This is a genomic window from Streptomyces sp. NPDC049040 (assembly GCF_043197715.1).
Classification (GTDB): domain Bacteria; phylum Actinomycetota; class Actinomycetes; order Streptomycetales; family Streptomycetaceae; genus Actinacidiphila.
The window spans coordinates 1-230686 of record NZ_JBICTO010000001.1 but is presented as its reverse complement, the minus strand read 5'-3'; the positions used below and the strand labels follow the sequence as shown (position 1 = coordinate 230686).

General features: G+C 70.9%; 192 protein-coding genes, 10 tRNA genes and 7 pseudogenes (1 of these 209 cut by a window edge). 112 read left to right on the top strand and 97 right to left on the bottom strand.

From position 1 onward, the window contains the following. Positions 1 to 1740, top strand: the 3' portion of a protein-coding gene (gene htpG, locus ACGFMP_RS01045; protein WP_393669486.1) for a molecular chaperone HtpG. It extends 222 nt beyond the left edge of the window; the window shows 1740 of its 1962 coding nt (coding positions 223–1962); its start codon lies beyond the left edge, outside the window; its stop codon occupies positions 1738 to 1740. 175 nt (positions 1741 to 1915) lie between these two features. Next, positions 1916 to 2455: an EF-hand domain-containing protein gene (locus ACGFMP_RS01040; RefSeq protein WP_393669485.1), complete on the top strand. Its 540-nt coding sequence runs from the start codon at positions 1916 to 1918 to the stop codon at positions 2453 to 2455. Positions 2456 to 2483: 28 nt separating this feature from the next. Here ACGFMP_RS01040 and ACGFMP_RS01035 read toward each other — a convergent pair whose 3' ends face one another. Further along, positions 2484 to 3656, bottom strand: a complete 1173-nt coding sequence (locus ACGFMP_RS01035) for a hypothetical protein (RefSeq protein ID WP_393669484.1) — start codon at positions 3654 to 3656, stop codon at positions 2484 to 2486. Between the two features lie 170 nt (positions 3657 to 3826). Next, positions 3827 to 4336, bottom strand: coding sequence for an Appr-1-p processing protein (locus ACGFMP_RS01030; protein WP_393669483.1), 510 nt, complete (start codon positions 4334 to 4336; stop codon positions 3827 to 3829). A 122-nt stretch (positions 4337 to 4458) separates the two neighbouring features. On the opposite strand from ACGFMP_RS01030, the gene ACGFMP_RS01025 reads away from it, so the two are divergent. After that, positions 4459 to 5634, top strand: coding sequence for a damage-control phosphatase ARMT1 family protein (locus ACGFMP_RS01025; protein ID WP_393669482.1), 1176 nt, complete (start codon positions 4459 to 4461; stop codon positions 5632 to 5634). Between the two features lie 124 nt (positions 5635 to 5758). Here ACGFMP_RS01025 and ACGFMP_RS01020 read toward each other — a convergent pair whose 3' ends face one another. The 10 genes from ACGFMP_RS01020 to ACGFMP_RS00975 form a co-directional block, all read right to left on the bottom strand. Further along, a complete protein-coding gene (locus ACGFMP_RS01020) occupies positions 5759 to 8290 on the bottom strand; it encodes an FtsX-like permease family protein (RefSeq protein ID WP_393669481.1) in 2532 nt (843 codons plus the stop codon). 216 nt (positions 8291 to 8506) lie between these two features. Then, positions 8507 to 11350 carry an AAA family ATPase gene (locus tag ACGFMP_RS01015; RefSeq protein ID WP_393669480.1) on the bottom strand — a complete coding sequence of 948 codons (2844 nt, stop codon included), beginning with the start codon at positions 11348 to 11350 and terminating at the stop codon, positions 8507 to 8509. Between the two features lie 269 nt (positions 11351 to 11619). Beyond that, entirely contained in the window at positions 11620 to 13545 is a 1926-nt protein-coding gene (locus tag ACGFMP_RS01010; protein WP_393669479.1) for a M1 family aminopeptidase, read from the bottom strand. Between the two features lie 217 nt (positions 13546 to 13762). Continuing rightward, positions 13763 to 14230: a hypothetical protein gene (locus ACGFMP_RS01005; protein WP_393669478.1), complete on the bottom strand. Its 468-nt coding sequence runs from the start codon at positions 14228 to 14230 to the stop codon at positions 13763 to 13765. After that, entirely contained in the window at positions 14214 to 14702 is a 489-nt protein-coding gene (locus tag ACGFMP_RS01000) for an RNA polymerase sigma factor (protein ID WP_393669477.1), read from the bottom strand. The genes ACGFMP_RS01005 and ACGFMP_RS01000 overlap by 17 nt, the downstream gene beginning before the upstream one ends. A 258-nt stretch (positions 14703 to 14960) precedes the next feature. Continuing rightward, entirely contained in the window at positions 14961 to 15581 is a 621-nt protein-coding gene (locus tag ACGFMP_RS00995) for a class F sortase (RefSeq protein WP_393669476.1), read from the bottom strand. After that, entirely contained in the window at positions 15578 to 15943 is a 366-nt protein-coding gene (locus ACGFMP_RS00990; RefSeq protein WP_393669475.1) for a sortase-dependent protein, read from the bottom strand. Before ACGFMP_RS00990 ends, ACGFMP_RS00995 begins: the two co-directional genes overlap by 4 nt. Positions 15944 to 16160: 217 nt before the next feature. Beyond that, entirely contained in the window at positions 16161 to 16856 is a 696-nt protein-coding gene (locus ACGFMP_RS00985; protein ID WP_393669474.1) for a DUF899 domain-containing protein, read from the bottom strand. Between the two features lie 95 nt (positions 16857 to 16951). Beyond that, the gene (locus ACGFMP_RS00980) at positions 16952 to 17725 is read right to left on the bottom strand and encodes a hypothetical protein (protein ID WP_393669473.1); all 774 of its coding nucleotides are present in this window, start codon (positions 17723 to 17725) and stop codon (positions 16952 to 16954) included. Between the two features lie 79 nt (positions 17726 to 17804). Further along, positions 17805 to 18701 (bottom strand): hypothetical protein, encoded by an 897-nt coding sequence (locus ACGFMP_RS00975; protein WP_393669472.1) that lies wholly within the window; start codon positions 18699 to 18701, stop codon positions 17805 to 17807. Between the two features lie 215 nt (positions 18702 to 18916). On the opposite strand from ACGFMP_RS00975, the gene ACGFMP_RS00970 reads away from it, so the two are divergent. Together ACGFMP_RS00970 and ACGFMP_RS00965 are read left to right on the top strand one after the other, a co-directional pair. After that, a complete protein-coding gene (locus ACGFMP_RS00970) occupies positions 18917 to 19351 on the top strand; it encodes a hypothetical protein (protein WP_393669471.1) in 435 nt (144 codons plus the stop codon). Between the two features lie 55 nt (positions 19352 to 19406). Beyond that, positions 19407 to 19961, top strand: coding sequence for a flavoprotein (locus tag ACGFMP_RS00965; RefSeq protein ID WP_393669470.1), 555 nt, complete (start codon positions 19407 to 19409; stop codon positions 19959 to 19961). A gap of 46 nt (positions 19962 to 20007) precedes the next feature. On the opposite strand, the gene ACGFMP_RS00960 is transcribed toward ACGFMP_RS00965, so the two are convergent. The 8 genes and pseudogenes from ACGFMP_RS00960 to ACGFMP_RS00925 form a co-directional block, all read right to left on the bottom strand. Next, entirely contained in the window at positions 20008 to 20532 is a 525-nt protein-coding gene (locus tag ACGFMP_RS00960; protein ID WP_393669469.1) for an AAA family ATPase, read from the bottom strand. Between the two features lie 160 nt (positions 20533 to 20692). Then, entirely contained in the window at positions 20693 to 21859 is a 1167-nt protein-coding gene (locus ACGFMP_RS00955) for a DNA gyrase subunit B (protein WP_393669468.1), read from the bottom strand. Between the two features lie 322 nt (positions 21860 to 22181). Next, entirely contained in the window at positions 22182 to 22580 is a 399-nt protein-coding gene (locus ACGFMP_RS00950) for a PIN domain-containing protein (RefSeq protein ID WP_393669467.1), read from the bottom strand. After that, entirely contained in the window at positions 22577 to 22864 is a 288-nt protein-coding gene (locus ACGFMP_RS00945; RefSeq protein WP_393669466.1) for a hypothetical protein, read from the bottom strand. The genes ACGFMP_RS00950 and ACGFMP_RS00945 overlap by 4 nt, the downstream gene beginning before the upstream one ends. A gap of 234 nt (positions 22865 to 23098) precedes the next feature. Continuing rightward, positions 23099 to 23629 (bottom strand): pyridoxamine 5'-phosphate oxidase family protein, encoded by a 531-nt coding sequence (locus ACGFMP_RS00940; protein WP_393669465.1) that lies wholly within the window; start codon positions 23627 to 23629, stop codon positions 23099 to 23101. A 249-nt stretch (positions 23630 to 23878) separates the two neighbouring features. Continuing rightward, on the bottom strand, positions 23879 to 25978 hold the full coding sequence (locus ACGFMP_RS00935; protein ID WP_393669464.1) for a hypothetical protein: 2100 nt from the start codon (positions 25976 to 25978) through the stop codon (positions 23879 to 23881). A 697-nt stretch (positions 25979 to 26675) separates the two neighbouring features. Beyond that, complete coding sequence (locus ACGFMP_RS00930) at positions 26676 to 27443, bottom strand: hypothetical protein (protein ID WP_393669463.1); 768 nt, start codon at positions 27441 to 27443, stop codon at positions 26676 to 26678. A gap of 214 nt (positions 27444 to 27657) precedes the next feature. Beyond that, a pseudogene (locus tag ACGFMP_RS00925) lies at positions 27658 to 27933 on the bottom strand (transposase); the annotation flags it as partial. Positions 27934 to 28036: 103 nt separating this feature from the next. Here ACGFMP_RS00925 and ACGFMP_RS00920 point away from each other — a divergent pair. Continuing rightward, positions 28037 to 28324, top strand: a complete 288-nt coding sequence (locus tag ACGFMP_RS00920; RefSeq protein WP_393669462.1) for a hypothetical protein — start codon at positions 28037 to 28039, stop codon at positions 28322 to 28324. Positions 28325 to 28597: 273 nt separating this feature from the next. On the opposite strand, the gene ACGFMP_RS00915 is transcribed toward ACGFMP_RS00920, so the two are convergent. Continuing rightward, positions 28598 to 28906, bottom strand: a complete 309-nt coding sequence (locus tag ACGFMP_RS00915; RefSeq protein ID WP_393669461.1) for a nucleotidyltransferase domain-containing protein — start codon at positions 28904 to 28906, stop codon at positions 28598 to 28600. A gap of 331 nt (positions 28907 to 29237) precedes the next feature. Next, a complete protein-coding gene (locus ACGFMP_RS00910) occupies positions 29238 to 30281 on the bottom strand; it encodes a saccharopine dehydrogenase family protein (RefSeq protein WP_393669460.1) in 1044 nt (347 codons plus the stop codon). A gap of 125 nt (positions 30282 to 30406) precedes the next feature. Here ACGFMP_RS00910 and ACGFMP_RS00905 point away from each other — a divergent pair, with 125 nt between their 5' ends. After that, entirely contained in the window at positions 30407 to 31342 is a 936-nt protein-coding gene (locus tag ACGFMP_RS00905) for a helix-turn-helix domain-containing protein (RefSeq protein ID WP_393669459.1), read from the top strand. Positions 31343 to 31439: 97 nt separating this feature from the next. Here ACGFMP_RS00905 and ACGFMP_RS00900 read toward each other — a convergent pair. Continuing rightward, positions 31440 to 31824: pseudogene (locus ACGFMP_RS00900) on the bottom strand (DNA/RNA helicase domain-containing protein); the annotation flags it as partial. Positions 31825 to 32072: 248 nt separating this feature from the next. Between ACGFMP_RS00900 and ACGFMP_RS00895 the strand changes: the two are divergent. The 4 genes from ACGFMP_RS00895 (at position 32073) to ACGFMP_RS00880 (ending at position 34883) form a co-directional block, all read left to right on the top strand. Further along, complete coding sequence (locus ACGFMP_RS00895; protein WP_393669458.1) at positions 32073 to 33086, top strand: acetamidase/formamidase family protein; 1014 nt, start codon at positions 32073 to 32075, stop codon at positions 33084 to 33086. A gap of 344 nt (positions 33087 to 33430) precedes the next feature. Further along, positions 33431 to 33545: transfer RNA gene (locus ACGFMP_RS00890), tRNA-Arg, on the top strand. 181 nt (positions 33546 to 33726) lie between these two features. Then, positions 33727 to 34368 (top strand): gamma carbonic anhydrase family protein, encoded by a 642-nt coding sequence (locus ACGFMP_RS00885; RefSeq protein ID WP_393669457.1) that lies wholly within the window; start codon positions 33727 to 33729, stop codon positions 34366 to 34368. Between the two features lie 326 nt (positions 34369 to 34694). Continuing rightward, positions 34695 to 34883 (top strand): DUF6000 family protein, encoded by a 189-nt coding sequence (locus ACGFMP_RS00880; RefSeq protein WP_393669456.1) that lies wholly within the window; start codon positions 34695 to 34697, stop codon positions 34881 to 34883. Positions 34884 to 35020: 137 nt separating this feature from the next. On the opposite strand, the gene ACGFMP_RS00875 is transcribed toward ACGFMP_RS00880, so the two are convergent. Both ACGFMP_RS00875 and ACGFMP_RS00870 read right to left on the bottom strand, forming a co-directional pair. Continuing rightward, positions 35021 to 35236, bottom strand: coding sequence for a hypothetical protein (locus ACGFMP_RS00875; RefSeq protein WP_393669455.1), 216 nt, complete (start codon positions 35234 to 35236; stop codon positions 35021 to 35023). A 207-nt stretch (positions 35237 to 35443) separates the two neighbouring features. Next, positions 35444 to 35818: a MerR family transcriptional regulator gene (locus tag ACGFMP_RS00870; RefSeq protein ID WP_393669454.1), complete on the bottom strand. Its 375-nt coding sequence runs from the start codon at positions 35816 to 35818 to the stop codon at positions 35444 to 35446. Between the two features lie 64 nt (positions 35819 to 35882). Here ACGFMP_RS00870 and ACGFMP_RS00865 point away from each other — a divergent pair, with 64 nt between their 5' ends. Beyond that, entirely contained in the window at positions 35883 to 36230 is a 348-nt protein-coding gene (locus ACGFMP_RS00865) for a putative quinol monooxygenase (RefSeq protein WP_393669453.1), read from the top strand. 1069 nt (positions 36231 to 37299) lie between these two features. Here ACGFMP_RS00865 and ACGFMP_RS00860 read toward each other — a convergent pair. Together ACGFMP_RS00860 and ACGFMP_RS00855 are read right to left on the bottom strand one after the other, a co-directional pair. After that, entirely contained in the window at positions 37300 to 37866 is a 567-nt protein-coding gene (locus ACGFMP_RS00860) for a hypothetical protein (protein WP_393669452.1), read from the bottom strand. Positions 37867 to 38152: 286 nt separating this feature from the next. Then, positions 38153 to 38809, bottom strand: a complete 657-nt coding sequence (locus ACGFMP_RS00855; RefSeq protein WP_393669451.1) for a 1,4-alpha-glucan branching protein — start codon at positions 38807 to 38809, stop codon at positions 38153 to 38155. A gap of 267 nt (positions 38810 to 39076) precedes the next feature. Between ACGFMP_RS00855 and ACGFMP_RS00850 the strand changes: the two genes are divergently transcribed. The 3 genes from ACGFMP_RS00850 to ACGFMP_RS00840 all read left to right on the top strand — a co-directional run bounded on the left by ACGFMP_RS00850 (position 39077) and on the right by ACGFMP_RS00840 (position 41270). Then, positions 39077 to 39583 carry a DUF2716 domain-containing protein gene (locus ACGFMP_RS00850; protein ID WP_393669450.1) on the top strand — a complete coding sequence of 169 codons (507 nt, stop codon included), beginning with the start codon at positions 39077 to 39079 and terminating at the stop codon, positions 39581 to 39583. A 129-nt stretch (positions 39584 to 39712) separates the two neighbouring features. Beyond that, positions 39713 to 40198, top strand: coding sequence for a hypothetical protein (locus tag ACGFMP_RS00845; RefSeq protein WP_393669449.1), 486 nt, complete (start codon positions 39713 to 39715; stop codon positions 40196 to 40198). A gap of 559 nt (positions 40199 to 40757) precedes the next feature. Next, positions 40758 to 41270, top strand: coding sequence for a protein phosphatase (locus ACGFMP_RS00840; RefSeq protein ID WP_393669448.1), 513 nt, complete (start codon positions 40758 to 40760; stop codon positions 41268 to 41270). A gap of 237 nt (positions 41271 to 41507) precedes the next feature. Here the strand turns inward: ACGFMP_RS00840 and ACGFMP_RS00835 are convergent, their stop codons facing one another. Both ACGFMP_RS00835 and ACGFMP_RS00830 read right to left on the bottom strand, forming a co-directional pair. After that, a complete protein-coding gene (locus ACGFMP_RS00835; protein ID WP_393669447.1) occupies positions 41508 to 43280 on the bottom strand; it encodes a hypothetical protein in 1773 nt (590 codons plus the stop codon). Positions 43281 to 43393: 113 nt separating this feature from the next. Next, positions 43394 to 43876 carry a hypothetical protein gene (locus tag ACGFMP_RS00830; RefSeq protein WP_393669446.1) on the bottom strand — a complete coding sequence of 161 codons (483 nt, stop codon included), beginning with the start codon at positions 43874 to 43876 and terminating at the stop codon, positions 43394 to 43396. A 193-nt stretch (positions 43877 to 44069) separates the two neighbouring features. Between ACGFMP_RS00830 and ACGFMP_RS00825 the strand changes: the two genes are divergently transcribed. Continuing rightward, complete coding sequence (locus tag ACGFMP_RS00825; RefSeq protein ID WP_393669445.1) at positions 44070 to 47345, top strand: type ISP restriction/modification enzyme; 3276 nt, start codon at positions 44070 to 44072, stop codon at positions 47343 to 47345. 13 nt (positions 47346 to 47358) lie between these two features. Here the strand turns inward: ACGFMP_RS00825 and ACGFMP_RS00820 are convergent, their stop codons facing one another. Both ACGFMP_RS00820 and ACGFMP_RS00815 read right to left on the bottom strand, forming a co-directional pair. After that, on the bottom strand, positions 47359 to 47586 hold the full coding sequence (locus ACGFMP_RS00820; RefSeq protein ID WP_393669444.1) for a hypothetical protein: 228 nt from the start codon (positions 47584 to 47586) through the stop codon (positions 47359 to 47361). A 491-nt stretch (positions 47587 to 48077) separates the two neighbouring features. Continuing rightward, positions 48078 to 48935: a hypothetical protein gene (locus tag ACGFMP_RS00815; RefSeq protein WP_393669443.1), complete on the bottom strand. Its 858-nt coding sequence runs from the start codon at positions 48933 to 48935 to the stop codon at positions 48078 to 48080. A gap of 588 nt (positions 48936 to 49523) precedes the next feature. Here ACGFMP_RS00815 and ACGFMP_RS00810 point away from each other — a divergent pair. After that, positions 49524 to 52532: a CHAT domain-containing protein gene (locus tag ACGFMP_RS00810; protein ID WP_393669442.1), complete on the top strand. Its 3009-nt coding sequence runs from the start codon at positions 49524 to 49526 to the stop codon at positions 52530 to 52532. A gap of 622 nt (positions 52533 to 53154) precedes the next feature. On the opposite strand, the gene ACGFMP_RS00805 is transcribed toward ACGFMP_RS00810, so the two are convergent. Next, positions 53155 to 53676 (bottom strand): hypothetical protein, encoded by a 522-nt coding sequence (locus ACGFMP_RS00805; RefSeq protein WP_393669441.1) that lies wholly within the window; start codon positions 53674 to 53676, stop codon positions 53155 to 53157. Positions 53677 to 54111: 435 nt separating this feature from the next. Further along, on the bottom strand, positions 54112 to 54252 hold the full coding sequence (locus tag ACGFMP_RS00800) for a hypothetical protein (RefSeq protein WP_393669440.1): 141 nt from the start codon (positions 54250 to 54252) through the stop codon (positions 54112 to 54114). A 188-nt stretch (positions 54253 to 54440) separates the two neighbouring features. On the opposite strand from ACGFMP_RS00800, the gene ACGFMP_RS00795 reads away from it, so the two are divergent. The 16 genes from ACGFMP_RS00795 to ACGFMP_RS00720 all read left to right on the top strand — a co-directional run bounded on the left by ACGFMP_RS00795 (position 54441) and on the right by ACGFMP_RS00720 (position 76171). Then, entirely contained in the window at positions 54441 to 55721 is a 1281-nt protein-coding gene (locus tag ACGFMP_RS00795; RefSeq protein ID WP_393669439.1) for an N-6 DNA methylase, read from the top strand. Further along, a complete protein-coding gene (locus tag ACGFMP_RS00790) occupies positions 55712 to 57061 on the top strand; it encodes a hypothetical protein (RefSeq protein WP_393669438.1) in 1350 nt (449 codons plus the stop codon). The genes ACGFMP_RS00795 and ACGFMP_RS00790 overlap by 10 nt, the downstream gene beginning before the upstream one ends. 116 nt (positions 57062 to 57177) lie before the next feature. Then, the gene (locus tag ACGFMP_RS00785) at positions 57178 to 57807 is read left to right on the top strand and encodes a hypothetical protein (protein ID WP_393669437.1); all 630 of its coding nucleotides are present in this window, start codon (positions 57178 to 57180) and stop codon (positions 57805 to 57807) included. Continuing rightward, positions 57804 to 58181, top strand: coding sequence for a hypothetical protein (locus tag ACGFMP_RS00780; protein ID WP_393669436.1), 378 nt, complete (start codon positions 57804 to 57806; stop codon positions 58179 to 58181). The genes ACGFMP_RS00785 and ACGFMP_RS00780 overlap by 4 nt, the downstream gene beginning before the upstream one ends. Positions 58182 to 58192: 11 nt before the next feature. Then, positions 58193 to 60181: a class I SAM-dependent DNA methyltransferase gene (locus tag ACGFMP_RS00775; protein ID WP_393669435.1), complete on the top strand. Its 1989-nt coding sequence runs from the start codon at positions 58193 to 58195 to the stop codon at positions 60179 to 60181. Beyond that, positions 60171 to 61631, top strand: coding sequence for a restriction endonuclease subunit S (locus ACGFMP_RS00770; protein ID WP_393669434.1), 1461 nt, complete (start codon positions 60171 to 60173; stop codon positions 61629 to 61631). The genes ACGFMP_RS00775 and ACGFMP_RS00770 overlap by 11 nt, the downstream gene beginning before the upstream one ends. Next, positions 61628 to 62086: a hypothetical protein gene (locus ACGFMP_RS00765; RefSeq protein WP_393669433.1), complete on the top strand. Its 459-nt coding sequence runs from the start codon at positions 61628 to 61630 to the stop codon at positions 62084 to 62086. The genes ACGFMP_RS00770 and ACGFMP_RS00765 overlap by 4 nt, the downstream gene beginning before the upstream one ends. Continuing rightward, the gene (locus ACGFMP_RS00760; protein ID WP_393669432.1) at positions 62083 to 63219 is read left to right on the top strand and encodes a serine/threonine-protein kinase; all 1137 of its coding nucleotides are present in this window, start codon (positions 62083 to 62085) and stop codon (positions 63217 to 63219) included. Before ACGFMP_RS00765 ends, ACGFMP_RS00760 begins: the two co-directional genes overlap by 4 nt. Continuing rightward, on the top strand, positions 63216 to 64442 hold the full coding sequence (locus ACGFMP_RS00755) for a hypothetical protein (protein ID WP_393669431.1): 1227 nt from the start codon (positions 63216 to 63218) through the stop codon (positions 64440 to 64442). The genes ACGFMP_RS00760 and ACGFMP_RS00755 overlap by 4 nt, the downstream gene beginning before the upstream one ends. Continuing rightward, positions 64439 to 66166 carry a hypothetical protein gene (locus ACGFMP_RS00750; protein ID WP_393669430.1) on the top strand — a complete coding sequence of 576 codons (1728 nt, stop codon included), beginning with the start codon at positions 64439 to 64441 and terminating at the stop codon, positions 66164 to 66166. The genes ACGFMP_RS00755 and ACGFMP_RS00750 overlap by 4 nt, the downstream gene beginning before the upstream one ends. Continuing rightward, positions 66163 to 70242 (top strand): hypothetical protein, encoded by a 4080-nt coding sequence (locus tag ACGFMP_RS00745; protein ID WP_393669429.1) that lies wholly within the window; start codon positions 66163 to 66165, stop codon positions 70240 to 70242. The genes ACGFMP_RS00750 and ACGFMP_RS00745 overlap by 4 nt, the downstream gene beginning before the upstream one ends. Further along, complete coding sequence (locus tag ACGFMP_RS00740) at positions 70239 to 71147, top strand: hypothetical protein (RefSeq protein ID WP_393669428.1); 909 nt, start codon at positions 70239 to 70241, stop codon at positions 71145 to 71147. Before ACGFMP_RS00745 ends, ACGFMP_RS00740 begins: the two co-directional genes overlap by 4 nt. Next, positions 71144 to 72283: a hypothetical protein gene (locus ACGFMP_RS00735; RefSeq protein ID WP_093716996.1), complete on the top strand. Its 1140-nt coding sequence runs from the start codon at positions 71144 to 71146 to the stop codon at positions 72281 to 72283. Before ACGFMP_RS00740 ends, ACGFMP_RS00735 begins: the two co-directional genes overlap by 4 nt. Positions 72284 to 72285: 2 nt before the next feature. After that, entirely contained in the window at positions 72286 to 73980 is a 1695-nt protein-coding gene (locus ACGFMP_RS00730; protein ID WP_393669427.1) for a helicase HerA-like domain-containing protein, read from the top strand. Continuing rightward, on the top strand, positions 73977 to 74588 hold the full coding sequence (locus ACGFMP_RS00725) for a hypothetical protein (RefSeq protein WP_393669426.1): 612 nt from the start codon (positions 73977 to 73979) through the stop codon (positions 74586 to 74588). Before ACGFMP_RS00730 ends, ACGFMP_RS00725 begins: the two co-directional genes overlap by 4 nt. A gap of 2 nt (positions 74589 to 74590) precedes the next feature. Further along, the gene (locus ACGFMP_RS00720; protein ID WP_393669425.1) at positions 74591 to 76171 is read left to right on the top strand and encodes a protein kinase; all 1581 of its coding nucleotides are present in this window, start codon (positions 74591 to 74593) and stop codon (positions 76169 to 76171) included. Here the strand turns inward: ACGFMP_RS00720 and ACGFMP_RS00715 are convergent. From ACGFMP_RS00715 to ACGFMP_RS00685, 7 genes and pseudogenes are all read right to left on the bottom strand, one after another. Then, positions 76129 to 76926: pseudogene (locus ACGFMP_RS00715) on the bottom strand (DUF5131 family protein). The gene ACGFMP_RS00720 and the pseudogene ACGFMP_RS00715 overlap by 43 nt on opposite strands. A gap of 7 nt (positions 76927 to 76933) precedes the next feature. Then, a complete protein-coding gene (locus ACGFMP_RS00710; protein WP_393669424.1) occupies positions 76934 to 77974 on the bottom strand; it encodes a serine hydrolase domain-containing protein in 1041 nt (346 codons plus the stop codon). A gap of 83 nt (positions 77975 to 78057) precedes the next feature. Beyond that, positions 78058 to 79152, bottom strand: coding sequence for a glycosyltransferase family 4 protein (locus tag ACGFMP_RS00705; RefSeq protein ID WP_393669423.1), 1095 nt, complete (start codon positions 79150 to 79152; stop codon positions 78058 to 78060). Then, positions 79149 to 79685, bottom strand: coding sequence for a deoxycytidine triphosphate deaminase (locus tag ACGFMP_RS00700; RefSeq protein WP_393669422.1), 537 nt, complete (start codon positions 79683 to 79685; stop codon positions 79149 to 79151). The genes ACGFMP_RS00705 and ACGFMP_RS00700 overlap by 4 nt, the downstream gene beginning before the upstream one ends. Beyond that, on the bottom strand, positions 79682 to 80221 hold the full coding sequence (gene dcd / locus ACGFMP_RS00695) for a dCTP deaminase (RefSeq protein ID WP_393670279.1): 540 nt from the start codon (positions 80219 to 80221) through the stop codon (positions 79682 to 79684). Before dcd ends, ACGFMP_RS00700 begins: the two co-directional genes overlap by 4 nt. Continuing rightward, entirely contained in the window at positions 80202 to 81428 is a 1227-nt protein-coding gene (locus ACGFMP_RS00690) for a bifunctional metallophosphatase/5'-nucleotidase (protein WP_393669421.1), read from the bottom strand. Before ACGFMP_RS00690 ends, dcd begins: the two co-directional genes overlap by 20 nt. Then, a complete protein-coding gene (locus ACGFMP_RS00685; protein WP_393669420.1) occupies positions 81425 to 82765 on the bottom strand; it encodes a UDP-N-acetylglucosamine 1-carboxyvinyltransferase in 1341 nt (446 codons plus the stop codon). The genes ACGFMP_RS00690 and ACGFMP_RS00685 overlap by 4 nt, the downstream gene beginning before the upstream one ends. A 172-nt stretch (positions 82766 to 82937) precedes the next feature. On the opposite strand from ACGFMP_RS00685, the gene ACGFMP_RS00680 reads away from it, so the two are divergent. Genes ACGFMP_RS00680 through ACGFMP_RS00665 form a run of 4 tightly spaced genes read left to right on the top strand, consistent with a single transcriptional unit; the run spans position 82938 to position 85635 of the window. Continuing rightward, complete coding sequence (locus tag ACGFMP_RS00680; RefSeq protein WP_393669419.1) at positions 82938 to 84203, top strand: helix-turn-helix domain-containing protein; 1266 nt, start codon at positions 82938 to 82940, stop codon at positions 84201 to 84203. Continuing rightward, entirely contained in the window at positions 84200 to 84745 is a 546-nt protein-coding gene (locus tag ACGFMP_RS00675; RefSeq protein WP_393669418.1) for a flavoprotein, read from the top strand. Before ACGFMP_RS00680 ends, ACGFMP_RS00675 begins: the two co-directional genes overlap by 4 nt. Positions 84746 to 84796: 51 nt before the next feature. After that, a complete protein-coding gene (locus tag ACGFMP_RS00670; RefSeq protein WP_393669417.1) occupies positions 84797 to 85363 on the top strand; it encodes an ATP-binding protein in 567 nt (188 codons plus the stop codon). Continuing rightward, the gene (locus ACGFMP_RS00665) at positions 85360 to 85635 is read left to right on the top strand and encodes a helix-turn-helix domain-containing protein (protein ID WP_393669416.1); all 276 of its coding nucleotides are present in this window, start codon (positions 85360 to 85362) and stop codon (positions 85633 to 85635) included. Before ACGFMP_RS00670 ends, ACGFMP_RS00665 begins: the two co-directional genes overlap by 4 nt. A 17-nt stretch (positions 85636 to 85652) precedes the next feature. On the opposite strand, the gene ACGFMP_RS00660 is transcribed toward ACGFMP_RS00665, so the two are convergent. The 5 genes from ACGFMP_RS00660 to ACGFMP_RS00640 form a co-directional block, all read right to left on the bottom strand. Continuing rightward, entirely contained in the window at positions 85653 to 87353 is a 1701-nt protein-coding gene (locus ACGFMP_RS00660; protein WP_393669415.1) for a relaxase/mobilization nuclease domain-containing protein, read from the bottom strand. Continuing rightward, positions 87350 to 88018, bottom strand: coding sequence for a MobC family plasmid mobilization relaxosome protein (locus ACGFMP_RS00655; protein WP_393669414.1), 669 nt, complete (start codon positions 88016 to 88018; stop codon positions 87350 to 87352). The genes ACGFMP_RS00660 and ACGFMP_RS00655 overlap by 4 nt, the downstream gene beginning before the upstream one ends. A 384-nt stretch (positions 88019 to 88402) precedes the next feature. After that, a complete protein-coding gene (locus ACGFMP_RS00650; protein ID WP_393669413.1) occupies positions 88403 to 89167 on the bottom strand; it encodes a DUF2637 domain-containing protein in 765 nt (254 codons plus the stop codon). Between the two features lie 107 nt (positions 89168 to 89274). Further along, positions 89275 to 89964 carry an ATP-binding protein gene (locus tag ACGFMP_RS00645; RefSeq protein WP_393669412.1) on the bottom strand — a complete coding sequence of 230 codons (690 nt, stop codon included), beginning with the start codon at positions 89962 to 89964 and terminating at the stop codon, positions 89275 to 89277. Next, on the bottom strand, positions 89961 to 90884 hold the full coding sequence (locus ACGFMP_RS00640) for a hypothetical protein (protein WP_393669411.1): 924 nt from the start codon (positions 90882 to 90884) through the stop codon (positions 89961 to 89963). Before ACGFMP_RS00640 ends, ACGFMP_RS00645 begins: the two co-directional genes overlap by 4 nt. 363 nt (positions 90885 to 91247) lie before the next feature. Here ACGFMP_RS00640 and ACGFMP_RS00635 point away from each other — a divergent pair, with 363 nt between their 5' ends. The 4 genes from ACGFMP_RS00635 (at position 91248) to ACGFMP_RS00620 (ending at position 95573) form a co-directional block, all read left to right on the top strand. After that, on the top strand, positions 91248 to 91766 hold the full coding sequence (locus ACGFMP_RS00635) for a helix-turn-helix domain-containing protein (RefSeq protein WP_393669410.1): 519 nt from the start codon (positions 91248 to 91250) through the stop codon (positions 91764 to 91766). A gap of 164 nt (positions 91767 to 91930) precedes the next feature. Continuing rightward, positions 91931 to 92278: a helix-turn-helix domain-containing protein gene (locus ACGFMP_RS00630; protein WP_393669409.1), complete on the top strand. Its 348-nt coding sequence runs from the start codon at positions 91931 to 91933 to the stop codon at positions 92276 to 92278. A gap of 23 nt (positions 92279 to 92301) precedes the next feature. Further along, complete coding sequence (locus tag ACGFMP_RS00625; protein ID WP_393669408.1) at positions 92302 to 93816, top strand: tyrosine-type recombinase/integrase; 1515 nt, start codon at positions 92302 to 92304, stop codon at positions 93814 to 93816. An 857-nt stretch (positions 93817 to 94673) separates the two neighbouring features. Continuing rightward, entirely contained in the window at positions 94674 to 95573 is a 900-nt protein-coding gene (locus ACGFMP_RS00620) for a hypothetical protein (RefSeq protein WP_393669407.1), read from the top strand. 104 nt (positions 95574 to 95677) lie between these two features. Here ACGFMP_RS00620 and ACGFMP_RS00615 read toward each other — a convergent pair whose 3' ends face one another. Next, the gene (locus tag ACGFMP_RS00615; RefSeq protein ID WP_393669406.1) at positions 95678 to 95914 is read right to left on the bottom strand and encodes a hypothetical protein; all 237 of its coding nucleotides are present in this window, start codon (positions 95912 to 95914) and stop codon (positions 95678 to 95680) included. A 110-nt stretch (positions 95915 to 96024) separates the two neighbouring features. Between ACGFMP_RS00615 and ACGFMP_RS00610 the strand changes: the two genes are divergently transcribed. From ACGFMP_RS00610 to ACGFMP_RS00600, 3 genes are all read left to right on the top strand, one after another. Beyond that, on the top strand, positions 96025 to 97155 hold the full coding sequence (locus tag ACGFMP_RS00610) for a hypothetical protein (protein ID WP_393669405.1): 1131 nt from the start codon (positions 96025 to 96027) through the stop codon (positions 97153 to 97155). Between the two features lie 361 nt (positions 97156 to 97516). Next, positions 97517 to 97918: a hypothetical protein gene (locus ACGFMP_RS00605; protein WP_393669404.1), complete on the top strand. Its 402-nt coding sequence runs from the start codon at positions 97517 to 97519 to the stop codon at positions 97916 to 97918. A 30-nt stretch (positions 97919 to 97948) separates the two neighbouring features. Beyond that, positions 97949 to 98410: a hypothetical protein gene (locus tag ACGFMP_RS00600; RefSeq protein ID WP_393669403.1), complete on the top strand. Its 462-nt coding sequence runs from the start codon at positions 97949 to 97951 to the stop codon at positions 98408 to 98410. A gap of 587 nt (positions 98411 to 98997) precedes the next feature. On the opposite strand, the gene ACGFMP_RS00595 is transcribed toward ACGFMP_RS00600, so the two are convergent. Together ACGFMP_RS00595 and ACGFMP_RS00590 are read right to left on the bottom strand one after the other, a co-directional pair. After that, positions 98998 to 99071: transfer RNA gene (locus ACGFMP_RS00595), tRNA-Pro, on the bottom strand. A 50-nt stretch (positions 99072 to 99121) separates the two neighbouring features. Next, entirely contained in the window at positions 99122 to 100051 is a 930-nt protein-coding gene (locus ACGFMP_RS00590; RefSeq protein WP_393669402.1) for a metallophosphoesterase, read from the bottom strand. Between the two features lie 109 nt (positions 100052 to 100160). On the opposite strand from ACGFMP_RS00590, the gene ACGFMP_RS00585 reads away from it, so the two are divergent. Continuing rightward, a complete protein-coding gene (locus tag ACGFMP_RS00585; protein ID WP_393669401.1) occupies positions 100161 to 100619 on the top strand; it encodes a GatB/YqeY domain-containing protein in 459 nt (152 codons plus the stop codon). Between the two features lie 545 nt (positions 100620 to 101164). Here the strand turns inward: ACGFMP_RS00585 and ACGFMP_RS00580 are convergent. Further along, positions 101165 to 103501, bottom strand: coding sequence for a transglycosylase domain-containing protein (locus ACGFMP_RS00580; protein ID WP_393669400.1), 2337 nt, complete (start codon positions 103499 to 103501; stop codon positions 101165 to 101167). Between the two features lie 384 nt (positions 103502 to 103885). Here ACGFMP_RS00580 and ACGFMP_RS00575 point away from each other — a divergent pair. Further along, positions 103886 to 104219, top strand: a pseudogene (locus ACGFMP_RS00575) (WhiB family transcriptional regulator). Here the strand turns inward: ACGFMP_RS00575 and ACGFMP_RS00570 are convergent. Then, positions 104201 to 105598, bottom strand: a complete 1398-nt coding sequence (locus tag ACGFMP_RS00570; protein ID WP_393669399.1) for an ArsA family ATPase — start codon at positions 105596 to 105598, stop codon at positions 104201 to 104203. The pseudogene ACGFMP_RS00575 and the gene ACGFMP_RS00570 overlap by 19 nt on opposite strands. A 13-nt stretch (positions 105599 to 105611) precedes the next feature. After that, entirely contained in the window at positions 105612 to 106733 is a 1122-nt protein-coding gene (locus ACGFMP_RS00565; RefSeq protein WP_393670278.1) for an ArsA-related P-loop ATPase, read from the bottom strand. Positions 106734 to 106836: 103 nt separating this feature from the next. Here ACGFMP_RS00565 and ACGFMP_RS00560 point away from each other — a divergent pair, with 103 nt between their 5' ends. The 5 genes from ACGFMP_RS00560 to ACGFMP_RS00540 all read left to right on the top strand — a co-directional run bounded on the left by ACGFMP_RS00560 (position 106837) and on the right by ACGFMP_RS00540 (position 110890). Continuing rightward, the gene (locus ACGFMP_RS00560; RefSeq protein ID WP_393669398.1) at positions 106837 to 106995 is read left to right on the top strand and encodes a hypothetical protein; all 159 of its coding nucleotides are present in this window, start codon (positions 106837 to 106839) and stop codon (positions 106993 to 106995) included. After that, a complete protein-coding gene (locus ACGFMP_RS00555; RefSeq protein WP_393669397.1) occupies positions 106992 to 107459 on the top strand; it encodes a RidA family protein in 468 nt (155 codons plus the stop codon). Before ACGFMP_RS00560 ends, ACGFMP_RS00555 begins: the two co-directional genes overlap by 4 nt. Before the next feature lie 334 nt (positions 107460 to 107793). Next, positions 107794 to 108843: an NUDIX hydrolase gene (locus tag ACGFMP_RS00550; protein ID WP_393670277.1), complete on the top strand. Its 1050-nt coding sequence runs from the start codon at positions 107794 to 107796 to the stop codon at positions 108841 to 108843. Beyond that, positions 108840 to 109673 carry an MBL fold metallo-hydrolase gene (locus ACGFMP_RS00545; RefSeq protein ID WP_393669396.1) on the top strand — a complete coding sequence of 278 codons (834 nt, stop codon included), beginning with the start codon at positions 108840 to 108842 and terminating at the stop codon, positions 109671 to 109673. Before ACGFMP_RS00550 ends, ACGFMP_RS00545 begins: the two co-directional genes overlap by 4 nt. Next, positions 109670 to 110890 carry a cytochrome P450 gene (locus ACGFMP_RS00540; RefSeq protein ID WP_393669395.1) on the top strand — a complete coding sequence of 407 codons (1221 nt, stop codon included), beginning with the start codon at positions 109670 to 109672 and terminating at the stop codon, positions 110888 to 110890. Before ACGFMP_RS00545 ends, ACGFMP_RS00540 begins: the two co-directional genes overlap by 4 nt. Before the next feature lie 13 nt (positions 110891 to 110903). On the opposite strand, the gene ACGFMP_RS00535 is transcribed toward ACGFMP_RS00540, so the two are convergent. Continuing rightward, positions 110904 to 111698, bottom strand: coding sequence for a diacylglycerol kinase family protein (locus ACGFMP_RS00535; RefSeq protein ID WP_393670276.1), 795 nt, complete (start codon positions 111696 to 111698; stop codon positions 110904 to 110906). Between the two features lie 194 nt (positions 111699 to 111892). Here ACGFMP_RS00535 and ACGFMP_RS00530 point away from each other — a divergent pair, with 194 nt between their 5' ends. Then, positions 111893 to 113176, top strand: coding sequence for an adenylosuccinate synthase (locus tag ACGFMP_RS00530; RefSeq protein WP_393669394.1), 1284 nt, complete (start codon positions 111893 to 111895; stop codon positions 113174 to 113176). An 84-nt stretch (positions 113177 to 113260) separates the two neighbouring features. Here the strand turns inward: ACGFMP_RS00530 and ACGFMP_RS00525 are convergent, their stop codons facing one another. Further along, on the bottom strand, positions 113261 to 115153 hold the full coding sequence (locus ACGFMP_RS00525; RefSeq protein WP_393669393.1) for a serine/threonine-protein kinase: 1893 nt from the start codon (positions 115151 to 115153) through the stop codon (positions 113261 to 113263). A 275-nt stretch (positions 115154 to 115428) separates the two neighbouring features. On the opposite strand from ACGFMP_RS00525, the gene ACGFMP_RS00520 reads away from it, so the two are divergent. Both ACGFMP_RS00520 and ACGFMP_RS00515 read left to right on the top strand, forming a co-directional pair. Then, positions 115429 to 116121, top strand: a complete 693-nt coding sequence (locus tag ACGFMP_RS00520) for a GntR family transcriptional regulator (RefSeq protein ID WP_393669392.1) — start codon at positions 115429 to 115431, stop codon at positions 116119 to 116121. Between the two features lie 53 nt (positions 116122 to 116174). Then, positions 116175 to 116828, top strand: coding sequence for a hypothetical protein (locus ACGFMP_RS00515; RefSeq protein WP_393669391.1), 654 nt, complete (start codon positions 116175 to 116177; stop codon positions 116826 to 116828). 29 nt (positions 116829 to 116857) lie between these two features. Here the strand turns inward: ACGFMP_RS00515 and ACGFMP_RS00510 are convergent, their stop codons facing one another. Next, a complete protein-coding gene (locus ACGFMP_RS00510; RefSeq protein ID WP_393669390.1) occupies positions 116858 to 117610 on the bottom strand; it encodes an SLATT domain-containing protein in 753 nt (250 codons plus the stop codon). A 196-nt stretch (positions 117611 to 117806) separates the two neighbouring features. On the opposite strand from ACGFMP_RS00510, the gene purD reads away from it, so the two are divergent. From purD to ACGFMP_RS00490, 4 genes are all read left to right on the top strand, one after another. Next, positions 117807 to 119072 carry a phosphoribosylamine--glycine ligase gene (purD, locus tag ACGFMP_RS00505; protein WP_393669389.1) on the top strand — a complete coding sequence of 422 codons (1266 nt, stop codon included), beginning with the start codon at positions 117807 to 117809 and terminating at the stop codon, positions 119070 to 119072. Positions 119073 to 119738: 666 nt separating this feature from the next. Further along, a complete protein-coding gene (locus ACGFMP_RS00500) occupies positions 119739 to 121484 on the top strand; it encodes a hypothetical protein (RefSeq protein ID WP_393669388.1) in 1746 nt (581 codons plus the stop codon). A gap of 261 nt (positions 121485 to 121745) precedes the next feature. After that, entirely contained in the window at positions 121746 to 123233 is a 1488-nt protein-coding gene (locus tag ACGFMP_RS00495) for a N,N-dimethylformamidase beta subunit family domain-containing protein (protein WP_393669387.1), read from the top strand. A 261-nt stretch (positions 123234 to 123494) separates the two neighbouring features. Then, the gene (locus tag ACGFMP_RS00490; RefSeq protein ID WP_393669386.1) at positions 123495 to 124397 is read left to right on the top strand and encodes a phosphoribosylaminoimidazolesuccinocarboxamide synthase; all 903 of its coding nucleotides are present in this window, start codon (positions 123495 to 123497) and stop codon (positions 124395 to 124397) included. A gap of 97 nt (positions 124398 to 124494) precedes the next feature. Here ACGFMP_RS00490 and ACGFMP_RS00485 read toward each other — a convergent pair. The 4 genes from ACGFMP_RS00485 to ACGFMP_RS00470 form a co-directional block, all read right to left on the bottom strand. Then, positions 124495 to 124567, bottom strand: a tRNA-Gly gene (locus ACGFMP_RS00485). 139 nt (positions 124568 to 124706) lie between these two features. After that, positions 124707 to 124779, bottom strand: a tRNA-Gly gene (locus ACGFMP_RS00480). Between the two features lie 84 nt (positions 124780 to 124863). Then, positions 124864 to 124935 (bottom strand) — tRNA-Gly (locus tag ACGFMP_RS00475). 163 nt (positions 124936 to 125098) lie between these two features. Continuing rightward, positions 125099 to 125416 carry an Lsr2 family protein gene (locus tag ACGFMP_RS00470; RefSeq protein ID WP_033177966.1) on the bottom strand — a complete coding sequence of 106 codons (318 nt, stop codon included), beginning with the start codon at positions 125414 to 125416 and terminating at the stop codon, positions 125099 to 125101. 431 nt (positions 125417 to 125847) lie between these two features. Between ACGFMP_RS00470 and purS the strand changes: the two genes are divergently transcribed. The 3 genes from purS to purL are packed head-to-tail and all read left to right on the top strand — an operon-like array spanning position 125848 to position 129016. Beyond that, positions 125848 to 126093 (top strand): phosphoribosylformylglycinamidine synthase subunit PurS, encoded by a 246-nt coding sequence (gene purS / locus ACGFMP_RS00465; protein ID WP_393669385.1) that lies wholly within the window; start codon positions 125848 to 125850, stop codon positions 126091 to 126093. Then, entirely contained in the window at positions 126090 to 126770 is a 681-nt protein-coding gene (gene purQ / locus ACGFMP_RS00460; protein ID WP_393669384.1) for a phosphoribosylformylglycinamidine synthase subunit PurQ, read from the top strand. Before purS ends, purQ begins: the two co-directional genes overlap by 4 nt. Then, the gene (gene purL / locus ACGFMP_RS00455; protein WP_393669383.1) at positions 126767 to 129016 is read left to right on the top strand and encodes a phosphoribosylformylglycinamidine synthase subunit PurL; all 2250 of its coding nucleotides are present in this window, start codon (positions 126767 to 126769) and stop codon (positions 129014 to 129016) included. Before purQ ends, purL begins: the two co-directional genes overlap by 4 nt. A gap of 63 nt (positions 129017 to 129079) precedes the next feature. On the opposite strand, the gene ACGFMP_RS00450 is transcribed toward purL, so the two are convergent. Further along, on the bottom strand, positions 129080 to 129886 hold the full coding sequence (locus tag ACGFMP_RS00450; protein ID WP_393669382.1) for a phosphotransferase enzyme family protein: 807 nt from the start codon (positions 129884 to 129886) through the stop codon (positions 129080 to 129082). 71 nt (positions 129887 to 129957) lie between these two features. On the opposite strand from ACGFMP_RS00450, the gene ACGFMP_RS00445 reads away from it, so the two are divergent. Together ACGFMP_RS00445 and ACGFMP_RS00440 are read left to right on the top strand one after the other, a co-directional pair. Further along, a complete protein-coding gene (locus tag ACGFMP_RS00445; RefSeq protein WP_393669381.1) occupies positions 129958 to 130821 on the top strand; it encodes a DUF3626 domain-containing protein in 864 nt (287 codons plus the stop codon). 205 nt (positions 130822 to 131026) lie between these two features. Then, positions 131027 to 131458, top strand: coding sequence for a GNAT family N-acetyltransferase (locus ACGFMP_RS00440; protein WP_393669380.1), 432 nt, complete (start codon positions 131027 to 131029; stop codon positions 131456 to 131458). A 21-nt stretch (positions 131459 to 131479) separates the two neighbouring features. On the opposite strand, the gene ACGFMP_RS00435 is transcribed toward ACGFMP_RS00440, so the two are convergent. Continuing rightward, on the bottom strand, positions 131480 to 132412 hold the full coding sequence (locus ACGFMP_RS00435) for an NAD-dependent epimerase/dehydratase family protein (protein WP_393669379.1): 933 nt from the start codon (positions 132410 to 132412) through the stop codon (positions 131480 to 131482). 186 nt (positions 132413 to 132598) lie between these two features. On the opposite strand from ACGFMP_RS00435, the gene ACGFMP_RS00430 reads away from it, so the two are divergent. The 4 genes from ACGFMP_RS00430 (at position 132599) to ACGFMP_RS00415 (ending at position 136431) form a co-directional block, all read left to right on the top strand. Next, the gene (locus tag ACGFMP_RS00430) at positions 132599 to 133288 is read left to right on the top strand and encodes a DUF6939 family protein (protein WP_393669378.1); all 690 of its coding nucleotides are present in this window, start codon (positions 132599 to 132601) and stop codon (positions 133286 to 133288) included. 534 nt (positions 133289 to 133822) lie between these two features. Further along, positions 133823 to 135103 (top strand): MFS transporter, encoded by a 1281-nt coding sequence (locus ACGFMP_RS00425; protein ID WP_393669377.1) that lies wholly within the window; start codon positions 133823 to 133825, stop codon positions 135101 to 135103. A gap of 78 nt (positions 135104 to 135181) precedes the next feature. Next, entirely contained in the window at positions 135182 to 135385 is a 204-nt protein-coding gene (locus tag ACGFMP_RS00420) for a DUF4177 domain-containing protein (RefSeq protein WP_259437194.1), read from the top strand. Between the two features lie 239 nt (positions 135386 to 135624). Further along, positions 135625 to 136431 carry a sterol carrier family protein gene (locus ACGFMP_RS00415; RefSeq protein ID WP_393669376.1) on the top strand — a complete coding sequence of 269 codons (807 nt, stop codon included), beginning with the start codon at positions 135625 to 135627 and terminating at the stop codon, positions 136429 to 136431. A 55-nt stretch (positions 136432 to 136486) separates the two neighbouring features. Here the strand turns inward: ACGFMP_RS00415 and ACGFMP_RS00410 are convergent, their stop codons facing one another. Next, on the bottom strand, positions 136487 to 137050 hold the full coding sequence (locus tag ACGFMP_RS00410) for a TetR/AcrR family transcriptional regulator (RefSeq protein WP_393669375.1): 564 nt from the start codon (positions 137048 to 137050) through the stop codon (positions 136487 to 136489). 151 nt (positions 137051 to 137201) lie between these two features. Here ACGFMP_RS00410 and ACGFMP_RS00405 point away from each other — a divergent pair, with 151 nt between their 5' ends. Continuing rightward, entirely contained in the window at positions 137202 to 138671 is a 1470-nt protein-coding gene (locus ACGFMP_RS00405; protein ID WP_393670274.1) for an MFS transporter, read from the top strand. A gap of 271 nt (positions 138672 to 138942) precedes the next feature. Continuing rightward, positions 138943 to 139185: a helix-turn-helix transcriptional regulator gene (locus ACGFMP_RS00400; RefSeq protein WP_393669374.1), complete on the top strand. Its 243-nt coding sequence runs from the start codon at positions 138943 to 138945 to the stop codon at positions 139183 to 139185. Between the two features lie 63 nt (positions 139186 to 139248). Here ACGFMP_RS00400 and ACGFMP_RS00395 read toward each other — a convergent pair. Further along, a pseudogene (locus ACGFMP_RS00395) lies at positions 139249 to 139826 on the bottom strand (ABC transporter permease); the annotation flags it as partial. A gap of 605 nt (positions 139827 to 140431) precedes the next feature. On the opposite strand from ACGFMP_RS00395, the gene purF reads away from it, so the two are divergent. Together purF and purM are read left to right on the top strand one after the other, a co-directional pair. Beyond that, on the top strand, positions 140432 to 141949 hold the full coding sequence (gene purF, locus ACGFMP_RS00390) for an amidophosphoribosyltransferase (RefSeq protein ID WP_393669373.1): 1518 nt from the start codon (positions 140432 to 140434) through the stop codon (positions 141947 to 141949). A 54-nt stretch (positions 141950 to 142003) separates the two neighbouring features. Then, the gene (gene purM / locus ACGFMP_RS00385) at positions 142004 to 143080 is read left to right on the top strand and encodes a phosphoribosylformylglycinamidine cyclo-ligase (protein WP_393669372.1); all 1077 of its coding nucleotides are present in this window, start codon (positions 142004 to 142006) and stop codon (positions 143078 to 143080) included. A gap of 180 nt (positions 143081 to 143260) precedes the next feature. On the opposite strand, the gene ACGFMP_RS00380 is transcribed toward purM, so the two are convergent. Together ACGFMP_RS00380 and ACGFMP_RS00375 are read right to left on the bottom strand one after the other, a co-directional pair. Continuing rightward, positions 143261 to 143530 (bottom strand): DUF3073 domain-containing protein, encoded by a 270-nt coding sequence (locus tag ACGFMP_RS00380; protein WP_393669371.1) that lies wholly within the window; start codon positions 143528 to 143530, stop codon positions 143261 to 143263. Positions 143531 to 143787: 257 nt separating this feature from the next. After that, entirely contained in the window at positions 143788 to 144906 is a 1119-nt protein-coding gene (locus tag ACGFMP_RS00375; protein ID WP_393669370.1) for a Leu/Phe/Val dehydrogenase, read from the bottom strand. 198 nt (positions 144907 to 145104) lie between these two features. On the opposite strand from ACGFMP_RS00375, the gene ACGFMP_RS00370 reads away from it, so the two are divergent. Both ACGFMP_RS00370 and bldC read left to right on the top strand, forming a co-directional pair. Further along, the gene (locus ACGFMP_RS00370) at positions 145105 to 145953 is read left to right on the top strand and encodes a hypothetical protein (protein ID WP_393669369.1); all 849 of its coding nucleotides are present in this window, start codon (positions 145105 to 145107) and stop codon (positions 145951 to 145953) included. A 429-nt stretch (positions 145954 to 146382) separates the two neighbouring features. Next, positions 146383 to 146589, top strand: coding sequence for a developmental transcriptional regulator BldC (gene bldC, locus ACGFMP_RS00365; protein WP_003949541.1), 207 nt, complete (start codon positions 146383 to 146385; stop codon positions 146587 to 146589). A gap of 897 nt (positions 146590 to 147486) precedes the next feature. On the opposite strand, the gene ACGFMP_RS00360 is transcribed toward bldC, so the two are convergent. Together ACGFMP_RS00360 and hrpA are read right to left on the bottom strand one after the other, a co-directional pair. After that, positions 147487 to 147561: transfer RNA gene (locus ACGFMP_RS00360), tRNA-Asp, on the bottom strand. An 81-nt stretch (positions 147562 to 147642) separates the two neighbouring features. Next, positions 147643 to 151584, bottom strand: a complete 3942-nt coding sequence (hrpA, locus tag ACGFMP_RS00355; protein WP_393669368.1) for an ATP-dependent RNA helicase HrpA — start codon at positions 151582 to 151584, stop codon at positions 147643 to 147645. 149 nt (positions 151585 to 151733) lie between these two features. Here hrpA and ACGFMP_RS00350 point away from each other — a divergent pair, with 149 nt between their 5' ends. Continuing rightward, positions 151734 to 152747 (top strand): ABC transporter permease, encoded by a 1014-nt coding sequence (locus tag ACGFMP_RS00350; protein ID WP_393669367.1) that lies wholly within the window; start codon positions 151734 to 151736, stop codon positions 152745 to 152747. Positions 152748 to 152817: 70 nt separating this feature from the next. On the opposite strand, the gene ACGFMP_RS00345 is transcribed toward ACGFMP_RS00350, so the two are convergent. The 12 genes from ACGFMP_RS00345 to ACGFMP_RS00290 form a co-directional block, all read right to left on the bottom strand. Then, a tRNA-Phe gene (locus ACGFMP_RS00345) sits at positions 152818 to 152891 on the bottom strand. 4 nt (positions 152892 to 152895) lie between these two features. Then, positions 152896 to 152970, bottom strand: a tRNA-Asp gene (locus ACGFMP_RS00340). Between the two features lie 296 nt (positions 152971 to 153266). Beyond that, positions 153267 to 153986, bottom strand: a complete 720-nt coding sequence (locus tag ACGFMP_RS00335; RefSeq protein ID WP_393669366.1) for an FMN-dependent NADH-azoreductase — start codon at positions 153984 to 153986, stop codon at positions 153267 to 153269. Positions 153987 to 154077: 91 nt separating this feature from the next. Next, positions 154078 to 154947, bottom strand: coding sequence for an LLM class flavin-dependent oxidoreductase (locus tag ACGFMP_RS00330; protein WP_393669365.1), 870 nt, complete (start codon positions 154945 to 154947; stop codon positions 154078 to 154080). Between the two features lie 120 nt (positions 154948 to 155067). Beyond that, a complete protein-coding gene (locus ACGFMP_RS00325; protein ID WP_393669364.1) occupies positions 155068 to 155238 on the bottom strand; it encodes a hypothetical protein in 171 nt (56 codons plus the stop codon). A gap of 80 nt (positions 155239 to 155318) precedes the next feature. Next, on the bottom strand, positions 155319 to 156530 hold the full coding sequence (locus tag ACGFMP_RS00320; RefSeq protein ID WP_393669363.1) for a M20 family metallopeptidase: 1212 nt from the start codon (positions 156528 to 156530) through the stop codon (positions 155319 to 155321). An 80-nt stretch (positions 156531 to 156610) separates the two neighbouring features. Continuing rightward, the gene (locus ACGFMP_RS00315; protein WP_393669362.1) at positions 156611 to 158620 is read right to left on the bottom strand and encodes a beta-galactosidase; all 2010 of its coding nucleotides are present in this window, start codon (positions 158618 to 158620) and stop codon (positions 156611 to 156613) included. Continuing rightward, positions 158617 to 158916, bottom strand: coding sequence for a hypothetical protein (locus ACGFMP_RS00310; protein ID WP_393669361.1), 300 nt, complete (start codon positions 158914 to 158916; stop codon positions 158617 to 158619). The genes ACGFMP_RS00315 and ACGFMP_RS00310 overlap by 4 nt, the downstream gene beginning before the upstream one ends. Before the next feature lie 105 nt (positions 158917 to 159021). After that, positions 159022 to 160032, bottom strand: coding sequence for a LacI family DNA-binding transcriptional regulator (locus ACGFMP_RS00305; protein WP_393669360.1), 1011 nt, complete (start codon positions 160030 to 160032; stop codon positions 159022 to 159024). Between the two features lie 158 nt (positions 160033 to 160190). Next, a complete protein-coding gene (locus ACGFMP_RS00300) occupies positions 160191 to 161141 on the bottom strand; it encodes a carbohydrate ABC transporter permease (protein ID WP_393669359.1) in 951 nt (316 codons plus the stop codon). After that, on the bottom strand, positions 161138 to 162166 hold the full coding sequence (locus ACGFMP_RS00295; RefSeq protein WP_393669358.1) for an ABC transporter permease: 1029 nt from the start codon (positions 162164 to 162166) through the stop codon (positions 161138 to 161140). The genes ACGFMP_RS00300 and ACGFMP_RS00295 overlap by 4 nt, the downstream gene beginning before the upstream one ends. Positions 162167 to 162198: 32 nt before the next feature. Continuing rightward, positions 162199 to 163896: an ABC transporter substrate-binding protein gene (locus ACGFMP_RS00290; RefSeq protein ID WP_393669357.1), complete on the bottom strand. Its 1698-nt coding sequence runs from the start codon at positions 163894 to 163896 to the stop codon at positions 162199 to 162201. Positions 163897 to 164326: 430 nt separating this feature from the next. On the opposite strand from ACGFMP_RS00290, the gene ACGFMP_RS00285 reads away from it, so the two are divergent. Further along, positions 164327 to 167323 (top strand): glycoside hydrolase family 3 C-terminal domain-containing protein, encoded by a 2997-nt coding sequence (locus tag ACGFMP_RS00285; protein WP_393669356.1) that lies wholly within the window; start codon positions 164327 to 164329, stop codon positions 167321 to 167323. A gap of 142 nt (positions 167324 to 167465) precedes the next feature. On the opposite strand, the gene ACGFMP_RS00280 is transcribed toward ACGFMP_RS00285, so the two are convergent. From ACGFMP_RS00280 to ACGFMP_RS00270, 3 genes are all read right to left on the bottom strand, one after another. Next, a complete protein-coding gene (locus tag ACGFMP_RS00280) occupies positions 167466 to 169811 on the bottom strand; it encodes a glycoside hydrolase N-terminal domain-containing protein (protein ID WP_393669355.1) in 2346 nt (781 codons plus the stop codon). Between the two features lie 135 nt (positions 169812 to 169946). After that, positions 169947 to 170468, bottom strand: coding sequence for a hypothetical protein (locus ACGFMP_RS00275; RefSeq protein WP_393669354.1), 522 nt, complete (start codon positions 170466 to 170468; stop codon positions 169947 to 169949). After that, positions 170458 to 171147, bottom strand: coding sequence for a hypothetical protein (locus ACGFMP_RS00270; RefSeq protein WP_393669353.1), 690 nt, complete (start codon positions 171145 to 171147; stop codon positions 170458 to 170460). The genes ACGFMP_RS00275 and ACGFMP_RS00270 overlap by 11 nt, the downstream gene beginning before the upstream one ends. Before the next feature lie 131 nt (positions 171148 to 171278). On the opposite strand from ACGFMP_RS00270, the gene ACGFMP_RS00265 reads away from it, so the two are divergent. After that, complete coding sequence (locus tag ACGFMP_RS00265; protein ID WP_393669352.1) at positions 171279 to 171731, top strand: MarR family winged helix-turn-helix transcriptional regulator; 453 nt, start codon at positions 171279 to 171281, stop codon at positions 171729 to 171731. A 116-nt stretch (positions 171732 to 171847) separates the two neighbouring features. Here the strand turns inward: ACGFMP_RS00265 and ACGFMP_RS00260 are convergent, their stop codons facing one another. Then, positions 171848 to 173134: a hypothetical protein gene (locus ACGFMP_RS00260; RefSeq protein ID WP_393669351.1), complete on the bottom strand. Its 1287-nt coding sequence runs from the start codon at positions 173132 to 173134 to the stop codon at positions 171848 to 171850. 192 nt (positions 173135 to 173326) lie between these two features. On the opposite strand from ACGFMP_RS00260, the gene ACGFMP_RS00255 reads away from it, so the two are divergent. From ACGFMP_RS00255 to ACGFMP_RS00165, 19 genes are all read left to right on the top strand, one after another. Beyond that, positions 173327 to 173983, top strand: coding sequence for a response regulator transcription factor (locus ACGFMP_RS00255; RefSeq protein WP_393669350.1), 657 nt, complete (start codon positions 173327 to 173329; stop codon positions 173981 to 173983). Positions 173984 to 174281: 298 nt separating this feature from the next. Next, positions 174282 to 178088 (top strand): hypothetical protein, encoded by a 3807-nt coding sequence (locus ACGFMP_RS00250; protein WP_393669349.1) that lies wholly within the window; start codon positions 174282 to 174284, stop codon positions 178086 to 178088. Further along, positions 178085 to 178717: a DUF4255 domain-containing protein gene (locus ACGFMP_RS00245; protein ID WP_393669348.1), complete on the top strand. Its 633-nt coding sequence runs from the start codon at positions 178085 to 178087 to the stop codon at positions 178715 to 178717. Before ACGFMP_RS00250 ends, ACGFMP_RS00245 begins: the two co-directional genes overlap by 4 nt. An 89-nt stretch (positions 178718 to 178806) precedes the next feature. Next, the gene (locus ACGFMP_RS00240; RefSeq protein ID WP_393670272.1) at positions 178807 to 180852 is read left to right on the top strand and encodes an ATP-binding protein; all 2046 of its coding nucleotides are present in this window, start codon (positions 178807 to 178809) and stop codon (positions 180850 to 180852) included. Positions 180853 to 181017: 165 nt separating this feature from the next. Next, positions 181018 to 181626 (top strand): DUF4157 domain-containing protein, encoded by a 609-nt coding sequence (locus ACGFMP_RS00235; protein ID WP_393669347.1) that lies wholly within the window; start codon positions 181018 to 181020, stop codon positions 181624 to 181626. Beyond that, positions 181623 to 185072 (top strand): hypothetical protein, encoded by a 3450-nt coding sequence (locus tag ACGFMP_RS00230; RefSeq protein WP_393669346.1) that lies wholly within the window; start codon positions 181623 to 181625, stop codon positions 185070 to 185072. Before ACGFMP_RS00235 ends, ACGFMP_RS00230 begins: the two co-directional genes overlap by 4 nt. A 128-nt stretch (positions 185073 to 185200) precedes the next feature. Beyond that, positions 185201 to 186784, top strand: coding sequence for a phage tail sheath family protein (locus ACGFMP_RS00225; RefSeq protein ID WP_393669345.1), 1584 nt, complete (start codon positions 185201 to 185203; stop codon positions 186782 to 186784). Between the two features lie 68 nt (positions 186785 to 186852). Further along, positions 186853 to 187296 carry a phage tail protein gene (locus ACGFMP_RS00220; RefSeq protein ID WP_393669344.1) on the top strand — a complete coding sequence of 148 codons (444 nt, stop codon included), beginning with the start codon at positions 186853 to 186855 and terminating at the stop codon, positions 187294 to 187296. Between the two features lie 7 nt (positions 187297 to 187303). Then, positions 187304 to 187807, top strand: a complete 504-nt coding sequence (locus ACGFMP_RS00215) for a hypothetical protein (RefSeq protein ID WP_393669343.1) — start codon at positions 187304 to 187306, stop codon at positions 187805 to 187807. Then, entirely contained in the window at positions 187804 to 187959 is a 156-nt protein-coding gene (locus tag ACGFMP_RS00210) for a DUF6760 family protein (RefSeq protein ID WP_393669342.1), read from the top strand. The genes ACGFMP_RS00215 and ACGFMP_RS00210 overlap by 4 nt, the downstream gene beginning before the upstream one ends. Positions 187960 to 187962: 3 nt before the next feature. Beyond that, a complete protein-coding gene (locus ACGFMP_RS00205) occupies positions 187963 to 190500 on the top strand; it encodes a hypothetical protein (RefSeq protein ID WP_393669341.1) in 2538 nt (845 codons plus the stop codon). Between the two features lie 38 nt (positions 190501 to 190538). Next, a complete protein-coding gene (locus ACGFMP_RS00200) occupies positions 190539 to 190979 on the top strand; it encodes a phage tail protein (protein WP_393669340.1) in 441 nt (146 codons plus the stop codon). A gap of 125 nt (positions 190980 to 191104) precedes the next feature. Further along, complete coding sequence (locus ACGFMP_RS00195) at positions 191105 to 191878, top strand: peptidase M23 (RefSeq protein WP_393669339.1); 774 nt, start codon at positions 191105 to 191107, stop codon at positions 191876 to 191878. Between the two features lie 79 nt (positions 191879 to 191957). After that, a complete protein-coding gene (locus ACGFMP_RS00190; protein ID WP_393669338.1) occupies positions 191958 to 193832 on the top strand; it encodes a VgrG-related protein in 1875 nt (624 codons plus the stop codon). A gap of 84 nt (positions 193833 to 193916) precedes the next feature. Further along, a complete protein-coding gene (locus tag ACGFMP_RS00185) occupies positions 193917 to 194198 on the top strand; it encodes a PAAR domain-containing protein (protein ID WP_393669337.1) in 282 nt (93 codons plus the stop codon). A gap of 7 nt (positions 194199 to 194205) precedes the next feature. Then, positions 194206 to 194670, top strand: a complete 465-nt coding sequence (locus tag ACGFMP_RS00180; protein ID WP_393669336.1) for a GPW/gp25 family protein — start codon at positions 194206 to 194208, stop codon at positions 194668 to 194670. Continuing rightward, the gene (locus tag ACGFMP_RS00175; RefSeq protein WP_393669335.1) at positions 194670 to 196637 is read left to right on the top strand and encodes a putative baseplate assembly protein; all 1968 of its coding nucleotides are present in this window, start codon (positions 194670 to 194672) and stop codon (positions 196635 to 196637) included. Before ACGFMP_RS00180 ends, ACGFMP_RS00175 begins: the two co-directional genes overlap by 1 nt. Next, a complete protein-coding gene (locus tag ACGFMP_RS00170) occupies positions 196634 to 197185 on the top strand; it encodes a phage tail protein (RefSeq protein ID WP_393669334.1) in 552 nt (183 codons plus the stop codon). Before ACGFMP_RS00175 ends, ACGFMP_RS00170 begins: the two co-directional genes overlap by 4 nt. A gap of 121 nt (positions 197186 to 197306) precedes the next feature. Continuing rightward, a complete protein-coding gene (locus ACGFMP_RS00165; protein ID WP_393669333.1) occupies positions 197307 to 198359 on the top strand; it encodes an NADase-type glycan-binding domain-containing protein in 1053 nt (350 codons plus the stop codon). 481 nt (positions 198360 to 198840) lie between these two features. Here the strand turns inward: ACGFMP_RS00165 and ACGFMP_RS00160 are convergent, their stop codons facing one another. Then, complete coding sequence (locus ACGFMP_RS00160; RefSeq protein WP_393669332.1) at positions 198841 to 200589, bottom strand: BTAD domain-containing putative transcriptional regulator; 1749 nt, start codon at positions 200587 to 200589, stop codon at positions 198841 to 198843. Between the two features lie 347 nt (positions 200590 to 200936). Between ACGFMP_RS00160 and ACGFMP_RS00155 the strand changes: the two genes are divergently transcribed. After that, a complete protein-coding gene (locus ACGFMP_RS00155) occupies positions 200937 to 201773 on the top strand; it encodes an SAM-dependent methyltransferase (protein WP_393669331.1) in 837 nt (278 codons plus the stop codon). Between the two features lie 97 nt (positions 201774 to 201870). Here ACGFMP_RS00155 and ACGFMP_RS00150 read toward each other — a convergent pair whose 3' ends face one another. Next, positions 201871 to 202359 (bottom strand): ATP-binding protein, encoded by a 489-nt coding sequence (locus ACGFMP_RS00150; RefSeq protein WP_393669330.1) that lies wholly within the window; start codon positions 202357 to 202359, stop codon positions 201871 to 201873. Between the two features lie 189 nt (positions 202360 to 202548). Between ACGFMP_RS00150 and ACGFMP_RS00145 the strand changes: the two genes are divergently transcribed. Genes ACGFMP_RS00145 through ACGFMP_RS00135 form a run of 3 tightly spaced genes read left to right on the top strand, consistent with a single transcriptional unit; the run spans position 202549 to position 204530 of the window. Further along, the gene (locus tag ACGFMP_RS00145; RefSeq protein ID WP_393669329.1) at positions 202549 to 203409 is read left to right on the top strand and encodes a helix-turn-helix domain-containing protein; all 861 of its coding nucleotides are present in this window, start codon (positions 202549 to 202551) and stop codon (positions 203407 to 203409) included. A gap of 8 nt (positions 203410 to 203417) precedes the next feature. After that, complete coding sequence (locus ACGFMP_RS00140) at positions 203418 to 203654, top strand: DUF397 domain-containing protein (protein WP_393669328.1); 237 nt, start codon at positions 203418 to 203420, stop codon at positions 203652 to 203654. 57 nt (positions 203655 to 203711) lie between these two features. Then, positions 203712 to 204530: an SAM-dependent methyltransferase gene (locus ACGFMP_RS00135; protein WP_393669327.1), complete on the top strand. Its 819-nt coding sequence runs from the start codon at positions 203712 to 203714 to the stop codon at positions 204528 to 204530. 213 nt (positions 204531 to 204743) lie between these two features. Here the strand turns inward: ACGFMP_RS00135 and ACGFMP_RS00130 are convergent, their stop codons facing one another. Together ACGFMP_RS00130 and ACGFMP_RS00125 are read right to left on the bottom strand one after the other, a co-directional pair. After that, positions 204744 to 205652 (bottom strand): methyltransferase domain-containing protein, encoded by a 909-nt coding sequence (locus ACGFMP_RS00130; protein ID WP_393669326.1) that lies wholly within the window; start codon positions 205650 to 205652, stop codon positions 204744 to 204746. Positions 205653 to 206202: 550 nt separating this feature from the next. Then, positions 206203 to 206278 (bottom strand) — tRNA-Glu (locus ACGFMP_RS00125). Positions 206279 to 206461: 183 nt separating this feature from the next. Here ACGFMP_RS00125 and ACGFMP_RS00120 point away from each other — a divergent pair. Continuing rightward, entirely contained in the window at positions 206462 to 206812 is a 351-nt protein-coding gene (locus ACGFMP_RS00120; RefSeq protein ID WP_393669325.1) for a metallopeptidase family protein, read from the top strand. Between the two features lie 346 nt (positions 206813 to 207158). Here the strand turns inward: ACGFMP_RS00120 and ACGFMP_RS00115 are convergent, their stop codons facing one another. After that, the gene (locus tag ACGFMP_RS00115) at positions 207159 to 207431 is read right to left on the bottom strand and encodes a hypothetical protein (RefSeq protein ID WP_393669324.1); all 273 of its coding nucleotides are present in this window, start codon (positions 207429 to 207431) and stop codon (positions 207159 to 207161) included. Positions 207432 to 207809: 378 nt separating this feature from the next. Between ACGFMP_RS00115 and ACGFMP_RS00110 the strand changes: the two genes are divergently transcribed. From ACGFMP_RS00110 to ACGFMP_RS00100, 3 genes are all read left to right on the top strand, one after another. Continuing rightward, the gene (locus ACGFMP_RS00110) at positions 207810 to 209954 is read left to right on the top strand and encodes a DEAD/DEAH box helicase (RefSeq protein ID WP_393669323.1); all 2145 of its coding nucleotides are present in this window, start codon (positions 207810 to 207812) and stop codon (positions 209952 to 209954) included. 263 nt (positions 209955 to 210217) lie between these two features. After that, positions 210218 to 213355, top strand: coding sequence for an FG-GAP-like repeat-containing protein (locus tag ACGFMP_RS00105; protein ID WP_393669322.1), 3138 nt, complete (start codon positions 210218 to 210220; stop codon positions 213353 to 213355). 94 nt (positions 213356 to 213449) lie between these two features. Then, a tRNA-Lys gene (locus ACGFMP_RS00100) sits at positions 213450 to 213522 on the top strand. Between the two features lie 202 nt (positions 213523 to 213724). Here ACGFMP_RS00100 and ACGFMP_RS00095 read toward each other — a convergent pair. Next, positions 213725 to 214618: a hypothetical protein gene (locus ACGFMP_RS00095; RefSeq protein ID WP_393669321.1), complete on the bottom strand. Its 894-nt coding sequence runs from the start codon at positions 214616 to 214618 to the stop codon at positions 213725 to 213727. A gap of 109 nt (positions 214619 to 214727) precedes the next feature. On the opposite strand from ACGFMP_RS00095, the gene ACGFMP_RS00090 reads away from it, so the two are divergent. Together ACGFMP_RS00090 and ACGFMP_RS00085 are read left to right on the top strand one after the other, a co-directional pair. After that, on the top strand, positions 214728 to 215531 hold the full coding sequence (locus ACGFMP_RS00090) for a hypothetical protein (RefSeq protein WP_393669320.1): 804 nt from the start codon (positions 214728 to 214730) through the stop codon (positions 215529 to 215531). Positions 215532 to 215713: 182 nt separating this feature from the next. Next, positions 215714 to 216745, top strand: coding sequence for an ImmA/IrrE family metallo-endopeptidase (locus ACGFMP_RS00085; RefSeq protein WP_393669319.1), 1032 nt, complete (start codon positions 215714 to 215716; stop codon positions 216743 to 216745). A gap of 57 nt (positions 216746 to 216802) precedes the next feature. On the opposite strand, the pseudogene ACGFMP_RS00080 reads toward ACGFMP_RS00085, so the two are convergent. After that, positions 216803 to 217063: pseudogene (locus ACGFMP_RS00080) on the bottom strand (site-specific integrase); the annotation flags it as partial. Positions 217064 to 217412: 349 nt separating this feature from the next. Here ACGFMP_RS00080 and ACGFMP_RS00075 point away from each other — a divergent pair. Next, on the top strand, positions 217413 to 217712 hold the full coding sequence (locus tag ACGFMP_RS00075) for a hypothetical protein (protein WP_393669318.1): 300 nt from the start codon (positions 217413 to 217415) through the stop codon (positions 217710 to 217712). A gap of 414 nt (positions 217713 to 218126) precedes the next feature. After that, a complete protein-coding gene (locus ACGFMP_RS00070; RefSeq protein ID WP_393669317.1) occupies positions 218127 to 218570 on the top strand; it encodes a hypothetical protein in 444 nt (147 codons plus the stop codon). A gap of 244 nt (positions 218571 to 218814) precedes the next feature. On the opposite strand, the gene xerC is transcribed toward ACGFMP_RS00070, so the two are convergent. Together xerC and ACGFMP_RS00060 are read right to left on the bottom strand one after the other, a co-directional pair. Further along, positions 218815 to 220323, bottom strand: coding sequence for a tyrosine recombinase XerC (gene xerC / locus ACGFMP_RS00065; RefSeq protein WP_393669316.1), 1509 nt, complete (start codon positions 220321 to 220323; stop codon positions 218815 to 218817). Positions 220324 to 220450: 127 nt separating this feature from the next. Continuing rightward, positions 220451 to 220828: pseudogene (locus tag ACGFMP_RS00060) on the bottom strand (helix-turn-helix domain-containing protein); the annotation flags it as partial. Between the two features lie 94 nt (positions 220829 to 220922). Here ACGFMP_RS00060 and ACGFMP_RS00055 point away from each other — a divergent pair. Beyond that, on the top strand, positions 220923 to 221156 hold the full coding sequence (locus tag ACGFMP_RS00055; RefSeq protein WP_188283671.1) for a hypothetical protein: 234 nt from the start codon (positions 220923 to 220925) through the stop codon (positions 221154 to 221156). Between the two features lie 228 nt (positions 221157 to 221384). Continuing rightward, a complete protein-coding gene (locus ACGFMP_RS00050; RefSeq protein WP_393669315.1) occupies positions 221385 to 222764 on the top strand; it encodes a DUF3631 domain-containing protein in 1380 nt (459 codons plus the stop codon). Between the two features lie 473 nt (positions 222765 to 223237). On the opposite strand, the gene ACGFMP_RS00045 is transcribed toward ACGFMP_RS00050, so the two are convergent. From ACGFMP_RS00045 to ACGFMP_RS00030, 4 genes are all read right to left on the bottom strand, one after another. Beyond that, a complete protein-coding gene (locus tag ACGFMP_RS00045) occupies positions 223238 to 224041 on the bottom strand; it encodes an aminoglycoside phosphotransferase (protein WP_393670270.1) in 804 nt (267 codons plus the stop codon). Between the two features lie 94 nt (positions 224042 to 224135). Beyond that, positions 224136 to 224306: a hypothetical protein gene (locus tag ACGFMP_RS00040; protein ID WP_393669314.1), complete on the bottom strand. Its 171-nt coding sequence runs from the start codon at positions 224304 to 224306 to the stop codon at positions 224136 to 224138. Positions 224307 to 224344: 38 nt separating this feature from the next. Beyond that, positions 224345 to 225487: a radical SAM protein gene (locus ACGFMP_RS00035; RefSeq protein WP_393669313.1), complete on the bottom strand. Its 1143-nt coding sequence runs from the start codon at positions 225485 to 225487 to the stop codon at positions 224345 to 224347. Between the two features lie 27 nt (positions 225488 to 225514). Continuing rightward, entirely contained in the window at positions 225515 to 226372 is an 858-nt protein-coding gene (locus tag ACGFMP_RS00030; RefSeq protein WP_393669312.1) for an ATP-binding protein, read from the bottom strand. A 245-nt stretch (positions 226373 to 226617) separates the two neighbouring features. Here ACGFMP_RS00030 and ACGFMP_RS00025 point away from each other — a divergent pair, with 245 nt between their 5' ends. Beyond that, on the top strand, positions 226618 to 227880 hold the full coding sequence (locus ACGFMP_RS00025; protein WP_393669311.1) for an XRE family transcriptional regulator: 1263 nt from the start codon (positions 226618 to 226620) through the stop codon (positions 227878 to 227880). Beyond that, positions 227877 to 228386, top strand: a complete 510-nt coding sequence (locus tag ACGFMP_RS00020; RefSeq protein ID WP_393669310.1) for an NUDIX domain-containing protein — start codon at positions 227877 to 227879, stop codon at positions 228384 to 228386. The genes ACGFMP_RS00025 and ACGFMP_RS00020 overlap by 4 nt, the downstream gene beginning before the upstream one ends. Positions 228387 to 228461: 75 nt before the next feature. Here the strand turns inward: ACGFMP_RS00020 and ACGFMP_RS00015 are convergent, their stop codons facing one another. Together ACGFMP_RS00015 and ACGFMP_RS00010 are read right to left on the bottom strand one after the other, a co-directional pair. After that, positions 228462 to 229043: an ImmA/IrrE family metallo-endopeptidase gene (locus tag ACGFMP_RS00015; RefSeq protein ID WP_393669309.1), complete on the bottom strand. Its 582-nt coding sequence runs from the start codon at positions 229041 to 229043 to the stop codon at positions 228462 to 228464. Positions 229044 to 229046: 3 nt separating this feature from the next. Then, positions 229047 to 229523 (bottom strand): helix-turn-helix domain-containing protein, encoded by a 477-nt coding sequence (locus tag ACGFMP_RS00010; protein WP_393669308.1) that lies wholly within the window; start codon positions 229521 to 229523, stop codon positions 229047 to 229049. A gap of 92 nt (positions 229524 to 229615) precedes the next feature. On the opposite strand from ACGFMP_RS00010, the gene ACGFMP_RS00005 reads away from it, so the two are divergent. Then, complete coding sequence (locus ACGFMP_RS00005) at positions 229616 to 230671, top strand: hypothetical protein (RefSeq protein ID WP_393669307.1); 1056 nt, start codon at positions 229616 to 229618, stop codon at positions 230669 to 230671. Positions 230672 to 230686: the final 15 nt, after the last annotated feature.

Genomic DNA, 230686 nt, shown 5'->3' with positions numbered 1-230686 from the left:
CTGACCGTCCGGGACAACGGGATCGGCATGTCGCACGACGAGGTGGTCGCCCTCATCGGGACGATCGCCAACTCGGGGACGGCCTCCTTCCTCAAGGAGCTCAAGGAGGCCGGGGACGGCGGCGCCGGGGCGGAGGGGCTCATCGGCCGGTTCGGCGTTGGCTTCTACTCCAGCTTCATGGTCGCCGACGAGGTGACGCTGACGACCCGCAAGGCCGGCGAGGAGCACGGCACCCGCTGGGCGTCGACCGGCGAGGGCACGTACACCGTGGAGACCGTCGAGGACGCGCCGCAGGGCACCGCGATCGTGCTGCGCCTCAAGCCCGAGGACGCCGAGGACCAGCTGCACGACTACACCTCGCCGTGGAAGCTGCGGGAGATCGTCAAGCGCTACTCGGACTTCATCACCTGGCCCGTCCGGATGGCCGCGCAGCCCGCCGCCGGCGACGCGGCTGGCGACGGGGAGGACGGCGCCGAGGAGGACGGCGCCGAGGAGGGCGGGACCGGGCAGGGCGGGACCGACACCCTCAACTCGATGAAGGCCCTGTGGGCCCGCTCGCGCGATGAGGTCGGCGACGACGAATACCACGAGCTGTACAAGCACATCAGCCACGACTGGATCGACCCGCTGGAGACCATCCGCCTCCAGGCCGAGGGCACCTTCGAGTACCAGGCGCTGCTGTTCATCCCGGCGCACGCCCCGCAGGACCTCTTCCTCCAGGGCTACAAGCGCGGCGTCCAGCTCTACGTGAAGCGCGTCTTCATCATGGACGACTGCGAAGCGCTCATGCCGTCCTACCTGCGTTTCGTCAAGGGGGTGGTGGACGCGCAGGACCTGTCGCTCAACGTGTCCCGCGAGATCCTCCAGCAGGACCGGCAGATCCAGCTGATGCACCGGCGGCTGGCCAAGAAGGTGCTGTCGACGGTCAAGGACATGATGGCCGCGCACCCCGAGCGGTACGCCACCTTCTGGCGGGAGTTCGGCCGCGTGCTGAAGGAGGGCCTGCTCAACGACCGCGAGAACCGCGACACCATCCTCGGCGTGTCCTCCTTCGCCACCACCCACGACAAGGACGGGCCCACCACGCTCGCCGGGTACGTGGAGCGGATGAAGGACGGCCAGGAGCACATCTTCTACCTCACCGGCGAGTCCCGGCAGGCCATCGAGAACTCCCCGCACATGGAGGCCTTCCAGGCCCGCGGCATCGAGGTGCTGCTGCTGACCGACCCGGTCGACGAGGTGTGGGTCGACACCGCCCCCGAGTTCGACGGCAGGCAGTTCCGCTCCGTCGCCAAGGGCGAGATCGACCTCGGCACCGAGGAGGAGAAGAAGGAGGCCGACTCCGAGCGGGAGAAGCAGCAGGAGCGGTACGCGGGCCTGCTGGCCTGGATGTCGGAGCACCTCGGCGACGACGTCAAGGAGGTACGGCTCTCCTCCCGCCTCACCGTCTCGCCCGCCTGCGTCGTCTCCGACACCCACGATGTGACACCGGCACTGGAGAACATCTACCGGGCGATGGGCCAGGAGCTCCCGCACACCAAGCGGATCCTCGAACTCAACCCCGGGCACCCGCTGGTCGTCGGCCTCCACCGCACCCACACCGAGACCCCGGACGCGCCCGTTCTCGGTGAGACGGCCGAACTCGTCCACAGCCTGGCCCTGCTGGCCGAGGGCGGCGAACTCGCCGACCCCGCCCGCTTCGTGAGGCTGATGGCCGACCGGCTGGAGAAGACCCTCTGAGCAGCGGCTGAGCGCGGCCGCCCGCCCGGCATCACCGTGTGGGTGATGTTTCGTGCGGATGTGCCCGTGGATGTACTGGCGTGCCCCGGCCTACAGTTGCACGCTGTCCGCGACCGCCCTGGGCGGGCGGTCGCGGGCGGCTCCTGGTTCGGTTCGGGGTCGAGGGAGGACGCTCGTGGCCAGTGCGTTTCAGGAGCGCAAGCTCAGGGGGATGTTCGCCGCGTTCGACGCGGACGGCGACGGCTGCCTGCGCGAGGAGGATTTCAGGGCGCTGGTCGCCCGATGGAGCCTGCTGCCGGGGGTGGGTCCCGGCACGGAGCTGCGCGCGCGGGTGGAGACGCTGCTGATGGGCTGGTGGTCGGCGCTGCTCGACGTCGGGGACACCGACGGGGACGGCGCGGTCGACCTGGGCGAAGTGCTCGCGCTCGTCGACCGGTTGCCCGCGATGGTCGCCGATGTGACCGCGACGGCCGACACCGTCTTCGACGCCGTGGACTCCAACGGCGACGGGGTCATCTCCCCCGAGGAGCACCTCAGGCTCGTCGAGACCTGGAACGGGCAGCCGACGGACGTCACCGGCGTCTTCGAACGGCTCGACCTGAACGGTGACGGCCACCTCAGCCGCGACGAGTTCGCCCTGCTGTGGCGCCAGTTCTGGATCAGCGACGACCCGGCGGAGCCGGGCAACTGGCTCTGCGGCCGGGTCCCCGCGTAGCCGGGGCGGCCGCAGGAACGCCCACCGGTCACGGCGTCAGGCTGTCGCCGCCGTCGCTGCCCGCGCCGCTCCCGTCGCCCGGGGTGGTGGTCGCCGACGGCGGGGTGGTCGTCGGCGGGGTGGTCGCCGGGGGCGGCGTGGTGTGGCCGCCGCTGCCGCCGCCCGTGTCGGGGGACGGCGTCCCCGAGGGGGTCGGGGCGGAGGGTGTGGTGTCCCGGCCGGGCCGCCCGTCGCCGTCGCTGCGGTGCGGGGTGCCGGTGGCGCCGCCGGACGGGGTCCGGGAGTCGGTCGGCGCCGGCGTGTGCTTGGTGCCGCCCGAGTGCGGCGAGTCGTGCCCGGTCACGGCGTTGCCGATGGTCGTGCCGTGCCCGTGCCCGCTGATGTTCTCGCCTGCGATGGCCTCGTACCCGGTGATCCCGGCCATGGTCAGGCCGAAGGCCAGGGCGACGGCCACGACCGGCCGCTTCCAGGCCCGCCTGCCGGCCGGCTTCCCGGCCCGGTAGGAGGTGGCCTCGCCGTAGCCGTCCGGGCCGCCTGGGCCGTCCGGGCCGCCTGGGCCGTCCGGGCCGTCCGGGTCGCCTGGGCCGGTGTCGCCGGCGGGGGCGGGGAGGGCGGGGCTGCCGGCGGCGGGGTCCGCGCCGGTCAGTGGGGTGGTGCCGGTGAGCGGCGGCGTGCCCGCACCCGTCAGGGGACCGCCGTACGGGGTCGTGCCGGTCAGGGGGCCGCCGTACGGTGTGGTGCCTCGGTTCGTCAGGGGGCCGTCCAGCGGTGTGGTGCCGGTCAGGCGGCCGAGGCCGGTGGCGGCCTGACCCGTCTCCGGCAGCACCCGGGTGCGGTCACGGACCCGGCGGACCGCGGGGCGTGCCTGTACGGCGACCACCTGCACCTGATGGCCGGTGCGCCGGAAGAGGTGCTGGAGGATCGTGCCGCCGCAGGTGCCCAGGACGCTGACCACCCCGGCGCCCACGATGGTGCCGTAGACCCCGAGGTTCGAGGCGAGCTTCGCGGCCACGATCGCGGCGACCGCGCTGCCGGCCACCTGCGGCACGTTCAGGTCCAGTTTGCCCTCGCGCCGCGGGGCGGCCGCCTTCTCCAGCGCCGCGGGGCCGCCCGCGGCCGTGCCCGCCCACTGCGGTGGCTGCACGTGCTCCGTGCGTCCGGTGTCCTCCGGGCGCCCGTCACCGCCCCGTGCCTCGCCCATGCCGGACCTGCCCGCCTTTCCCTGTCGGTCTCCTGGGGTCAGACGGGCAGGCGCGTACGCAAGTTCCATTTGTCGGATTTTCGTGAGGTACGCCACTGTGGCCTGATATCACCCGCGGGCGGGCGGCGGGATCCGCGCCCTGCGGTCCCGGTCGGCCCGGCGGGCGGCCGTCACCCGTGGTCGTAGACGGTGACCGGCACCTCGGCGGCCACGAGGCGCGCGACGATCGACGGCTCGATCCGCTCCCACTTCCCGCCCGCAAGACCGCAGCCGATCCGCGGCATGTGGACCGACGCGTTCATCTCGGCCGCCCGGGCGGCGACCGCCCCCAGGGCGGTGTCGATCGCCTCGTACCGCACCGGTACGCCCTTGCTGCCGGTACGGATGCCGTGCTGGCCGATCATGTTCGCCACCCACAGCAGCCGGTCCACCTGCACGAACTGCACGGCACCGAGACCGAAGTCGTTCGCCGCCCGCTCCCGGTGCCAGCGCCGGTAGGCGGCCTCGGGCTCGGGCCAGCGCTTGGAGATCGCGACCACGAAGCCCTTGCCCCAGCCGCCCAGGTCGTTGCAGACGTGCGCGATCACCTTGCGGCCCTTGCCCTGCGGCGCGGTCGCGTCACCGCGTACGTAGTCGATCCCCGGCCGCGTCCCCGTCCCTGTCCCCGTCTCCATGTCCATGCCGGCCAATGTAGGAGGTCAGGGCCCGCGCGGCACGAGCCTTTCCTGCCGGCCGTGCGGAGCGGTCCTACGATCAGGGAACGGGTGGGATCAGGCAGGGCGAGACGAGGGATTCCGTGGAGATGGCCGAAGCAGCCGGGGTGCCCGTGATCACGAGCGACGAGCCCGGCTCGTTCCCCCGTAGCGTCCTCGCCGAGCGGCACCCGGCCCTGATCCGGCAGGTCCGCGAGGCCTTCCCCTATCCGCCGCGGCAGCAGCGCGCCCTGGACGCGCTCGGCGACGAGACCGCGCACGGCGTGGTCGGACCGCTGCCGGCCGGGGCGCACGACGCCGCCCGGTGGGCCGAGTGGGGCAGGGGCCGCATGGGCCGCTCCTGGTTCGAGGTGCCGTTCCTGTGGGCGGAGAGCTACTTCTACCGGCGGCTGCTCGACGCGGTCGGCTACTTCGAACCCGGCCCCTGGCAGGGGATCGACCCCTTCGCGCCCTTCAAGCGTGCCGAGCTGGGCGGCACGGAGGTCGAGGAGGAGCTGGCGGCGCTCGACGAGGTGGCAGGACTGCCGCCCGAGGCGCAGGACCACGCCCTGCTCAGCGGCTCCCTGTGGGGCAACCGGGCCGACCTCGGCTTCCGGATCACCTCCGGCGGCCCCGCCGCGTCCTCCGGTACGGAGGCGCCGGTGATCGCCGACGACAGCGCCGCCTTCTGGCGGCACCTGGCCGGGTCCGCCCCCGGGGCGGTGTACCTGGTGGCCGACAACGCGGGCCGCGAGCTCATCCCGGACCTGGTCCTCCTCGACCACCTGCTGCACACGGGCCGCGCCCGCGAGGCCGTACTGCACGTCAAGCCGTACCCGTACTACGTGTCCGACGCCACGACCTCCGACGTCGTCGACTGCCTGCGCCGCATCACCCGCGCCCCGGGCCGGGCGGGGGAGATCGGCGCCCGGCTGTGGGAGGCGGTCACCACCGGCCGCCTGACCGTACGCAGCCACCCCTTCTCCTGCGCCCCGCTGCCCTACGCCGACATGCCCGGCGACCTGAGCGCCGACCTCGCGAGGGCCGCGGTCACCCTCGTCAAGGGCGACCTGAACTACCGCCGCCTGGTCGGCGACAGGCCCTGGCCGCCGACGACCCCCTTCGCGGAGCTCACCGGGTACTTCCCCGGCCCGCTGCTGGCGCTGCGGACCCTCAAGTCCGATGTCGCCGTCGGCCTCCCGCCGGCCATGCTCGCGGCGCTCGACGGCGGCGACACCGCGTGGCGGACCAGCGGCACCCACGCCGTGATCCAATTCCGCCGGTAGCCGCTCGGGGGCGGCGGGCACGGCCGCCCGAGGCACCCCTGGCCGCGCGAGGACCGTCACGCCGTGCGGCGGCCGTGCGACCGCAGGGCCAGGCGCGGGCCCGGAACTCCGCCCGCCCCGCGGCCTATGCGGCGGTCGCCGCCGTCCGCACCGGAGGCGTCCGCAATGCCACCCGGCCGGGCAGAGCCGTCGCTGCCAGCACGAGCAGCGCCGCCAGGGCGACCACGCAGGCGTAGGCGAGGGGTTCCACCGCGGGGGCCGCGCGGCCGGTCATGCCGACGCTGAAGGCGGTGACCACGGCCAGCGCGATACCCGAGCCCAGCGCGGCCCCGATGAGCAGGACGGCAAGGGCCTCGAAGCGCAGCATCCGCAGCACCTGGCGGCGGGTGGCACCGGCCAGCCGGAGCAGGGCGAACTCCCCGACCCGCTCGGCGGTCGACATCGCGAGGGTGTTCACCACGGCGATCGCGGTGAAGGCCAGGACCAGGGCCATGGCGAGGTAGCCGACCTCCGCGTCGGTCTGCTGCCGGCCGGCGGCCGACTTCTCCGCGCCGCCCCGGTCGAGGACCCGGACGCCGGGGAACTGCCGCACCGCGGCGGAGAGCCGGTCGCGCCCGGCCGTGCCGCCCGCGGCGACCAGGACGGTGGAGGACAGCGGGTTGTCGACGTGCCGGGCGAGCAGCCGGTGCGACAGGGTGAGATCGCCGAAGCCCAGCCCCCTGCCGTAGACGGCGGCCACGGTCAGCGTCACCGGGGTGCCGTCCCCGAGGGTCAGCGCAAGCCGCGAACCGGGCTTCAACCCCCTTTTGCCGGCGACGAGTCGGCTGACGGCGACGCTGTCGGTGCCGAAGTGCTCCAGTGATCCCGCGACCACGTCAGGGTCCCAGGTGCTGGAGAGCCCTTCCGAAGTGACGCCCTGCACCGGGTACTTGTCGAGGCCGACCCGGACCGTGCTGCGTACGACCTCGGTGACGGCGGTGACGCCGGGGACGCGCCGTACGGCGTCTGCCGCAGCGCCCGGCACGCCGAGACCGTCGGAAGCCAGCACCCAGCCGGCGCGCGTACCCGCCGCGGCCTCCCGCTGAGCAGCCGCGTCCAGCGTCGGCCGGACGAAGAGCACGGTCGAGGACATGGCGACGAGCAGGGCGAGCGGGGTGACGGCGGCGGCCATCCTGACCGCGTTGTGCCGGACGTTGCGGCCCGCCATGAGGCCGGGGAAGCGGCCCAGCCGCAGCGGACCGGCGAGCAGGGCGGTGCCGGCCGCGACCACGAAAGGGCCGAGCAGCGAGACCGCCCCGGCGAGGACGACGACGCACAGATACGTCACCGGCGTCGCCGCGGGCTCGGTGTCCAGGGTGCCGAGCACGGCGACCAGGGCGCCCCCGCCGGCCAGCAGGATCAGTCCCGCCACGGTCCGGCCCCGGCCGGTCCTCCGCTCCGTCGCCGCCTCGGCCAGCGCCTGGGCCGGGTGGATGCGGGCGATGCGGCGTGCCGAGATGCGGGCCGCCGCCCAGGCCCCGAGGAGGGTGGCGCCGGTGCCCGCGGCCATCGGGAGGAAGCCGACGGTGGGCCGCAGCGTGTCGGGCAGGGCGCCGATGGCCACGAACCTGCCGAGCAGCCAGTGGGCCAGCGGCAGACCGGCCAGCGAGCCGAGGACGCCGGCGGCGCCGCCGACGAGCAGTGCCTCGCGCCCGATCAGGCGGCGGATCTGGCCGGAGGTGGCGGCGATGGCGCGCAGCAGGGCGAGTTCGCGGTGGCGCTGCTGGATGGAGAGGGCGAAGGTGCCGACGACGACCAGCACCGCGACGAGCAGCGAGGTGCCGCCGATGGCACCGCCCATGCTGACGAGCTGGACGCGGGCGCCCGCCGCGTCCAGGAACTCCACGGGCCCGCGGCCGTCCCCGGTACTGATCACGGTGCCGCTGCCGGGGAGCACCTGGCGCAGTTCGCGCAGGTCAATCGTCGCGCCGGGTTTCGCCAGGATGGCGATGGCCATGGCCTGCCCGGGGTGTGCGGCGAGCCTTTCCGCCTCGTCCCGGCTGAAGAAGAGGCTGGTCTGGTGGGCGAGGTCGCCGCCGCGGGCGGCCGCGATCCCGGTGACGCGGTAGGTCCGCGGGGCCGACGTGGCCTGCACGGTGACGCGGTCGCCGACCCCGAGACGGGCCCGCCCGGCGAGCCCGCGGTCGACGACGAGGTCGCCGGAGGCGCTCGGGGCGTGCCCCGCGACGAGGGTGAAGGGGGTCAGCGGTGCGGAGTCCCAGGAGTGCCCGTAGGAGGGCGGGCCGTCCGCCCCCGGCGCCACGGCCTCGGCGGGGAAGGTGAGTTCTGGCACGGCGGCGCGCACTCCGTCGACCCGGGCGATCTTCCCGGCGAGGTCCGCGGGCAGCCAGACGCGCTCGGCGAGCGCTTTGGCCTTGTGCTTGACCTTGGTCTTGCCCTTCTTGTGCTTCACGGTGGTCTGGTGGACGTTCTGGTCCGCGGAGACGATCACCGGCGCGGCGGCGTACCGCTCGGTGACGACCCGGCCGCGCAGGCCCGTCTCCAGCAGCCCGCCGCAGGCGGTGATCAGGGCGGCGGCGCAGAAGAGCGCGAGGAAGGCCCCGAGGAAGCCGCCCCTGCGTGCCCGCAGGGTCCTGATTGCCAGCCGGAGCATCATGAGGCGTCCTCGCGGGGTGTCGGTCGCCGGCGGCGCGGGGCCCGGCAGGCGCGGCGCGCACCTGTCCGGGGCCTGTTGCAGGGGTCGTCGGTGATCCCCTCGGCGTGCCCTTCACGTTTCCATCCGCGCGGGTGGCTGCGCAGTGCGGCGAACCGGTGTCCCGCCAGGGGGGCTGGCCCCCGCATCGGGCCCCGCCCCTCCCGGGCCGCGGCGCCTTCACGGCGGCCCGCCCCGTGTCATGACCGCGCGGGCCAGCGAGACGCGGGAGCGGACGGAGAGCTTGCGGTAGGCGCGGGTGAGGGCGGCCTCGACGGTCTTGACGCTGATGGTCAGGCGGGCGGCGATCTCGCGGTTGCTGGCGCCCTGGGCGACGAGCAGCGCGACGCGGTGCTCCGTGGCGGTGAGGGAGTCCAGGCCGGCAGGGGAGGCGGCGGGCTGCGGGACGTCGAGGTGGTCGAGGGCGGCGGTGGTGACGGCGAGCCAGGGGCGGGCGCCCGCGCGGGTGAAGAGGCGGACCGCTTCGGCGAGGGCGGCGCGGGCCGGGGCCGTGGCGCCGTGGCGGGCGTGGAGCCGGCCGAGTACGAGGTGGGTCCGTGCCTCCTCCATGCGGTAGGGGAGTGCGGCCAGCCGGTCGGCGGCCCGTTCGAGGCGGGCGGCAGCCGCGGCGGGGTCGCCGCGCGCCTCGGTGACGAGGGCCGCCGACCGGTCGAGTACGGCGAGCAGCCCCTGCCTGCCCAGCCGCGCCGCCTGCGCGCGGGTCTGCGTGAGGATCCCGGCGGCCTCGTCCGCGCAGCCCGTCGCGACCAGGGCCTCCACGAGGTCCGGCTGCCAGCGGCGTACGGCGGGATCGCCCTGGCCCTGCCCGGTCTCCAGCAGCCGCACCCGTTGCAGGGCGTGCACGGCGGCGGCCGGTTCGCCGCGCAGCAGCCGGACATGGCCCTCCGCGTGCAGCGCCCGCGGCAGGAAGAGCTGGTCGTCGTCGTCCTCGCTGTGCCGCCTTGCCAGGTCCGCTGCGGCCAGTGCCCGGTCGGCGGAGCCCCCGGCCGCTTCGGCGAGCGCGACCGCGTACCAGGCGGGCCCCTGGCTCAGCCCGGCCTGCTCGGTGACCCGCAGCGCCTGGTGGGCGAGGTCGAGGGCCGCCTCGCACCGGCCGCGCATGATCTCGACCTGCGCGAGTCCCGACAGGCACTGGCACAGGCTCTCGGCGGAACCCCGGTGGCGCACGGTGTAGACCAGCGCCCTCAGTTCCGTCCTGGCGTCGTCGAGGCGGTCGTGCAGGAGGTGGCGGCGGTGCTTGAGGAAGACCGGGCCGTTGTGGTCGAACAGCACGCCCGGGTCCTGCGGCGCGGCCAGCGCCCGCGTCAGTGTCCGCTCGGCGCAGGGACGGCCGAGGTAGAACTCCAGGGCCGCCTGCTGGGTGAGCGCGAGCAGCTCGGTCCGCCGGTCGCCGGCCCGCCGCGCCAGGACCGCGGAGCGCGCCGCGTGGGTCAGTGCCGCGGCCGCCGAGCCCTCCACGACCCAGGCCCGCCAGCTCAGCCGGTAGTGCAACCGGGCCAGCAACTCCGGGTCGTCGCGGGCGTCTTCGAGGGCCTGCGGGAAGACGTCGGCGACCTCGGCCATGGCCTGCCCGCAGGAGTCGACCACCACGATCCAGGCCCGTACCCGGTCAGCGGGGCGGCCCGACTCGGCCAGCACTTCGTGCGCGATCCCGCGGGCCAGCGGGTAGTCGCCCGCGGCGACGGCGTCCTCCGCGGCGGTGAGCCGCCGGTCGGCGTCGGCCGCGGGGTCGCCCGACGGGGTGCGGTCGGCGGCGAGTTGGCCGAGCCTGGCGGCGATCGCGGGGGCGCCGCGGCGCCGGGCGGTCGTGGCCGCGGTGGTGAGCGCGGCGGCGGTCTCCGCGTTCCAGCCGGGCGACAACGACGCGAGGTGGTGGGCGCGTTCGAGCGGGTCGTCGGCGGCCTCGGCGAGCGCGGCGTGCACCCGGCGGCGGCCGGCCGCGGTGGCGTGCTCGTACACCGCCCGCGGCATCAGCGGCTGCGTGAACCGTATGGCCCCCGACGGCGACGCTTCGACGACGCCGAGCCGGATCGCCTCGCGCACGTCGGCGGGCGCGGTGTCGCAGCCGGCCCGCCGCAGCAGCGCGAGTGTGGGGCGGGCCGCGGCGCTCGCGGCGAGCAGCGTACGCCGGGCCTGCGGGGTCAGCGGGGCCAGCCGGGCGAGCAGCAGGCGTCGCAGGGTGCGGGGGATCGGCAGCGGGCCCGACGGGTCCCGGCCGGTCGCGCGGCTCTGTTCCGCGAGCGCGCGGGAGAGTTCCAGCGCGGCGTAGGGGTTGCCGCCGGACGCCGCGTGCAGCCGGGCCATCAGCCGGCGCGGCCACGCGGGACCGTCCTGCCCTGCGAGCAGGGCGGCGACCTCGCGCTCGGTCATCGGCGGCAGGGCCAACTCCAGTACGGGCGCGGGGCACAGCGCCCCGGCCGTCCCGCTCCCGGCACCGGCCTGCCCGTACGGGGTGCGGACGGCCGCGATCACGGTGAGCGGCAGCCGCCGGGAGCGCCGGGCCACGAACGCCAGCGCCTGCGCGCTCGGGCCGTCCAGCCACTGCGCGTCGTCCAGGACGAGCAGTACGGCGGACCGCTCGCACAGCGCGGTGAGCGCCTTGAGCACGGCCATCCGCAGCGTGAGGACATCGTCGTACGCGCCCTCGTACGCCTGCCCGTGCACCGCCTCGGGTGCCGCCGTGGACCGGTGCAACGCGGCACGCAGCAGCGCCTGTTCGCGCGGGGACAGCACCTCGAAGGCCTCGTCGCGCACCTCGGACAGCAGATCGATCAGGCCGAGGAAGGGCAGGTGCCGCTCGGCCTCGGTGGGCGCGCAGCGCAGTACCGCGGTCCCCGGCCGCTCCGCCGCGAGCGCGGCCACCACCGTGGTCCGCCCGATCCCGGGTTCGCCGGTGAGCAGCACGCTGTCGCCGGCGTCCAGCGCGGTCCTGGCGGTCGTGAGCAGCGCGCCCCGGCCGGTGAGCCGAGCGTCAGCACTGACCGATCCCGTCTGTCTGGCCATGCACCTGCCAACCTTGAGGTGGCTCCCAGTGTCGGAATCCCCACCCCCGCGGTCAATCCCGCCTCGCCGGCGGGAGGGTGGGCGGTGGCTGCCGGAGCGGGGCGCCGGAGCCGGGCGCCCGCCCGCCGACCCCCGCCCGCCGACCGCCTGCTCCCGACCCCCGACCTCCGACCCCGACCCCCGACCCCCGACGGTTCGAGCCGAACGGCGGGTGCGCGCCCCGGGTGGGGAGCGCACCCGCCGTCAGGTGCCCGACTGCCCTGCCACGGCTACCCGTCGATGCGGTGCGTGCTCCAGAAGGACGTGAGGTCCGTCGAAGTCGCCGCCTGCGCGGCCGCCTTGAACTCGGCGGTCGTGGAGACCCCGTACCAGTGCGCCTGCGCGTAGCTTCGCAGCAGGGACGTCATCGCACTGTCACCGATGAGCCGGCGCAGGTCGTGCAGCGCGCACTTCCCGTAGCCGTAGACCACCGTCGAATACCGCGACGAGTGCGCGTCCCAGTAGGCCATCGAGTTGGTGATCTTCTCGCTCGACGACGCCCACGACACGCTGCTCCAGCAGTTCGCCCCGGTCTTGCCCTGCGCGAGATCCGTCGAGTAGTCGGTGAACGCCTCGTCCAGCCACGGGTTGTTGTATTCGTCGTCGCCGACGATCCCGTACCACCACTGGTGGCCCAGCTCATGGGTGAGCGCGGTGGTGCTGACCAGGTCGAGCACGAATCCCGGGTACTCCATCCCGCCGAACCAGAAGTTGTTGTCCAGCACGGCGTCCACCTCACCGTACGGGTAGGCACCGAACCGCCCCGCGTGCGCGTCGATCGCCGAGATCGAGGTGCTGAGCATCGACTGGGCGTTGGCCGAGCTGATCCCGCTGACCGCGTAGACGTTGACCTTCACCCCGGCGGGCGAGGTCCCCGAGATCTTGCTGAAGGCTCCGGCCGCCCAGGCGAAGTCCCTGACCTTGCTCGCCGTCGCCGTGGTGACCGTGCGGCCGGAACTCCCGGGGGTGTCCACCGACGTGCCCGTGGCGGGCACCAGAAGGCTCGACGGGTGGTCGAGGACGACCCGGAAGTCCGCGGCCAGGGAGTAGAAGGACTCGCCGTTGTTCGTGTACGGATCCAGGTGCCAGCCGGAACCGTCCCTGACGGCCAGCAGCGGCAGCGCGTTGCCGATGAAGCTGAAGGCGCCGTCGTGCCCGAAGCGGTCGGCGCCGCTGGGCACCACGATTTTCAGATCGAACCCGATGGTGCCGGACTGCCCCTGGGCCAGCGGCGCGGGCAGCGTGATGTCGAGGGCCGTGCAGCCGACCGACAGCGCGCCCGCGGTGCCGCCGGTCACGTTGGTGACGGTGATCGGCGTGGTCGGGCACGACCCGTGGTAGTTGTCCCACAGCCGCAGGTAGACGTCGTTCAGCGGCGAAGCCGAGGCGTTGGTGAAGGTCACGCTCTCATGGCCGGTCCAGGTGACGCCGGTCGCGTCGCTGCTGAGGCTGACGGTGTACGCGGGCGAGGCCGGCGTCCTCGTGGAGCTCGCGGGCCGCGGGGTGGTGGGCGGCGTCGTGGGAGGGGTCGTCGGCGGGGTGGTCGGCGGGGTGCCGTCACCCGAGGTGTCGAGCGCCACGTCGTCGATCACGAAGCTGGTCTGCTGCCCGGAGTCCTCGGTGCCGGTGAACGCCAGGCTCACGCTCTGCCCGACGAAGGCCGACACGTCGAACGTCCGCTGCACGTAACCGGCGGCCGCGTTGAGGTTGGAGTACGTCGCCAGCGTGCTGCCGCCGAGCTTCGCGGTGAGCTTGTCGTACGCGGTGGTGGTCGTCGTCTCCGCGGTGTCGATGTGCAGCCACACCGTCAGCGAGGCCGCACTGCATCCCGCGGGTATCGCCAGCGACTGGCTGAGCGTGTCCGTGTGCGTGGAGCCGTAGCCGTTCAGCCACGCGAAGCCGCTGCCCGAGTGCGCGCTCTGACCGCCGCCGCTGGTGATCACGCCGCTCGACGCCGTCCAGGGCGAACTCCCGCTCTCGAAACCGCCGTTGCCGACCACCTGGCCGGGGACGCAGGCCGCGCGTGCCGCACCCGGCGCACCCGCGGCGCCGGCCGCACCCGCGGCACCGGCCGCCCCGGCCACACCGAGGCTCACCGCGACCGCGAGCCCGGCCGCGTCTGCGCCTGCCATCAGGGAGAGAAGTGGTTTCCTCATCTACTCATCGGTCCTCTCGGAGGTGGGGGGACGAGCCGGCAAGTGGCGCTGCCGTAGGGGGAGTCTGGACACGCCCGCTCGCCGCCGGTAAGCCCCGGCGGCGAGCGGTAGGGATATCCCTATGCGGTTCCTGTGTGCTCTGCCCGTCGCCCGCCGCCGCTCGCCGTCCACACCCTTCGAGGGATCCCGGCGCTCCGCGCCTGAGGTGACTCGGGCCCTAACGGCGGAAGTTGTCCCTGGGCACCGCGCGGCCCCCGCCGCGGATCGCCGACGGTTCGACCGTTCGCGAGGTCGGCGACGTCGACGGTCGGTGGGTGGGGAGGGTGCGGGTGCGCGTGGGCGTCGGGGTGGGGTGGGGCCGTACGGGCGCGGGTGACGCCCACGGCCTGGGTACGTCGACGGGCCCGGTGGCGGTCGGCGGGGCGGCGGGGGCCGCCGGGGACGCGGGAGACGCCGGGTCCTGTGCCGACTTCAGGAGCAGCGGCAGCGTGACGATCGCGGCGACGGCACACGACACGCCGACCCCGGCCGCGGTACGCAGCAGCCGGCGGCGAGCCGCCTTGCGGCGGATCGCCTGGTACCTGCCGGCGGGCGCCCCGGCGTACTCCGGGGTGGGCCGCAGCAGGATGGTGAGGGGGTCGTCGGGGTCGGAGGAGCCAGGACCGTTGTCAGAGTGCGCGATCAAGGCTTCTCCTCAGGTGCGCGCGCAGCAGTTCGCGGGCGGTGTGGAGGTCGGACATGACGGTTCCTTCCTTGCGCCCGGTCAGCAGGGATACCTCGCGGATGGGCATGTCAGCGTAGTAGTGCAGCAGGATCGGGACGCGCAGCCTTTCCGGCAGGGACTGCACGAGCATCCGTACCGTCGGGTCGGGCTGCTCGGCCTGCAGGCGCACGGCGGTTTCCGCCGTGACACGGTGGACCGTCCTGCGTTCGCGCTCCAGCTTGCGCCAGTGGTCCCGGACGAGGTTGGCCGCGGTGACGTAGAGGAATCCCTGGGGCTCGGCCACGGTCGTCCAGCGCGCCCACAGCCGGGTGAACGCCTCCGAGGCGATCTCGTGCGCCGTCTCGTCGTCGACGAGGCGGCGGCACCAGCCGGCGAGGCGCGGGTAGAGGGCGGCGAACAGTTCTGACGCCGCCTTCTCGCGGGACCGTTTCAACGCTCTCCAGGGTGATGGCTGCACGTGCGGGACTTGCGGGGCCCGTACGCCTTGCGGGGCCCGTACGCCTTGCGGAGCCCATGGGCCCTGCGGAGCCCGTGGGCCTTGCGGAGCCCGTGGGCCTTGCGGATCCCGTGGGCCCCGCGGGATCCGCGGAGCCCATGGGCCATGCGCGTTCCGCAGGACTCACGGGGAGAGAGCCCGGGCCGACGGCGTACGTTCCATCGGCCCGGGTCCCGGGTGGTGTTCAACGGCGGCTCACGGGTTCGCGGGAGCGAGCGTGGCGAAGACGATCACGTTGTCGAGGTAGCCGTCACCGCCGCGGGGGCCGCCGCAGGTGATGAGCCGCAGCTCAGGGCGGTCCACGGGCCCGTAGACCGCGTCGGTCGGGAAGTGCGCCTTGGCGACCGTGCGTACCTCGTCGACGGTGAAGACCGCCGCCGTCCCGTTCTCCAGACGCGCCACGATCCGGTCGCCCTGACGCAACCGCGCGAGATCGCGGAAGACCCCGTCACCGTATGTGCCGACCGTGACGTGGGCGAGGATGACCGCAGGGCCGATCTGCCCCGGCGTAGGCGAGTAGCGGTACCAGCCCGCCTTGTCGTGCGCCTCGATCGGGGGGACCTGCACGGTGCCGTCCGCGGCCAGCCCCAGCTGCATGAGCGGGGTGTCGACCCCGATGGCGGGGATCTGCAGGCTGACCGGGACCGAACGCCCCAGCGCGGCAACCGACTTCACCGCGGGCCGCGACGACGGTGCCGCCGTACCCGGGGTGTGCGCGGGCGCGTCAGGGCCGGCTTGGTGGCCGCCGCAACCCGCCAGCGACAGGGCGAGGGCGACCACCGCGGTGGCGAAGGCGCGCCTGGAGAACACGGTCATGCCAGGGCCGACCGCCGACGACGTACGAGGAAGACCGCCGCGCCACCGAGGGCAATCGCGGCGGCGGCGCCCCCGCCGATCAGCCCGTCATCGCTTCCGGACGACCCCGCCGCCGGCACCACACCGGTGTCGGGCGCGCCCTTCGGCACGACGGCGACGGTGCCGGGCCGCCGGGCGGGAGCCGGTGCCGGTGCCGTCGTACGGTCCGTCGGCCTCGAGGGGGCCGGGGTCGCGGGCCTGGCCGTTGCGGCCGTTGCGGCCGTGGGGGTCGGCCGGGGGGTCCCGTCGGCGAACGCGGGCACGGTGCCCGCCAGTACGGCCGTGCACGCCAGTGCCACGACGCTGAGGATGGTTCGGCGCATGCTCTGCTCTCCCTCTTCGCTCCGCCCGCGCGCTTGTCCGGCGGGCTGGGTGGTGGATCCATGAGGGAGAGACGGGGGAGCGGGAGGGCCGATTGTAAAGAGATGGCAAATCGTCCCGGGGTGGGCTGCGGGTGGCGTCCCGCGGCCGGCGGGCGGGCGGCCGCCGGCCGCTTCGTGCGGTCGTCCGGCTTCGTCCGGCTCCGGCGCGACCGGTACGTCAGCCGCGGCCCTCGCCGTAGGCCGCCGCGATCTCCTGCGAGGTGGCCCAGCGGCTGTAGGTCGGCGACTTGGGCCAGCCCTCGGGGGAGTCCTGCCACTCCTCCTGGCGGCCGTAGGGCAGGAGGTCGACCAGGCCGAACAGGTGGCTCAGCTGCTCGGTGCCGCGCCCGTCGGTGTGCCAGGTGCGGTAGACCGTGTCGCCGTCGCGCAGGAAGACGTTGACCGCGAAGCCGCCGTTCGGCGGGGCCCCTACGTCGCTGCCGAAGGTGCTGTGCGCCGTCGAATACCAGGTCATCGTGTTGCCCACCTTGCGCCGGTAGGCGAGCGCCTCGTCGATCGGGCCCTGGGTGACGATCACGAAGCGGGCGTCGAACTTCTCCAGGCCCGCGAGCCGGGTGAACTGCGAGGTGAAGCCGGTGCAGCCCGTGCACTGCCAGTCGGCGCCGTCGTGCCACATGTGGTTGTAGACGATCAGCTGCGGGTGGTCGCCGAAGATCTCCGCGAGCCGGACCGGGCCGTCCTCGCCCTCCAGGACGTACTCGGGCATCCGCACCATCGGCAGCCGGCGGCGCTGGGCCGCGATGGCGTCGAGCTCACGGGTGGCGGCCTTCTCCCTCACCCGCAGGGCCGCCAACTCCTCCTCCCAGGCGGAAGCGTCGACGACGGGCGGCAGGGCTTTGCTGCTGGTGGACATGATGATGCCTCCGGGCGGTCGGGTGCCTTCCCACTACCGACTCCCGGCCGGACCGAAAGTCATCGGTGACCGTCGAGATCCCGGACGGGGCCCGGTCAGGAGGCCAGCGACGCCATCAGGCGGCGCATCGCCGAGGTCAAGGCCGGGCGCAGATGCGTGAGGTCGGGGTCTTTCGCTGAGTCGCCGGGGCCCGCGCCCGACCCGTCGGTGCTGTTCCACTCGGTGTAACCGGTGATCTGGAGGGTGAGGACGGCGCCACCGTGGAGGACCACCAGGGTCTGCCCGGCGGCGTGGGACGACAGGAGGTATCCCTCGTCGCCGATGCCCGTGACCGGATGCACATCGGCGGCCGAGGTGAAACCGCTGTCGGCGACGCCGATCAACGGGCTGCCGTTTGAACCGCCCGTGCTGCCGGGGAGGTTGGACACCCGGGCGTGGCGGGTGTTCTCGAACTCGGCACGAGGGTCGGTCTTCTTGTGGAGCTCCACGCCGACGCCGATGGTGTACGCGGTCTCCTGTCCGTTCCCGGCCTGCGACACGCTGTTCAGGACGCAGAACAGTTTGTCCAGCGCGGGACCGTGGCTCACTGTCGCGTTGGACGCGGTGAAGCCCGGTCCGCCCACGGCGGTTTTGAGCGGGTTGAGCGCGTCGCCGCTGCACGGGTTGTCGCTCAGGCGGTAGCCGTGCAGGTCGGGAGCGGCGCCGCCGGTCCCGTGCAGGACAGCCGCCCACACCGCCGAGGCCACCGCGATTCCCCCGACCGCCCACAGCCACGGCCGCGGTGTGCGGACCTGTATGGCCCCGGTAGCCGGATCGCCTGACCCGCTCAGCATGTCGTCGGGCGGTTCACCGGCAGCTTCGTCCGACATTTCCGGCTGACTGATCACAGCTGTTCCCCCCTCGCCCCCACAGCCCTCAGAATATGCCGCCCGGCAGGCGGGGTTGAGGTCAGGCTCCTGCCGCCGTCAGCATGCCCTGGTGGTGGCCGTCGAGGGCGGCGCGGACCAAGGCGCGGCCGCGTGCGGCGGTACGGGCGCGCTCGTCCGCGACTTCGGGCGGGACGGCGTCCAGGCCCGCGCAGGTGCGGCAAAGGCCTTCGTGCGGGTTCGGCCGTGCACAGCCTGTGCATTCATGGCGCCGAGGCGGCGCCGGCAGGGCGGCCGTTTCACCGGCCGGGGGCAGCTTGCGTGTCAGGCGGTCGCGCAGGAAGGCCGTCGCACTGTGGACCCGTTCTGGCAGGCCGAGCAGGAGGGCGTGGGAGAGATCGCGCCGTTCGAGGCCGCGCTCCAGCCAGGGCGCCACCAGGGGTGCGAGGGCTATGGCCTCGGCCGTACCGAGCCGCAGGCGCGGCTCCGCCGCCGTCACCCGGTGCAGCAGTGCCGCCGCCTCGGCGAGCACCGGGTTCGGGGGCGTGGGTGGGGTGTCCGGCCGCCCGCCCTGGGCCACTCGCTGGGCGGGGAGGGTGGGTTCTTTCCCACGGTTCTTTACGGGGTGGGCGTCACGGGAGCCGTCCGCCGATCGACCGGGGCCCGGATGTACGGCATCCGGTCCGACCTGCGGGTTGTCGTAGACGTGGGTCTGGGTGACGAAGGTGCCGTCGGGGCGGCGTACCCGTTCGACGCGGTAGTAGCCGAAGGCGGCCAGTTCGCGCAGGGCCTTCGCGACGGTGAGGCGGCCCTGGGGGCTGGTGTCGGCCATGTGGCGGCCGTCCTCGCGCCAGCCGTCGGGGCGGGAGAGGAGGTCGGCGAGCAGACCGCGGGCGGTGTAGGACAGCCGCCGATCTTGCAGCAGCGTGTTGGGCAGGACCGTGAAACCGCGCGTGTGGCGGATACGATGGATCTGCATGAGGAGGTCTTGCTCCTTGTGCCGGACCCCGGAGCGTTGGTAGCGCTGCCGGGGTCACCCTATTGAGTTCACTGGTGACAGAACGTATCACGTGTTTCGCCCGAGATCGATCGCTCCTGGCCGCTTTATGGGCAGGCGTAACGTTCCTCCCAGTCCACGACCGGCTCGGCCGATATCGACGGCAGCCGTCACCCACTGCGCCGCACAATGAGGGCATGCGCGAGCAGGGCGGGGATACGGCGGTGTGGCGGGTTCACCCGCGGCTGATGGTCGGGGCCGGGCTCTTCTGGGCACTGGCCGTACTGGCGGTGCTGGGTGCCTGGCTGGCCTGGTCGGTCGATCGGACCGAGGGGAAGGCGGTGCAGGCCACCGTGGCGACAGCGTTCGCCGCGGCACTCTCCCTGGCCTGGGGGCTGGTGCTGCTTCGCCCACGGGTCGAAATCCTTGGCGAGACGGTGGTGATCGTCAACCCGCTCACGACGCACCGGCTGCGCCGCGAGGAGGTCGTCGCGATCACGGACGGCCTGTACGGGGCCGCGGTCTTCCACCGCAGCGACGGCTTCAAGACCCGTGCCGTCGCCCTGGGAGAGGCATCCGCCGGCATCAAGGATGAGCGGCTGTCCGACGTCCGTACGACGCTCGGGCTGTGAATCCGAGGACGCGCTCGGAGATCGTTGTCCCGTCTTGTCGACCAGGGAGTGGTGGATGAACGAGTCGTCCGACCAGCGACCGGAACCGTTCCTCTACGTCGTGGTGTGTGCGGCGGGCGTCGCGGGCGACGTGGGCGCGCTGATCACCATGGCGCAGGACCGCGGTTGGGGGGTCGGGGTGGTCGCCACGCCGCAGGGGCTCGGCTTCATCGATGCCGCGGCCGTGGAGGCGCAGACGGGTCACCCGATCAGGTCCGCGTGGCGGCTGCCCGGCGATCCGCGTCCGCTGCCGCCCCCGGACGCCATCGCCGTGGCGCCGGCGACGTTCAACACGATCAACAAGTGGGCCGCCGGGGTGTCCGACACCCTGGCGCTCGGGATTCTCTGCGAGGCGTACGGGCTCGGCATCCCGACCGCTGTCCTGCCCTACGTGAACGCGGCCATGGCCGCGCATCCCGCGTACCGGGAGAGTCTGGCCCGGCTGCGCGGGATGGGTGTCATGGTCGGTTCCCGCGAGTCGCATCCGCCGACGTCGGGCGGGGCCGCCGAGCGATTCCGCTGGGCGGAGGCGCTGGAACTGCTCGGCCCGGCCCTGGACTCGACGCGCTGACCACCTTCGCCCTGCCCCGTCCCACCGCTCGCGCCTCCGCCGCCGGTCAGCGTCGGGACGCCTCCGGCCCGGCGGCCGGGAGTTGCTCGTCGATCTCGCGCAGGCACTCCTCCACGGTCCGGTGCGCGGTGTCGACCACGATGTGGTCCCGTGACCAGGTGTCGTACGCGAGAGCCTCGACGTCGGCCCACGTGGGCAGCGGCAGATCCGGAATGTCGACGGTCCGCCCGGTCACGCGGCGGCGGTGTTCCGCCGGGTCGGAACACACCACCTCGATCTCGGCGAACGGCACCTCCAGGTCGGTGGCCAGACCGAGCCAGCCGTCCCGGGACGCGGCGACCGGATTGACGCACTCGGCGACCACGTCGAGCCCTTGCAGCAGGTGGTCCACGGCCAGCGCGTGCGCGACGGTGTAACCGACAGGCCCGAGCGGCCGTCCGGCCGCCCCCGACCGCACGATGGCCTGCTCGATGGTGTCGATCCTCAGATGAACGGCCCTCAGCCCGCGCGCGAGCCGTCGTGACAGGGTGGTCTTTCCGGTGGCGGGCAGCCCGCACACGACGATCAGCATGGAGCGATTGTGGCCCCTGCGGCTGACATCTGGTCGGTCCCGGCTCGTCAACTGCTGGTCGTCGGCGTCAACGGTGATCCACAGGGCCGACGGCTGCCGTTCGGCGTCGAGCGTCCCGCCGGTCCCGTCCGCAGGGCCCGGCGGGGCGGTCAGGCGCGGCTCAACTCCTGTGGCCGGCCGAGGCGATCCGGTCGATGATGGTCGCGGCCTCGCGCGGGTGCGTCTCCAGCCAGGTGCCGAGGTGATCCTGGACGGCCTGCGCGACGCAGCTGCGTACGGCGGCGTTGCCCAGTGTGCCGCGGGTGGCACCTTCGAACTCGGGGAAGTCCAGCTTCACCGACACGACAGCGGTCAGACCTTCACCGATCCGGTCGGCGCTCAGGTCAGGGTCGGAGGCCGTCAGCAGCCGATGCCCCCGTCCGTACGCGGTGATCGCGGCAGCCACGCCCTCGCGGAAGCCCGCCATATGCGTGCTCTCGTACGAGGTGGTCAGGCTGTTGGCGAAGCCGCGGACCCGCTCGTCGCGGGTGGCGCGCCACCGCAGGGCGACCTCCGCCGTGCCCGCCATCCGCTGGTCCTCCCACTCGAAGTTGATGATGTCCGGATACACGGACCCACCCCCTGACACGTCGAGGAAGGCGACGAAGTCCCGTGCCCCGCCGGGGGAGCGGAACCGTAGCGATTGGAACTCGCCCGGAGTGCGCGCGTCGGTCAGTGAAATCGCCAGCCGCCGGTTCAGGAAGGCCAGTTCCCTGAAACGCTCCGCCAGCACGGTGAACGAGCACGCGACGGTCTCGAAGATGCCGGGGTCGGGCCAGAAGGTGATGGTGGTCCCGCTGCCGTCCACCGGTCCCACGGCGGAGGGCGGGGTGTCCGCGACGCCGCGCGTGTACTGCTGGACCCAGCGGGTTCCCTTGCGCCGCACCTCGGCCGTCAGGCGGCTCGACAGGGCGTTGGTGACGAAGGGGCCGATGCCGAACCCGGAAATGATCGCGCAGTTACGGCCGTTGGCTTCCGCTCTCGTATGCATGCTGGTCAGCAGAGCTTCGAGGCCGGGACTTTCGGTGTCCCCTGCGGCCTCGATGGGGACCCCCGCCCCGTCGTCGGCGACCCGTACGCCGCCGTCGGGCGTGAGCGTGACGTCGACGGAAGTGGCACGGCCGGCCAGGACCTCGTTCACCGACCAGTCCAGCACCTGGAACACCGCCTGATGCAGGCCGCGTTCCGCGACCGAGCCGATGTACATCCCGGGCCGCTTCCGAATGGCCTCCCAGCCCTCCAGCACGGTGATGTCAGCAGCGTCGTACCTCGTGGCATCCTCACCCATGAAGCCCCCTCCGAAGGTGTTCAGCAGACCTGCCCAGCGTAGGCCGATTCGCAGAAAACACCAGGTCAGAGCGGATGTCGTGAAGGCGTGGGCGGCTCGGTGAGAGCCTGCCGGGAGCGGGGCGACACGGGAGTCACCGGCAGCGGCGGCAATGCGGCCGAGCCACTGCGGAGGCCGCGCACGACCCCTTCCAGAGAACCCCCGACGTGCCCAATCCGAAGGGCCCGGCGGGATCAGGGCCCTGGCCTGCTGGAAGGGGCCCGGCGGGATCAGGGCCCTGGCCTGCTGGATGGTGCCGTCCCCGAGCGCGCGAAGGCGCGTGTCAGAGCTTCACGACCACCACGCGGTCACCGCATAGTTTGCGCATGTCGTCCTCGTCGGAGGTGAAGATCGTGACCCGTCCCGGCCGCCGTAGCGCTACGGCGGCCAAGGCTGCGTCGATGGCGTACTTGTGGCCATGCAGTCCGGCACCCTGGAGGAGGTCGATGGCGGCGTTGGCGATCTGCTCGGTCACCGGCTCCACACTCAGCCGCGACAGCGCCCACCGCCAGGCCGGTCGGTGAAGTTTCGAATGGTGGGCCTCGACGAGGGTCATCGAGGTGGTGACCACGGGAATGTCGGAGCGGTCGGCGTCCTTCATGCGCGCACCCATCCGCCGATCGCCGCGCACCCACCGGGAAAGGCCTTCGCTGTCGAGCAGGTAGGCATGCCCCTCGCTCACGCGGCAGCCCCGGGGGGATTGGCGGTCTTGCGCGCCCGCTCCTCGTGCTCGGCGTGAGCGCGCTCGACGTCCTTCCGCTCGGCCTCGGCCTCGGCCAGCTCCTCCGCCGTGACGGGGCCGTGATCGGACTCCCACCATTCGACGCCCTCGTGCAACCGCTCCCGCTCGCGCTGGCGCTCCACGGCCTTGGTGACGTAGCGGCTGAAGCCCCCCGGGCCGACCTCGGAGCGGATCTCCTCGGCCAGCTCCTCCGGCAGCGTCACGGTGTACTTCTTGGTTGCCATACCATCGACCATACCGCCCGTGGGGCCGCTCTGGCAGCACAGGCACACGTCCCCGCGGCACAGGTACGGGCGTGCTCCCGTGGCGAGGTCCGGCCGGAGTGCTGAGACCGCCCCGAGGACAGCCGCCCCCAAGCGGCGCCCGGTGCGAGCAGGCGCTCTCGGTACTTCCTTCGCCCGGCCCCCTCGGGGCGACCCAGGCGCCGACAACCCAGGCGCCGGCCGCCCAGGCTCGGCTCAGAAGGTCCAGCGGGTGGCGCCGCCCGGCTCGACCGTGGCGGTGGCGTAGGCCGACCGGGCGGTGACGCGGTAGACGGACCACGGCGGTTTCCCGGCCGACGGCGCACTGAAGGGCGCCGTGAGCGCGGTGCCGGACTCGTCGACCTCGCAGGGCCAGCCTCCCTCGGCCCAGACCGCGGCCAGCCGCGCGACGGTGTCGCGGTCGGTGACGACCTCGGCGGTGCCCTCGACCACGAGGTCGAACTCGAGGGTGGCGATCGCGACGGTGCATCGCGGGTCGCGGGCCAGGTTGCGGCCCTTGCGGGTGGTCTGGCCGGTCTCGAACCAGAAGCAGCCGTCGATCCAGAGCGAGCCGATCGGGGTGACGTGCGGGCTGCCGTCGGGATCGATGCTCGTGAGCCATGTCGTGTGCCTGCCGGGGCCGCCCGAGCCGGGCGCCTGGTCGCATCCGGCGTCGAGCCGGCCGGTGACCGATGACCATTCGAGGGCGGGCAACTCGTAGAGGTTCGCGAGGTTCTTGGTGTCCATGCCTGTGTAGACGCAGCGCGCGTCCGGAACTCATCGGTGGCAACCGGAGGCGGGGCGGCAGCCCGGCATCGAAGGTGATCAGCACCAGCACCAGCACCAGCACTGGACCGGGCCGGTGGCCTTGGTCCGTGTGACCGCTTGGGCGACGGGGTTGCCCTGGAGGTTGTGGTCGGCGCAGGCCCATGGGTCCGCGCCGAGCGGGTCGAACGGCGTCCGTGGGAAGCTGCGGACGGGCCGCACTGTGAACGTTCAGGGCAGGTCGATGTCGTAGCCGCCTGCGGCTTCCATCAGCAGGAGCAGGGCGCGGCGCCCACCGTAGCGGCGTCCGTCGATGCTGAACCGGACCCAGCCGGTGCTACGGCCTCTGGCCCCGCCCTTCCACCATCGCCAGCTGCGGCTGTCGCCCGCCCCGCCGGGGGCGAAGGGGCCGAGCCAGTCCGGCAGCCGCCAGCCGGCGGCCGCGTCCGTGCTGATCCCGGTCTCGCGCTGCTGCCCGGTCAGGCCGCGCCACCAGGTCGCCCAGGCCCCGGAGCCGTCCTGGTGTGCGGGGGTCTCGGGCGCGCGGTGCTGGACGAACCAGGCCGGGAGGATGTCCGGCCACCGGTCGTCGGCGGGCCATGCTTCGGCGGGGCCGGCCGCGTACGGGAGGACGGCGAGGAGGACTTCGCGTATGCGGGCGATGGTCTGGTCGGGGTCCTGGGCGGTGAAGGTGGCTTCGACGTCCAGGAGCGGGATCTTCGTGTCCGGGTGGGGGCCGTACCGGACCCGGAGGAGTTCTGCCGACAGTGACTTGGGGTCGAGGCGCTCCAGGAGCAGTTGACGCGGCAGGTGGTGCAGCCGCGGTCCGGCTGCCTCGGCGAGGGTGAGCAGGTCGCGCCGCTCGTCGGGGGTCGGGTCGAATGGGGGGACGGCCTTGCCGGTTCCGGCATACCAGGGCGAGGTGTGGAAGCTGCGGATCAGCGTGGCGGATGCGTCGGCGGCCCACCGGGAGAGTCGGGGGTCCTGGTCGGCGGTGACGCTGAGGGCGGTGTGGAGCCGCCGGAGCGGGTCGGTTTCGTGCAGGAGGCGGTACCCGGCACGCCGTACGGCCGCGCGGTCGCGGTCGGCCAGCAGGGACTCCGCGAGCCCGGGCGGCAGTTGGGCGGTGCGGGTGCCAAGTGCGGCGGTCGCCTGGCGGATCACCTTGGTGGACGGATCGCGCAGCAGCGGGACGACGTCGTCGACCGGGACGGCGTCCATGGTGCGCAGGCCGCGGATGGCCGCGGCACGCACGAGCGGTTCCGGGTGGCCGAGCAAGGGGGCCAGCAGCCCGGAGTCCTCCTTCCGGCCGGATTCCGCGAGGCCGGCGATCGCCCCAGGGGTCGGGGTGTTGACCGCCGCGCGGTACCAGGCGAGCGCGTCCGCGCCGGTACGCCGGGCGGCATCCCGTGCGACGGCACGGGCCAGGGCCGAGGCGTCGCCGAGGTAGGGGGTGACCTCGGCGGCGAGCCCTCTTTTGACGAGCCCGACGAGAGCGAGCAGGCGCACCTCCCGGTGGCTGCTCGCCGCGAGCTGCCGCAGCAGGTCGTCCCGTTCCGCCCATACAGCCTCACGTACGGCCGCTTCCGTCAGCAGCTCGCGGCAACGGCGGTCACCGTCCCGCTTCGCCATCGCGGCCAGGGTCGTGAGCGAAAGCCTGCGGCCTGTGAGCCCCGTCTGCAGGGCGAACCGACGCAGTCGCGGGTCCGGTGAGGCGAGGAGCTGGTCGAAGGCGGCGGTCCCCGGTTCCGAGGCCAGCGCGCTCACGAGCTGCTGCCGGGCGAAGCTTCCCCGTTCCCGCCTGCTGAGCAGCAGCGTCAGTGGAGTCGCGGCCGGGACCAGGTGTTTCGGCTGGTCGTGCAGGAGCACCGCGAGCGTCCCACGGGCGTGGTCCCGTACCGGCCTTGCCCAGTCCGCGGTGCGCAGGACCAGGAACGGCGCCAGGGTGAGCGTGGCCTGGCGTCCGCCCAAAAGTTCCTGCAACTTGTCAACGGCCCGTCTCCGTACCCGCCCGTCCGGGTGGCAGGAGGCCAACGCAACGCCGAGCGGGCTGAGTTCGGCCGCCAGGAGCTCCTCCCCCTGGTCACCGCGCGGCGCCTGCTCGTAACGACGCCGCGCCGTCAGCCGCACGGCCCGGTCGAGTCGCAGCACCACGCGCGGACGCGCGGCAAGGAGTTCCAGCGCCGTGTCGGACTCCCCTGCGACGTCCATGTCGCGCACCGCCTCGACGAGATCACGGTCGGCTCCGCGGCGGTCGGCTGCCGTACGGGTCAGCGCGGCCTCGAAAGCCGCGGAGGGGGAGGAGGGCTTCGCCTCGGAAGTGCTGGACATGCGGACATCGTGCAGGTCGCAGCGCCGAAAAGCTCACGCATTACGGGGCGGGGGGCGTGGGGCGGCGGCTCGGACGCCTGGGGCTGTCAGCCGATGCGAGCCGATGACCGGCGCCGGGTGGCGGGTCGTGCGCCGTCCGGGCCCGCGGGCGGCAACGGTCAGCCTTCTTCTGCGCGGGCGAGATCATCTGGAAGGTGACGAGGAACGTCGAGGTGCACGGGCAGAAGCCGTTGCCCTGGCCTCCTTCGCGGCGGCCCGGCCACATCGCAGACCGTGTCGATGTCCTCGTCGCCGACCGCGTGGAGGAAGGCCTCGTACCGCTTGATCGCGCCCGCCTGTCTTGGGCGAGGACTTGGGGCCGTTTGTCGGCTTGGCCGACGGCGTCTCGGGCCGAGCAGAAGCGGACGGCGTGCCCGACGGCGCTTGAGCCGTCGGCCTGGACGTCGAAGACTGCGAGGGTTTCGCGTCCGCGTCATCCTTCGACTTCTCCGGACCGCACGCGCCCACTGCCAGCGCCACGCAAGTCGTCAGCGCCACGCTGCCAAGGTCCGTGCTCTCATCGAGTCCCACTCGTCGCCAGCCGACAACACGTAGACAGGTCACGCAGGAGCGGCGGGAACCGTTCCCGAGTCCGTCCGGGCGGGACGCCGTCGGGCTTCTGTCTTTCTCCGCAGGCGGCGTATGGGCGACCGCCGCGTCAGAAGGCCAGGGACGTCATCAGGTGGCGCATCGCCGTGGTCATGGCCGGGCGGAGGTGGGTGAGGTCCGGCTCCTTCGGCGGGTCGCCTGCGTCCGTTGCGGGCTGATCGGGGCCGTTCCATTCGGTGTAGCCGGTGATCTGGAGGGTGAGGATGGCGCCGCCGTGGAGGACTTCCAGGGTCTGGCCTGGGCCGCGGGGCGTCAGCAGGTATCCCTCGTCGCCGACACCGGTGACGGGGTGCACGTCGGCTGCGGAGGTGAAACCGCTGTCGGCGACGGCGATCATCGGGCTGTCGCCCGCTCCACCACCGGGAAGGCTGGAGACCTGGGCGTCGCGGGAGTTCTCGAACTCGGCGCGGGGGTCGGTCTTCTTGTGCAGGTCGATGCTGACGCTGATGGTGTACGTGGTCGCCCAACCGTCGCCGGCCCGCGACGCGGTGGTCAGGACGCACGACAGCCTGTCCAGTGCAGGGCCCTTGCTCACTGTCGCATTGGACGCAGCGAAGCTCCGCGTACCCACGGCGCTCTTGAGGGGGTTGAGAGCCGCGCCACTGCACGGGTTGCCGCTCAGGTGGTAGCCGTGCAGGTCCGGAGCCGTGCTGCCGGTCCCCTGCATGATCGTCGCCCACACCGCCGAGGTCAGCACGATTCCGCCGACCGTCCACAGCCACGGCCGGGCTTTGCGGACCGCTGTGGTTCCGGAACCGGGATCGCCTGTGCTGCTCAGCAGATCGCCGGGCAGGTCGCTGCCTCGTTCATCCGTCATCTCCGGCTCACTGATCACAACAGTTCCCCCCTCGCCCTGTGCCCTCACAGTAGGGCGCGTGCCAGGCTCGGGCGAGAAGTACCCCCGGCCAGCGGGCAGCGAACGGATCAGGCGCCTTCCGTGGCCCAGCCCGGCCTGCTGGGAGAGACGGACCAAGATCGGTCACGTCCGCTGGAGTGGTGTATCGACGGCCACTCGGTGATCTCATTTGAGGCTATGCGGTCAGTTCGGTGGGCAGGGCGGGCGCGGTGGTTTCTGACTCGATCGGGTGGATGTGGGCTTTTGTGAGGAGTTCGCGGCTCATGTAGCGGCGGGCTTCGGTCCATTCGTCGTTCTGTTCGGCCAGGACCGCACCGACCAGGCGGGTCAGTGCGGTGCGGTCCGCAAAGATCCCGACGACGTCGGTGCGGCGGCGGATCTCTTTGTTGAGCCGTTCTTGCGGGTTGTTCGACCAGATCTGCCGCCAGATTTCCCGTCGGAAGGCGGCGAAGGACAGCAGGTCGTGCTGGGCTGTGTCCAGGTCTGTGGCGGGAGTACCTCGAAGCCGAGAACTGGATACCGTGGCGACCGGATCCTCCTCGCAAGAAGCTTTCATGGGAGATCGACGGTGTGGCGCGCTCCGGCAGTTGGGGAGTCCCGCCTTCCTCGTCTACGGCTACGGCTACGTCTACGGCTACGGCGAAGGGCAGGCCAGACTCAGCGGCGAAGTGCATTTCGGGGCACGCTTCGTTCTGCCGCTGCGGTGCGTGACGGCTTGCTCGGTCCGCTACGGGGATCACCGGGCTCGCAGCAATCGGAAGCTGTTCGCTCCCGAACCGGAGGCCTGCCGCAGGGTTTCCCCATGGGCCTACAAGAAGCTTGGCGAAGCCCTGGCCGGTTGAGGCGCCGGTGCCTTGCCGCGGGGGAAGTCGCGATGCGCGGGCGTGCTTTCGGCTGTCTACGGGGTGCCGCTACGCCGGTAGTTGTCCCAGAATCGGCCTCCTGCCTGGTCCAGGACCTCGTCGACGGCGGCGACCAGTGGCGAAGTCTGGCCCTCGAGGGCCTGCCGGACGCCACTATGCAGAGGGCGTAGCGGCGGTCGTCGATCTCCTCGGCGGGGGTCGGGGGAGGCCCGGCGTCGGCCGGCGATTTGGCATGGGCGCTGATGCGTGCGCCTATTCCGTCGCGGTCGAGGAGCAGGACGCCGTTCGCGCACATCCACATGAGGGGGAGCTGCGGTGAGGTGCCTCGCGTACGACGAAGGTGCGCCAGGACTCCTCGGTGTGCACGAGCAGCTCCGCGGGCCAGCCGTGCGCGTGGACGTTCAGCCGGTAGGGCGCCGGGGCGCCGTGCAGCAGGACCACGATGTCCAGGTCGGAGGTCGCCGTGCGGCGGCCGGTGACGACGCTGCCGCCGAGGAACGCGGCTCGTGCGTCGGGGTGGTGTTCCTCGACAACGGCGTGTGCGGCGTCGATCGGTTCCATGGAGGATTCTCGGCCGCATGCGGGTTGAGTGCGTCGTAATTGTGCCGGAGCGCCGGGAGCAGGGGACCTTTGAGCCCTCGCAGACCGATCGAACCAGCAGTTTGCCGTCCCCGTTCCACCTACTGCTGCCATCCGGGAGGATGCCCGTGTCCTCAAGGACGCCTGACGCCTCAGGAACGAGGAGAGCGGCCAGGCCGTAATGGCGCTCAGCTTCCCCTCGGCCGCCTCCCGCAGCTTGTCCTGGTGTGCGGGTGAGGGAATCGAACGTGGACGTCCACGTCGCCACGGTCGCTGAGGGAACGCGGCCGGGGGCAGGGGCGGATGGCCGGGGTCAAGCGTTCTGCTTCTGCGGGTGCAACTCGAGTGTGATGTGCGGGTCGAGCGCCTGCAGGAAGTCGGGGGCGTCGAAGATCTCGCCGGCGGAGACGACGCCGACGGTCTTGGTGCGGCCGGTCAGGACCCGCTCGAGGGCCTCGGCGACGAGGGGCGCGGTGACGGCGTAGATGTCCTGGCCGGCGGCCGTGGCCCGGCGCTCGGTTCCGCCGGAGCGGACGACGACGTCGACGAGGAAGGTCTGGTTCGAGCGCCCGCTCGCGTCGGCGGCGGTCGGGGCCGGCGTGTGAGGGGCAGCGATGTCTCGGGCCGCCTCGGCGCTCATGTAGGTGGTCACGTCGGGGATGGTGAGGTGCTGGGGGACGGTGACGGCGTCCGCCATCGTGAACTCCCCGATCACCGGCCGGGGGCCCATCGGTTCCGGGAAGGTCCACTCCAGGGTGGGCGCGGCGTCGGTGCGGCGCTCCCAGCGCCCGCCGCTGTAGCGCAGGCGGTGGTTGCCGCGTCGCTCGCGTGAGACCGCGCCCGAAAGCCGGGTACCGGCGGTGGGGTGCCAGTTGCTCAGCGAGTAGGCGATGTGTGCCTCGTCGGCTTGGGTCCAGTCGCCCATCGCCGCGGTGGCCAGCAGGTCGCCGAGGCCGCCGAAGAAGGCCATGGCCGGGACGATCACCGCTCCCGCGTTCCGTGCCCGCTCGCGGTAGTGGGCGAACGTGTCGAGGTTGGCCTCGAGCTCGGCGGCCACGTCCAGGTACGGGATCTTCGCGCGGAGCGCGGCCTCGATGACGGGTCGGGTGGTCGAGGCGAACGGGCCGGCACAGTTGATGACCGCCGCCGTGCCCGCCAGTGCCAGGTCCAGCGAAGCAGGGTCCTCGGCCGACGCCACCCGGGCCTCCAGCCCGTGTTCGTGGGCCATCTCCTCCAAGGTCTGCGTGTTGCGCCCGGACAGTACCGGGACGAATCCGCGCGCGGCCAGCTCCGCGACCACGAACCGCCCGGTGTGACCGTAGGCGCCGAACACCGTAACCAGCTGAGCTGACCCCATGAGACTCTCCGTGTACTCGAACGCCCGCTGCGCGGTTGATCCGCTGCGCCTGACATCCACATCCTGTCTCTCCGGCAGCGCCCCGCACGAGTGTCGGAAACGACATGCCGCGTACAGTTTCGGACATGCCTACTGTTGCACTGGCCGTGACCGACGGCATGCTCCACTACGAACTGTCCGTGGCCGTCGAGGTTTTCGGAGCCGACCTGTCCCACATCGTGGATCCCTGGTATGACTTCTCCCTCTGTGGGAGGGGGCCGGTGCGCGTCGGCCGCTTCCGACTGGAGCCCGACCACGGACTCGACCACCTCGCGCACGCGGACACCGTGATCGTCCCCAGTTGGGCCGACACCGACTGCGACCCGCCCGCCGAGCTGGTCGAGGCGGTGCGTGCGGCCCACGCGGCCGGTGCCCGGGTGGCCTCACTGTGCACGGGCGCCTTCATCCTGGGCGCGGCAGGACTGCTCGACGGCAGACGCGCCACCACACACTGGGCACACACGCGGGAACTGGCCCGGCGCCACCCGGCGGCCACGGTCGATCCGGACGTCCTCTACGTCGACAACGGCGATGTCCTCACCTCCGCGGGCAAAGCCGCCGCCATGGACCTGTGCCTGCACCTGGTCCGTCTCGACCACGGCTCGGCCAACGCCAACAAGATCGCCCGACGCCTGGTCATCCCACCCCACCGCGACGGCGGCCAGGCCCAGTTCATCGCCACCCCGCTCCCCGCCCCGGGCAACCACCCCCTGGGCGAGCTCTTCCCCTGGGCGCTGGAGCGGCTGGACCAGCCGCTGACCGTGGAGGACCTCGCCCGCCAGGCCCGCATGAGCTCACGTCACCTCGGCCGCCACTTCAAGCACCTCACCGGCACCACACCACTGCAATGGCTCCACACCCAGCGCATTCGCCATGCCCAGGAACTGCTGGAGACCACCGACGCCACCGTGGACTCCATCGCCGCGTCCACCGGCATGGGCACCGCCACCACCCTGCGCCGCCACTTCCACCGAAGCGTCGGCGTCCCACCCGACACCTACCGCCGCACCTTCCGTCCCTGAAGGAGTACCAAGGCCCTCGCGGCCGATCGGGCAGCGCCAGGGCAGGTGCCGTCCGAAGTGGTGAACAAGCGCCCGCCCGACCCGTGAACAACGCCAAGCGGTCGCCGCGCCAGACGAAGTCTGGGCCGATCATGACGCCGGACCAGTCGTACTCGAAGCCCTGCGCGGCGTAGACGCAGCCGATCTGCCCGAAGCCGGCCGGGTCGGTCCCCCACAGGGCGGACGGGGGCGCTCCGGAGACGGCGCGCTCGCCGCGCAGGTTCCAGGGGCGTGCCCGGTCGCCGATCACCATGTCCGCGAGCAGCGGCTGCCCGTTTTCGCCTCGGACCAGGGCCGGCATGAGTCCGCGGTCATGCGCGCGCCGTAGTGCCCGCCGCGGCGGTCCTGGAGGAGGCCTCCATCTCTTCCAGGCTCCCGGCGACGTGGAGCTGCATAAGGTCGTCGGGCTCCCAGGGGACCGGGCCTCCGGGCTCCAGGCCGAAACTTTGCAGCCGATACGCAAGGCAGGTTCCTGCTGCGCGCAGGCCCCCTGGCGCCGTTCCTCGCGGATCGTGCCACCTGGGGCTGAGCAGGTTCTGTGCAGCCGCGCCGCGTCGTCAAAGGACCAGGAGTACGGCCGGTCCATCGCCACGTCGGACTGGCGAATGCACAATGGCCTCCACTGCGGCCAGGATCACCGGTACGCCCTTTCGGGTATCCACGGGTACGGCCAGAATGGAGAAGCGCAGCGATGAGCGACCCCCGGATCCTGACGGTTCGGCCCCAAGCGGGCGAGTACGCGTGGACGTTCGGTGGTGCACCGCCGGTGGCGCGCATCGCGCCCGGCACGGTTCTCGACCTGTACACGGAGGACTGCTTCGCCGGGCGGGTGCGGTCCGAGAGAGACCTTGTGTCCGAGGTGTGCGAGTTCCCGTTCCTCAACCCGCAGACCGGTCCCTTCCACGTGGTGGGGGCGGAGCCGGGCGACACGGTCGCGGTGCACTTCGTGTCGATCGAGCCTGCGCGGGACTGGGCGGCGTCCACCACGGTGCCGCTGTTCGGGGCGCTCACCTCGACCCACACCACGGCGAGCCTGCAGCCTCCGCTGCCGGAGACGGTGTGGATCTGGCAGCTGGACCGGGTGCGGCGCACGGCGCTGTTCCGCGCGCACGACGGTGACTTCGAGGCCGAGCTGCCCATGGACCCGATGCACGGCACGGTGGGCGTGGCCCCGGCGAATCTGGAGGTGCGCTCGGCGCTGGTGCCGGACGCGCACGGCGGCAACATGGACACGCCCGAGATGCGGGCGGGCGTCACTTGCTACCTCGGGGTGAACGTCGAGGGTGCGCTGCTCAGTCTCGGTGACGGGCATGCCCGGCAGGGGGAGGGGGAGACCTGCGGGGTGGCGGTCGAGTGCGCGATGAACACCGTGGTGATCGTCGAGTTGCTCAAGGGGATCGCCACCCCGTGGCCGCGTATCGAGTCGGACACGCACATCATCTCGACCGGATCGGCGCGTCCCCTGGAGGACGCGTTCCGGATCTCCCAGCTCGACCTGGTGCAGTGGCTGGTGCGCGACTACGGATTCAGCGAGTTGGACGCGTACCAGTTCGCCACCCAGGCCGTCGAGTCACCGCTGGCGAACGTCTGCGACACCAACTACACGTGCGTGGCCAAGATCCGCAAGGAGTGGCTGCCGACGCGGGAGACCCACCGCGGACTGCACGCGCAGCTGCGGGAGAGCGCGGCGGCACTCCGGCCCTGAGCAACGATTCGAGCTGACCGATGCCCCGCTCGGCGACGGCACGTACGCCGCCGAACCCCTCGACCACCTGTAGGACGACCCGAGGATGGAGGGTGTGTGACCGCGAGCGTCGTCGAGTAGGGCTGCCCACCAGCACTTTTACCTCACGCGATGAGGTTCACAACCGGAAAGATGCTGCTGTTGAAACCGGGCCGCCTGTCGGCCCTGCTGGCGAGAACCGGTTCTGGCACGACTTCTGTGGAGACGTGACAGCGGTTTCCGGGGCCGCGGACAAGGGTTCGTCCGCACAGTACGACGTCGCTACCTTCGACCGGAGCGGGAGGGCGCGCCTTCCCGCAGGCTGCGGTGCCGTGGCAGAGCGGCCCATGGCGATCGCCGTGGGCGAGGTCCCTCCTGAGGCGAACTGACGGAGGGGGCGGACCTGCTCCCCTCTCGCGGGTTCGAATCCCGTCGGCACCGCAGCCGACCCAGGGCACGGAACGACCGTGCCTGACCGCGGCCGTCGAGAATTCCCCACGGAGGGCCGGCGATCCGGTAACCGTCGACAGCCGGCTGCCAGCGGCCACGAATATTGCCCTGTGTCGTCTCGCGCCTCGGAAATGTTCTTCTGGCCTGGCCGCCGGACGGCATCATCGCCGACATGCTTATCGAACACGAGGGCGCATCGCCCACGGTCCACCCGTCGGCGTACGTCGCCCCCACCGCGACCCTGTGCGGAGACGTGCGGGTCGGGCCCGGATGCCGCGTCCTGTTCGGCGCGGTGCTGACTGCCGAGGGCGGCCCGGTCGAACTCGGCGCCGACACCATCGTGATGGAGAACGCGGTCCTGCGCGGAACCCGCCGCGACCCCCTGCGCCTGGGGCGCCAGGTCCTGGTCGGACCGGGCTCCTACCTGACCGGGTGCACGGTCGAGGACGAGGTGTTCCTGGCCACCGGCTCCCGTGTCTTCAACGGGGCCCGCATCGGCACCCGATCCGAGGTCCGCATCAACGGGGTCGTACACCTGCGCACCGTCCTCGCAGCCGACACGACGGTGCCGATCGGCTGGGTCGCGGTCGGCGACCCGGCCCGGATCCTGCCGCCCGACCAGCACGAGGCCATCTGGGCGGTGCAGAAGGACCTGGACTTCCCCGGCTACGTCTTCGGCTTGGAACGCCCCGCGGAGGGTCAGAGTCTGATGCCGGCCCTGACCGAACGTTTCGGCCGCGCACTGGGCCACCACCGCGCCGACCGCAGGGCAGACGAAGCCCCAACGGGAACCGGTGATGCCTCACCGTCGTAAGACACAGGCACCAAGAAGCATCACGCATCGTGACACCCCACGGCCAGAGGGCTCCCCGGCTATGGGTCCTCCGTGGGGGACATCACGCCGGCCGCTACACCTTGTCGCACCCGGTCCACAGATGAGTTGAGCCAGAGCCCGAGAACCGGCAGCAATTGTCCACGGGATTCGGCTCTCGCTTAACTTCTGGGGAGCACTAACGCTCCGTGTTGTCGAAAATCCCGCTTCACCCCCCCTTTCCCGGGTGACGCCACCCGTCCCGGGGCCGCCGCAGACGTATTCCGCCCCACGCCCTCAGCTGCGTGCCCGTCGCGAGAGGATGGGGCGTGATCCGCCACGACCCCGAGATGCAGGCTCTGTTCCGCCGCTATTGCCTCCCCGCGCGTCGTTACCTGAGGCTCGGCGGAGCGGTACTTCACATGCCGTGCGAGGAGTACGAGCCGTTCGTGCATGCTCTGGCCGCTGACGCGAAGGCTGTTATCGGCGCCAAGCCACTCACGGAGTCGGTGGCCTGAAGCCTGCCCGGAGCCGGAAGAGCCGGAAGAGCCGGAAGGTCGGCGGGTGTCAGGATCAGGGGGAGATCCGACGGGAGTCAGCCCCGGCGCTGGCGCCGAGACGTGGCCTTTACCGCCATCCGGTCCGGGCGTCGTTCTCAGCGCTCGTCTTCCGGGGTGATGTGGATGCGCCAGGCGCCGATGGCCGCTCCGAGGATCACACCGACGCCCAGGGCAATGCCCAGCAGGATGTCGCTACGCGTGAGTGCCGCCGTGAGCAGAGAGGTCACCAGGGCGGCGACGAATGCGTACATGAAGACGATGAAGCCCGCGGCAATGCGGCGGTCGCGTAGCGGCGGGATGCCACCGTTCATGTGTCCTGCCCCCGTGGTGGTGTCCGCCCTCTGCGCCGAACTGGTGCAGGGCCGCGGTCGGCGCGAGGCGCCTGAGCGCCGCGCTTCGTGTCGTCCTGTTGGCTGCCGTCTTCCCTTCGCCTTCCCGTCGCCTTCCCCGGCGGGAGGCCGCAAACAGCTGGGACGCGGGTGGCTGCGTCCGGGGGGCTGCTTGGGAGGCCGGCCGGTTCAGGCGGGTGAGGGTGCGGTGGGCCGGGATGCCCGGGCTGAGGCGTCGAGTAGGTCGCCGAGGGACGCGCGGGCGTGCTGCAGGTCGGTGATGCGGGTGTCGAGGTCGTGCAGTTGGGTGCGCAGGTGGTCCTGGACGCAGGCGTCGAGGGTGGGGCCGTCGCCGATGAAGCAGGGCATGAGGTCCCGGATGACGCGGGTGGGGAGGCCCGCGGCCAGGAGAGTGCGGATCTGCGTGACGGTGGTCGGCGCGTCTGCGGTGTAGTGGCGGTGCCCGCCGCTGGTGCGGTGCGAGGTGAGCAGGCCCTGGTCCTCGTAGTAACGCAGCAGGCGGACGCTCACGCCTGTCTCCCGGGCCAGATCGCCGATCTTCATGTGACCCACCTCACGGGCGCCGATCTTGAACCTCACACTGATGTCAGATCCTAGCGTGGGCTGCATGACAACAGCCCAAGCACCCATCTCCCTCTACGGATTCCTGCGCCCGAAGCCGGAACGCGCCCGCGAAGTGCGCGACCTCCTCGCCTCTCTCGTGGAGCCCACCCGGCAGGAGGAAGGCAACCTGGAGTACCACCTGCACGCCCACGACGACGGCCGGCTCTTCCTGTACGAGGTCTGGCGATCCCAGGAGGATCTGGACCGGCACAACGCGACCCCGCCCCTGCGCGCCTTCCTGGACAACCTGCTGGACTTCCTCGAAGAGGCCCCCGAGGGCTACTTCGACACGATGGTCAGCCCGTACCCATGGCCGGAAGCGAGTTCGGCGAAGCCGGCCCGGTTGCGGTGACGGTCGAGCGGCGTCGCCCCTCCGCTCCCAGCGGTCGGACTCGACCCGGCGGTGGGAGCGGACGGTACACCCTTTTTCCGGAAGGGCCTCCGACGCCGATTCCCCGCGGTGCCCTGGACTCCTGTGCACCGTCACCGTCCGGCAGGTCAATCCGTGGTGAAGGGCGCGTATCCCGTCGGGACCTCGCTGACCTGTAGGTCTGAGAAGACCAGTGTGAGGCTGTGTGCGCTGGTCTCAAGGCGCACCTCGTGGAAGTCGATCCCACGGCCTGCGCCCAACGACGGGTCGTCTCCGACGCGGGAAGGATCGTGGCCCCCGGGTAGAGGCAGTGCCACTTCACGCCCCAGACGTATCCGTCGAGGTCGACGGCTGTCGCGTGGTCGATGAGGCGTTCGTCCAGTGAGCTGCGCCAGGTGTCGGGTCGTACCGTGGTCTCACACCGGGCCTCGACGCAGTACCTGAAGAGGTATCGCAGATGGGCCGGCTCGATGCCGGTGCGGGGATCTGCTGTCGCGTAGACGATGACCTCGTAGTCGCGCATGTAGCTGGTGTAGCCGTGATGCACGACGGCGGTGTCGAACGCGTCGTCCAGCAGCTGTTCGAGGAGTGCGGCATCCATGTCGCTGTTCTACTGGACGTGATTCTCGGGGCGCGTCCGGGATTTCGTGCCACCGTCCCGCGATGACCGCCCGACCAAGGTGGAGTCGCATGCGCATCTGCTCCGGCACGGCCGTCACGACGAGGTACGACAGCGCCTCCGTCGTCCACAGCCTGTGCACGCACCGCCGAGAGGAGAGGGCTCATGCGCGCGCCGGTCACCTCGCGACCGGCCGACTGCGGCCCAGTGGCTTCGCCTCCTGGGGCTCCTATCCGGCGACCACCGGCTCCTGCCCGACCCGAGCCCCCTACGACGCCTTCTGGCTTGATCAGCTTTGACGGACATTCGAGATCAGGGGCTCTGCCCCGGGCAGGACGTCCATCAGGGAGGGCATGGGGAGGAAGCCACGCCAGACGTTCGGCTGGGCCAGCTTCTACCTCCTACGCAAGCGAGTCCTGCCGGCGTGACGACCTATACCGGCTCTTCGTACACGTCGATCTCGCAGTGCCCACGGGAGAACAGGGGTTCGAGATGCCCCTCCATCGCGGCGAACCACTCATCGAGGTCGCCATCGGCCCCGTGGAAGAACCAGGAGTTGACGCTCCCCAGGGCATCCAGGGTTGGTTCGCACTCGTAGCGAAGTTCGCAGTGAACCTGTACGAAGTGCTCGTGCTCACCCTCGTTGTCACTGATGTCGAACTGTCGCACGAGGTCCAAAGTGAACTTGGGTCGCCCGCTGAAGGCGTACGTGCCGTACTGGAAGAGCAAGCCGTCTGAGTCAGGGGTGGGCGCGGCGGCAAAGCGCTGTCGCGCGAATCGCGTGAAGGCTCGCCACGCCGCCCGAGTGGTCAACTCGGTCTTGGTCGATCGCCCGACCTCCAACTCGGCACGCAGGACATCGAGGGCTTTCTCTACCCGCGGTCTATCGTGCATGCCAGCTCTCCCCGGTTCGTGAATCAGCACCCTGACCTCGTAGGCCGGATCAATCCAGCCCTGACCAGTGAGGCAACCGCCTTCCGGCTCGCAAAGCTCAGTCACTGCTGCACGGAACCCTGAGCCAGAACCGCTTCTCGTGAACAAAGCCAGCTGGATGAACCACCCCCTCCGGCTCGGAGACTGCGCGCAGTCGGCGGTGCTGGGCGGGGCGTCAGGTGGGCCTGCTGGTGGAGCGCCAGAGGGGGATGTACGTGAGGGAGCCGACCGTCGTCAGCTCGCGATTGCCCACGGCCTGTGGAGGAGGGTGAGGAGGTCGTGGCCGGGCTGGGGCTTCTTGTGGGAGCGCCGGGCAGCCACTCGTCTTCGAACCGCTGAGTCGTGACCCGGATCAGGCGTCGAGCAACGTCATCAGGATGGCCCGCGGGCGGGTGCCGTCCGGTCCCTGCCAGCCGGTTGCGACATGGCCGAGGGCTCCCTGGCGGGGCAGCGGCGGACGCCCGTCGACGGGGTCGAGAACGCGGTGGATGTGCAGGATCGTGCCGCCGGGTGTGGGAAGGCGGGTCCCGTCCTGGTCGTCGGTGGGGTCGGGCGTGAAGCCGTCCAGGCCGAACGGGGCGCCGGCGTATGAGCGGGTCACTTCGTGGTCGCGGGTGTCGGTGATGCTCTGCGCCATCGCTGGTGCGGTGCCCTCGATGAGGGCCAGCAACTCCGTGACGAGCACGGGGTCGTGGCATCCGTCGTACGCCCAGCGCTGGCCCAGGACGCCGTGCTGCATCGTCCCGACGAGGGCCTGTTCGGCGCCCTCCAACGGTGCGGCGCGGTAGGTGAGCGGTACGAGATAGGCCGTCCGCTCGGGGCCGCTCGTGTCGGTGGCCACCATGAACTCGATGCCGACCTCGCCCTCCGGGTCGTCCAGCCGGAAGCCACCCGACTTCTCGAGCACGGGGGTGCCTGGTCCGCCTCGGTACCAGGGGCGGGTGGGCAGCCAGCCGGCGAGCAGTTCGACCTTGCTCGGGGTGAGGGTGGTGTGGTGGATCAGGGCCATGCCGGTGGTCGCCCCTCTGTCGCGGATCTGGTTCCGCTCAGCCTTCCACAACGGTGCTCCCAGCCATGGCCGCCGGTGCTGTGAGGTTGTGCCAGGGCGGGGGAGGCACGCACCGCCGGATCCCGGTGCGCATCGGTGACTTCGGGCTCGGGGCATCGGCATCTCTGTGCCTTCCCGGACCGTGTGTTCGCCGCGGGGTGATCGATACGCTCTTCCTCGTGACGAGCGCGCCCATGATCCAACTGGAGGGGAGCGAGTACTCGCCGTGTGTGGGAGCGCTTCTCCGCGGAGTTCGGGTTTCGTCCCAGTACGAACCCCGCGCAGTGGCCGGCAATCAAGGAACCGGATGTCTCGGTCACTTGGAGCCTGGCGTGGTTGGATGACGACCGGGACCACGAAGGGCTCGACAGGTTGGTCGAGGTGGTCGAGGTGGTCGAGGTGGTCGAGGTGGTCGAGGTGGTCGAGCAAGGTCTGACGGTTTGCACTCCCTTGCCCGGCACGTTGTTCGCGCTCGACTGGCAGCACGCGTCGTTCCGGTTCACTCCGCACCTGGTCGGAGGCACCGGGCGGGAAAAGTGGCCGCTGAGCCCGTACCCCGATGGCGACTACCACATATTTCTCTCCGAAGACTTGTCCACGGGCAGCTTCGGTCACCCCTGGGAGCACACCCTGTGTCTCTTCGGGCAGGAACTCCTCGACGTTGTCGAGACGCCGGTCGGCGAAGTTCTCGGTACGCCGATACGCAGATCCGGCCGGCGCGTCCGTGGTGCGTAGACGTACGCACGGGTGACCGCGGCGATCAGTCGGACCGTCGTGGCGAGCTGGCCCAGGCCGGGGCCCCTACCCCTCTGGCCAGGGGAAATGGGGGTGCGGTGGGTCGGTGCGCCGGTGGAGCATGGCGGGGTGGCCGACCTGCTGTGGAACGACGTGAAGCACTTCTTCGACCCGGACTTGATGGGGTCATTGCCGGACGTTCGTGTCCCGGATGCGTCTGTGGAGGACTGGCAGGCGGTCCTCGATCTCGTCGCGGAGAAGGGCTGGGAGTGCCGGTACTCCGAGGGCGACGCGGTGCTTCCGGTCCCCCGGGCGGAAACCGTGCTGTCCCGCTCGGCGGACGCCGAATGCCCGAACCTGCGGGTCTGGCCTACGGCCGAAGTGCTGGCGATCTTCCGCTTCTACGCCGCCGGTGAGATCGACTTCGACGTCGACCTGCGGGATTTGCAAGGCCCGGGGCGACTGGACGTGTTCTGCGGCTTCGTCGGAGACATCGGTCGGCACTTGGGCAAGCCGGTCTTGATGGACCCGGAGGGCGACCCCGGCCATCCGGTGCTCGGCTTCGATGTCGAGGCCCAGCGAGTCGTTGTCTTCGCGGAGCCACCGGACCGGTGACAGCGGCCGTCGACCGGATCGACCGCCGAGAGCCGCACTCCGTAATCGTCCTGTACGTCGTCGGCGGTGTACTGGCGGTGCCCGCACGCTGGTGCGGTGCGAGGTGAGCAGGCCCTGGTCCTCGTAGTAACGCAGCAGGCGGACGCTCACACCTGTCTCCCGGGATCGCGTGATCCGAAACCGTAGGCACTCACTTGTCGCCCAGCCCACGCATCAGGGCCACCTACTCAATGAGTAGGTGGCCCTGACCTGCTGCTTTGGAGTCGGGGTCGCGGGATTTGAACCCACGGCCTCTTCGTCCCGAATGCCGTCGAACCCGGTCCGCTGCCTGGGCATTTGGCGTTGCCGCAGGTCAGAAGGTTGGGATGGGTGGGCCTGGGGCGGCCTCGCGGGGGCTCGGGGAGCGGGTCGGCTCCCATATGGCTCCCAGGAATTCCCGGTTTGACGTGCCCCGTTGTCGTCCTTCGGCCCGCAGCGGGAGAGGTGACACCAGCCAGTCGTATGGGCGGGGAACGCACCTACAGCGGGCGCTCGTTCTCCCTCGCGGAGGGGAGCGCCGATGAAGACGCGCCAGAAAGATCGGGACGTCCCTGGGCCCGGTGAGCCGTGGAGCGAGATCCGTCCCGGCCTGTGGATGGGCGGCCACTACTGGACCGACAGAGCCGGCGAGTTGCAGCCAGCGGTCGTGGGGGACGAGTTCGACCTCGTGGTGAGTCTCTTCACCCTCGCCGGTCACGGCCCGTCGGCCACCGTCGAGCACGTGGTCGTCGAACTCCCCGACGGCCCGCTGGTGCCCGACCAGATCCGTGCGGTTCAGCAACTGGCCATTCGCGTCTCCGCCGCGGTTCGGGCGGGGCGTTCCGTCCTCGTACGCTGCCACTCCGGTTACAACCGCTCGGGCCTGGTCGTCGGCCAGGCGCTGGTCGAACTGGGCAGCGACCCGAGCGTTGCCGTGGACTTGATCCGGCGGAAGCGGTCGCCCTGGGCCTTGAACAACGAGGTGTTCGAGCAGTACCTCACGGCGGGCCTCGACGTGGCCTATCTCCTGACCGGGCTCGAACCGCTCCACTGAAATGCGGCTCCTAACAGCGGGTGGCGGCCATGCATCGGCACCGGGCGCTGCGGTTCGAGGCGGACGGCGCTATCACCGTGGTGTAGCCGCCCGCTCGATGGACCGCAGGAAGCCAGCCGCCTCAGCCGGCGAGCCGTCGGCAGGTTGATATCGCGGAACTGGAGCTGGCCCGGCGCATACGCCTTGAACCGAACAAGGGGTGCCACCGCACGTAATCGGCCCAGTTTGGCTTGAGAGTCACCCCGCATCGGCGGCCGTGGCATCAGATCCAGACGGCTCCCCGGACTCCGTATCGCCGCTCTCGCCTTTTGTGCCCGCTTTCAGCGAGGCGAGTTGCGGCCGTTGGAGCTGGGTCCGTTCGTCGTCCGGGATGTTCATCGACTCTGCGAGTACGGCGGCGAGCGCGGCCACATGAGTGCTGTCGATGTCGGAGTCGAAGACCCACCGGATGTTGTCTTCTGCCGTGATGAGGTCGATCACCGAGCGCCCGTTCCCGTCCCGCGCGGCCGGTGCCCGGACGTATCGCACACGGTCGATCGGGATGACCTGACCGATCTCACCCTGTCCGAGGAACGCGTTCGCTTTGGCCGTGATGATGCGGCGGTCCGTAACGGCGACCAGGTTTCTCGCCGCTGCTTTGTCCATCGCCGGCGCTACCTTTTCCTTTGCTCCATCAAGGATCGCACCGATTCGAGCGGGGGCGTCGAGACCGAGGACGCGAAGGGTTTCACCGTCCTCGACGCGCCAGCGCAGGATCCGGAGATACCGCTCGAGATCGAGCGACTTGGGCGCGCAGACGACGCCTGGAGTTCCGAGCGGAGGGGTCGGCGGACGGAGAGCGTCGGCAAGGGGTTGAATCGCCTCCAGAAGTTGGGCACTGGTGAGGCGAGCCTTCTTCGCGTCCTTCCACTTTCCTATCAGTGGCACTGACGCCGGCCCGGGGAGCTCGGCGATGATGTGTAGCTCCCTCGTCAGCGAGTCGACGAGGCTCGTCGTTTGTGCCAGGGCGGAGTTGAGCTCCTCGCCGGTCTCGCGCTCGATGATCTCGACGAGCCGTGCCTCGTCGGCGTCTTCGCGACCAGCGGCTCTCGCCCGCGCAGCGTGAAGCGTCTGGTAGCCGGTCCATGCCTTGAGTGAAGACAGGAGGGCGTGGGCGTCGAAGACGATTGCCCTGGCGTTCGTCTCGAGGTATTCACGTCGGCCGTGCGTGTCGAGCCGACCGAGCTGCCGAACGTGTTCGCCCACGTTCAGTCGGTACGTCTCGCGCTGCTTACGCAGAGCGTCTTCTTTGGCTGCGACTTTTTCCCACTCGGTCGTCGTGACCGATTCGAGCTCGCGAGCGCGACTGACTGCGCGATCGACCGTGTCGACGAGAGCTGTCAGCTCGGCCCACTGCCCGTGGCGCATGGTCGTGAGGACTTCGCTTGTCAGCGCGACGTTGGTCCTGACGAGGCCGGTGACCTCGCCCAGCATCGCCTGAAGCGCGACCATGGCCAGCGCGGGCCCGGCGGCCGCTGCGAACTCGGCCGCGCTCACTCCTGTTACAGGGATCAAGCGGGCTTGATGGACTATCCGGCCATTGGCGATCACTGCGCCGAGATTCGCGCCGTCCTTGGCTGCGAGCGCTCCGCCGGCGCTCAGAAACGCCCTCGTCGTCTCGCTGAGTCTGTAGATCCCTTCAACACCGGCGAACGCTTTTGCGAGGTTGCCGCCTACAGTCGCCGCATTGCCGATCGAGGCGAGAGCTGCGGCCGCGAGTCGTGCGCGGTCGTCGACCGACACGAGGCCAAAGTCCAGTGGATCGAGTTTGAGTTCCGCAGCGAGCTCTGCGGGGATCTCCCCGAAAGCGACAGCAACCCCCGGCCGTACCTCCACCAGGGCCGTCGATGCCGCGGTCGAGTCGCCACCGGAGCGGGACGCAGGGCTGTCCGCAGCAGGTGCGTCGGCGGAATCGCGCCGGCCGTTCTCCTCGGGCTCGGCGGCCTCCATCGAGTCCGAAGAATCCTGCATGCGATGTCCCCCCAGAGGCGTGGAACAGCCCGACGCCGTCGGCGTTCACTGCCGCAGCGTACGGGAGGCCGCCCCGTGGCGAGTGCGGTTTCCCTTACTGGGCCATCGAGTTGTCAGTGCCTGAGGTTGGCGAAGGGCAGAGCATGGTGCAGCGTCTCGAACTCGGCCAACAAGGCGTTCTCCTCACCACGGGGATCAGGTGTCGGCTTCCACGCGACCAGCAAGGCGTCAGAGTCTTGCAGCTGCCAGATGTACCGTCCGCCGTGGTGACTGGTTCCGCCGAGGCCGTGGCGGGCGTACTGCCTGAGCCGACCGCGAATGCCGTGGTTGGCCGGAGTGCCCGCGTCCGCCTTGCCGATGTAGAGGACCTCCGCGCCTTCGACCCACTTGGCCGCAAGCTGCGATGTACTCACCGCGGGATTGTTGCCCTTGCGCCACCCCGCCGTGCTGGTAGTCAGGAAGGTCGGTGCGGCGTCGGAAGCCCTGATCACTATGTAGATCCCGCCGTCGAGGGGGAGCAGCTGGGTCGCCAGAAGGGAGAAGTGTACGAATCCTCGGAATCCGCGCTCCTCAAGGACTCGGCGTGTAAGGGTCACGAGCCGATTATGGCGCTGGCGCGGCGCGGCTATGGCGATCGGGGCGAGTGCGCCCCCACAGTGCTCCGGTGGTCCGACCGCATGTTGACCATCTGTCTTCCCCTGATGACCGTACGTAGATACCATCGGCGCCCTGACTCGATCCTTTGGGGGGAAGATGTCAGGGGGGTTGGATAGCTGGCTACTCGCTGCGGTGTCGGAGTTCGGACGCGCCTGCAAGGTCAAACTGTCGGGCGGCGGTAGCCCGGAAGCCTCCATACGCGCACCTCTTGAGGTGCTGCTCCAGACCGTCGGCGAGCACCATGAGCAGCACGAGGTCTCCTGGCACGACGAGTTCCGCGTCCCTGACTTGGGAGTCCGACCCGACTACGCCATCCGTGCGAGCGGGGAGCTGGCGGGCTACATCGAGCTCAAGAAGCCGGGGTTGTCGGTGGACCCTGACACCTTCGGCAAGAGCAACCGTGCGCAGTGGGAGAAACTGCGGAACCTGCCCAACCTGCTGTACTCCAATGGCACGGAGTGGCGGTTGTTCCGCGACGGGCGGCAGCTCGGCGAGACGGTCTACTTCACCGGATCGCTCAACTCGGCGGGCGAGACGCTGGCTCCGGCGGACCCGGGGGCACTGGATGCGCTGCTGAAGCAGTTCCTAGTGTGGAAGCCCTCAGCCATCAAGCGCGTTGCCCGGCTCGTGCAGCACGTAGCTCCGCTCTGCCGGTTGCTGCGCGCCGCCGTCCTCGAGCAGTTGTCAGTCGAGGCCCGATCGTCCAAGAGGGACGACGATGTCCGCGCCCGGCCGTTCACGGGGCTCAAGAATGACTGGCGGAGGATGCTGTTCCCGTCCGCGGACGACGCGACCTTCGCCGACGGCTACGCCCAGGCAGTCACCTTCGCCCTGCTGCTCGCTCGTTCCGAGGACGTGCTGCAGGACGGAATCGGCCTCCACGACATCGGTCGCCGCTTGGATGCCGACCACGCCCTCATGGGGAAGGCTCTCCAACTCCTCACCGACAACGTCAACGAGCGGTTCACCGTCACGTTGGAGCTGCTGCGTCGAACCATCGCCCAGGTGGACTGGCCGGCCATCCGCGCAGGCAACCGTGACGCCTACCTTCACCTCTACGAGCACTTCCTCACGATCTACGACCCCGCGCTGCGCCAGCGGAGCGGCTCGTACTACACGCCGCACGAGGTCGTTCAAGAGATGGTGCGTCTCACCGAGGACGTACTGCGCACGCGGCTCGGTCAACCCGAAGGGTTCCGCAGTGACGGCGTTCGGATCGTCGATCCCGCCATGGGTACCGGGACCTTTCTCCATACGATCATCGAACGGGTCGCCGAGCAGGCCGCCGAGGGCGCCGGACGTGCGATGTCCGCCGATGCCATCTCGCGCCTCGCCCCGCGGCTGTACGGGTTCGAGATGCAGATGGGGCCGTTCGCCGTCGCGCAGTTGAGGGCCTCCGAGTTGCTCAAGCGCTACGAAGCCCCGCTGCCTGACGGAGGACTCAACCTCTTCGTCACCGACACCCTCGACAACCCGTTCGTCGAGGACGAATACCTGGCCTCCACGTACGACGCCCTGTCCGAGTCCAGACGGCGAGCGAACAACGTCAAGGCCAACGTCCCCGTTACCGTCGTGATCGCCAACCCGCCCTACGACGACAAGGCCGAAGACCGCGGCGGCTGGGTGGAGAAGCGCACCGACCGCGCCGAGGAGCCGTTGCTCGAGGCTTTCCGCTATCCGGGCAACGGGCGTTACGAGCACGTGCTCAAGAACATGTACGTGTACTTCTGGCGCTGGGCCACCTGGAAGGTCTTCGATGCGGACGACGGCGAACGCCACGGCGTGGTCTGCTTCATCATGCCCTCGGGCTGGGCCACGGGTCCTGGCGGCCGCGGCATGCGGGAGTACCTGCGCCGCACCTGTGACGAGGGCTGGATCATCAACCTGTCTCCGGAGGGACACCGCTCCGACGTGGCCACCCGCCCTTTCCCCGGCGTTGCGCAGCCACTGGCGATCTCCATATTCCTCCGCAAGGCGGGAGTCGAACGCCCCAAGGGGCACCGGGCGAGAGTGCACTACCGGGCCCTCGCCGGCCGCCGGGCGGACAAGTTCGTCCAGTTGCACGCGGTGCAGATCGATGACGACGGCTGGCGCGACGCGCACTCCCGGAGCCCACGGCCGTTCACACCCGTCACCCAGTCCGGTTGGGAGGACTTCCCCGCGCTGGACGACATGTTCCCTTGGGGCAGCCCCGGTGCGAAGTCCAACCGCTCATGGGTGAGCGACCCATCTGACGACGTACTTCGCCGGCGGTGGACCACATTGGTTCGAGGTGGTGACCCGGCCCTCAAGGCCAAGCAATTCAAGGAGACGCGAGACAGCGATCTGAACACCAGGAGGGAGCCGTTACCGGGGCAGCCCGCCCATCCCTATTCGTTGGTGCAGGAGACCGATGTCCGCCCGAACCTCATACGCATCTCGCTTCGCAGCTTCGACCGCCAGTGGCTGATCGCTGACAGCCGAGTGCTCGACTACCCGCGACCCGACCTGTGGGCGTCCCTCCAGGCAGGGCAGATTTTCCTCAACCAGCAGTCCTCCCACGAGATCGACTCCGGCCCTGCCATCGTGGGCACGCACCTCATCCCGGACACGCACCACTTCAACGGCCGCGGAGGCCGGATCCTGCCGCTCCTGCACCCGGACGGGTCGCCGAACTTGCCGCCGGGACTGCTCGCCTACCTGGCGCGCGAAACGAACCAGGACCGAGTCACGGCCACCGACCTCGCCGCTTATGTCGTGGCTGTGGCCGGCCACGACGCCTTCACCCAGAGGTTCGCCGAGGAATTGCTGACGCCGGGCGTACGGATGCCCCTGACCCGAGACGGAGCGCTGTGGGCACGTGCAGTCGGGCTCGGCCGGGAGATCCTATGGGCCTCGACCTACGGCGACCAGTGCGCCGACCCTGCCAACGGACGGCTCGTCGGTGACGTGCAGTTCCCCCTGGGGGACGAGCGGCAGGTCCGCTACCTGACGCAGATCGGCAGCCGCATCCCTGATCGACTGGAGTACGACGCAGCGACACGGACGCTCCACCTCGGGGACGGGTCATTCGCTCCCGTTCCCGATGCTGTGTGGGCGTACGGCGTCGGCGGCATGAAGATCGTCAGCAAGTGGTTCGGATACCGGAAGGCCGCGCCGACCAGCAAGCGGACGAGCCCCCTGGACGACATTCACGCGGAGCGCTGGCCGCAGGAATGGACGAGGGAACTCATCGATCTGCTCACGGTACTGCGCCGTCTCACCGATCTCGAAGCGCCCCAGAGCGAGCTGTTGGGGGAGATCCTGGCTGGCCCCGTGATCACGGAGGCGGAGCTGACCACAGCTGAAGTGTGGCCTGTTGCCGCGGCTGACCGGAAGGCGCACCATGCCGCGGTCGACGTCCTCTTCGAGGGGCACGAGGTGCCGTGATCCCCACCGCATTTCACTGGGTCTCGTCCATACCCGCCAGCGCCTCTGGCAGCGAGCAGGAGCCATCAGTCAGCCTTCGCACCGCCCGTGCGAACTGCGGGGCCACCGCCTCGCGCAGGTCGGCCAGGCGGGCAATCTCGGCGAGCCTCTCCTGCGAGGACTCGTATAGCGCCCGGAAGTGGATGGCAGCACCCAGATCGGTGATCGCCAGCGATCCGTCGGCCAGGTCGACCAGCTTCATCCACCGGAGCGTTGGCAAGTCCTCCCGGGCCAGATCCGCATCCAGCCCGTCCAAGGCCAGCGCCCCGACAAAGGCCGGCCGATCGCTTGGGTCCGGAACCGATCCTTCGGCCAGCCGTGCCAGGAGTCTCCACTGCGCTTCCGTGAGATCCAGGTGAGGCAGGGGTGCGGCAGAGTGCATGAAGCCATGCCTAGCACGCCGCACGGACAGCAGCGGCGCCTCCACTCCGTCGCGCGGACCGTTGAAGTCCCAGAATGTGGCGCAATGGGAGGACGAAGGTCGCGCTCCCGGCAGGACTCACTCGAACACCAGGAAGGTCGTCTATCCACGCTCACGCTGTCACCCGGATTCCGACCTCCGCGCACCAGGCGCAGCCATGCAGTTCAGATTCTGAATCGCGGAGGCCGACACGGCCGTGTTGTTCCGAACCTGACGGACGCGGGAGTGGCGGTGCTTCCAGGCGTGACGGGCGAGTCGATGCCGGTGCGCGCTCAGCCGGAGGGTAGGGGGATAATGCTCCCTTTGTCCAGAACGTTTTCCAGTGCGGGACCGTCGGCTCGTGTAAATCTCCCGTGCGGTAGAGGGACGCCGAGTGCGGTGGCGGTGGCGACGATCTTCACGTCTACGAGCGCTTCAACTGCCATTGAGAACTCGGCGGCCGAGCGGCGCGCGGAAAGATGGGCAGTGAGGCCGAGAAAAATTCCGACGAAACCGGCGGGCCACCAGCACACCGACAGGAGTAGATAGCCGACGGACCATGCAGCGCGAACGGTGGCAGCGCGGTACTGATCCCACGCCTGTTGAGCGAGAGACCGCTCTGCCTCGTCGCATAGCTGCCACAGCCGAGGCCAGAGCCGACTCAGCCCAACATCGTATTGGGCCTGGATCCTCTTTTGTACCAGAAGAAAGGAATCGCCGATGCGCGTGGCCGTTGCCGGGAGGTAGATTTCGGGGACCTGATACCGCGTGGGATCGAGTACCGCGGACCGGGCAAGGTCTCGACGATGGGCAAGAGAGCCACGCATGAGTTGAGTGAACCAGCGGTGGCGCCCGAGCCAAAAGCGGCCTATCACACCGCCCAGTTCGTTCGCGACCAGTGCGGACGCCGAGCCGAGGAGGGCGATAGCGCAGATGAGGGCAGCTTCGTGTATGCCATCGCGGAGCCACGCGTCGAGCGGCGAGTCGAGGCGCTGCATGATCGCTTTGGGATCTGCAGCTCGTCGCGGACCGAGCGGGCGCACCCACCAAGCAAGGATCAATGTTGCGGCGAAGGCAAGTCCTGGCAGTGCAAGAAGCGTGGCCCAGCGCTCGGTGAGTTTCCCACCGAGCCCCGACAACACGCCGTCCATCAGCCCTCCGAAGACGGCGACGCCGGGCGCATCGGCTGGTCATCGAGATGGCACCAGGGCTCCGTGGCGTCCTGATTGCGGCCCCGAACCATGCAGACGGAACGGGGGCACTGGTACTGGAGTTCGGCGGGGCCGGGTTCCCACAGTTCATCGAAGGAGAGAGGCGAACCGCCCCGTTCGGCCCCGGCGGGACCGAACGGGAGCAGACGGATGGACTCCACCGCAGACCGTCCCTGGCGAACCGCTCTGACCTCCACCTCCAGCTGCTCGCGCCACCCTTCGCGGTCGGCACGTTGACGCAGCGTGGGGAGCCTTGTGCACAGCCAGCTCTGTGCCGCAGATGGGGTCATCGCGGGAGTGTCGCTTGCAAAGGTGGGAGCCACTCTCGGCTGAGACGTGGGGCTGCTGTGAGAGGAGCGACGAGTCATAGCGGTAGCCTCTCGCACGGCCCGCGCGTCAAGTCTGGTGTAGGCCGTTCCGTTATGGGATGGGCCAGGTGTCGTCCGCGGGCTGCTCCACGCTGTAGTCGGGCCACGGAGTGCAGGCGGTTGGAACCTGCCGCTCGCAGTTGTGACCACCAGCGTAAGGATGGACGCCAAGGACATGAGTGGTGAGGGGAAGCACATGGTGGGGGGCGCAGAGGCGTCCCTGGATGCCCTGAGGTCCCAGTGGTGGCAGGATCTGTCCGCCGCCGTACTTCGGCGATTCCTGTCTTCACAGCGCAATGCCGAGATCCACGCCTGGGCTAATTCATCTGGGTCTGTGTCGAAGGCTCTCATTGTCTTGCAAATCGCCATGGGGGAGATCGGAGTCAAATCTCTTCAGCAGATTCGTAAGAATCTAGTTGACGCGCAGCACCCCGAACTCCCCTCGTCTGACGGGGTTGAGGCGCTGATCAATTCCGTTCTGGAAACACTGCGCAGGTCTCCCTCTACCGACGTACTCGCGGTCGATCTTATGGCGACTCGCCAAGGACTCATTGCGTGGTGGTGTGCGGCGCGCACCAGCGTTATCGGGGCAGCTGAGACTGGCGTCGAGGTCCGGACCCGCTGGTCCATCGGCGACGATCCCGACGTACTCAGGGATTTGACCAGCCACTCGCCCCGGGTCTTCGGAGAGTATCTCAGGAATGGTGTTGGACCCAGTGTCGGCGTATCGTTGTTTCAGCAGTTGAGTGAATATCATAGCAAGCAGATTAACCAGGCTGCGGAAGAGGAATTTTCGGAGAGTTCCGTACGTCTACCGGAAGGGGCGCGGAGCCCGCAACACCTTAAGGATTTCCTCGTAGATCTCACCGCGTTGCGATTTGTCGCGTATACCGTCGAGAGGCAGCGTGATGCCCTGCTGAAAACATTCGGTTTCCAAGCTCTGGCATCACTTGAGAGCGAGCTTCTCCGAAGGAAATTGGTTCTGGCTGAGGTGATTGATAGGCTAACCGATCTTGAGGTTTCGCTACTGGAAAGCCATCCTGACGACACCCCTTTCCAAGATGCCTGCCTGGAACGGTATTTTTGCAACCACACCTATGAGACTGCCGCACCGGGATCAGTGCCAGACGTGGGCGCACGAGGAAGTGGTGACCCTATCCCCAGTATTGCGCTGGCCGGTATGGTGTCAGCCCCGGAGTGGATGACTCGGAGAATCATCTCTGAGGGCTACTGGTCCTTCCATACGCGATTGGGGGCACTTCCATGGTGGTACGCAACGGTTGAGGATCAACACGGGGTGGAGGCTGTCCGCCGAATCCACGAGGGCGCCGAATACGCCCTCGGGATATCTAAGAACGCTGAGGATGTCTGTGAGGTCCAACTACTTCTTCCCCGCGACTCATCCGGACTCCCCAGAATCTCCGTGTCGTATTACTACGATCTTCGCTACATCGAAGGCGCTTGTGAACTGCTGCTTTTGGCCAGAGCAGGCGTGGTCAGAGTTGATTTTCTGCGAGCGGCGGCCGGCGACGTTACCCCGCGGATTATGACAAGCCTCTCCATTCGTGTTGCAGGCGACATTGTGGAAGCCAGTGCAAAACGTGCCACAAAGGCGTTGCGCGCTCTGACCGGAGGTGACCCGTCGGCAGTACTGCCGGGTCTTTGGCCAGTCGACGACGACGAGCAGGGCGCCATCGCTTTCATTGCTGCCGAGCACGCGAAGGGCGAAGATCTCGATGATGCGCTCGGGCACCTCGTAGGTGAACCAGGGAGTAGCCCGTTAGTGCGTGAAGCGTGGAGGGCAGTACAGAAGGCGGAAATCGCTCACGCGCGGGCACGGCGCGACCTCGTGGAGGCGTATCTCTCCCACGGGGAATCGGACACGAGGCTCAAACGCGTCGCACGCGCTGCCGAGGAACGCGTCCGAAACACGCGGGCGGTTCTTCGTGGACACAACCAACCCGAGCGAAGGGCGGCTGCTGAGGATACTTCGAACCCAAGCGCTCTGCTAGCGCCTGTGCTACGAGCGCTCGGAGGTGACGACCGTGCGATGGCGCATCTGATTTTGATCGAGCCGGATCGCCCGCAAGTGGCTTGGGCTCGGACCGATGGTGGATCCACTCGGTCCGGACTCATCCGACTTCCGGACCTGAATATGATGAGCCTGCGACGGGCAATAGAGGAGTGGATTAACCCGGTCGATGGTAAGCCAGCATACGAAGCCAAGCGCGGAGATCAGTTGCGCCGCTGGCTTGTTGCCATTGCGGGACCGCTTCGTGATGTAATGACGTCCGAGGGTGTGCGTCACCTCGTTCTCAGCCCTACGTGGTTGCTAGACCTATTGCCGTTGCATGCAGCGCCAGTTTCTACGGCGCCAGATGCGCCGCTCTTGTTCGACTGCTTTGACAGCGTTACGTATGCGCCCACGGCGCGCGTCTTGGAACGACTTACCAGGCTCCCCGATCCATTGCCCGACGATCACGTTGTCATGGCGGCCTACGGTAACGACCTTCCGGGAATTGATCTAGAAGCTCGGATGATTCGTCATCTCCGCAGAGGCGCCACTCTCTTCCGCGGAGACGCTGCTACACCCACAGCAGTACTGAGTTCGGCTCGTGCTGCTAGCGTCATCCACATCGCCTCGCATTGTGTCAACGAGGCGGATCATTTCGCTTCAGGACTTCTCCTATCACCCGCGGATGGCGGATCCGGACGGTTGACGGTGGCGCATCTATTGGAGGCCGGTGATTTCCGCGGCGTCAGGCTGGCCCTCCTGGCGAGCTGTGGATCGGGTGCCTATCCTCGGACAGAGCTGGCATTTCAGCACTATCGTGCGGTGGATTCTGCGTTTCTCGCGCGAGGCGCCAGAGCCGCCCTCTCTACGCTCTGGCCGGTTTCGGACGTTATGGCGAGCGTTTTTATGACGATGCTGCACGCTGGACTTGCCTCGGGAGAGCACGTGGTCGACGCGCACCGTCGCGCGGTCGACTACCTGCGGTTTGCGAAATGGCGTTCTGAGACTGCCGACCACGTTAATCGCCAAGCTGAAGAAGTGCTGGATGCTGAGCAGCCGTCATGGGCAGAGGATCTTGATATACAGATCGGCCTAGAATCCTTGCCGTCCCCGCGCCATTGGGCCGGGTATCGGCTCACCGGGCTTCTGTGGTGATCACGACTCGCGGTTTACCTGAAGACGGATGAGGAGTCATGAGCGGGCGGGGGGTCAGTGCCTCCACTACGAGATCGTTCGCATCCCGCGATCGCCGTCGTTCTTCTCGGGGCGGACTCGGTTGACCGTAACTCCGAGCTCACGGCGCTTTTCTCGATGGTAGCCCGCTTACCCTCGGCCGTGAGCTCTCTACGGTTCCTGGGCCAGGTCCTCGAATCCGCGAAGGACTGCCGCCACGTCGTCCCGCCATCCGCACAGCTCCGCGGGCGTTGGAGGAAGGACCGAGCAGTGGTAGTGGCACGCCAGGCTGAGGCCGTGCCAGGTAGCGGCGTAGCGTCCCGCCAGGGCGGATCCAGCATGCTGGGCGAGCCATGCGGTCTTGGTGCGGTGCCGCAGCGCAGAAGTGCGGGGCGTTGGGCTTGCAGGCAGGCGTTCAGCCAGTCGTCCAGCACACGCCGCAGGAGAAAAGCGCAGGCGCGCGTGTGGACCGTGCGGGCGCTCGCAGTCGGCCGGCAACCGCGGACGCATCGGCGGAATCGGACGACCTGCTGCCGTCGGCACTGGACCGGTGATGAGGGGGGTGTCGACTGTCGAAAGTCGCGCTGCGGGGGTCACAGCCGCCTCAACCCCTCGCGACCCGCGCGGTCCGGTCGATCCGGGCCAGCGGATCGCTGACGTCGACGGCCGTGTGGGAGTCCCGGTTGCACCAGCTGATGACGTGGGACGTCTCCGCTCCGAGCCGCTGGGTGAGTTCAGCGTGGATCAGGCTGCTGGCACGCCGCTCGCCGAACAGTGCCAGCGAGGCAAGCTGCACGAGCTTCCCGCCCTTGCCGAGGGACTCCTCGATCTTCATTGTCTTCCACGACGGCGTACCCGGGCCGAACACCCGCCGCATGACGACCTCGTGGAGTGCGGCCTCCAGGGCGATACGGCAGAGCCCGGGCAGGACTTCCGCCAGGACCTCGGGCGCGCCGGCGAGGTCCCCGACGACCTCCCGCGCCTCGTCCAGTGCGAGCTGGACCGGGTCGTCGGCGGCCCGCGCGGACACCTGCGAGTGGTCCTGTCGGCTGATCTCCAGGACCGTCGCCGGGATGCGTCGATAGCGCAGGGCATCGGGAGGCCTGGTGTCGTGCGAGAAGACCACGACCTGCCGGGTCTCCGCCCCATCGCTTCAGCAGAGCCGCAGGTCATCTTCATCGCTCACTTTGGACCACCTCGCACACCTGGGTCGGCGCTGTCTGCCGAGCTTAGGCACCACCGCTGGTAGGCGAGGCCATGAGTCGACTGGACCAGGGGCCAAGCGTCAGGCTGCGGTCTACCAATCCCACCAGGTGGCGGGCCAGTACTACATCTCTTGGTTCCGGTGGTGTCCGATCTTGCCCATGAGCAGCTAGACCATCGCTCGTTGATGGGGTTTCAGGTTTCACTTTGCTCCTCAATAACCTCAGGCTGCCTAGACTTGGAGGAAGACGACAAGGCGCCGAATTTCACGAACATGAGGTTGGGGGAAGTGACGGAATCAGTGGCTGAGTCCGGGCTGCGCGAAGCTGGTCCGCCCCGGAGCCGCAAGCGCCGGTGCTCAGGTGGTGATCAGGCTGTCGAGCCAGCCCTGGCCGCGGGCGGAGTCGTCCAGCGCGGAGAGCATGCGGAACGCCGTGTGCGGCCTCGGCCGGGCCAGCCCGCACCACGTGGTGGAGGTCGTCGGAGGCGTACGCGACACCTCGCCGGCGCGACGAGTTCCAGGGACTCACCGATGACGGTCCGAGTGTCTGGGCGCCCGTTGTGCGCAGCCGCGGACTGGAACGAGCCATTGGGTACGTGAGCGCGTGATGGCTCTTGACTGCACTTCTCGTCCTGACTACCCTTCGAAACTCAATGGGCGCGTGAGCGCGTGATGGAGAGATGGTCTTGGACGCGAGAACCTACCTCAGCAGCCTCGGGATCGACGTAACCGACGCCGCGCAGCCGGTCATCGGACGGCTGGCGCTCGCTGGGGAGTTCATGCTTGGCGGTGAGCGCGGTGTGCTGCTTCGCCCCAAGCGCGGTGATGTGTCCGACCGCTATCTCGAGCTCCTCGCGGGCGAGGGCTACGCATTCGTGATCGTCGACGGCGGCAGCTATCCATCGTTCTACGCTCGCGAGCAGGAGGGGCTCGTCCCCGTGAGGGCACTGCCCGTCGCCGAGCGCAGCCACTTTCCGTCGGTAGGAGTCCTTGGCGCCTGGGGGCAGTTGATTCACGCGGCCGCCGGTCACAGTGATGCGACGAAGCTGGGCGTCGCCCAGATGGTCGCTCGCCTGGATGGCGATGAGGTGTTCGGGCCGGACCTCGTACGCCCCACGGGCGGTGTGCCTGTCTCGCGTCTCGGTGGTGACGAGTCGGTCGCAGTAGAACCGCTCCGCACGGCGGCTGCGCTCCTGGCCGGCTTTCGACTCCGCCCGAACGCGCCCGAGGAGTTGGTCCGTCTCGTCGTCGCGCTGTCCTCACTGCTTCCCGACAAGGGCCAGTTCTCCGGGCTGACCGAGAGCGTGGCGCCGTTGGTGCGCGGACATCAGCTCGGCGCCCGTCGTCTCCTGGTCTCAGGCGGAGCCGGGGCGGAGATCGCTGCACTCCTCGGCGCGGAGGGGACGATCTTTCTTCCGGCCGAGCTTCGCCTGCTCGAGCCGCTGCTGGAGCGCATGCTTCCGAGCGTCGAGCGTGTGTTCGCTGACTTCCTGCAGTCGAACCTCGATGGGTCCTACGACGGTGTGATCGTCGTCCCGCCGTTCGGCCTCCAACTGAGCGGAGCCCAGCTGGCCAGGTTTGAGTTGTCGAAGCGCGGGGGCAAGGTGCGCAGCCGCGTGCCTGCAGAGCTGCTGTTCATCGAGCACGCGCTTGCGGCGATGGCCGATGGCGCTCTCCTCGTCACCGTCTTGCCCGAGGGCCTGCTCTCGAGCGCCGGGCATGCGGACTTCCGCGAGTGGCTGCTCGAACACGTGCGTCTGCTGGCGGTCGTCAGCCTGCCTGCCGGAACCTGCCTCCGCGGCACGGGGGTGAAGTGCTCCGTCGTGATACTCCGCAAGCCGGCGTCGGCCGACGACTACCCGATCCTCATGGTCGACGTGGAGGCGCACGACCTCCGCGGCGACATTGGCGCGGCGCGGTCGAAGCTCGACGACTTCCTCGAACGCGAGGTAGCCACATGCGCGTAGCCACGCTCTCCCGCGCCGACCTCGGCAAGCGGCACGTTCGCCTCGACCCGGCCTTTTACCTCGGGCGCGAGTTGGTGCGGTCGACAATGAGTTCGGAGGGCAGTCGACACGTTAGCCTCGAGGATATCGTCGAGTCCATCCACGACGGGGCTCGCCTGCCTTCGGCTGCATCGGGGATCCCGATGCTCCGCCTGAACAACGTGCGGCCCTGCGAGCTGGACTTGAGCGGCATGGCCCATGTCGACGGCACCGTCGCCAAGTGGATCAACGTCCAAGAGAACGACGTCCTGTTCACGCGGGCAGCCCAGCCGTTTCGTGCGGCCGCGGTCCAGTCGGGGATGCCTGCAGAGCTCGCCGTGTCGTCGGAGTTAACCATCATCCGGCCCCGGCCGGCGGTCTTGCCCGAGTACCTGGCCGCCGTGTTCTGCACGCCGACGCTGAACCGGATCCTGCGTGACCTCGCGTACCGCGGTGGCTCGTCGGCGCTGCCGCGCCTGCGCCTCTCGGACATCGCGCGCCTCCCGATCCCGCTGCCCCCGCGCAGCCTGCAGGAGTCGCTCGGGCTGCAGTACCAGCAGGCCGTCGACCTGACCGCGAGCGCCCGTGCCGAGTTCAACGCGGTTGTGACGGCGATCCACACCGAGATAGACCACCGTGTCTCCGGGGTCAAGCCCCCCAGCACCGCCATCGAGGTTCTCCGATCGCAGCTGGCGGACCGGTGGGACGTCCCGTTCAACCGCGGGCGCGTGTTCCGCCATTCTTCGGCAGCATCGTCGGCCATGCGGCCGTTGCTCCAGCTTGCGAAGCCCGCGGGCACGAGCCTTCGTGGCCTCGCCGATGACGAGGAGGTCTTCGCCGTTCAGGCCGACGACGTGAACGAGAGTACTTTCCTTGTCGAGGGCGGCGAGGTTCGGCCCCTGTCCGACCTGTCCTCGCGCATGCGGCAGCGGCTCGAGGTGGGCGATGTCCTACTGTGCACGACCGGCTCGGGCGACCAGGTCGCTTACCTTGACGAGGAGCTCGGCCCCGAGGAGCAGCCGCTCCTCGGGAGCGCCACCTTCACTGCCCTCCGCTTCCACGAGACGCCCCGCGTCTTCGCTGTCGCGCTCGCCCATTCCCTCGTCCGCACGCAGCTGCGGCTGCTCTCCTCCGGGTCCGTGCAGCGATTTGTCAACAAGCGCGACCTCGACGAGTTGCTCGTCCCGGTGCTGGGTCAAGTCTGGCGAGAGGACTTCGAGACCCGGCTCACCCGAGCGATGCAGCGTCGCCGCGAGGCATTGCTGGCGCGGACCGCGCTCATCGAAGCTGCCGACGACTACCTCCAGAAGGCGACGCTGTGAACGCCGTGGCGCCGAGCATGAGCTCTCCTGGGGGCTGGAGTCGCCTTGTGCGGAGTGATGTGCTCACGCGGGCACTCGGGTCGGCGCCTCGCTTTGCCGTCGTGCCGAGGAACAACATGGCGTCACGCGATCGGGTCGTACGACAAGCCATGCAACTGGCCCCGCTGAACCGCATAGTTGAGATGGTCGTGCTCGGCGAGGACGACCCGACGTGGCTCCAGCACAAGATCGAATTCAAGAACCTCCGCAACGTCCACTACTACCTGGCGGCCGCGCGCTGGGCCCGGCTGTTCAAGGAGGGTGGGATCCGGCCGACCAGTCTCGGGCGCCGCGACGTCAGCTTTCGCTTCGAGCCTCGCGTGATCCTCGAAGGGGTTCGTGGCCGCGCGATCTTTGAGGAGATCAGGCGCGTGGCTGGCGACGACGTGCTGACCCCGGACGTCGTCGCTAGCGTCCTGCGGCGTTGGAGCTTCCGTTACAGCAAGGCCACGGTCACGCGACGCGCCCGCGACTTCTGCGCGATCCTCGGCCGCATCATCGACAAGGCCGCGAACCCGAAGGAGCGCAAGCTCGTTGGTCACTCGGCGTGGTTGGAGCCGCAGGACCTGCTGGCCATCAACGGCGTCGCCGCGATCTGGCCGGCCCTGCAGCTCACGCCGGTCAAAGGCATCCGGCGTTCGAAAAGTACTTCGCGGGGCGAGGCGACCGACGCCCAGCTGCGCCTCCCGCTCGAGGAGGAAGCATGATCGGCCCAATCACCTCGAAGATCCGCGACTTCCTGATCGGCCGCGGTCCCGCGACGCCCGAGCGCGTTGTGGAGGCCGTCCCCGAGCTCACGGAGGTGGGAGGTGCCGAGCGGGCCCTCTTGCTGATGAGACTCGATCCGACGCTCGAACGGACAGGTAACGACATGTGGGCGGCGCGGGGAACGGCGATCACCGACGACAGCCGAGTCCGAAACGCCGTCGAGAAGTTCTTCGACGGCCGCCTCGGTGCTCCGCTGGCAAGCGCGGTGCGGGTGGTAGCGAACGAGACCAGCTTGCCAGAGCACCTGGTGCGCGAGCTCCTCACCGAGCAGTTCGTCGTGGCGGGCACCAACATTTTCAACCGGCGACGGTAGCGAGAGGACCCATGGCCAAGAGGAAGAACACCACAGACGCGCTCCGCGATGGGGCGCGGGAAAAGCTCTCGCAGCTCGGCTACCAGCAGATCAAGGACGACTTCGCGCTCTTCGATCCGCTCGGCGACGGATCCATGTCGGCGACCGCCGAGCTTGTCGCGCTCGACGAGGACGAACCCGTCATCCTCTTCGCCAGCGGCGAGCCCGGCGATGCCTCGCGGCCTGCCGTGCAGGACGACGCGAAGTTCAAGGCCGGCCTCGGCGCCGCCGCCGGTAAGCCGTTTCGCTTCGTCTGGGTATGGGATGACGAGAACGACTTCATCTTCGACGTCGAGAAGGACGCGCAGGTCTCGGCGCTGCCGGCCCGGGACGAGTGGAAGACCGTCGCCCGGCCGATCTCCGAGTCCCGCACCCGGCTCGTGCAGGAGGTCTCGGCCGAGTACCACCGTGGCGACTTCCGGGCAATCCAGCGCAAGTTCGATCAGCTGCACGAGGCCATCTACTCGCGCGGCGGCGTCAAGCCCACCAATGCCGCTATCGACGAGCTCGGCAAGCTTCTCTTCCTCAAGGTCCACCTCGAGAAGGCGCCCGGCTATGTGCTCACGAGCGGCGCCGCGAAGGGCAAGCGGTTCGCCGACGTCTACTCGGCTAGCCACGTGCGGGAGCACAAGAAGGACGCGGTCATCCAGCTCAAGGACGCCTTCCGCGAGATCAACAACCTCCCGCAGTACAAGGCGACCGACATCACTGGCGAGGTGCACACGATCTTCTCGTACGACGAGCCGCTGCGTCTCGAGAACCCGGAGGTCCTCGCGCTCGCCATCGAGGCCCTCGAGCTTCGCGATCGTGAGGGCAAGCCCATCCGGCTCTCCGTGCCCGACCGCGAGCTCCTCGGCAACGGCGAGAAGGCCCGCGAGATGCGGGCGCACCTCATCCACGAAGACTTGCTGGGCTGGGCCTTCGACGTGTTCCTTCGCGGCAAGTACGCGAGCGACGAAGGGCTCGCGACCTACCTGACGCCTGGCCAGGTCGTGGAGTGCATGGCCCGCATGGTTTTCCACGACATCCTCGACGCGGACCTGTGGGCCCGACGGGGCGACGACGGACAACGCGAGCGCTGGAACCCCCAAACCGACGAGGAAGCCGCGCTCCCCGCCTTCCTCGTCGGCGACATCTGTTGCGGTACTGGGCGCTTCCCCATCGGCGCTCTGCGCGAGGTAAAGCGGCGCGTGCTCGACGACCGCCACGTCGGCCACTCCGACGACGACAAGCTGCGCTGGCTCTCGCAGATGAAGCGGCACAGCTTCTTCGGCGCCGACCAGGCCGCGGGATCGATCCAGAAGGCTCGCATCAACATGCTGCTGTACGGCGAGGACCACAGCCAGCTGCTGAAGGTCGACGACTCGCTTGTCGACCCGCATATCGATCGGCTCATCGGGAAGTTCGACGTCATCCTGACCAACCCGCCGTTCGGCTCCGGCAAGTACGACGATCCTCGCGGGCTGGCGCGCATGCGCGACGAGGCGCGCGGACTCGAGCTCGGTTGGTCGTGGACTCCCGGGAACCGGGCGAAGCGGAAGGAGCTCGCCAAGGCCGACCCGGCCTCGCTGTTCATCGACCGCAACCTGCAGCTCTTGAAGCCCGGCGGGCGGCTCCTGATCGTCCTGCCCGACGGCATCCTCTGCAACTCGGGGGACGCCTACATCCGCGAGTACTTGATGGGGACGAAGGACGAGGAGACGGGTGATTTTCTCGGCGGAAAGGCGATCGTGCGCGCCGTCGTAAGCCTGCCCACGGAGACCTTCTCCATCGCGGGCACGGGCGCCAAGACCAGCTTCCTTTACCTGCAGAAGAAGCGGCATCTGGCTGAGAAGCAGGGGCCGGTCTTCATGGCTGTCGCCGAGCACGTTGGCTACCTGAAGAAGGGCAAGACCGAAGTACCTGATCCGCAGGGAAACGACCTCGTCGCCGTTGCTGGAGCGTACGCTAATGGGCGCTAACCACGCATGGGTAGCGCCTGGTCAGCTCATCGGAGACTGGCTGAGTGCGCAGGCTCACCTGCCTCAGTACCTCCAGGCGCGTGCCCGCGTAGCGGGTGCTGCTCGCCGTGTAGTCCCGCTGGGGGATCTCTGTTCGCGGATCACTCAGGGGCCGAACCCGAAGTACACGAGCAACGACTACCCCTGCGTAATCACGCGGAACGTTGCTAACGATCAACTACAGATGAGCGGTTCGAACTGGGTGTCGGCCGATGAATTCAGCCGCCTGCAGCGGTTCAAGCTGCAACGTGGGGACATCCTTGTAACTCTCAAGGGGGCCGGTTCGACCGGCAAGGCGTGTGTGTTCGACACCGATGTTGAGGCAATCCACAGCCGAGAAGTAGGCGTGGTTCGGGTGTCCGACAGTACGTTGAATCCGCGGTTCCTGTGCGTGTACTTTCAGGGGCGGTTCGGTAGGCTTCTGTTCGATCAGGGCACCACGGGAAGTACGGGACAGCTGACGCTTTCCACGACTTATCTCAAGAGCTTGCCCGTCCCGCTCCCCGACCGTCGCATCCAGGACTACATCGGCGCGAAGGTCTTGTTGGCGGAGCGCTGTCGAAGCCGTTCGGCCAAGCTGCGAAGTCGGGCCATGGAACTCCTGGCCCAGAGCTGGGCCTGGGGCAACCGAGGCCCGGCCGAACTACAGGACAAGGCGGCAAGCCAGATCGCGCACACGGTTGAGCCGCGCATCTTCGAGGACCGCCTCGATCCGGAGTTCTACCGCCCGAGCTTTCTGGCCGTGGACGGATGGCTAGACGGCCAGCCGTGTTGGAGTCTCTCAGAGTTGGTGGAGGCACCGGTGAAGGGCGTGCAGCCGAGCTACGACCCCGACGGCTCCGTCCCCGCTCTGACGGTTACTCACGTAGACCCGTTCGTGCTGGACCGGAACGGGGCGAGTGGACTCGTTACTGACGCTTGGCTTTCGCGGAACGCCCGCGCTCGGATCGAAGCTGGCGAACTCCTCTACACCGTCACGGGCCCGCCGCTGGGCGAAACGGTCGTGGTTGAGGAGTTCCACCTCCCGGCAGCGGTGAACAGCCACGTCGCGCGAGTCGCCCTGCGACCACATTTCAATTTCCCCCACCTCGTGACCGGGATGCTGAACTCGCCACTCGGCCAGCTTCAAACCACCCGATATTCGAAAGGAATTCGACAGAAAGAGCTGTATCCTGTCGACTTTGCTCGCTTCCGGTTCCCGAAGCTGTCGTCGCAGACCTGCACTCGGCTCGAGAAGGACTTTGCGGCCTCATGCCGACTTGTCGAGGAGGCGAGGGTCCTCACGGAGCAGGCCAAGGCCGACGTCGAAGCGTTGATCGAGGGCACGCTCGATGTGCAGGCGATCCTCTCGGGGACAGTCAAGGCGCCGACCACAGACGACATCCCGGAGCTGGCGGAGGACGACGCATGAAGGTTCTCGGCATCGCTCCTAGCTCGACCGATTTCAAGTGGGCGCTCCTCGATGGCAGCCGAGCTCAACCCCGCGTTCTGCCGCTCCCGTCCACGTCGCAGAAGCTGCCCGTCGACGCGTGTGAGGGGCACGCGCTGGTGAGCCTTCGAAGGCTGCTCTCGACCTTCCTGGCGGAGCAGGGAGTAGAGCGAATCTGCGTACTGCAGGCCGGCTCCTCGCAGTTTCGAGGGCCGTCGGCCTCGCGCGTCAAGGCAGAGGGGATCGTCCAGCTGGTGGGTGCTGAGCTCGAGCTGACCGTCGACCTTGTCGCGCCGCAATCTCTCCGTGCGCAGGAGAAGCGCTTCGCGTCCATCACGTCTGCTTCTCCCGAGAACGTTTTGAATGGCGGCGCGGACTTCAAGCCGAAGACCTGGCGTGACGCGGTGCTCGTCGCGTGGTGGGGGCTCGACGAATGAGCACGACCCTTCAGGACGTCCAGCAGCTCATCGCTGCGACCGGGAAGTACAGGCTCGAGGCGGAGAACACCGAGGGCGCGAACGCGTACGCCTTTCGTGCGCATCACGTACCCCTCGACCTGCCGGTGTTCCTGAAGGTCCTCTATCCCGATCCGAGCGGTGACCTCTTCGCGGAGCCGCGCCTGCTCGTGGAGGCGACCAGGACCGAGGGCAACGAGAGCAACCTCGTGCGGGTCCACGACGCGCAGCGCCTCGGCGACGACTTCGTCCTCGTCGCCATGGAGTATGTCGGCGGCAGCAGCATCCTCTCGCGCCTGAGCGGTGGCCCGCTCCCGATGATGGAGGCCGTCCGCGCGGCGATTGGACTCCTCCACGGGCTCGCGCAGCTTCACCAGGCACTCCTCGTTCACCGGGACATCAAGCCCGCGAACGTGCTGATCTCGCAGCGTCACGGGCGCATCTGGCCGAAGATCACCGACTTCGGCTCGGTCGCACGACTCGCTCATGCGAGTGCGAGTGTGACCGCCTCGCGCCACAGCGCGCTCTACGTGCCGGTCGAGGGATGGGCGACGCCGAGCCGCTACGACGTGCGGTCGGACCTCTACCAGGTGGGCCTGGTGCTCTTCGAGATGGTGCACGGCGCTCTGCCGTACAACGACGACGCCTACCTGGACCGCGAGGCGAGGAAGGAGCTTCGCGAGTTGGCAGAGGCATCGGGCGGCTGCGTCGACGATTTCGACAGGCAGAAGGTGGTCGACCGTGCGCTGGTCCGGGCAGCGTCCGGCAAAGGCGTGATCTCCTTCGGGCGGACGCAGCCATACGTGCCCAAAAGCCTGGCGCGCATCATCAACAAGGCGGTCGCGCCCGACGCCGCCGCCCGATACCAGACGCCGTCCGAGATGATCGGCGATCTCGAGGCGCTCCGGCTGCCTGACTGGAGGCTAGCTCCCTGCGGTGAGCAGTACGCCGCCGACGGATGGTCGGGCTGGGACTGGAGCATAGGGAAGGGTCCGAAGAAGCCGGAGCAGTGGGTCGTCCTGCGCTCCCGTAAGGCGGCGACGAACTTCCGCCGCTGGGCCGCGGCCGACAGCGCGCGAGCGGCCTGTCAACTCGTCATGGAGGCTGCGGCATGAGTCTCCCCGCCCGCCCGAACGACGCGGTCACGCTCTTCGAGCATCTTGCCCAGTGGGGCGAGGTGTCGGCTTACGAGGCCGATGACCTCGGCGCTGGGCCGTGGGTCTCGGTGTTCGAGAACGCAGGTGCCCTCGAGGCGGTTCACGACGAGCACGGTCGTCCGGTGGCCTGGCACCTGACGCAGCCCTTCGTGCACCTCGTTGAGTGCGACGCGCAGCAGGCCGGCCGTCGTTTGTGCTTCGCGGTGCCCGAGTACCGCGCCTACCTGCTCAGCATCCTCGTCGAAGGGCTGGTCGATGCCGGCCGCACGGGCATGACCGTGGAGCTCGAAGAGTGGACGAAAGACGAGCTCGCGCCGCTGCTAGCTGAGCTCAACGCCTTCCTTGTGCCCCTTGAGGGCGACAAGCGTCTGGTCGATTTCACGTCGGCGGAGCTCGAGGCTCGCATGGCCGACCTCCTCGAGCGCTCGCGGCCGTTCGCCGCCTGGGACAGCTACACACTTGGACACTCCGCGCGTCCGAAGGGACTCTTCGAGTTCGCGCTGCGGCGCTTCGGCCCCGCCTGCGCGGCGCTGCCCGTCGCTGTCGAGAGCGCTGCGGTGCTGCGCCCTCTGCCGCTCAGTAGAGAGGACGGGTTCGGCCTTGGCAGCGCCTTTATTCCGCAGCCGTGGAACACGCAGCGCTTCGGCGTGCTGAGCGGCGCCCCGATCGTCGATGCGCGTGGCCAGCGCATGTTCGAGGAGGACGCGCCGCTGAACGAAGTGCTCGTCGAACATCTCCGCGATGCCGTGGTGAAGCACCCGTTCTACGCCGCGGTGATCCACCTGGGCATCTGCGCCTGGCGCTCGCCAGCGTCGACGATGCCCACCGTGGAACTCTACGTGCCCGCGTCTGGCGGCCTGCACGACGTCTCGGTGCTCGTGGGCTCGCGCGGGGTCGGCCGCGTGGCCGAGCTGCTCGGCGACCTCGTTCGCGCGCAGGGCTACGCACCCTTCGGCCTCGTCGACGGCCGTGTCTCCGACGAGCTCATGGGCAACCTGCTCCGGAACCTCCTCGAGCTTCGAATCCTGCGCCGCCAGGACGAGCTCCTGGTGCTCGGCGACGACTACCAGTCGTCACTGATGGCGGCGCGCCTGCGCACCGTGTTCCGGCCCGGCAAGGAGCTGCAGAAGCGCATCGTCGAGGAGCTCGCGCTGCGGGCGTCGGAGGGCGGTGCCGCATGAGGCCTCGCAAGGTCGACCTGGCAGTCGACTGGATGCGCAGCCAGCCGCGGCGGGCCTTCCACTACCGGGACGAGGTGTGGGCGGTGCTGGCGGAGCTCCATTCGGACGAGTTCGCCGTGAGTGACGATCGTAAGACGCCGTGGTTTTCGCTGCATCGAGACATGGCGCAGGACGCCCGTTTCCTTCGAGGTGACAAGGGGATGTTCGAGCTCGTCGAAGGTGCCATCGTTGAGGTCACCTCGGCCGAGGCGGGCGATGTGGCGGCGCTGATCCACGTCGATGGGGATATGGCGCATCTCGAGCTCGACCGCGCCGGGCGGGGCCCTCTGTGGCGCCACGTCCACTCGATGCTGGAGCAGGTCGGCTACTGGCCGGTGGGGGCCAGCACCCAGGATTCGCTCTGGGCCAGCGCTGTCCGACGTGCTGCGTCTGACCGACGACTACCAATCCAAGATCAAGGCTCATCCGGGACACCTGCAGAACCGGGGCGAAAAGCCCTACCGCGTTCGCCTGTCGCAGTTCCTGGCGACTTTCCACGGAGGACAGGCATGAACATGCCGTTGGTGCGTATCGCGCTCCCCAAACTGTTTCTATGGAGCGAGGCGGCTCGCATCCAGGAGTACCCGGAGGCGGCGGCCCGTGCCGAGCCAGGCCGCGTCTATTCACGGGCCGATCTCGAGCGCGTGGTCTTCGACATCGCTCCCACGATGCAGTTCAGGGGCGGGGCGCCGCGCGGCAAGGGGACCGACGGTGTCATCAACACGTACGGGATGGAGCGCAGCGGCGCCCGCTACCGCATCAACGGGATCAGCCTCTTCGAGCGGGTCGACAAGGGTCTCTGGGCCACCGCGGAAGGCGTCGCGCTGGGGAAGGCGTTTCGCGAGGCGGAGGCTGACGTCGGCTGGGCTCGCGCCCTCGCGAAGCAGCTGCTTCGACGTGAGCCTCGCACGCGCTTGGTGATCGGGCTTTGCCTTGCGGGCTGGCAGCTGGGAGTCGAGGCACCGGGCGGTATCCCCACGGGCGCGTTGTCGCTCACGTCGCCCGAGGGCGATGTCCTCGAGATCGCACAGCGCAACTGCGACGGCTTCAACACGCTGCTGCGCGACAACGCCGAGCTCGCCCTCGGGCCGTGTTGGCGCGCTGACCTTTCGGCTCTGGGCGAGACCGCGGCGGTCGTGTGGGAGGGCGTCCAGGGTGGAACACCCTCGACGAACGACCTCCCGACCGCGCTCAAGAAGGCCCTGGCCGTGTTCTTCCACATCCGAGCCTTCGATGGTGGTCCCTCGACCTGGGGCCTGGACGCCGGTGGACTCGCTGGTGCGCTGGCGGTGGAGAACCTCGTCGAGCTCGGATTCGAGGGAGCAGCGCCTGTGCGGCTGACCGACGACGAGGCGTTCGCGCGGGCGCTTCGCGATTGCGCGGACTCCGAGGACTTTCTCATCGTGAGTCAGCTCAGCGAGCGCTTCGGCGAGCTCCTTCAGGTGCCGGACGAGGATCGAGCCGTCGTCCTCGACAGCTACATCCGGACGGCGATGTACCACGAGCAGCTGCGATTGCTCGACCGCCACCCAGGACAGCCCCGCATGGGACGAGGGCTGTTCGGGGAGCCCGGCGCACGTCGCGTCCGCATCGACTTCACGCCCCTCTACAAGACCATGAAAGTCGAGACTGCGGAGCAGACCCCCACGGGTTCCTCCAGGGAGATGCAGGGAGAAGACCGATGATCATCACCAAACCGTGGGCCGCCAAGGGGGTCGCACTCTATCCGCCTTCCTTCTCCATGGTGGGCCAGAACCAGGTGTTCAACGCACTCCACCAATTCCGCCGATCTTTCTGGGACGGCGCCGCGAACGACATCGCCGGCTTCTTCATCGCGTTCGGCGACTGGGGTCTGGGCAAGACACGGCTTGGCTACGAGCTCATCGCGGAAGCGACGGGCCGCGTCGACCGGTGGCTACTCAACAAGAACGAGTACGTCATCCCGCCCTTCCATCAGCCAGACAAGAAGCCGCGTGTGCTCGAGCCGGCGCTGCAGGATGGCATCCTGCCGCTCTACATCCGCTACAGCACCGTGTGCGACGAGGCGCTCGACGCTGCGACGTGGGTGGCTCGCCTGGCGGTCGAAGCCCTGCGGCACACGTTGCGCGCCGACCCTGCCGCTGGCGGGCCGCGGGACCTCTACGAGGACCTCCAGGCGGCGATGCAGGCCAAGGGCGTGAACATGAAGGCGCTCTCGCTCGTCGAGGACGACACGCGATCGTTCGAGGACCGGCTTCGTGATGCGAAGAAGGTCTTGGGCGATGCTGGCCTGAACCACCTCTGGATCATCGTCGACGAGGTCGAGACGCCCGGTGACCTGAAACGGGGCCTTCGCGAGGACACGCAGACCAAGGTCGACGACGAGTACCTCCTGATGGTCTCGGAGGTCATCAAGCACGAGAACTGGCGAAACCAGCATCCGGACGTGAACTTTCTGCTGCTGTGCAGCGTGGGCATGCGCGACCAGATCCATATCGGTCCGAACCTGCGCCGAGCGAGCTCGGTCACGATCGAGCCGAACCAACTGACCGACGTGCAGAGCTACGTCGACCACATCAAGGGCGGCCTGGTCGACCCGCACGCCGTCGAGTACCCGGTGGGGACGCTCGAGGGCGCGTTCCTTTCGGCCAACCGGAACTTCGGCTGGCTGAACGTGATCATGTCGTCCATCCACGAGACGTACGCCCGGCACATGGAGCGCGGCTACCGCTCGAGTGCGTGGGAGCTCCTGAAGGACTTTGCCAAGACCGATGCCCGGGCCAAGCATATCTTCAACGACGACGCCGTCCTCCCCCTGCTCGGCAAGGTAACCGGGGTCCCCGAGCAGGAGCTGGAGCGGCTCGTGTACGGCCAGCTGCCGGCTCCGGTCGGCGGGGCGGCGAAGGCGGCGTTGACCGAGGAGATGGCCGATGCGCTGCTCGCCCACGAGGTCGCGGGCCGCGGACACGCCTTCGCGGAGCTCTTTCAGGTTCACATCGACGAGCGCGCGCTCGCGAACGAGCTGACCCGCCCCGAGTTCGGCTTCAAGGCGCAGGAAGGGAAGACGGATACGTACTTCACCCCGACCTGCGAGGTGTCCGTCGTCGGACTGCTCGAGGCATTGCGAGCGTTCTCCGTTGCGGTCGGGGGAGCCCCGGGCGCCGCTGGTGACTTCGTCGTCTACGCCGACCTGGAGAAATGGGGCGAGCAGCTGGCGGCGCTCTACCCGCGAGAGGGCATCGAGTTCGCGGCCGAGTCGCTCCACCGCATCTTCTCGAAGGCGGAGTACCGGGTCGACGGGACCCGGTTCATAGGGATGTCGTTCCGGCTTTGGCGCGAGTTCAACAAGCTCCTGGTCTCGGCGGCTGAGAGTGTTCGCTTCTTCAGGGACGGCAAGTACGAGGCTTCGCTCGACGAGTACGTCCGCGGCATCAGTCAGACGAAGGCGAAGCGCGGGACGGCGATCTGCCTTGGCCTCGCGAAGCTCCTCGACGACCACCTCAAGGATGAGGCCACCAAGCACATCTCGGGGCTCAAGGACGTTCCGCACAAGGCGCTCACCTCCGCGTTTGGCTCGCCGTCGCTCGACGGGCTTCGGGTCACGCCGGATGGTCGGTGCACGGTCGTGTACTGCCTGGACGCGCAACAGACCCTCGACAAGCTGCGCGCCTACATCGGCCTCGAGCGGGTCCACCCGATCCTCGTCCTGTTCCCGGCAGGCGCGGACGTGGCATCGTTCGAGCAGCAGCTCGATACGTCGCCGGCCCTTCGCCGCTGCGTACTGACGCGGCGCCTCGTGTCGCAGGAGGAGGAGTTCCTTCTCAAGTACTCGGGCCGGGGCTCCGCCTACAACGCCCACGAGGCACGCCTGAGCAAAGTCGCGAAGGGGCTCGAGGGTTCCTACCGCGACGAGTGGCAGGCGAAGAGCCGGGAGTGGGCGAACGGCCTCCGCAAGACCGGCTACCTCCTCGCTCCCATCTGGAGCCGCAAGACCGGCAGCAGCACAGCCGATTTCGCGAAGGGCTACCGCTACATGTTGGCGAACGACTGCTCGCTCGATGCAGCCGTCGACACGGCCGGCGGACCCCTGAATAACGTGGAGTTCGAAAACTGCCGGCAGGCGGCGAAGAAAAACATCGATCCACCTGTGGCGTGGAAGTACGGCGACCTCCTCGGCGTGCTGACGACCGACGGCAGCCTGCTTCCGAAGGTGCCCCGGTGCTTCTTCGCGCTCCTCCAAGAGCTCAAGACGCAGTCGGCGGTGAGCAAGCTCGCCAACAGCTTCTTTTTCGCGGTGCCCGACAGCGAGATGAAGGCACCGCAGCAGCTCGAGCAGATCCTCGAAGTGCTCATCGGCATCGGGCTCGTCCGTAAGAAGAACGACCTCTACAAGGCCGTCGACCGGACGATGCTCGAGAGCCGCCGCCAGTCGGCGTCGACCTGGCTCGAAGGGGAGTGCAAGGACTTGGTCAAGACGCTCACCGACCTGTTCCCGACGCAGGCCAGCATTCTGCTGAACAACAACTATCCCACGGCCAAGCAGCAGCTGGTGACGGCGGAAAGGAAGATCCAGCAGGTGAGCTCGGACCACCTGACCGCTGACATCGACAGCCTGACCGAGAGATCGCTCAAGACGGTCGTCGCTCAGGTCCTGGACATCGAGGAGCGCATCCTCGGTGTGTGCCCGCTTGAGATAGGCGAGACGACGCTCCACTTCGACTGCTCGCCGCCGCGAATCCCGTTCTACGAGACCCGGTATTCGACGCTCTCGCTGTGGGAGCGCGTCACCTTCCTGGCGTGGCTGAAGAAGACGTTCCTGGCTACTCGGGACGAGATGATCGAGGAGATCGACCATCTGCTAGGCGAGGCGGCCACGCTCGATGAGGCCGAGGGCCACCCGTTCCCCATCGCCCCGGTCACGCTGCCGCTCAAGGCCATCAAGTCCGAGCTCGAGAACGCAGTGAAAGGGCCCGCCGCGGCAGGCACGCAGACGCGGATGGCGACGATCCCGGTCGCGTCCTACACGCTGATGATCGACCAGTACCTGGTCAACTCGCAGTACGAACACTCGTGGAAGCGCATGGACGCGCTGAGGGACCTGATCAGCAAGGAGCAGCCCGGTAGCTTCTTCGCGCAGTTCAAGAAGCTCCATGAGCAGTGGGCGAAGGCGGTCAAGGACTACAAGGCCGCCGCCTCCGCGTGGCAGTCGCTGGGCGACTTCACGGCCGACGCTCCGCAACTGGTGCAGGCATCGCTCAACCCGCTCAAGCTCGAGGTCCAGAAGTTCCGCGGCCTCGTGGAGGGAGGCCTGAAGCAGCAGGTGCAATCGCTGATCGATCAAGTGGCAGAGACCGAGCTCTTGAAGAGTCTGGAGACCGAGGTCGTCGCGACCGCCCAAGCGGTCCAGCGGCTCCCGCAGCAGGTCACAGAGAAGCTCGACGAGCTCAAGACGGAACTCCGGCAGGTGATCCGTGAGAAGGAACTGCGCGCGCTCAACCGGGTCCTGAAGTCGAACCGGAAGCCCGCCAAGGCGGAGCCGACGCCGGCTGCGACTTTCGGGGCCACGAAGGCGCGCTACGAGGCGTTCAACAGCGAGGTCTCCCAGGAGGGCGCAGGCTTCTTTGAGGGCGCTGGCAAGGGCGTCCACTTCGGTCTGTGGGTCGATATCTCCGGCGACCTGGAGGCCGGCGCCTACGACGAAGACCACCACCCGGACCACGCCGACGCGATTCGCGAGCTCAAGGAGATGAAGCTCATCCGCTCGAAGCTGGAGCTCCGATGAAAGCGCGCATCGTCGAGGCACAGGCTGACCTGTTCGAGATCGGCGTCCTCTCGCAGACGGCAGAGGTCGAGAGCGTTCCCATGGATCGGCTCCTGGCTGATCCGTCGGGGCCTCCGCTCGTCGTCGTCGGTGGGTTGCTGGATGCCGAGCGGCTCGTCGACATGCGCAAGCTATCGTCCGCGCTCGCGCGGTCGCGGGTCGCCGTCATCGTCGTGCCGCCGTTCACGGATCTGGACCTCGGCCGCTACTTCGAGACGCCGGTCCAGCTGGGAGCCCGACGCCGCGCCGCGGATTCGGCTGCTCGCATGACCGACGGTGCGCTCGAGGAGGTCCTCGGCGGAGAGGTGAAGGTCCGGTCGGACCACTTCTTCGACACAGTGCTCGGCGCAGGCGTGCTCGCCGTGGATGCCCAGAACAAGCCCGTGCTCCTCCGGTACCAGGCAACCAACACCGCGGGTCCGGTGTTCTTCTCCGCGCTCCAGCTGCTTACCTACACGGCGCTGACCGACGAGGCGCATCGCCAGAGCCTGCTTGGGCACCTCTTGTCGTGGCCTCCGTCGGTCACGGCGGAGGCCAGGGAGATCGCACGGCAGGGGTCCAACCCGCTGAAGGCCGAGACAGTCGGCGAAGGGGTGCTCGTCCCCGTTGCGCTGCTCCTTGCGGCCGGCGGCCCACAGACAGCGGAGCTCCTGCGATCTCGAGCCGGGGCGCTCCTTGGCGTGGACCTGAGCGCCAATGACGTCGGTCGAGCCCTCGAGGAGCTCACGCGTCAGGGGCTCGCGGCCTCCGGTGCGTCGGCACCGAGCGATCGCGGGGCTCTCGTCCGGTTTCTCGAGGAGCGCGGGATGCACGCGTACCTGCGTGAGCTCGGGGCACTGCTTGCCTCAGAGGAGACGACGACATGAAGAGCATCGAGCTGGCTCGCGCACTCGCCGCGGCAATGAGCCTGCGGCTTCCCGGCACCGCCGGGAAGATCGCCAACAAGATGCGGTACATCGACTCGAAGGCTCCGCTCTTCGTGCGTGGCGGCATCATCCGCAGCGTCGAGTCGCGCCGGTTCGATCGCGTCTACGCCGTCGGCGTTTCCTCCAAGAGCCGGAGCATGCCCGCCCTGGGCGGCATTCTCTATGGAGCTGCAGCGCTCCGTCATGACATCGTCGTGTCTGGCAACCAGGTGACGGAGGGCTTCCAGGACAGCCGCGTCGACATCAACGACATGAACTTCCTGGACGCGTCCGAGCGACTTGCATGGAAGGAGTACGTCCTCGTCTACCAGCTCCTGACGGACCTGCTGGATTCGGATACGAAACCGGATGTCATCTTCGTCGACATCCCGCTCCTTGTCCCGCGTGCCGAGCAGAGTCTCAGCCTCGCCGAGCCCGACGTCGAGGAGGAGTGGTGCGAGCTGATCGAGGTGATGGAGGCGTTCTGGCAGCGGTTCCTGCCGTCCATCTACCCGAACGACCCGAACGGTCCGTTCCTCGTCTCGCTTCAGTCGCGCCGCGACCTCAACGCCGCCGTCTTGAACGCGCTCCGTGAGAAGGGATCGGCGGGTTCCCCCGAGGCGATCGGCAGCGAAGCGCTGGACCTCGTGCAAGTTGAGTGGGTGCAGCTGCGGCGGGTCGGTATTCTCCGCTTTCTCCGTGGTGCCCTGCGCGCAGGGCATCGGACGGCCGCCTATTACTACGAAGCGCTGGGACGCCAGATGAAGCGCTTCGAGCCTCGGACGGTCGCGAACCACGGGCTCATCGGCTTCCACATCCAGGTCGGCCTCAGAACGCCGATCTGGAAGATCGAGACCGTCGGTGCTCCGGGGCAGTGGGACTCCGAGGCCCTCGACAGGCTGGCCAGCATCACCGCCTTCCTGACGCTGAACGACAACCCGCGGATGAAGCCGCTGCCGCTCTGGTACGCCGAACAGCTCGTGATGATGCCGCGCGAGGTCCTGTCCGGCTACCTTCGTTCGACCCTGGGCATGCTCAAGGACCGTGCCGTTGATCGAGCCTGGCTCGAGGGCGTCGACACCATGGATGAGGAGTGAGCATGTTCCGAGACGACGAGAACTACATTGGCAAGCTGGTCGGCAACACCGGGGAACCCAATAGGCTGACGATCGCGCTGCGTACGAGCTTCTCGGCGCGGCGTGGGGAGTTCGTGCGGGTCGCGCACCAGGAGCGCGAGTCGGAATCGCTGCTCGACGTGCTGGGCCGCATCGTGGGGCTCTCGCGGTCGAACATCCTGTTCAGCCCAGCGCTCGGCGAAGGGATCAGTGAAGTCGAGCTGCTGCCGCAGTCGCGGCTCTCGGGCGAGACCGTGTATGCGACGCTCGAGCTGGTCGGCTACAAGGATCCGTTCACCGGCGAGATCCGGATACCCCGACGGCCCCTGACGCCGGGGACGAAGGTTTACGGAGTCGACTACGCGTTCCTCACGAGCTTCTACGAGTTTTCAGAGGACACCAGCATCCATCTGGGCAACCTCGTCGGCTATGAGAAGGGCGAGAACATCGTCCCCGTCTTCCTCGACGCGAACACCTTGGTGACCGAGCACCTCGCCGTGCTTGCGATGACCGGCTCGGGGAAGAGCTACACCGTCGGGCGCGTCATCGAGCGGCTGGTCTCGCAGCTCAACGCGTCGGTCGTGGTCTTCGACCCGCACGGCGAGTACGGCAAGGCCTTCCGAACCGGCAAGCTCAACTTCAACGACCGGCTCGACAAGGTCGAGGATCCTCGGGACCGGCAGAAGCTCGCCGAGATCCAAGATGCCCTCCAGCAGCTGCAGGACCGCGGGGGCGGCATCAAGGTCTACACGCCGCAGCTGCGGAGCTTCGACGAGAAGTACGCGGGGAAGAACATGCGCCTCGCTCTTCAGCTCGACCACTTCGACGTGGACGAGTTCTCCGGGGTGCTCCCTGGACTGACGGAGCCGCAGCAGCGCGTGCTCGACGTCGCACTCCGCTACTGGAAGGAGAACATCGACGAGCCTCGCGACATCCAGGAGCTCTTCGCGGTCCTCGATGATCTCGACCGCCTGAAGGAGTGGGTGACGGAGTCCGGCAGCCAGGGCGAGGCCAACGCGCTCCGCGGAGGGAGCGCCAACATCGCCGCCATCCGCCTTCGGCGCATGATCAACGAGGCGCAGAGCTTCTATTCGCGCGCGGCCGGTGAGCCGTTCGACGTCTACGAGATGGTCGGCGACGACAATGCCGAGGCCGGACGGCTCTGCGTCATCGACCTCCAAGGGCTCTCGAACACGGCGCGGCAGGTCATCGTCGCGCTCATCTCGAGTGAGCTGATGAAGGCGGCGGCCGACAAGCAGCGCCCGACCCGACCGGTGTTCATTGTCTACGAGGAGGGGCATAACTTCGCGCCGGCCGGCGAGGCTGCGATCTCGAAGAACATCATCAAGCGCATCGCGGCCGAGGGCCGGAAGTTCGGCGTGGGCTTCGCCATCGTCAGCCAGCGCCCGAGCAAGCTCGACTCCGACGTGACGAGTCAGTGCAACACCATCGTCGCGATGCGCATCAAGAACCCGGACGACCAGCGGTTCATCCAGAAGACCTCCGACTACTTCTCTGCAGCGGACCTGGCGGAGCTCCCGACGCTGTCGACCGGTGAGGCGCTGATCTGCGGACGGGCGATCATCGCGCCGCTCGTCGTGAAAGTCGGCACCAAGGCGCTCGTCCACGGCGGTGAGTCACCGCGCGTGTGCGAGCGCTGGGGGAGGTCGGGAGGATGATAGGTGACCGCTGGACATCACCGGCGGACCTGGTGTTCGACGGGCTCACCAACCGCCAACTGATGGTCGAGCACTTCCCGATGCTGCTCTCGGGGATCCCGGACATCGGGCTCACGGTGCACTCGCACTTCCTCACGGTCCTGGCCACCGCGGGACAGTCGCAGGGCTACGCCGCCGTGGTGGAGTGCCCGATCTGGTGGGCCCGCGACAACGGCCTCGGAGACGTGCGCGCGGACTCCGTGTGGTTCGAGAAGCACTCGGGCGAAGCCTCGCTCGCGTTCGAATTCGAGAGGTTCGAGCGCGGTGACGAGGGGAAGCTGAGGGGCAAGGTCGAGAACCTCGCGATCGCGTCGACCACGTCCCCGAGCTTGAAGCTGTGTGTCCTGATCTACTGGGTTCGCAGCGGCTCGGCTCCGCGCAGCATGGACGCCATCATTGCAACTTACCGTGAAGGGTTCAGGCGTCGTGGCAGTGACGTGGGCCCGGCACGGACACCGCTGATGATCATCAAGTGCGTGATGCGCCCCGCTCCCGGTTCCGAACGTCTCGTGTTCGGCGAGTTCCTGCGCGACGAGCGCAATGAGCGGCTCGCCTTGGGGAGGGCGTAGCCATGGCGCTGATCGTGTTCCGCGGCGAACCCAGCGAGGAGCTGGGCGATCGGTTTCGCTTGCTAGCCGAGCTTGGCAAAGGGAGCTTCGGCGAGGTGTGGCAGGCCCGGAGACTGAAGGATGGTGCCACGGTCGCGATCAAGATTCCGAAAGACCAGGAGAAGGGCGAGGAGGTGCTTCGCAAGGAGTCAGACATCATCAGGGAAATCCGTCACCCGAATATCGTTCGAGTCCACGGCTTCCACAACATCAGCGAGCTCTTCGTGATCGAGATGGAGTTCGTCGATGGCTACGACCTGGCGAAGGTCCTCGACAGCGTCAGTACGCGGGCGCCGCTCACCTTCGAACAGATGCTGGAGTGGACGATGCAGATCCTCGACGGTCTTGCTGCCGTCCACGCCGCGAACATCTCGCACAATGACCTGAAGCCGCAGAACATCCTCGTCGACAAGGCGTCCGGGGCAGCGAAGATCACCGACTTCGGGTCGAGCCGCCGGCTCGAGGACGTGTGGGTTTGGACCAAGCGCCAGGGCACGGAGGCGTACATGGCCCCAGAGGTGGCGCTTGAGGGGAAGCGCGCCCGGAACGTCAGCGACATCTACTCGATCGGCGTTCTCCTCTACGAGATGGCCACGGGACGGTTGCCCTACTCGAGCCCGCATCAGCTGCTGACCGGCGTGCAGATCGCCAAGCCTCGTGAGGTCAACCGCGATGTGCCTGCCGATCTCGAGGACGTAATCCTTCGCGCGATGGCGTGGCGGCCCGAGAACCGTTTTCAGAACTGCGGGTCGATGCGCGCCGCCGTGCAGGCATGCCTTGACCGGTTGCGCGCTGAGGCGGTGACGGCAGCCGTGCCGGCTCGCTCGGGGCCCAGCCAGCTCGGCTTCCAGCCGCCCTCGTCGAGTCCGCTCTACTACCTCGAACTGGCCAAGCAGCGGCTCGCCGAGGGCGACACTCAAGGTGCCCTGGAGGCGGCGGAGGCCGCTGTCGATCGGAGCGACGGCCATCCTCAGTACCTGCGGATGCTCGGCGGCATCTGTATGCGACTGGGGTACGACCGCAAAGCGGCCGAAGCGTACGAGCAGCTTCTCGTTGCCTTCGATCGTGGCTACCCGGTCGAGGGTCAGCAGCGACGCGACGTGCTCGAGCGACTCGGTCAGCTGTACACCAGCCTCCAGCGGTACGGCGACGCGGTGGCGATCTACGAGCGCCTTGTGGACGCCGTCAACCGGCCGTACTCGCGGTTCCGGCTCGCCGTCGCGGCGGGACTTGATGGCGATTATGGGCGCGCGATCCCGTTGCTCGAGACCGTTCGAGCGGAGCGGCCGGATGCCGTCGTCGTCTACTCCAAGCTCGGGTGGGCGCACGCCCTCAACGGGAACGATCGCCTCGCTCTCAGCTTCTACAACCAGGCCCTGGCGCTTGACGCCTTCGACCTGTTCAGCCTCTTCGAGCTCGGGAAGTACTACTTCATGGTCGGTGATCGGCGACGCGCCCGGGAGTACTTTGAGCGAGTCATGGACGCGGACAAGCAGGGCTTCTACGGCGACCGCGTCCGCGAGCTCACGAGTCCGACAGCCTGAGCTCGGCCCACAGATCGCGCTGGTTCTGTGCCCAACGTCGCTGCCGTTGGCCGATTTTGATGGCGTAGGGTCTCGTCCTTGTGGCACGTGATCGCATAGCCGGGGACAACTTCCCGGAGCGGGGTCCGAATGGGGCTGCTGACCGGGACGTTCACGCCGGAGCTGTCGGAGTCGTTGCAGACGTCGCGGATCTCTGTGAGCCATTCCTCGCGCACAGGTCGGTGGCCGGGTCCAGACTCGCTGCCGGCGATGACCCAGCCGATACCGTCGAGGCGCAATCCGCTCAGCGGCCCGAGTAGCGGCTCGCACGACTAGAAGCGACCTGCGGCGGGTACCTGCCGCCAGTCGTCGACCCGGTCGCGTTCTCGACCGAGACGCCCACTGGAGGGCCAGTCGAGTTGATCCGCCACTCGTCGAAGCCACCGTGCCCGCTTCGTCAGCAACTGGTAGGTGTGCTGAGGCGTCTCGGCGATCACCTCGAACACCTGGCGTACGAAGTCCACCGGAACCCTCGCGTGGAACAAGTCGTTCCGTTCGGGTCCCACAGACGTCGGGCACTGTCGTACTGAGGGCTTCTGAACCGTCCGCGACGTGCTCCGCAGAGGTGTTGCGCGACTGGCGGGTGCCGATCCGCGTGTCGGCGAACCTTGTCCGTGTGGCTCGCTGTTATGCGTGACTGGCGGAGCGGAGACAGGGGCGGCGTCCCCAGCGGCGAGCGTCAGCGAGCCGCCCTGATCCTGTGTGTGGGGGGGCATCGAGTGCCTATGGCCTACCGAATGCCCGGGAGCGGAAGTCGTTGCGGATGTCTGTAAGCGGAGCGCGGTCGCGGGTGTAGTAGAGCTTGTTGGTGAGGAGGACGGCCCACTTCTGGTGGGTGGGGGAGATCCACATTGCGGTGCCGGTGAAGCCGTAGTGGACCCAGGTGTCGTCGGCTTCGGGAGTGGTACCAGGGGCGGGGTGCCAGAAGAGGCCGCGGGCGGGGGTCAGGTCGCCGGTGTGGATGCGGAGGGAGTTCGCGATCCACGTAGGCCCGAAGGCGGCCTGGGTGGGCTTGAGCATGTGGCGGGCGAAGGCCGCGAGGTCGGTGGCGGTGGAGAAGACGCCGGCGATGCCGCAGACGCCGCCGAGGAGGCGGGCGGAGAAGTCGTGGGCTGTGCCCTTGAGGTGGCGGCCGGTCTCGTCGTTCAGCTCGGTGGGGGCGCTGCGGGTCACCGACTCTGCAGGGAGGGGGCCGAAGGTGGTCTCCGTCATGCCAAGGGGCTGCCAGATGCGGGTTCGGGCGAGGCGGTCGAGTGGCTCTCCCGAGAGGTATTCCGCCAGGTAACCGAGGATGAGGGCGGCGCGGTCGGTGTATTCGACGGCTTCGCCGGGTGGGCGGTGGAGTGCTTCGTGGAGGACGCCGTCGCGGATGTCCTGGGAGTCGGTGCCGTGGAGGTTGCGCAGGTTGGCACGTAGGGGGAGGCCCGCAGTGTGGGTCAGCAACTGGTGGGCTGTGACCGGACCGAGGGGGTGGCCCTTGGCCTCGGGCCAGAAGCTGCCGAGCGGGGTGTCGAGCTGGAGTTTTCCTGCTTCGACGAGGGTGCCGATGGTGGACCAGACGGCGAGGACCTTGGTGAGGCTGGCGATGTCGAAGACGGTGTCGAGTCGCATCGGCTTGTCTGGCTCGGATGGGTCGAGCAGACCGACAGCTCCGCTGGCCGTGGTGCCGTCTGCGTCGCCGACGGCCCAGACGGCGCCCGGGTAGACCTTGTCGCGTACGCCGTCGTCCAGGAGCTGGTGGATGCGGTCGGTATCGAGCGTCATGGTCTCCCCGTCGAGTGCTGGAGGTTGCCCTGCGGACAGCGTAGTGAGACCGCGGAAGGTGGGTGGGCACGCCACGGCGGCGGTCAGTTCAGTTGCCTGCCGAGGTCGGTCAGGGCGGTAGCCGTGGCGCTGAGTGGGTAGCGGGCGGCGTTGGCGCGGCCCGCGGTGCGTAGGGCGACGAGTAGGCCGGAAGTCGTACGGAGTCGGGTGAGGTCGCGCGTGAGGGTGGCGGGAGTGCTGAAGTCGGTTGCCATGCCGGTGGAGGCGAGGGTCTCGTTGAGGCCGGGGACGGGTTGGTAGAGGACGGGCAGTCCGCAGGCCTGGGCTTCGAGGGCGACCAGGCCCATGGCTTCGAACGTGGTCGAGGGCATGACCAGTACGTCGTGGTCGGCGAAGGCTTTCCACAGCTGTGGACGGCGGAGCCACCCGAGGTAGTGAACGTGCACTCCCAGGCGGTGCAGCAGCGGTGCCAGGGCGTGGAACTGGGCGGGCGGGGCCGCGATGCTCAGTTCTGTCGCGGGCGTGGCGGTGAGGGAGTCGACGAGAGCCTCGACGCCCTTCTCCGAGGCGAGGCGGCCGGCGTACAGCAGCCGTAGGTGGTCGGTGCGGCGCGGGCGCGGGCTCGCCGCCGAGGACAGGAGCTGGTCCGGAATGCCCCAGGGGATCAGCTCGATCTTTCGGCGAGTGGTTCCGGGGGCGAGCGCGAGGAGCCGGTCCGCCATTGCCTTGGTGGGGACCACGATGGTGTCCACTGCTCTGGCGCAGTGCTGGAGGACGTCGCGCTGGTCCGGGTACATCGAGGCGTAGAGAAGATCGGTGCCGTGGACCAGGGCGATCCGGCGGGCTACGGGGAGCGCTCGGAGGAGGGCGGGGGAGGCTCCGAAGGCGAGGTGGTGAAGGTGGAGCGTGCTCACCTCCTCCGGCTGGATGGCGCTCGTGACGGCGGCCCGCAGCCTCTCGACGTACGCGTTGAACGCCCTTCCTTCCAGACACTTGCCTGAGACGTTGAGGAGGTGGAGCCCCTGCGGCAGCAAAGGCGGCTTCCCGCCGGACGCCAGCATGAAAGCGGCAGCTGGAATGAGTGGTTGACCCCCTGTGTAGAGGTCAAGGAAGAGTTCGACGCTTCCACCGGGGCTGGGGAAGGGCAGGTCCAGGAGGGTGGCCACGGCGGGGGTCATGAACGTCCCCCTCGGAGTTCCTCGTAAAGGCGGGAGGTCTCGACGCCTCGGCTGGCCGCGTACTTCAGGCCATGCTGCTGATAGCTCGCCGCCGCGCCGAGGGTGTGGAGGAAGGCGAGCTTGCCGAAGGTCATCCGGGGATAGACGCGCACGGGCCTGGCCACGCGGATCTCCAACGTCCACCGGATGGCGTGGCCCTGGTGTCCGAGGGGTGCCGAGACGTGGACCCAGATGCCGAGGGTACCGATGCTGCGGTTGCCGTTGAGTAGCTGTGCGTACCGTTCCGAGCGGGTCTTCTCGTAGGTGTCGCCTAGGTAGAGCACCCCTGGCCGCAGGACGAATCCGGTGGCTCCCAGGGGGATTTCGGTAACGCCTGTAGGCCGTGCGGCGTCGAGAGCGCCATCGCAGGCGAGCAGGAGTTCGCCGAGCCGCCAGTCGTAGGCGTTCGGGGAGAGGCGCGTCGGGTCGAAGGGCTCGATGGTGATCTCACCCGCCGTGTGGGCCGCGGCGATGGCGGCTCCCGTGAGGATCACGAGGCGGCCCTCGACGCCGGGACGAGGTCGCGCCAGTAGGCAGACGCCTGCGGACCGTCGGCGGACTGATATTTACCCGCGTACGGCGTGATCGGGCCGACGGCGACGAAGAACATGACCTGCCCGATCTTCATGCCGGCGTAGACCCGTAGCGGCCTGATCGGGGACAGCATCAGCGTCCACTGACCATGGAAGCCGATATCTCCGATTGGGGCGGTGATCTCCACGAACAGGCCGAGGCGTCCGACCGAGGAGCGGCCGAAGAGCAACGGGACGAAGATGTCCGAGCCCACGCGTTCGACGGTGTGGCCGAGGTAGAGCTGGCCGGGCTCCAGTACGTGTCCCTCGCTGCCGATCTCGACGTGGCGGGTGGGGTTGGGGCGGTGTGCGTCGAGGACGTCCTCGGCGTAGACGAGCAGGGTCGACCCGAGACGGACGTTGTAGCTGTTGGGATTGACCTGGCTCTGGTCGAACGGCGAGATGCGTAAGCGTCCGTCGCTGGCGGCAAGGGTGATTTCAGGGCCGGTGAGGATCAAGGGAGGTCCCATCGGTGAGGGCGTGCCGCACGGCCTGAGCCAGCGGAATGCCAGCCGTCTCCGCAGGCGCTGCCAAGACGTCGGCGAGATAGCCAGTGGTCAGAATGGTTCGCGGGCGTGGTGGGAGCGGGACCGGGGCCGTCACGATCGGGCCTGCGTACGCCGTGATGTGGGCTGCCAGGGAATCCGGGTTGTCCTGGAAGTGCTCGGGGACGGTCGCGCGTACGAGGTGGTTGTCGAACGGCTCGACGGCGAGGAGGTCACCGCGCGTCAGGGTGCCGCTGAGCGTGGCGGTCCGCAGGGCGGTTTCGTTGAGCAGCACCGCGTCCGTCGGGGCCTGGGCCTCCACGCGGAGTCGGTTCACCACGTCGGTCAGCAGCGCTCGACGATCCAGGGCGGAGTGCCGGTACGGCGCGCTCACCGGACCCAGCGCCACGGAGAGCTGTCGTCCGGCAGCGCGGATCCGGGCTCGTAGCGGCTCCAGTTCGTCCGAGAGATGGGACGGTCCGGTGTCGGGGAAGCGGGAGACCTGCGCGGCCCAGCCACGGTCGGACGGCTCGGCGCAGGCGTATCCGGCGCCGAGTTCGTATCCCTTGAGGACGGTCGTGTTGCCTACGTGGACGGGTCCGTACTGACTGCCGTGGCAGTGGCCGGCGAAGATGACGTCGATGAACGGGCACGTCCGGGCGAGACGCAAGTCCTCCTCGAAGCCGGAGTGGCTCAGCACTATCCAGGAGTCCACCTCCTCGTGCGCGAGCTGCAGTTCGCGGAGCGCCTGGGCCGGGTCGACCACGCGCTGGCCGACGCATTGGGCGTAGGGGATGGCGTTGAACGCCTGGAAGCCGAGTACGCCGGTCACCGCCGTCGTTCGGCCGCCGATACGGCGAAAGTCCACCGGGCGGAAGAGCCGCCGACCGCCCGCCTCGTATGCGTTGGCACAGACGGTGATGCGGTGCAGGTCGGGTTCGAAGTAGTGCCGCCAGCCGTGGTTGCCGGGCGCGACCACGTCGTACAGCGCGAGCAGGGTCGCCAGCTCTAGTGCGCCACCGCCGAGGCGGTAGTAGCCGGTGCCTTCGAAGAAGTCGCCGCTGTCCATGATGAGGGTGTCCGAGCGGGCGGCGCACAGACACGAAAGCATCGGCCCAGCCTCGCCCAAGGCGGAGTGGAAGTCGGTAGTGGCGATTATGCGTTTGAGCAGCCGCGTCATGGAGTGACCTCGCAGATGTCCGCGCCGAGCGACCGGAGTTTGCCCGGCAGGTCGGCGTGACCGCGGCGGAGCTGTTCGAGGCCGCCGAGGGTGGTGATGCCGTCGGCGGTCAATCCCGCGATGAGGAGGGCGGCTCCGGTGCGGATATCGGTGGTCTCCACGCCCGCGCCTGTCAGCCGTTGCGGACCAAAGAAGCGGCACTGCGTAGGCGAGAGCTCCTCGATGTCCGCGCCCATGCTGCGGAGTTGGGGGATCAGGTTCGTGTGGCGGCCGGGGTTGATCGTGTCCGCGAAGGCGTGGTGCCCGGGTACGCCGAGCGCCAGCGCCAGCAGGGAGGGTTCGAAGTCGGCGTCGAGGCCGTCAGGGGACAGGGAAGCCGAAGCGTGCAACGGGCGCTCGACGGGGCTGATCTCCCGTGCGTCCACGACGAACGCGTCGGGCTCCTCAGTGATCGTGATGCCGGCTTGCCGCAGTTGTGCCACCACGGGGGCGACGTCACGGCTCCGGACGCCCTCGATGCGGGCGACACCGCCAGTGGCGGCGACCGTGCAGGCCAGGGTTCCGGCCTCGATCTTGTCGCCCGGCACAGACCAGGAGTTGGTGCCTTCCACCAAGTGGCTTGGCGGGACGAGTACGAGGAGGTCCCGGCGTACTCCGAGGTCCCAGCCGATTGTCTCCAACGCATCGAGCACGCCGAGCACTTCGGGCGAGAGGTTCGGCCTGGCCAGCTGCAGTTCGCTCCCGGAGACGACCGCACGCAGGACTGCTACAACCGTCGCTCCACGGGAGCGGAACGGCAGGGCCACGGACACGGTGCCGCGATGGATACGCGCCATTTCTACGTCGTAACCCTGCTGGTGAGTCGTGCACCGGTCGCCGTAAGCCTCGTACACCCGGAAGTGCTGCTCCATGCCGCGGTCGCCGATGCGGCACCCGCCGGGCCAGGGCAGACGAGCCCGCCCGTAGAGGGCGAGCAGCGCGGGGACCAGGTAGTACGAGGCCCGGATACGGCCCGCGGCGGTGAAGAGTTCGGGAGCCGTCCGTCGGGCGCTGTCCGGCGAGATCAGCGCGGTGGCCGCTGGGCCGGGGAATCCGACCACATCGAGGCCGGCTTCTCGTAGGAGCGCGATCATGACGTGGACGTCGGTGCTGTCGGGGAGATTGCTCAGGTGCACGGGCGAGCGGAGTGCGGCTGCCGCGGCCAGCAGCGGCAGGGACGCGTTCTTCGAACCGTCGACGGTCACCGTGCCGGTAAGTGGTGGTCCGGGGCGAACAGCAACGACTTCGGCGGCCGTGGTCGGAGCGGTGCCTCGTGGATTGAGGTACTGCGGTTCCATACGGGACCTCCTGGATGGGTATGGCTCACCACGAAACCGTTGAGGGTGCCGGCCAATCCACCTGACCTGCTAGTGCTGCATGGGTTATGCAGACCCCGCATGGGAGGTAGGCGGGGTGGTCCGGGGCCCTGTTCAGAGGGGAGGATCGGCGACGGCGGAGGGAGCCGTGCGCGTGGCCGCAGAGCAGGACGAGGCGAAGAAGATCGGCGAGATCCTGCGGCATGCGCGTGTGCTCGCGAGACGTTCTCAGACAGATGTCGCGATCGCGTTGGGGTACCACCAGTCAAAGGTCAGCCGCCTCGAACAGGGGTGGGGGACCGAGGACTTACGCGTGCTGCGCGCCGTGGCCGCAGAACTCGGCATCCCTGTGGAGATGCTGGGACTGGCGACGGCCCCCATCGCCGGCAACGCTGATCGAGAGACCATAGAGGACATGCACCGTCGCACATTCCTTGCCGCGGGCGTTGTCACGCTGGCGGCACCTGCGCCGTCGGCAATCCCGTACGGGGAACTCGTCCAGTCGCTTCTTCCCGGCGTTGTGCCGGCAGCGAGCACCAAAGAAGAGAGTCTTCCTGAACTGGCAGGCAGGATGGCCAGGTTGCGGGCCCTTTTCTCCGCCTGCGATTACGCCCGGCTCGAACAGCAACTGCCCGCCCTTATCGGGGACCTGCGCTGCGCTGCCACCAGTTCCTCGGAGGTGACCGGCATGCTGGCCGCCGCCTACCAGACCTCCGCGAGCCTGCTCCTCAAGCATGGCGACCACGGACACGCGTGGCTCGCAGTGGGGCGGGCCATGGCAGAGGCTGAGCGGTCCGGCGACCCGGTCGTGCTGGCCTCCAGTGTGCGCTTGCACGCCCACCTGCTGGCGAGGGAGCATCACGCCGCCCAGGCGGTCACCTTGGTCCGGCACACCGTGGACCAGATGGCGGGTTCGTACGACCGGCGGTCTCCCCGGCATCTTGCTGTCCTGGGGATGCTGCTCCTGCGAGGAGTGACGGCGGCCGGTCTCGGTGGCGACCGTAGCGCGGTGAAGGACTTCCTCACCGAGGCACGGGAGGTCGCCGGGATGATGCCGGGCAGCGAGCCAGACAAGTGGTCCAACTTCAGCTCGATCAACGTGGAACTGCACGCAATGAATGCATCCGTTCTCCTCGGCGACGCGGGACTGGCGCTTCAGGCCGCACGGCCGCTCATGCGCCGGCACATCCCGGTCCCGGAGCGCCGGGCTGCACTGTGGACGGACGCTGCCCGTGCGTACAGCCAGCAGGGTCGTCTCGCCGACGGCCTTCAGGCGCTGCGTATCGCCGAGAGCTGCGCTGCCCAGGACGTACGGCGTCCCGCCGTGCGGGAGCTGGTAGCCGACATGGCTGCGCGCGACCGCCGTCGTACGCTGCCGGAACTGCATCACTTCGCCCGTCGGTTGGGAGTGCCCGCGTGAGCGATTCGCCGAAGAGGCCGTTCCTGTACGTCGTCGTGTGCGCGGCCGGTGTGGCCCCGGACGTGGGGACGCTGATCTCGGCAGCGCAGGACCGGGGCTGGGGCGTGGGCGTCGTCGCTACGCCGCTCGGGCTCGGCTTCATCGACCAGGCGGCGGTCGAGGCGCGGACGGGGTATCCGGTCCGGTCGGCGTGGCGAAAGCCGGGAGACGTGCGCCCGTTGCCGCCGGCCGACGCGATCGCGGTGGCGCCGGCGACCTTCAACACAGTCAACAAATGGGCGGCCGGCATCTCTGACACGCTCGCGCTCGGAATCCTGTGCGAGGCGTACGGGATGGGCATTCCCACGGCCGTGCTGCCGTACGTGAACAGCGCGATGGCCGCCCACCCCGCGTACGGCGAGAGCCTGTCGCGACTGCGCACGATGGGTGTCCTGATCAGCAGCTACGAACCCCATCCGCCGAAGTCCGGGGGAGGCGCGGACCGATTTCGGTGGGAAGAGGCGCTGGAACTGCTCGCGCCGGGACTGGATATCCGGGACTGACCCCCCCGGCGCCGGGGGCGGCTCGCCGCGCGCCATTTATGCAGAGCGTGCATGAGCGGAAGCACTGTGTGCATGAAGCGTGGTCCGCGGTACGGCTTCACCGCTTTGGTCTTCCTGAGACACGTCGATGGACACCAAGTGGGGAGAGACCTGATGACGCATTCGGGAAGCCGCGACGACGAACCGATTCTGGTGAGGCAGTGGCCGCGCAGCGCTCGATGTGTGAGCGTGGCTCGCCAGGAATTGCGGCGGCAGCTGGGGGCTTGGGGGCTGAGCGGACTCGCGGATACTGCTGAGCTGGTTCTATCGGAACTCTTCAGCAACGCGGTCAGGCACGCCCTCCCTCCTCGTGGGCGCGAGATCGAGACGCGCTACGAGCGAGCGCTCGGCGGCGTGCGCATCGAAGTGCACGACGCCAACGAGAACTGGCCCGAACTCCGGAAGGCGACCGCGGATGAGGAATGCGGACGAGGCCTTCTTCTCGTGGACGCGCTCACCGCCTCGCGGTGGGGTGTGAGCGAGCGCGATGGCGTGGGGAAGCGGGTATGGGCGGTCGTCGCCGACGACGACCCTGCCCCCATTGATTCCCCGGACGTCCAGCAGCGAGCGTCCCGGTGACCGACAACAGCGCTGAGCGCACCGCGAGGAGACGGGTCCGGCCGCGGAGGCTGCACCAGGAGCCGGAGGCCGTGACGTGGGCGAGGGAGAAGGCCGGTCTTACGAAACGGGCGCTGGCCAGCCAAGTCGATATCTCCGAACAGTTGATGGGGGAGATCGAGTCCGGGTGGCGCAGCGCGACCCCCGCGAATCTGGCGAGGATCGCAGCAGCCTTGAACTGCCCGTTGGTAGTTCTGGAGCGCAAGCGGCAATCAGCGGAGGGCTATCACTGATGTGAGCTTTGACGTGGTCATCGGTGGCGGCGGTTGTCGGGGTCGGACGGACGAGCAGCAGGTTGGGACGTCGCGGTGTCTGCCCCATTTCGAACAGTTGGGAGGACGGTGCTGCGGGCTTGGGCGGCTCGGGCCAGAGGGCTTAGCGGGGTCCGCTGGCTGAGGCGTTGCAGGCGCCAGGTGAGGACTTGTGCGGGGGAGCGAGCGTCGTCGAGGGCGCGTTGGTCTGCTGCTTGGTGGAGGAGTTGGGTGGGGTCGTGGCCGGTGGTTTCGGCGTCGGTGAGGGTGGTGGCGAGGGCTGGCCAGGTGGGGTCGTTGAGGATCTGGTCGGCGTGGGTGGGGATGGTCCGGCGTATGCGTTGGGCGTGGCGTTCGATGGCTGATTGGGACGGCTGGCGTTGGGCGAGGTCGGCCAGGGGCGCGGGTGCGGCCTGGTCGTAGGCGGCTTGGAGGTCGGCGAGGGTGCGGCGGGTGGCTTCGACTTGCTGGTTGTGGTGGCGGGCGGCGTGCCAGCGCTGAATTGCCATGGCGGCGAGGATGGCGGCGTCGAGGAACATGGCGATGCCCGCGCTGTCACCGCCTATCGGTCGGCGAGCGATGGCGTGGATGGCTCCGCGTAGGGCGCGTGCGTGGTGGTGGTCGGCTTGGATGCGGGAGCGGCTGGCGCGTTCGAAGTCGATGGCTGCTTGGCGGAGCTGGGGTCGCAGGTTCGTGGGGGCCCGGAGGGGCAGCGCGTCGAGAGCTTCGGCAAAAGCGGCGATGTGGGCCTGGGAGGCTGCGTCCTCGGTGCCGGCGAGGTGGTAGGGGATGCGTTCGGTGGCGGCGGTGGCCTGGTACCAGGGGTTGGGTCGGCGGGCACCGGCTGCCGTGACCGGTTCGGTGGCGGTGAGGCGGGCGCGGATCTGGGGGTAGGACAGGTCGGGGGCGAGGGTGGAGCCGGAAAACCAGATGGGTTGGCCTGCGGCGTTGGTGTCGCCGTCGAGCGCGACTTTGTAGCCGCGGATGTCGCCGGACGGGAAGCGGAGGACTTCCACCTTCATGCCGCTGCTGGCCAGGTAGTGGAAGAACTCCTCGGGGGTGGCGGCTACGGCGACGATGGTGCGGATGGTGGCGCGGAGCTGTTCGCGCGGGGTGCGCTGGCGGCCGGCGCGGTGGGCCTTTTCGGTTTCGGCGCGGGTGGGGCGTTTGGCGGCGGTGCCGTCACCGGGCGTGACGCGGCGCAGTCCGTAGTCGACCTCGATCTGGCGGGCTTCTGTTTGGGCGCGTTTGTAGGAGTAGGAGTCGCGGGGTTTGGTGCCGTCCTGGCGGACCTTGGTGGCCAGGATGTGGATGTGGTCGTCGGCGTGGCGGACGGCGATCCAGCGGCAGGCGCCGTCGTCGCCTTCGGGCGCGATGCTGGTGGCGTGGACCATGCGGCGGGCGATGTCGGCCCACTGCGTATCGGTGAGCACGGGGTCTTCGGGGGCAGCGCGCACCGAGCAGTGCCAGACAGGCTGGTTGGGGCGCTCGGCGGGGTCGACGGCTTCGACGGGCAGGTCGAGGTAGCTGGCCAGCTGTTTGAAGGTGGCGCCGGGATCGCGGGCGGGGTCCGGGGCCAGGCCGTCGAAGGAGGCGACGAGGTGCGGGTCGGTGTGGGCCTCGTGGCCGCGGCCGGTGCGGTAGAGGTAGCCGATCGCGCCGGCGGTGTTGGAGCCGGGCTTGTGGATGGAAGGGATCATGCGCGGTCGGCCAACGTCTGGGCTGCGGCTTCGAGGCGGGCGGCGACACGGCGGACGTCGGCGAGGGCGGCTTCGGCGCCGATGGGGTCGCCGCCGGAGTTGATGGCGCGGGCGATTTGGTTGATGTTGTTGCCGATCCGGGCCAGGTCGGTTCGGGCGGCGATGAGTTCGCGGATGGTGCCGCGCAGGTCGAGCAGGTTTGCTGCGACGCGGTTGATGTCGTGGGCGGCTGCGAGGGATGCCTGGGCCATGAACTTGGCGAGGCTCGCGCCGGTGTGGTCGGCGGCGGCTTTCACTTGGGCGCGTTCGGTGGTGCTGAGGCGGACGCTGACGGCGTCGCGCTGCTTGTTCTGACGCGTACGGCTGCGTCGCTGTGGTCGCGTACGGGTCGGGGCTGTCTTTGGTGCGGGGCCGCCCTCGGGCCCGCAACCGGTACCGGTCGCCGCCTGGCGGCCGGTGTCCTGCGCCACCCCCGGGGCGCAGGACCGCGTGCTGGGCGCTCCCCCGACGGGGGAGTGTCCCAGCGCACAACTTGCTCCGCCGGAGGCTGGGCTTTTGGTGGTCTCCGTGCCGCTGAGGGGGTGGGCGGTGGCGGTGCCGGTCTCGTCGGGGACGGGGCGGGTGCGTGGGGTGGGGATGGCGGGGGTTTCGTGGCGGATGGACATCTGGGCGCTCGTTTCGGCGAGGGAGGGTGTGTGGGTGGGTCGGAGCGGACGCTGCTGCGTCCCGGTCTCGTGCTGAGGGGTTGCGGTGCTGTGTTCTGTCGCGGATCAGGCAGGGGTTCCGTGGCGGAACGGGGTTCTTGTTCAGTGATGGAACGAGGCGAGGGGCGTCTGTTCAGTTTCAGAACACGGCCTCTGTTCAGTTACTGAACGGCCCCGCTGTTCAGTAACTGAACAGGTGAGCTTCCGCCAGGCCGTGTTGAGAGGCCCGTGGGGGGTGGTCCGGGGGCTTTCGGGCGGGGGACCGCCGCTTCGGGTGTTGACCGGTTGACTGGTTGGGCGGACCAGGTGGGGCTGGTCCGCCGTTTGAGCTGGGGAAACTTCCGGTCAGTGGCTGTCGCGTTCGCGGCGAAGCGTGGCGATGAGCTGGGTGAGGCGGTCTTCGCTGATGGTGTGGCCGGCGGCGCGGATGGTCTCGCGGACCACGGCGCGGGTGGGGGTTTCGTGCAGGTGGAAGGCGGGGCGGGTGAGGTCGAGGAGTTCGTCGAGTTCCGCGCTGGGTGGCCTGCCGATGCGGCGGACCGGGTGGGCTGTTTCGTGGCGTGCCGGGGTGGGTTCGGGGTGGGTGTGCTGGATCTCCTGCTCGGGGGCGACTGGAGTCTCGTGCTGGTGCTCGGCGGTTTCGGGCTGCGTGACGGTGCCGGTCGTCGGCGGGGTGGTGTCGGCGCGGGTGATGAGGATGTGGAGGTGGACGGCTCCGGCGAGGGCGAGCGGGGCGATGGTGGACAGGATGCCGACGGTGGCGTCGTCCAGGTGCAGGCCGGTGGTGTGGGTTTGCTGGTTGAGGCGGATGGCGTGGAGGGCGTTGGCCCAGACGCTGGCCAACGTGGCGGTGGCGAAGAGGGTCCAGGTGTAGAGGCGGGCGCGGAAGGGCGCGTTGCGCAGGACGAGGAGGGCGCGCACCCCGTAGGCGATGAAGCCGTCGATGACCAGGGGGAAGAGGTAGGTCAGGGCGGGGCGTATGTGGATGGCGATGGCGATCTGCTGGAGGGCGTCGTAGGAGAGGGTGCAGCCGGCGGCGCCGAGGAGCGCGACGGCGGCGCGGTCCCAGGCGGTTGCCTGGTGGGCCGCGGTGCGGGTGTTCGGGGGCATGCGGGAACTCCGGTGTGGGTTCTGCTTCCGCGCGCGGGCAGGCGTCGGCGGAGGAGCGAGGCGGGGGAGTGGCGTGACAGCGGGTCCGCGGGGCGGCCCGGGGCCGGTTATCCGGCGGTGTGCCTTCTGCGGTCGTGGCCGGTGAGGATGACGCGGTCGGTCATCTCGGCGAGGCGGGAGGCGACGCGGTCGCCGACGGCGTCACGGAGCTCGGCGACGGGCAGGTTGGTGGTGACCAGCGTCGGGAGGAGCTGGTTGTAGCGGTGGTTGACCAGGCGGTAGGTCAGCTCTTCGGTCCACGGAGAGTGCTTGGCCGCGCCGAGGTCGTCCAGCAGCAGGAGCGGGCTGCGGCCCAGGCGCCAGAGCTGCTGCTCAGGGTCGCTGCCGTGCTGGGGGCGCTGGGCGGCGTAGAGGTCGGCTGCGGTCGTCGCTTCCCACCGCAGGCGGACACCGGCGGCCAGCAGGGCGCGGATCGCGCCGTAGGCCTGATGGGTCTTGCCGGTGCCGGTGGGGCCGGCGATCAGCAGCGACGGCCCCGTCGCGATGCCGGGTACGCCGCCTGGCCCGCGTCGGCCGGTGCGGGCGATCTCGTCGGTCCAGGCGGTGATACGCGGGTGGTCGGCCAGCGCGCCCAGGTAGCGGGGCGGGATGCGGGCATCAGCGAGCTGTAGCGCTGTGACCGTGTCAGGCTCCGGAATGATCTCGGCTCGGGGGTCGATGCCCCGGGCGGCGAGGATTGCGCCGATACGGTTCACCGCCCTGGCGGCGGTGCGGGGTTCGCGGGTGGCGGTGGTCACAGGTCACCGCCGTAGGCGCTCTCGACATCGGCCGGGTTGGTCCACGCGCGGTACGGCGTGCGGGGGTTGGCCTGCGGCGGGGTGGCGTTCATCGCTTCGTTGACGAGGCTCGGCAGCACGCTGGGGCTCAGCCCCTTGATCCGAAGCCGGTCCAGTCCGGCGCGGATGTGGTCGGCGGCGATGTCTTCGCCCAGGAGCTGGTGGATTTCCCGGCCGAGGTGCCCGAGGACTTTCTCCGGCGGGCGGTGCGCGCATGCCGCGACGTACTCGCCGATGAGCTGCTTCGCTGAGACGGTGGGGCTGGGCGCGGGGGCGCTCGCGCCCCCCGAAGGGATTGATCCTAGATCCAGGATCCTAGGTCCTAGATCCGGACCCTGAGGAGTCACTGCGGCCTCAGTGAGTCCTCCGTGAGCCCTCGGTGAAGGCTCGCCGAATCCCGTCCGACCTGCGGGTTCGCGATTCGCTGAGGGCTCGTTCGTCTGCCGCGAGTCCTCGGCGAGGACTCCGTGAGGGCTCACTGACTCCTCACTGCGGGCTCGCCGACCCTGCCGTGACGTCTCACTGCTCCCGGCGGCCTCGTGGTGGGGGCAGGCGGGTGCGCGGACGCCGCTGGGGCGGTTGATCTTCTGGTGGCGGCGCCAGGTGGTGACGTGGAGGTACTGCTTGCCGTCGTCACCTTCGTAGCGGCAGACGAGGTCGGCGGCCGCGAGCTGGGTGAGGTCGTCCTCGACGCCGAGGGGGCCGTGGTCGGGGCGCAGCGACCACAGCAGCCCGGCGATGACGGCGGGTTGGTCGCGGAAGCGGCCGTGGTCGTCGGCCTGGGTGAGCAGGCCGAAGAAGGTCCGCTCGGCCGACAGGGACACCGCGGCCAGGGACTCCGAGGCGAATGCCTCAGGCTTGATGGTGCGTATCCGGGCCATGCCTCAGCACCCCGCCTTCGGGTCGGGTTGCGGAGACGGGGGTGCGGATACGGCCAGCGGGGCCGTACGCTGGTTCACGGAAGTTCCTCTCCTGGCGGGCTTCGGGACGGCAATCCCGGGGCCGAATGCCGGTCGTGGTCGTTCAGGGATGGGCGGTCTTCGAGGGTTCTGCTTCAGCCCCCGGCGTGTCAGCGCCGGGGGTTTTGTCGTGTCTGGGGGGTCGGTGGGCAGGGTGCGGGGGATGGTAAGACAATACCACATCTCTGCGGATCGCAGCAACTACTTGCAATCGGCAGAACGGCGTGTATCCTAGTAGTCTCCCTGCGGATTGCAGTGAGGTACTACGAACGGAAGGAGCGCCGAGTGGGCGACAACGAGGAGGACCTGCCAGGCCCGAGCATCAACCAGCTCGCCGGCGAGGAGAACATCGCGGTGCGCATCAAGCTCGAACGGGACTCGCGCGGTTGGAGCACCAACGCCCTGTCCGACCGCCTCAACGCCGCCGGCTACGAGATGAACCCCTCGGCGGTCTGGCGGATCGAGAACGGCCAGCGCCGGGTCACCGTCGATGACGCCCTCGGCTTCGCCGAGGTCTTCGGTATCTCCTTGGCCAACCTCGTCGGCCCCCCGAGGCTCGCCGCCCACGCCCGCGCGACAGAGCTGGTCGAGGACATCAGACGCGCCTATCGCGCCTCCCACATGGCCAACCTCGCCGCCGCCCAGGCCCGCGACGCCCTCGACGCCTACCTCGACGAACACCCCGACGTCCGCGAAGAAGCCGAAGCCGCCGCGTCCCTCGCCGTCGCCGAAGAACTCATCGGCCTGCCCCAGCCGTACCAGCTGCACAATCGCCCCAGCCCCAATCAGAAGGACACCGAATAGCCCCGCCTCGAAGCCCCCGCACCGCACCGCCCATCCCTGAGCACCACACCGGCGAGCCCACGGAGTTGCCGCTCCCCACGCCGCCAGAAGAGGACACCCCGTGCGTCACCCCGCCATGCCCGCGACCTCCCCTGCCCGCGCCCGCGCGGAGGAGGCGACCGCCCATGCCTGAACGCCCCCAGCACGAGACCTCGGTGCCCCGGCTCTACCGCCCCGAGGAGATAGCCGACGTCCTCGGCTGTTCCGCCTGGTGGGTCCAGGACCGTGCACGCCGACGCCTCATCCCCTTCACGCGGGTCGGCCGCGCGTACCGCTTCACCGCCGACCACCTCGCCGAGATCATCCGCCTCAATGAGGAGCGCCCGACGCGGATGCCGGAGCCCGACGCGGCCGCTCAGAGGCCGGTTCCCCGGCCATCCGCGTCCAGGGCCGCCCATCCCGCCCAGGTAGAACGCCTTCACGCACGTTCTCCCCGTCGGCTCCGCCGCGACCAGTTCGATACGGCCGCGTAGAGCGACACTGGAGAGGAGGACCCATGGGTTTCGCGGAGAAGCGGGGAAGCTACTGGCGCGGCCGGTTCAAGACCGCGCCAGGCAAGCACGGCACCGTCGTCGACGCGGCGGGTGCGGTGGTCAAGTTCCCGACCAAGCGGGAAGCAAAACGGGCTGCGGACGAGGCGGAGTTCGCGTTCCGGCGCGGCAAGTGGCGCGATCCGGGGCTCGGCCAGGAGACGTTCGGCGAGTACGCCAGCCGCTGGTACGCCGTTCAGGACCTGGCCGCTTCGACCATGCAGAACTACCGGCGCCACATCGAGGAGCACCTGCTCCCGGACTTCGAGGACAAGGCACTCGGCGGCATCCTCCGTACCGACGTCGCGCTGTGGGAGAAGAAGGAGAAGGCGCTGTACGCCGCCACCAGCGTGAAGACCTGGCGAGCGGTGCTCCACCTCATCCTGGCCGACGCCGTCGATGAGGGCCTCATCGAAGCGAACCCGGCCACGACACGGCGCGGGCGGGGCAAGCGCGCCGGCCGCTCCCGCAACCGCGGGCCGGAGAAGGTCATCACCGATCCGCTCGGCGCCTTGCTCATCGCCGAGCGGGCCGCTCTGCTGTCCGGGCGTGACGACGAGTTCGTCGCCGTGGTCCTCATGGCCTTCACCGGCATGCGCTGGGGCGAAGTCGTCGGCCTGGAGACCGGCTTCGTGCGCCCCGGCGCCATCCGCGTCGAGTGGCAGCTGTACCAGCTCGACGACGGCGAAATGGTGCGCTGCCCGCCCAAGGACGACAGCTACCGCACCATCGACCTGCCGCCCTGGCTGAGGGCACTGCTGGCCGACCACATCGCCCGGACCAAGCCGACCCCGTGCTCCTGCCACGGCAAGACGTACGTCTTCCGAGGGCAGCGCGCGGCACGCACCGGCGGCCACCACGGCGCGAAGCTCGTCGACGTCGCCCGGCGGGCCAGTACGTCCGCCGGCACCGTGTCCAACGTCCTCAACCACCCGGAGCGGGTCACGGAGGCCACCCGTACCCGCGTGCAGAAGGCCATCGCCGACCTCGGCTTCGTGCGTGGCGGCACCATCGTCGGGCACACCCCGCACTGGCGCCGCAGCAGCTTCGCTACGTGGCTGTTCGCCCCGGCCGTCTCGGGGTCGTACCCGGCGAGGGGCGGGTCCCGACCTGTGCCACTCGTCGGCGAGCCCTGGCCAGGAATCCCGGTACGGGGACGCAACTCCCAGGGCCGAGCCGATACCTGCTGGGCCCCGATCGCCAAGGGGCTCACCCCGCACGGTCTGCGGCACACCCACAGGACGGTGATGGAGGACCTGGGCACGGAGAAGGTCCTCATGGACGACCGCATGGGCCACTTCGACGGCTCGGTCTCGGCACGGTACGCCCACGTCACTCCGAGCATGCGCCAGCGGCTTACGGCCGGTCTCACCGCACAGTGGGAGGCTGCCCTCGAGGCCCGGCTGAGCCTGCATCCGACCTCACCGGTCGACACGCTCAACCGGCTCCTGCACGTTCGGGAGGCGTCCCGTCAGGCGTGAGTCGCCAAAGAGAACTGGTGCCACCCATGGGTAGCGCCCTGGTGGCACCAGCCTCCTTCGACAGCCAGTGCCTAGTTCAGGGCTTGGGGCGGCTTGGCTGATCTCGCCTCTGGCTGGCAGGATCCACCAGAGTATGAACCGCCATTGGCTGGGTCCGCCGACAGCAGACACCGCGCTGGGCGCCCGGCTCTGGGACGTGTGGTGAAGTGCTCGGGAGGGTGATCGGAGCCGGATTCTTCGGTCTTCCCACAACCGTCGTGCCGGCCGAGAACGGGGCGCTGGTCCACGTAATCGCCGATGAGCTCCCCATGAATACGGTGTTGGCCGCGGGCGCAGCAACCGGTCGCTCCCTGTTCGAGGACCTTGCAGTCAGCCGGAATTCGGACGACGAGCCACCGGAACTGTTCACGTATGTCTTGGTGCGCGGCGGGCGTCGCCTGACACGAGGGCGCTGATTACCACGGCGTGGGATAGCGGCTGGGGAGCCGCTACCTCGCAGGGGTTCGGTTCAAGCGGGTCGCGGTGGCCCGGTCCCTGCTCACCGATGGCTATCCGCTGCAGCGGCCGCCGACATCGGCATCTCCTCCTGCGACCTCCGGCCACATCACCGACCGTTGGTCCTCTGGCTTCACTCGCCAGGCCGACGCCGCTGGCGGGCGCCATCATCCGCCCCGATACAGCCCGCTTTCGGCAGCAACCCGCCGCGCGGAGTCGCGGGCCCGGTACTAAGACCACCCCTAGTGTCGAATGACTCGACATGTCGAATGATTCGACGCTACGTTAGGCCTCTGACGAGTGACCCGGCAGAGGGCCCGGACGGCGTTCGGGTGGAACAGCGCCGCGACGAAGGAGATTCCGTGACGCCGCACGAGGACGCAAAGCACAGCGCCGGGGCAGCCCTAGCCGCCTTGCGCGGGTGGGCCGCCCGCCGTGAGCGGCTGTCAGAGGACCGTGCTGATCTGATGGCTGCTGCCTGGTGGTCGGGTATACGCACCATCACCGACCTCGCCACGGCCGCTGGCGTCTCCCGTGACACCGCCTACACTGACCTTCGCGCCCGCGGCATCGAGCCCACTGACAGGACTGCCGCCGCCTCCCGTCTCCGGCGGTTCGCTCCGTTGACTGCGCAGGCTTTGCACGAGCTCGCCGCGCTGAGCAACACCGTCGTCCTGCCGGCGCTGCTCACCGAAAACCCCGGCCCACTCGCCGAGGCGGCGGGGGCGGTCTCGGTCGCGTTGGAGCGGATGGCCGATCTGCTTGCCGCGGATGCGGACGTCAGTCCTGACTGGCCTGTCGGGCGTGAGGAGTTGGCCCAGGAGCTCGCTGCCCGGTTGCGCACAGCCCTGCACCACGCGCACGCCGTGGCCGCCGAGAGTACGACCCGCGACCGGCTGGCCGCTCAGACCCTAGGCAGTCGAATGGGACTATTCGACGACGGACAAGCCTTGCCTGGGGGTGTGTCCATCGATCTGTACTGGCCCGACGGCGACCGCTCCACCGTCCGCATCGAGCATGCGAGTTTCACGGATGACGCCCCAGCCGGGTGGACTCTGCTGCACTCGGACCGGGCGGTCCCGGAGCTGACCGGCGTGCAGCACCTTGCCATCCAGACTGCCCTGGAAACCCTGGCCGAGACCCTCGGTCGACACCTGCACCGCGAGGGCAAAGCTGGCGACGACCAGGCCACCGTGAGCCCGATGGCGAGTACTGAAGAGACCGCCGGGCTGGTCGTCCTGGATGAGGAGGCCTCGCCGTGAGCCCCGGCAGGCAGGTGTGGCAGCTGGCGGCGCAGTACTGGACGGAAGCCACAAGGACCGTCGTGGAGCTGGACTACGACAACGTGCGGCGCTTCCGCCAGAGTTCAGATCACGTGCAACGCGCTGAACACCTCAATCGCGCCGAAGAAGGTGACCGACGCGCCGCCCGCGCCGAGGAACAGTGCGGGATAGAAGCCGAATCCCAACCCCACTGGCTTCGGCTTCTGCGAGCCGAAGAAGCCGACCACTCCCACCAGGAGCGCGGCGAACGCCGCGGACATGACGTACGCGGCCTCGGAGGACGAGGCAGTGGAGGCAGTAGAGGCGGCGAGCGTGAGCACGTGGACTCCCGAAGGCGGGTCAAAGTGAGGCAGATGACAAAGTCTCGCATCATGGAAATTACCATGGACAATGCGAGACAAGTAGCGGTGCTGGTGGAGGAGGGTTCGTGATGGCTGGACGACCGATGAAGCCCATCCCCGACGAAGCAGACCCTGCCGTCGCTGGGTTTGCCTCCGCCCTGCGGGAAATGGTCGCTGACGCGGTGGGCGAAGGGCCGATCAGCGCGCTCGTCCGCCATGGAGATGTGGGGCGCTCCACCCTCATGCACGCTCTCAGCGGACAGCGCCTACCGACGTTCCAGACCGTTCGCAAGATCGTGAACGCCGTCGCTCAGGCCCGCGACCTGGACACCGGGCAGCGGATCGTGCTGCATGGCGAGTGGATCGACCGTTGGAATAGGGCAGCGAGCGCATCAGGCCACGCCCACACCCAAGGGGAGCCCAAATCGCCCCGGCGGTTTGTTGAAGGCCGCCGAGCGGCTAATGGCGATACCGGGCAGAACTACTCCTTCCAGATCGTTCCGATGCGCGTCGAACTCGCTACCGACGCCGCGTTCGATGAGATGTACGAGATGCTCGCCGCTCATAGGCCGGAATCGTCGTTGGACGAGAGCGTGCCCGGTGGGCCGGTCGACCCAGCCCTGGGGATGGGCGGGTTCGTCGTGTCCACGGCTCAGCGGCTGATGGACGCGATAGAGGAAGGCATGCCCCCTGCGCCGAGAGAGAAGGCGGTCGCGATGCTCGCGGCCGCGCTTCAGCGAGTGGAGGACGCGACGAAAGAACTCACCGCGGCGACGGAGGACGTCACCCGGGCGACCAAGCTCGTGAAGCAGGCTACGAACAGGGGTGCCTCTCCCGAATCCGCAGTAACGCAGCCCGATCCGGACGTGACGGCAGCGCGCAGCACAGTCCACGATGACCGCGCCGACTTTTCCGCTGCGGTGGCTGACCTGGCCCAGACGGTCGTAGGCCAAACACGCACCGGAAAGACCAGGCTGACTCTGGATAGGCAGCCGGACTTCGTTGCCCGAGGGCGGGACGGTTTTCTGTTCATCGAGGTGAAGGAGTCTCCAGAGAGGACGGAGATCAAGCGGCTGATCGAGTCGGCCTCGCCCTACCTGAACGCGGTTCTCGTAACCCGCATGCTCGGTGTCGGACTCGATGATGCGGAGCGATGCGAGGACTCAACTGAGGACACCACCGCGCTGGCAGTTCCGGACACATCAGGCGAGGCGGGTTGATGGCGAAGACGTCGGTCGCCTGCTGGAGTTCCAGCCATCCAACGTTCAGGTGGATGTACTCAGGGCGATACCAGGCCACACTCGTGGCCACCAAGGCAGAAGCATCCACTGGACCTGCTGGACGACCTGCAGCTTCTCTAGGAAGCCAGTGAGTAGCAGGCCTGGTCGAGTACGGCTTGCCGGCTCCTGGCTGAGATCTTCTTAGGACACCCGCACGTCATCGCCGCACGCTGTGTTGACGCCCGCAATTGCACGACCCGTCGGACACGGCCAAGACCATGACTCCTTTGCGCTCTGGCGTTATCGGCATCACCTGCATGACTCTGGTCATGGGGGTGTTCAGATGGGTGGTCGACCGTGGGTGCGCCGGAACATTGGCGAGCAGCGTCTGTGGGTGTGGATGCCCTACGAGAACGGCTCCAACCGGCACTGGATCTTGGAAGAGCTGGGTGCGAGGGTACGCCCCGAGTGGAACCGGGACGCCATCCCTAGACGGTGGGAGATCGCCCGGCCACACCTGCGGACCATCGTCGACGCCATGGCGGAACGCTTCGGCGAGGTAGAGGTGATCTTGCAGTTCGCCACCACGGAGCGCTGCGACACCCGCTGCCAGGACGCAGCCGGCGATGACTGCACCTGCTCATGCCTCGGCGAGAACCATGGCGGAGCCGCCTACTGGCGGCACTGGATTCTCGTCGCCGACACGACACTCGTCGATGTCGCGCGCCACGAGCGGCGACTCCTCGTCCGGCACAGAGCGTAGGAGCCGAAGTTGTCTGCCTTATGGGGCTCGGTGGCAGCATCCGCCGGGGCTGTCGTCACGACTTTGGTGGGGGTGGTGGCGGGTGCTGCGGTCGGCGAGCGGTCGCAGGACCAGCACTGGACCAGAGATCAGGTGGCGCGGGCTTGTGTGCGACTCCTGGAGGAGTCGTCACAGGTGTTCATGGGCCTGGTTGAGATGGAGCGTGCGAGGCCGGCCAGCGTGCCGCAGGGCGTGGTTGTCCCGACGGCGCTGGACTGGCGGCCGTGGAATCAAGCACTGAACATGATCAATCTCGTGGCCGACCCCGGCATTGTGGACGCCGCTCTCGCGCTAGATGAGCAGATATGGCGGATGCACACAGCCATCCGGCGGGGCTTCGGGTGGACGAGACCTGGATGGACCTCCAACAGCCTGTGCTCGAAGCCCAAGGTGCCTTCATCAATGCTGCTCGACGGCAGCTTGCGCGCGATGGCGCCGCGTTGGATCGGATGACGGGGAAGCCCGGCCCCGACGATTCGCTCTGGGCGGGGTAGGCAGCCGCAGGATGCGGAAGCCTTCCGATCGAGACCGGCATGAGCGTCAGCACCGAGCCTCTTGTCGACCGAGCAAGCCAGTAGCGGCGGTCTCCACCAGCCAAAGAGGTCTGATCGGGGTCAGGACGAGCAACTGAGACCGCCAAAGCCGACGGCGGCCGGAACGGTCTGGCCGACTTCGAGACTGGATCTTGGGTGTCAGTCCCGCGGCCAATGCTCTGCTGGCGCTCGGCCTCCTCTGGAGGACCGGGCGGTCCCGGCGGAACCGGGCTGACCTCGGTCAGATCTTGAGCGCTAGCGGCAGAAGCCCTCGCGCCCCGTGCGGCGGCTGCTTCTGACTCTTTCCCGTGCGGGCTTCCCCCGGGCCAGCAACGAATCCGTGAGCGCCGTGGGCCAGGCCGTCTCAGGCGTTCCGTCGAGTCGGGCCGCGCCCGCCCGGGAGCCGGATGTCGAGGTTGGCTCCCAAATGGCTCCCAAGACGCCTCCGGGAACGAATCAGGGCCTTGATCCCCTAGAGGATCAAGGCCCTGACCTGCTGCTTTGGAGTCGGGGTGGCGGGATTTGAACCCACGGCCTCTTCGTCCCGAACGAAGCGCGCTACCAAGCTGCGCCACACCCCGGTGCAACGGGGTTTACTTTAGCGGACCGGGGGCCGGAGGCGAAATCCGGTTTAGGCGGGGGTCAGGGTCAGGAGGGTTGCCTCGGGGGGGCAGGCGAAGCGGAGGGGGGTGTAGCGGTTGGTGCCGCAGCCTGCGGAGACGTGGAGGTAGGAGGTGGAACCGGTGGCGGTGTGGGTCGAGAGGCCCTTCACGCGGTCGGTGTCGAGGTCGCAGTTCGTGACCAGGGCGCCGTAGAACGGGATGCAGAGCTGGCCGCCGTGGGTGTGGCCGGCCAGGATCAGCGGGTAGCGGTCGGCGGTGAAGGCGTCGAGAACGCGCAGGTAGGGGGCGTGGACCAGGGCCAGGTTGAAGTCGGTGTCCGGGTCGGGGCCGCCGGTGACCGCGCTGTAGCGGTCACGCTTGATGTGCGGGTCGTCGAGGCCGGTCAGGCCGAGGACGGGGCCGTGGTCGAGCTTGAGGCGGCCGCGGGTGTTGCTCAGGCCGACCCAGCCGGCTGCGTCGAAGGCGTCGCGCAGGTCGCCCCAGGGGTTGCGGATCACGCCGTGGGCGCTGCCGTTCTTGCCGTTCAGGCCGTGCTGGCCGCGGGCCTTCTCGACGAGGTAGCGGCCCGGGTTGCGGAATTTGGGCCCGTAGTAGTCGTTGGAGCCGAAGACGTACGTGCCGGGGAAGCGCAGCAACGGGCCCAGCGCGTCGAGGACTTCAGGGACCGCGGTGGGGTCGGACAGGTTGTCGCCGGTGTTCACCACCAGGTCGGGGCGCAGGCCCGCCAGTGACTGGAGCCAGCGGCGCTTCTTGTGCTGGCCCGAGACCATGTGGATGTCGGAGAGCTGGAGGATACGGATCGGCCGCAGTCCGGGGGGCAGCACCGGGATGCCCACCCGGCGCAGCCGGTAGGACCTCGCCTCGTAACCGGCCGCGTATGCCACGCAGGCCGCGCCTGCCGCCGTCACACCGAGAGGTAGTCCGTATCGCGCGCGCATGCCTCCATCGTGTCAGAGTCGGGGCCGGTGACGGGACGGGCGGGCGCCCCGGTGCGGGCCGCGGGGTTAATGCGGGGCGACCGCGCCGCCGTGGTGCGAAAATCGGGGCATGACCACGACGCTCAAGCAGCGACTCAAGGACGACCTGACCACGGCGATCAAGGGCCGTGACGAACTGCGTTCCGCCACGCTCCGGCTCACGCTGACCGCCATCACCAAGGAGGAGGTCGCCGGCACCACGGCCCGGCAGCTCTCCGACGACGAGGTCCTGACGGTGATCACCCGGGAGGCGAAGAAGCGGCGCGAGGCGGCCGAGGCGTTCGAGCAGGGCGGCCGGGCCGAGTCGGCGGAGCGGGAGCGGGCCGAGGGCGAGGTGCTGGCCGGGTATCTGCCGCAGCAGCTCTCCGACGAGGAGATCGCCGCGATCGTCCGCGAGGCCGTCGCGGAGTCCGGCGCCACGGGGCCGAAGGGCATGGGCGCCGTCATGAAGCTGGTGAACCCCAAGGTCGCCAAGCGCGCGGAGGGCGGCCGTGTCGCTGCCGAGGTCAAGCGTCAGCTCGCCGGCTGACGACCCGACTCGACCCGAGCAGACCAGATCCGACCTGACTCGAGTCGCCCCGAGCAGAGCCGCCCCGCCCCGACCCGCCCCGAGCGGGGCGGCGCAGGGCGGTAGCCCGTACGTGTGAGGGGCTGTGCGGTACGCCGTACGTCGGAGGCGCCGCGGTACGCCTACGCGCTCGTCGCAGGGCCCGGCACGTCCGCCCGCCGGACGTGCTCACCGCCCTCCGCGGCTCCGCGCCGCCGCCGCCGGGCGAACCGTTCCCCCGGGGGTGCGGCACGCGGGCCCGTACCCGCACCTCTGCACCCTCCCGCCAGGCGCACCCGCGCCCCCGCCCACCCGGGCGACCCGTTCCCCCGCGGGCGCGGCACGCCGGCCCGTACCCGCACCTCCGCCCACCCCGGCGACCCGCACCCCCGCCGCCCGCCACCCCACGCGTAAGGGGCGCCCTCCAGGGAGGAGGGCGCCCCTTACATGCTCACCGCCGACAGACGGCCAAGCCCACGGTCAACCCCGCAGCCAAGCCCGCAGCCGGCTCACGGCCCGCGCCCGGCTCACGGCCCGCCGCCCGTGGTGCCGCCGGCCCGGCCGTTGCCGCCGCCCGCGGCTCCCGCCGTGCCGCCGCCCGTGGTCATACCGGGCGGGATCGTGAAGGTCGGGAAGGGGTTGGGCCCGCCATTGGTGGCGCCCATGGTCGTGGCACCTCCGGGGCCGTGGCCCTTGCCGTCGTCCGGGGGCTGGGTACCGTCGGCCGGCGGCTGGTTGTCCTTGGGGGGCGAGTCGGGGAGCGGCACGGTGATGAAGTGTTCCTTGTCCGTGCCCTTCAGGGCGCCGGACATCGCGTCCTTCCAGATGGGCGCGGGGCCGGTGGCACCCTCGACCTTGTCGAAGGTCTTCGGGCCGATCTTGACCTTTATCCCACCGGTGCCGTCGTGGCCGCCGTTGTCGTCCGCGCCGTAGAACATCGACAGCCGGTGGCCCTTGACCCCCTGGCCGAACGGGTCGCCCAGCCAGACGGCGGAGGCCAGCTGCGGGGTGTAGCCGGCGAACCAGGCGTCCTTGCGGTCGTCGGTCGTACCGGTCTTGCCTGCGGTGTCGCGGCCGGGCAGGTCGGCCGCGGTGCCGGTGCCGTCGTCGACGACGCCCTTGAGCATGCTGTTCAGGGTATCGGCGGTGTTCGTCGACATGGCCCGGCTGCAGATGCTCTTCGGCACCGGCAGCTTCTTGCCGTTCGGTCCCGTGACCGCCTCGAGGACGATCGGCGTGCAGTAGACGCCCCGGTTGGCGAAGGCCGCGTAGGCCGCCGCGACGGTGAGCGGCGACACCTCGTTGACGCCCAGGGTGAGCGAGGCGCTCTGTATCAGCGGCTTGCCGTCGGCCCGGCCGAAGCCGAGTTTGGAGGCCATGTTGACGATCGGGCACAGGCCGACGTCCGCCTCCAGCGCGACGAAGTACGTGTTGATGGAGTGCTTGAGCGCGTCCGGCATGGCGTAGGGGCCGACTTCGCTGGGCATCTCGTTCTGCGTGCCGACGTCCTTGTAGTGCAGTGTCTGGCCGCTGCAGTTGGTGACATCGGGGTAGGTCGGCATCTTGTACGGCGACGGGTAGGCCTGGTCCGGCTTGAAGCCCTGCTCGAGGGCCGCGGCCGCGGTGATCGGCTTGAAGGTCGAGCCGTTCTGGAAGCCGCCGCTGTTGCCCATGTTCCGGTCGACGGACAGGTTGAGCTGGGTCTGGTTCTTGCCGAAGCCATACGGCTTGCTCTGGCCCATCGCGACGATCTTGCCGGTGCCCGGCTGCACCATGGTGTCGGCGGCGACGAACTTGTCGGTCGAGTAGACGTGCTCGCTGAGGCCCTTGAGGAGCGAGGCCTGGGCCTTCGGGTCGAGCGTGGTCTTGATCGTGAGACCGCCTATGTCCCACGCCCTCTGCCGGGCGGTCTTGGTCTTGCCGAAGACCGCGTTCTGCAGGAAGGTCTCGCGGACGTAGTCGCAGAAGAAGCCGGCGCCGTTGACGGCGGTGATGCAGCCGTTCTTCGGCGAGCTGACCTTGAGGCCGAGCGGGGCCTTCTGCGCGGCCGCCGCCTGCGCCGGGGTGATGTCCTTGAGCTGGGCCATGCGCGCCAGCACCGTGTTGCGGCGGGCGAGGGCGGTCTGCTCGTTGCTGACCGGGTCGTAGCGGCTCGGCGACTGCACCATGCCGGCCAGCAGCGCGGCCTGGGTCAGGGTGAGCTTCTTGGCGGTGGTGCTGAAGTAGCGCTGCGAGGCGGCTTCGATGCCGTAGGCCTGCTCGCCGAAGAAGGTGATGTTGAGGTAGTTCTCCAGGATCTTCTTCTTGCCGAGCTCCTTCTCGACCTGGATCGCGTACTTCATCTCCTTGATCTTGCGGCCGACGGTCTGCTGGGTGGCCTGGGCGACCTTGGTGGCGTCGTCGCCCGCCTCCTCGACGAAGACGTTCTTGACGTACTGCTGGGTCAGCGTCGAGGCGCCCTGGGTGCCGCCGTCCGAGGCGTTGTTGCTCAGCGCCCGCAGGATGCCCTTGAGGTCGAGGGCGCCGTGCTCGTAGTAGCGCGAGTCCTCGATGTCGACGAGGGCCTTGAGGATGTTCGGGCTCATCGCGGTGATCGGGACGACGGTGCGGTCGCGCGAGTAGACGGTGGCGATCAGCCCGCCGTTGGCGTCGAGGATCTTGGACGCCTGGCTGAGGGGTGGAGTTTTGAGTTCTCCCGGCAGGTCGTCGAAGCCTGCCGCCGTACCCTTCGCGGACAGGCCGAGTGCACCGGCGGCCGGCAGGGCTATTCCTGCCAGGACCGCGCCGGCCAGGACGCTGACGCCGAGGAACTTGGCGGCCTGCTGGGCCGTCGTGAGCCCCCCGCCCGAACGCTTGTGAGCCATGGAGGCAGCCTACGTGGCGATTCCCCGGACGTACGCCCAGGTGTTCGCCTAGTGTGTAACAGACAGGATGCGAACGTCGGCGCATCACTGTCCCCCGTCGTCACTCTTGTGAGTGATGAGAAGTGCCCGAATTTCGGTATATGCCGGAGGTCTTGGCCCTCCAGGCGGGTGATACGTGACCGTATCGCCCCATAGTTCCGATACGACCGGCAGTCACTCCGTTGGGTGATCCGGTGGGCACGCATAGTCCATTCGGGCCATGCAAGATTGGGCCTGAAAGGGCTGTTGCGTCGCGCCTACCTTCCGTAACGTCCCAACTGGCACCGGTGAATATGCCGGTTGCCGCCGTGGGGGAGCCTCGATTCGGGAGAGGACGGCGCCAGCATGAGCAGCTGGGTAACCGACTGGAGCACGCAGGCCGCGTGCAGGACGACGGATCCGGATGAACTCTTCGTCCAGGGTGCGGCGCAGAACCGGGCGAAGGCGGTGTGCACCGGTTGCCCGGTCCGCACCGAGTGCCTGGCCGACGCGCTCGACAACCGGGTGGAGTTCGGGGTGTGGGGGGGGAATGACCGAGCGGGAGCGCCGGGCACTGCTTCGGCGCCGCCCGATGGTGACGTCCTGGCGCAGGCTGCTGGAGACCGCCCGCACCGAATACGAGCGCAGCACCGGTCTGCTGCCACTCGGTGACGAGGACGACTACGCCGCGGCGGGCTGACCTTCCGCGAGTTCCTGTCCGATCGCCCGCAAACCCTCCAGGTCGTGCACGTCGCCCGGCAGGGCGGTGACATCCACCATGGGCACCTCCGGGTGTACCGACACGAAGCGGTCGCGGGTGCGTCGTTCACGCGCGACCACCTGCATGCGTTCCGCATGGAGGCGCAGCAGTCCGGCGGCGAGCCGCTCCGTACCGCCGATACCGTCGCCTTCGTCGATACCGTCCGGTCGGTCCTGCCGGGAGTCAGCATGCCCGGCACCGTGATCCACAATGCCGCCGTCGGCAAGATTTTCTGCCGCGGGCTGTTTCGGGCCGCCGCCCGCGCGCTTCCCGGCCGCGTCCTCGGTGCCCCCCGCCTGCGCGTCCTCGGTGCCCGTGGCCTGCGGGTCCTGTTCCGCAGCCTGCGCCGCCTGTTCCGCGGCCTCCGCGCTCTCGGCCGCGTGGTCCTCCAGCGCCTCCGCCGCCGCCAGCGCGCGCTCCGCGGTCAGCTGGGCCGCCCCGCTGCCGTGCACCCGGTTGAGTACGAGGCCGGCCAGCGGCATGTCCTCGTCGGCCAGCCGCTCCACGAAGTACGCCGCCTCCCGCAGCGCGTCCCGCTCCGGTGCGGCGACCACGAGGAAGGCGGTGCCCGGCGCCTGGAGCAGCCGGTAGGTGGCGTCGGCCCGGGTGCGGAAGCCGCCGAACATCGTGTCCATGGCCGCCACGAAGGTCTGCACGTCCCGCAGGAGCCCCGCGCCCATCACCTTGCTGAGGGTGCCGGTCATCATCGACATCCCGATGTTCAGGAACTTCACCCCGGCCCGGCCGCCGACCTTCGCCGGGGCCATCAGCAGCTTGATGAAGCGGCCGTCGAGGAAGGACCCGAGGCGCTTGGGTGCGTCCAGGAAGTCCAGCGCGCTGCGGCTCGGCGGGGTGTCCACGATGATCAGGTCCCAGGCGTCCTGGGCGCGCAGCTGGCCCAGCTTCTCCATCGCCATGTACTCCTGCGTGCCGGCGAAACCGGCCGACAGCGACTGGTAGAAGGGGTTCTCCAGGATCGCCCTGGCCCGCTCCGAGTCGGAGTGCTGGACGACGACCTCGTCGAACGTCCGTTTCATGTCCAGCATCATCGCGTGCAGCGAGCCGCCGGCCGACCGATCGATTCCAGCCACCTCGCGCGGCGTGTTGTCCAACTCGCTCAGACCCATGGACTGGGCGAGCCTGCGGGCCGGGTCGATGGTCAGCACGACCGCCGTGCGGCCGCGCTCGGCGGCGCGTACGCCGAGGGCGGCGGCGGTCGTGGTCTTGCCGACGCCGCCGGAGCCGCAGCAGACGATGATCCGGGTCTTCGGGTCGTCGAGCAGCGGGTCGATCTCCAGTACGGGGCTCTCCAGGCTCATGTCACCACTCGCTTCATGCTTCGTCCGCCGCTTCGTCCGCTTCCTCGTCCGCTTCCTCGTCCACCGAGCCGTGCGCCGCTTCCTCCGCCAGGTCGGGCGCCGGCTCCTCCGCCAGGTCGTCCGCGTCCGGTGCGCCCGCGGTCGTGACGCCCGGCACCGCCTGCTTGCGCAGGCTGTCGGCCAGCCGGTAGAGGCCGCCCAGGTCCACGCCGTCGCTGAGCAGGTCCAGCTCCCGCACCGGGAGGCCGAGCGCGGCGATCTCGGCCCGCTGCTCCCGCTCCAGGACCACCCGCTGCGCGTGCTCGTGGGCCTGCGCGAGCAGCGGGTCGACCAGCCGCTCCGCGACCCCGCCGCGGCGGGCACCGCCGAGGCCGGCCTGCGACAGCGCCTTGGCCACCGCGGTGCGCCGCTTGCCGACGGCCACCGCGCTGCGGTCGGCGGCGGCCTTGGCGAGGTCGCCGTCGCCCAGCAGGACCGGCCGGACCATGTTGACGATCACCGCGCCCACCGGCAGCCCGGCGGCACGCAGCTCCGCGACGCCGTCCATGGTCTCCTGGACCGGCATCTCCTCCAGCAGGGTCACCAGGTGGATCGCGGTCTGCGGGGACTTCAGCACCCGCATCACGGCCTGCGCCTGGTTGTGTATCGGGCCCATCCTGGCCAGCCCGGCGACCTCGTCGTTGACGTTGAGGAAGCGGGTGATGCGGCCGGTGGGCGGGGCGTCGAGCACGACCGCGTCGTAGACCGGCCAGCCCGCCTTGTCCTTGCGGCGGACCGCCTCGCACATCTTTCCGGTGAGCAGGACGTCCCGGATGCCGGGCGCGACGGTCGTGGCGAAGTCGATCGCGCCCAGCTTCTTCAGAGCGCGGCCGGCCCGGCCGAGCTTGTAGAACATGTCCAGGTAGTCCAGCATCGCCAGCTCGGCGTCGATGGCGAGCGCGTGGACCTCGCCGCCGCCGGACGCCGAAGCGATCCTGCGTTCCTCGTAGGGCAGGGCCTCGGTCTCGAAGAGCTGGGCGATCCCCTGGCGCTCCTCGACCTCCACCAGCAGGACGCGCCGGCCCTCCGCCGCGAGGGCGAGCGCCAGCGAGGCGGCGACCGTGGTCTTGCCCGTACCGCCCTTGCCGGTCACGATGTGGAGCCTGATGGCAGATGACTGTTGAGCGCTCACCTTGCGAGCCTAACCACTGGCGGGGCGGCCCACGCCTTGGGTCCCGGCGAGGCGATAAAGTCGCGGCATGGCAAAGAAGTGGGAATACGCGACCGTGCCGCTGCTCGTGCACGCGACGAAGCAGATCCTGGACACCTGGGGCGAGGACGGCTGGGAGCTGGTCCAGGTCGTGCCCGGGCCGAACTCCGAGCAGCTGGTGGCGTACCTGAAGCGGGAGAAGGCGTGAGCGGGACTGTCGAGGCCCGGCTCGCCGAGCTGGGCCTGACCCTGCCCGAGGTGGTGCCGCCGCTGGCGGCCTACCAGCCGGCCGTACGGTCGGGCGATCACGTCTTCACCTCGGGGCAGCTGCCCATGGTGGACGGCAAGCTGCCGGCCACCGGCAAGGTCGGTGCCGACGTCACGGCCGAACAGGCGAAGGAGCTCGCCCGGGTGTGCGCACTCAACGCGCTGGCCGCGGTCAAGTCCGTTGCCGGTGACCTCGACCGGATCGCCCGGGTCGTCAAGGTCGTCGGCTTCGTCGCCTCCGACCCTGCCTTCACCGGACAGCCCGGTGTCGTCAACGGAGCGAGCGAGCTGCTCGGCGAGGTGCTGGGCGACAAGGGTGTGCACGCGCGCAGCGCGGTGGGCGTGGCGGTACTGCCGCTCGACGCCCCGGTGGAGGTCGAGATCCAGGTCGAGCTGCTTCCCTGAACAGTCCCTCCGGGGGTTTTTCGGTTTGTCCCTACCTCCCCGCCTGCCTGGCGGCCGTACGGCTGCTGCCTGCCGCCCTGCCGCCCTGCCGCCCTGCCGGGCATGGCTGCCGCCGGACGGGTGGCGGGGGCCCGCCGGTGGCTGTCGATACGGGTCCTGCTCACCGCGGGAGCGCCGCGGTGGGCCGCAGGTCGGGCCGGTTCCGGGCGCTGGCGCGGGTCGGTGGGCCGCGTGCCGGGCGGGCTGGGCGCGGGGGCGCCAGGGGCCGTCGGGGTCCGGGGGCGGGGAGGTCTCGAACATGGCGGCGGAGCCACGTAGGCTCCGGCGCATGAGCATGATGAGCGGCGCCGGGGTGCCGGCCGCCTGGCCGGAGCGCATCCGGGCGCTGGCCAGGGGTGAGCTGACCCCCGTGGTGCCGCGCCGTGCGGCCACCGTGCTGCTGCTGCGGGACACCGGGGAAGCCGGTGGCCCGGCCGTGCACATGCTGCGGCGCCGCGCGTCGATGGCCTTCGCGGCCGGCGCGTACGCCTTTCCCGGCGGCGGTGTCGACCCGCGCGACGAGCGGCCGGTGCGCTGGGCGGGGCCGCCGCTCGACCACTGGGCCGGGCTGCTGGGCGTCGCCCCGGCCGCCGCCCAGGCGGTGGTGTGCGCGGCGGTGCGCGAGACGTTCGAGGAGTCGGGGGTGCTGCTCGCCGGTCCTGACGGCGGCACCGTCGTGGCCGACACCACGGGCGAGGACTGGGAGGCCGACCGTGCCGCGCTCGTCGGCCACGACCTGGCCTTCGCCGACTTCCTGGACCGCAGGGGCCTGGTGCTGCGTACGGATCTGCTGCGGGCCGCCGCCCGCTGGATCACCCCGGAGTTCGAGGAGCGCCGCTACGACACCTGGTTCTTCCTCGCCGCGCTGCCCGCGGGCCAGCGCACCCGGGACGTGTCGGGCGAGGCGGACCGTACGGCCTGGCTGCGGCCCGCGGAGGCCGTCGCCGGCTACGACCGCGGCGACCTGATGATGCTGCCGCCGACCATCACCATGCTCCGCGACCTCCTCCCTTACGGGTCAGCCGCGGCGGCGCTGGCCGGCGCGTCCGGGCGTGACCTCGCGCCTGTCGTCGCCACGGCCACTGTGGACGCCGCCGGCAAGGTGGTGCTGACCTGGCCGGGCCACGACGAATTCACCCGCGTCGACCCGGAGGCCGCCGTCGCTGCCGAGGCCGCCGCCGGGCCCGAGGGCGCCGCCGATGTGGAGGCCGCTGCCGAGCCCGCCGCCGGGCCCGAGGCCGCCGTCGACGCCCAGGCCGCCGTCGGCCCCGACGCCCCCGTTGGCGTCCGCGCCGCCGTCGGCGTCGCAAGGAAAGACCCCGCCGAGCCGGGGGAGGCCCGGTGACCGGTGGTACGGTGCCCGGGCAGCCGCGGGCGGAGGTCGGCGGGTGGGCGACGGCCCGCGCGCTGTGCGTGCTCGCCCCGAACGCCTCGCCGATGACGCTGGACGGCACCAACACCTGGATCGTCGCGGAGCCGGACTCCCCGCTGGCCGTGGTCATCGACCCGGGACCGCTGGACGAGGCCCATCTGGCGAACGTCGTTGCCGTCGCGGAACAGGCGGGCAAGCGGGTCGCCCTCACGCTGCTCACCCACGGCCACCCGGACCACGCCGAGGGCGCCGCCCGCTTCGCCGAGCTGACCCGCAGCCCGGTGCGCGCGCTCGACCCGGCGCTGCGCCTCGGCGACGAGGGGCTGGCCGCGGGCGACACCGTGACCACCGGGGGCCTCGAACTGCGGGTCGTCGCCACCCCGGGGCACACCGCGGACTCGCTGTCCTTCCTGCTGCCCGCGGATTCCGCGGTGCTCACAGGGGACACCGTGCTGGGCCGCGGCACCACGGTGGTGGCCCATCCCGACGGCCGGCTCGGCGACTACCTGGACTCGCTGCGGCGGCTCCGGGCGCTCACCGTGGACGGCGGTGTGGACACCGTCCTGCCGGGCCACGGCCCGGTGCTCGGCGACGCCCGGGGCGTCGTGGAGTTCTATCTCGCCCACCGTGCCCACCGGCTCGCCCAGGTCGAGACCGCCGTCGAGTCCGGGCTGCGCACCCCGGCCGAGGTGGTCGCCCACGTCTACGCCGACGTCGACCGGGCACTGTGGCCCGCCGCGGAGCTGTCCGTCCGCGCCCAACTCGACTACCTGCGCGAACACGGACTCATCGAGCTGCCATGACCTCCACCTCCGCTGTCTTCGCCCCCCACTCCCGCGCTTTCGCGGCCGACCCGTACCCGGCGTACGAGGAGCTGCGTGCGGCCGGCCGCGCGCTCTACTACGAGCCGACCCGGCAGTGGCTGATCCCGCACTACGACGACGTCAACGCGCTGCTGCGGGACCGCCGTCTGGGCCGCACCTACCTGCACCGCTTCACGCACGAGGACTTCGGCCGCACCGGACCGCCGCCCGAGCTCGAACCGTTCACCGTGCTGAACGACAACGGCCTGCTCGACCTGGAGGCGCCGACGCACACCCGGATCCGCCGGCTGGTCGCCAAGGCCTTCACCCCGCGCACCGTGGAGGAACTGGCGCCCACCGTCAGGCGGCTGGCCGGCGAGCTGATCGGCTCCCTGCACGCCGACGGCGGCGGCGACCTGCACGCCCGGGTCGCCGAGCCGCTGCCGGTCGCGGTCATCGCCGAGATGCTGGGCATACCGCCGGGCGACCGCGACCTGTTGCGGCCGTGGTCGGCTGCCATGACCGGGATGTACGAGCTGAACCCGGGCGAGGACGCCGCCCGTGCCGCGGTGACGGCGAGCGAGGAGTTCTCCGGTTACCTGCGGCGGCTGATCGCGGCCCGCCGCACCGACCCGGGCGAGGACCTGATCAGCGCGCTGATCGCGGTCCACGACGACGGGGACGTGCTGAGCGAGCAGGAGATGGTCTCCACCTGCGTGCTGCTGCTCAACGCGGGCCACGAGGCGACCGTCAACAGCACCACCCTGGGCTGGCTGGCGCTCTTCCGGCATCCCGACCAGCTGCGGCTCCTCCAGGACGGCTCGGCCGTGCTGCGGGACGGCGTGGAGGAGATGCTGCGCTACGACACCCCGTTGCAGCTGTTCGAACGCTGGGTGCTCGACGACATCGAGGTCGGCGGCACGGTCATCCCGCGCGGCTCGGAGGTCGCCCTGCTCTTCGGGTCGGCCAACCGCGACCCGGCCCGCTTCGCCGACCCCGACCGCTTCGACGTCACCCGCCCCGCGGTCGACAACCGGCACGTCAGCTTCGGCGCGGGCATCCACTACTGCCTCGGCGCCCCGCTGGCCCGCCTGGAACTCGAGGCCTCCTTCGGCACCTTCCTGCGCGACGCCCCCGGGATGCGGCTGGTGTCGGAGCCGCGCCGGCGGCCGAACTACGTGATCCGCGGGGTGGAGGAGCTGCTGGTCAGCTGGTGAGCCGGGCCGCCGGTCAGCGGCGCGGCACCGTCAGCCGCCATGCCCCGGGCTCCACGGTCCACGTCCTGCTCCGTACCGGGCCGGTGATCGCCGAGTCGGCGCGGTAGCGGAAGTCGCGCCCCGAGACGGTGATGGTGCGGGCCCTGGCCCGTACGTGCGAGGCGCCCTCGGTGCGGCGTACGTAGACCTCGGCGAAGCCGGCCGGGGCCGGGCGGACCGAGATCTCCTGCACCGGCTGGTCGAGGTCGGCGAGCAGCACACCGTCCGCCTCCACCCGCAGCCGTTGCAGCCGGGGCGGCTGGTGGCCGTTGACCGGTATCGGCGCGGTCAGGGTGCGGACCAGCGAGCGGGCGGTCTTCTCCACCGGTGTCCACCAGTGCGCGGCGGTCTGCGAGACCGGGCTGCCGCAGGGGATGCTCAGCGCGCCGAGCACGATGCCGCCGCTCTCGTCCACCAGCAGGTCGAGTTCGCGCTGCGCGCCGTCCAGCACCGCGCGGGCCGCGGCCGGCACGTCGCCCGGCACGCCGAGCGCGCGGGCCAGCGTCGAGCGCGGCCCGATCGGCACCAGCGAGACCGGCGCGTCGTGCAGGGTCCTGTCGCGGTGCAGCGAGCGCACGGTACGCAGCAGGGCGGCGTCGTCGCCGAGCACGACGGGGTGCCGGCGGCCGCGGTGGGCCAGCGCCTTCTCGGCCTCCTCCGCGGACTCGGGGAAGACGATCTTCACCGAGGGCGCGCCCGCGCACAGGACATCCCTCGCGATTCGCACGGACTCGCCGTCGGTCGCGCGTGCTGCCGGATCGATGACCAGCAGCAGGGGCCACCCCCGGATGGAGTCCGGCGGAGGATGCCCAGGAGGGTGAGCCGACACCTTGGTCCTTCCTCAGGTAAAATCTCGGTGCAAGAGCCCCTTGCGCCTTTGCGTCAGGGGCTTCGTCTATTCCGGGGCAGGTTCGACGGCTCTCTGCACGTTGGACATGCCCCGCCCGGAAGGGGTGTACGCCTGTGCCCGCACTTGTGCTGCTCGGTGCTCAGTGGGGTGACGAGGGCAAGGGGAAGGCCACGGACCTGCTCGGCGGCTCCGTCGACTACGTGGTGCGTTACCAGGGCGGCAACAACGCCGGCCACACGGTGGTCGTCGGCGACCAGAAATACGCACTGCATCTCCTCCCCTCCGGCATCCTGTCACCTGGATGCACTCCGGTGATCGGCAACGGTGTCGTCGTCGACCCGGCGGTCCTGCTCTCCGAGCTGAGCGGACTCGACGAGCGCGGCGTGGACACGTCCAAACTGCTGATCAGCGGTAACGCCCATCTGATCACGCCGTATCACCAGACCATCGACAAGGTGACGGAGCGCTTCCTGGGCAACAGGAAGATCGGCACCACGGGGCGCGGTATCGGCCCGGCCTACGCGGACAAGATCAACCGGGTCGGCATCAGGGTCCAGGACCTCTTCGACGAATCGATCCTCCACCAGAAGGTCGACGCGGCGCTCCAGGACAAGAACCAGGTCCTGGTCAAGATCTTCAACCGGCGGGCGATCAGCACCGACCAGGTCGTCGAGGAGTACCTCGGCTACGCCGACCGGCTCAGGGACTACGTGACCGACACCGCGCTGGTGCTCAACCAGGCGCTGGAGGACGGCAAGGTCGTGCTGATGGAGGGCGGGCAGGGCACGCTCCTCGACGTCGACCACGGCACCTATCCCTTCGTCACCTCGTCCAACCCGACCGCCGGCGGGGCCTGCACCGGCAGCGGTATCGGCCCCACGAAGGTCACCCGGGTGATCGGCATCCTCAAGGCGTACACAACGCGTGTGGGTTCCGGACCGTTCCCCACCGAGCTGTTCGACGAGGACGGCGAGCGACTGCGCACGGTCGGCCACGAGTTCGGCGTCACCACCGGGCGCAACCGCCGCTGCGGCTGGTTCGACGCGGTCATCGCCCGCTACGCGACCCGCGTCAACGGCCTGACCGACTTCTTCCTCACCAAGCTGGACATCCTCACCGGCTGGGAGCGGATCCCGGTGTGCGTCGCCTACGAGGTCGACGGCCGCCGGGTGGAGGAACTCCCCTACAGCCAGAGCGACTTCCACCACGCCAAGCCGATCTACGAGTACCTGCCGGGCTGGTCGGAGGACATCACCAAGGCGCAGACCTTCGCCGACCTGCCGAAGAACGCGCAAGCCTACGTCAAGGCGCTGGAGGAGATGTCGGGCGCGCCGATCTCCGCGATCGGGGTCGGCCCCGGCCGCACCGAGACCATCGAGATCAACTCCTTCCTCTGAGCGTTCGCAGCGACCCGAGAGCCCCGCACACCCTGGGTGTGCGGGGCTCTCGGGCGTCAGCGGCCGGTGCCGGGAGGAGCGGGGTCAGCCGACCTTCTCGTACGTCAGCGGCGTCTTCTCGCCCGCGACGCCGGTGCGTTCGATGTGGGTGTCGTCGATCAGCGTCAGCGTGCTGCCCGTGCCCGAGGTGCAGGAGGAGGCGGGCTTGCTGCTGACGATCACCGACGGGCTCAGCTTGGCAGGCGGCCCCTTCTCGACGACCGACATCGACCACTCGCAGGTGTAGACGGTGTCGGTGCCGTCGGCGCGCGAGCCGCTCAACTCGACCCTGCCGTCCTCGTGGATCGTCAGGGTGCGGTTGTCGTAGATGCCCGGCGGGATGCGGGTCGAGGACTCCCAGACGCCGACGAAGCCGTTCGGCGGCGCGACCGCCATCATCGGCGCGGGCGGGGGCGTGCTCGCCGACTCGGTGGGCGTGGCGGTCTGCGAGGGCGTCGCGCTCGGCGTGGTGGCAGTGGGGGTGGCGCTCGTCTCGGTGGCGGTGGGAGCCGGCGGGCTGGTCTGCGGGGCCGTCGTGGGCCCGCTCGTGGCGGTGGCGGTGCCCTGGGTGGCCTGCGGCGCGTCGCGCGCCGCGCTGCTGTTGTCGTTCGCCTTGACCAGGACGTAGGCGGTGCTGCCGCCCGCGACCACGGCGAGCAGTGCCAGGACGGCGACGAGCACGCCGCGCCTGCCGCGCCGGGGGCCCGTCGGTTTCTGCACCGCCGCCGGTGCGCCCGGCCCGCTGCCCGGCGGGGGAGCGGCCGCGCCCTGCGCTCCGCCGGTGCCCTGGTCCTGCGCCGTGCCCTGGTCCTGGGCGGCCGTGCCCTGGTCCGGTGCCGGCTGCTCCATGGCCGCGGGCTGCTCCGTCACCATGGTCCCGCCGCCCGCACCCGCGGCCGCCTGGAGCACCTGCCCGGCCGGCGTCGCGCCGCCGGACGCCGCCTTCGCGGCCACGGCAGGCGGCTGCGCGGCGGCGGCCACGGAGTTCTCCGCCTCGACCTCGGCCTCCGCCTCCAGCTCCAGCAGCTCCACCGCGCGCCGCCCCAGCTGGGCGACGATCGCACCGGGCAGCCACGGCTCGACGCGCCCGGCGGGGGTGTCCTGCGGCGCCTCGTCCGAGGCGTCCTCGATCAGCTCCAGCACCCTGTCGAGCGACGGGCGCAGCTCCGGCTCCTTGACCAGGCAGGCCGTCACCAGGGCGCGCAGGCCGTCGGGCACCTCCTCCAGGTCCGGCGGCTCCTGCACGATGCGGAACATCTGGGCGTGCACGCCGCTGCTGGCCGCACCGAAGGGCTGCAGCCCGGTGGCGGCGTAGGCCAGGACCGAGCCGAGGCAGAAGACGTCGCATGCGGGGGTGACCCGGTCGCCGCGCACCTGCTCGGGCGACATGAAGGCGGGGGAGCCGACCATGGCCCCCGTGTAGGTGAGCGTCGCGGAGCCGTCGGCGACGGTCTCCAGGGCGCGCGCGATACCGAAGTCGATCACCCGGGGGCCGTCGATGGTGATCATCACGTTCGACGGTTTGAGGTCCCGGTGCACCAGGCCCGCGGTGTGGATGTCGGCCAGCGCGTGGGCGAGCCCGGCGGCGAGCACCGTCACCGAGCGCTCGGGCAGCGGCCCGTACTCCTTGACGACCTGCTGCAATGACGGGCCGGCGACGTAACCGGTGGCCACCCAGGGGATCTCGGCCTCGGTGTCGGCGTCGAGCACCGGCGCGGTCCACGCCCCGCCGACCCGCCGGGCCGCCACCACCTCGCGGCGGAAGCGGGTGCGGAATTCCTCCTGGGCGGCCAGCTCGGCGCGGACCAGTTTCACCGCGACCGTGCGGCCCCGCTCGGAACGGGCGAGGAAGACCCGCCCCATGCCGCCGGTGCCGAGCCTGCCGAGCAGCCGGTACGCACCGATCCGCTGCGGATCCTCCGCTCTGAGCTGCTCCATACCGTCTCCCCCGCCCTGTTCCGCCTCCCGGACCCCAGAACGAAGAATAGGCATATGAACGCCATGGGTTACCAGGTGGTCAGACACCGGTAGGGGTGAGCGTCTCCTTCCGGTACTGCCGCGTGCCGTTCCGCAACCCGGGAGACCGGCTTCCTGGGGCGCGCGTGCCGGGCGGCACGCCCTTCCCGGGCGCACCGCGCCCCGCCCCGCCGTATCGTGTGCGGCGGGTGCGCGGCGGGAAGCCACCCCCAGCCGCGACGCGACAAGGAGACGGGATGCCGGAGGTCGGCGGTCCTGCCACGCCGGTGCGGCGCAGCAGCCTGCGCCAGCAGATCGCCGACGCCCTGCGCGACGAGGTGCTGACCGGCAGGCTCCAGGCCGGGCGCCACTTCACCGTCAAGGAGATCGCCGAGCTCTACGGCGTCTCGGCGACCCCGGTCCGCGAAGCACTGGTCGACCTGGCCGCACAGGGCCTGCTCGAAGTCGAGCAGCACCGCGGCTTCCAGGTGCGCAGGCTGACCGCGGCCGACTTCCGCTCGCTCAGCGCGGCACGGCTCTTCATCGTGGAGGCGGCCTTCAGGGACATGGCCGAGCGCGGCATGGGCGACCTGCCGCCGGCGGCCGTCGCCTCCGTACGCCGCCGCGCCGAAGCGGCCGCCCACGCCGCGCGGGCCGGCAGCCTCGACGTCCTCGTCGGCTGCGACCTGCGCTTCTGGCGGGAGCTGACGGCCATCGGCGGCAACCCGCACATCTGCGAGTTCCTCGACCGGATCCGCACCCAGACCTGGGTCTACGCGGTGCCCCACCTGCGCGCGCTCAGCGACCCCGCGGGCGTCTGCTGGGCCGGCCACGTCGCCCTCGTGGACGCCGTCGCCGCCCGCGACACCGCGGCCGCGCACCTGCTGACGACCGAATACGACCTCCACACCCGCGCCCTGATCGAGAAGCTGGCCCCCGCACGCTCCTGACGTGACCGGCACGGCCGATTTACGCTGTACGCCCCCGACCGGATGGAGTGTTCGTGGCCTGCGACCTGTGGCTGGTGCCGCTGGTGGACGTGCTCTGCCACAGCCCGGAAAACCCGTTCTCCGAGGAACTCGCCCGCTACGACAAAGCGCTGAGCGACGCCGGACAGCCGCCCGTACCGGTCTACGCCTACATGCCCGGCCTGTCAGGCGACGTCGGACCCGTCGCCTGCTTCGACTACGACGCCCTGCACTTCCTGCGCCGCGCCTACCTGCTCAGCCTCCAGGGCCTGGAAGTCTCCCCGGTCGACGCGCTCGGCGGCGACTACGAGCAGCTGCTCGAGATGTTCGAGGCCACCGCGCAGCGCTCGCACCTGGTCTGGCACTACGACCACGCCGGTGCCTACGTGCCGCTGGACTTCCCGCACCCCGTCGTCAGCGACGAACTGCTCGAAGGCGGCGGACCGCTGGGCTCCAGCCACGGGCTGCTGCGCGAGCTGGAGTTCGTCGCCCCCGCCATCGGCATCGACCCGGCCAACCCGCCCCTCCCGCCGGCCCCGCCGGACCGCCACACCACCCTCGAAGAGCCCGCCCTCCAGCCGCCGACCGGCCTCGACGGCCCCTTCGCCCGCGAACACCACGTCTGGCTGGGCCTGCACGCGGCCGCGACCCGCTCGCTGGGCCAGGGCTCGATGATCGTCTTCAGCTGAGGCCGCTCCCCACACCGGCCCCTGCCCGCTCAGCCCTGCCGGGGGTTCTCCGGCGGGCGCTGGCGCGGCATGTTCGGGCGGGTGCCCGGGCGGGGGAGCCGCGGGAGGCCGGGGGCATCCTGCCGGGAGGGCGACCACGCGGGGGACTGGGTGCGCAGCGGGGTGCCCGACGTGCGCGAACCGAAGTCCAGCATCCAGTCCGCGGTCTCCGTCCGCACCAGGTCGGCGACGTCGTCGCAGAAGCGCCGCAGGATCGCCAGACAGCGCTCCGCCGCCTCCGCCGCGGTGCCCTCGGTCGGGCCGAGCACCTCCCGCACGCTCTCCGACGCCCAGTCGAAGCGCAGCTGCTCAAGGCGCCGCTCCACCCCCTGCGCGGTGCCCACGTCCCGCATCCAGCCCGCGGTCAGGCCCAGCACCCGGTCCACCGCCACGCACGCGGTGGCCAGCAGCAGCGCCAGATAGCCCCAGGTCACCGTGGCGCCGCCCGAGCCGGTCAGCTCGACCAGCGGCATCGCCGCGCCCGCGGCGGCCGAAAGCACCGCGCCGCAGCGCAGCACGCGGGCGCCGCGGCGCTTCCACACCCGCTTCCGCAGATACCAGTCCGTCGTCCGCAGGGCGCCGGACTCCGCCCAGCGGTAGAGCTCCTCAAGGCGCTCCGCCGGCTCGCCCCAGTCGCCCAGCGGGAAGGGTAGCGCCCGCAGGTCCTCGTGCTGGTGGTGCAGGGCCCGCCGCTCAGGCTCCTCCCGAGGGGCTTCCTCGGGAAACATGTCCGGCTGGCTCACTGCACGCTCCCTCGATGGCTTCCGGCGCTTCCCGGCCGTGATGAAGGTCTCTTCTTAGCGCCGAACGGCTGAGCGTGGGGTGGGTAAGGCGGCATATCCGCCCGTACGGGCCGCGTGATCAGGTATAGGCCGCCGAATACGGTCACCCGAAAGAGTGAGGGCGGCCGGTGCCCGCACGGGCACTACCCTGGTGCGCGTGAAGGTCCTTGTCATCGGCGGCGGCGCCCGCGAGCACGCCCTGTGCCGTTCCCTGTCCCTCGACCCCGACGTGACGTCGCTGCACTGCGCCCCCGGCAACGCCGGAATCGCGGAAGTGGCCGAGCTGCACGCCGTCGACGCGCTCGACGGCGCCGCCGTCGCCGGGCTCGCCGCCTCGATCGGGGCGGACTTCGTCATCGTCGGCCCCGAGGCCCCGCTGGTCGCGGGCGTCGCCGACGCCGTACGGGCGCGCGGCATCGACTGCTTCGGACCCAGCCGGGAGGCCGCGGCACTCGAAGGGTCCAAGGCCTTCGCCAAGGACGTCATGGCCGCCGCGGGAGTGCCGACCGCCCGCAGCTACGTCTGCACCAGCGCCGAGGAGATCGACCGGGCGCTCGACGCCTTCGGCGCCCCCTACGTCGTCAAGGACGACGGGCTCGCCGCCGGCAAGGGCGTCGTCGTCACCGGCGACCTGGACGCCGCCAAGGCGCACGCCCTCGCCTGCGTGGCCGCACCCGGCAGGGTGGTCATCGAGGAATACCTCGACGGCCCCGAGGTGTCCCTCTTCGCCGTCACCGACGGCGAGACCGTCGTACCGCTCCAGCCCGCCCAGGACTTCAAACGGGCACTCGACGGCGACGAAGGGCCCAACACCGGCGGCATGGGGGCCTATTCGCCGCTGCCGTGGGCGGACCCGAAACTCGTCGACGAGGTCGAGCGGACCGTGCTCCAGCCCACCGTCGACGAACTGCGGCGCCGCGGCACGCCCTTCGCCGGCCTCCTCTACGCCGGGCTCGCGATCACCTCGCGCGGCGTGCGGGTCATCGAGTTCAACGCCCGCTTCGGGGACCCCGAGACGCAGGTCGTCCTGGCCCGGCTCAGGACGCCGCTCGCCGGGCTGCTCAGGGCCGCCGCCACCGGGCAGCTCGCCGCCTACCCCGCGCTGCGCTGGAGCGAAGGCGCCGCGGTGACGGTCGTCATCGCGTCGTACAACTACCCCGACACGCCGCGGACCGGCGACCCCATCACGGGGCTCGACACCATCGCGGAAAAGGGCGGCCACGCCTACGTCCTGCACGCCGGGACGCGGCGTGAGGACGACGGGCGGGTCGTCAGCGCCGGCGGTCGCGTCCTCTCGGTGACCGCCACAGGGGCGGACCTCGCGGTCGCCCGCGAGCGCGCCTACAAGGCGGTCGACTGCGTGGCCCTCGACGGTGCGCACCACCGCACAGACATCGCTGCCGCTGTGGCGGCCGGGGCCTGAGCCCTCCGGGGGTGGCTCGCGGCCCCCGGACCCCGTTCCTTCGCGGTTCCTCGCGCCCCTGCCGGGGGTTTTGAGGGGGTGCCCCCTCGTGTGCGTTTGCGGGCTGCGGGTGGGTTGTGGCTGGTCGCGCCGTTCCTCGCGCCCCTGAAAAACGCTTGCCCTCCGAGCGTGCATGCGCGCGCCTGCGGCGTCCGGCCTCCAGGGCTTCGCCTGGGGGGCGCCCCCTGTGCTGCCTGAGAACGCTTGCCCTCTGGGCCTTCCTGAGCATGCGGCGTTCGTGGCTCCAGGGCTTCGCCTGGGGGCGTCCCCAGCGCTGCCTGAGAACGCTTGCCCTCTGAGCCTGCGGCTTACGGCCCTCAGGCTGCGCCTGTCGTGACGGCCGGGTGGGGCTGAGGGGGGCGGGTCGGGGAGGGGGCTCGGCGTTCGGTGCGGGGGTGGCGCTTGGGTGGTGGGGTGGGGGGGAGTTTGGGGGGAAGCCACTCCAAGGAGTGATGGGTGGGCCGTACGGGTGACTGGTCCGCGGGGGCGAACTAGGGTGCCGCGAAGGCGCACTGCGGGACATTGCGGCAATCAGCCGTACGGCCATTGCGATGTCGGTGGGCGGTGCGACAGTGGGGGGAGGCCGTCACCGGGGCGGTCGCCACAGCGCAGGGGGTGAGGCGCCCGATGGCTGGAGAAGCAGGCGAGGCAGTGGCGCGGACCCGCGCGCTGGCGGTGCTGCGGATTCGCGGTGCCGCGCTCGGCGCGGTGCTGCTGCCGGCGGCGGCCGCGGTCGTGCTGCAGGTGGCCGCGGTGACCGGGCGGATCGGCGGCGGGGCGTGGGATGGCGTGCGCTGGGGCGTGACGGGCGTCGCGCTCGTCGTGCTCGCGGTGTCGGCGGCGGTGGCCGCGGTGATCGTGCGGGCCAAGCCCGCGGTGAGCCCCGCGGTGCCGGTGTCGGCCGCGGCGGCCCCCGACCTGCACCGGATGGTGCAGGACCTGGCGGAGAAGTTGCAGGTGCCGCTGCCGTCCGCGATAGAGCTGACGCCGGACTGCGACAGCTGGCTCGAGGACCGCAGACCGGCGGCGGGTGAGGCGGACCGCCGCCCCGCACCGGTGCTGGTGATCGGCTCGCCCTTTCTGTGGTGGATGCGGGTCGCCGAGCTGCGGGCGCTGCTGGCCCCGGTGGTCGCGGGCACGGGCGCCGCGGCCGACCCCGAGATATACGCGGCCCGCCGCTTCGTGCGGGGCCTGGACGCGGCGGCCGGCGTCGCGACGCGGGGAAGGCAGCAGCGCCCGGTGCTGCTGCGGCCTGCGTACGGCTTCCTTGGCTGGGCCGCCCGGCTGCTGCTGCGCGGGTGCAGCGGGCATGTCGCGGAGATGGAGCGGGGTGTGGCCGCGTCCGCGTCCGAGCGGGCGCAAGCGGTCGACTACGGGCTACGGATCGTCGCCCAGGAGCAGGTCGGTCTGGCGTACGCGGGGTGGGACCGGCTGCTGACCCGGGTGGCGCTGCCTGCGTGGCGGATGGGCCGCTGGCCGTCCCGGCTGGACGCGGGTGTGGTCGCCGCGCTGACCGAGCTGTCGCGCCGCGACCGGCTCGCGGACGGTTTCGAGACCAGGCTCGGCGAGCGGCCCGCCTGCGACCTGCTCGAAGAGCCGGGCCTGGTGGACGAGGCGGTGTCGCTGCTGGCGGCCCGGCTCTTCCACGGCGGCCCGCGCAGGACCGGGCCGGACTGGGCGCCGGTGAGCTGGGCGCGCTATCCGGAGGAGGTCGTGGACCGGATCTGGCGGGTGGAGGCCTCCCGGCTGATACGCGTGCTGGACGAGGTGCGGCCGGCTCCCCGCGCCCGGGTCGGGGGCGGCGGGCCCGACGAGGCCGGCGGCCCTGCGGAGGCGGCGCCGGCCCCGGCCCCGGCCCCGGCGTTCGGTTCGCACGGGCGCGGTCTGCTGCTCGGCGGCCGGGCGGTCCGCGGTACCGCGGACCGCGGAGCGGTCCCTGCGCTGCGGGACGAACCGGGCCGGGCCACGCTGGCGCGGGTGATCGACCGGCTCGCGGCGGGCGGCAGCGAGGAGCTGGCCGCGCGGATCGGGGCGCTGGTCGAGCAGGACGAGGCGGCCAGGGCCGCCGCCCCGGTGGCGGCGTCCGCCGAGGAGATACCGACGCCGGTCTACCAGCTGCTGCCGCCCAGGACGGGGCGCGAGCTGCTCGCCGACCACGTCACCGCGATGGTGTGCTGCGCGGCCGTGGACACGGCGGGCGCGGGCGCCGGGCTGGATTGGCTCGACGGCCCGGCCCTCGTCGTGGACGGCGCCCGTCGCAGCGACCTCGGCTGGCCGGTGCTGCGCCTGGTGGAGAACGGCGACGCGGCACCCTTGCGGGCGTGGCTCTCGGCGCTCGGGGTCCACGCGGAGAAGTCCGTCCGGCTGGCGTAGCCCGCCCCCGCGCGGGCGGCGAACCGCGCGTGCCCGCCGCCCCGAGGCGGCCCTGTCCGCCCGGCGACGGGTCTCCGTGAGCCTGTGGGCGTCCCACGGCCGGGCGTGACTGAAAAGTGCGCCTCGGTGACATCGAATCGGTGCATATTTTCACCACGAACGGTGACAGCGGTGCCGCATTCTGTGATGTGCTTGCCTCGTACCGCACCATTGCCCCGGCGTCTTCGGCGGGCGGCGCGGTGGGGACGGAGGGGAAGAGCGATGGGCACGGATCCGATCAGGCGGTGGGAGTCCGGCGCGCTGGCGCACGGGGTGTCGGATCCGTTCGGGCAGGGTCCGCTGCCATGGCTGCGGGGTGAGCCGGAGTATCTGGGCGACGAGGGGCAGGTCGTGCCGTGGTACGTCGACCTGGCCGCGAGCAGCGGACAGGCGCCGCGCCGGCCGCATCTGCCGGGGCCGCGGACGGCCGACGACGTGCGGCGGCAGATCAAGGGGTTCGCTTCCGCGGGCGCGGTGTCGCCCGGTCAGGCGATCGACTTCCGGATCACCGTGGACCCCCCGCAGGAGTTCACCGTCGACGTCTACCGCATCGGGCATTACGGCGGTGACGGGGCCGCCCAGGTCAGCGCCAGCCCCCGGCTGTCGGGCATCGTGCAGCCGGCCCCGCTGGCGGCGGGAAAGACGATTTCCTGCCACCACTGGTGGCAGTCCTGGCGGCTCCAGATCCCGCCGTACTGGAAGACCGGCGCCTATGTCGCCGTCCTCACCACCGTCGACGGCTACCGCAGCCATGTGCCCTTCACCGTGCGGGACCCCGCGGCCGCCGCGGACCTGCTCCTGCTGCTGCCCGACGTGACCTGGCAGGCGTACAACCTGTATCCCGAGGACGGCAGGACGGGCGCCAGCCTCTATCACGCGTGGGACGAGGCGGGCCGGCTGCTCGGCGAGGAGGAGGCGGCGGGGACGGTGTCCTTCGACCGGCCCTACGCCGGCGCGGGCCTGCCGCTGCACATCGGGCACGCCTACGACTTCGTGCGGTTCGCCGAGCGCTACGGCTACGACCTGGCGTACGCCGATGCCCGCGACCTGCACGCGGGCCGGGTCGATCCCGCGCTCTACCGCGGCATGGTCTTCCCCGGCCACGACGAGTACTGGTCGGTGCCGATGCGCAGGGCCGTGGAGTCGGCCCGCGACCTCGGCACATCGCTGGTCTTCCTGTCGGCCAACACCATGTACTGGCAGGTGGATCTGGCGCCCTCGCCGGCCGGCGACGCCGACCGGCTGCTGAGCTGCCGCAAGCCGCGCGGCGACAGCAGGGGCCGCAGCGGGCTGTGGCGCGACCTGGGCGAGCCGGAGCAGCTGCTGCTCGGCGTGCAGTACGCGGGCCGGGTCCCGCAGCCGTCGCCGCTGGTGGTGCGCAATGCCGGGCACTGGCTGTGGGAGGCCACGGGGGCGGCCGAGGGCGACACGGTGGACGGCCTTGTCGCCGGTGAGGCGGACCGTTACTTCCCGCGTACCGCACTGCCCGAGTCCACCGAGCGCATCCTGCTGGCGCACTCCCCGTACGAGTCGGCGGACGGCCGCCGCTGCCACCAGGAGACATCGCTCTACCGCTCGCCCAGCGGCGCGTACGTCTTCGCGTCGGGCACCTTCGCCTGGTCGCCCGCGCTGGACCGGCCGGGCCACGTGGACGCGCGTATCCAGCGCGCGACGGCCAATCTGCTGGACCGTATCTGCAAGCACGACTGAAGCGGCGCCCACAGGCGCGGCAGACGGCCCGCAGACCACCCGCACGCCCTGCCGGGACGGCCCCCGCACCCGCGGGCGGGCCACCGGCGCGGAACCCGCGCCGGGCCCGCCGGGGAAGCTGCGGGGAGCCGGCGGGGGGTCGGCGGGGGGTCGGCGGGGAATCTCCTGGACCCGGCCGGGAAACCCCGCGGTCCCGGCGCGCCCCGTCCCTCCCGGTACGCGAGAATCAGGGGCTGAACCACTGATTGGGGAGGACGACCGATGCCCGGATTCGTCGACAAACCGGAGCCGGTGCAGGTGCCCGGACTGGTCCATCTGCACACCGGGAAGGTGCGCGAGCTGTACCGCAACGAGGCGGGCGACCTGGTGATGGTGGCCAGCGACCGCACCTCGGCGTACGACTGGGTGCTGCCCACCGACATCCCCGACAAGGGCCGGGTGCTGACCCGGCTCTCGATGTGGTGGTTCGAGCAGCTGGCCGACCTGGTGCCGAACCACGTCCTGTCCACCGACGTGCCCGAGGGCGCGCCCGCGGACTGGGAGGGCCGGACGATGGTGTGCCGGTCGCTGACGATGGTGCCGGTGGAGTGCGTGGCGCGCGGCTATCTGACCGGCTCGGGGCTGCTCGAATACGACGAGTCCCGCACGGTGTGCGGCCTGGCGCTGCCCGAGGGCCTGGTGGACGGCTCCGAGCTGCCCGCGCCGATCTTCACCCCGGCGACGAAGGCCGACGTCGGCGACCACGACGAGAACGTGTCGTACGAGGAGGTGGCGCGCCGGATCGGCGCCGAGACCGCGACCCGGCTGCGGCAGTTGACGCTCGCGGTCTACGGCAGGGCGCGCGACGTGGCCAGGGAGCGCGGGCTGATCCTGGCGGACACGAAGTTCGAGTTCGGGCACGACGCGCAGGGCGAGCTGGTCATCGCGGACGAGGTGCTGACCCCCGACTCGTCCCGCTACTGGCCGGCCGACCTGTGGGAGCCGGGACACGCGCAGCCGTCGTTCGACAAGCAGTTCATCCGGGACTGGCTGACCTCCGGCGCGTCCGGCTGGGACCGTACGGGCGACGCGCCGCCGCCGCAGCTCCCGGCCGAGATCGTCGAGCAGTCCAGGGCGCGCTACATCGAGGCGTTCGAGCGGCTGACCGGCACCCCCTGGTCGTAGCCCCGCCGGCGGCACAGCCGGGCCGACGCGCGGCCCGCCCCGCCGCACCGCCCACGACGAAGGCCCCGGTCACGATGACCGGGGCCTTCCTCTTCCGAGCGGACGACGAGATTCGAACTCGCGACCCTCACCTTGGCAAGGTGATGCTCTACCAACTGAGCCACGTCCGCAGGTCGTGCAGATACTGTACCCGATCGGGCTGGTGGGCCGGAAACAGGTATCCGCGGGCCCGCGGATCGCGGCACCACGCGAGTACGACGCAGGCACGAGGAAGGCCCCGGTCGCGATGACCGGGGCCTTCTTCTTCCGAGCGGACGACGAGATTCGAACTCGCGACCCTCACCTTGGCAAGGTGATGCTCTACCAACTGAGCCACGTCCGCAGGTCGTGCTGACCACTCTACCCGACGCGCCACATGTCAATGACCAGTGGCCAATGACCGTGACGCTTTCGCGTTGGCGATCGGAGCGGGCGACAGGAATTGCACACTGCGCCTCCCCCCTGGAAGGGGGGCGCTCTACTACTGAGCTACACCCGCATGTCCGTTGACCTGGCCTTTCGGTCCTGCCCTCGGCGTGCTCCACACACTAGCGGACAGGTGGGGGTGGCTGTCCAGTCGGCAAGGACCGGCCGTGTCGCCGCGGTGGCGGGTGTGCGGCCGGTCCTGGCGGAGCCGGCCGCGCACCTCAACTGCGGTGCGTTCAGCCCGCCTTGTTGAAGGCCTCGTAGACCTTCTTGGGAATGCGGCCGCGGGCGGGCACCTCGAATCCGTTCGACTGCGCCCACGCCCGCACGGTCGCCGGGGTGGGCGCGATGGGGGTGCGCTTGTAGGCGCGGCCGGAAAGCGTGCGGCGGCGACCGGCTTCGACGTAGGGCGCCAGCTCGTGACGCAGTTTGTCCGCGTTCTCGGACGAGAGGTCGATCTCGTACCACTGCCCGTCGACGCCGAATGCGATCGTTTCCGCGGCCTCGCCGCCGTCGAGATCATCGGCGAGGGTGACCAGTACGCGTTGCGCCATGGGAATCGGTCCTTTCGTACGCCGCCGGCATGTCGCCGCGATGACCGGCCGGAGTCGCCGGGGCCGGTGACCGGGCCGTACCGCCGGGGCCTGGTACGGCCCGGCGCGGTACGGGGTCCGGCCCGGCTGTGGTGTCGCGGGCACGCCGACGCGCAGGTGTCGACAAATGTGCATTCAGGGCGTTGCTGTGCGGTGTCACGGAATGGGACGGCAGATGTTACTGATAATTCCCGGCCGTGTGTCATCCCAAGCCTGTACGCCATCGGGACCCTATGATTTTCCGCCGGGTTTCCCCAGGCATTTTGACAGCCGATACATAAACGTGATGCATGATCTGACGCTGATCGGACGGGGAACCCATATCTACTCGCGTAGAATTTCCCACCGGGTACGCTGGGAGGACCTCACGCACCACACCACCGGGAGTGCCAGTGGCACGCGTCGTAGTCGACGTCATGCTCAAGCCGGAGATCCTCGACCCCCAGGGCCAGGCGGTACAGCGCGCGCTGCCACGCCTCGGCTTCGCCGGGATCTCCGATGTCCGCCAGGGAAAGCGCTTTGAACTCGAGGTCGAGGGGCCCGTCGACGACGCCGCCCTCGCCCGCATTCGGGAGATGGCGGAAACCTTTCTCGCCAACACCGTGATCGAGGACTTCGCCGTAAAGGTCGAGTCGTGACTGCCCGCATTGGCGTCGTCACATTTCCCGGCACGCTTGACGACCGCGACACGCAGCGCGCGATCGGCATCGCGGGCGCCGAAGCCGTACCGCTGTGGCACCGCGACAAGGACCTCAAGCAGGTCGACGCGGTGGTTCTGCCGGGCGGCTTCTCCTACGGCGACTATCTGCGTGCCGGTGCGATCTCCCGCTTCTCGCCGGTGATGGGCACGATTGTCGAACAAGCGAACGCGGGAATGCCCGTGCTCGGCATCTGCAACGGTTTCCAGGTGCTGTGCGAAGCGCATCTGCTGCCGGGCGCGATGCTCAGGAACACCGGGCTGCACTTCGTCTGCCGCGACCAGCGCCTCCGCGTCGAGACCGACGCGACCGCCTGGACCGCCGACTACGCGGCCGGGCAGGACATCTCCATCCCGCTGAAGAACATCGACGGCCGCTACACCGCCGACGAGCGCACCCTCGACGCGCTCGAGGCCGAGGGCCGGGTCGTCTTCCGCTACCTGGACGTGAATCCCAACGGGTCGCTCCGCGACATCGCCGGCATCAGCAACGCGGCGGGCAACGTCGTCGGCCTCATGCCGCACCCCGAGCACGCCGTGGAGCCGCTGATCGGCACCGGCCGCACCGACGGCCTCGCGTTCTTCACGTCGGTCCTGAAGAAGTTGGTCAACGCATGACTCTCGACACGGTCAAGCAGGCCGAGCAGACCCCCGAGGCCGGCCAGCCCTGGAAGGAACTCGGCCTCAAGGAGGACGAGTACGCGCGGATCCGGGAGATCCTGGGCCGCCGCCCGACCGGCGCCGAGCTGGCGATGTACTCGGTCATGTGGTCGGAGCACTGCTCGTACAAGTCGAGCAAGGTGCACCTCAAGCAGTTCGGCGACAAGGCCCCGCAGACCGACGCGCTGCTGGTCGGCATCGGTGAGAACGCCGGTGTGGTGGACGTCGGGCAGGGCTACGCGGTCACCTTCAAGATCGAGTCGCACAACCACCCCTCGTACATCGAGCCCTACCAGGGCGCGGCCACCGGGGTCGGCGGCATCGTGCGCGACATCCTGGCGATGGGCGCCCGGCCGATCGCGGTCATGGACCCGCTGCGCTTCGGCGCCGCGGACCACCCCGACACCAAGCGGGTGCTGCCCGGCGTCGTCGCGGGCGTCGGCGGCTACGGCAACTGCCTGGGCCTGCCCAACATCGGCGGCGAGGTCGTCTTCGACCCCTGCTACCAGGGCAACCCGCTGGTCAACGCCCTGTGCGTGGGCGTCATGAAGCACGAGGACATCCATCTCGCGCAGGCCTCGGGCACCGGCAACAAGGTGATCCTCTACGGTGCGAGGACCGGCGGCGACGGCATCGGCGGCGTCTCGGTGCTGGCCAGCGAGACCTTCGACGCGACGGGCCCCTCGCGGCGGCCCGCGGTCCAGGTCGGCGACCCCTTCCAGGAGAAGCTGCTCATCGAGTGCACCCTGGAGATCTTCCGCGAGCACCTGGTCGCGGGCATCCAGGACCTGGGCGGCGCCGGACTGTCCTGCGCGACCTCCGAGCTGGCCTCGGCCGGCTCCGGCGGCATGCGGGTCGAGCTGGACACGGTGCCGCTGCGCGACGCGACGCTCTCGCCCGAGGAGATCCTCATGAGCGAGTCGCAGGAGCGGATGTGCGCGATCGTCGAGCCCGACAAGGTCGAGCGCTTCCTGGAGATCTGCGAGAAGTGGGACGTGATCGCCACCGTCATCGGTGAGGTCACCGAGGGCTCGCGCCTGGAGATCTTCTGGCACGGCGAGCAGATCGTGGACGTGCCGCCGCGGTCGGTCGCGCACGAGGGCCCCACCTACAACCGCCCCTACGCCCGGCCCGAGTGGCAGGACGCGCTCCAGGCCGACGACGCGGGCCGGCTGCCGCGGCCGTCCTCCGCCGAGCAGCTGCGCGAGCAGGTGCTCGCCCTGGTCGGCTCGCCCAACCAGGCGTCCAAGGCGTGGGTCACCGACCAGTACGACCGCTTCGTGCAGGGCAACACCGTGCTGGCGCAGCCCGAGGACTCCGGTGTGGTGCGCATCGACGCCGACACCGACCTCGGTGTGGCCGTCGCCACCGACGGCAACGGCCGCTACGCCAAGCTCGACCCGTACACCGGCGCGCAGCTCGCGCTGGCGGAGGCCTACCGCAACGTCGCGGCCACCGGTGCCAAGCCGCTGGCCGTCTCGGACTGCCTGAACTTCGGTTCGCCCGAGGACCCGGCGGTGATGTGGCAGTTCGCCGAGGCCACCCGCGGTCTGGCCGACGGCTGCCTGGCGCTGGGCACACCGGTGACCGGCGGCAATGTGTCGCTCTACAACCAGACGGGGGACGCCGCGATCCACCCGACCCCGGTGGTCGCCGTCCTCGGTGTGATCGACGACGTCAACCGGCGCACCCCGATGGCGTTCAAGGAGCAGGGCCAGCTGATCCTGCTGCTCGGCGACACCCGCGAGGAGTTCGGCGGCTCGGCCTGGTCGCAGGTCGTCCACGACCACCTCGGCGGCCTGCCGCCCGCGGTGGACCTGGAGCGGGAGCGGCTGCTGGCCGAGATCCTGATCTCCGGCTCGCGTGACGGCATGATCGACGCGGCGCACGACCTGTCCGACGGCGGCCTGATCCAGGCGGTGACCGAGTCCTGCCTGCGCGGCGGCCAGGGCGCCCGGCTGGTCGTCCCCGACGGCCTCGACGCCTTCACCTTCCTGTTCTCCGAGTCCGCCGGCCGCGCGATCGTCGCGGTGCCGCGCTCCGAGGAGCTGCGCTTCACCGACATGTGCGGTGCGCGCGGCCTGCCGGTCAGCCGGATCGGTGTGATCGACGGTGACGCGGTCGAGGTGCAGGGCGAGTTCGCGATCCCGCTCGCCGAGCTGGGCGCGGTGCACGAGGGCACCATCCCTGGGCTGCTGGCCTGAGGGCTGACCCGCGGATCCGCGCCGGTCGGCGGGAGGTACGCGGGAGGTACGCGGCGGCACCGCTCAGCCGAGCAGTGCCGCCGCGTACGTGTCCCGGTGGGCGGCCAGCCAGGACTGCATCCGGTCCCAGCGCGCCCAGCCGCCCTGGCGGGCGGTCGCCTCGACGTAGCCGGGGTCGCCGTCCGCGACGCGGCGCTCCACGAACGCCCGGCCGGCCGCGGTGGCCTGCTCGATCAGCGCGGGCAGGTCCGCGCGTTCGGCAGGCGTCAGGCCGTAGGCGTCGGCCAGCAGCCGCAGCCGCGCCGGCTGGTCGAGGACGGCCGGATACTTTCCCGCGGCCGATTCCGGGTCGAGCATCGGCACCCAGTAGCGGGCCGCCATCGCCACGTCCCACAGCGGGCGGCCGGGGGCGGCGAGGTCGAAGTCGATCAGCGCGACGGCCCTGCCGTCGCGGAAGACGACGTTCTCCGGGCACACGTCGTTGTGGCACAGCACGGGCCCGCCCGCCGGGTCGGCCAGCACCCGGTCCCAGCCCGCCCCAGGGTCGAACCGCAGGCCCGCGGCCGCGTCGTGCAGCCGGCGCAGCAGCTGTCCCACCGAGCGCAGCGCGTCGTCCGTCATCACCCAGCCGGGGAAGGGCGGCAGCGCCACCTCGCCCTCGACGTACGTCAGTTGCTCCCGGCCGTCTGTTCCGAGCGCGACCCCGAGGGGCGCCCCGTCGAAGCCGCGCTCGCGCAGGTCGGCCAGATACGCGTGCACGCCGGCCGCGTTCGCCGGCGCGGGCCGGTCCACCACACCGCCCCGCCGGAAGACCGCGCCGGCGTTGGCCATCCCCCCGGCGAGCCGCTCGCCGCCCGGTCCTGCCGTCATGAGTGCGCCTCCGCTGCCTGCCGGCCCGAATCCGTTGGCCACGGTGCCCGTTGCGCGGGCAGACTGCGGCGATGGACGTCGAGGCCGGGCTCCTGACACCCGCACACGAGCGGGCGATACGCCATGTCGCCTCACTGTCGCACGGCGGCCCGCTGGACCCGGGGCTGCGGGTGACGCTGAACTTCCACCCGGACCTGCCGGCGCGCTGCGGCACGCCGGTCCTGGCCCGGCTGGCCGAGGAGGGCGTCTACCGCTCGCAGTTCGTCACCGGCATCGGCAACGGGGGCCTGACGGCGGATCCCGGCGGCGACCGGTGGCGCTGGGAGAGCCGGATCTTCGGCGCCGCCTACGACGACGCGCCCGCGCCCGACCGCCCGGTCTACGGCGCGCTGAACTTCCGCGGGCAGCCGACCGGCGGGGCTCCGCGCTTCGGCTCCGCGCACTTCCGGCTGACGGCCAGGACCCTGCCGCGGGTCACCTTCTGCTATCCCGACAGCTTCTGCGAACCCGCGGACTTCGGGGTCGCGGCGGCCATGCCGCTGATCGCCCTGGCGCTCGGCGGCACCGAGGACAGCCTCGACGACTACATCGAGGCGCAGGTGCACGGCCCGGTCCTGCTCGCCCGCGACGTGGAGGCGCTGGTCCTCGACCCCAGCCACCGCGGCACCCCGGTGGAGGCCGCGGCCCGCCGGCTGCCGTGCCCGGTGGAATGGCACCCGGGCTTCTCGCTCACCGTCGAGGAACTGCGCCGCCACCCCGGCTACCGCGGCCGGGAGTTCGTGGAGCTCGGCGCCGAGCTGGCCGTCGACGGCCGGCTCGACCCCCGCGTCCTCGGCGCCGCCGCCCGCACCGGCCGCCACGACCCGCAGTCCCTCAAGCGCGTCTGGCACTACGTGGCCCGCTACGGGTCGCCCGCCGCGGGGCCGGCCGGCTGACCCGGGGGTCATGGACGGCGGCGGGTACCTCCGGCGTCCGGGCGCCGTGACGACCGGGCGGAGCGCGGGCGCCGCACGGGCCGCCGCGGGCTCGCGGTCCCCTCGCGCCGGTCGCGCGCACGGGCGCCGCCGGGCCGGACGGACGCGCCCGCCGGGGACGGATATTCGCTGGCCGGAGGGGGCGGCGGGCTGGTTGGCTGCGGGAATGAGCGAAGGAATGCCGGACGGCTGCGAGATGTCCACCGACCCCGCGCGGCTCGACGCCGCGCTGATCCACAAGTGGCTGTCGCAGGACGCGTACTGGGCGCTGGGGCGGCCGCGGGAGACCCAGGACCGCGCCATCGCGGGCTCCCTCAACTTCGGCGTCTACGACACCGCTTCCGGCGCCCAGCTCGCCTACGCCAGGGTCGTCACCGACCGGGTCACCTTCGGCTGGCTCTGCGATGTGTACGTCGCCCCCGAGGCCCGTGGCCGGGGCATAGGGACCGGGCTGGCCGCGGCGATCCGCGACCACCTGGCCCCGTACGGGCTGCGCCGCGTCCTGCTGGCCACGGCGGACGCCCACGCGGTCTACGCGAAGGTCGGCTTCGAGCCCATCGCGGAGCCGGACAAGTGGATGGCGCTGGGCAGGCAGTGAGGCCGGTGCGGCCGCCGCGCGCTAGGCGGGGCGGCCGCCCAGCTCCGCCGCGAAGCCCTCGCGCCAGCTCGGGTGGCGCGGCGCCCAGTCCAGCGCGCGCTTGGCCCGGCTGTTGTCGGCGGCGCGCAGCCTGGTCATGTAGGCGACGCCCCACGCGCCCGCGGCGAGGCGGGCCATCACGGTGGGCACCTTCCGCGGGGCCGGCGCGCCGAGCAGCGCGGCGACGCCCGGCAGCCAGTCGCGCAGCAGCGCGGGCTCGTCGTCCACGATGTTGAGGGCGCCGGTCACCTCCGGGTGCGCGAGGGCGGCGACCACCGCCGTCGCCGCGTCCCTGGTGTGGGTGAAGGAGAAGGCGCCGCTGCCGTCCCCGACGACGGGCATCCTGCGGGCCCTGATCTGCCCGATGCCGGAACCGTCGCGCCCGAAGGCGGTGCCGGGCCCGTAGAGGTGCCCGAAGCGCAGCACCAGGCCGTCGGCCTGCGCGGTGATCCGCTCCAGGGTCTCCAGCGCCTCGAGTGACGCCGCCCACGGCTTGGGCGGGCGCCGCCAGAAGGGCGCGTCCTCGTCGGCGGCGCCGGGGGCCGGGTCGTAGGCATAGGCCAGGCCCTGCGCAAGGAAGCGGGCGCCGCCGGCGTCCTTCGCCGCCTCGGCCAGCGTCCTGGCGGCCTCCGTACGCAGGCGGTTGGTCAGCGCGAAGTCCCGCGCCACCTTCCGCGGGTCGACCGTCGCGGGGATGGCCGTGAGCAGGTGCACGACGGCGTCCGGCGCCGCCTCGCGTACCGCCGCGGCCAGCGCCTCACGGTCCAGCGCGTCGACGGTGACGGTCCGTACGCCCGCCGCCCGCTGGGGGCCCGGCCTGCGGGACAGCGCGACCACCTCGTGTCCTGCGGCGGCCAGCAGCGGCACCGCCTGCCGCCCGACGACACCGGTCGCGCCGGCGACGACTACTCGCATGATGACTCCTCGTTCCCGTTCGTTCCGCTCGTGGTGCTGGTGACGGGAGCAGGACGGGCGAGGCCGGCCCTGCGTGACAGCCGCGGGTATGACGCCGGTCACATCGCCGCGGGGCGGGGACGGGGCCCGTTGTCAGTGGTGTCAGGGACGCTGGACTCACACGTCATCGAGTGGGGGAGCAGTCCGATGCCGATCCGCGTTTCCAGCCGCCGCCGGTCCGCCGCGTCGCTGGCCGCCGCCTTTCCCGGCGCGGAGATCGTCGACGTGACCTCCAAGGGTCCCGAGCCGTGGGTGCGGCTGAGCCCGTTCCATCCGCACGGCGGCATCCCGGTGCCCTTCTGCGAGGACCTGACCAGCCAGTCGGTGGAGGGCATCTGGCAGGGGCTGAAGGTCTTCGAGCACACCGGCGTCGACCTCGCGAGGCTCGGGATCACCTCGATGAAGGGGCTCAAGCGGACGGTGCGGCGGTACGGGCCCGCCCTTGGCCACCGCGCGGGTCCCTACGGCGACCGCCTGCTGTCCTACGAGGCGGCCCGGCGCGCGATCTACCTTCCGGCCTACCGGTGGGTGCTGGAGCACCGCACCGCCGACCTGGTCGAACGGCTGCGCGGGATGGGCGACGTGGTGCTGCTCGACTACACGACCAACGGCGACGTCACCGACCTTTCGACCCCGCTCTCCCACGCCGCGCTCATCCGGCTGCACATCGAGGGCGGTTGGCCCCTGGAGGGTGAGTCCCTGCCCTCAGAGGGCGCGCAGGACGCGCCAGGCATAGCGGCCGGTGTTCGCGGCCTCGCCGGTGAGGACCGCGTGCACCTGCCCGCTGAAGGGGAAGCCCGCGGCCTTGCCGCCGCAGACGACCCTCCTGCCGGGTGAGTCATCCGTCATCCGGACGGTGATCCCGCCCTTGCCGGAGCACGCGACCTGCAGCACGTGCCGGCCGGGCAGGGTGTCGTCGTCGATGCCGGTCGCGGGTTCCGACGCCCATTCCGCGCCGGACAGCACGGGGGAGGTGCTGTAGCCCGCGGGGGTCCACTCGTCGACGAGCGCCGAGGCGAGCAGGTCCGCGTCGCCGATCGGCCGCACGGTGGGCCCGGCGGAGCGGTGGACCGCGGGCTTGCCCGTGGGCGCCGCCGGTGCGTGCGGCGAACCGGAGCAGGCCGCCAGTGCGATCAGCGGGGCCACGGCGCACAGCACCGCCCCGATGCGTCCCGTGCCCCGTCGGTGTCGCGTGGACCTCATGGTGCCTCCCCCTTCCGCCGGGTGTTCGCACCCGGCGTCCCGTGGCCGACGGTAGCCGGGCCGGGCGTCCGGTACCCGTGCAACGCGGGGGAGTTGAGGAAGTCCAGAGCCACCGGCGGGGGCCCGATCCCGTGGACAGAGCCGGGGCCCGGTGCGAGTATCGGGACGGTGGCCGTCGATGATCAGCAGTACCGCCCGCTGCGCAGGCAGCGGGACTTCCTGCTGCTGTGGGGCGGCCAGACCGTCAGCGAGGTCGGGTCGCAGATCTCCGTGCTCGCCCTCCCGCTGGTCGCCGTCGTCGTGCTGCACGCGAGCGCCTTCCAGGTCGGCCTGCTGTCGGCCGCGAGCACGAGCGCGTATCTGCTGGTGGCGCTGCCCGCGGGGGCCGTCGTGGACCGGGTGGCCAAGCGGCCGCTGATGATCGGGTGCAGCCTCGGGCTGCTGGCGGTGGTCGGCTCGGTGCCGGTGGCGCAGGCTGCGGGGGCGCTGACCCTCGGGCAGCTCTACGCGGTCGCGCTCGTCTCCGGGGTGCTGTCGGTGTTCTTCTCGGTCGCCTACCAGAGCTATCTGCCGGCCCTGCTCGCCCGCGAGCAGCTGATGGACGGCAACGGCAAGCTCGCCGCCTCGCAGTCGGCCGCCCAGATCGCCGGGCCGGGGGCGGGCGCGGGCCTGGTCACGCTGGTCGGGGCCGCCACGGCGATGACCGCGGACGCGCTGTCCTTCGCGGTGTCGGCCGCCTCGCTCGCCGCGATCCGCACCCGGGAGCCGCTACGCCCCAAGGCGCAGGCGGGGCCCACCCTGCGGGCGCAGATCGGCGCGGGCCTCGCGCATGTGGTGCGGGACCCGATCCTGCGCAACGGGGTGGCCTTCAACGGCACCGCCAACTTCTTCGTGATCATGGTGGAGACGCTGGGCCCGGTCTTCCTCATCCGCACGCTCCACCTGCGCCCCGGCCTCGTCGGGCTGCTCCTCGCGCTGGGGGCGGTCGGCGGTGTCGCCGGCGGGGTCGCGGCGAAGTCGCTTGCCCGGCGTGTGGGTTCCGCGCGGATCAGCTGGGTCGCGATGACCGTGCTGTCGCTGCCGGGGCTGCTGATCCCGCTGGCCGGGCACGGCTGGGCGGTGCTGCTGTTCGGCGCCGGCTGGATCTCCTGGACCTTCGCCTCGACCGTCACCGGCATCTCGCTGACCAGTTACCGGCAGGCGACCTGTCCGCCGGAACTGCTCGGCAGGGTCAGCGCGGCCGCCCGCTGGATCAACTGGGGCACCCTGCCGCTCGGAGGCCTGGCCGGGGGAGCGCTGGCGACCGCGCTCGGCGTGCGTACGACCCTGTGGATCGCCGTGGCCGGCGGCTGCTGCGCCGGCCTGTGGCTCTTCTTCTCCCCGCTGCGCGGCATGCGCGACATCCCGCTCGGCCGCCCGGGCCCCGCACTCGCCGCCGGGGCTGCCTGACGCCGTACGCCCGTTCGTGGTTGGCTGTCCGGGCGTACGACCAGAAGCAGAACCCACCACCCGAGCGAGGACCAGAGCATGTACGAGTACAAGGTCGTCTCCTTCCGTGAATCGCTGATCGGCGACGCGCTCGACGGCGACAAGCTGGAGAAGACCCTCAACAAGCACGCGTCCGACGGCTGGGCGCTCAAGTCCATCACCGCCGCCGATGTGAAGGGCCGGATAGGCCCCGGCGCCGTCGAGGGCCTGCTCCTCACCTTCGAGCGCCCCCGCCAGGGCTGAGGCCCGAGCGCGGCCGGGGGGCCTGGGCCCGCCTCCGCCGGACAGGCCCTGACGGCTGTCCGGCGCACCGGCCCGCAGGGGCTGCCGCGGTCCCCGGCGGGTGTGCGACGACCGCCACGGCACTCCCCCGGACTCCGCCCCGGGGTGCCCCCACCGCCGTGCGATGCACCGCTTCTCACCACGTCTGCTGCCGCCCGCCGGTCCGCCGGGGACCCACGGGTACGCCTTAGGCTCGGCGCATGCCGCCTGCCGCCCGCCGCCGCGTCCGCACCTACGACCCCGACCGCACCTGGGGCGCGTTGATCGCGCAGGCCGGCCATGTGCGCGACGCCGTGCGGGAGTTGCCGGCCGGGGCCTACGCGGAGCCGTCGGGGCTGCCCGGCTGGGACGTGCGGACCCTGGTCGCGCACATCGTGCGGCAGGTGGACGTGCTCGGGGTACTGCTGGCCGAGCCGGAACCCGCGCCCGGGGGACAGCTGACCGGGCTCGACGGCTGGACGCAGGCCACGGGACCGATCGCCGCCCGGCTGGACGAAACGACGCGGGCGGCCGAGAAAGCGATGGGGGACCCGGTGGCGGCGTTCGAGGCCGCGGTGGACAGGCTCGACGGGCTGCGGGCCGAGGCGCTGCGGCCCGGGCGGCTGCTCGCGGAACCCTTCGGCGGCATGCGCGCGGCGGACTTCACGGTGACACGGCTGGTCGAACTCGTCGTGCACGCCGACGACCTGGCCAGGGCGACGGGCCGCGAGGTGCCGCTTGACCGGCAGGCGCTGGCGGCGGTGGTGCGGGTGCTGGCCGACGGGCTCGCCGCGAAGGCGCCCGGCAACTCGGTGGAGGTACGGGTGCCGCCCTACGCGGCGGTGCAGTGCGTGCAGGGCCCGCGGCACACCCGCGGCACCCCGCCCAACGTCGTGGAGACCGACCCGCTGACCTGGATCAGGCTCGCCGCCGGGCGTACCGGTTGGGCCGAGGCGCTGGACGACGCCAAGGTCGCGGCGAGCGGGGAACGCGCGGACCTGGCCCCGTATCTGCCGGTCATGCGCTGACGGAACTGATCTCGGCCCGCCCGGTCCCGCGCACGCCGGGGGAGCGGGAGCGGGGTCACAGCAGGCGGTCGACCAGCCCGTCGATGTAGTCCGGGGTGAGCGGGCCCAAGCCGAACAGGACGCGGATGTACATCGGGGCCAGGATGTGGTCCAGCACGTCGAGTGCGTCGGGTGCGGGCTCGCCGCGTTCACGGGAGCGGTCGAGCATGGACTGCAACTGCCGGGTGCGTTCGTCGCGGAGGTCGTCACGTGCCTGCGATGCCTGGCCGTTGCCCGACAGGGCGACGGCCAGGCGCACCAGGGCCAGACCGTCGGGGCCGGTGATCTCACGGGCCACGGCGGCCGCGTAGGTGCGCAGGTCGCCGTCCAGGCTCCCGGTGTCGGGCATCGGCGAGCGCGCGTTGAGCCGGGTGAGCGCCACGTCGCCGAGCAGGGATTCCAGGCTGCCCCAGCGTCGGTAGATGCTGCTGTCGGCCACGCCCGCGCGGGCCGCGACCTCGCCGACGGTGAAGTTGCCGTAGCCGCGCTCGCTGATCAGGTCGGTGACGGCCTGGTGCACATCCGCGCCGATGCGGGCGCTGCGCCCGCCGGGCCGCCTGGCCGGCTGTCGCTCGTTCATGCCCCCACCTTAACGCAGCTGACACTTGCGTTTGCGGGCGGCCGGTCCTACAGTCTCCTAACGCAGTCGCCGACTGCTTTAGTGCGCCCATGGGTATCCGCCACCCGCGCCGGAGGCGGACGGGCGCGATCCACGACCGAGAGGAATCCCCATCTCCGCATCGCATGTGGCCGCAGGCGGTCGATCGCACCGGGCCGTGCTGCTCACGGTGACCTGCCTCGGCCAGTTCATGGTCCTGCTCGACAACACGATCGTCGGCGCGGCGCTGCCCGACATGCAGAACCGGCTGCACACCCACTTGACCGGCCTGCAGTGGATCGTCGACGCGTACGTGCTGCTGGTCGCCATGCTGCTGCTGTCCGGCGGCATCTTCGCCGACCGGTTCGGCCGCAAGCGGGTGTACCTGACCGGCGTGGCGGTCTTCACCGCCGCGTCCGGGCTGTGCAGCCTCGCGCCCTCGGTCGGCTGGCTCATCGCCGCCCGGGCGCTCCAGGGCATCGGGGCCGCGGCGCTCAGCCCTGCCTCGCTCGCCCTGCTCGCCGCCGCCCACCCGGTGCCGCAGGAGCGGGTCAAGGCGATCGGATTGTGGGCCGGAATCAGCGGAATCGGCCTGGCCGCGGGCCCGGTGGCGGGCGGTGTGCTGACGGATGCCTTCGGCTGGCCCGCCATCTTCCTGGTCAATCTGCCCATCGGCCTGGTCCTGCTGCTGGTCGGCCTGCGCAGCCTCGAAGAGGCCCGCAACCCGAACGCCCCGGCGATCGACCTCCCGGGGACGGCGCTGTCCGTTCCGGGGGTGGGGGTGCTGACCTACGGGCTGATCGAGGGCGGCGCGCGCGGCTGGACGTCGCCGGTGATCCTGGGCAGCTTCGCCGCCGCGGCGGTCCTGCTCGCCGGCTTCGTCGCCGTCGAGGCGCGGCGCTCCGCCCCGATGCTGCCGCTGCGGCTCTTCCGGCAGCGGCTGTTCACCGTGTCCAACACCGCCATGGTCGTGGTGGGGTTCGCGCTCATGGGCTCGACGTTCTTCTTCTCCCAGTTCTTCGTGTACGTCCAGGGCAGCTCGATTCTGCGCGCGGGACTCCAGACCCTGCCGACCTCACTCGCCATGGTGGTCGTCAGCCCGTACGCGGGCCGGCTCGCCGCCCGGTACGGCTTCCGCGTGGTGGCCACCACCGGCCTGGCGCTGGCCGGGCTGGGACTGCTGGCGCTCGGCACGGTCCACGCCGACACCGGCTACGGGAACGTGTGGTGGCGGCTGGCGGTCGTCGGCATCGGCTTCGCCCTGACCCTGTCCCCGCTGACGGGAGCCGCCATCCAGGCGGTCAGCCCGCAGGAGGGCGGCCTCGCGTCAGGAATCAGCAGCACCACCCGGCAGATCGGCGCGGTGCTCGGTGTGGCGGTGCTCGGAGCCGTCGTCCGCACCCGGCAATCCGGCGGCGCCTCCTTCGAGGCCGGGCTCGACAGCGCCTTCCTCATGGCCGGCGCCATCACCCTGGCCGCCGCCGTGCCCACCGGGCTGTGGCTGGCGAGGTCCAAGCCCGCGGAAGCCTCCGCCGCGGGGCGCCTTTCCGCCGATCCCGAGAAGGTCGCCATCGGGCACGAGGCGTCCGCGAACAACCGTTGACGACAACCGCCTCGGCGGTATCCGGATCACAACCCCGAACAGGGAATACCGAATACGGAATACGCCGTACCGGGTGATCGGGGAGCCCCCGGGGGGACATGTGTGCCCCCGGGGGCGAACGGGCCGGTGTTATCGTTGGACGCAGAAGAGTTGGGCTGGCTTGTTCCAGCCGTGAGCTCAGCAAACCCCGGGGGGGGATTTGTCCAGGGATCTGGAGTTGTTTCAGGCCAGCCTCGGTAAATTTCGCGAGGCGGCTTTTCATATTCCGTCGTTGACCGGAAGGCAGCGCGAAGTCCTGCACTGGTTGGCATCCGGTCACTCCAACGACGAGATCGCCGAAGAACTGTTCATCACCCAACGCACGGTGAAAGCCCATGTCGCCGTGCTCATGGCGCACTTGGGCGTCGCCAGCAGGCTGGAACTCGCGGTCGCCGCGGTGGTCGGCCATCTGGAGAGCGCCGGGGCGATACCCGGCGACGACGTCAAGGCGGCCAAGGACCTGCTCTCGGTCTGAACGCCGCCACCGCGTCCCGCGGATCCTGACGCACCGCCAGGATCCGCGGGCGCGCGCCGGACCTCAGCGCCGCAGCGCTTCGGCCGGCTCGATCCTGGACGCGCGCCAGGCCGGGTAGAGCCCGGCCGCCAGCCCGGTCAGCAGGCCGACCAGGGGGCCGCGGTGACCGTGCTGGTGTGCATCACCGGGGTCCACTGCCGGGCGACGGCGACCAGGATCACCGTGGCCGCGCCGAGCGCGGTCCCGATCAGACCACCCATGGCGCCCAGCACCCCTGATTCGGCCAGGAACTGACGGGTGACATGGCGGCCCCGCGCGCCCAGCGCCCGGCGCAGGCCGATCTCGCCGGTCCGCTCCAGGACGGCGACCAGCGTGGTGTTGGCGATGCCCACCGCCCCGATGACCAGGCAGATCGCCGCCAGCAGCAGGAAGAGCTGGTCGAGGTCGGAGGTCACGTGGTTGCGCAGGCTCTTCGGATCGGGCGGCGCGGTGGCCTTGAGGTAGTCGGGGTGGTCCGGCCGGAGCGCGGTCGGCGCCTCGGCGGCGAGCTGCTGGGCCGCCCCCACCGCGGTGGAGATCACCATCTTCGCGTCCTCCGCCTCCTTCGGCGGGCCCGGGTGTCGGCGGGCGGTGTGCGGCGGCTGCGAGACCCGGTCGGGCCGGCCGTTCGCAGGGGTGTTTCCTGCCAGTCAGGGACTGACATGCAAGTCATGGAGAGACACATCTGGCAGGTATTTCCCGCCCGTGATGCCCGGATATACCCATTTTTGGGGGTGGCGTAATTGCGCCGGTAATCCCAGCCGGTATATGCCCCGCCCTTTCCGCTCTCCTAGGATGAAGACCTGCGGGGCCGCCGGGAGGCCGAATCCGACGGTCGGCCCCGTCCTGGAGACGCGCCCGCCGGAACCCCCGTACCGGCGGGCGTTCCCATGTCCGCGACCCGGCCGCCGGTCGCCCGGCCCCGCCGGCTCCCGGCCGCGGGCCGCCGTCCAGGCCCCTGTCGCACCCGGGTGCGTTTCCGGCCACCCGGCCGTCGGTTTCCGGCCCCGGCCCCGGGATGGCCCTAGGCTGGCCTCCGTAAAATCCAGACCCGCCGGCCCGGAGCAACCCCCGTACCGGACGGCGCACCCGCGCCTTGGGGGGCACGTCACACCCCCGTGTCCCCCAAGGCGCTACGCGCATAGAAGCGCTGATCGCGAGGGTCCCTCGTTCGGATGACGGGCGAACCTGCCCTAGACTCGTAGACGTGCCTCGTGGTGACGGACGACTCAGCCACGACCTGCTCCCCGGTGAGAAGGGCCCCCAGGACGCGTGTGGCGTCTTCGGTGTCTGGGCCCCGGGCGAAGAGGTCGCCAAACTCACCTATTTCGGGCTGTACGCCCTGCAGCACCGCGGACAGGAGTCCGCGGGCATCGCAGTGAGCAACGGCTCCCAGATTCTGGTCTTCAAGGACATGGGCCTGGTCTCCCAGGTCTTCGACGAGACCTCGCTCGGCTCGCTGACCGGCCATATCGCCGTCGGCCACGCCCGCTACTCGACCACCGGCGCCTCGGTGTGGGAGAACGCGCAGCCCACCTTCCGTGCGACCGCCCACGGCTCCATCGCCCTCGGGCACAACGGCAACCTGGTCAACACGGCGGAGCTCGCCGGGATGGTCGCCGACATGCCGCAGACCCCCGGCAGGACCACCCGGGTCGCGGCGACCAACGACACCGACCTGATCACCGCCCTGCTCGCCGGGCAGACCGCCGACGACGGCACCCCGCTGTCGGTCGAGCAGGCCGCCCACCAGGTGCTGCCGAAGATCAAGGGCGCCTTCAGCCTCGTCTACATGGACGAGCACACCCTCTACGCGGCCCGCGACCCGCAGGGCATCCGCCCGCTGGTGCTGGGCCGGCTCGAACGGGGCTGGGTCGTCGCCTCGGAGAGCGCCGCGCTCGACATCTGCGGTGCCAGCTTCGTCCGGGAGATCGAGCCCGGCGAGCTGGTCGCGATCGACGAGCAGGGCCTGCGTACCTCCCGCTTCGCCGAGGCCCGGCCCAAGGGCTGCGTGTTCGAATACGTCTACCTGGCCAGGCCCGACACCGACATCGCGGGCCGCAACGTCTACCTCTCCCGGGTGGAGATGGGCCGCCGGCTCGCCAAGGAGGCGCCGGTCGACGCCGACCTGGTGATACCGACGCCGGAGTCCGGCACCCCGGCCGCCGTCGGATACGCCGAGGCCAGCGGGATCCCCTACGGCTCCGGCCTGGTCAAGAACAGCTACGTCGGCAGGACCTTCATCCAGCCGTCGCAGACCATCAGGCAGCTGGGCATCCGGCTCAAGCTCAACCCGCTCAAGGAAGTCATCCGCGGCAAGCGCCTGGTGGTCGTCGACGACTCGATCGTCCGCGGCAACACCCAGCGCGCCCTGGTGCGGATGCTGCGCGAGGCGGGCGCCGCCGAGGTGCACGTGCGGATCTCGTCGCCGCCGGTGAAGTGGCCGTGCTTCTTCGGCATCGACTTCGCCACCCGCGCCGAGCTGATCGCCAACGGCATGTCGGTCGAGGAGATCGGCACCTCGCTCGGCGCCGACTCGCTCGCCTACATCTCGCTCGACGCCATGGTCGAGGCGACCACCATCGCCAAGCCCAACCTGTGCCGCGCCTGCTTCGACGGCGAGTACCCGATGGACCTGCCCGACCCGGAACTGCTGGGCAAGCAGCTGCTGGAAGTCGAGCTGGCCGGGGGCGCGGACGCCGCCGACGCCCTGCGCAGGCCGTGACCGCGACGACTGATCGCCCCTTCCGGCCTCTCACCCGACACGAAAGTGCCAGCAATGTCTGAGACAAACGGAACGACCGGTGCCAGCTACGCGGCGGCGGGCGTCGACATCGAGGCGGGCGACCGCGCCGTCACCCTGATGAAGGAGTGGGTGCGCAAGGCCACCCGCCCCGAGGTGGTCGGCGGGCTCGGCGGCTTCGCGGGCCTCTTCGACGCCTCGGCGCTCAAGCGCTACGAGCGCCCGCTGCTGGCCTCCGCGACGGACGGCGTCGGCACCAAGGTGGACATCGCCCGCCGGATGGGGGTCTACGACACCATCGGCCACGACCTGGTCGGCATGGTCGTGGACGACCTGGTGGTGTGCGGGGCCGAGCCGCTTTTCATGACCGACTACATCTGCGTCGGCAAGGTCCACCCCGAACGGGTCGCGGCCATCGTCAAGGGCATCGCCGAGGGCTGCGTCCTGGCCGGCTGCGCGCTGGTCGGCGGCGAGACGGCCGAGCACCCAGGGCTGCTGGGCGCCGAGGAGTTCGACGTCGCAGGTGCGGGCACCGGCGTGGTCGAGGCCGACCAGCTGCTGGGCGCCGACCGCATCCGTACGGGTGACGCGGTGATCGCGATCGAGTCGTCAGGACTTCACTCGAACGGCTACAGCCTGGTGCGCCACGTGTTCTTCGAGCGGGCCGGCTGGGCACTGGACCGGGAGGTCCCGGAGCTGGGCAGGACCCTCGGCGAGGAGCTGCTGGAGCCGACCAGGATCTACTCGCTCGACTGCCTCGCCCTGACCCGTACCACCGAGGTGCACGCCTTCTCGCACATCACCGGCGGCGGCCTGGCCAACAACCTGGCCCGGGTCGTCCCCGACGGCCTGCGCGCCACGGTCGACCGGTCGACCTGGGCGCCGGCCCCGATCTTCGACCTGGTCGGCGGCGCCGGCCGGGTGGAGCGGCTGGAGCTGGAGAAGACGCTGAACATGGGCGTGGGCATGGTCGCGGTGGTGCCGCAGGAGTCCGTGGAGGTGGCCCTGGCCACGCTGGCCGACCGGGGCGTGGGCGCCTGGGTCGCCGGCTCGATCACGGCACGCGAAAGCGGCGCGGCCGCCGTGGAGCTCGTCGGTGACCACGCGGGCTGATCAGGTCGCGGGGACGGTGCCGCCGGCCGGACCGGTGGCACCGCCGGCCGGTGCGGTGGCCGGATTCCTGCCCTCCGGCTGCCCGCGACGGCAGTGCGCGATCAGCATCGGGGCACGACGAAACCCGGTCCGGGGCTGATCGCCCCCGGCCGGGTCAGCGTGTGTGGTGTCCTCGCTGCGTCAAGCGCGACGGCGCTGCGACGAGGACGGGGAGTCGGACGACTGCTCGTCCTCGTCATCGTCGTCGTCGTTGTACAGATCCGCGTACTGAGCGTACGGGTCGTCGTCGTCCAACTCGTCGTCATCGTCCTCGACAGGCTCCGGATTAACCGGCCTCGACGGCGATGCGCCCAGCTCGTCGGCCAGACGTGAGAGATCCGTACCGCCGCTGTTGTACTTCAGCTGGCGGGCGACCTTCGTCTGCTTGGCCTTGGCCCGGCCGCGCCCCATGGCTCGACCCCCTTAACGGCGGGGCTCAACGGCCCCGAGTCTTGACACGCGTTCATGATGAGGAGCGGTCTCTCCGGAGAGAGACCGGTCCGTAGGGCCTCAACGGTACCTGCTTCCGACGCCGCACGGTACGTCGCCCGCACGACGCGCGTCGGATCAGAGGCCGTTCACGACCCTGTCCTGCCTGGTCAGACCCGATTTTACCTTCTTCTAGCGCGAACTTGCTATCGGGCCGTGCGTTCGGTCACGTGCGTCACTCAAGGACGCAGCCATTCCGCGGCGGGGGTGCGCTCCGCCATCCGGTGCTCGGCCAGCCGGTCGGCGGCGACCGCCGGCGGGACACCGTCGGCCTTCGCGCGATCGAAAATGGCCAGAGTCGTGTCGAAGATCTTGGTCGCCTTGGCCTTGGCCCGGTCGAAATCGAAACCGTGCAGTTCGTCCGCGACCTGGATCACACCGCCCGCGTTCACGACGTAGTCGGGCGCGTAGAGGATGCCGCGGTCGGCGAGGTCCTTCTCGACCCCGGGGTGCGCCAGCTGGTTGTTCGCGGCGCCGCACACCACGGTCGCGGTCAGCGCGGCGACGGTCGGGTCGTTCAGGGCGTGGCCCAGCGCGCAGGGGGCGTAGACGTCGAGCGGGCTGCGGACCAGCACCTCGGCGTCGCTGACCGCGCCGACCTCCGGGTGGCGCGCGATGACCGCCTCGACCGCCTCGGCCCGCACGTCCGTGACGACGACCTCGGCACCGTCCTCGACCAGGTGCCGCACCAGGTGCTTGCCGACCTTGCCGACGCCGGCGACGCCGACCCTGCGGCCCCGCAGCGAGGCCTCGCCCCACTGGGCCTGGGCGGCGGCCCGCATGCCCTGGAAGACACCGAAGGCGGTGAGCACGGAGGAGTCGCCGGCGCCGCCGTTCTCCGGGGAGCGGCCGGTGGTCCAGCGGTTCTCGCGGGCGACGACGTCCATGTCGGCGACGTAGGTGCCGACATCGCACGCGGTGACGTAGCGGCCGCCGAGCGAGGCGACGAAGCGCCCGTAGGCGAGGAGCAGCCGCTCGGTCTTGTCGGTGTCGGGGTCGCCGATGATGACGGCCTTGCCGCCGCCGTGGTCGAGCCCGGCCAGCGCGTTCTTGTACGACATGCCGCGGGCGAGGTTCAGCGCGTCCTCGACGGCCGCGTCGTCCGAGGCGTACGGGAAGAATCGGGTGCCGCCGAGGGCCGAGCCCAGGGCGGTGGAGTGGAGCGCGATCACGGCCTTGAGGCCTGATGTGCGGTCCTGGCAGAGAACGACCTGCTCGTGTCCGCCCTGCTCCGATCGGAACAGTTTGGCGACGACACTTTCGGTCTGTCGTACGTCGGTCACGGTGGTGACTCCCATAGTCCAGTGGTCCCATGTCCTGCGGGTTGTCGCGCCCCCCGTACGGGTGGCGGAGGGGTTGATGGCCACAGCGTAGGCCCTGCGGGCCCGCCTGGGTGGCGGCTCGTTCCCGGGCGTGGCCAGTGGTCGGGATCACGTCCGGGGGGACCGGCCGCGTGGGACGATCGTGCCGACGGCAGGTGGCGCGAGGGAGCGGGTGTGGGCGGTTCACCGGTAGTGGTCCCCTACGCGGCGTATTTGCGGGTCTACGAGCCGCTGGCGGCCTTTCCCGAGCCCGAACGCAGCCATTGGTACCGCTACGCCTCCGCGGGTCCCGCGCGGACCGCACAGGACGAGCTGCGGCAGTCGCTGGCCGGCCTGGTCCCGGTCCCGCCGATCGCCGTCCCGGTGCACGAGAGCGCCGACGCCTTCGTCGCCGTGGTCGGCGGTGTCACCCACGTCTGTCCCTGGCGCACCCGGCTGCGCGGCTGGCTGGCCCTGGAGCGGGCCGGCGAGCTGGTCCCCGAGTCGGTGCTCGATGCGATGCTGCCGCCTGTCGTACGCCTGCAGGCCGCGGCCGACCACGACTCCTGGCGCGAGCGCAACCCCGACGCGCGGCCCTGGATCCGTACCGCCACCTGGCATGTCCCGGTGCGCTGGTTCGTCCTGGTCGCCGACGACGAGCGGGAGTACGAGCCGGCGGGCGCGGGCGAGTCCAAGGAGCCGCTGCTGCGCTACCGCACACCCATGGTGCAGGCCAGGCGGCGGGTGGCGCGGGGGCTGCGGGTGCTCAAGGACGCGCTGGACGAGGGCAGCCCGCTGATCGACGGGCTGATCGACGTGGGCCGCTGGCTGGAGGAATTCCACCCGCGCTCGCTGGTGGAGCTCGACTACGGCGGGCTGGTCCATGTGATGGGTCCCGAGCGGCTGGCGGACGACCGCTCGGCCGCCGACGTCGCCGAGGGCCTCGCCGCGCTGCGGGGCGGCGACTCGGGCGCGGCGGGGGTGGCCTACGAACGCCTGTCCGACCGCTGGCGCGCGGTACGCGAACGCCAGTTCTCCAGCTGAGGCCGGGCCGGCGCCGCGCCTGACCGCGGGGGCGTTTTCGGATCTTTGGCCCAAGGGTGACGGAGAGCACGTACCCGGAGTCTTGCCTGCATCACCATGTGTCATGCCAAAATGGGACAACGGGTCCGCCTCGGGCACGTCTCGAAGGTGGGGATGTTGCAGATGATCGTACTGTGACTGATCGTCACGCTCGCGTGACTGTCCGTTATGACACGGTCCATCGGCTTCCGTCGAGCTTGAACACCTGAGAGGGCAAATCCATCGGTTTGGCCGACGCGGCTGGACGGATGGTGTAGTTGTAGTGCCGAGGACAAGCCGTTCGTCCTATTACCGACTCGGCCCGCGTCTGCCATTTCGGGCAACGTGGGTCAAGGTGCAGAATTTAGAGGAAAGAACCGCGTTGGTTCGGTTCTCTCAAGGAGGCCGCTCATGACCGCTCGCACCCCTGATGCCGAGCCGTTGCTAACCCCTGCCGAGGTCGCGACCATGTTCCGCGTCGACCCGAAGACGGTCACGCGCTGGGCCAAGGCAGGCAAGCTCACGTCCATCCGCACGCTGGGCGGCCACCGCCGCTACCGCGAAGCGGAGGTCCGTGCACTGCTCGCGGGCATTCCGCAGCAGCGCAGCGAGGCCTGACAGCTTTTTTGGGCGCCGTCCCCCTTAACGGCGCCTGGCCGCACGGCACGCCTGCCCCCATCAGGGACGGCCTGAGGCTTCGTTCCACCGGCTCCACCTGATCCACCCGCAGTACCCCGCACCACCACGAACGGCCTGTACCACCCGGATCCCGCCGGATCCGGACGCAACACCTCAGCAGCATCACAGCGTGAACAGGATCGCATCGGACTCCGCCGGGTCCGATGCGGTCCTTTTTCGTGCCTTGGGTGTACGTCCCGGACGGGGTGCCATTGCACATATTAAATCGACAGCCTTGCGGAGGGTGTCGGGTTCCGCGATCCCGAATCTACTTTACGTGACTCCCGTCACATGCACGGTACTTGTGGATCTTGCGGGCGGTGCGGTAGTGAACTCCCGCGGCAGGAAGGGGCGCACGAGCACTCCGGAGGAGCCCGTGACACACGGGAATGCCCGGTTCCGCGGAGCGGTGACGGGCCGTGTGAAGTCCTGCGGTCCTGGCGGGATTTACGCCGTCTTCCGTGCACCGGCGCGGCGGCTCCGGGCGGGTGTGACAACGGCCCGCCTCCATGAGGAGGGCGGGCCGGAGCAGGTGCTCGGGGGCGGGCGTGACAGCGGCCCGCCTCCGTGAGGGGGGACGGGCCGGTTGCATGTTGTGCGGTCCTGACGGGATTTGCTGCGGCCTGTTTTGCGGCTGGCGCCGCGGGCGCGGCGGCTCGGGGGCGGGCGTGACAGCGGCCCGCCTCCGTGAGGGGGGACGGGCCGGTTGCATGTTGTGCGGTCCTGACGGGATTTGCTGCGGCCTGTTTTGCGGCTGGCGCCGCGGGCGCGGCGGCTCCGGGCGGGCATGACAGCGGCCCGCCTCCGCGAGGGGGGACGGGCCGGTTGCATGTTGTGCGGTCCTGACGGGATTTGAACCCGCGGCCTCCACCTTGACAGGGTGGCGAGCACTCCAAACTGCTCCACAGGACCTTGCTGCGAGACAGACTGTACAGCAGGTCAGGGGGTGCGGTCGAACTCGATCGCGAGGAGGGCGGGCGGCGGGGCGGCCGGTCAGCCCCAGGCCTCGTCGAGGGCCTTGAAGACGCGTTTGTCGGAGACCGGGAAGGCCGTGCCCAGGGCGTGGGCGAAGTAGCTGACCCGCAGCTCCTCGATCATCCAGCGGATGTCGCGCACCGCGGCGGGGACCGGCCGGCCCGCCGGCTGGGCGGCCAGCAGTTGGGCGTACTCCGCCTGGATCTCGCGGACCTTCTCCATCCGGGTGCCGTCCCGCTGCGCACCCGTGGGCATCTGCTGGAGGCGGCGGTCGGCGGCGACCAGGTAGCGCATCAGGTCGGGGAGCCGCCGAAGGCCCGCCTCGGTCACGAAACCGGGGTGCACGAGGCCCGCCAGCTGCTCCTTGACGTCCTGGAGGTTCGCGACCAGGACGAGGCTCCTGGTGTCCTTCAGACGCCGCTCGCAGGAGTGCCAGGCGGCCAGCACCTGCTGGACCCGCTGGACGCTGCGGCCGGTCAGCTCGACCAGGTCCGCGCGCACCGCGTCGTAGAGCTTGCGGTAGCCCTCCTCGTCCCACGCGGGGCCGCCGTGCTCGGCGATCAGCCGGTCCGCCGCCGCGGTGGCGCAGTCCTCGAACAGCGCCTGCACGCTGCCGTGCGGATTCCTCGACAGGGCCAGCTTCTGCTGGTTGGACAGCTGGTCGGCGACGAACTTCGCCGGATTGACCGGCACGTTGAGCAGGATCAGCCGGCGGGTACCGCGCCACATCGCCGCGGCCTGCTCCGGCTCGGTGTCGAAGAGCCGCACCGCCACCGACGCGCCCTCGTCGACCAGCGCCGGGTACGCCTTCACCGGCTGCCCGGACCGCCTGGCCTCGAAGGTGCGGGGCAGCGCGCCGATCGTCCAGTCCTTGAGCCCGGTGCGCTGCTCGACCGAGGCGAGCACCGGGTCGGAAGCGCGCTCGAAGGCCTTGGTGATGGCCTCCCTGGTCTTCGGCTTGAGCCGCAGTTTCAGCGCGTCGAGGTCCTTGTCCTCGGCGACCGTCCTGCGCCGTTCGTCGATCACCCGGAAGGTGACCTTGAGGTGGTCGGGCACCTTCGTGAGGTCGAAGTCCTCCGCGGTGACCGGCACGCCGACCATCCGCTGCAACTCCCGTGCCAGGACCAGCGGCAGGGGGTCGGGACCGGCCACGGCCCGGTCGAGGAACGCCTTCGCGTGGTTCGGCGCGGGCACGTAGTGCCGCCTGATCGGCTTCGGCAGCGAGCGGATCAGCTCGGTGACGACCTGCTCGCGCAGGCCGGGGATCTGCCAGTCGAAGCCGTCGGGCACCGCCTGGTTGAGTACCTGGAGCGGGATGTGCACGGTCACGCCGTCCGCGTCCGCGCCCGGCTCGAACTGGTAGGTCACGCGGAATTTCAGCGCGCCCTGCCGCCAGGAGTCGGGGTAGTCGGCCTTGGTGACCGCCTCCGCGTTCTCGTTGATCAGCATGGAGTGCTCGAAGTTGAGCAACTCCGGCTCCTCGCGCCGCTTCTGCTTCCACCAGGAGTCGAAGTGGGCGCCGGACACCACGTCCTCCGGCAGCTTGCGGTCGTAGAAGTCGTACAGCGTCTCGTCGTCGACCAGGATGTCCCGCCGCCTGGCGCGGTGCTCCAGCTCCTCGACCTCGCCGAGCAGCTTGCGGTTGTCGTGGAAGAACTGGTGGTGGGTGCGCCAGTCGCCCTCGACCAGGGCGTTGCGGATGAACAGCTCCCGGGAGACCTCGGCGTCGATCCGGCCGTAGTTGACCTTGCGCTGGGCGACCAGCGGGACGCCGTAGAGGGTCACCTTCTCGTACGCCATCACCGCCGCCTGGTCCTTCTCCCAGTGCGGTTCGCTGTAGGAGCGCTTGACCAGGTGCTGGGCCAGCGGCTCGACCCACTCAGGCTCGATCTTCGCGTTGACCCGCGCCCACAGCCGGGAGGTCTCCACCAGCTCCGCCGACATGATCCAGCGCGGCGGCTTCTTGAACAGGGCGGAACCGGGGAAGACCGCGAACTTGGCGCTGCGGGCGCCCAGGTACTCGTTCTTGTCGGTGTCCTTGAGCCCCAGGTGCGACAGCAGCCCGGCCAGCAGCGACTGGTGGACCCTGACCGGATCGGCCGCGTCGTCGGCGGACGCCGCCTCGGTCACGGTGATGCCCAGCGACTTGGCGACCGAGCGCAGCTGGCTGTAGATGTCCTGCCACTCGCGGATCCGCAGGTAGTTGAGGAACTCCGACCGGCACATCCGGCGGAAGGCCGAGGACGACAGGTCCTTCTGCCGGCCCCTGACGTACGTCCACAGGTGCAGCAGGGCGAGGAAGTCGCTGCTCTCGTCACGGAAGCGGGCGTGCTGCTGGTCGGCCTGCTGCTGCTTGTCCGAGGGGCGTTCACGCGGGTCCTGGATGGACAGCGCCGCCGCGATCACCATCACCTCGCGGACGCAGCCGTTGCGCTCGGCCTCCAGCACCATACGGGCCAGCCGCGGGTCCACCGGGAGCTGTGCGAGCTTGCGGCCGGTCTGCGTCAGCCGCTTGCGCTGGTCCTTCTGCTGGGGGTCGAGCGCGCCCAGCTCTTCGAGGAGCTGGACACCGTCCTTGATGTTGCGGCTGTCCGGCGGGTCGATGAAGGGGAAGCGCGCGATGTCGCCGAGGCCGGCCGCGGTCATCTGCAGGATCACCGACGCCAGGTTCGTCCGCAGGATCTCGGCGTCGGTGAACTCCGGCCGGGACAGGAAGTCGTCCTCGTCGTAGAGCCTGATGCAGATGCCGTCCGAGGTACGCCCGCAGCGCCCCTTGCGCTGGTTCGCGCTGGCCTGGCTGACCGGCTCGATCGGCAGCCGCTGCACCTTCGTGCGGTGGCTGTAGCGGGAGATGCGGGCGGTGCCGGGGTCGATGACGTAGCGGATGCCGGGGACGGTGAGGGAGGTCTCCGCGACGTTCGTCGCCAGCACGATCCGGCGGCCCGCGTGCTGCTGGAAGACCCGGTGCTGCTCGGCCGACGACAGCCTGGCGTAGAGCGGCAGCACCTCGGTGTGCCTGAGGTTCTTCTTCACCAGCGCGTCCGCCGTGTCGCGGATCTCCCGCTCGCCGGACAGGAAGACCAGGATGTCGCCGGGGCCCTCGGACTGGAGCTCGTCGACGGCGTCGCAGATCGCGGTGATCTGGTCCCGGTCGCCGTCCTCGCCGCCCTCTTCCAGCAGCGGCCGGTAGCGCACCTCCACGGGATACGTACGCCCGCTGACCTCCACGATCGGCGCGTCGCCGAAGTGCCGGGAGAAGCGCTGCGGGTCGATCGTCGCCGAGGTGATGATCACCTTGAGGTCGGGGCGGCGGGGCAGCAGCTGGGCCAGGTAGCCCAGGATGAAGTCGATGTTGAGGCTGCGCTCGTGCGCCTCGTCGATGATGATCGTGTCGTAGGCGCGCAGCTCGCGGTCGGTCTGGATCTCCGCGAGCATGATGCCGTCGGTCATCAGCTTGACCAGGGTCGAGTCCCCGACCTGGTCGGTGAAGCGCACCTTCCAGCCGACCGCCTCGCCCAGCGGTGTGCCCAGCTCCTCCGCGACGCGCTCCGCGACCGTACGGGCCGCGATGCGGCGCGGCTGGGTGTGCCCGATCAGGCCGCGCACCCCGCGGCCCAGCTCCAGGCAGATCTTCGGGATCTGCGTCGTCTTGCCCGAGCCGGTCTCGCCCGCGACGATCACGACCTGGTGGTCGCGCACCGCCGCCAGGATGTCGTCCTTCTTCTGGCTGACCGGCAGCGCCGCGGGGTAGGTGATCCGCGGCACGGCAGCCCTGCGGGCCGCTATGCGCTGCTCGCCCCTGCCGATCTCGGTGTCGATCTCCGCGAGCACCGCGGCGCGGGCCTCCGGCTTCCTGATGCGCCGGGCACCCTCGAGCCGCCGCCCGAGCCGCTGCTCGTCTCGCAGGGTGAGGGCGGGGAGGCGTTCGGCCAGTTCAGCGGTGGTCGCGTAAGTAGACATACGCGACCCATGCTCGCACCTGCGGCCCGCCCCGGGCGACCCCATTTCCTGGCCCGCGCTGCCGGGGCGGTGGCGGTGGTCGCCGCACGGCGGACACGGGTGGGGGGTCAGCGGGGGCGGCAGCGGGCCGCAGGCCGTAGCGTGCGGGCATGGGACAGCGCGTGGCCTCCGCGTGGGCGGCGTTCCGGGCGTCACCGTTCTTCTCCGCGTGCGTGCTGGTCGTCCTGATCGCCGCCGCGGCCGGCCTTTTCGCCGGCTCGTACACCTACGCCTTCGCCAACCCCACCCCCCGGCACATCCCGACGGCCGTCACCGGGGTGCCGCCCTCCCAGGTGAAGCGCGCGGAGTTCGTCGCCGGGATGGAGCAGGCGCTCGGCGCGTCGCTCCGGCTGCACTCCTACCCCAGCTTCGCCGACGCCAGGGGCGCAGTCGAGGCGCAGAAGGTGTTCGCGATCCTCCAGGAGCCCGCCGCCGGGCTGCCGGGCGCCCCCCGCCTCTACGTGTCGTCGGCGTCGGGCGCGAGCGTGGCGCAGCTGCTGGCGGAGACCGCGCCCATGGTCGGCCGGGCGATCGGCACACCCGTCACGGTCCGCGACATCAACCCGCTCCAGAAGGGCGACCCGCGCGGCCTGGCGATCTTCTACATCTCGCTGGCCGCCGTCATCCTCGGCTTCGTGGGGGCCATCCAGCTCAGCGTGCACGCGCGGGCGCTCAACCCGGGGGAGCGCATCGCCTTCACCGGCGGCTACGCGCTGCTCGGCGGCTTCTCCATCGCGGCGGTGGTCGACTGGGGCCTCGGCGCGCTCGACCTGCCTTTCGCGGAGTCGTGGCTGATCCTGGCCTTCACGCTGTTCACGTCCGGCATGGTCTTCACGATGTTCAACACGCTGGTCGGCCGCTGGGCGATGCTCCCCACCTGGGGCCTGATGGTGCTGCTCGGCAATCCGTCGTCCGGCGGCGCCGTGTCGTGGCCGCTGCTGCCGTCGCTGCTCGGGCGGATCGGCCGCTGGCTGCCGCCGGGTGCTTCGGTGAACGCCCAGCACACCGCCGTCTACTTCGGCAGCCACCAGCACGCCTTCCCCTTCGCGGTGCTGGCCGGATGGGCGGCCCTGTCGACCGCGGTCTTCGTCGGCTGGCGGCACCGGCACCCGGGTGGCCGCTGATTGAGGCTGCAGAAAGCCTCGTGAAAAAACGGCGTAGGCCCCGTCCGAGGACGGGGCCTACGCCGTGCGGTGGCTGGGGCCGGGGTCGAACCGGCGACCTACCGCTTTTCAGGCGGTCGCTCGTACCAACTGAGCTACCCAGCCGCAGCGGTCCTGACGGGATTTGAACCCGCGGCCTCCACCTTGACAGGGTGGCGAGCACTCCAAACTGCTCCACAGGACCTTGCTGTACTGCTTGTACTTCCCACTGCTCCGTGCGGCACAAGTCTGACACATGCCGAGCCATGCTCCCGCACCGGTTTTTTGCGACACTCCCGATTGGTTTGCCCTCCGTGACCGGATGAGCACTGCCTGACAGGCCGTTGTCGCTGGATCAGCGTATCAGACCTCGGGACCCCTCCCTGGCGACCCTCTTCCCGCCTGTGCGGCGGCGGGCACGGGCCGCGGGTGCCGCCCCGGGGCCGCGGCGGCGGCCGGCGCCGATCGGGGCCGGCCGCCACCGCGCCGAAAAGCGGGCCGTCAGCGCGCGGCCGACCGCGCCCGGTCGTGCGTCCCGGCGCCCACGGCTGCCAGCGCCTCGACCTCGGCGCGCGCCGCGGCCAGCGAGTCCGCCGCCTGCGGGCGGAAGCGCTCAAGCTGCGGGACGATGTCGGCCACGGTCAGCTCGGCGCGGACGACGCTGAGGTTCTCCTTTGGCACCCCGTGGTCGGCGAAGTACGCCCGCAGGTAGGGGGTCTGGAAGTCCCAGCCCTCGCGCGGGGTCCCCGGGCCGTAGGCGCCGCCCCTGGAGCTGACCACCACCACCCGCTTGCCGCGCAGCAGGCTCTGCCCGGTGCCGAGGTCGGTGAGGGCGCCGGGGAAGGTCACCCGGTCGATCCAGGCCTTGAGCAGCCCGGACACCGAGTAGTTGTACATCGGGGCGCCGATCAGCAGGGTGTCGGCCGCCAGGAGCTCGGCGACCAGCGGCCTGGTCAGCGCCCAGGCCCGCTCCTCGGCCGGGTTCTCGGCCAGGGCGGGTACGGCCCCGGGCGGGACCAGGCCCTTGCGCTCCACCCGCCGGCCGAGCGTGCAGTAGGCCGTGTCCAGCGGCGGTACGGGGTCGGCGGCCAGGTCCCGGCGGCGGTATCCGGCCGTGCCGTGCACGGTCTGCCAGGTCCTGGCGAACAGCGCGGTCAGCTGCCTGCTGACCGATTCACCCGACTGGTTGGCGCTGGAATCGAGGTGGAGCAAGGACGTCACGGGTCTCTCCTGCCGGTTCGGCTGCGGGGTGTGTCCCCCCGAGAGGTGACGGAGCGGCCGGCACCGAGGTGACCGGCCGCCTTGCCCGTCCTCAGGCGAGCGCGTCCAGCACGGCCCCGAACTGCCGGGCCGGCTCGGCGCCGGAGAAGCGCAGCACGACCGTGTCGGCCCCGGCCGCGGCCAGTTCGCGGACGCGTCCTGCGGCCGCCGCGGGGGTGCCCGAGACGGTGAAGACGTCCTCCGGCGGGCGGCCGAGCCAGCCGGACTGGCCCTCGACGGCGGGCCGCAGCGTACGTGCCACCTCCTCGGCGTCGTCGCCCACGCAGGCGTACGCGTAGACCGTGAGCGTGTGCTCCGCGGTGGCGCCGCCCTTGCCGATCAGGGCCAGCGCGTTCTCCAGGTCCCGCGGTCCGTGGCCCTCTGCGAGCAGCGTGCCGTCCGCGACCCGGCCGGACAGCTCGAGTGAGCGGGGCCGCACCACGCCCGTGACCACCGGCGGCGGTTCCGTGGCCGGGTGCACCAACCGGATGCCGTCCAGGCGCACTTCGCGGCCCTCGAGCCGGACCTCCTCGCCGCGCAGCAGCGCGCGCACCGAGGTGACGGTCTCCTCGAGCAGCGCGAGCGGCGAGCCGGCCGCGACACCGGCTGCGGCCATCCACTCCGGCACCCCGTGCCCGATGCCGGCCACCAGCCGCCCGGGGAACACCCGTGCCAGCGTGGCGATTTCCATCGCCAGCAGGGCCGGGCTGCGCAGCGGTGCGGGCGCGATCCCGATGCCCACCCGCAGCCGCTCGGTCGCCCCGAGCGCCACGGCGGCCGCGGAGATCCCGCCGTTCCACCCGAGGTCCTCGACGACCCACAGATCGTCCGCGCCGAGCGCCTCGACCTCCCGCGCGAAGCCGGGCAGTCCCTCGGGGGCCCAGTCGCGGTCGTACATCACGCCGATCCGTACATTCGTCATGCCCGGAACCTATGTCCGCCGCGCCGGGTGATCAACGCTCAGGACCAGCCCCAGGGTTGGGCGCACGGGGCGCGGTCCGCCGCGGTCGCCCCGCGGGACGGCGTCCGCCGTGGAGCGTGGTCATTGCCCGCCGGACCGCTTCACCGCGTAGACCGCGAGCGCGATCAGCGCGATGACGGCCAGCATCACGATCAGGCCGGTGAGGCCCATGCCGCCACCGCTGCCGTGGCTGTGGGTGTAGTGGTGCGGGCGGTAGGCGAGCTGGGTGAATGCGTGTTCCCCGTTTGTCATGTCCGGGATCTTAGGGCGATCGGGATGCGGAAGCGTCCGCGTGCTGTCCGCCTTGTGTCACAGCCGACCGCCGGGGCGCCTCAGGGCTGCGCGGCGAGGCGGGACGACAGGAAGCCCGCCATCGCCTGGACACCGACCCTTATGGCGCGTTCGTCCGCCACGAAGTCAGGGGCGTGCGGTGCGCCGTTGACCCCGGAAGCCGGGTCGGCGACGCCGAGGAAGTACATCGCCCCAGGCACCCGCCGCAGGAAGAGGCCGAAGTCCTCCCCGGCGAAGGGGAAGGAGGCGTGCAGCACGGTCACCGCGTCCGGGCCGTAGGCCTCCCGCAGATGGGCGGCCGCCGCCTCGCTGAGTTCCGGCGAGCACACCATGGAGGGGAAGGGCTCCCCTGCGAAGGTGACGCGGGCTCCCGGGGCCGACTCGACCGCGCGCCGCACGGCGTCCCTGATGCCCGAGTACCGGCTGTCGGGCCAGGCGCGCAGCCAGGCGCTCACCCGCACACCGCCGGGGGCCGGAGCGAGCGAGGACCCGGCGAGGACGAAGCGCGCCAGCGGGCCGTCCGGCGTCGTCAGGTCCTCGACGAGCCGTGCGCGGTCCTCCGGCGTGCGCGGAGGGGTGGTGGTCGACAGGCCGTCGACCATGGCGCGCAGCCGCCTGCCCCCGGCCTCCGCGCCGGGCCCCGGCACGTCGATCGTGAAGCGGTCGAGCCCGGGGTGCCCGAAGCCCGGCATGACCGCGAACGCCCCGACCGGAAGGGGGCCGCAGTGCAGGGCGTGGATCTCCCGCGGCCGTGTCCGGTCGAGCACCCCGTCCTCGATCATCGCCCGCGCCCCGGCCAGCGTCTCCTCGGCCGGCTGGAAGACGAAGACGACCCGGCCGCCGAGCCGTTCGCGCACCCGGGCCAGGACGCGGGCGATGCCCACCCCGATCGCCACGTGCAGGTCGTGGCCGCACAGGTGGGCCGCCCCCGGGACGCGGGAGGAGAAGCCTTCCGCGGGCTCCTCGTCCGCGGGCACCGCGTCCATGTCGGCCCGGTAGGCGACGGTGGGCCCTTCACCGGCCCGGTCCAGCACCGCCACCACGCCGTGGCCGCCGACACCGGTCGTGACGGTCAGGCCCGCGGCGCGCAGCCGGCCGGCGACGAGGGCCGCGGTGCGCCTTTCCTGGCCCGCGAGTTCGGGATGGCGGTGGAGGGTGCGGCGCAGCGCCACCAGTTCGCCGTCGATCCCGGCCGCGAGCTCGCCGAGTTCGGCGTGACCGGGCGCGGGCGGTACAGCGGGCGCGGTGGGCATGCCCGGAGGCTACCCGCGCGCGATGCCGCCCTGCGAGGGCCCGGACACCGGCGGCCCGGCGCCCGGTCCCGCGAGGCGGCTCACCCCTGGCGGAGGATCGCCGCGCCGCCCGGCGGGAGGGTCAGGCCCGCGGCGGGCAGCGGGCGGGCGGTGAGCAGGTCGTGGCCCTCGGCCCTGACCGTGGCGGGCGCGGCGGTGTGGTTGAGCAGGAAGAGCCAGCTCCCGGAGCCCGAGGGGCGGTGGCGGCGGACGGCCTCGACGCCCGGGGGGACCGGGACTTCAGGGCGCACCCCGGCCTCGGCCAGCAGCCGGGCGACCAGGGCGCCGTACGCCGGTCCTTCGAGGCGGGTGGAGGTGTACCAGGCGCTGCCCGCGCCGTAGGAGTGCCGCGTCACCGCGGGCCGGCCGGCGAGCATGCCGTCGGTGTACGTGGCGACCGCCTCGGCAGGTGCGGTCACCCGCAGGGACTCGCTCCACTCCGAGCCGGTCGAGCCGTCCGACAGCCGCAGGGCGGTGCCGTCGGGCAGCGGGCGGAATTCCTCGACCCGTACGCCGAGGGCCTCGCGCAGCGGCTCCGCCGGGTAGCCGCCGAGGCGGGCGTGGTGGCGGTCGTCGACCACGGCGGCGAAGTGCTGGACCAGCAGGGTGCCGCCGGCCTCGACCCAGGCCCGCAGCGCCTCGGCGGCGGCGTCGGAGAGCAGGTACAGCGCGGGGGCGACGAGCAGCCGGTAGCGGGAAAGGTCCGGGTCGGCGGGGTGGGCGAAGTCCGTGGTGACGCCCGCGTCCCACAGGGCGCGGTGGGCGCGGCGCAACTCGCCGTGGTAGTCGAGCGAGGCGGACGGCAGGCCCTGCCCGTCCAGTGCCCACCAGCAGTCCGAGTCGTGCAGGACGGCGGCCTGGGCCCGTACGACGGAGCCCGCGACCTCGCCGAGGCGCGCCAGCACCGCCCCGGTGTCGGCGACTTCGCGGAAGACCCGGGAGTCGGGCCCGGCGTGCGGGACCATCGCGGAGTGCCACAGTTCGGCGCCGGCCTTGGACTGGCGCCACTGGAAGAAGAGCGCGCCGTCCGAGCCGTGCGCGATGTGCGCCAGCGAGTGGCGCAGGATGTCGCCGGGTTCCTTGGGCAGCGTGCGGTCCCCCGCGTACACGGTGTTGGCGCCCTGCTCGATCAGCAGCCACGGCTTCCCGCCGCCGAAGGAGCGGGCCCGGTCGGCGCCGAAGGCGGTGTCGGCGGCCGCGTCGATGCCGGGCGCGGCCGGGTAGTGGTCGATGCCGACGACGTCGACCTCGCGGCCGAAGGACCACAGGTCGAGCACCTGGTAGCCGGGCAGCATGAGGTTGGTGGTGACGGGCCGGCCGGGTCCCGCGTGCGCGCGGATCGCGTCGCGCTGCTCGCGGTAGGCGGCCAGTGCCTCGTCCGACCAGAACCGCCGGAAGTCCAGGGCGAGTCCCGGGTTGCGGTGCCATTGGGTGGCGCGCGGCGGCAGGATCTGGTCCCAGGAGCCGTAGCGCTGGCTCCAGAAGGCCGTGCCCCAGGCCTCGTTGACGGCGTCCAGGGTGCCGTGCCGGGCCCGCAGCCAGGTCCTGAAGGCCGCGGCGGAGTGGTCGCACCAGCAGACGGTGGCGTACTCGTTGTGGACGTGCCACATGGCCACGGCCGGGTGCCCGCCGTAGCGTTCCGCGAGGGCGGTGGCGATGCGCAGGGACGCCTGCCGGTAGGCGGGCGCGGCCAGGCAGTAGGTGTCGCGGCTGCCGTGCGAGAGCCGTACCCCCTCGGCGGTGACCGGCATCGCGTCGGGGTGCGCGAGGGTGAACCAGGGCGGCGGGGACGCGGTGGGCGTCGCGAGGTCGACGGCGACCCCGTTGGCGTGCAGCCGGTCCAGGTGGGCGTCGAGCCAGCCGAAGTCGTAGCGGCCCTCCTCGGGTTCGAGCAGCGCCCAGGAGAAGACGCCGACCGTCGCGAGGTTCACGTGCGCCCAGCGCATCAGCAGGTCGTCCTCCTTCCAGACGGCCTCGTCCCACTGCTCGGGGTTGTAGTCGCCGCCGAAGGCGAGGCGCCCGCCGAGCCGTTCGGTCAGCGGCCCGGTCACGAGGACACCCCGGTGGCCGGCAGGGACGCGCCGCTCCGCGGGAAGAGCGGCATGCGGTGGAGCGGGGCGTCCACCGTGACGCTGCCGCCGCCCCCGTACGCCCACCCCGCCCACGCGCCGGTCCGGCTCGCGCCTGCCGGCAGGTGGACCCCGCGGGGCCGTGCGCCCGCCTGCGGGCCGCGGCTCGCGATGGCCCGCACCCGGATCGATTCCCGTCCCAGCGCCTCGACGCGCGGGTTCTCGCCCCCGGCACGCCACTCCGGCGCGTGGCCGGGATCGCGGAAGAAGGTGGGCATGCGGGCGCTCCCGGGGCTGCTCGGTGACGTGGCGGTCGGGGTCGGGGTCGGGGTGGGGGTGGAAGTGGGCGCGGGTGTGCGGGAAGGGGGTGACGGGGGCGGCGGTCAGCGGACCGGGGCCGGGCCGCTGCTCTCGCGCGGTGTGAGCACCGGTGTGAGCAGGCTGACCTCGGCGGTGGGCCGGTCCTCGAGCCGGTTCATCACCAACGCGACCGCCTGGCGACCGAGTTCGTGGGCGGGACCGGTCACGGCGGTGAGCCGCGGCGAGTACTGCTCGGCCAGCGGGTCGGGGCACAGCGCGACGACCGAGGCGTCCTCGGGCACGATGCGGCCGCTGGTGCGCAGCAGGCTGAGCAGCGGGCCGATGGCGCCCTCGTTCTGCACGACGAAGCCGGTGGTGGCCGGTCGGTCGGCGAGGATGCGCGACAGCGCGCCCGCGGTGCTCTCGTAGCTGCCCTCGCAGGGCCGGTGCAGGACGCGCAGGCCGCACTGGGCCGCGCGCTCCCGGAATCCGCTCAGGGTGCGCTCGGCGTATCCGGCGTGGCGCTGGTAGACGCCGGGCGCGTAGCCGATGAAGGCGATGTCCTGGTGGCCGAGGTCGGCGAGGTGCTGGGCGCACATGGCGCCCGCGCCGGCGAAGTCGTGGTCGACGCAGGCCAGTCCGCGGGTGTCGGCCGGCAGCCCGATCAGCGCCGCGTGGGTGCCGGTCTCGCGCAGGACGGGGATGCGCGCGTCGTCGAGTTCGACGTCCATCAGGATCACCCCGTCGGCCAGGCCGCTCGCGGCGACCCGGCGCAGGCCCTCGGGGCCCTCGTCGTTGGTGATCAGCAGGACGTCGTAACCGTGGCTGCGGGCGGCCACGGTGACGGAGATGGCGATCTCCATCATGATCGGTACGTAGACGTCGGTCCTGAGCGGGACGACCAGCGCGATGATGTGCGAACGCTTCCCGGCCAGCGCGCGGGCGCCGGCGTTGGGGTGGTACCCCAGTTCGCTGATCGCCTTCTCCACGCGCTCGCGGGTCGGCGGGGAGATCGAGCGCTTGCCGCTGAGGACGTAGCTCACGGTACTCGCGGAGACGCCCGCGTGCTTGGCCACCTCAGCCAGTGTCACCATGCTGGTGAACCCTTCGTGTCGTGCCGCCGGTTGCTTCGACGCCCGGTGAGCGGTGTGGAGTGGGCGGTGGTCGGGGGGCCGGTCCCGTCACACAGCGGGGGATGGGCGTGCGGGACCGGCCCTGTCTCGAGTGCGGTCCGCGGCTGCGCGGACCGCGGTCAGCCCTTGATGGCCCCGGTAAGCATGCCCTTCGCGAAGTGCTTCTGCATGAAGGGGAACACGAGCATGATCGGGAGGAGCGTGATCACCACGACGGCCATCTGGAGTGACAGTGGAGCGGTCTGCGAGTGGCCCGACACGCCGAATCCGGAGTTCACCTGGCCCGGCATGTTCATACCCAGGTTGACGTACTCGTAGAGCACGTACTGGAGCGGCCATTTCTCGGTGTCCATCGGCAGGTAGAGCATCACGTTGAAGAAGGTGTTCCAGTAGCCCACCGCGTAGAAGAGCGTGATGACCGCGGTCACCGCGCGGGAGGTGGGCAGGACCACCGACCACAGGATGCGCCACTCGCTGGCGCCGTCCATGCGGGCGGCGTCGATGAGTTCGGCTGCGGTGCCGGAGTAGAAGCTGCGCAGCACCAGGATGTTGAAGACGCTCACCGCGCTGGGCAGGATCATCGACCAGTAGGTGCCGAGGCCGCCCAGCTCGCTGACCACGAGGAAGGTCGGGATCAGGCCGCCGCTGACGAACATCGTGAAGACCAGCACCAGCAGCAGGAAGCGGTGCCCCAGCGAGCGGGAGCGGGACAGGCCGTAGGCGCACAGGATCGACACGACCATCGACAGGGCGGTGCCGACCGCCGTGATCGCGAAGGTGACGACCAGCGCGCGGCGGACCGGGCCGCCGCTGAGCATCGTGACGTAGGGGTCGAGGGTGATGCCGTCGGGGACGATGACCAGGCCGCCCGCGCGGTTGATCGCGCCCGGGGTGGAGATGCTGGTCAGGACCACGCAGTAGACCGGGACGATGATCAGCAGGACCACGGTGCCCAGCGTGAGGCCCTTGGCGGTCTGGCCGACCGCGGTCGGCGGCTCTTCCCAGGCCGGACGGTTCGGGTGGCGCGGACGGCTGCCCCGGCGGGCTTCCGGTGCGGTCAGGGTGGTCATTTCCGGTACAGTCCGTCCTCGCCGAAGCGGTGGGCCAGCTTGTTGGCACCCCAGATCAGCAGCAGCGATATCACGCTCTTGAAGATGCCCGCGGCAGCTCCGTAGCTGTAGTTCTGGGTGCCGATGCCGTAGTAGAAGGAGAAGGTGTCCAGCACGTCGGAGGCGTCGTGGCCGACGGCGAAGCGCTGGATCAGCAGCTGCTCGAATCCGACCGACAGGGCGTTGCCCAGCCGCAGCACCAGCATCAGCACGATCACGCTGCGCATCCCCGGCAGGGTGATGTGCCACAGCCGCCGCCAGCGCCCCGCCCCGTCGGACGCCGCCGCCTCGTAGAGGTTCTGGTCGATGGCGGAGAGCGCGGCGAGGAAGACGATGATGCCCCAGCCGGCGTCCTTCCAGACCACCTGCGAGGTCACCAGCAGCGAGAAGGTGTGCGGGTTGGTCATGAAGTCCCAGGTGCCCGCGTTGTGCTGGCGCAGGAACTGGTTCAGCAGGCCCGCGCCGCCGATCATCTGCTGGAAGAGCGTGACGACCAGCACCCAGGAGTAGAAGTGCGGCAGGAAGGTGATCGCCTGGATCACCGACCTGATGCGGGAGTTGAGCACCGAGTTCAGCAGCAGGGCCAGCAGGATCGGGATCGGGAAGAACAGCACCAGCTGCACCGCACTGATGTAGAGGGTGTTCTCCAGCGAGTGCCAGAACAGCGGGTCGCCGAACAGCTGGCGGAAGTTGGCCAGCCCCGCCCACTCGCTGTTGCTGATCCCGTCCAGTGGGTCGTAGTACTGGAAGGCGGTGATGGTGCCGACCATCGGCAGGTAGTTGAAGACCAGCAGGAGCCCGACAGCGGGCAGCGTCATCAAGATCAGCGACTTGTCCCGCCGCAGCCTGATCCGCCAGTCGACCCGGCCGACCCGCTTCCGCGCGGCGCCCGCACGCCCACCGCCGTCCCCGCGGTCGCCGCCGCTCTGCCGCGGCCCGCTCGTGTCCTGCTCGTCCTCGCCCTGTTCGGCGACGGTCGACGCCATCATTCCTCCTCGGTGTCGCCTTCCGGCCTGACCTACTGGCCGGTGCCGAGCTTGTCCATGACGGTGGTCTGGTACCAGGCGACGAGGGCGTCGCCGCCGCCGCTGCCCTTCCAGGTGCTGAGCGCGTCCTGGTAGGCGGAGACCGGCTTGATGCCGTGGTAGACGTCCTTGATGGTGTCCTCGACGGCCTGCCCGGCGTCGGCGGTGGCGTAGCGCTGCGGAACGGTGATGTTCATGTTCCAGAACACCGGCTTGTACGCGTGGGTCGCCGCGACCGCGTTCCAGGCGCAGATGTCCTTGGTGACCTGCGGGAAGTCGGGGTTGGAGATGACGTTCACCGGGGTGGCGAGGAAGGGGTAGGTCTGCGCCTTGACGTTGGCGAGGCCCGACTTGGTGGGCGTCGGGCCGTTGGCGCCCACGGTGTAGTCGGTGCCCTCGACGCCGAAGTTGACCAGCGTGTACTCCGCGGAGCCGTAGGGGGCCGCCAGGTAGTTGGCGATCCGCAGGCACTCCTCGATCTGGGCCGGCTTGAGGTTCGCGTTGAGGTAGCTGAACTCGCCCGCGGAGGGGTTCAGGAAGAGCCGGGGGGCCTTGGTGCCGTCGGCCGAGAAGGGCTTGAAGGACGCCCGCCGGTAGGCCTTGTTCGCCGCGATGCCGGCCTGCGCGTCGGCCTCGTTCCACGCGCCCGTGCCGTCGGCGGTGATCAGCACCTTGCCCGCGTAGAAGCGGGTCTTGGCGTCGTTGTTGTTGCCGGCCAGCGCGTCGGGGTGGACGTAGCCCGACTTGGCCACCTTGTAGCACCAGTTGAGCGCCTCGATGAACTCCGGCTGCTCGTACTTGTGCACCAGCTTGCCGCTGGTGACGGTGAACTTCTGCGCGAAGTCGAACATCTGGAAGATGTACGGCCACAGGTCGTCGAAGGCCCACACGCCGCCCTTGGCGTCGGTCAGCTCCTTGCCGAGGGCGAGCAGGTCGTCGCAGGACTTCACATCGTCGGCGTTGATGCCCTTGGCGGCGAAGATGTCACCGCGGTAGAAGTACTGGCCCGGCAGCCCGAAGCCGCTGGCGAAGCTCGGTATGCCGAAGAGCTTGTCCTGGAACATGCCGGCCGTCCAGGCGCCGGTGGGCAGCGCTGCCAGGTTGGGGTACTTCTTGACCTTGTCGCCCGCCAGGTACGGGGTGAGGTCGGCGAGCTGGGTGCCGCACAGCTCACCGACCTTGAAGTTCGAATTCCACCAGCCCGGCAGCTGCACCCAGTCGGGGAGCTTGCGGGCCGCGGTCAGGGTCGGGATGGTGTTGTTGTAGGTGACGCCGTTGGCGGGCTTCATCGTCAGGGTGGCGCCGAGCGCCTTGTTCATGGCCTGGTAGAAGGCGTTGTTCGCCGGCGGGATGGTGCCCCACAGCGGGGTCAGCGCGGTGTAGTGGCCGCCCGCGCCGGGGACTTCGGGTACCGACTTGACCGGGCTCGCCGGGTACTTCAGGAAGCCGGGGTCGGTGATCGCGCTGCCGGAACCGCTGCTCGACGGGATGTCCGCCTGCACGGCGCTGCTCGGCACGTAGGCGGGCAGCGCGGCGGCCGCACCCTTCTTGCTGTTCGTGCCGCCCTTGCGCCGGGTGCTGCTGTTGCTGTCGCCCCCGCCGCACGCCGCGAGCAGGGGCGACATGGCGGCAGCGCCGGCGACGGCGACCGCGCCGTTCACAAAGGATCTGCGGTTCAACTCGATGCTCATGATGGGGCGGCCCTTCGCCTGAGAGGTTCCGTGACGAGCGTCGTGCAGGTGGGAGAAGTCCTGGGCGTCGCAGCGGCGGATGCCGTCCGCATCAATCGAAGCGCTTCGACGTTGCGGCGAGACTAACGACGGCCTACCAGTTCGACAAGTGGTTGCGCAAAAAGATTTCGTGGACCGCGCGGACGTCCGCATACCGGCGTATTGCCTGGTCAGCATGGGGAGTTGGCGCAGGTGGCGGGGCGTGGACCGGCAGTTGATCAGACCCGGTGACATGGTTGACACGGCCGCAATCCACATGTCAGCGTCGAAGCGTTTCACCGGCCGGTGCGCAAGCCCTCCGTCGGACCGGTCCCGTCCGCGCCACGTCCTGCCACGTACGTGGCGCGTTCCTCCCGTGCCCAACGCCGCACTCTGCAAGGGGTTCCCCGCTGTGAGTACCGTCTCCGTGCCCGCCGAGCTGCCCGCCGACCCACCCGTGGACCGGCTGCCGTTCCGCGATCCCGCCGTGCCGCTCGGCGAGCGCGTCGACGACCTGCTGTCCCGGCTCACGCCCGGCGAGCGGATCGCGATGCTGCACCAGTACGGTCCCGCGGTCCCGCGGCTCGGCGTGCAGCCCTTCCGCACCGGCACCGAGGCGCTGCACGGCGTCGGCTGGCTCGGCCCCGCGACGACCTTCCCGCAGGCCGTCGGCCTGGGCGCGACCTGGGACGACGAGCTGCTGCGGGCGGTCGGCACGGCGACCTCGACCGAGCTGCGGGCCTTCCACCACCACAGGGAGCCCGCGATCGGCACCGGACGCCACAGCCTCCAGGCGTGGGCGCCGGTGGTGAACCTGCTGCGCGACCCGCGCTGGGGCCGCAACGAGGAGGGCTACTCGGAGGACGCGCTGCTGTCCGCCCGCCTCGGGGACGCCTTCTGCCGCGGCATGTCGGGCGACGACCCGGAACAGCTGCGCACCGCGCCGATCCTCAAGCACTTCCTCGCCTACAACAACGAGGACGACCGCGTCACCAGCTCGTCGGGGGTGCGCCCGCGGGTGCTGCACGAATACGACCTCGCCGCCTTCAGGCAGGCCGTCGCCACCGGATCGGCCACCGGCGTGATGGCCGCCTACAACCTCGTCAACGGCCGACCCTGCCACGTCAGTCCACTGCTGGAGACCGAGCTGCGGCAGTGGGCCCGGCCCACCGGACACGAGCTGTTCGTGGTCAGCGACGCCGAGGCGCCCTCCAACCTGGTCGACCCCGAGCACTACTTCGACGACCACGCCGCCTCGCACGCCGCCGCCCTCAAGGCCGGCATCGACTCCTTCACCGACCACGGCGAGGACACCGACACGACCTTCGGCCGGATCAGCGAGGCGGTCGAGCGCGGGCTGCTCACCGCAGCAGACATCGACAGGGCCGTACGCCGCCAGCTGTCGATCCGCTTCCGCCTGGGCGAGTTCGACCCAGGCCAGGGGCCGTACGCGGGCACCTCCTGGGACGTCGTCGACTCGCCCGAACACCGCGCCCTGGCGCTGCGGGCCGCCACCGAGTCGATCGTGCTGCTCAGGAACGAGCCGAGCGGAGGCGGCGCCGCCGCCGGAAACGCTGCCGCCGCCGGGAGCGCCGCCGGAAACGCTGCCGACGCCGCGCCGCGGGACCGCGCCGGGCTGCTGCCGCTGGCCGTCGGCGGCCGCCGGGTCGCGGTCGTCGGGCCGCTCGCCGACACCCTCTTCGAGGACTGGTACAGCGGCACGATGCCCTACCGGGTCACCGTGGCCGACGGGCTGCGCGCGGAGGTCGGCGCGCGGGGCGGCGAGACCGTCGTGGTGGAGGGCGTCGACCGCATCGCGCTGCGGGCCGCCTCCACCGGCGGGCTCCTCACCGCGGCCGGGGCGGCCGACTGCCTCATCGTGGCCGACACCGACACCGCTGACGGCGCCGCGCAGTTCGACCTGTTCGACTGGGACCTCGGCATCCTCACCCTGCGCAACGTGCGCACCGGCCGCTACGCGGGGCTCGTCGACGAGGACCAGTCGCTCGCCGCCGACCGCGTGCAGCCCGCGGGCTGGGACGTGCACGAGACCTTCAGGCTCGAACCGCTCGGCGACGGCAAGGAGGCGCTGCGGTCGGTGTACACCGGGCGCTACGTCGCGGTGGACCCGGCGAGCGGCGCCGTCGCCGTCACCGCCGACGTCGTCTCCGACGCCGAGCACTTCACGCGAGAGGTGGTCCGCGACGGTGTCGCGGAGGCCGTCGCGGCGGCCGGGCAGGCCGACGCGGTGGTCCTCGTCGTCGGCAACGACCCGCACATCAACGGGCGCGAGACGCAGGACCGGGCCGGCATCACCCTCCCGCCCGCGCACGAGCGCCTGCTGCGGGAGGTCGTCGGCGCGCGCCAGGAGACGGTCCTCGTCGTCATGAGCAGCTATCCCTACGCGGTCGACTGGGCCGACGCGAACGTGCCCGCCGTGCTCTGGACCTCGCACGGCGGCCAGGAGACCGGCCGCGCGCTGGCCGCGGTGCTGCTCGGCGACGCCGACCCGGCGGGCCGCCTCCCGCAGACCTGGTACCGGGCGGACGACGAGCTGCCAGGGCGCCTCGACTACGACATCATCAAGGCCGGCTGGACGTACCAATACCACCGTGCCGCGCCGCTCTACGCCTTCGGGCACGGCCTGTCGTACAGCAGCTTCCCCCTCACCGACCTGGCCCTCGACCGCTCCCGCATCCCGCAGGACGGCACCCTCACGGCGGCCGTCACCGTCACCAACTCCGGTACCCGGCAGGGCGTCGAGACGGTCCAGCTGTACGCAAGGGCGGTGGGCGCGACCGGATACGAGGCGCCGCTGCTCAAGCTGGCCGGCTACCGCAAGGTGCGGCTGGCGGCGGGCGAGTCGGCGCGGGTCGAATTCCCGCTCGACGCGGACGCGTTCGCCCACTGGTCGGTGGCGGCGGGGGAGTTCGCCGTCGAAGCGGGCGGCTACGAGGTGCTGGTGGGCCGTTCAGCCGCCGACCTGCCGCTGTCCGCCGCCCTGACGGTGACAGGCCCGCCGCCCGCCCCGCGCACGGTCGTCGGACACCGGGTGCGTGCGGTCGACTTCGACGACCACACCGGCATCACCCTCGTGGACGCCACGCCCACCGACGGCGACGCCGTCACCCCCTCAGGCGACGACGGCACCCTCGTCTACCGGGCCGCGGACCTGGACGGGGCCAGGACCTTCACGGCCGAGGTCTCCCGCACCGGAAATGGCCCCGCCCACCTGGAGGTCTGGGCGGGCGAAACCCGGCTGGCGGCGGTGCCCGTCCCGTCGACGGGCGGGCGGTACACCTGGACCACCGTGGCGTCCGACCTCGCCACCTGCCCGGCCGGCGTGCAGGACGTGCGGCTCGTCCTGCGGGGGGAGCAGCGGGTCAGGGTGTTCGGCTTCGACGCCTGAGGGCTGTGCCTCGGGGCTGTGGCTGAGGCTTTTGCCTCGGGGCTGTCCCCCGGGCTGCCCTCCGCCGTTCACGGGAGTGCTGCTCACCGCAACCCCCGGGGCCTCGCCCCGGGGGTTGCTCCCTTTCCGTCGCGGTCAGGCGTCAGGGTTCGAGGTCGTACGGGACCCCCGCCCGCAGGCCGACCGTACGGCCGCCGCCGGGCCAGCGGACGGTGAGCGCGGTGTCCCGCTCCGCGCGCAGGGTCGCCGAGCCCAGGGCGCCCGCGGACCAGGCGAGGCGGTCCACGCGGAGGGCGCCGCGGGCGCGCAGCCCGGTGACCACGCCGGAAGGCCAGGCAGGAGGCAGCGCGGGCAGCAGGTCGAGGACGTCCGTGTGGGACTGGACGAGGAGTTCCGCGATGGCCGCGGTGGCCCCGAAGTTGCCGTCGATCTGGAAGGGCGGGTGGGCGCAGAGCAGCGAGGGGTAGACGCCGCCGCCCTCCGTGGCGGAGGCGACCGGGCGCAGCATCACCCCGAGCAGCCGGTGGGCCGCGGAGCCGTCGCCGAGCCGCGCCCACAGGCCGGTCTTCCAGGCCGTCGACCAGCCCGTCCCCTCGTCGCCGCGCAGTTCCAGGCTGCGCCTTGCCGCCGCACGCAGTCCTGCGGCGGCCAGGCCTGCGCCGCTTCCCGGGTGGAGGCCGACCAGGTGCGAGAGATGGCGGTGGTGCGGCTCGGTCTCCCGGCGCTCGGTGTGCCATTCGAGGAGTTCGCCGCGGCTGCCCACGGCCGGCGGCCGCAGCCGCGGGAGGGCGGCGGCGATGTCCGCGAGCAGTGCCGGGTCGGCGGCGGGGCCCGCGTCGGCGGCGGACTCGGCCAGGAACCCGAGGAGTTCACGGGTCAGCGCCAGATCCATGGCCGTGGACAGGTCCACCGAGGCGGGGCCGTCGGCGGTCTCGAAGCGGTTCTCAGGGGACGTGGCCGGGGCGGTCACGAGGTGGCCGTCGGCGTCCTCGGTGAGCAGCCCGAGCAGAAAGCGGGCGGCTCCGGCGGCGACCGGCCAGGCGCGCTCGCGCAGGAAGCGGACGTCGCGGCCGTAGCGCCAGTGCTCGGCCAGGTGCAGCGAGAGCCAGGCACCGCCGAGCGGCCAACTCGACCACATCGGGTCGTCGTTGCCCTCGCCGACCGGCCAGGTCGCGCGCCACAGGTCGGTGTTGTGGTGGCAGGTCCAGCCTTCGGTGCCGTAGAGGGCCCTTGCGACGCCGGTGCCCGCGTCGGCGAGTTCCGCGACGAGGTCGGTCAACGGCAGGTGGCATTCGGGCAGTGCGGTGCTCTCCGCGGGCCAGTAGTTCATCTGCGTGTTGATGTTGACGGTGTAGTCGCAGTGCCACGGCGGGGTCACCGAGTCGTTCCACAGGCCCTGGAGGTGGGCGGCCTGGGTGCCGGGCCGCGAGCAGGCCAGCAGCAGATACCGGCCGAAGTCGAAGAGCAGCGGTGCAAGTTGCTCGTCACGCGGCCCTTCGGCCGCGGCCGAGTCGCGCAGCCTCACGTCGAGCGGCGGCGCGGTCGGGTGCCACGGCTCGGGACCGGGCCCCGGCGTCTCGTGCAGCCGGAACCGCACCCGGTCCATCAGGGCTTTGTGCTCCGCGATGTGCGCGCCGCGCAGCTCGAACCAGGGGCGCTGCCAGGCGGCGGCGACGGAATCGGCGGCGCGGGTGAGGCATTCCTCGGGGTCGCCGCCCGGTACGCGGTCCCAGCCCGCGAAGCCGGTGCGCACGTCGACCAGCACGGTGCAGGCGCCGACGCCCCGCAACCGCAGCCGGCCGTCCTCCGCCGAGACCTCGCCGCCGCTGCACCTGACCCTGGCCAGGGCGGCGGCGGCCATCGCCGGGTCGCCGTGCTCGACGACCGGGCGGTGCCGGGCGTCGTCGCCGACGTGCGAGGGCGCGACGAGCAGCAGGGCAAGCCCGTCGCTGCCCAGCGCCTCCACCCGGTGGCGTAGTTGGGGTGTCTCCCAGCTCAGGTCCGCGTCCAGGCCGCCGCGCCGGTCGGTGGTCAGGCGGACCATCAGCAGGCCGGTCGCGGTGTCCGCGAACACCTCCTGCAGGACGTGCCCGGCGAACTGGCGGGCCACGCCTTCCCGCAGGTTCACCTCCCGCCGCAGCCCGCCGTTCTCCCAGCCGCCCGCCACCCGCAGGACGAGGTCGCCCACCGGCTGGAAGGCCTCGGCGCTTCGCCCCTGCGCGGCCTTCAGCCTTTCCCCGGCTGCGACATGCCGACCCGCCCGCAGGTCGGCCCGCACCTCGGCGAGCAGGCCCTCGGGTACGGCGGGGGGCGCGGCGGTCGGCGGCCCCGACCAGAAGGTGTCCTCGTTGAGCGAGAAGCGCTGCTCGTCCGGGGGGCCCCAGATCATGGCGCCCAGCCGCCCGTTGCCGACGGGCATACCGTCGACCCAGCGCAGGGCGGGGCGGTCGAACCAGTAGGGCGAGGTCGGCACCGGATTCACCAGCACGGGATCACCTGTCCACATCAGCTCCCCAGCCGCCCCCGACCCTACCGCCTGCGCCGGTGCATGTCGGGTGCCCCGGCACCCCGCGGAACCGTCCCCACGCACCCCGCGGAACCGCCCCCGGCACCCCCGGGGCCGTCAGGGCCTGGTCCGCGGATCCTGCCGGGGTCGCGGGGTCAGGCGGAGGGCCCGGGCGCCGTGCCGCCAGGCCAGGTGGAGGTCGCCGGGGTCCGGTTCGCCGTCGTCGCCGAGCCGGATGGTGTTGAAGGCGGCGAAGGTCGGGTTGGCCCGTGCCATGGCGGCGTAGGCGGGGACGACGTCGGACTCCTCGGTGAGGATCAGGACCTCGGCCAGGCGTCGCCTGCCCTTGAGGCGGATGGTGACGGGTTCGCCGGTGCGCAGGTTGCGGGCCCAGCCGGCGGAGGTGCCGATCAGGAGGTCGCCGTCACGGGCCACGTAGGCGACCGGGATCGTGTGGCGGCGGCCCGACACGCGCCCCACCACGTACAGGGTGACCAGCCGGGCGCCGATGATCCGGCACAGGCCCGGTGTTCGCAGCAGGCCGCGGACCAGCAGGTTCAGCAGGCGCTGGCCCGGCAGCGTCCGTGTCCGCGGGCCGGGGCGGCGGGCGGGGGCGCTCCCGCCCGGGTCAGCGGTCATCGCCGTTCGTGGTGACCGCGTCGACGGCGGGGAGCCGGATGTCGTCGGCCGTTGCGGGTGCCAGCCGCGTGACCGCTGCGGGCATCGCGCCGACGGTGAACACGCGGACCACCCGGTCGACGGTGACGGTGGCGAAGGAGGCCTCGGAGGGCACCTGGCCGGGCAGCTGGATGACATGGTGCCCGGGTTCCAGGGTGCCGTCGCAGATCCGCTGCGAGGTGCTCTTGGGCTCGGGAGGCGTGAAGGAGGTGCCCCACAGGGCCTCGACGGTGACGTGCGCGCGCTCATCGAGCGTCACCCGCACGCACCGTCGGGCGGCGTCGTAGGCGATCTCGGCACCGCCAGGGCCGGGTTCGCGGCCCGAGGCGAAGGCCTCGACCTGTGCGGCGATGACACCGGGAATGCCGGCGAGCCCCTGGACGAAGCTGATCCGCGGGTTGCGCGCGGACATCTCGCCCCGCAGGTGCTCCTTGATGTCGGCCGGGACCATTCCGCCGAAGACCAGGAGGTCGAGTGCTGCGGCGTCGTAGTCGTCGAGGACCCGGTCGAACTGGTTCGTCGCGTCGGCGGTGTAGCCCTTGGCCCGCAGGATGTCGACCGCGGCGAACAGGACGCTGGGGCTGCGGCCGACCACGAGGACGCGGGCGGGTTCTTCCGCGGGGGTGGGTGCGGTGTCCATCGTCGGATCTCCTCGCTGTGGTCCGAAACCGTCCACGGGCTGCGGACAGCGACGGGCGTGTTGGTTCGACCAATGTTGGCACATCCAACATACAAAATGTTGGCCGCCCCCACAATTGGTAATCTGGAGGCATGCCTGTGCCACTCGTCCAGCCCGGCCGTACCCCGGACCGGCTCAAGGACCGCCCGACCTGGCTCATCGGCCGCGCCTTCGCGCGCTCCTCGGCGCTGCTCGCCGCAGGGTTCGACGCCAGGGGCGATGGCCTGCGCGGATATCACTACCGCCTGCTCGCGGGACTCGATCAGTGGGGGCCCGCGAGCCAGGCCGACCTCGGCCGTGACACCGGGATCGACAGGAGCGACGTCACCGCGGCGCTCGCAGAACTGGAATCGCGCGGCCTCGTCGAGCGCAGGGTCGACCCCGGCCACAAGCGCCGGAAGATCGTGACGATCACACCTCAGGGCCGCGATGTCCTGGTCGACCTCGACTCCATGGTCGACCAGGCCCAGGAGGCCGTGCTGGCGCCTCTGACGGCGGCCCAGCGGCGGCAGTTCATCGGCCTCATGTCGAAGCTGCTGGACTAGTCCGTCCGTCCGACCGTCCCGCCGATGACCGGCGCGGTCCTCCGGCGGTCCCGCCGCGCCGGTCATCGGCGGGAGGCGAGCCGCGACCGGCCGTCCGGGCAGCCAGGCCGCGGCGGCTACTCCAGGGTGCCGCTGATCAGGGCCGCCGACGAGCACTGGCTCGGCGCGGGGCCGGAGCCCGGCGGGGTGCCGGGCTGGCGGCAGGCCACCGTGATCGTCACCTTCTGGCCCTCGGTGACCAGGATCGCCGACGCCCAGTGGAAGTCCTGCTCGCGGAAGTTCTCCAGCGCGGGCGCCAGCAGCGTCTTGCCGCCGACCGCGATGGTCACCGTGCCCGAGTCGCCCTGCGGGTTCTCCAGCACCAGGTCGGTCAGCCGCAGGGTCTTGCCGGGCGGCACCGGATACGAGCCCGTACCCGAGGCGCCCGCGGAGCCCGCCGCGGTGAGCCGGGTGGAGAACAGCTCGGCGTTCGCCGGGGCTTCGGGACCCTGCCCGGGTGCGAGCGGCGACGGGGTCGCGCCCACCGACTTGGCGGCCTGCTCCGCGCCCTTCGCGGCGTTCTTGGCGTCGTCCGCCTTCTGGTTGGCGCTCGCCGCCTGGGTCGCTGCCGTCGCCACCGGGTCCTTCACGGCCTCCTTGGCCGCGCTCCTGACCGCGGGCCGCAGCAGCCCGTACCAGATCCCGAGCAGGATGCCGGCCAGCGCGACCACGGCGACCGCGGCCCGCAGCAACGCGCTGCTGAGCACCGGCTGCTGCACGAAGGTGCCGTCCAGGACGATCGGTTCGACCACCGCCTGCTGCGAGGCCGGCGTCACCGTCAACTGGAAGGCGTGCGGCACCGCGACGCCCCGCCACAGCCGCCGCTTGGGCCGTACCGGCACCTGGATGAAGGCCGCCCGGCCCGGGTCCACCACCGTCGGGGACGCGGGGAAGCCGAACCTCAGTGCCTGCGAGCGGTCGGCGCCCCTGAGCCCCACCGTCAGCGGGTGGTTGCCCCGGTTGTCCACCGCGACCTGGAACCGCGCCCGCCCGCGCGACTGCGCCATCTGCGGTGTCAGCTCCGCGGTCGCCTCGGCGTAGGGCAGCACCTCGAGCGTGCCCTCGGGCACCGTCGCCGACTCGGGCCGCTCCTGCGGCAACACCCTCACGGCCAGCGGCAGATCGCCAGGGGGTACGGTCGTGTCGCGCGGCGGGCTCGCGACGAGCGTGACCTGGCCCGTGGTGTTCGGGTAGAGCGAGAGCTCCGCCGGCTCGACCACGGTCCACGCGGCGGGCGCACCCAGGACCTCGAAGGTGTACGCCTCGACGATGGTGCTGCTGTTGCGCACCTCCAGGACGATCCTGGCCTGCTCTCCCGGGAGCACCGGGACAGGGGCCGCGTCCAGATGAGCGGATGTGGTCATGGCAGGACGGTAGAGACACCGCCGACCGGTGACCGGCACCGTAGGGACAGCCCCGAGGGCAGGCTGCGCTGCCCGTTGAGTCCATGTGAAGTGCCTGCTGACTGCCCCGGTGTTCACTGGTACGCGATCCGGGGTGCGAAGGGGCTCCCTGGATGCCCGGCTTGACCGGCCGTGGGGGCAAGGGGGAAGCACATGCAATTCCAGGGGGGAAGCGGAACCGTCCGGATACCCGTACGGCTGACCGCCCAGGACCCGATCACTCAGGCGGGGCTGGCGGGCCAGCTCAGAACCCGCCATGAACTGCGGCTGCTGGCCGAAGGGGAGGAAGAGGAACGGCTGGACGGCGTCGTCGCCGTGTTCGCCGCCGACCGTGTCGCGGAGAGCGAACTGCAGGTGCTCAGGCGGTTGCAGCGCGGCGGTGAGGGGCGGACGGTGCTGGTGGCCACGGAGTTGGACGACAGCGGGCTCGTCGCCGCCGTCGAGTGCGGTGTCGTCGGCGTGGTCCGGCGCGCGGACGCCTCGGCGCAGCGGCTCGCCGACACCATCACCGCGGTGGCCCGCGGCGAGGGGAGCGTGCCCGCGGACCTCCTGGGGCGGCTCCTGGACCAGGTGGGCCGCCTGCAGCGGCAGGTGCTCGATCCGCGCGGCCTCGCCTTCACCGGGCTGTCCGCCCGCGAGATCGATGTGCTGCGCCTGGTCGCCGACGGCAAGGACACCGCGGAGATCGCCAGGACGCTGGCCTTCTCCGAGCGGACGGTGAAGAACATCCTGCACGACGTGACGACGAGGCTCCAGCTGCGCAACCGGTCCCACGCGGTGGCCTACGCGATGCGGATGGGCTTCATCTGACCGCGTGTCCCACCGCGGGCCCGCGCCCTCGCCCGGCGCGGGCCGTACCCGGCCGCCCCCGGGCGGCCGATGGCGAGCACGTCCGCCCCAGGAGCCGCACACCGGGGGCGGACGTGCGCGCGGCGGCCCCGCCGCCGGGGCTCACGCGGGGCGGGCCGCGGCCGGCCGGGCGGCGGGAGGGCCGATGCCCCAAGGGGCACCGCGGCGTACCCGAAGCGTTGCCCCGTGCTGGGGTGATGGAGGGGCGGCGGGAGCGCGAGGGTTGGCTGACGGTCGGGTGAGGGGGATGGCGCGGGTGGTGGGACGAGCGACAGGCCCTGGGAGGCCGCGGCTGGCGGCACTGCTGCCGGTCGCCGGGCTGATCGCCGCGGTGACCATCGCGGTGACCGGCGGGTCGAGAACGGCCTCCGCCGACCCCGTACCGGCCGGCCCCGACCCGGGCCGGCTGGCCTACGTGTCCTCCGGCGTGCACCACAGCTTGCAGGTGGTCGGCTCCGAGGGCGGCCTGAGCCCGCAACTCCCGCAGGGCTTGGCCGCGGACGACTGCGAGCCGTCGGCCCGCGGCGACGACCTCCTGTGGGTGAGCGACCGCAGCGGCGACGGCCAGGGCATCTACCGGCGTACGGGCGGCGGCCTGGTCACCGCCGTGCTGGTGCGGCCGGGGTGGAGCATCATCTCGCCGCAGCTGTCACCGGACCGGCAGTGGATCGCCTTCGGGTCCCTGGCCGATCCGAACGGCGACCGCCGCTGCGCGGGCAACCGTGTCGCGCCGGAGTCCGTGTCGCTGTGGGTGGTGCGTACCGACGGCACCGATCTCACGCAGGTCGCCGCGAACGGCGGTTCGCCTGACTGGTCACCGGACGGGCGCCAACTGGCGTACACCGACGGCGGCGTGGCGTACACGATCCCGGTCGCCGGCGGCGACCCGCAGCGCGTCTCGCCGCCGGGAGTCGGCGCGGTGTCCATGCCCGCCTGGGAGCCGGACGGCGAACGCATCGCGTACGTGGTCGAAGACGCGGACGACGACATCCAGGAACTGGCCGTCGCGCCCGCTGGCGGTGGCGGCACGCAGACCGTGCTGGCGGCGGGCGAGTGGCCGGGTGCGGAACGCGACCTCGCGTGGTCGCCGGACGGCTCGCAGCTGGCGTTCCTTTCCGGCCACCTCTACGTCGTCGACCCGGCGGAGTCCTGCGACGGCGTCTGCGAACCGACCCCGCTGCTGCCTGCGGCCGTGGACGAGGGCTGGGCCTTCCAGGACGTGACCTGGTACACGCCCGCCGACAGTCCGCCGAGCCTGCTGATCGGACGGCAGGACACCCGGCCCGCGATCGAGGGCGTCCGCGCGCACACTCCCGTCGACCGGCTGCTGCTGCGGCCCGCCATGGGCGACGAAATCGATGTGGACGAGCCCGCCTACTCGCCCGACGGGCGGCAACTGGTCTTCACGACGCACCGCAGCCTCGAAGGCGAGAACACCCGCCTTTCCACCCTGATGCTCGGCCCCGCCGACCGGCTGGCCGAAGCCGTCCCGGTGAACACCGGGTTCGGTGCCGGGCAGAACTACGGCAGGGCCGCCTGGTCCCCCGACGGCAGGAAGCTGGCCGTCGCGCACTGGGGCAACCGGTCGGACGACGCGACCAGTACCGACGCGTCGATCTCCGTGTTCGACGTGTCCGGGGGAGCCGCGGCGGCCCGCCTGCTCTACACGGTGCCGTGGCCCGCCACGCCCGAGGGCAGCGACTACTGCATCACCGACGACCGCGATCCGGCGTGGTCGCCCGACGGCGGGCGGATCGCCTTCTCCCGCTACCGCTACTGCGAGACCGAGATCATCAAGCTCGCCCCTGCCGCCCCGAGCGCGAGCGCCGCCCCGACGCCGAGCACCGACCCGAGCGCGAGTGCGAGCGGCGCCCCGGCCGCGCCGAGCGCGAGCGACGTGCCCGGTGCGAGCGCCGCGGCGGGCAAGCCGGCGTCCGCGTCGCCGAGCACATCGGCCGCCGTCCCGGGCACATCGGCCGCCGCCCCCGGCACCACGGCCACCGGGCCCGGCCGTTCGCCGGCCCGCAAGCCGGTCGCCGCGCCCTCCGTGGCGCCGATGCTGGTGCCGGACAAGGAATTCCGGCACATCTGGACGGTCGACGCGATCGACGGCTCCGCCCTCTTCGACGTGACGGCCGCCGCGTGCGGCTACGAGTGCGGCGTGCAGGACGTACGCCCCGCCTACCGGCCCGACGGCAGCGGGGTCGCCTTCACCCGGCGCGGCACCGCCACCCCGCCGGCGTCGTCGTCCCCTTCGCCGTCAGGACCCGTCGACCTGTCGCGCGCCGCGGCCGCCGCGCCCTCGGTCGCCGCGTCCGGATACCCCGACAGCATCGTGCTGTTCGCCCGCACCGACGGCGCCGGATGCCGCGGCCTGGTGCCGGTGAGCGCAGGCTGCCCGCTCGTGCCGTCCGTCCCCGCGCCCGGCGCCCCGCTGTTCAACGCCGACGACGCCGCCTGGTCGCCGACCGGCGACCGGCTGGCCGTCGACGCGGAGTCCTGGCTGGGCGACCGCAACGGCGAGACGATCGCCGTGCTCGACCCGGCCACCGGCACCGGCGAGGTACTGCCGAGCACACACTTCTTCGCCCAGACCAAGCCGACCTGGCAGCCCACCGCCGACCTGACGGTGACGATCGCCGGGCCGTCCGCGCCCGTCGTCACCGGCGAGACCGCCGACATCACCCTGCACGTCACCAACGGCGGCATCGCCGACGCGACCGGTACCGCGGCCGACCTCACCCTGCCGCCCGGCCTGGTCGCGGTCGGCGACCCGGTGCCGACCCAGGGCACCTGCACGGCCGTCGGCCCGCACTGCGACCTGGGCGAAGTGGCGGTCGGCCAGACCGTGGACATACGGGTGACGGTACGCGTGACGGCCGCCGGCACCTACACGGTCACCGGGCACGCCGGCAGCGACCTGATCGACCGCAACCCGCAGGACAACTCCGCCTCCGTGGACGTCGTCGCCGCCGACCCGCTGAAGCCCGACCCGGCGGTGACCGTCACCGTGACCCCGCCGAGCGTGCTGACCGGCGACCCCGCGACCGTCGTCTACACCGTCACCAACCAGGGCAACGGGCCCGCCACGGGCGTCACGCTGACCATGTCGCTGCCTCCCGGCGTGACCGTGGCGAGCGCCGACCCGGTCTGCCCGGAACCCACCTGCGCGCTCGGCGACCTGGCACCGGGCGCGACCACCACCGTGACCCGGGTCGTCACCTCGGCGACGCCGCTGAGCGGCAATGCCGTCGGCACCATCGCCTCCGTGTCGCCCGACGTGGACGCGACCGACAACACCGCGACGGCGCCGCTGACCGTGCGGGAGCGACCGGTGGTCACCACACCGCCGACGACCCCGCCGACCACCACGCCCCCGACCACCACGCCGCCCGCGCCCCGCAGGCAAGCCGACCCCGCGGTCGGGCTCACCCTGACCCCGCCGACCGCCTACACCGGCGGCACCGGCAGCACCGCCCGGATCACCGTGCGCAACCTCGGCCGGGGCAGGGCCACCGGGCTGACACTGGTCCTCACCGCGCCGCCCGGCGTGACGCCCGACGCGGCCTCGCCGTGCGCGACCGCCGCGGGCTGCCCGGTCGCCGACCTCGACCCGGGCGCCTCGGCCACCGTCACCGTCGCGCTGGCCACGCCCGGCGCGCTGACCGGCATCGTGACCGCCAACCTCAGCACCACGGGCAGCGACACCGACCTCGGCAACGACACCGCGAACGCCACCCTCGAGGTGCTGGCGCCCGTGGTCGTCCTCAACCCGGTCGTCGGTCCGCCCGGCGCGGTCACCGAGGCGCTGGGCCACGACTTCCCGCCGGGCGCGGTGCTCGAACTGCGCTGGAGCCAGGGCGTGACGGTGGCGTCCGCACCCGTGAAGGTCGCCGCGGACGGCACCTTCAGCGCGCCCGTGCTGGTGCTGGTCCAGGACACCCTGGGACCACGGCAGTTGCTGGTCACCGACCGTGCGGCGGTGCCGCGCTTCGGCGAGGTGCGCGCCGACTACCTCGTCGTGCCGGGCGTGCTCCAACCGTCCCACTTCAAGTGGCGCCGATGATCCACGAGGTGGACGACGCCCTGCGGGAGCTCGTCCGCGCGGAACTCGGCGCTCCCGACATCGAGGTGGTCTTCGACGCGCCCACCCGGGACTGGGCGGCCCGCCGCAACGCGCCGACGGTGAACCTCTACCTCTACGACATCAGGGAGGACCTCAAGCGCCGCTCGCGCGGCAGGCAGAACGTCTACGACGAGCAGGGCACCGTCGTCTCCCGCACCCTGCCGCCACGCTACTTCAAGCTGTCCTACCTGATCAGCGCCTGGACCCAGCGCCCCGAGGACGAACACCGGCTGCTGTCCTCGCTGCTGCACTGCTTCCTGCGGCACGACGCCCTTCCCGCCGCAGGACTCGGCCCGGAACTCGGCCTCAGCGGCCTGCCGGTGCCGGTGACCGTCGCGCTGCCGCCCCCGGAGGACCGGGCCTTCGCCGACGTGTGGTCCGCGCTCGGCGGCGAGTTGAAGCCGTCGCTCGACCTGGTCGTCAGCGCGCCCGTCACCGTCGCACCGGTCTACGCGGCCGGGCCCCCGGTGGACGACGGCGGCATGGTCCTCAACCTCGGCGACCTCCCCGAGCCCCCGCCGCCGGGGCCGGTGGGCCGCGCGCCCGTCCCGCGCCGCCGGAAGCGGTGACGCCCCCGCCACCGGCCGGCGCGGACCGCGGCTCCGGCGGTGCCGCCCCCGGGACCGCGGCCGGCGCGGACCCCGGACTCGGCTACCTCATGGCGCGGCTGGCCCTGGTCGAGGAGCGGGTGCGGCGGGCCGTGGACGCGCGCCGGGCGGGCGACCCCGAGCCCGACGACCCCTTCCGCGGCATCTACCTCTCGGACGACGCCGTCCGCCGGCTGCTCGACGACCCGGCGGCCGTGCCGGAACCCGACCCGTCCGACCGCGAACGGCGGGCCGCACTCGACGCGCACGCCGACCCGTCGCTGCGACTGCCCTCGCTGGAGCGGGACTTCGGGCTGCTGCCGCTCGACACCGAACTCCTGCTGATCTGCCTGGCACCCGACCTCGACCGCCGTTACGAGCAGCTGTACGGCTACCTCAACGACGACGTCACCCGGCGCCGCCCCACCGTCGGCCTCGCCCTCGGCCTGTGCGGGGTCCCGCCCGCGTCCGGCGGCGCCCGGGCCAGGCTCTCGCCGACCGCGCCACTGCAGGCCCGCGGTCTGCTGGTCGTCGAGGACCCCGAACGCCCGCTGCTCAGCCGGGCGTTGCGAGTGCCCGACCGGGTCAGCGCCCATCTGCTCGGCGACGACACCCCCGACCCCGGGCTGCTCGACCTGCTCGCGCCGCTGCACCCCGGCGCGGCCTCGCCGCAGGCGGACGGGCCCGCGGCGCGGCTCGGAGCCGTACTGCGCCGCGGAGTCGGCCCCGTCTACCTGCGCGAGGCGGCGGGCGGCGCGGCCCGCTCGCTCGGCGCCCAGGCGCTCGCGGCCGCGGGACGTACCGCCTGCGGCCTCGACCTCACCCGGCTTGCGAGCCGCGCCGACCCGGTGGAGGCCATCGCCGCGGCCGGCCGGGAGGCGGCCTTCGCCCGCGCGGGCCTGGTGGCCGCGCCCGTCGAGGCGCTCGCCGAGCGCCCCGAACTCCTGCGCGCGCTGGCCGCGTTGCCCGTCCCCGTCGTCATCGCCGGGCGCGCCTCCTGGGACCCCGCCTGGGCCGACCGGGTCCCGCTGCTCGCCGAGGCCCGCAGGATCGGCGCGGACGCGCGGTCCGCGCTGTGGCGCAGCGCGCTCGCGGCCACCGCCCCAGAAGGCGCCACCGGGCTCGACGGCGTACGGCAGGACGCCGCGGCCTTCTTCCTGCTCTCGCCGGAGCAGGTCGAACGCGCCGCCCGCACCGCCCACCAGCAGGCGCTGCTCTCCGGCGGCCCCGTCACCGACGCCCACCTGCTGCACGGGGCCCGCGCCCAGAACACCTCGGGCCTCGAACGCCTCGCCCGCCGCATCGAGCCGGCCGTCGGCTGGTCCGACCTGGTCCTTCCTCCGGCCGTGCTCGCCCGCCTCCATGAACTCGCCGCCCGCGCCCGGCATCGCGACCGGGTGCTCGGCGACTGGAACATGCGCCCGGGCGGCGGCAGGGGGCGCGGCGTCATGGCCCTGTTCGCCGGCGACTCGGGCACGGGCAAGACGATGTCCGCCGAGGTCATCGCGGGCGCGCTCGGCCTGGACCTCTACACGGTCGACCTCGCGACGGTGGTCGACAAGTACGTCGGCGAGACCGAGAAGAACCTGGAGCGGATCTTCACCGAGGCGGCCGGCGTCAACGCGGTGCTGCTCTTCGACGAGGCGGACGCGGTCTTCGGCAAGCGCTCCGAGGTCAAGGACGCGCACGACCGCTACGCGAACGTCGAGAGCGCCTACCTGCTCCAGCGGATGGAGAGCTTCGACGGGCTCGCCGTCCTGGCGACGAACCTGCGGGCGAACCTGGACGAGGCGTTCACCCGGCGGCTCGACCTCGTGGTCGACTTCCCGCTGCCGGAGGCCGAGCAGCGCATCTCCCTGTGGGACCGCTGCCTCGGTCCCGCGGTACCGCGGGGCGACGACCTCGACCTGGTCTTCTGCGGGCGGGCCTTCGAACTCGCCGGCGGCGACATCCGCTCCGCGGCGGTGACCGCGGCCTACCTGGCCGCCGAGGGCGGGCTGCCGGTCGGCATGCCGCAGCTCGTCGCGGCCGTCGCCCGCGAATACCGCAAGCTGGGACGCCTGTGCCTGCCCGACGAGTTCGGCCCGTACATGGCCTATGCGGCGCACACCGCCTGACCACGGGTCCTGACCTTGCCGGCGCCCTGCCCCCCAGGCCCGGTGCGGCGGCGGTGCCCGAAAGGGCGCGGAGGGCTGCCCCGCTTGGGGTGGCCCGGTGAGGCGGCGGGTGGGACCGTGGACGGGCCGGACGTGGCGGCGGCGTCGGAGGCCTGGAGGCGGCAAGTGCGCGGGCACGAACATGGGCAAGAGGTCGAGGGCGAACCGGCGGCACCGCGGCACGCGGAGCCCGGGGTCCCCGACGCGCTGCTGATGAAGGCGGCGGCGGGCGGCCGTACCGACGTGCTGGGCGGCGGCGGGCTGCTGCGGCTCCAGCGCGCGCTGGGCAACAGCGCGGTGACGGCCCTCGCGCAGGAGGAGTCGCCGGTCCACGGCGTGGTCGGCGGGTCCGGCGGCCGGCCGCTGGAACCCGAGGTCCGCGGCGACATGGAGGCCCGGCTCGGCCACGACTTCGGCGACGTCCGCGTCCACGACGACGCGGCCGCCCACACCTCCGCGCAGGCGGTCAACGCCCATGCCTACACGGTCGGTTCGCACGTGGTCTTCCAGCGGGACGCCTACGACCCGGGCTCACACCAGGGGCGTACGACGCTGGCGCACGAACTGACACACGTGGTCCAGCAGCGCTCGGGGCCCGTGGACGGCACGGACGCCGGGGGCGGGGTCAAGGTCAGCGACCCGTCCGACCGGTTCGAGCAGGAGGCGGCGGCCACCGCCGCGCGCGTGGTGCAGCGCGAGGAGGAGCCCGTCGAGGAGGAGGCGCCGGCGCAATGACGTCGGGGGGCCGCGCGTCGCCGGTGCGCCGGCCCGCCGAGCAGCAGCCGGCCGCGGCCGTACGACCGCGTCAGGGACCGCCCGCCGCCGCGGGCCTCGGCGCGCTGCAACACCTCCAGCGGCAAGCCGGCAACGCCGCCGTGGCCCGTATGGTCGCCCAGCGGCTGGACGCCGGGCAGCGCCCCGTACCGCCACCGGGCCTCACTCCCGCGCAGGACCCGCGCTTCAGGGCCGTCACCGCCGACGTGCGGGCGAAGAAGGCCGCGCTGACCCGGCATGAGAGCGGACCCGCCGCCGCGAAGGCCGCGCAGGACGCGGCGCTGGCGCCGCAGGACGACCGCGAGGCGCAGGCCAAGGCCGCACGGGTGGCCGAGATGGGCACCGCGCGCCCGGCGCCCTTCGACAAGGCGGCCTTCGTCGCCGTGGTCCGCACCGCGATCACCGCCCAGGCGCCGAAGAACCTCGACGAGGCCGACTCGTTCGCGACCTCCGGCAAGGCCGACGCCGTCAAGGGCGCGGTGGCGGGGCAGGTCGCCGAGGGCAAGCAGGCGTCCGCCAAGGACGTGGCGGAGAAGACGGCGGCACCGCCCGACCCGTCGCGGGCGGTCGACAAGCCGGTGACGCCACTGCCGGAGCGGCCCGCCACCGTGACCCCCGCGCCGCCGGACCCGAAGGCGGCAGCGGTGGCCCCGGCGCCGCAGGAGCAGACCGACCTCGGCACCGGACCGCGGCGCACCGACGCCCAGCTCGCCGAGGCCGGGCTGACCCCCGGGCAGCTGGCGACCGCGGGCGAACCGCAGTTCGCGGAGGCGCTTGCCGCCAAGCAGGCCGCCGACGCGCACGCGGCGACCGCGCCCGGCGCCTACCGCGCCGTGGAGGGCGCCAAGGTCGCCGCCGAGCAGGCCGGGGCGGCCGCCCTCGGCAGCGCCGGCGTCCAGCAGCTGGCCGGGGCCAAGGCGGCCGCCGGGCAGCAGGTCGCGGCCGGGCAGGGCGCCGCCAAGAGTCGCGACGAGCAGGCCAGGGCAGCCGTGGCAGCCGAGATCAAGGCGGCCTTCGACAGCACCAGGACCGAGACCGAGAAGATACTCGGCGACCTCGACGGCGAGGTCGGGACGGCCTTCGACACCGGGCAGGCGCGCGCGAAGGCGGCCTTCACCGCCGACCACCAGGCGCGGATGGAGCGCTACAAGGACGCCCGCTACTCCGGCCTCGACGGCGCCGCCCGCTGGCTCGCCGACCTGGTGAGGGACCTGCCGCCGGAGGCGGACCGGATCTTCGTGGAGTCCAGGAGGCTCTACGAGGCCGAGATGCAGAAGGTCGTCGGCGAGATCGCCGACACCATAGGGCGGCGGCTCGGCGAGGCGACCGCCCGGATCGCCAGGGGCCGGGACGCGGTCGCCGCCATCGTCGGCAGACAGGACCCGCAGCTGCGGCAGTTCGCCCAGCAGGCGGCCACCGGGATCTCCGCCGACTTCGACCGGCTCGACTCCTCGGTCACCGAGAAGTCGCAGGGCATGGTCGAGGACCTGGCCCAGCGCTACACCGCGGCACGCGGCGAGCTGGACGAGGAGATCAAGGCCCTCCAGGCGGAGAACAAGGGCCTGTTGAGCAAGGCCGAGGACGCCATCGCCGACACCGCGCGGACGGTGCTCCAGCTCAAGGACATGCTGCTGGGGGTGCTGGCACGGGCCGCGGGCGCGATCGACCGGATCGTCACCGACCCGATCGGATTCCTCGGCAGGCTGGTCGGCGCCGTGAAGTCGGGGGTGACCGGCTTCGCGTCGCGTATCGGCGAACACCTCAAGTCCGGCCTGAAGGAATGGCTGTTCGGGCAGCTGTCGGCGGGCGGCGTGGAGATCCCCGACGAGTTCGACGCGAAGGGCGTCGTCAAGCTGGTGCTGTCGGTGCTCGGCCTGACCTGGAACCGGATCCGCACCCGGGTGGTCACCGCGGTCGGCGAACCGGCCATGCAGGCACTGGAGTCGACCTTCGAGATGGTCAGGATCCTGCTGACCGAGGGCGTCGGGGGCCTGTGGCGGTGGATCCTGGAGAAGCTGGCCGACATCAAGGAAACGGTGATCGGCGCGATCGAGGACTTCATCACCGAGAAGATCGTCACCGCGGGTGTCACCTGGATCGTCAGCCTGCTCAACCCGGCGTCCGCCTTCGTCCGCGCGTGCAAGGCGATCTACGACGTCGTGATGTTCTTCGTCCACGGGGCCGCCCAGATCAAGGGCTTCGTGGACTCCGTCCTGGACTCGGTGGAGTCGATCGCGAGCGGCGGCGGGGGCGGCGTCCCCGCGATGATCGAGAATTCGCTGGCCAGGGCGGTGCCCGTGGTCCTTGACTTCCTCGCGGGGCTGCTGGGCCTCGGCGGCATCGGCGAGAAGATCAGGTCGGTGCTGGAGAAGGTCAAGGCGCCGGTGATGAAGGTGGTCGACTGGGTCGTCGCGAAGATCGTCGCCGCGGGCCGGAAGATCCTCGGCAAGCTCAAAGGCAAGGACAAGGACAAGGACAGGGCCGGCAAGGACAGGGCCGGCAAGGACAAGGCCCTCGGGGACAAGGCCGTCGGGGACGGCAAGCCCGCCGAGGGCGCGGGCCCGGGCAAGGGCGGCGCGCGGGAGCCGGTGCACGAGCACTTCGACCTCGAAGGCAAGGGCCACGAGATCTACGACGGGCCGGGCGGCGAACTCGTGGTGGCCTCCGAGCACCCGCAGCCCGTCAGCGCCATCGACCAGCTCCGCTCCCTGCACGCGCAGTACCGGGCGCTGCCCAGGGCGGCGGACAAGGCCGCACGGCTGGCGGTCATCGACCGGATGATCGTCATCATCCGCGCCGACCCGGCACTGGTCTCCCGGCTGAACGGCGACGAACTCGGCGACCCGCCCAACCTCGGCCAGGTCAGGCCGCACCGCGAGCAGGACTCGCGCTTCCGGGTCCCCAAGGGCAAGGAGTCCTACGCCCCGCTGTGGGAGATGGAGTCGGAGCACATCGTGCCGGGCAACCTGGTGAGCAGCCTGCTCGTCTCGCGCGGCCAGCCGAAGGTCACCGAGGCCGAGTACGAGTCGATGCACACCATCCTCATCTACAAGGGCGCCGCGGGGACCAAGACCAAGGGCAGGGGAGCGGACCTGTCCCTGCTGGCCAAGCTGCGCAGCAGGATCAAGAAGGGCACCCTGCCGGGGCGGCCCGACCAAGACAACATGCACCGGGCCTTCACCTCGCTGTCCAAGGGCGCGGTCAACCGGGCCATCGCCGCCGTCGACGCCGAGTACGAGAGCTACAAGACCGAGCGCGGCACCAGGGCCGCGCGCCCCACCGCCGACGAGGTGCGCGCCGCGGCCGCCCGGCAGAGCGCCGACATCGACGCGATCATCGCCAGCCGCCCGCCGGCGCCCGCCGCGACGGCCGCGGGCACGGCGGAACTCGACCCCGACGCGGTCTGACCGGCGCCGCGCCACTGCCCGAAGGGGCACCGGCGGGTTCCCCCCGGGCCGACCGGGAGGCCATGACCCTCGCGCGAGACGGGCGGCACGCTTGGCCGGGCCAGTGCTGTCCCAGGGGAGGACCGAGGATGCCGTCGTACAAGTCGCCGGGCGTCTATGTCGAAGAGGTCGAGGCCGGCTCGCGGCCGATCGAGGGCGTCGGGACCGCGGTGGCGGCCTTCGTCGGCCTGGCCGCGAAGGGCCCGTTCAACCAGGCGACGCTGGTGACGAACTGGAGCCAGTTCACCCGCTCCTTCGGCGACTTCGTGGACGGCGCCTACCTGGCCCACTCCGTCTACGCCTACTTCCTCAACGGCGGCGGCACCTGCTACGTCGTACGGATCGGCGAGCCGTCCGGCGACGAGGCCGACGCGGGGTCCGCGCCCGCCAGGTCCGCCAAGTCCCGCGGCAAGTCGGCCGCGCCGCTGCCCGCCGGGCCGCGGGCCGCGCTCGGCGGCTTCCAGGTGGCCGCGGCCGAGGGCAGCGGTGAGGGCCTGACCGTCGAGGTCGCGGACGCGGGCGGCGAGGGCGCGGGCGAGGACGCCTTCACCCTGCTGGTGAAGCGCGGCGAGGAGACCGAGGAGACCTTCGAGGTCTCGGCCAAGCGCAGCCAGCGCACCTACGTCGTCTCCGTCGTACGCGACAAGTCCCGGCTGATCGTGGTCGAGGAGCCCGGCGGCACCGCCGCGGTGGCCCGCCCGGAGAACCAGTCGGTCGCCCTGCCGCCGGCGTCGTCCGGCGGTGCGGCCGTGCTGCCCGCCTCGCTCAGCCCGGCGGAGTACGTGGGCGACTCCTCCGACCGCACCGGCTTCGCGGGCCTCGAGGCGGTGGACGAGGTCACGATGCTTGCGGTGCCCGACCTCATGAGCGCCTTCGAGCAGGGCGCGCTGGACGCCGAGGGCGTCAAGGCGGTGCAGCTGGCGATGATCGCGCACTGCGAACTCATGGGGAACCGGGTGGCGATCATCGATCCGCCGCCCGCGCTCGGCCCGCAGGAGGTCAAGGACTGGCGGCAGACCGGCGCCGGCTACGACTCCAAGTACGCGGCGCTGTACTACCCGTGGATCAAGGTGGCCGACCCCTCCACCGGCCGCGCCCGCTTCGTTCCGCCGAGCGGTGCGATGGCAGGGGTGTGGGCACGCAACGACGACACCCGCGGGGTGCACAAGGCGCCCGCGAACGAAGTCGTGCGCGGAGCGGTCGAGTTGGCCGTACAGCTGACCAAGGGCGAGAACGACCTGCTCAACCCGATCGGCGTGAACTGCATCCGGGCCTTCCCCGGCCGCGGCATCCGGGTGTGGGGCGCGCGCACCCTGTCGAGCGACGACGCCTGGCGCTACCTCAACGTGCGGCGGCTGTTCAACTACCTGGAGGAGTCGATCCTGCTCGGCACCCAGTGGGTGGTCTTCGAGCCGAACGACGACGCGCTGTGGGCGAGGATCCGCCGCACCATCTCGGCCTTCCTGGTCAACGAGTGGCGCAAGGGCGCGCTCTTCGGCCTCACTCCCGACGAGGCCTTCTACGTCAAGTGCGACCGCGAGACCAACCCGGCCGAGGGCATCGACGCGGGCGAGGTGGTCTGCGAGGTCGGCATCGCGCCGGTCAAGCCGGCCGAGTTCGTGATCTTCCGGCTGGCCCAGTTCTCCGGCGGGACCAGTCTCGTCAACGAGTGACGCGTGACGCGTTCCCCCGCGCGGACGCGGACGCGTGCGCGCTCCTCACGGAAGGCAGGTAGTCGTTCATGGCACTCCCCGACCTCGACACCTCGGTAGGGCACTCCTTCGGCCTGGAGTTCGACGGCGTCGTGATCAAGCAGATCACCGAGGTGACCGGCCTGAAGATGGAGCAGGACGTCATCGAGCTGAAGCAGAACACCAACGACGGCAAGTACGTCATCAAGAAGCTGCCCGGCCGCCCCAAGGCGGGCGAGGTCACGCTGACCCGCGGGCTCACCTCGGACCAGAGCTTCGAGAAGTGGATCAAGGACTCCCGCTTCGGCAAGATGGGCGACTCCCGCAAGGGCGGCGCGATCATCGTCTTCGACTACGAGGGCAATGCGATCAAGCGCTACACGCTGGTGAACGCCTGGCCCAAGAGCCTGGAGATCGGCTCGCTCAAGGCCGGCGACACGAGCGTGCTCACCGAGAAGGTCGTCCTGACCTACGAGTCGATGGACGTTGCGTGAGGCACTGATGCGCCGCCAGATCATGACGCAGCCGGATGCCGCCGAGCCGGTGGGGGTGGCAGGCGTGGCCGCCGCCGCTGCCGTCGCCTCCGCTCCCGGCTCAGGGTCCGGCTCCGGCTCCGGCTCCGGTGAACCCGATGTCATGCGGACGGAGTTCGGCTTCCGGCTGCCGCGCGGTTACGTCGACGGCTCCGGGCACGTGCACCGCGACGGTGTGATGCGGCTGTCCACCGCCCGCGACGAGCTCGTCCCGCTGCGGGACGACCGGGTGCGGGAGAACCCCGCATACCTGTCGGTGGTCCTGCTCGGCCGGGTCGTCGTACGCCTCGGCACCCTCCCGGAGGTCCACGCGGGAGTCATCGAGGACATGTTCGCCTCCGACCTCGCCTTCCTCCAGGACTTCTACCGCCGCATCAACGCCGAGGGCCACACCCGGGCCGAGGTGACCTGCCCCGCCTGCGACACCGCCTTCGCCGTCGACCTGGCGGGTGAGCGCCTGGGGGAATCGTGACGTACGCGGCCGACCGGCTCCACGAGGACGTCGCGTACGTCGCCTACCACTTCCACTGGCCGCTCGACGCGATCCTCGACCTCGAACACGCCGACCGCCGCCGCTACGTCGCCGAGATCGCCCGGCTCAACCAGCAGGCCGGGGGGCGATGAGGCGTGTTCCGACTGCGGGGGAGGGGCGGCCGTGGCGCGGACGCGCCCGCGGACCGTCCCGCGATCCCCGCCGCGCCGCAGGCGGTTCCCGCACCGGCGCCCCCGCGGGGCGAATGGCGTGAACTCGCCGTCCAGCGCACGACCTTCGCCGCGCCCCGGCTGCTGACCGCGCCCGACGCCTTCGCGTCGGGGCTCGGCACCTGGCAGAACCCCTCGCTGAGCGGTGAGTTGGCCCACGCGGTCACGCCGACCGCCCCGTCGGGGCTGGTCTCGGGCATCGCCGACATCGCCGCGCCCGCGCCCGAAGCGGCCCCCGCGGTGCCGGAGCCCGCGCCCTCGACGGCCACGCCCGCGGCTTCCGCTGTCCCGCTGCCGGTGAGGCCCAGCGCGCCGGAACCACGGCTGACCGTCGCCCGGCTGGCGACCGTGGACCTGCCGGTACGGCCGCTGGCGGCGCTGCCGGGCAGCGTCCGGTCCGCGCGGCCCGAGCCGGTGGCGGCGCTGCCGCAGGTGGAGCACTCCGCGCCGGGGTCTTCCGAGGCGGAGCCCTTCGCGCCGGGCCCGGCGCCCGCGGCCGTGCAGCGGTCGGCGGCGCCGCTGGTGGGCGCCGAGTCGTCAGCCGTAACGCTGAGCGAGTCGGCGCGGCCGCATACGGCGCCCGAGGTGCCCGAGCCCGTGCTGCCTCCCGTGCAGCGGTCGGTGGCGGCACCTCCGGTCGGCCGGCCCGCGCAACCGGCTGCCGCGGCCGCACCGCCGGTGGGCGAGTCGGCGGGGCCGCACACACTGCCCGAGGCGGTGCCCCCTTCCGTGCAGCGGTCGGCGTCGGCGCCGCTGCTGGGCGGGCAGCCGCAGCCTGGCCCGGCGGCCGGGCTGTCCGCGGCGTCGGCAGGGCCGAGGACGGCGCCCTGGACCGGCGCGGGCAGTGCGCAGGCCAGGCCGCTGGGTCTTGGCGCACCGCTGTCGGCCGGTACGGAAACGTCCCCGCCGCCGGGCCTCGGCGCGCCGCTGCCGCCGCCCGTCCAGCGGGTACGTGCCGACGGCGCTTCCCCGCGCCCCGGCTACGTCGGCGAGCCGCTGCCCGCGGTCCCTTCGCCGCCGCGGAACGCCTCGGGAGCCCCGGTGGTCCAGCGGCAGTCGGCCGACAGCGCGCCTGGTGGCGTACCCGCGCCGTCCCCGTCGAGTGAGGGCGGCCCGCACATCGCCGACGCCTCGCCCGAGCCGCCGCCCTCCGCCGCGGTGGCGCCGCTGCTGGGTGACGCGACGCCGCTGGTGCAGCGGTCGGCGGCGGACGCCGCCACGTCGGCTTTCGATCCTCCGGCCACCCCGTCAGACGGCCCTCCCAGGCCCGGCGGGCGGCCCCCGGCCGACGTCCCACAGCCCGCCGACGGGCCGCGTGCCGCGGTGCAGTCCGTCCAGCGGCAGCAGACGGACGGCGGGGCGCCGGCGCAGCGTGCTCCCGGCGGCCCGGTGGCCGAGCCGCCGCCGGCCGCCGCGGTGGCGCCGCTGCTGGGTGACGCGACGCCGCTGGTGCAGCGGTCGGCCGACCCCGCAAGCGGGGATCCGGCGCCACTGCCCGGCGGTTCCGGCGGCCCGATGGGGGACCTGCCGATGTCACCGCTGCCCGCGGCACCGTCCGCCCAGCGCCGGGCCGCAGGCTCCGCACCACCCGTGCGGCTCGCGGCGGAGAGCGTACCGGCGCCCTTGCCGCCTCAGGTCCGGGCATCCGTGCAGCGGCAGGAGGCCGGGCCCGGCAACCGCGACGGTCACGGCGTGGCACCTCCCGCAGGGCCGCCCCCGCCCGGCGGCCGGTCGGCGCCGCTGCTGGGCGAGGCGGTGCCGCTCGTGCAGCGGTCCGCCGACCTCACGGCCGGGGATCCGGCGTCGTCGCCCGAGTCCTCCGCTTCCGCTCCCGCTTCCGCAGACCCTGCCGCCCGCTTCCGCGGACCCGTCCGGCCGGCCGTCCAGCGCGTGGGCCTGGTCGGTGAGCGCGGGCTCGAACTGCGGGCCGCGGCGACCCCGCGCGAGCCGGAGGAGCACGGGACGGCCGCACCGGCCGTCGTACCCGTCGTGTGGACGCGGCCGGATCAGCGGGCCACGGCCCCTGCCGCCTCCGTACAGCGGCAGGCGGGGAGTCCGCCGACCGGGCCGGACGCCGTACCGGTCGTGCAGCGGGCCGAGCCCCCTGCCGCGGGCGGGACGGCCGCACCGCAGACGGCGGGTGACCTGGCACTCGCGGCCGGGATCGCCTCCCGCGAGCCGGACGGGTCCTTCGTCTTCGCGCCCCCGGCGCCGCGGGTGTCCGTCCAGCGGGAGCCCGACGCGCCGGAAGCCGCGCCCGCGCCCGCCCCACCGCCCGAGCCGCCGCCCACGACACCGGCACCGGGACCGGCACCTGCCGCCGCCCCCGCGGCGCCGCAGGCCGCCGCCGAGAACACCGATGAGCTGGTCCGCCGTCTGCTGGCCCCGCTCACCCGGCTGCTGAGAGCCGAGCTCCGGCTCGACCGCGAACGCGCGGGTATGCGCCTCGACTCGCGCCACTGACCCGGGCCCCCGCCCTCAACTCGGAACAGGAGCAGCTCATGGCCTCCCCCGCAGCCGCCGCCGACCCGGCGGTCAGCGTCTGCTTCATCGTCGAGATCGACGACTTCAGCCTGGGCGCCTTCAACAGCTGCGAGGGGCTGGGCTGCGAGGTCGTGATGGAGCAGCGCGAGGAGGGCGGGAACAACGGCTACGTGTGGCAACTGCCCTCCCGTCTCAAGTTCTCGAACATCAAGCTGAGCCGGCCGGTCACCAAGGACACCGAGAAGGTGACCCGGTGGATCGCGAGCATGGTGTCCGGGGTGACCCGCAAGACCGGGCACATCAGCGCCATGACGGTGGACGGGACGGTCGTCGCCCGCTGGAGCCTGATGGACGTGGTGCCGGTGCGCTGGCAGGGGCCGTCACTCAGCGTGGACACCCCGAAGGTCGCCACCGAGACCCTGGAGATCGCCCACCACGGCTTCCTCGCCGCCGACTGACCCGCCCGACTGCCGACCGCAGGCCCGCCGCCCCCTCTGACCCGCCCGACTGCCGACCGCAGGCCCGCCGCCCCCCGAACGCCCGATTGCCGACCGCCCCACCGTCCGACAAGGAGAGCCGCCCGATGTCGCCACCGTCCTCACCCGTCGCGTTCTCCGCCGCCTCCGCGGGCGGCAGTTCGGCGAACGGCCAGGCCGCAGGGTCGCGGCCCAAGCTGGAACGCGCGTATCTCGAACTGCGCCAGCCGCCCGCCGACGGCGGCAGCACCACACCCGGACCGCAAATGGGCCGGGTCGACTTCCAGTTCAACCCCAAGGAGCTGACCCTCGCCAAGTCGGCGAAGTGGGAGCGCAAGACGGCCCGCGGGGCGAGCCGGGCCGGACCCGCCGAGTACACCGGGCCCGAACCCTCCAAGCTCACGCTGGAGATGTTCTTCGACGCGACCGACGCGCAGAGCGACAAGGTCGTGAAGACCGTCGAGCAGCTGTTCTCCTGCTGCGTGCCGACCGACCAGACGCAGGACAAGAAGAAGGGCACCCCGCCCTTCGTGATCTTCCACTGGGGCAGCCTCACCGGCTTCGTCGGCTACATCAGCCAGGTGCAGGCGAAGTACACGCTGTTCACCGCGGGCGGGCTGCCGATCAGGGCGGTCTGCCAGGTCACGATCGAGGAGCTGGCCTCCCAACTGCCAGGCCAGAACACGACGTCGGGCGCGCTCACCGCCCGCCGCGTGCACCGGGTGGTGGACGGCGACACGCTGCCGATGCTGGCCTTCCGCGAGTACGGCGACCCGGCCGCCTGGCGGGACATCGCGGAGGCGAACGGCATCGACGACCCGATGCGGCTCACCCCCGGCGGCTCCCTGCTGCTGCCGGGAGCCGACGAGATCACCGCCTGACCCGGCGCCCGCGCCCACCGGACCCGCACCACCCGCTACCCACCGCCACCACAGCCGCTGCCGCCGAGGAGGAGAGACGATGGCCGGAGAGACGTTCGCGAACGTGCTGACCGTGGAGGCGGCCGGGCGGCCGCTGCCGCCGGACGTCGCCGCACTGCTGGTCTCCGGTTACGTGGACGACAGCGTGCAGCTGCCCGACCTGTTCGTGCTGCGCTTCCGCGACCCGAACCACCAGGTGCTGGCGAAGACCGGCCTGGCCATCGGCTCACCCGTGAAGATCTACGCGACCGCAGGTGACGACCCGCAGCGGCAGCTGCTGGTGTCGGGCGAGGTCACCGCCCTCGAAGTGGACCTGGACGCGACCGGCACCTTCACGGTGGTGCGCGGCCTCGACCACTCGCACCGCTTCCTGCGCGGCCGCCGGGTCGCCGGCTACCGGCAGATGACCGCGTCCGACGTGGCCGTGCAGGTGGCCCGCAGGGCCGGGCTTGAGGTCGGTACGGTCGACGCGACGACCACCGTCTACGAACACCTGGCCCAACCGGGCATCAGCGACTGGGAGTTCCTGCACCGGCTGGCCGATCTCGCGGGAGCCGAGGTGTCGGTGGTCGACGGCGCCTTCCTCTTCCGCGATCCGGCACAGGCCGCGAAGGCGCCGAGCCCGTCGACCAGGCCGGAAGCGAGCCCGTACGTCCTGGAGTTCGGGCGGAATCTGCTGCGCTGCCAGGTCGCGGTCACCGCGGCCGACCAGGTGGAGCAGGTCGAGGTGCGCGGCTGGGACGTCACCGCGAAGGCGGCGGTCGTCGCGCGGGCGCCCGCGGGCAGCACCGACCGGCTGGCCCTCGGCGTCACCCCGGGCGATGCCGCGAAGCCCTTCGGCGAGGCGGTCTTCCTCGCCACCGACACCCCTTACGGCACCCAGGCCGCCGCCGACCGGGCGGCGGAGTCGCTGGCCGGCGACCTGGCGGGCTCGCTGGCCGAGCTGGACGCGGTCGCGATGGGCATCCCGAAGCTGCGTGCGGGCACCGCGGTGACGCTGGCGAACGTCGGCCCGCCCTTCGAGGGCAAGTACACGATCAGCGCGAGCCGCCATGTCTTCGACCCCGACGTGGGATACCAGACGTGGGTCACGGTCGGCGGGCGCTCCAACCGCTCGCTGTACGGGCTCGCGTCCGGCGGCGGGCGCGGTGCGGGCGCGGGCGGTCCCGGTGCGGCCGACCGGATCGGCGGCCTGGTCAACGCGACCGTCACCGACACCCGCGACCCGGAGGACCGGGGGCGGGTCCGCCTGGCCTTCCCGTGGCTGTCCGACGACTACGTCAGCGACTGGGCGCGCACCGCGGGGCTCGGCGGCAAGAACGGCGGCGGGATCTTCGGTCCCGAGGTCGGCGACGAGGTGCTGGTGGGCTTCGAACAGGGCCGGGTCGACCAGCCGTACGTCATCGGCGGCCTCTACAACGGCCAGGACCTGCCCTCCACCCACGACACCCCCCTCACCGACTCCACCAGCGGCGCGGTCAACCGGCGCTCCCTGGTGAACCGTTCCGGCGACCGCTTCGAACTGCTCGACGCGGCGGGCGGCGGCCCGCAGGGCGTGCGGCTGTCCACGGGGGACGGGAAGGTCACCCTGCACCTGGACCGGCAGGCCACCAAGGTCGTGCTGCACAGCGACGGCTCCGTGGAGGTCGAGGCGAAGCAGAAGGTGACCGTGAAGGCCGAGCAGGGCGTCAGCGTCGACGCGGGCACAGGGAAGCTGGAGCTGACCGGCGACTCGGTCACGGTCACGGCCCGCAGCGGAGTCCAAGTCGACGGCGGCGCCGGGGCGTTGCAGTTGCAGACGCAGGGCCAGGTCGCGGTCAAGGGCACCACCGTGGGGGTCGAGGGCAGCGCGAGCACCGAGATCAAGGGCGGCGCCACCTGCTCGATCAGCGCGGCCCTGGTGAAGATCAACTAGCCGTACGGCGGCGGTGGCCGCGGATGCCGTCACGGCGGACCGGCCGCCGCGGCGGGAGAACAACCAAGAGGAGCGGTAGGAACGATGCCCCCAGCAGCGAGAGTCGCCGACCCGACCGGGCACCCCGGGGTGCTCGGGCCGCCCGGTGTGCCGACCGTGCTGATCGCCGGGATGCCCGCGGCCGTCGTCGGCACCACGCACATCTGCTCCTTCCCGCCCCCTGCCGTGCACCCGCCGAGCGCGGTGCTGCCGCCCGGCTGCCCGACCGTGCTCATCGGCGGCATGCCCGCCGCAAGGGTCGGCGACCTGACCGGCTGCGGCGCCCCCATCCTGATGGGCGCCCCGACCGTGCTGATCGGCGGGTGAGCGGGCGGTGGGAGCGGAATTCATCGGCGCGGGCTGGGCCTTCCCCGGCCGCATCGATCCGACCGGCGCGGTGGCGCTGGTCACCGGGCGGCGCGAGATCGAGGAGAGCATCCGGCTGATCCTCGCCACCGCGCCGGGCGAGCGCCCCATGCGCCCCATGTTCGGCTGCGCCATCCACGACTACGTCTTCGCGCCCGCCGACGCCGCGACCGCGGGCCAACTGGCCTACGAGGTGCGGATGTCGCTGGAGCGCTGGGAGCCCAGGATCGAACTGGCCGAGGTCGCGGTGACCTTCGACACCGCGGATCTCGGCAAGCTCTACATCGACGTCCGCTACTCGGTGCGCGGCACCAACGACCCGCGGAATCTGGTGTTCCCCTTCTACGTGATCCCGTCGCACGACGACCAGGACCAGGACGCGGGGTCCGGCGCCGGCGCCGGGCAGGGGACGCACGGCGGCGGTGACCGCTGATGGCGCTGCCGCAGCCCAACCTCGACGACCGCCGCTTCCAGGACCTGGTGGACGAGGCCAAGCGGATGGTGCAGCAGCGCAATCCGCAGTGGACCGACCACAACGTCTCCGACCCGGGCGTCACCCTCATCGAGACCTTCGCGCACATGGTCGACCAGATGATCTACCGGCTCAACCGGGTGCCCGACAAGCACCACGTCGCGCTGCTCGACCTGATCGGGCTGCGGCTCTTCCCACCGGTCGCGGCCCGCACCGACATCACCTTCCGGCTGTCGGCGCCGCAGACCACCGTGGTCCCGGTGCGCGAGGGCACCGAGGTGGCCACCGGGCGGACCGCGACCGAGGAAGCGGTGGTCTTCACCACCACCCGCGAACTGCTGATCATTCCCTGCGAGTTGGCCGCGCTCGCGGTACGAACCGGGGCGGGCGGCGCGGCAGGCAAGGACGGCCCGGCCGTGGACCGTACCGCGGAACTCGCCGACGGGCGGGGTGTGGCGTGCTTCTCCGAGGTGCCGCAGCCCGGCGACTCCCTGCTGTTCGGCCTCTCGGTCGCGGTGCCCTCCTGCCTGGTCGCGCTGCGCCTCGACTTCCCCGTCAAGGGCCACGGGGTGGACCCCGACCACCCGCCGCTGGTGTGGGAGGCGCGGACCGCGGAAGGCTGGAGCGCCTGCGAGGTCGAGACCGACGGCACCGGCGGCTTCAACCGCCCGGGCGACGTCCTCGTCCACCTCCCGGACGCGCACATCGCCGCGGCCGAGGGCGGCCGCAGGGCCGGCTGGCTGCGGGCCCGCGTACTGGCACCCGACGGAGTACGGCCGCCGTACTCCGGCACCCCGCAACTGCTGTCGGCGACCGCCTTCACCATCGGCGGCACCGCACCCGCGGCGCACGCGGAGAAGGCCGCCGCCGAGGTGGTCGGCCGGTCGGAAGGAGTACCCGGGCAGAGCTTCACCGTCAGCCGGGCACCCGTCGTGACCGGCCGCGAGCCCTTCACCGTCGAGACATCGACCGCCCAGGGCACCCAGCAGTGGACCGAGGTCGAGCACTTCGGCGGCTCGGGCCCCGGCGACCGGCACATCAGGATCGACCGCAGCACGGGGGAGGTCGCCTTCGGGCCCGCCGTCCGGCAGGGTGACGGCAGCCTGCGGCAGTACGGCGCGGTGCCGCCGCACGGCGCCACCGTCCGGGTGCTGCCGTATCTCACCGGCGGCGGCAGGCGCGGCAATGTCGCACCCGGCGCGCTCAAGGTGCTGCGCAGCTCCATCCCCTACGTCGGCCCGCCCGCCAACCGCCGCGCGGCCACCGGCGGTGTGGACGGCGAGGACGTCGCCAACGCCAGGCAGCGCGGGGCGCTCGCCCTGCGCACCAGGCAACGGGCCGTCACCGCGGAGGACTACGAATACCTCGCCCGGCAGGCCGCGCCCGAGATCTCCCGGGTCCGCTGTGTCGCAGCCGAGTCAGGGCCGGAAGCGGGCCTCGTCCGGGTGCTGCTGGTGCCGTGGGCCGAGGACGACGGGACAGGCCGGCTCGCCTTCGAACAGCTGGCGTGCCCCGAGGAACTGGTCACGCGGGTACGCGACCGGCTGGACCGGCAGCGGGTCATCGGGACCCGGCTGGTGGTCGAACCGCCCTTCTACCAGGGCGTCACCGTCGTCAGCACCCTCCGCGCCACCGCCTCGACCTCGCCCGCACTCGTCCAGCAGGCTGCGGCCACCGCCCTCTACCGGCACCTCAACCCGCTCACCGGCTCAGGCGGCAGCGGCTGGCCCTTCGGCCGGGCCGTGCAGTCCGGCGAGGTCTTCGCGGTCCTCCAACTGGTCCCCGGAGTGGAACTCGTCGAGAGCGTGCGGCTCTTCCCCGCCGACCCCGGCACCGGCCGCCGCGGCGAGCCCGTCGACCGCATCGACCTGCCCCCCGGCGCCCTGGCCTTCTCCTACGACCACCAGGTGCGGGTGAACCCCTCATGAGCGAAACCGGCGCCCTCGGACGGCGATTGGTGCCCGGCCTCGCCACCCGGCACCCGCTCGGGCGGCAACTGCCCGCCGTCTACGCGGGGGACCGGGTGATGCAGGGTGTCACCGCCGCCCTCGACGACGTCCTCGCGCCGCTGCTGTGCACCCTGGACAACCTGCCCGCCTACCTCGATCCCGCCCTCGCCCCCGCCGACTTCGTCGCCCTGCTCGCCGCATGGGTCGGCGCAGACGCGGAAGCCGGTGCCGGACGGGACGCCGTGGCCGGCGCCGTCGCAACCCACACGGTGCGCGGCACCTGCGCAGGGCTGGCCGAGGAGATCCGGCTCGCCTTCGGCGCCACCGCGGAGGTGGATGACGGGCTGGGCGCGGTGGCGTCCACCACCGCGCTGACCCCGTTCCCGGCCGACGGCACACCCCACCTGACCGTAAGGGTGCGCACCGCGGACCCGGCCGCCTTCGACACCCGGGCGCTCAGGTCGCTGGTCGCCCGCAACCGGCCCGCGCACGTGCCGTTCACCGTGGAGGTGCTGGGGCCGGCCTGACCGTTCGCCCGAAAGGGCACCCCCGGTGGCCCGGCGGCTGCCCCGGCGTGACTGGCCGCACCGCCCGGCCGATCGCGACGATGTTCCCCCGGTACGTACGGGTGGGGGAAGGGGCGTCCCAGTGGTCGAGTGCACAGCGTGCGGGCAGCGCTGCGAGCGCGGCGAGCAGTTCTGCGGGTCCTGCGGTGCGTATCTGGACTGGTCGGAGGAGACCGCGCCCGCGGCCCCTTCCGCCGCGGCACCGGCTTCGGCTCCGACGGCCCCGCCGGCTCCGACAACGCCTCCGACCCCTGCCTCGGCCCCGGTCGCGGCCGCCACCGAGCAGCCCGCACCTGAGGAGCCGGTCGCGGCCCCCGTACAGCCGCTGGCCGCAGGGCCCGTACCGCCGCCCCGGCCCACCGTGGTCCGGCCGCCCGACGAGCCGCCCCCCGCGCCCGGCGACCTGGTCTGCGGCCAGTGCGGTGTCGGCAACGTCCCCACCCGGCGCTTCTGCCGCCGCTGCGGCGCCTCACTGGCCGACGCGCCCGCCGCCCCCCGGCCGTCCTGGTGGCGCCGCCTCACCACCCGCTCCCCCCGCCAGGCCCCCGCCGCCGGGGAGCGGCCCGCACCCAGCCGCTGGCGCCGGATGCGGCGGCCCCGGCTGCTGGTGCCTGTCGTGATCGTGGCCCTCGGGCTCGCCGCGTTCGGGCTGCGCGGGCAGATCGGCGGCGCCACGGACAAGGTGCGCGACCGGGTCGCGAAGGGCTCGCAGATCCATCCGGTGGGCGTCAAGGCGTCCAGCTCCGCCCCCGGGCACGCGGCCGGCCTGGCGGTCGACGGCACCACCGACCGCTACTGGGCGCCGGCCGCCGGCGGCGCGGCCGCCGGGCAGTATCTCGAGGCGACCTTCGAGCAGCCCTTCCGGCTGCTCGACGTCGTGATCCACCCGGGTGCGTCCCCGGTGGACGAACAGTTCCTCAAGCAGGCGCGGCCGCACGACGTGGTCGTCACCACGACCGACTCCCACGGCACGTCCACCGCCCACACCCTCCACCTCGCGGACTCCCCGGGCCCCCAGACCTTCCACCTGGCGGTGAGCGACGTGACCCGGATCCGCGTCACCCTCCAGACCGCCTACGCCACATCGGGCTCCCGCCACGTGGCAGTGGCGGAACTTGAATTCTTCAAGCGCTGAACAATCGGTGCCCTGAGCTTTTTGGGGTGTGGTGTTGCCCCTTGCGGTGGGCTTTCCGGCGTGGGCCGGTTGGTGGCTTGTCGCGCAGTTCCTCGCGCCCCTGAAGCTTGCCCTCTGCGGCAGAGGAACCGTGCCCCGCAGGGGCGCGGGGAACTGCGCGCTCAGCCCGCGATGGCGCGGTAGCCGTATCGCTGCCGCATGGGGCAGGACCGCAGGGGCGCGGGGAACTGCGCGCTCAGCCGTGACGGGGCTGAGGTCGTATCGCGACGGGAGGGGGCAGGACCGCAGGGGCGCGGGGAACTGCGCGCTCAGCCGTGACGGGGCTGAGGTCGTATCGCGACGGGAGGGGGCAGGACCCCAGGGGCGCGGGGAACTGCGTGCTCAGCCCGTGATGGGGCGGCAGGGCATCGACCCAGGGTGGGGGGCGCGCCAGGGAGCCGGGCTCGGCCGGGAGTCCCGAGAAGCACCCCGCAGGGGTTGTTCAGACCCCCGTCAACCCTCGCGGCGGAAGCTCAAGCTCTGCCAGGACCCGTGCGTGCCGCAGGGAGGCCTGGTGGGCGGCGGCGGGGTCGCCGGCTTCGCGGTGGGCGGTGACGAGGAGGCGCCAGACCGCGTCCTGGAAGGGGTCGACGGACAGGCCGGCCCCGGCGGCGGCCACCGCGGCGGCGGGACGCCCGCGCCCGAGTTCGACTTCGGCCAGCGCGTGCGCGGCCCGCACCGCCTGGGAGCGGTAGTGCTCGCGCAGCGGCACGACCCACTCGGCAGGCCCGTCCTCGGGCAGCAGCTCCCCGGTGTAGAGCCGCAGTGCGAGCCCGAGCGATTCGGCGGCCTGTTCCGCGCCCCCGGCGCCAAGAGCGCAGGCGCGCAGGCCGGTGGTGACGGCGGCCTCGAAGCGCAGCACGTCGCAACTGCCGCCGGGCGGGAGCGCGATCATGTAGGCCTCCCCCGAGCGGAGCAGCAGCCGGGTGCGGCCCCGGTCGGCGCCGGGTTCGAGGAAGGTCCGCAGTGCCGAGAGCGCGACCTGGAGCCCGCGGGCGGCGGTCCGCTCGGGGCTGTCGGGCCACAGCGCGGCCATCAGCCGTTCCCTGTGCACGGGTTGGCCGGCGTGGACGGCCAGCAGCCTGGCCAGCGCTCTTACTCGCGGCCTGGTGCTGCGCCAGTCGATTTCCCGGTCGCCGAAGGTGGCCTGGAAGCGCCGGAAGCAGCGCAGGTGCAGTACGGGCGGCGGCCCGTCGTCCGGCGGCAGCAGCCGGTGTGCGGGCGGCACGACCGCGACCGGAGAGGAGCGCCGCCGCACGTGTTCGCGCAGCAGCGGCACGCAGTCGTAGCGCCCGTCGGCCCGTCGGCGCACCAGCCCGTAGGCCGAGTCGAGTTCGTCGAGGGTCCCGGTGCCGTCGTCGTGGAGCCAGCGGCCGGGCGACGTCCGGCAGACGCGTTCGAAGTCACGGGCCAGGCCGGGCGGGAGCACGCCGAGCACTTCCCGGTCGAGGTAGCCGCGTACCGCCGCGGAGGCGAGGGTGGTGTCGGCGAGTGCGGCGGCGCTGCGCGCGGCACGGCGGGGGAGTTGGGCGCACAGCCGGAGGGCGACGGGCCAGCCTTCGGTGAGCCGGGTGAGCGCGTCGAGCCGCCCGATGTCGGCGCCGTCGTGGGCGAGCGCCAGCAGCACGTCACGGATCTCGGCTGCGTCGAGGGCGAGTTCACGCGGAGTGACCACGACGGTGCCTGACAGTTCGTGCCGGGCGAGGTTGATCGCCGGGTGGCGGCGCCCGGCGAGCACGATGCGCAGGTTGGCCGGGGCGAGCAGCGCCATCTCCTCGACGGCGGCTTCCACGGCGCTGCCGTGGATGAGGTGGGAGTCGTCCACGACGAGCAGCACCGGGTTGGGGCGCCGCTCGATCGCGACGAGTACCGATTCGACGCTGGCGCGGCCTTCCCAGGGCCCGACCTCGGGACCGAGACCCGGCCCGGTGCCGTGGAGTTGGCGGGAGACCCGGTTGAGGAGCGAGGAAGGGGCGTGTGCCCCTCGGTGCGGGCGCCAGTTGAGGACCTGGCCGGGGAAGGCCGCGGCGTGCTGCGCGAGGAGGATCGACTTGCCGTATCCGGCCGGGGCCACCACGAGGGCCAGCGGCGCGGCCTGCTCTCCCGCGAGGTGGGCGATGACACGGCCCCGCACCTCGGGGGGCGGGGCCGGTAACGGGAACGAGTTCGACGCTGGGCTTCGGTGGGTCACGACGGGGGTTCCTTCCCGTGCCCGGGCCAGGACGGAGAGATGAAGGATCAGCATCACTCTAGGCAGCGGAGGGGTTACCCGCCAGCCGAATCCCCAGGTATGCGCCGCTTGTTGGTGCGCGCGTCACGGAATGCGGAATGCCCGGCCCGGCCATCGGGTCCTCCCGGCGGCCGGTCCCGCGTGCTCCGGCGTGCACGGCTGTGCCGATACGCCCGTTACGGCACCCGGATCCCGCTACGGTGAAGCCAATGTGACGGGGCGCCAGAAATTAGGGCCGCCGCACCGGAGCCACCCGGGGGGACCCCCGCGGGGACGGCGAGTGGACCGCCCGACGAAGGGACGTGTGGATGTCCGACGAACTGACCCGGCCGTACGAGTCCAGGGACGGTGAACCGCCCGCGATCGACACGAGCACCGCCCACTCGGCGCGGGTCTACGACTACGTGCTCGGCGGCAAGGACAACTACCAGGTCGACCGCGAGGCCGCCGAGCAGATGCTGAGCGGCTGGCCTCAGCTGCGGACGTCGATGCACGAGAACCGCAAGTTCATGCACAGGGCGGCCCGCTACGCCGCCGAGCAGGGTCTCGACCAGTTCCTGGACATCGGCACCGGCATACCGACCTCGCCGAACCTGCACGAGATCGTGCAGGCCGTCACTCCGGCCGCCCGGGTCGTCTACGTCGACAAGGACCCGATCGTCTTCGCCCACGCCGCCGCCCGGCTGACCGGCACCCCCGAGGGACGGATCGCCTACCTGCTGGCGGACATGGCGGACCCGGACGCGATCCTGGGCTCGCCGGAGGTGACCGGCACGCTGGACCTGGACCGGCCGGTGGGCCTGTCGATCATCGCGGTGCTCCAGTTCGTGCTGGACGAGAAGGCCGCCTACGAGCTGGTGCGCGGCTACCTGGCCCGGCTGGCGGCGGGCAGCATGCTGACGATCACCACCGTCACCTCGGACACCGCGCCGGCGCCCGCGGGCACGGTGACCGCCGAGTACACCAAGTGCGGCCTGCCGGTGCGCGACAGCCACCTGTCCGACGTCGAGCCGTTCTTCGAAGGCCTGGAGCTGGTCGACCCGGGCGTCACGCTGATCCACCGCTGGCGCCCCGAGCCGGGCACGGAGGGGGCGGTGCAGGACTCCGAGGTGGCGATGTACGCGGGTGTCGCCCGCAAACCGTGAGCCGCCGCGTGCCGCACGCGGCCCGCGAGGCGGCCGGCGGTGCGGCCACCCGGGGGGCGACGGCCCCTACCCGACGTGCGCGGACCTTCCTCGCCGGTCAGTCCCGGCTGGCGCGGAGGACCGCGCGGACGATCCGGCCGCCGTACCGGCCGGGTGTCGTACACCATTCCTCGCACAGCGCTTCGACCAGCATCAGGCCGCGGCCGTCGACGTCGCCCGGTCCTGCCTCGCGGCGCCGCGGCAGCGCGGATGTGCCACCGCTGTCCTCGACCTCGAGGCTGACGCGGTCGCCGTCGTACGCGACCCGGCAGCGGAAGGCCGGGCTGGCGGTGTGGCGCACCACGTTGGTGGCCAGCTCGCTGATCAGCAGGGCCGCCGTCGCGCAGGTGTCGTCGTCGCAGCCGCTGTCCCGCAGGTATCCGCACACCCGGCGCCGAGCTTCGCCCACCACCTCGCCCCGCGAGGGCAGTTCGAAGCCGTACCCCGCTGCGCCGCGCTGCGCGGGCACCGTCGACGCCTCCACAGCGGCGGTACCGGCCGACGAACCAGCGCCGGACGTCGCGGTGTCGTTGCGCGGTAATGCCACGGTGGTGGTTCCTCTCGACGGGAGGCGTACGTCCCACAAACCGGGGCTGCGGAGCGTCACGACGTCAACTATGCGTGAGCGCACGGGAGTTGGCAAGCAACACTGTGCAAATCACACAGTCACCGGAGCACTGTGTACCCCGCCCTCGAGGGCGTGGCACACTGCGTCCATGAGCGTGGGGAGTCAGGCATGAGCGAACCGCGGCCAGGCCCGACCGTCGGCCAACTCGTCCTCGGCAAACGCCTGCTCGACCTACGGGAGAAGGCCGGGCTGTCCCGTGAGGACGCGGCCCGGGTGATCCGGGTGGCGCAGGCGACCGTCCACCGCATGGAGACGGCCAAGGTCGCCCTCAAGGTGGTCTACGTCGAGCGGCTGCTCGCCGCCTACGGCATCGCACCGCCCGAGGTCGCAGCCTTCGTCGAGCTGGTCGAGGAGGCCAACCGCCCCGGCTGGTGGCAGCGCTTCCACGACATCCTCCCGGACTGGTTCAGCGCCTACGTGGCGCTCGAAGCGGCCGCCTCGCTCATTCGCGTCTTCGAACCCGCCTTCGTACCCGGCCTGTTGCAGACCACCGCCTACGCCCGCACCGTGATGGAGACCGGCCCGCTCGGCCGGACCAGCCCCGATGAGGTCGAACGCCACGTGGCACTGCGGATGGAGCGCCAAGCGCTGCTCACCAGGCCGGGCGCACCCCGCTTCTGGGCGGTCCTCGACGAGACCGTGCTGCGGCGCCACGTCGGCTCCGCCGAGGTGATGCGCGAGCAGATCGACCACCTGCTGGAAGTGTCCCGAAGACGCAACGTGACTCTCCAGATCGCCGAGTTCAGCGCCGGACACCACTCGGGCGCGCACGGCCCGGTGGCGCTCTTCCGCTTCGACGAGGGCGAACTGCCCGACATGGTCTACGTCGAATACCTCACCGGCGCCCTCTACATCGATGAGCGCAACGAGGTCGCCTCGCACCACGCGGTGCTTGACGAGATCGCCGCCCAGGCGGCAACCGCACGACGCACAAAGGAGATCCTGCAAGGTCTCCGCGAGGAGTTGTGATCGCTGACATGTCTGCCGTACGCAATGGAATGCCCGCACTCGACCTCGGCACCGAAGGCTGGATCAAGCCCTGGAGCGCCGGGAACGGCGGAAGCTGTGTCGAGGCCAAGAAGCTCAACGACGGACGGGTCGCCCTGCGCCAGTCCACCGACCCGCAGGGTCCCGCGCTCATCTACACCCACGCGGAGATGGCGGCGTTCATCCAGGGCGCCAAGGCGGGCAACGCCGATGTGCTGCTCATCTGACCTCCCCGCCGCCACCCTCCTCGCACCGCACCCACGACGTATCCGACGGAGCTCTCGATGACCCCCAGCGAACCCGGCACCCACCGGGTCGACACCACAGTCCCGCACTCGGCGCGCGTGTACGACTACTTCCTGGGCGGGAAGACCAACTACCCCGTCGACGAGGCGCTCGCCAAGCAGGTGCTGCTCGTCGACTCGACCGTCACCGACACCGTGCGCGCCAACCGGCGCTTCATGCAGCGGGCCACCCGGCAGCTCGCGCAGGAGGCCGGCATCCGCCAGTTCATCGACATCGGCACCGGGATACCCACCGAGCCCAACCTCCACCAGATCGCCCAGCAGGCCGCGCCGGACTCCCGGGTCGTCTACGTCGACAACGACCCGATCGTGCTGCGGCACGCGGAGGCGCTGCTCGACAGCACCCCGGAGGGCGCCACCGACTACGTCGAGGCGGACGTCCGCGATCCGGCGCGGATCATGGAACAGGCCGGGCAGACCCTGGACTTCAGCCGGCCGGTCGCCCTGTCGGCCGTCGCGCTGCTGCACTTCGTGCCCGACGAGGACGACGCGCACGGCATCGTGCGCCGCCTCATGGAGCCGCTCGCCCCCGGCAGCCACCTGGTGGTCGCCCACGTCACCGGCGACTTCGACCCGGACCATGCGGCCGAGGTCGTGGAGATCTACCGCCGCCAGGGCACCGTGCTGCGGCCGCGCACCAAGGCGGAGGCCGCCGCCTTCTTCGACGGTCTCGTCCTCACCGACCCCGGCCTCGTCCTGGCACCCGAGTGGCGCCCGGACCGGGCCGAGGAGGAGGCGGCAGCGGCATCCGACGGCGCCGTCGTCCCGGTGTGGGTGGGCGTCGCCCGCAAGCCCTGACCCCGTACGCCGCCGCGCCGCGGGGAAGCCGCGACCGAGCAGGAAGGTGGGGGGTCGAATATCGGGCTGACGTCACTCGTGCTGACGAGTGACGTCAGCCCGGAAATGCACCATGGGGTGTGATGCGGATGTCGCGCCGACCGCCTCAGACAGGTCACGCCGCGACGCTCGTCCCTGTCGCTTCCAGGTCGCCAGCCGACCATGTCGTCGGCATCACGGCGCCGTCAGCGTGTCCTGGGGCGGCGGCACCGTGCGGATCGCGCGGGCGATGAAGTACTCGGCGGTGTCGTCGTAGTCGGCCAGCCGCCAGCCCGACTCGTGCAGTGCGGGCCGCAGATTCGGCTCGGCCAGCGGGTCGTCCGGGTTGAGCAGGTGGCCGTGGCGAGCGGCGCGTTCGGCGCGGCCCGAGGGGTGGAAGAGCAGCAGAATGCCACCGGGCGCGGTGACGCGTGCCCACTCGCGCAGGGCCGTGGGCGGGTCGGGGAGGTGGTCGAGGAGCCCCGCGGTGAAGATGCCGTCGACCGTGCCGGCGGGCAGCGGCAGCCGGTGGCAGTCGGCCAGCAGCAGCCGGCCCGTCCCGGTGTGCCCCGCACGCGCGGCGGCGGTGAGCATCGCCTCGGTGACGTCCACGCCCAGGACCGCACCCGCCTCCCCGACGGCCGCACGCAGCGCGGGCAGCGCGCGGCCGGTGCCGCAGCCCAGGTCGACCGCGTACTGGCCGGGGCGCAGCCGCATCCGGGCGACGGCCGCCGTGTAGCGGGGGCCGTCGGCGGCGAAGCGCCGGTCCCACGCCTCGGCCCTGGGAGCGAAGAACGTACGGGTCGCGGTGTGCGCGGTCCGCGCGGCCACCAGCGCGGCGAACCGCCCGAACACCCGGTCGCGGTGCGGGGCCAGCGCGGCAAGTTCCCGCGGCGCGGACTCGTGGAGCCCGGGGGCGGTCGCGGCGTCCCGCGGGAAGGCCGCCGCGAAGGCGTCCACGGCCCCGGCGTCCGCTTCCAGATGGAATTGGAGCCCCCACGCGGCACCGCCCACCCGGAAGGCCTGCACCGGGTAGCGGTCGCAGGAGGCCAACGGCACCGCGGCAGGCGGCAGTTCCATGGTGTCGCCGTGCCAGTGCAGCACCCGCAGCCTTTCCGGTGCCCCGCGCGAACAGCGGGTCCCTGCATGCCGCGTCCAGGGTCCGCACCTCGCCCCAGCCGATCTGCGTGCCCGACCCCGGCCGCGCCGTGCCGCCCGCCGCGACGGCAAGCAGTTGCGCCCCGAGGCGCACCCCGAGCGTCGGCACCCCGGCGTCCAACCCGGCGCGCAGCAATGCGACTTCCGCCGCACGGGCGGGGAAGCCGTCATCGCTGCCGTGGTGAGCGCGTCGCCGATCGCGTACGGGCGCTCCTCCGGCATGTGCTGCACCACCAGGACGGCCATCGACTCACCCCGCGTTCCGCAGATGCGATGCAGAACGACTAAAGCACGCCGCATATGACAGGTGTCAACACGTCATGAGGTCGCGTATGCGGTCGATCATTCACTCGGGCGCCGACCCGTTCGCGGCATGCGGCATCAGGGCTCGCGCGACAAGCCGTACGGCACAAGGCGGTACGGCGGAGGGTGCGGCAGCAGCGGGGAATCATGCCGGGATCCGGCGGAGGCGCGGGCAGGTCGTGCGAGCGCGGTGTGGTGCCCCCAACGGGATTCGAACCCGTGCTACCGCCTTGAAAGGGCGGCGTCCTGGGCCACTAGACGATGAGGGCTAATCGGCCAGCCGTCAGCGCCTTGCGACGCAGTTCGGGGACGTGAGGAGCATAGAGGATCCGCGGGGGATCGCCAAAACGGTTTCGCCGATCGGGGTACCCGCGCGTGACGCGCCGCGAAGCCCGGCGAGAAGCTCCGGCGCGCGAGGGGACCGCGGGGGCGTGGGCCGCGACAATGGGGGCGTGCTGGAGATGACCCGCGAAGAGTTCGAGGAGCTGGTCGGGGAAGCCCTCGACCGGATCCCGCCCGAGCTGACCCGCCTGATGGACAACGTGGCCGTCTTCGTCGAGGACGAGCCGCCCGCGGGCGAGACCGACCTGCTGGGGCTGTACGAGGGCACCCCGCTCACCGAGCGCGGTGAGTGGTACGCCGGGGTGCTGCCGGACCGGATCACCGTCTACCGCGGGCCGACGCTGCGGATGTGCGAGAACCGCGAGGACGTGGTGGCCGAGACGGAGATCACTGTCGTCCACGAGATCGCCCACCACTTCGGCATCGACGACGAGCGGCTGCACGCACTCGGCTACGGCTGACCCGCGACCGCAGGGCGGTGGCCCGTACGGGCGCGGCCGCGTGTCCTGGGAGCACGTGGCCGCGTTGGACACCGGAGACACCGCCCGGCGACGACGTACGCACGCAAGCGTGCTCGCGCTCCCTCCACGAGCCCCCGAGGTCGCGCCCGATGCCCTCAGCGCCCGCGCCCGCAGCCCCGTCAGGACCCGCCGCCACCCCCTCGGGCGTACCCACGCCCGCAGCCCTGCCGGATTCCGCACCCGTACCCGCCGCCCGGTCCTGGGGTGCGGGGGCGCGGTCCGCCGTCCTCGTCGCGCTGGTGGCGGTCGGTGTGGCCTCCTGCGTCAGCGCGGGAAGTGAACCTGATCACATCGCGCCCGGTCCTGCCGCCACCGGCAGCGTCGCCGCCCATGGCAAAGGCCACGCGGCGCCCGGCGCGGTCCGGCCGGGGAGCCGGCGGGGCGGGATGTCGCCGTCGCCCGCGTCCCCCGGCGGCCCGCTGTCGCCGGGAGCGGCCGGCCCGCCCGAGTCCGACGGCTCCGCCGGGCCCGCGGGCGACGCCGCACCGCCGCCCGGCAGCGACGATTCCGTACCGCAGCCCACCGCGGGCACCCCGCCGGCGGCCGAGCCGGAGAGCACTGCGCCGACCGCGGACCAGACGCCCCCGCCGCGGGACGACCCGTCGCCGACCGCGAGCGACCCTGGCGGCGAGGGATCCGGGACGACCGCGCCCTCGCAACTCCGCCACCACCGGCACCGCGGGGATCGCGCCGCAGGACGTATGCTGGACGTCCTACCGGCAGGTCAGCGCGCTCCCTGGGAGGGGATTCGCTAAAGCGGCGCCTGATGCGTATGCTGGTAGATCGTTTGATCCCCTGATCCCACTTGCCTGGCGCCTGATCCGTTGCGCGCCGCGTGGCGCGTTCCTTTTCTCCTGTGGCTGACCGCATCGAGGCGGTTGTAAGCAACCTGCGGAGCTGGCGCGTGCCGTAAGTCTCCGAGAGGTTTAGCTTCCGCATGTCCATTGACAGTGCCGACCGTTCCGCCATGCCCGAGAACGCCGCCGACGCCGCCGCAGTAACCATCGACAGCCAGGTCATCGAGACCGAGGCCAGCGAGGCCACCGCGGTCTCCGAGGCCGCGGAGACCGCCGCCGAGGACACCATCACCTTCGCCGACCTGGGCCTCGCCGAGGCCATCGTCCGCAAGCTGAACCAGAACGGTGTCGTCACCCCCTTCCCGATCCAGGCCGCCACGATCCCGGACGCGCTTGCCGGGCGGGACATCCTGGGCCGCGGCCGCACCGGCTCCGGCAAGACGCTGTCCTTCGGCCTGCCGCTGCTGACCCAGCTCGCCGGCGGCCACACCGACAAGCGCCGCCCGCGCGGAGTCATCCTCACCCCGACCCGCGAGCTGGCCATGCAGGTCGCCGACGCGCTCCAGCCGTACGGCGACGTCCTCGGCCTGAAGATGAAGGTCGTCTGCGGCGGCACCTCCATGCAGAACCAGATCTACGCCCTGGAGCGCGGTGTCGACATCCTCGTCGCCACCCCCGGGCGGCTGCGCGACCTGATCAACCGGGGCGCGGCGGTGCTCGACCAGGTGCAGATCGCGGTCCTGGACGAGGCGGACCAGATGTCGGACATGGGCTTCCTGCCCGAGGTCACCGAGATCCTGGACCTCATCCCGGCCGGCGGCCAGCGACTGCTGTTCTCCGCCACGCTGGAGAACGAGATCGACAGCCTCGTCAAGCGCTACCTGGTCAGCCCGGTCACGCACGAGGTCGACGCCGCCCAGGGCGCGGTCACCACCATGACCCACCACGTGCTCGTGGTGAAGCCCAAGGACAAGGCGCCCGTCACCGCCGCCATCGCCGCCCGCAAGGGCCGCACGATCATCTTCGTCCGTACCCAGATGGGTGCCGACCGGGTGGCCGAGCAGCTGATCGAGTCCGGCGTGCGCGCCGACGCCCTGCACGGCGGCATGACCCAGGGCGCCCGTACCCGCACCCTCGAGGACTTCAAGGCCGGGCAGGTCAACGTCCTGGTCGCCACCGACGTCGCCGCCCGCGGCATCCACGTCGACGGCATCGACCTGGTGCTCAACGTCGACCCGGCCGGCGACCACAAGGACTACCTGCACCGCAGCGGCCGTACCGCAAGGGCGGGCAAGTCCGGCACCGTCGTCTCGCTGGCCCTGCCGCACCAGCGCAAGCAGATCTTCCGGCTGATGGAAGACGCGGGCGTGGACGCCTCGCGCCACATCATCGGCGGCGCGGGCGTCTTCGACGAGGACGTCGCCAAGATCACCGGCGCCCGCTCCCTCACCGACGTCCAGGCCGACGCCGTGCAGAACGCCGCCGCCCAGGCCGAGCGTGAGGTCGCCGACCTCACCCGCCAGCTGGAGCGCGTGCAGCGCCGGGCCACCGAACTGCGCGAGGAAGCCGACCGCCTCACCGCCCGTTCGGCCCGCGAGCGCGGCGAGGACCCGGACGAGGCCATCGCGTCCAAGGCCGCCGAGATGGCCGAACTCGCCGCCGAGGCCGCCGCGGTCGCCGCCGCGTCGGTGCCGGCGCCCCGCGAGGAGCGCCAGCAGTCCTCCTCCTACCAGCGGCGCGACGACCGCGGCAACTTCGACCGCCGCGACAACCGCGACAGCCGCCCGTCCTACGGCAACCGTGACGACCGCCGGGACTCGCGCCCCTCGTACGGCAACCGCGACGACTCCCGCCCGTCCTACGGCAACCGCGACGACCGCCGCCCCTCGTACGGCAACCGCGACGACTCGCGTCCGTCCTACGGCAACCGTGACGACCGTCGTGACTCGCGTCCGTCGTACGGGAACCGCAGTGACTCCCGCCCGTCGTACGGCAACCGCAGTGACTCGCGCCCCGCGTACGGCAACCGCAGCGACTCCCGTCCTGCGTACGGCAACCGTGACGACCGTCGTGACTCGCGTCCGTCGTACGGGAACCGCAGCGACTCCCGCCCGTCGTACGGCAACCGCAGTGACTCGCGCCCCGCGTACGGCAACCGCGACGACCGCCCGTCGTACGGTGCTTCCCGCGACGACCGCGACAGCCGCCCGTCGTACACCCGCGACAGCAACGGCCCGTCGTCGTCGTACAACGACCGCAAGCCGCGCTGGAAGCGCAACGGCTGACGGCTGACGCCACCGGCCGAACGAGCCCGGCCGAACGGGCCCGCCGCCTGCGACATCGCAGGCGGCGGGCCCGTTTCGCTGTCCGGCCGCGTGCTGCTAGAGTTCGGCGATTCGCAGGGGGACGGTCGGGGGGCCGTCGGGGGGCCGGGGGGCTCACACGCACGACTCGCGCACAGGCGCCGCAGTTCACGCTGCCCGCGCCGGCCGAGACGCACTCCTGCGCGGTTTCTGTGCTTCGCCGCACCCGCAACGGAGGCTCTTCTGTGGCACGTTCGACGTCCCGCGCCCTGACCAGGGGCGGACTGGCACTGGCGCTGTCCTGCGCCGTCGCCGCCCCCTTCCTCGGCCCGGCCGCGGCCGCCGGAGCGGCGTCCGCACCGACGCCCTACGACGTCGTGATCCCGCCGGTCAACGCGCCCCGGCTCATGGACGAGCGGGTGGGGTTCGCCGGGAGCACCGGCTACGAGCGGATCACCCCCGGCAGCACGGCGACCTGGAACCCGTACGACGGCGGAGCGCCGACGGAGATCTCCACGGCCCCGCAGTTCGGGATCAGGACGCCCGACGGCACCGAATGGCTCGCCAACCAGCCGAACGACACCACGATGCGGCTGTACGACCCCGGCTCGGGCGCGACCGCCGACGTGACGCTTCCCGGCCATGGACTCGTCGTCGCGGCGGCCACCGGCACGTCCGACGGCTGGGCGATGCTGGCCATCGCCAGGACCGGCAGCAGCACGGCCGGCTACGTGTACACGTACCACCTGCTCGCCGTGCACGGCACCACCGTGGTCACCGACACCACACTGACCGGCATCCCGCAGGACATCCAGATCACGGGGTGGACGCAGACGGCCGAATCAGGCGGACGGATGATCGCGCCCTACGACGTCCCCGGCGGCGGGCGGGACCTCGCGCTGGTGGACCCGGTCACCGGTGCGGCCGACACCGTCCAGGGCCTCCTTCCCAAGAACCACACCCACCAACTCCTCACGACCGCGGACTCGGTCGGCTGGTACGAGGCAGGCACCATCCACATGGTGCCGCTGGACGACCCGCACGCCGCGCCGCGGACGACCACCCTGCCGGCTGAACTCCACGCCGCCGCCACGACCTACCGGATCGCGCTGACCGGCGACACCGCCCTCGCGCTTGCGAGTGTCGGATCGGGCTGGAACGACGGCCAGATCACCCCTCTCTACTCCGTCCCCCTGACCGGCGGTCCGGCCACCGAACTCCTCCCGGACGCCTCGGGGATGGCCGCGTCCTGGGACGGCGGCGTCACCGTGCGCAGCGGCGCGGAGGGCGCGGCCTGGGACGCGTACCGGATCCGGCCCGGCGGCGGGGCGCCCGCCAAGCTCTTCGGCATCCGTGAGTTGAGCCCGGTACGTTACGGACTCTCCCTCGCCCAGGGCCGGTTGCGCTTCCTCGAGGGCATGCCCGACACCACCGACCGCTTCACCTCGGGAGCCCTCTACTACCAGAGCGAGGGGGTCGGCCCGGTCCCGCAGCCGGTATCCGCGCCGCACCTCGCGGGCATCCCCATCCCGGACCCGGTCAGCAGTTGCGACGCCCGGCACCACTGCACCGCCGGCCTGGTCGACGGCGGCTCCTACGGTGACGTCGCCTACGTCGCGCGCGCCGCGAACGGCAAGGACAGCGTCTACGCGGCGAACAAGGCCTTTCCCGGCGGGGTCCCGCTGGACTCCACCGGCGGCCGGATCATCGACGCGTCCGAGAACTACGTCCTGTACAACAGCGGTTCGAACGGCAAGCAGTACGTCATCGACATCGGCTACGGCACCGTCGTCCTCACCCGCCCGATCGCCGCGGCGGCCCTGTGGGGCGACACGCTGTGGACCGCGTCCACCACCAAGGGCAAGGTCGACCAACTCGACCTGCGCAGCCGCTACACCAGCGGACCCGTCGCCCGCACCGCGGTCACCACCGACGCGCCCTGCGCGATCAAGGAAGTCCAGGCACTGGACAACTGGCTCTACTGGTCGTGCGGCGCGAACGGCCCGGCCGGCGTGTACGACCGAACGGCGCGGAAGTCCGTCGCGGTGCCCGCGGGCTCCGCCCTGCTCGGCGACGGCTTCGTGCTGAGGCACCCCGGCGGTGAGCTCCAGGTCACCGACAGCAGGACCGGCGCGACCCGTACCGTGGCCGCACTGCCCGCGGACCCCTCGCTGCCCGGTGGTGACCGGGGAGTGACCTGGACGGTGGACAAGTTCCGCGGCCAGATCGCGTACACCGCACCCGACGCCACCACCCACCTGATCCCCTCGGGCACGGCGCCCTCGCCGCTGGACGCGCAGAACGTGCTGGACATCGATCCCTGGTTCTACGCCCGGTTCGGCTGGGAGATCTCGGAGCTGCTGTCCGGCCCCGCCGCGTCCTGGAAGCTCGAATTCCGCCCGAAGACGGGCGGTGCGGCGGTCCGGACGATCAGCGGCGGCGCCACCACCGCGAGGATCGAGACGTCCTGGGACGGGAAGGACGGGGCGGGGCGCTACGTGCCCACCGGCAGCTACGTCTGGACGCTGACCGCCACCCCGGCCAACGGACTCGGGGCCGACCTGGTCCGCACCGGGACCGTCGCCGTACACCGGTCGCTCGCCCTGCCGCACGACTACAGCGACGACGGCGTCGGCGACCTGCTCGGCATGACCCCTGCCGGCCGCCTCGACGTCCGGCAGGGCAGCGGCACCGGCGCCGGCACCGTGCTGGCGGCCGGCAGCGCCCAGCAGAGCCACGGATGGCCGACCACGTCCCGCTACGTGCCCATCAACGACCTCAGCGGGCGCGGCGTCAACTCCCTGCTGGTCCGCTCCGCCGCGGGCGTCCTGACCCGCTACACCGCCGACGTCGCGATCGGCTACATCACCCCGACCTCGTCACAGCTGACCATCGGCGGCGGCTGGAACATCTACGACACCCTGACCTCCCCCGGCGACCTGACCGGCGACGGGCGCCCCGACCTCGTGGCCCGCGACGCGGCCGGCAGGCTGTGGCGCTACGACGGCACCTCCACCGGCACCCTCGCCTCCCGGGTCCTGATCTGCGGCGGCTGGCAGGGCTACAACCTCATCATCGGCGCCCAGGACCTCGACCACGACGGCACCGCCGACCTGCTCGCCCGCGACTCCGCCGGTGTCCTGTGGCGCTACGACGGCGACGGCAAGGGCGGCGTCCGCGACCGCGTCCGCATCGGCGGCGGCTGGCAGGGCTACAACGCCCTCGCCGTCGTCGGCGACCTCGGCCACGACGGCACCGCCGACCTGCTCGCCCGCGACTCCGCCGGTGTGCTGTGGCGCTACGACGGCGACGGCAAGGGCAGCTTCGTCACCCCCCGCGCCAGCCTCGGCGCCGGCTGGATGATGTACTCCACCCTCCTCTGACCCCACCCCTCCCACGGGGTGCCGGGACCACCCAGGCCCCGACACCCCGTAACCCGGCTGAGCCCCTCCGAGGACACCGTTATGCTGTCGGTGCGGGCCGTTAGCTCAATTGGCAGAGCAGTGGACTTTTAATCCATTGGTTGTGGGTTCGAGTCCCACACGGCCTACGGGGTCGGGCGTCGTTGTGCGCCTCTGACCTGCGGGTATGGTGCCCCGGTCGCCTTCGGGCGGGCGGGGCACAGTCGCGTCTGGGGCCCGTGCGTGAGCGATGCGTGAGCGGGCGTGCCCACGTTGGCGTAGCTGGGCGTGGGACGCGCCCTCCCTCGGGCATCGCAGGCGGCAGACGCGAGGAAGCTCCTCCGGGACCTGCTACGAGAAGTCGTTCGGGCTCATGAACGTTGCGATCTCCGAGCTTGGTGTGCACGGCTTCGCCAGCCGCTCTGCCCTCTCTTCTTCGGACCACTGGTGCCGCTCGGGCGGGACGTACGAAGGGTCGGCCCACTCACAGTGGCGGCAGATACCAGCTACAACCTCGTACGAAGCGCAAACATCGCACCGCTTCGGAGCCGTCGCCAGCCGGAGTCGCGCTGCTGTGAACATGCCGAGCAAGTGCTCGACCGATTTGAGTCCGATCTCGGCGTCCATCCGCACGGCGCTCTTGGCGTGGGTCAGCCAGTTGACGTACTCCCAGGTCTCGACGGCCAACTTCTTCAGGTAAGAGCGGAACCGTGCCGACGAGTCACCCGGAGCCAGGCCGTTGGCAAGCAGTTCGGTCCAACCCTTGAAGTCGGCCGCCTTTGGCGGCGTCTGCTTGGACGGGACCAGCTCGTCGTCGCGGGTCTCGCCGACGAAGGAGACGAGGCACTCCCGAAGCCGAACACCGACCGATTGGAAGGTCTCGGCCTCGTCCCCGCTGTCGTATGCGTCGAACGCCTGCTGCCAGCGCCGCCAGGAACCAGGCAACAGCTGAGCAGACTCAGGTGCGACCGGTACGTCGCGCTCCTGCGCGTACTCCACGCGAAGCATCAGCCCGACGTGGAAGGTCAGCACCACGTCACGGCTCTTGAAGTCCGACTGGTCGTAGAGGTTGGTGGGGTTGGTGACCACCCACCAACGGCTATCCGGGCAGTGCACGTCCCAGATGTCGTGACGTACGGGTCCCACCAACTCGGATGCCACCTTCTCCAGATGGACGACTTCCTCGTCAGTCTGCCCCACCACGTACCCACGGACTTCATCCATCTCACGCTTGGTTGCGCGCACCTCGGCACCCTCACCTCGTTCAGGCGGCGCGGTGTGGTTCGATCTTCGGACGCGCCGACTTGGTTGAGTCTGGCACATGAATTACTGGCCATGGTGTACATTTCTCACCGTGAGCGAACAAGAGGATGTTATCGCGGAGCTCGGTGACGCCGGGGTCCTTGCTGGCCTGCGCTGGGCGCATGTGTCGGCCACCGCCAGGTCGTTGGAGACGTACTCCGAGGGCGATGGCCATGATGCCGCCTGGCTCGGGAACACCAGGTTCACGCTCTACCGGGACCGGCTGGATCGTGTTTTCGCGTGTGAGCGCTACTCCGTTCACTCCGGCAACGCCGACGCTGACCTGGACCTGCTGTATGACCAGTTGTCAGAGGCAGACGTCGAGACCATGCCTCGTCTGGACGCTGGGCGGGTGCGCCGCCTCAACCTGACCGGTAGTCCGGGCTGGGCCTACGGGCAGATCCGCCTCCTTCTCGCATCCGGTCCCTACGGAAAGCTCGACCGGATTCCTTGGCCACAGAAGAGTCCGACGAAGCAGCGGGTGGCTCGCCAGCGCAATCCCGAGCCTCCGCAGCCTTCGCTGTTCGAGGACTTCGCGCCGGAGGAAGTCGAAGGGCTCATTACCGCCTTGGCGGCGGTAGAGGATCTCGACGTCACTACCTACGTCGTCGCCCATAGCCTCAATCCGCTCACCAAACTGTCTGAGCTGATCTTGGGACGCCCTCGTCTGAATCCCGGTGGTGGGCAGGCGTGGCACTGGCGACATGACCTCATGGGAACCCCGCCCGCTGACGGTGGACGTCGTATCGACGACGCGCCTATGCCTACTGGTCCTAACCCGGTGCCGGATGCTCCGGTTCGCCTGCGTCGTCCGGCAGAAGAAGTGCGTGATCACCGCGCAAGTGATGGGCAGTGAGCCCTCGTACGTCCAGCTCTGACCGGGCTTCGGAGGTTTCTCCTTTCTTCGACGGGGCTCGCTTGACGTTGGCCCGGCATCTAGCTGGGCTACGCAAAAGCGATCTTGCGGGTCTTGTCGAGAAGAGCGCGACTGCCGTAGCGGCGTGGGAGTCAGGGGCCAAGCGGCCTACGGCTCCCACGGTGGCGCAGCTGGCATTGAGCTTGTCCGTTGATCCGGGCTTTTTCGCGGTCCGCCCCGAGGACATCGCGGCTCTGAGTACCACGCCACACTTTCGTTCGCTGCGTTCAACCAGTCAGCTGGCCCGGGATCAAGCGTTCGCCTACGGCCAGCTCGCCGTGGACATCGCAGCGAGCCTGGAGCGACACGTCGAATTCCCCCATGCCGACGTGCCGAGCTTTCCGGTGTCCATGGATGACCAGGATGGCGACGGCCCTGAGCGGGCCGCACGCCTTCTCCGGGAGGAGTGGGGGATTGAGCCGGGACCTGCCGGCCACCTTGTGCGGTCGCTGGAGAATCACGGGGTTCTGGTGGTGTTCAGTCCGCCGCAGACCGCCTCGGTTGACGCCTACTCGTTCGACAGTCGATTGCGCCCGGTCGTGGTCCTTAACCCGATCAAGCGGGACTACTACCGCCAACGCTTTGACGTCGCACACGAACTGGGTCACCTCGTCATGCACAGTGATGCCGAGCCGGGGGGTCGGATTGTAGAAGACCAGGCCCACCGCTTCGCCGCTGAGTTGCTCATGCCTGCCGACCAGATCCGTGACCTGCTGCCGACTGCGATGGGCGGCAATTCATGGCAGGCCTTGGCACGTCTGAAAGAGCAGTGGGGCGTCAGTATCCAGGCTCTTCTGTACCGGGCACGTTGGCTGGGCCGACTCAGCGACGTGTCTTATCGCAACGCGATGACGACCATCTCAGCTCGCGGTTGGCGCCGGAATGAACCTGGCTTGATCAGCGCTATTGAGCAGCCGTCGCTTCTCCCAAGGGCTGTGGAGCTGCTGACACAGGAAGGTATCGCCGAGGCAAGACTGATTGAGCAGTGCCGCGTACCTGCGTATCTGTTCGGTACCGTGGCGGCTCGCATTCCTGACAACGATTCCCCTGTACTAGCAGCATCCGCGGCCAACTCCCAACAGGCGAGCAGCCGAGTCGTTTCGCTGCTGGATCGCAGGCAGAGGGCTGAGCCGAGCGGAAGCGCAAGCAAGTGATCCCAGGTGTGCCCTGGCCTACTCAGACGGTCGGGGCACACCGCTTCGAGGAGCTTCCTACATGTGGCGTGAACGCGCGCTTACGCGAGGAGCGATCGTCGCCTTGCCGCTCGCGTGCTGAGCGCGGGGAACCAACGCGGCCGCCCTCTCGGCCACCACCCGGTCCAGCTCCGGGAGGAGGCTCGTGTACGTGTCCGAGGTGAGCGCGATTGTGGAGTGACGCATCACCTCCTTCACTGTGTGGATGTCGCCGCCGCCTCCGTGCGTGAGGGTCGCGGCCACGTGGCGGAGGTCGCGGAAGGTGACGGGCGGGAGCTCGCGCAGGTCTCGGACAGAACGAGGCCGGCGCACCACGCCACTCGGGCCTGCCGGCGTAATATCCCAAGTGGCTGAAGAGGGCGGCTAGGCCCCTGCCCGGCAGGATGATCACGCTATGGCGAACCCCGGGCGCCATGACTCCGACGTCCGGGCCTCCTTCGAGGAGAAGGTGCGGAGGAGCAGGTAGCGACAGCACCTTGCTTCCCCCGCCCCTCAGAGTCTCCTGGGTGGGCCTCCAAGGTCCATCGAGACTGGTACGTTGGAGGGATCAGCCGCCTGGGCGACCTCGACGGCGTTCCCTGCTGTCGGTGGGGCGTGGCACGATGGTGGCATGCCAAAGGAGAGCAGCGTGGAGCCGATCGCAAAGCCGCTCGTCTGGGGGGGCATCGAGAAGCTACCTGTTCATGCTTCTAACCAGATCATGATTCAGATCGACCAAGACCAGGTATACCTCAACTTCGGCATCGCGACCCCTCCGATCCTCACCCCAGGAAGCGCTGACGACTTGCGTCTCCAGGCCGAACAGATTCCCTTCGTTGAGGTCCAACCGCTTCAACGGCTGTCTGTCAGTCGCCGCCACCTCAGCGACATCGTCGATGTACTTCAGCGTGCCATCACCGCCTTTGACGCTCAGGGAGGGACCGAGTGAGTACTACTTACGTTGTCCAGCCGCAAGCTCCCTTGACTACAGGAGCCCCGGTGCCCTCTGAGCCACTGACGGCTCAGACGCCCCAGTCCGGCCGGATTGCCGTCGTGCCCGAGGCGCTTGAAGTCGGCTATCCCGAGGGGGCGCAGATCCTAGATCGAGCGGCTCGCCGAAAGCTGGGAATCTCGGGCTCGGAGTTCCTAATTCGCTGGGACGCTGGCGAGTATGTCAATGAAGAGGAAGAGTGCATTGCCGCTCAAGAGGTGGCGATGCTGATCCCATTCGTCCGCCCCGTCAATGCCCGGTAGCTCACCATCAGGGGCAATCGATGCCTTCATGGGCCCGCTCCGCGAAGACATTGCTTGCTTCACGAATGACATATGGATTCGAAGCCCAGGCGATCCAACCAAGTCCATCGTGACCATCTCGCTTAACAGCGGGGAACCATCAAAGATGCGCACGGGCGGTAAGCCATTTTTTCTTGAGGCGTCGATCCAGTTCATGGTCGAGGAAAGACGCGCTGGTCGCGATGGTCGGCCTATTCCGCGTAGTGAACGCTACAAGGTGTCCACCAAGGGATACATGTACACGATCACTACCGAAGACTCTCAGGAAGTCCTTGGTTTTCATTGGCACCCTGGGCGTGAGGCGGTAGACGAGCCTCATCTGCATGTTGGGACCGTCAATCTTGTTCAGGGGGCGCCCATCACGCGAAAGCAACACATCATGGTCGGACGGGTGGCATTCGAGGATGTACTCGGCACTCTCATGCAGATGGGGGTTGTCCCAAGTAAAGTAATAGCGCCGCAGGTCTTGGAGACGAATTTGGATACCTTTAAGCGTTATCGGACTTGGTCATAGGTAATCGATCTTCAGTGCTCTTCGACTGCGTCAACTTGATGAGATGAACTCCATTTCTTGCGCGCTCTCGATATCTCCTGGAGCTCTTAGATAGTGCAGGGATAAAGTCTGCTCCATTTGGATGTACCGTGCGGACGCCCGTGTCGGGTGCCCGGGGCGTGTAAACGGGGGGTGGACAGCCGCCCCTACTTGCCTCTTCGTCTCGGACGACGGTGGTCGAACATCATTCGATGGCCGTAGCCGTTTAGCGCCTGATGCGCCGAGGAACCAGTGTGGCGGCCTTCTCCGCGACCTCCCGGTCCAGCTCCGGGAGGAGGCTCGTGTACGTGTCCGAGGTCAGGGCGATCGTGGAGTGGCGCAGCACTTCCTTCACCGTGTGGATATCGCCGCCGCCCGCGTGGGTGAGGGTCGCGGCAACGTGGCGGAGGTCGCGGAAGGTGATCGGTGGGAGGTCGGTCGTCGCGTGGATGCGGCGGAAGGTGTCCGAGATCATCTCGGGGTGGAGCCAGGAGCCGTCTTCGCGGGTGAAGACCTTGCCGGTGTCGTTCCAGGCCGTGCCCCACTTCTTGCGGTCCTTCTTCTGGCGCTTCCGGTGTGCGCGGAGGGCGGCGATCGTGAGGGTGTCGAGGGCGATGGTGTTGGCGCTGCCGTCCGTCTTCGGCTCGGCCTCGTACGGGTCCCAGCCGTCGACCACGATCTCCTTGGCCGGGGTGATGAGGCCGGCCTTGAGGTCGACGTTGCTCCAGTCCTGGCCGACGGCCTCGCCACGACGCAGGCCGCGGAAGCCGACGAGGTGGAAGAGGGCGTAGAGGCGGTCGTCCTGGGCGGCGTCGAGGAAGATGCCGAACTGCTGCGGTGTCCAGACCATGACCGGGCCGGGTATCTCGCCGGTCTGCCGCCACCGCCGGACGCGCTCGTCCGTCCAGAGTAGGGGCTTGGGCCTGCGGCCCGAGGCGAGTTCGACGTGGGAGGCCGGGTTGAAGGTGATGAGCTGCTGCGCGATGGCGGAGTTGAGCGCGGCGCGCAGGGTTCGGCGTATCGCCTGCTGGGTGGAGGGGCCGGTCACCTTGCGGAAGGGCGGCATCTCGGCGAGCTTCGCCCGCTCCGCCGCCAGCCCCGCCCGCTCGGCGGCAACGGGCCGACCTGGTGCGCTCGGCTTGCAGCGGGCGATCTGTGCCCGGCGAGCTTCGTTCTCGGCCGCGATCACCTCGTTGGCGTCGGCGATGGCGTCGAACATCTCCACGAGGTGGCCGACGTTGAGCCGGTCGAGCCGCACGTGGCCGATGCGCGGCTTGAGGTGGACGTTGATGTGCGAGGCGTAGCCGTTGAGGGTCGTCCTCCGGCGCTTCTTGGACGCGAACCACAGGTCCAGCCATTCGCCGACCGTCGTGCCGCCGCGTAGGTCGAGCCCGGAGCGGAGGCGCCGGCGGATCTCCTCGACGTTGGGCAGCGGCGCCTTCTCCTCGACCAGGCGTTCCAGTAGGGCGGCGACGCGCTCGACGCTGTCCGGGTCGTCGGTGTCGGCGAGGCCGAGGAGCGTGCGGACGTGGTCCAGGTCAGCCTGGGCCGCCTTGAGGCTGTCGTACCCGGCGCGGCTGAAGGAGCGGCGGGTGCCGTCCTCGCGGGGCGGGAGTTCCTGGCGTATGGAGTAGGAGCCGTGCTTGCGGCTCGCGAGCTTGGGGCAGTTGCTGCCGAGCGGCCGACCGGTTTCGGCGTCGCGGCAGTAGCAGCGGCGGTGAGTCGAGCCCTTCATGGTGCTTCCCCCAGCAGGTTCAGAGACCGTCTGCCGGGGCGTCCTTCCAGACGATGTTGCCCTCGGCATCCATTGACCAGGTCCGTTGCGGTGCGGCTCTGCGCTCGCGCAGCTGGGGGCTGGGGCCGTCGTAGCCGTACGACTCTCCGGTGAACCACTGGAGCGCCGCGAAGGGGTCGGTCGGTTCTTCGTCGGGGAGCGTCTGCACGCGGTCCACGAGGCCGACGGGATAGATCAGGCAGATCGGCGCCACGTGCAGGGCCTTGGCGAGCACCATGACCTCGACCAAGGGCAGTTGGGCACGGCGGCCGGATTCCATGTTGGCGATGACGTTGCGCGGGATGGCGTATCCGAGATCGGCGCAGGCTCGGGCCAGGTCTTCGCCGCTCATGCCCAGCTCCTTGCGGCGTCGGCGGACCTCGGCTGCCACCGTCGCCACGACCTGGTCGGCCCACTCGGGGGCGTTGTCTTCATTCCGCCCAGCATCAGCACCGCGTTGTGTCATGGCGACACAATAGCTTGGTGCACCCTCCTGACCTGGGCTTGGAGACGGATGCGAGACCGCGTTCGCCGAGAGCTGTATGTGTGAGGAGGCAGGTATGCGTGAGAGCCGCACGACCCGGCCGGTGGTCAAGGGGATGGCCAAGGACGAGCTGCTGGCGCTGCCGACGGCGGTGGACTTGGAGACGGCGAACCGGGCACTGGGGCTGGGGCGGAGCAAGGGCTATGAGTTGGCCAAGCGCGGCCAGTACCCGTGCCGCGTTCTGCGGTTGGGCAATTCGTACCGGGTGGTGACGGCCGAGCTGCAGGCCCTGCTCGGGCTCGCGGCGTGACGTCCGTGGTTCTCGTACGCGCGCACGTTGGGCGCCGTCACAGATCCCGTGGACTGCGGTAGGCGTTCGTCGTACTGTCCGTGGTCGCTCGCGCGGTGCCAATCGCCGAGTACGAACGAGCCCCCGACGCGCCAACGCCGGAGGCTCACAACTCCCCTGTACGCCAGAAACGTTCAACCCAGGTGGGGCGGGCCAGCCAGCCTGCATCCACCGGTCGAGGAGCTACGCATGCAGCCTATGACAGCTGCTGTCCGGGACGCACCCCCTGCGGCGGCCTGGCCGCCGGTCACCGTACCCGGTCAGCCGGACCGTACAACGAGGCAGCCGCTCGCGGAACTGACCGCCGAGCCGAAGCCGTCCGCCGCCCGGTCGGCTGCGGTGACCGGGCCTCCTCCGGTCAATGACCGGCTGACCGGAAGGCCCGGTCGTCTGACCGCGGTCACTGACCGAGAGCCGGTCACCGCGGCCGGTCAGCCGACCGGGCCGGTCGGTCCGCCACCAGGCGACGCGCTCTCGGAAGGCGCTGACCTGCTGACCGAGCTGCGGTCAGCGGTTGCCCGGTACGTGGTCATGCCGAGCGGCGAGGCCCTGGACGCGGTCACCCTGTGGGTCGCGGCCACTCATCTGCAACCGGCGTGGCAGCACTCGCCGCGCCTGGCGGTGGTCGGCCCCGCGAAGCGATGCGGGAAATCGCGGCTACTGGACGTGCTCCACGACACCGTCCACGACCCCTTCATCACGGTCAACTCGACCCCGGCGGCGATCTTCAGGTCGATCACGGAGCAGCCGCCGACGCTGCTGGTGGACGAGGCCGACACGATATTCGGCAGCGTGAAGGTCGCGGAGAAGAACGAGGAGATGCGCGGACTCCTCAACTCCGGGCACCAGCGAAACCGTCCCACCACCCGGGTCGTCGGCCCGGAGCACAAGCCGACGAAGTTCCGCACCTTCGCCATGGCGGCGCTGGCCGGGATCGGCGACTTGCCGGACACGATCATGGATCGGGCGGTGGTGATCCGGATGCGGAGGCGCGCATCAGGGGAGAAGGTGCTGCCCTTCCGCTCCCGCCGAGACACCCCGCAGTTGCACGATTTGCGGGACCGATTGGCGGGATGGCTGGTGCCGCTGACCGACAGGGCGGCGTCGATGGAGCCGGTGATGCCGGTCGAGGACCGGGCGGCGGACACCTGGGAGCCGCTGGTGGCGGTCGCCGACCTGGCTGGAGGCAGTTGGCCGCAGCGCGCCCGGCAGGCGTGCCGCGTGCTGACAGCGCAAGAGGAAGGCAACGATCAGGAGGCCGCGCTAGCGATTCGTATCCTGGCCGACATTCGCGCTGTGTTCGCCGCGTGCGGCGACCCGGCGCTGCTGTCAACCGAACAACTGCTTGCCGCCCTGCACGCCGACAGCGAGGCTCCCTGGCGCGAGCACGGCTCCCACGGCCTGACCGCGCGGGGCCTGCAACTGCTGCTGAAGGACTTCGGCATCGGCGCGGCCAACCGCCGATTCCCCGACCGCAGCCAGCGCCGAGGCTTCGCCCGCCACCAGTTTGCCGACGCCTGGGCTCGCTACTGCCCCCGGCCGGAGACGGCCCCAGGCGGCGAGCGCTGACCCGCATCCACCCGCCCCACCCGTCCCCGTGCAGGTCAGCACGGGGACGGGTCGTCGTCCCGCAACGGGTCGACCCGCATCAGGATTCCACCCGTACCTGCGCTGACCAGGAACGCAACGGGTGGGACGGGTCCCGGATGATCCCGGTCGACGTCGCAGTCCACGGCAGTGAAAGACGCCGGACCAGGCGAGTGGTAAACGAGGCCGGGCGGCGGCGAGCAAGTTGTGGGGTAAGGACTCCTTGCCCCGAGCGGAGCAAGTTGTCGCGTCGGACGGTCCTATCGACCGTTCTGCGCACGTGTCCTCGCCGGGGGACGGGGACACGAGTACCGAGCGAGGGCGCCCGGGTCCTGGGGGAGACGATGCGGCCTCTGCCTGTCCGCGTGTTAGCCGCGGACCGCGGGCGCAAGGGATCCGTCCAGCGTGATGCCGATGCTCTCCCGGACCCTGACCTTCGTCAGCGCCGTCCGGGGCTACGGGTTCGTGTCGAGGGCGCGTGCCAGGACGGTCGCTTGCTCCGCCATCGCCCGCTTCCATGGCGCTTCGCCCTGTTCGGCGATCTCCCGCCACAGGGACGCGGTCGCCGTACCGAACGCGGCGAGTGCTTCGGGCGCCGCGTCGCGCCAGGACGGGAAGCGATCGGCGTATTCGATCGCGGCCTCGACCGGGTGGCCGGCTTCCATGAGGCGCAGTGCGAGGGCGCCCGGGTCGATCCAGGCGGCGCCGCGAGTCGGCCATGCCCAGTCGATGAGCCGTGCCCGCCCTCCTGCGATCAGGACGTTGTCAGGGGCGAAGTCGGTGTGCAGCAGCGCGTCACCGTCGAAGTGCCGGACGGTACCTGGCGGCGCGTACTGGGCCCACCGGTCGACGGCCTGCTTGATCTCGACGTCCTCCGGTGCGGTGATCCCTTGCAGTTCGGCCAGCGCCGCTTCCACGAGCGGCAGGTCGGGAGAGCCGGGCGCGTAGTCGGCGTGCCGGCCGTCGACCACCTCGTAGCCGAGAAGGCTCCAGCCGCCGAGCTCAATGTGCCAGTACAGGCGCGGGCAGGAGGCGGGCAGGTGCGCGGCCACCGCGGCCTCGCGGTGCTGGGCACTCACCTGGGGATGGTCGGTCGGGATGCCCTTCACGAAGACGGGGCCGCTGTCCGTGTCGAGGACGGAGGCGATCCCGGAGTTCGTGCCGCCGGGCGCGGTCACCGCGTGGTGCACGGCGCCGGTCTTGTCGGCGATGGCCTGGCGGACCTCGGCGGGTAGCTGGTCGAAGGGGATACGGGACATGGACACGACGCACGGTTCCTTGGCTGCTTGGCAAATGGGGGTGCCGCCCCGGCCAGGGTAAGGCCGGAGCGGCACTGGGCACGCCCGCTGCGGATTAGTACGGCTGGTCGTCGCCCGCCGAGCACGAGCACTCGGCTCCCTCGGCGGCTTCGTCCAGGTCGGCGACGATCTGGAACTCGTCGTCCCCGATCGGAGCGACGGTCAACGGTACCGGCAGGGTGCCGGTCCGCTCGGCGGGCGGGCGCGAGCCGATGATGACCGGCACGGGCTGACGCGACGGAGCCAGTGCAGCGGTTGGTGGTGTCATGATCCGTAACCTCCGTGTTGGCAGTAGAGATCTCTGCGGTCCCCCGCCTCCTGGTAGAGCTTGGCCAGCGGGCGACACGTACGGCACGTGCCCGCGATCGTGCAGCCGGAGCAGCCACCGGTGCGGAGCTGTAGGGACTCGGCGATCGCGCCGAGCCGGGGGAGGGCTTCGGCGCCCTCGGTGATGAGGTTCACGCTCGGGTCGCGGCCGACCTTGCAGATCGACGCGATGCCGTGCGGGTCGACGTGGAAGAAGGTGTGGCCGGCGTTGCAGCCGGTGAAGACGCTGCGGGGCCGCAGGTGGTCGTACGCCTGGGTCGCCAGCGGGTTCGCTTCACCGTCGATCGTGGGCGACATGCTCGTGTACACCTGGTGTGGGAAGCCGTAGGCCTCGGCCAGCCTGACCATGGCGTCGACTTCGTGGGCGTTGTCGTCCGAGACGATCACGTTGAGCCGGATCGGCAGCCTGTCCTCGCGGGCGGCGTCCAGGCCCTCCATGAACCGGCCGAAGGCCCCGCGGTTCCTGGTGACCGCGTCGTACGTCTCGGCGGTCGCGCCGTAGAGGCTCACGGTCAGGCGGTACGGGCGGAGGCGGGCGAACAGCTCCCGGATCGGCCGCTTCCGCAGTGAGCTGCCGTTCGATGAGACCTGGACCATCATGCCGAGCTGGTGGGCGTACTCGTACGCCGCGCCGAACTCGCGGTCGATCAGGGCCTCCCCGCCGGTGATCTGCAACCACAGGACCCCGGCGTCCCGCATCACGCGGAGGAGCTGCTGCTTGCCGTCCCAGTCCAGGCCGGCGAAGCGCTTCTCTCCGAGGTAGCAGAACTCGCAGTCGTAGTCGCAGCCGAGGTTGATCTCCCAGGAGGCCTTGGCGTAGCCGTAGTGGGACTGCCCTCGGACGAGAAGAACGTCGCGGAGTCCGGTCTGCGGAAGCTCCGTGCCCCACGTTCGCGCGGCGGCGTCGACCAGCCAGGCCGGGGTCTTCTGATCGTTGGCGGTAGCGCCCCGCAGCTCTTCGTAGCGGACTTCGGGGATGCGCACGCCCGCGGCGTGGCCGGGCTGGACGAGCAGGTATTGGCCGAGGAACGGGCTGGCGACGAGGCGCGGCGGCTGGCTGCTGAGGGGGCGTGTGGTCACGACGACCTCCATGAGTAAGGCGGGTGTTTAAGCCGACTGGTGGGCGGCCCAGTCGTTGCGGGCGGCGACGAGCGCGGGACGGACCTTCGCCTCCAGAAAGTCGGCGTGGGCGTGGAGCTTCGCGGCCACCTCGGCGAGCCTGTGCGGGTCCAGGCCGAGGATCCAGCGCCCCACGCAGACCTGGAGGTTGACGACCGGCACACGGAGGTCGGGATCCGGGTCGTAGGGGTTGCAGTCGATGCTGCCCTCGAAGACCGCGTCTTCCTCGACTCCTTCCCACACGTCCGGGGCGGTGAGGGGCAACATCGGGCCTTCGAAGAAGTTCCGGTGGTTGACGCCGGCCAGCCGCTCCGGAAGCTGGTCCAGGAGCACATGGGCCTCGGTCGGGTCGTCCTCCGCCCAGGCGGGAAGGTAGCCGGACGTCGCCGATCCGCTGTCGGTGGTGATCGTCCACTTCCCCGGCGTGCTCCAGGGAGGTGGCGTCCGGTCGGACGGCCCGAGTTCGAACCAGACGACCTTCCCAGCGGGATCAGGGGCGCTTCCCCAAGCGGTGGCCAGGGACTCGACCAGGAGCAGGCCGCGTCCGCCCTCCGCCTCCGGTGAGCTGTGGCGTCGGTGCGGGCGGGCCGGACTCACATCGGTGACCTCGACCCGGACCCGCACGCCGGTCCAGCGCACGGCCACCGCGCAGGAGGAATCGGTGTGCCGGACGGCATTCGTAATCAGCTCGGTGGACAGCAGCTCCAGGTCGCCCAGGGTGTCGTCCGGCAGCGGCACGTCCCAGCTCCGTACCAAGGCGACGATCTTGCGCCGGGCTTCGGGCACCGCCTCGGACTCGGCTTCGACGCGGAATCCGTACGGGCTCGTGCGTTGGCCGGTCATCATCCGCGGCCCTTCACGTGAAGTCGGCCGCGATGACGCGGAAGTACGGTGCTGGGCATGGTGCTTGACCTTTCAGGAGTGCGGCGGAGGGATTGGCGACGCACCGTTGCGTCACCTGGAGCAACGGAGCACCCTCAGTAGACGACTGCGTGCCGCACGCAAGAGACTCCAGCGCGTGACCCCAACGTGGAGTCAGCGGGCAGAACCGGGTCGTAGCCTCGGATCAGGCCGTACGGAAGAAGGTGCTCTTGACCAGTGAGGAGCGAGAACCGCAGAAGGTTGTCGCGGGACTACTCGCGGACCAACGCCTGCTCGTTGCCTGCGCGGAGCGCGACATGGGTACGCTCTTCCGGCTGCTCAACCACCGCGGGATCAGCACTCGTCGCATTGCCGCGGCCGTCGACATCACTCAGGGACGGCTCTACGACTACATGAACGGCAAGAGCCGGGTCGAGAAGCTGGCCATCTTCGAGCAGATCGCTGACGCCTTCCACATCCCCGGCCACCTCCTCGGCCTGGCGAATCGCCCCTGGGAGCCATCCGCGCCGCCACCGCCTCCCGCGCTTGGCGAGCCGCTGCCGGACGGCGACGACATGGCTGCGATGGACGCCTTCCGGACCGCAGACCGCCAGGCCGGTGGCGGACGCCTCTACAACGCCGTCGTCCGACACCTGCGTGACAACATCGGACCCCGGCTTGTCGACGCTGACAGCACCCCGCACGTCTTCGCCATCGCCGCGGTACTCACCGAGATGGCGGGTTGGATGGCCCACGACTCGGGCCAGGACCACGTGGCCGGACGCCACTTCACCCGCGCGCTTCCACTGGCTCGAGCCTCGGGCGACACCCCGCTCGCGGCCAGCATCGCCGCGAGCACCAGCCACCTTGCCCTGCAGACCGGCGACCCCGCTGCAGCCGTGCACTGGGCGCGGACAGGCCTCGACTTGGCGTCGGTCGGCCCGGCCGTCCCCACGCTGATTGCCCGCCTGCACACCATGTCTGCCCGCGCCCTGGCCGCAGCCGGCCAATCCGCCTCTGCCCTCGCCGCGCTGAACCAAGCCGAAGACGCACTGCACAGCACACCAGGGGGCGAACGTCCCTGGCTCAGCCCTTTCGACGCAGCAGCTCTGGCCCTCGAATCGGCCTTCGTCCTGCGCGACCTGAACCGTCACGACGAAGCCCGCACCCACGCCGAGTACGCCATTCGCCTACGCGAATCGAGCCGGGCGCGATCCCTGGTCCTCAGCCGGATCACCCTGGCCACCCTGCACCTGCACTGCAACGACCTCGACGCTGCCCTCACCGTCGGCCACGACGTGCTCGCAGCGGACCCCAACCTCGGCTCGATCCGCGTCCTCCACCAACTCGACGACCTCCGCGCGCTGCTCGCGCCCCACCACAGTCACCCGCCAGTCCGCGCATTGCTGACGCGATTTGACGAGACGCGACGGGCGAGAATGCTCTTACTCGCCGACATCGTTCCCCCGCCCAGCAAAGGCGCCACCCTATGAGGCCCACCCCCGCCGACCCCGAAGCCTGGAACGCCTACCTCGCCGAGGGCAACGCCACCCAGGCCCGCAAACGCGTCTCCGCGGATGTCCTCCTCCGCGACGAGGCCGGCCGCGTCCTCCTGGTGAAGCCCACCTACAAGCCCGGCTGGGACCTCCCCGGCGGCATGGCCGAAGCGAACGAGGCCCCCGACGACGCGGCCCGCCGCGAGCTGAAGGAAGAGCTGGGCCTCGACGTCACCCTCCACGGACTCCTCGTCGTCGACTGGGTTCCCCCGCACGGCCCCTGGGACGACCAACTCGCCTTCATCTTCGACGGCGGCACGCTGAGTCCCGAAGAAGCTGACTCCCTGAGCCCTCGGGACAATGAGCTTGCGGACGTCGCGTTCCTGCTCCATGACCAAGCTGCGCGTGCGCTCAACGGTCGTCTCCATGACCGATTTCACGCCGCGTTTACCGCATGCAGCGGCAATTCCTCTGTCTTCCTACACGACGGTGTGACGACCTGACGCTGTCGTGTAGAACGACCCCCTGCCGCTGCAATGCCGGGCCTGCGCCTTTTGTGCCACTTGGTTCTGAAATTCCTACGCGCGCTTGGCCAGGTATCGCCTGGCGATGGCTCTGGCGCCAGAGGGGTTCATCCGCATGCGCGCGAACTCGATGCTCACGTCAAAGTGCTGGGCTACTTGCTCGTCCGCCCAGCCCGCGATCGCGGCTTTGATCGCAGCCTTCTTCGGGATCAAAAGTTCCGCGGAGAGGTTCAGGGCCTGTTCCTCTTGCTTCTTCATGGACGTGTCCAAGGAACGGCACCCGTCGTCCGCGAAGAGGACGGTGTCGAACTCATGCTCCAATAGGAGGTGCGCCATTTCGTGCGCTACGTTCGATCGGCGACGCTGTGGTGAGTGCGAGCAGTTCTCGACGATGAAGTAGCCTGTTCCGGATCTAACAAGGGCCGCAGACCATTTCCTGGCCCCCTTGACGGCGAAGTGTTCCAGTGCGTCTGCTGTGCAGCCCTGCTCTGCGAGTTCGCTAGTTGCATAGACAGGGACGCCCCACTCTAGAGTGAGACGCGACAGATCCAAGGCCGCATTTGGGCCTGCGCCGATGCGAGCGCGTTCCTCTAGGGCCAGTTCCTCTAGTGCCTGCCTGGTCCACCGCTGTCCCATGCATCACCTCGTACGGGAGTCCCGTTCGGTCGCAAAGCGGCGCATGGCCGCACCGATTACCTCTTCCAAGTACTTCACGTCGTCTTCGTTCAAGTCGCTACGGGCTCGCAAAAGTGGGGCCAGCTGCACCAGCAATTCAGGCTCCGCGGCTGCCCGCTCTGTACCCTCGGAGTCGATCATGAAACTCTCGGCCGGGGCTCTGAGCCACCGCACGAGTGCGGCGAAGGCGTCGACATCCGGCCGGTTGCCATTGGCGAGACGCGTCATTGTCGAGGGGCTCACTCCCACCTCCGCAGCCAACTGCCGCCACGACAGCCGCCTTGCCGTTCTCGCTACATCAAGGGCTGCGTACAGGGCTGCCACGTTGATGTGGGTCCGGGCCATCGCCCTCCTCCTCGGTTGGGGTTCCTCTCTTTCTATCAGTGTTCGACATGTCAAACAGTCATGTGCTAGCTTGATCTTTCTCACGTTGTTTGACATGTCGAACGATGTGAGGATCTCGACGCACTCTGCTTCGTGATCAAGCCAACCCGCGAGCGCTATGGCGCCTCGCCTAGCAAGGAGGAACCCTCATGGGTTTCACTGAGGACAACCTCAACGACATTCGGCGCAAGATCGACGCTCAGCCTGCACCGCTGGCCGAAGCGCGCCGCAGGTTGAACCTGACCCGATCCATTGCCGAGCGCTTTCACGGCGCCCAGCGCACGTATGCCAGCGGTTCTCTGGCTCAACACACGTTCATCCATCCTGTCGGCGACGGGGATGGCGGAGTCGTCCTGAATCGCACCTTCTATCCGAAGCTCGGCCCTGACGGCCTCGGGGAAACACCGTCGGAGACTGCGACCGAACTGTGCGCTCTGCTCGGTCCCGCTGTCCGTGAGACCTACCCCGGTGCCCGATGTACGACATCGAAGCGCGGACCCAAGCTCTCCTTCGGCCAGCCGGTCGGCGATCAGGACCCCACGGTTGACCTGGTTGTCGCCCTCACTAGGAAGGAGGGTGCTGGACTTTGGATCCCTAATCTGGAGGCCGACACGTGGGAGGCGTCCGACCCGGAAGGGCACGTGAAGCTCTTCACCTCCGGGGGAGCGTCCGAGAAGCAGACTCGCCGACGGACTGTACGGCTACTCAAAGCCTGGAATAAGCAGTGGGACGAGCCGGGTTTCTCTTCTCACAACCTGACTGTTTGGGCATGGGAGTTCATCGAGCCCCGTATGGGGGTGGCCATGGCGGTGGCCACGGTATTCAGCAAGGCGGCAATCCGTGTCCGCTCTGGCGAGGCGACCCTCGATCCGGCGCGGGTCTCACCGAACGTCCGTCTGCTGATTGACCGTTCGCGGGCTGAGAAGCGCCTACGTACCGCTGCGGAAGGGATGATCGAGGCGCTGGAACACGACGACGACCGTGAAGCAGTCCAGGCTGCCCTCTTCAAGGTCTTCGGCAGAGGTGGGTATGTGCAGGCCACGACTACCGGTCTGGCAGGGAAAGTGGCGGCTCTTGGCGGCGCAGCCCCTGTATCAACCAAGACCGTTGGCCTCTTTGGTGCCGGGTTGCGTCCTTGGAAGTGGTGTAGCGGGTTGGACCTGATCCGGGGGTTTGTCCCGGTGTCCGGGTTGGTGCCCGCATAGAGAGACGGCCACCGG

Bases quoted from the DNA above. Each gene is read 5' to 3' on its own strand.
- ACGFMP_RS00195 (WP_393669339.1), top strand. From the start codon at position 191,105: ATGTCGCCACCGTCCTCACCCGTCGCGTTCTCCGCCGCCTCCGCGGGC.
- ACGFMP_RS00655 (WP_393669414.1), bottom strand. From the start codon at position 88,018: ATGTCCATCCGCCACGAAACCCCCGCCATCCCCACCCCACGCACCCGC.
- ACGFMP_RS00740 (WP_393669428.1), top strand. From the start codon at position 70,239: ATGAAAGCGCGCATCGTCGAGGCACAGGCTGACCTGTTCGAGATCGGC.
- ACGFMP_RS00375 (WP_393669370.1), bottom strand. From the start codon at position 144,906: ATGGGAGTCACCACCGTGACCGACGTACGACAGACCGAAAGTGTCGTC.
- ACGFMP_RS00265 (WP_393669352.1), top strand. From the start codon at position 171,279: ATGCCTGTGCCACTCGTCCAGCCCGGCCGTACCCCGGACCGGCTCAAG.
- ACGFMP_RS00290 (WP_393669357.1), bottom strand. From the start codon at position 163,896: ATGAGCATCGAGTTGAACCGCAGATCCTTTGTGAACGGCGCGGTCGCC.
- ACGFMP_RS00230 (WP_393669346.1), top strand. From the start codon at position 181,623: ATGACGTCGGGGGGCCGCGCGTCGCCGGTGCGCCGGCCCGCCGAGCAG.
- ACGFMP_RS00560 (WP_393669398.1), top strand. From the start codon at position 106,837: ATGGCAAAGAAGTGGGAATACGCGACCGTGCCGCTGCTCGTGCACGCG.
- ACGFMP_RS00410 (WP_393669375.1), bottom strand. From the start codon at position 137,050: ATGAACGAGCGACAGCCGGCCAGGCGGCCCGGCGGGCGCAGCGCCCGC.
- ACGFMP_RS00920 (WP_393669462.1), top strand. From the start codon at position 28,037: ATGGGAGATCGACGGTGTGGCGCGCTCCGGCAGTTGGGGAGTCCCGCC.
- ACGFMP_RS00930 (WP_393669463.1), bottom strand. From the start codon at position 27,443: ATGACGGATGAACGAGGCAGCGACCTGCCCGGCGATCTGCTGAGCAGC.
- ACGFMP_RS00055 (WP_188283671.1), top strand. From the start codon at position 220,923: ATGCGTGAGAGCCGCACGACCCGGCCGGTGGTCAAGGGGATGGCCAAG.
- ACGFMP_RS00330 (WP_393669365.1), bottom strand. From the start codon at position 154,947: ATGACGAATGTACGGATCGGCGTGATGTACGACCGCGACTGGGCCCCC.
- ACGFMP_RS00415 (WP_393669376.1), top strand. From the start codon at position 135,625: ATGCCGCCTGCCGCCCGCCGCCGCGTCCGCACCTACGACCCCGACCGC.
- xerC (WP_393669316.1), bottom strand. From the start codon at position 220,323: ATGAAGGGCTCGACTCACCGCCGCTGCTACTGCCGCGACGCCGAAACC.
- ACGFMP_RS00435 (WP_393669379.1), bottom strand. From the start codon at position 132,412: ATGCGAGTAGTCGTCGCCGGCGCGACCGGTGTCGTCGGGCGGCAGGCG.
- ACGFMP_RS01025 (WP_393669482.1), top strand. From the start codon at position 4,459: ATGGCCGAAGCAGCCGGGGTGCCCGTGATCACGAGCGACGAGCCCGGC.
- ACGFMP_RS00705 (WP_393669423.1), bottom strand. From the start codon at position 79,152: ATGACCCCCGCCGTGGCCACCCTCCTGGACCTGCCCTTCCCCAGCCCC.
- ACGFMP_RS00320 (WP_393669363.1), bottom strand. From the start codon at position 156,530: ATGCCCACCGCGCCCGCTGTACCGCCCGCGCCCGGTCACGCCGAACTC.
- ACGFMP_RS00790 (WP_393669438.1), top strand. From the start codon at position 55,712: ATGCGCGTAGCCACGCTCTCCCGCGCCGACCTCGGCAAGCGGCACGTT.
- ACGFMP_RS00855 (WP_393669451.1), bottom strand. From the start codon at position 38,809: ATGGCCCTGATCCACCACACCACCCTCACCCCGAGCAAGGTCGAACTG.
- ACGFMP_RS00980 (WP_393669473.1), bottom strand. From the start codon at position 17,725: ATGTCGGACGAAGCTGCCGGTGAACCGCCCGACGACATGCTGAGCGGG.
- ACGFMP_RS00610 (WP_393669405.1), top strand. From the start codon at position 96,025: ATGGCTGGACGACCGATGAAGCCCATCCCCGACGAAGCAGACCCTGCC.
- ACGFMP_RS00840 (WP_393669448.1), top strand. From the start codon at position 40,758: ATGAAGACGCGCCAGAAAGATCGGGACGTCCCTGGGCCCGGTGAGCCG.
- ACGFMP_RS00910 (WP_393669460.1), bottom strand. From the start codon at position 30,281: ATGGGGTCAGCTCAGCTGGTTACGGTGTTCGGCGCCTACGGTCACACC.
- ACGFMP_RS00380 (WP_393669371.1), bottom strand. From the start codon at position 143,530: ATGGGGCGCGGCCGGGCCAAGGCCAAGCAGACGAAGGTCGCCCGCCAG.
- ACGFMP_RS00770 (WP_393669434.1), top strand. From the start codon at position 60,171: ATGGGCGCTAACCACGCATGGGTAGCGCCTGGTCAGCTCATCGGAGAC.
- ACGFMP_RS00500 (WP_393669388.1), top strand. From the start codon at position 119,739: ATGGCTGGAGAAGCAGGCGAGGCAGTGGCGCGGACCCGCGCGCTGGCG.
- ACGFMP_RS00495 (WP_393669387.1), top strand. From the start codon at position 121,746: ATGGGCACGGATCCGATCAGGCGGTGGGAGTCCGGCGCGCTGGCGCAC.
- ACGFMP_RS00185 (WP_393669337.1), top strand. From the start codon at position 193,917: ATGCCCCCAGCAGCGAGAGTCGCCGACCCGACCGGGCACCCCGGGGTG.
- ACGFMP_RS00005 (WP_393669307.1), top strand. From the start codon at position 229,616: ATGGGTTTCACTGAGGACAACCTCAACGACATTCGGCGCAAGATCGAC.
- ACGFMP_RS00990 (WP_393669475.1), bottom strand. From the start codon at position 15,943: ATGCGCCGAACCATCCTCAGCGTCGTGGCACTGGCGTGCACGGCCGTA.
- ACGFMP_RS00650 (WP_393669413.1), bottom strand. From the start codon at position 89,167: ATGCCCCCGAACACCCGCACCGCGGCCCACCAGGCAACCGCCTGGGAC.
- ACGFMP_RS00905 (WP_393669459.1), top strand. From the start codon at position 30,407: ATGCCTACTGTTGCACTGGCCGTGACCGACGGCATGCTCCACTACGAA.
- ACGFMP_RS00270 (WP_393669353.1), bottom strand. From the start codon at position 171,147: ATGGACACCGCACCCACCCCCGCGGAAGAACCCGCCCGCGTCCTCGTG.
- ACGFMP_RS00175 (WP_393669335.1), top strand. From the start codon at position 194,670: ATGGCGCTGCCGCAGCCCAACCTCGACGACCGCCGCTTCCAGGACCTG.
- ACGFMP_RS00145 (WP_393669329.1), top strand. From the start codon at position 202,549: ATGAGCGAACCGCGGCCAGGCCCGACCGTCGGCCAACTCGTCCTCGGC.
- ACGFMP_RS00440 (WP_393669380.1), top strand. From the start codon at position 131,027: ATGAGCGAAGGAATGCCGGACGGCTGCGAGATGTCCACCGACCCCGCG.
- ACGFMP_RS00220 (WP_393669344.1), top strand. From the start codon at position 186,853: ATGGCACTCCCCGACCTCGACACCTCGGTAGGGCACTCCTTCGGCCTG.
- ACGFMP_RS00870 (WP_393669454.1), bottom strand. From the start codon at position 35,818: ATGAAGATCGGCGATCTGGCCCGGGAGACAGGCGTGAGCGTCCGCCTG.
- ACGFMP_RS00895 (WP_393669458.1), top strand. From the start codon at position 32,073: ATGAGCGACCCCCGGATCCTGACGGTTCGGCCCCAAGCGGGCGAGTAC.
- ACGFMP_RS00995 (WP_393669476.1), bottom strand. From the start codon at position 15,581: ATGACCGTGTTCTCCAGGCGCGCCTTCGCCACCGCGGTGGTCGCCCTC.
- ACGFMP_RS00810 (WP_393669442.1), top strand. From the start codon at position 49,524: ATGGACGCCAAGGACATGAGTGGTGAGGGGAAGCACATGGTGGGGGGC.
- ACGFMP_RS00885 (WP_393669457.1), top strand. From the start codon at position 33,727: ATGCTTATCGAACACGAGGGCGCATCGCCCACGGTCCACCCGTCGGCG.
- ACGFMP_RS00520 (WP_393669392.1), top strand. From the start codon at position 115,429: ATGCCGGAGGTCGGCGGTCCTGCCACGCCGGTGCGGCGCAGCAGCCTG.
- ACGFMP_RS00730 (WP_393669427.1), top strand. From the start codon at position 72,286: ATGTTCCGAGACGACGAGAACTACATTGGCAAGCTGGTCGGCAACACC.
- ACGFMP_RS01030 (WP_393669483.1), bottom strand. From the start codon at position 4,336: ATGGACATGGAGACGGGGACAGGGACGGGGACGCGGCCGGGGATCGAC.
- purM (WP_393669372.1), top strand. From the start codon at position 142,004: ATGTCTGAGACAAACGGAACGACCGGTGCCAGCTACGCGGCGGCGGGC.
- ACGFMP_RS00780 (WP_393669436.1), top strand. From the start codon at position 57,804: ATGATCGGCCCAATCACCTCGAAGATCCGCGACTTCCTGATCGGCCGC.
- ACGFMP_RS00540 (WP_393669395.1), top strand. From the start codon at position 109,670: ATGACCTCCACCTCCGCTGTCTTCGCCCCCCACTCCCGCGCTTTCGCG.
- ACGFMP_RS00710 (WP_393669424.1), bottom strand. From the start codon at position 77,974: ATGACGCTCGATACCGACCGCATCCACCAGCTCCTGGACGACGGCGTA.
- ACGFMP_RS00010 (WP_393669308.1), bottom strand. From the start codon at position 229,523: ATGTCAAACAACGTGAGAAAGATCAAGCTAGCACATGACTGTTTGACA.
- ACGFMP_RS00685 (WP_393669420.1), bottom strand. From the start codon at position 82,765: ATGGAACCGCAGTACCTCAATCCACGAGGCACCGCTCCGACCACGGCC.
- ACGFMP_RS00200 (WP_393669340.1), top strand. From the start codon at position 190,539: ATGGCCTCCCCCGCAGCCGCCGCCGACCCGGCGGTCAGCGTCTGCTTC.
- ACGFMP_RS01015 (WP_393669480.1), bottom strand. From the start codon at position 11,350: ATGGCCAGACAGACGGGATCGGTCAGTGCTGACGCTCGGCTCACCGGC.
- ACGFMP_RS01020 (WP_393669481.1), bottom strand. From the start codon at position 8,290: ATGATGCTCCGGCTGGCAATCAGGACCCTGCGGGCACGCAGGGGCGGC.
- ACGFMP_RS00580 (WP_393669400.1), bottom strand. From the start codon at position 103,501: ATGGCTCACAAGCGTTCGGGCGGGGGGCTCACGACGGCCCAGCAGGCC.
- ACGFMP_RS00965 (WP_393669470.1), top strand. From the start codon at position 19,407: ATGAACGAGTCGTCCGACCAGCGACCGGAACCGTTCCTCTACGTCGTG.
- ACGFMP_RS00135 (WP_393669327.1), top strand. From the start codon at position 203,712: ATGACCCCCAGCGAACCCGGCACCCACCGGGTCGACACCACAGTCCCG.
- ACGFMP_RS00450 (WP_393669382.1), bottom strand. From the start codon at position 129,886: ATGACGGCAGGACCGGGCGGCGAGCGGCTCGCCGGGGGGATGGCCAAC.
- ACGFMP_RS00915 (WP_393669461.1), bottom strand. From the start codon at position 28,906: ATGGAACCGATCGACGCCGCACACGCCGTTGTCGAGGAACACCACCCC.
- ACGFMP_RS00240 (WP_393670272.1), top strand. From the start codon at position 178,807: ATGGCGCGGCTGGCCCTGGTCGAGGAGCGGGTGCGGCGGGCCGTGGAC.
- ACGFMP_RS00305 (WP_393669360.1), bottom strand. From the start codon at position 160,032: ATGGTGACACTGGCTGAGGTGGCCAAGCACGCGGGCGTCTCCGCGAGT.
- ACGFMP_RS00720 (WP_393669425.1), top strand. From the start codon at position 74,591: ATGGCGCTGATCGTGTTCCGCGGCGAACCCAGCGAGGAGCTGGGCGAT.
- ACGFMP_RS00975 (WP_393669472.1), bottom strand. From the start codon at position 18,701: ATGCAGATCCATCGTATCCGCCACACGCGCGGTTTCACGGTCCTGCCC.
- ACGFMP_RS00940 (WP_393669465.1), bottom strand. From the start codon at position 23,629: ATGGACACCAAGAACCTCGCGAACCTCTACGAGTTGCCCGCCCTCGAA.
- ACGFMP_RS00775 (WP_393669435.1), top strand. From the start codon at position 58,193: ATGGCCAAGAGGAAGAACACCACAGACGCGCTCCGCGATGGGGCGCGG.
- ACGFMP_RS00725 (WP_393669426.1), top strand. From the start codon at position 73,977: ATGATAGGTGACCGCTGGACATCACCGGCGGACCTGGTGTTCGACGGG.
- ACGFMP_RS00020 (WP_393669310.1), top strand. From the start codon at position 227,877: ATGAGGCCCACCCCCGCCGACCCCGAAGCCTGGAACGCCTACCTCGCC.
- ACGFMP_RS00785 (WP_393669437.1), top strand. From the start codon at position 57,178: ATGGCGTCACGCGATCGGGTCGTACGACAAGCCATGCAACTGGCCCCG.
- ACGFMP_RS00625 (WP_393669408.1), top strand. From the start codon at position 92,302: ATGGGTTTCGCGGAGAAGCGGGGAAGCTACTGGCGCGGCCGGTTCAAG.
- ACGFMP_RS00050 (WP_393669315.1), top strand. From the start codon at position 221,385: ATGCAGCCTATGACAGCTGCTGTCCGGGACGCACCCCCTGCGGCGGCC.
- ACGFMP_RS00660 (WP_393669415.1), bottom strand. From the start codon at position 87,353: ATGATCCCTTCCATCCACAAGCCCGGCTCCAACACCGCCGGCGCGATC.
- hrpA (WP_393669368.1), bottom strand. From the start codon at position 151,584: ATGTCTACTTACGCGACCACCGCTGAACTGGCCGAACGCCTCCCCGCC.
- ACGFMP_RS00875 (WP_393669455.1), bottom strand. From the start codon at position 35,236: ATGAACGGTGGCATCCCGCCGCTACGCGACCGCCGCATTGCCGCGGGC.
- ACGFMP_RS00640 (WP_393669411.1), bottom strand. From the start codon at position 90,884: ATGGCCCGGATACGCACCATCAAGCCTGAGGCATTCGCCTCGGAGTCC.
- ACGFMP_RS01035 (WP_393669484.1), bottom strand. From the start codon at position 3,656: ATGGGCGAGGCACGGGGCGGTGACGGGCGCCCGGAGGACACCGGACGC.
- ACGFMP_RS00865 (WP_393669453.1), top strand. From the start codon at position 35,883: ATGACAACAGCCCAAGCACCCATCTCCCTCTACGGATTCCTGCGCCCG.
- ACGFMP_RS00245 (WP_393669348.1), top strand. From the start codon at position 178,085: ATGATCCACGAGGTGGACGACGCCCTGCGGGAGCTCGTCCGCGCGGAA.
- ACGFMP_RS00735 (WP_093716996.1), top strand. From the start codon at position 71,144: ATGAAGAGCATCGAGCTGGCTCGCGCACTCGCCGCGGCAATGAGCCTG.
- ACGFMP_RS00745 (WP_393669429.1), top strand. From the start codon at position 66,163: ATGATCATCACCAAACCGTGGGCCGCCAAGGGGGTCGCACTCTATCCG.
- ACGFMP_RS00945 (WP_393669466.1), bottom strand. From the start codon at position 22,864: ATGGCAACCAAGAAGTACACCGTGACGCTGCCGGAGGAGCTGGCCGAG.
- ACGFMP_RS00225 (WP_393669345.1), top strand. From the start codon at position 185,201: ATGCCGTCGTACAAGTCGCCGGGCGTCTATGTCGAAGAGGTCGAGGCC.
- ACGFMP_RS00190 (WP_393669338.1), top strand. From the start codon at position 191,958: ATGGCCGGAGAGACGTTCGCGAACGTGCTGACCGTGGAGGCGGCCGGG.
- bldC (WP_003949541.1), top strand. From the start codon at position 146,383: ATGACCGCTCGCACCCCTGATGCCGAGCCGTTGCTAACCCCTGCCGAG.
- ACGFMP_RS00670 (WP_393669417.1), top strand. From the start codon at position 84,797: ATGAGCGGAAGCACTGTGTGCATGAAGCGTGGTCCGCGGTACGGCTTC.
- ACGFMP_RS00590 (WP_393669402.1), bottom strand. From the start codon at position 100,051: ATGCGCGCGCGATACGGACTACCTCTCGGTGTGACGGCGGCAGGCGCG.
- ACGFMP_RS00140 (WP_393669328.1), top strand. From the start codon at position 203,418: ATGTCTGCCGTACGCAATGGAATGCCCGCACTCGACCTCGGCACCGAA.
- ACGFMP_RS00550 (WP_393670277.1), top strand. From the start codon at position 107,794: ATGATGAGCGGCGCCGGGGTGCCGGCCGCCTGGCCGGAGCGCATCCGG.
- ACGFMP_RS00960 (WP_393669469.1), bottom strand. From the start codon at position 20,532: ATGCTGATCGTCGTGTGCGGGCTGCCCGCCACCGGAAAGACCACCCTG.
- ACGFMP_RS00430 (WP_393669378.1), top strand. From the start codon at position 132,599: ATGCCGATCCGCGTTTCCAGCCGCCGCCGGTCCGCCGCGTCGCTGGCC.
- ACGFMP_RS00970 (WP_393669471.1), top strand. From the start codon at position 18,917: ATGCGCGAGCAGGGCGGGGATACGGCGGTGTGGCGGGTTCACCCGCGG.
- ACGFMP_RS00275 (WP_393669354.1), bottom strand. From the start codon at position 170,468: ATGACCGCTGACCCGGGCGGGAGCGCCCCCGCCCGCCGCCCCGGCCCG.
- ACGFMP_RS00750 (WP_393669430.1), top strand. From the start codon at position 64,439: ATGAGGCCTCGCAAGGTCGACCTGGCAGTCGACTGGATGCGCAGCCAG.
- ACGFMP_RS01010 (WP_393669479.1), bottom strand. From the start codon at position 13,545: ATGAGGAAACCACTTCTCTCCCTGATGGCAGGCGCAGACGCGGCCGGG.
- ACGFMP_RS00955 (WP_393669468.1), bottom strand. From the start codon at position 21,859: ATGGGTGAGGATGCCACGAGGTACGACGCTGCTGACATCACCGTGCTG.
- ACGFMP_RS00045 (WP_393670270.1), bottom strand. From the start codon at position 224,041: ATGTCCCGTATCCCCTTCGACCAGCTACCCGCCGAGGTCCGCCAGGCC.
- ACGFMP_RS00420 (WP_259437194.1), top strand. From the start codon at position 135,182: ATGTACGAGTACAAGGTCGTCTCCTTCCGTGAATCGCTGATCGGCGAC.
- ACGFMP_RS00015 (WP_393669309.1), bottom strand. From the start codon at position 229,043: ATGGGACAGCGGTGGACCAGGCAGGCACTAGAGGAACTGGCCCTAGAG.
- purL (WP_393669383.1), top strand. From the start codon at position 126,767: ATGACTCTCGACACGGTCAAGCAGGCCGAGCAGACCCCCGAGGCCGGC.
- ACGFMP_RS00030 (WP_393669312.1), bottom strand. From the start codon at position 226,372: ATGATGACCGGCCAACGCACGAGCCCGTACGGATTCCGCGTCGAAGCC.
- ACGFMP_RS00490 (WP_393669386.1), top strand. From the start codon at position 123,495: ATGCCCGGATTCGTCGACAAACCGGAGCCGGTGCAGGTGCCCGGACTG.
- ACGFMP_RS00585 (WP_393669401.1), top strand. From the start codon at position 100,161: ATGACCACGACGCTCAAGCAGCGACTCAAGGACGACCTGACCACGGCG.
- ACGFMP_RS00820 (WP_393669444.1), bottom strand. From the start codon at position 47,586: ATGAAGCTGGTCGACCTGGCCGACGGATCGCTGGCGATCACCGATCTG.
- ACGFMP_RS00300 (WP_393669359.1), bottom strand. From the start codon at position 161,141: ATGACCACCCTGACCGCACCGGAAGCCCGCCGGGGCAGCCGTCCGCGC.
- ACGFMP_RS00470 (WP_033177966.1), bottom strand. From the start codon at position 125,416: ATGGCGCAACGCGTACTGGTCACCCTCGCCGATGATCTCGACGGCGGC.
- ACGFMP_RS00155 (WP_393669331.1), top strand. From the start codon at position 200,937: ATGTCCGACGAACTGACCCGGCCGTACGAGTCCAGGGACGGTGAACCG.
- ACGFMP_RS00835 (WP_393669447.1), bottom strand. From the start codon at position 43,280: ATGCAGGATTCTTCGGACTCGATGGAGGCCGCCGAGCCCGAGGAGAAC.
- ACGFMP_RS00445 (WP_393669381.1), top strand. From the start codon at position 129,958: ATGGACGTCGAGGCCGGGCTCCTGACACCCGCACACGAGCGGGCGATA.
- ACGFMP_RS00570 (WP_393669399.1), bottom strand. From the start codon at position 105,598: ATGAGCCTGGAGAGCCCCGTACTGGAGATCGACCCGCTGCTCGACGAC.
- ACGFMP_RS00170 (WP_393669334.1), top strand. From the start codon at position 196,634: ATGAGCGAAACCGGCGCCCTCGGACGGCGATTGGTGCCCGGCCTCGCC.
- ACGFMP_RS00525 (WP_393669393.1), bottom strand. From the start codon at position 115,153: ATGGAGCAGCTCAGAGCGGAGGATCCGCAGCGGATCGGTGCGTACCGG.
- ACGFMP_RS00325 (WP_393669364.1), bottom strand. From the start codon at position 155,238: ATGACAAACGGGGAACACGCATTCACCCAGCTCGCCTACCGCCCGCAC.
- ACGFMP_RS00215 (WP_393669343.1), top strand. From the start codon at position 187,304: ATGCGCCGCCAGATCATGACGCAGCCGGATGCCGCCGAGCCGGTGGGG.
- ACGFMP_RS00110 (WP_393669323.1), top strand. From the start codon at position 207,810: ATGTCCATTGACAGTGCCGACCGTTCCGCCATGCCCGAGAACGCCGCC.
- ACGFMP_RS00260 (WP_393669351.1), bottom strand. From the start codon at position 173,134: ATGACCACATCCGCTCATCTGGACGCGGCCCCTGTCCCGGTGCTCCCG.
- ACGFMP_RS00350 (WP_393669367.1), top strand. From the start codon at position 151,734: ATGGGACAGCGCGTGGCCTCCGCGTGGGCGGCGTTCCGGGCGTCACCG.
- ACGFMP_RS00935 (WP_393669464.1), bottom strand. From the start codon at position 25,978: ATGTCCAGCACTTCCGAGGCGAAGCCCTCCTCCCCCTCCGCGGCTTTC.
- ACGFMP_RS00255 (WP_393669350.1), top strand. From the start codon at position 173,327: ATGCAATTCCAGGGGGGAAGCGGAACCGTCCGGATACCCGTACGGCTG.
- ACGFMP_RS00310 (WP_393669361.1), bottom strand. From the start codon at position 158,916: ATGCCCACCTTCTTCCGCGATCCCGGCCACGCGCCGGAGTGGCGTGCC.
- ACGFMP_RS00765 (WP_393669433.1), top strand. From the start codon at position 61,628: ATGAAGGTTCTCGGCATCGCTCCTAGCTCGACCGATTTCAAGTGGGCG.
- ACGFMP_RS00755 (WP_393669431.1), top strand. From the start codon at position 63,216: ATGAGTCTCCCCGCCCGCCCGAACGACGCGGTCACGCTCTTCGAGCAT.
- ACGFMP_RS00690 (WP_393669421.1), bottom strand. From the start codon at position 81,428: ATGACGCGGCTGCTCAAACGCATAATCGCCACTACCGACTTCCACTCC.
- ACGFMP_RS00760 (WP_393669432.1), top strand. From the start codon at position 62,083: ATGAGCACGACCCTTCAGGACGTCCAGCAGCTCATCGCTGCGACCGGG.
- ACGFMP_RS00295 (WP_393669358.1), bottom strand. From the start codon at position 162,166: ATGGCGTCGACCGTCGCCGAACAGGGCGAGGACGAGCAGGACACGAGC.
- ACGFMP_RS00815 (WP_393669443.1), bottom strand. From the start codon at position 48,935: ATGGACGGCGTGTTGTCGGGGCTCGGTGGGAAACTCACCGAGCGCTGG.
- ACGFMP_RS00630 (WP_393669409.1), top strand. From the start codon at position 91,931: ATGCCTGAACGCCCCCAGCACGAGACCTCGGTGCCCCGGCTCTACCGC.
- ACGFMP_RS00985 (WP_393669474.1), bottom strand. From the start codon at position 16,856: ATGTCCACCAGCAGCAAAGCCCTGCCGCCCGTCGTCGACGCTTCCGCC.